This window comes from Acidiferrimicrobium sp. IK, assembly GCF_025499425.1.
Classification (GTDB): Bacteria; Actinomycetota; Acidimicrobiia; order Acidimicrobiales; family Palsa-688; genus Acidiferrimicrobium.
The window spans coordinates 226,831-453,260 of sequence record NZ_JAIMCB010000001.1; the positions used below are offsets into that span (position 1 = coordinate 226,831).

231 protein-coding genes, 6 tRNA genes and 4 pseudogenes (2 of these 241 only partly in view) are annotated in these 226,430 nt (G+C 71.5%); 140 read left to right on the forward strand and 101 right to left on the reverse strand.

The window, feature by feature from the left end; genetic code table 11:
* Positions 1-290, forward strand: partial view of a VOC family protein gene (locus K6U06_RS01050; protein ID WP_262320028.1) — the 3' portion only. Its footprint begins 133 nt before the window's first position; the window shows 290 of its 423 coding nt (coding positions 134-423); its start codon lies off the left edge, out of view; the stop codon is at positions 288-290.
* A 211-nt stretch (positions 291-501) separates the two neighbouring features.
* Here K6U06_RS01050 and K6U06_RS01055 read toward each other — a convergent pair whose 3' ends face one another.
* Positions 502-870: a VOC family protein gene (locus K6U06_RS01055; RefSeq protein WP_262320029.1), complete on the reverse strand. Its 369-nt coding sequence runs from the start codon at positions 868-870 to the stop codon at positions 502-504.
* A gap of 55 nt (positions 871-925) precedes the next feature.
* Between K6U06_RS01055 and K6U06_RS01060 the strand changes: the two genes are divergently transcribed.
* The gene (locus K6U06_RS01060) at positions 926-2,005 is read left to right on the forward strand and encodes a hypothetical protein (RefSeq protein ID WP_262320030.1); all 1,080 of its coding nucleotides are present in this window, start codon (positions 926-928) and stop codon (positions 2,003-2,005) included.
* A 1,000-nt stretch (positions 2,006-3,005) separates the two neighbouring features.
* Here K6U06_RS01060 and K6U06_RS01065 read toward each other — a convergent pair.
* Together K6U06_RS01065 and K6U06_RS01070 are read right to left on the reverse strand one after the other, a co-directional pair.
* Positions 3,006-3,072, reverse strand: a tRNA-Leu gene (locus K6U06_RS01065).
* Positions 3,056-3,775, reverse strand: coding sequence for a response regulator transcription factor (locus tag K6U06_RS01070; RefSeq protein WP_262320031.1), 720 nt, complete (start codon positions 3,773-3,775; stop codon positions 3,056-3,058). Before K6U06_RS01070 ends, K6U06_RS01065 begins: the two co-directional genes overlap by 17 nt.
* A 224-nt stretch (positions 3,776-3,999) precedes the next feature.
* Between K6U06_RS01070 and K6U06_RS01075 the strand changes: the two genes are divergently transcribed.
* Entirely contained in the window at positions 4,000-4,356 is a 357-nt protein-coding gene (locus tag K6U06_RS01075) for a hypothetical protein (RefSeq protein ID WP_262320032.1), read from the forward strand.
* Here the strand turns inward: K6U06_RS01075 and K6U06_RS01080 are convergent.
* From K6U06_RS01080 to K6U06_RS01090, 3 genes are all read right to left on the reverse strand, one after another.
* Positions 4,353-5,969, reverse strand: coding sequence for a sensor histidine kinase (locus K6U06_RS01080; protein WP_262320033.1), 1,617 nt, complete (start codon positions 5,967-5,969; stop codon positions 4,353-4,355). The two genes, K6U06_RS01075 and K6U06_RS01080, sit on opposite strands and share 4 nt — an antisense overlap.
* 150 nt (positions 5,970-6,119) lie before the next feature.
* Positions 6,120-8,402: a heterodisulfide reductase-related iron-sulfur binding cluster gene (locus K6U06_RS01085; protein WP_262320034.1), complete on the reverse strand. Its 2,283-nt coding sequence runs from the start codon at positions 8,400-8,402 to the stop codon at positions 6,120-6,122.
* A gap of 85 nt (positions 8,403-8,487) precedes the next feature.
* Positions 8,488-8,913, reverse strand: coding sequence for a cyclic nucleotide-binding domain-containing protein (locus K6U06_RS01090; RefSeq protein WP_262320035.1), 426 nt, complete (start codon positions 8,911-8,913; stop codon positions 8,488-8,490).
* An 81-nt stretch (positions 8,914-8,994) separates the two neighbouring features.
* On the opposite strand from K6U06_RS01090, the gene K6U06_RS01095 reads away from it, so the two are divergent.
* The 4 genes from K6U06_RS01095 to K6U06_RS01110 all read left to right on the forward strand — a co-directional run bounded on the left by K6U06_RS01095 (position 8,995) and on the right by K6U06_RS01110 (position 12,613).
* Positions 8,995-9,522: a helix-turn-helix domain-containing protein gene (locus K6U06_RS01095; protein ID WP_262320036.1), complete on the forward strand. Its 528-nt coding sequence runs from the start codon at positions 8,995-8,997 to the stop codon at positions 9,520-9,522.
* Between the two features lie 114 nt (positions 9,523-9,636).
* A complete protein-coding gene (locus K6U06_RS01100; RefSeq protein WP_262320037.1) occupies positions 9,637-11,046 on the forward strand; it encodes an ammonium transporter in 1,410 nt (469 codons plus the stop codon).
* Positions 11,047-11,385 (forward strand): P-II family nitrogen regulator, encoded by a 339-nt coding sequence (locus K6U06_RS01105; protein ID WP_262320038.1) that lies wholly within the window; start codon positions 11,047-11,049, stop codon positions 11,383-11,385.
* 73 nt (positions 11,386-11,458) lie between these two features.
* Positions 11,459-12,613, forward strand: a complete 1,155-nt coding sequence (locus K6U06_RS01110; protein ID WP_262320488.1) for a galactokinase — start codon at positions 11,459-11,461, stop codon at positions 12,611-12,613.
* A gap of 208 nt (positions 12,614-12,821) precedes the next feature.
* Here the strand turns inward: K6U06_RS01110 and K6U06_RS01115 are convergent, their stop codons facing one another.
* The gene (locus tag K6U06_RS01115) at positions 12,822-15,146 is read right to left on the reverse strand and encodes a [protein-PII] uridylyltransferase (RefSeq protein WP_262320039.1); all 2,325 of its coding nucleotides are present in this window, start codon (positions 15,144-15,146) and stop codon (positions 12,822-12,824) included.
* A gap of 221 nt (positions 15,147-15,367) precedes the next feature.
* Positions 15,368-16,117 carry a phosphoglyceromutase gene (locus tag K6U06_RS01120; protein WP_262320040.1) on the reverse strand — a complete coding sequence of 250 codons (750 nt, stop codon included), beginning with the start codon at positions 16,115-16,117 and terminating at the stop codon, positions 15,368-15,370.
* A gap of 120 nt (positions 16,118-16,237) precedes the next feature.
* Here K6U06_RS01120 and dnaK point away from each other — a divergent pair, with 120 nt between their 5' ends.
* The 5 genes from dnaK (at position 16,238) to K6U06_RS01145 (ending at position 23,127) form a co-directional block, all read left to right on the forward strand.
* Positions 16,238-18,088, forward strand: a complete 1,851-nt coding sequence (gene dnaK, locus K6U06_RS01125) for a molecular chaperone DnaK (RefSeq protein WP_262320041.1) — start codon at positions 16,238-16,240, stop codon at positions 18,086-18,088.
* The gene (locus K6U06_RS01130; RefSeq protein WP_262320042.1) at positions 18,088-18,834 is read left to right on the forward strand and encodes a nucleotide exchange factor GrpE; all 747 of its coding nucleotides are present in this window, start codon (positions 18,088-18,090) and stop codon (positions 18,832-18,834) included. The genes dnaK and K6U06_RS01130 overlap by 1 nt, the downstream gene beginning before the upstream one ends.
* Positions 18,835-18,840: 6 nt before the next feature.
* Complete coding sequence (dnaJ, locus tag K6U06_RS01135) at positions 18,841-20,016, forward strand: molecular chaperone DnaJ (protein WP_262320043.1); 1,176 nt, start codon at positions 18,841-18,843, stop codon at positions 20,014-20,016.
* Positions 20,016-20,396, forward strand: coding sequence for a heat shock protein transcriptional repressor HspR (locus tag K6U06_RS01140; RefSeq protein ID WP_262320044.1), 381 nt, complete (start codon positions 20,016-20,018; stop codon positions 20,394-20,396). Before dnaJ ends, K6U06_RS01140 begins: the two co-directional genes overlap by 1 nt.
* Before the next feature lie 148 nt (positions 20,397-20,544).
* Positions 20,545-23,127 (forward strand): ATP-dependent Clp protease ATP-binding subunit, encoded by a 2,583-nt coding sequence (locus K6U06_RS01145; RefSeq protein WP_262320045.1) that lies wholly within the window; start codon positions 20,545-20,547, stop codon positions 23,125-23,127.
* 43 nt (positions 23,128-23,170) lie between these two features.
* On the opposite strand, the gene K6U06_RS01150 is transcribed toward K6U06_RS01145, so the two are convergent.
* Together K6U06_RS01150 and K6U06_RS01155 are read right to left on the reverse strand one after the other, a co-directional pair.
* Positions 23,171-24,004: a hypothetical protein gene (locus K6U06_RS01150; RefSeq protein ID WP_262320046.1), complete on the reverse strand. Its 834-nt coding sequence runs from the start codon at positions 24,002-24,004 to the stop codon at positions 23,171-23,173.
* Between the two features lie 9 nt (positions 24,005-24,013).
* Positions 24,014-25,729 carry a DUF4157 domain-containing protein gene (locus K6U06_RS01155; RefSeq protein ID WP_262320047.1) on the reverse strand — a complete coding sequence of 572 codons (1,716 nt, stop codon included), beginning with the start codon at positions 25,727-25,729 and terminating at the stop codon, positions 24,014-24,016.
* A 126-nt stretch (positions 25,730-25,855) separates the two neighbouring features.
* Between K6U06_RS01155 and K6U06_RS01160 the strand changes: the two genes are divergently transcribed.
* The 14 genes from K6U06_RS01160 (at position 25,856) to K6U06_RS01225 (ending at position 40,960) form a co-directional block, all read left to right on the forward strand.
* A complete protein-coding gene (locus tag K6U06_RS01160) occupies positions 25,856-26,629 on the forward strand; it encodes a Bax inhibitor-1/YccA family protein (RefSeq protein ID WP_262320048.1) in 774 nt (257 codons plus the stop codon).
* Between the two features lie 82 nt (positions 26,630-26,711).
* Entirely contained in the window at positions 26,712-28,142 is a 1,431-nt protein-coding gene (locus K6U06_RS01165) for a cellulase family glycosylhydrolase (RefSeq protein ID WP_262320049.1), read from the forward strand.
* A gap of 41 nt (positions 28,143-28,183) precedes the next feature.
* Complete coding sequence (locus K6U06_RS01170; protein WP_262320050.1) at positions 28,184-29,467, forward strand: adenylosuccinate synthase; 1,284 nt, start codon at positions 28,184-28,186, stop codon at positions 29,465-29,467.
* Between the two features lie 25 nt (positions 29,468-29,492).
* Complete coding sequence (gene purD / locus K6U06_RS01175; protein ID WP_262320051.1) at positions 29,493-30,812, forward strand: phosphoribosylamine--glycine ligase; 1,320 nt, start codon at positions 29,493-29,495, stop codon at positions 30,810-30,812.
* 49 nt (positions 30,813-30,861) lie between these two features.
* The gene (gene purE, locus K6U06_RS01180; RefSeq protein ID WP_262320052.1) at positions 30,862-31,311 is read left to right on the forward strand and encodes a 5-(carboxyamino)imidazole ribonucleotide mutase; all 450 of its coding nucleotides are present in this window, start codon (positions 30,862-30,864) and stop codon (positions 31,309-31,311) included.
* A 13-nt stretch (positions 31,312-31,324) separates the two neighbouring features.
* On the forward strand, positions 31,325-32,200 hold the full coding sequence (locus tag K6U06_RS01185; protein ID WP_262320053.1) for a phosphoribosylaminoimidazolesuccinocarboxamide synthase: 876 nt from the start codon (positions 31,325-31,327) through the stop codon (positions 32,198-32,200).
* Entirely contained in the window at positions 32,200-32,466 is a 267-nt protein-coding gene (purS, locus tag K6U06_RS01190) for a phosphoribosylformylglycinamidine synthase subunit PurS (RefSeq protein WP_262320054.1), read from the forward strand. The genes K6U06_RS01185 and purS overlap by 1 nt, the downstream gene beginning before the upstream one ends.
* The gene (gene purQ / locus K6U06_RS01195; protein WP_262320055.1) at positions 32,463-33,143 is read left to right on the forward strand and encodes a phosphoribosylformylglycinamidine synthase subunit PurQ; all 681 of its coding nucleotides are present in this window, start codon (positions 32,463-32,465) and stop codon (positions 33,141-33,143) included. The genes purS and purQ overlap by 4 nt, the downstream gene beginning before the upstream one ends.
* Positions 33,140-35,464, forward strand: coding sequence for a phosphoribosylformylglycinamidine synthase subunit PurL (gene purL, locus K6U06_RS01200; RefSeq protein WP_262320056.1), 2,325 nt, complete (start codon positions 33,140-33,142; stop codon positions 35,462-35,464). The genes purQ and purL overlap by 4 nt, the downstream gene beginning before the upstream one ends.
* A gap of 92 nt (positions 35,465-35,556) precedes the next feature.
* Positions 35,557-37,053 (forward strand): amidophosphoribosyltransferase, encoded by a 1,497-nt coding sequence (purF, locus tag K6U06_RS01205; RefSeq protein WP_262320057.1) that lies wholly within the window; start codon positions 35,557-35,559, stop codon positions 37,051-37,053.
* Between the two features lie 81 nt (positions 37,054-37,134).
* Positions 37,135-38,283, forward strand: a complete 1,149-nt coding sequence (gene purM / locus K6U06_RS01210) for a phosphoribosylformylglycinamidine cyclo-ligase (protein ID WP_262320058.1) — start codon at positions 37,135-37,137, stop codon at positions 38,281-38,283.
* Between the two features lie 102 nt (positions 38,284-38,385).
* Positions 38,386-38,586, forward strand: a complete 201-nt coding sequence (locus tag K6U06_RS01215; RefSeq protein ID WP_262320059.1) for a BldC family transcriptional regulator — start codon at positions 38,386-38,388, stop codon at positions 38,584-38,586.
* A gap of 180 nt (positions 38,587-38,766) precedes the next feature.
* Entirely contained in the window at positions 38,767-39,936 is a 1,170-nt protein-coding gene (gene argJ / locus K6U06_RS01220) for a bifunctional glutamate N-acetyltransferase/amino-acid acetyltransferase ArgJ (protein WP_410050962.1), read from the forward strand.
* Between the two features lie 25 nt (positions 39,937-39,961).
* The gene (locus K6U06_RS01225; protein WP_262320061.1) at positions 39,962-40,960 is read left to right on the forward strand and encodes a cytochrome c oxidase assembly protein; all 999 of its coding nucleotides are present in this window, start codon (positions 39,962-39,964) and stop codon (positions 40,958-40,960) included.
* 46 nt (positions 40,961-41,006) lie between these two features.
* Here the strand turns inward: K6U06_RS01225 and K6U06_RS01230 are convergent, their stop codons facing one another.
* Together K6U06_RS01230 and K6U06_RS01235 are read right to left on the reverse strand one after the other, a co-directional pair.
* Complete coding sequence (locus K6U06_RS01230) at positions 41,007-41,561, reverse strand: vitamin K epoxide reductase family protein (protein ID WP_262320062.1); 555 nt, start codon at positions 41,559-41,561, stop codon at positions 41,007-41,009.
* Between the two features lie 19 nt (positions 41,562-41,580).
* Positions 41,581-42,507 (reverse strand): DUF929 domain-containing protein, encoded by a 927-nt coding sequence (locus K6U06_RS01235; RefSeq protein WP_262320063.1) that lies wholly within the window; start codon positions 42,505-42,507, stop codon positions 41,581-41,583.
* 139 nt (positions 42,508-42,646) lie between these two features.
* Here K6U06_RS01235 and K6U06_RS01240 point away from each other — a divergent pair, with 139 nt between their 5' ends.
* The 3 genes from K6U06_RS01240 (at position 42,647) to serA (ending at position 45,423) form a co-directional block, all read left to right on the forward strand.
* The gene (locus K6U06_RS01240; protein WP_262320064.1) at positions 42,647-43,303 is read left to right on the forward strand and encodes an RNA polymerase sigma factor; all 657 of its coding nucleotides are present in this window, start codon (positions 42,647-42,649) and stop codon (positions 43,301-43,303) included.
* The gene (locus tag K6U06_RS01245; RefSeq protein WP_262320065.1) at positions 43,300-44,118 is read left to right on the forward strand and encodes a hypothetical protein; all 819 of its coding nucleotides are present in this window, start codon (positions 43,300-43,302) and stop codon (positions 44,116-44,118) included. Before K6U06_RS01240 ends, K6U06_RS01245 begins: the two co-directional genes overlap by 4 nt.
* Positions 44,119-44,208: 90 nt before the next feature.
* A complete protein-coding gene (gene serA / locus K6U06_RS01250) occupies positions 44,209-45,423 on the forward strand; it encodes a phosphoglycerate dehydrogenase (RefSeq protein WP_262320066.1) in 1,215 nt (404 codons plus the stop codon).
* A 36-nt stretch (positions 45,424-45,459) separates the two neighbouring features.
* Here serA and K6U06_RS01255 read toward each other — a convergent pair whose 3' ends face one another.
* From K6U06_RS01255 to ppgK, 4 genes are all read right to left on the reverse strand, one after another.
* Positions 45,460-46,302 carry a PP2C family protein-serine/threonine phosphatase gene (locus tag K6U06_RS01255; protein WP_262320067.1) on the reverse strand — a complete coding sequence of 281 codons (843 nt, stop codon included), beginning with the start codon at positions 46,300-46,302 and terminating at the stop codon, positions 45,460-45,462.
* A 90-nt stretch (positions 46,303-46,392) separates the two neighbouring features.
* The gene (locus K6U06_RS01260) at positions 46,393-47,580 is read right to left on the reverse strand and encodes a cystathionine gamma-synthase (RefSeq protein WP_262320068.1); all 1,188 of its coding nucleotides are present in this window, start codon (positions 47,578-47,580) and stop codon (positions 46,393-46,395) included.
* Positions 47,577-48,941, reverse strand: coding sequence for a cystathionine beta-synthase (locus K6U06_RS01265; protein WP_410050963.1), 1,365 nt, complete (start codon positions 48,939-48,941; stop codon positions 47,577-47,579). The genes K6U06_RS01260 and K6U06_RS01265 overlap by 4 nt, the downstream gene beginning before the upstream one ends.
* A 351-nt stretch (positions 48,942-49,292) precedes the next feature.
* A complete protein-coding gene (ppgK, locus tag K6U06_RS01270; protein WP_410050943.1) occupies positions 49,293-50,150 on the reverse strand; it encodes a polyphosphate--glucose phosphotransferase in 858 nt (285 codons plus the stop codon).
* Between the two features lie 48 nt (positions 50,151-50,198).
* On the opposite strand from ppgK, the gene K6U06_RS01275 reads away from it, so the two are divergent.
* From K6U06_RS01275 to K6U06_RS01290, 4 genes are all read left to right on the forward strand, one after another.
* Entirely contained in the window at positions 50,199-51,458 is a 1,260-nt protein-coding gene (locus tag K6U06_RS01275; RefSeq protein WP_262320071.1) for an acyl-CoA dehydrogenase, read from the forward strand.
* A 10-nt stretch (positions 51,459-51,468) separates the two neighbouring features.
* Positions 51,469-52,236, forward strand: coding sequence for an SDR family NAD(P)-dependent oxidoreductase (locus K6U06_RS01280; RefSeq protein WP_262320072.1), 768 nt, complete (start codon positions 51,469-51,471; stop codon positions 52,234-52,236).
* A gap of 85 nt (positions 52,237-52,321) precedes the next feature.
* Entirely contained in the window at positions 52,322-52,765 is a 444-nt protein-coding gene (locus tag K6U06_RS01285) for a MaoC family dehydratase N-terminal domain-containing protein (protein WP_262320073.1), read from the forward strand.
* On the forward strand, positions 52,762-53,172 hold the full coding sequence (locus K6U06_RS01290; protein WP_262320074.1) for a MaoC/PaaZ C-terminal domain-containing protein: 411 nt from the start codon (positions 52,762-52,764) through the stop codon (positions 53,170-53,172). Before K6U06_RS01285 ends, K6U06_RS01290 begins: the two co-directional genes overlap by 4 nt.
* A 10-nt stretch (positions 53,173-53,182) precedes the next feature.
* Here the strand turns inward: K6U06_RS01290 and K6U06_RS01295 are convergent, their stop codons facing one another.
* Positions 53,183-54,652 carry a nitronate monooxygenase gene (locus K6U06_RS01295; RefSeq protein WP_262320075.1) on the reverse strand — a complete coding sequence of 490 codons (1,470 nt, stop codon included), beginning with the start codon at positions 54,650-54,652 and terminating at the stop codon, positions 53,183-53,185.
* A gap of 235 nt (positions 54,653-54,887) precedes the next feature.
* Between K6U06_RS01295 and K6U06_RS01300 the strand changes: the two genes are divergently transcribed.
* Positions 54,888-56,417: an FAD-dependent monooxygenase gene (locus tag K6U06_RS01300; RefSeq protein ID WP_262320076.1), complete on the forward strand. Its 1,530-nt coding sequence runs from the start codon at positions 54,888-54,890 to the stop codon at positions 56,415-56,417.
* On the opposite strand, the gene K6U06_RS01305 is transcribed toward K6U06_RS01300, so the two are convergent.
* From K6U06_RS01305 to K6U06_RS01335, 7 genes are all read right to left on the reverse strand, one after another.
* A complete protein-coding gene (locus K6U06_RS01305) occupies positions 56,377-56,736 on the reverse strand; it encodes a DUF488 domain-containing protein (RefSeq protein WP_410050944.1) in 360 nt (119 codons plus the stop codon). The genes K6U06_RS01300 and K6U06_RS01305 overlap by 41 nt on opposite strands.
* A 90-nt stretch (positions 56,737-56,826) precedes the next feature.
* Positions 56,827-57,060 carry a ferredoxin gene (locus K6U06_RS01310; RefSeq protein ID WP_262320078.1) on the reverse strand — a complete coding sequence of 78 codons (234 nt, stop codon included), beginning with the start codon at positions 57,058-57,060 and terminating at the stop codon, positions 56,827-56,829.
* Positions 57,061-57,102: 42 nt separating this feature from the next.
* The gene (sufT, locus tag K6U06_RS01315) at positions 57,103-57,651 is read right to left on the reverse strand and encodes a putative Fe-S cluster assembly protein SufT (RefSeq protein ID WP_262320079.1); all 549 of its coding nucleotides are present in this window, start codon (positions 57,649-57,651) and stop codon (positions 57,103-57,105) included.
* Positions 57,648-59,000 carry a Fe-S cluster assembly protein SufD gene (sufD, locus tag K6U06_RS01320; RefSeq protein ID WP_262320080.1) on the reverse strand — a complete coding sequence of 451 codons (1,353 nt, stop codon included), beginning with the start codon at positions 58,998-59,000 and terminating at the stop codon, positions 57,648-57,650. The genes sufT and sufD overlap by 4 nt, the downstream gene beginning before the upstream one ends.
* Entirely contained in the window at positions 58,997-59,776 is a 780-nt protein-coding gene (sufC, locus tag K6U06_RS01325; protein ID WP_262320081.1) for a Fe-S cluster assembly ATPase SufC, read from the reverse strand. The genes sufD and sufC overlap by 4 nt, the downstream gene beginning before the upstream one ends.
* Entirely contained in the window at positions 59,776-61,221 is a 1,446-nt protein-coding gene (gene sufB / locus K6U06_RS01330; RefSeq protein ID WP_262320082.1) for a Fe-S cluster assembly protein SufB, read from the reverse strand. The genes sufC and sufB overlap by 1 nt, the downstream gene beginning before the upstream one ends.
* Entirely contained in the window at positions 61,218-62,432 is a 1,215-nt protein-coding gene (locus K6U06_RS01335; protein WP_262320083.1) for a DUF2249 domain-containing protein, read from the reverse strand. Before K6U06_RS01335 ends, sufB begins: the two co-directional genes overlap by 4 nt.
* A gap of 176 nt (positions 62,433-62,608) precedes the next feature.
* Here K6U06_RS01335 and K6U06_RS24575 point away from each other — a divergent pair, with 176 nt between their 5' ends.
* The 15 genes from K6U06_RS24575 to K6U06_RS01405 all read left to right on the forward strand — a co-directional run bounded on the left by K6U06_RS24575 (position 62,609) and on the right by K6U06_RS01405 (position 77,918).
* Entirely contained in the window at positions 62,609-62,944 is a 336-nt protein-coding gene (locus K6U06_RS24575) for a respiratory nitrate reductase subunit gamma (RefSeq protein ID WP_410050945.1), read from the forward strand.
* Positions 62,937-64,016, forward strand: a complete 1,080-nt coding sequence (locus K6U06_RS01340) for a tellurite resistance/C4-dicarboxylate transporter family protein (RefSeq protein WP_262320084.1) — start codon at positions 62,937-62,939, stop codon at positions 64,014-64,016. Before K6U06_RS24575 ends, K6U06_RS01340 begins: the two co-directional genes overlap by 8 nt.
* Positions 64,017-64,210: 194 nt before the next feature.
* The gene (locus K6U06_RS01345; protein ID WP_262320085.1) at positions 64,211-64,300 is read left to right on the forward strand and encodes a potassium-transporting ATPase subunit F; all 90 of its coding nucleotides are present in this window, start codon (positions 64,211-64,213) and stop codon (positions 64,298-64,300) included.
* Complete coding sequence (kdpA, locus tag K6U06_RS01350; RefSeq protein ID WP_262320086.1) at positions 64,300-65,991, forward strand: potassium-transporting ATPase subunit KdpA; 1,692 nt, start codon at positions 64,300-64,302, stop codon at positions 65,989-65,991. Before K6U06_RS01345 ends, kdpA begins: the two co-directional genes overlap by 1 nt.
* Before the next feature lie 54 nt (positions 65,992-66,045).
* Positions 66,046-68,133: a potassium-transporting ATPase subunit KdpB gene (gene kdpB / locus K6U06_RS01355; RefSeq protein WP_410050946.1), complete on the forward strand. Its 2,088-nt coding sequence runs from the start codon at positions 66,046-66,048 to the stop codon at positions 68,131-68,133.
* Positions 68,133-68,768, forward strand: a complete 636-nt coding sequence (locus K6U06_RS01360; RefSeq protein ID WP_262320088.1) for a potassium-transporting ATPase subunit C — start codon at positions 68,133-68,135, stop codon at positions 68,766-68,768. The genes kdpB and K6U06_RS01360 overlap by 1 nt, the downstream gene beginning before the upstream one ends.
* Entirely contained in the window at positions 68,765-70,378 is a 1,614-nt protein-coding gene (locus tag K6U06_RS01365; protein ID WP_262320089.1) for a universal stress protein, read from the forward strand. Before K6U06_RS01360 ends, K6U06_RS01365 begins: the two co-directional genes overlap by 4 nt.
* 91 nt (positions 70,379-70,469) lie before the next feature.
* Positions 70,470-71,960: a sensor histidine kinase gene (locus tag K6U06_RS01370; RefSeq protein ID WP_262320090.1), complete on the forward strand. Its 1,491-nt coding sequence runs from the start codon at positions 70,470-70,472 to the stop codon at positions 71,958-71,960.
* Positions 71,938-72,618: a response regulator transcription factor gene (locus K6U06_RS01375; RefSeq protein ID WP_262320091.1), complete on the forward strand. Its 681-nt coding sequence runs from the start codon at positions 71,938-71,940 to the stop codon at positions 72,616-72,618. The genes K6U06_RS01370 and K6U06_RS01375 overlap by 23 nt, the downstream gene beginning before the upstream one ends.
* A 133-nt stretch (positions 72,619-72,751) precedes the next feature.
* Complete coding sequence (locus tag K6U06_RS01380) at positions 72,752-73,405, forward strand: TetR/AcrR family transcriptional regulator (protein ID WP_262320092.1); 654 nt, start codon at positions 72,752-72,754, stop codon at positions 73,403-73,405.
* Positions 73,406-73,430: 25 nt separating this feature from the next.
* Positions 73,431-74,723, forward strand: a complete 1,293-nt coding sequence (locus K6U06_RS01385) for an alkyl sulfatase dimerization domain-containing protein (RefSeq protein ID WP_262320093.1) — start codon at positions 73,431-73,433, stop codon at positions 74,721-74,723.
* Between the two features lie 149 nt (positions 74,724-74,872).
* Positions 74,873-75,565 (forward strand): MFS transporter, encoded by a 693-nt coding sequence (locus tag K6U06_RS01390; RefSeq protein WP_262320094.1) that lies wholly within the window; start codon positions 74,873-74,875, stop codon positions 75,563-75,565.
* A 126-nt stretch (positions 75,566-75,691) separates the two neighbouring features.
* On the forward strand, positions 75,692-75,988 hold the full coding sequence (locus K6U06_RS01395) for a hypothetical protein (protein ID WP_262320095.1): 297 nt from the start codon (positions 75,692-75,694) through the stop codon (positions 75,986-75,988).
* Positions 75,985-76,386: an SRPBCC family protein gene (locus K6U06_RS01400; protein ID WP_262320096.1), complete on the forward strand. Its 402-nt coding sequence runs from the start codon at positions 75,985-75,987 to the stop codon at positions 76,384-76,386. Before K6U06_RS01395 ends, K6U06_RS01400 begins: the two co-directional genes overlap by 4 nt.
* A complete protein-coding gene (locus tag K6U06_RS01405; RefSeq protein WP_262320097.1) occupies positions 76,386-77,918 on the forward strand; it encodes a sulfatase in 1,533 nt (510 codons plus the stop codon). The genes K6U06_RS01400 and K6U06_RS01405 overlap by 1 nt, the downstream gene beginning before the upstream one ends.
* A gap of 312 nt (positions 77,919-78,230) precedes the next feature.
* On the opposite strand, the pseudogene K6U06_RS24580 reads toward K6U06_RS01405, so the two are convergent.
* Positions 78,231-78,476 (reverse strand): annotated as a pseudogene (locus K6U06_RS24580) (trimeric intracellular cation channel family protein); the annotation flags it as partial.
* Here K6U06_RS24580 and K6U06_RS24585 point away from each other — a divergent pair.
* Positions 78,390-78,621, forward strand: a pseudogene (locus K6U06_RS24585) (amidohydrolase); the annotation flags it as partial. The pseudogenes K6U06_RS24580 and K6U06_RS24585 overlap by 87 nt on opposite strands.
* Before the next feature lie 47 nt (positions 78,622-78,668).
* Here the strand turns inward: K6U06_RS24585 and K6U06_RS01410 are convergent.
* Positions 78,669-79,094 carry a hypothetical protein gene (locus tag K6U06_RS01410; RefSeq protein ID WP_262320098.1) on the reverse strand — a complete coding sequence of 142 codons (426 nt, stop codon included), beginning with the start codon at positions 79,092-79,094 and terminating at the stop codon, positions 78,669-78,671.
* Complete coding sequence (locus tag K6U06_RS01415) at positions 79,091-79,294, reverse strand: helix-turn-helix transcriptional regulator (RefSeq protein WP_262320099.1); 204 nt, start codon at positions 79,292-79,294, stop codon at positions 79,091-79,093. Before K6U06_RS01415 ends, K6U06_RS01410 begins: the two co-directional genes overlap by 4 nt.
* Before the next feature lie 233 nt (positions 79,295-79,527).
* On the opposite strand from K6U06_RS01415, the gene K6U06_RS01420 reads away from it, so the two are divergent.
* The 4 genes from K6U06_RS01420 to K6U06_RS01435 all read left to right on the forward strand — a co-directional run bounded on the left by K6U06_RS01420 (position 79,528) and on the right by K6U06_RS01435 (position 81,640).
* Positions 79,528-79,770: a toxin-antitoxin system HicB family antitoxin gene (locus K6U06_RS01420; protein ID WP_262320100.1), complete on the forward strand. Its 243-nt coding sequence runs from the start codon at positions 79,528-79,530 to the stop codon at positions 79,768-79,770.
* On the forward strand, positions 79,767-80,144 hold the full coding sequence (locus tag K6U06_RS01425) for a type II toxin-antitoxin system VapC family toxin (protein ID WP_262320101.1): 378 nt from the start codon (positions 79,767-79,769) through the stop codon (positions 80,142-80,144). Before K6U06_RS01420 ends, K6U06_RS01425 begins: the two co-directional genes overlap by 4 nt.
* Before the next feature lie 876 nt (positions 80,145-81,020).
* A complete protein-coding gene (locus K6U06_RS01430) occupies positions 81,021-81,227 on the forward strand; it encodes a hypothetical protein (protein ID WP_262320102.1) in 207 nt (68 codons plus the stop codon).
* Entirely contained in the window at positions 81,218-81,640 is a 423-nt protein-coding gene (locus K6U06_RS01435; protein ID WP_262320103.1) for a PIN domain-containing protein, read from the forward strand. Before K6U06_RS01430 ends, K6U06_RS01435 begins: the two co-directional genes overlap by 10 nt.
* Positions 81,641-81,952: 312 nt before the next feature.
* On the opposite strand, the gene K6U06_RS01440 is transcribed toward K6U06_RS01435, so the two are convergent.
* A complete protein-coding gene (locus K6U06_RS01440; protein WP_262320104.1) occupies positions 81,953-82,435 on the reverse strand; it encodes a hypothetical protein in 483 nt (160 codons plus the stop codon).
* Between the two features lie 98 nt (positions 82,436-82,533).
* Between K6U06_RS01440 and K6U06_RS01445 the strand changes: the two genes are divergently transcribed.
* Entirely contained in the window at positions 82,534-82,686 is a 153-nt protein-coding gene (locus K6U06_RS01445; RefSeq protein ID WP_262320105.1) for a helix-turn-helix domain-containing protein, read from the forward strand.
* Between the two features lie 196 nt (positions 82,687-82,882).
* Entirely contained in the window at positions 82,883-84,028 is a 1,146-nt protein-coding gene (locus tag K6U06_RS01450) for a tyrosine-type recombinase/integrase (protein WP_262320106.1), read from the forward strand.
* Positions 84,029-84,044: 16 nt separating this feature from the next.
* Here the strand turns inward: K6U06_RS01450 and K6U06_RS01455 are convergent.
* From K6U06_RS01455 to K6U06_RS01480, 6 genes are all read right to left on the reverse strand, one after another.
* Positions 84,045-84,117 (reverse strand) — tRNA-Phe (locus K6U06_RS01455).
* Between the two features lies 1 nt (position 84,118).
* Positions 84,119-84,193 (reverse strand) — tRNA-Asp (locus tag K6U06_RS01460).
* A 179-nt stretch (positions 84,194-84,372) separates the two neighbouring features.
* On the reverse strand, positions 84,373-85,656 hold the full coding sequence (locus K6U06_RS01465; RefSeq protein ID WP_262320107.1) for a DUF445 domain-containing protein: 1,284 nt from the start codon (positions 85,654-85,656) through the stop codon (positions 84,373-84,375).
* 12 nt (positions 85,657-85,668) lie between these two features.
* Positions 85,669-86,040 (reverse strand): DUF3054 domain-containing protein, encoded by a 372-nt coding sequence (locus K6U06_RS01470; RefSeq protein ID WP_262320108.1) that lies wholly within the window; start codon positions 86,038-86,040, stop codon positions 85,669-85,671.
* Positions 86,041-86,060: 20 nt separating this feature from the next.
* Positions 86,061-87,557: a flavin-containing monooxygenase gene (locus tag K6U06_RS01475; protein ID WP_262320109.1), complete on the reverse strand. Its 1,497-nt coding sequence runs from the start codon at positions 87,555-87,557 to the stop codon at positions 86,061-86,063.
* A gap of 17 nt (positions 87,558-87,574) precedes the next feature.
* A complete protein-coding gene (locus tag K6U06_RS01480; protein ID WP_410050964.1) occupies positions 87,575-88,444 on the reverse strand; it encodes a metal-dependent hydrolase in 870 nt (289 codons plus the stop codon).
* Between the two features lie 111 nt (positions 88,445-88,555).
* Here K6U06_RS01480 and K6U06_RS01485 point away from each other — a divergent pair, with 111 nt between their 5' ends.
* Entirely contained in the window at positions 88,556-89,200 is a 645-nt protein-coding gene (locus tag K6U06_RS01485; RefSeq protein ID WP_262320111.1) for a TetR/AcrR family transcriptional regulator, read from the forward strand.
* Between the two features lie 128 nt (positions 89,201-89,328).
* Complete coding sequence (locus tag K6U06_RS01490) at positions 89,329-89,502, forward strand: hypothetical protein (protein ID WP_262320112.1); 174 nt, start codon at positions 89,329-89,331, stop codon at positions 89,500-89,502.
* 94 nt (positions 89,503-89,596) lie between these two features.
* Here the strand turns inward: K6U06_RS01490 and K6U06_RS01495 are convergent, their stop codons facing one another.
* Complete coding sequence (locus K6U06_RS01495; RefSeq protein WP_262320113.1) at positions 89,597-91,108, reverse strand: dihydrolipoyl dehydrogenase family protein; 1,512 nt, start codon at positions 91,106-91,108, stop codon at positions 89,597-89,599.
* A gap of 125 nt (positions 91,109-91,233) precedes the next feature.
* On the opposite strand from K6U06_RS01495, the gene K6U06_RS01500 reads away from it, so the two are divergent.
* Positions 91,234-92,268 carry an SNG1 family protein gene (locus tag K6U06_RS01500; RefSeq protein ID WP_262320114.1) on the forward strand — a complete coding sequence of 345 codons (1,035 nt, stop codon included), beginning with the start codon at positions 91,234-91,236 and terminating at the stop codon, positions 92,266-92,268.
* 18 nt (positions 92,269-92,286) lie between these two features.
* Here K6U06_RS01500 and K6U06_RS01505 read toward each other — a convergent pair whose 3' ends face one another.
* Entirely contained in the window at positions 92,287-92,655 is a 369-nt protein-coding gene (locus K6U06_RS01505; RefSeq protein WP_262320115.1) for a hypothetical protein, read from the reverse strand.
* A gap of 122 nt (positions 92,656-92,777) precedes the next feature.
* Complete coding sequence (locus K6U06_RS01510; RefSeq protein ID WP_262320116.1) at positions 92,778-93,995, reverse strand: PP2C family protein-serine/threonine phosphatase; 1,218 nt, start codon at positions 93,993-93,995, stop codon at positions 92,778-92,780.
* A gap of 107 nt (positions 93,996-94,102) precedes the next feature.
* Between K6U06_RS01510 and K6U06_RS01515 the strand changes: the two genes are divergently transcribed.
* Genes K6U06_RS01515 through K6U06_RS01525 form a run of 3 tightly spaced genes read left to right on the forward strand, consistent with a single transcriptional unit; the run spans position 94,103 to position 96,948 of the window.
* Positions 94,103-95,065, forward strand: coding sequence for an alpha/beta hydrolase family protein (locus K6U06_RS01515; protein WP_262320117.1), 963 nt, complete (start codon positions 94,103-94,105; stop codon positions 95,063-95,065).
* On the forward strand, positions 95,062-96,261 hold the full coding sequence (locus K6U06_RS01520; RefSeq protein WP_262320118.1) for a CaiB/BaiF CoA transferase family protein: 1,200 nt from the start codon (positions 95,062-95,064) through the stop codon (positions 96,259-96,261). Before K6U06_RS01515 ends, K6U06_RS01520 begins: the two co-directional genes overlap by 4 nt.
* A gap of 39 nt (positions 96,262-96,300) precedes the next feature.
* Positions 96,301-96,948, forward strand: a complete 648-nt coding sequence (locus tag K6U06_RS01525; protein ID WP_262320119.1) for a TetR/AcrR family transcriptional regulator — start codon at positions 96,301-96,303, stop codon at positions 96,946-96,948.
* Positions 96,949-96,952: 4 nt separating this feature from the next.
* Here the strand turns inward: K6U06_RS01525 and K6U06_RS01530 are convergent, their stop codons facing one another.
* The gene (locus tag K6U06_RS01530) at positions 96,953-98,185 is read right to left on the reverse strand and encodes a PP2C family protein-serine/threonine phosphatase (protein ID WP_262320120.1); all 1,233 of its coding nucleotides are present in this window, start codon (positions 98,183-98,185) and stop codon (positions 96,953-96,955) included.
* Positions 98,186-98,584: 399 nt separating this feature from the next.
* Here K6U06_RS01530 and K6U06_RS01535 point away from each other — a divergent pair, with 399 nt between their 5' ends.
* Positions 98,585-98,725: a hypothetical protein gene (locus K6U06_RS01535; protein ID WP_262320121.1), complete on the forward strand. Its 141-nt coding sequence runs from the start codon at positions 98,585-98,587 to the stop codon at positions 98,723-98,725.
* A gap of 144 nt (positions 98,726-98,869) precedes the next feature.
* On the opposite strand, the gene K6U06_RS01540 is transcribed toward K6U06_RS01535, so the two are convergent.
* Complete coding sequence (locus tag K6U06_RS01540) at positions 98,870-99,400, reverse strand: TetR/AcrR family transcriptional regulator (protein ID WP_410050965.1); 531 nt, start codon at positions 99,398-99,400, stop codon at positions 98,870-98,872.
* Between the two features lie 171 nt (positions 99,401-99,571).
* Here K6U06_RS01540 and K6U06_RS01545 point away from each other — a divergent pair, with 171 nt between their 5' ends.
* From K6U06_RS01545 to K6U06_RS24590, 6 genes are all read left to right on the forward strand, one after another.
* Entirely contained in the window at positions 99,572-100,537 is a 966-nt protein-coding gene (locus tag K6U06_RS01545; RefSeq protein WP_262320123.1) for an NADP-dependent oxidoreductase, read from the forward strand.
* A gap of 148 nt (positions 100,538-100,685) precedes the next feature.
* Positions 100,686-101,444 carry a hypothetical protein gene (locus K6U06_RS01550; protein WP_262320124.1) on the forward strand — a complete coding sequence of 253 codons (759 nt, stop codon included), beginning with the start codon at positions 100,686-100,688 and terminating at the stop codon, positions 101,442-101,444.
* A gap of 410 nt (positions 101,445-101,854) precedes the next feature.
* Positions 101,855-102,667, forward strand: coding sequence for a hypothetical protein (locus tag K6U06_RS01555; RefSeq protein WP_262320125.1), 813 nt, complete (start codon positions 101,855-101,857; stop codon positions 102,665-102,667).
* Positions 102,668-103,553: 886 nt separating this feature from the next.
* On the forward strand, positions 103,554-103,742 hold the full coding sequence (locus K6U06_RS01560) for a hypothetical protein (RefSeq protein WP_262320126.1): 189 nt from the start codon (positions 103,554-103,556) through the stop codon (positions 103,740-103,742).
* Between the two features lie 54 nt (positions 103,743-103,796).
* Positions 103,797-103,994, forward strand: coding sequence for a hypothetical protein (locus K6U06_RS01565; RefSeq protein ID WP_262320127.1), 198 nt, complete (start codon positions 103,797-103,799; stop codon positions 103,992-103,994).
* Between the two features lie 51 nt (positions 103,995-104,045).
* Entirely contained in the window at positions 104,046-104,288 is a 243-nt protein-coding gene (locus K6U06_RS24590) for a PIN domain-containing protein (protein WP_410050947.1), read from the forward strand.
* Between the two features lie 176 nt (positions 104,289-104,464).
* Here K6U06_RS24590 and K6U06_RS01570 read toward each other — a convergent pair whose 3' ends face one another.
* The 5 genes from K6U06_RS01570 to K6U06_RS01590 all read right to left on the reverse strand — a co-directional run bounded on the left by K6U06_RS01570 (position 104,465) and on the right by K6U06_RS01590 (position 109,204).
* Positions 104,465-105,739 (reverse strand): IS1380 family transposase, encoded by a 1,275-nt coding sequence (locus K6U06_RS01570; RefSeq protein ID WP_262320128.1) that lies wholly within the window; start codon positions 105,737-105,739, stop codon positions 104,465-104,467.
* A gap of 322 nt (positions 105,740-106,061) precedes the next feature.
* Positions 106,062-106,133, reverse strand: a tRNA-Glu gene (locus K6U06_RS01575).
* Between the two features lie 91 nt (positions 106,134-106,224).
* Complete coding sequence (locus tag K6U06_RS01580; protein ID WP_262320129.1) at positions 106,225-106,635, reverse strand: hypothetical protein; 411 nt, start codon at positions 106,633-106,635, stop codon at positions 106,225-106,227.
* A complete protein-coding gene (locus K6U06_RS01585) occupies positions 106,635-107,255 on the reverse strand; it encodes a MarR family transcriptional regulator (RefSeq protein WP_262320130.1) in 621 nt (206 codons plus the stop codon). Before K6U06_RS01585 ends, K6U06_RS01580 begins: the two co-directional genes overlap by 1 nt.
* Positions 107,256-107,770: 515 nt before the next feature.
* Entirely contained in the window at positions 107,771-109,204 is a 1,434-nt protein-coding gene (locus K6U06_RS01590; protein ID WP_262320131.1) for an MFS transporter, read from the reverse strand.
* A gap of 93 nt (positions 109,205-109,297) precedes the next feature.
* Here K6U06_RS01590 and K6U06_RS01595 point away from each other — a divergent pair, with 93 nt between their 5' ends.
* The gene (locus tag K6U06_RS01595) at positions 109,298-110,068 is read left to right on the forward strand and encodes a TetR/AcrR family transcriptional regulator (protein ID WP_262320132.1); all 771 of its coding nucleotides are present in this window, start codon (positions 109,298-109,300) and stop codon (positions 110,066-110,068) included.
* Between the two features lie 364 nt (positions 110,069-110,432).
* On the opposite strand, the gene K6U06_RS01600 is transcribed toward K6U06_RS01595, so the two are convergent.
* The 4 genes from K6U06_RS01600 to K6U06_RS01615 form a co-directional block, all read right to left on the reverse strand.
* Complete coding sequence (locus tag K6U06_RS01600) at positions 110,433-110,690, reverse strand: helix-turn-helix domain-containing protein (RefSeq protein WP_262320133.1); 258 nt, start codon at positions 110,688-110,690, stop codon at positions 110,433-110,435.
* Positions 110,691-110,871: 181 nt separating this feature from the next.
* Positions 110,872-111,285 carry a hypothetical protein gene (locus tag K6U06_RS01605; RefSeq protein WP_262320134.1) on the reverse strand — a complete coding sequence of 138 codons (414 nt, stop codon included), beginning with the start codon at positions 111,283-111,285 and terminating at the stop codon, positions 110,872-110,874.
* Positions 111,286-111,535: 250 nt separating this feature from the next.
* Positions 111,536-111,979: a hypothetical protein gene (locus K6U06_RS01610; RefSeq protein WP_262320135.1), complete on the reverse strand. Its 444-nt coding sequence runs from the start codon at positions 111,977-111,979 to the stop codon at positions 111,536-111,538.
* 293 nt (positions 111,980-112,272) lie between these two features.
* Positions 112,273-112,851 (reverse strand): hypothetical protein, encoded by a 579-nt coding sequence (locus K6U06_RS01615; protein ID WP_262320136.1) that lies wholly within the window; start codon positions 112,849-112,851, stop codon positions 112,273-112,275.
* Between the two features lie 405 nt (positions 112,852-113,256).
* On the opposite strand from K6U06_RS01615, the gene K6U06_RS01620 reads away from it, so the two are divergent.
* The 4 genes and pseudogenes from K6U06_RS01620 (at position 113,257) to K6U06_RS01635 (ending at position 115,928) form a co-directional block, all read left to right on the forward strand.
* On the forward strand, positions 113,257-113,592 hold the full coding sequence (locus K6U06_RS01620; protein ID WP_262320137.1) for a transposase: 336 nt from the start codon (positions 113,257-113,259) through the stop codon (positions 113,590-113,592).
* A 72-nt stretch (positions 113,593-113,664) separates the two neighbouring features.
* On the forward strand, positions 113,665-114,708 hold the full coding sequence (locus K6U06_RS01625) for an IS30 family transposase (protein WP_410050948.1): 1,044 nt from the start codon (positions 113,665-113,667) through the stop codon (positions 114,706-114,708).
* Positions 114,642-115,661: pseudogene (locus tag K6U06_RS01630) on the forward strand (IS3 family transposase); the annotation flags it as partial. The gene K6U06_RS01625 and the pseudogene K6U06_RS01630, both read left to right, overlap by 67 nt.
* A 42-nt stretch (positions 115,662-115,703) precedes the next feature.
* Positions 115,704-115,928 (forward strand): hypothetical protein, encoded by a 225-nt coding sequence (locus K6U06_RS01635; protein WP_262320139.1) that lies wholly within the window; start codon positions 115,704-115,706, stop codon positions 115,926-115,928.
* A 134-nt stretch (positions 115,929-116,062) separates the two neighbouring features.
* Here K6U06_RS01635 and K6U06_RS01640 read toward each other — a convergent pair whose 3' ends face one another.
* The 3 genes from K6U06_RS01640 to K6U06_RS01650 are packed head-to-tail and all read right to left on the reverse strand — an operon-like array spanning position 116,063 to position 118,361.
* Complete coding sequence (locus tag K6U06_RS01640) at positions 116,063-117,103, reverse strand: hypothetical protein (protein WP_262320140.1); 1,041 nt, start codon at positions 117,101-117,103, stop codon at positions 116,063-116,065.
* Positions 117,025-117,261 (reverse strand): hypothetical protein, encoded by a 237-nt coding sequence (locus K6U06_RS01645; RefSeq protein WP_262320141.1) that lies wholly within the window; start codon positions 117,259-117,261, stop codon positions 117,025-117,027. The genes K6U06_RS01640 and K6U06_RS01645 overlap by 79 nt, the downstream gene beginning before the upstream one ends.
* Complete coding sequence (locus K6U06_RS01650; RefSeq protein ID WP_262320142.1) at positions 117,258-118,361, reverse strand: hypothetical protein; 1,104 nt, start codon at positions 118,359-118,361, stop codon at positions 117,258-117,260. Before K6U06_RS01650 ends, K6U06_RS01645 begins: the two co-directional genes overlap by 4 nt.
* Positions 118,362-118,931: 570 nt before the next feature.
* On the opposite strand from K6U06_RS01650, the gene K6U06_RS24595 reads away from it, so the two are divergent.
* The 3 genes from K6U06_RS24595 (at position 118,932) to K6U06_RS01660 (ending at position 122,270) form a co-directional block, all read left to right on the forward strand.
* Positions 118,932-119,945, forward strand: coding sequence for an NERD domain-containing protein (locus K6U06_RS24595; protein ID WP_410050949.1), 1,014 nt, complete (start codon positions 118,932-118,934; stop codon positions 119,943-119,945).
* Between the two features lie 533 nt (positions 119,946-120,478).
* The gene (locus K6U06_RS01655; protein ID WP_262320143.1) at positions 120,479-121,246 is read left to right on the forward strand and encodes a DinB family protein; all 768 of its coding nucleotides are present in this window, start codon (positions 120,479-120,481) and stop codon (positions 121,244-121,246) included.
* A gap of 154 nt (positions 121,247-121,400) precedes the next feature.
* A complete protein-coding gene (locus K6U06_RS01660; RefSeq protein WP_262320144.1) occupies positions 121,401-122,270 on the forward strand; it encodes a site-specific integrase in 870 nt (289 codons plus the stop codon).
* A 16-nt stretch (positions 122,271-122,286) separates the two neighbouring features.
* Here K6U06_RS01660 and K6U06_RS01665 read toward each other — a convergent pair.
* The 7 genes from K6U06_RS01665 to K6U06_RS01695 all read right to left on the reverse strand — a co-directional run bounded on the left by K6U06_RS01665 (position 122,287) and on the right by K6U06_RS01695 (position 126,883).
* Positions 122,287-122,359: transfer RNA gene (locus K6U06_RS01665), tRNA-Glu, on the reverse strand.
* An 83-nt stretch (positions 122,360-122,442) separates the two neighbouring features.
* Entirely contained in the window at positions 122,443-123,711 is a 1,269-nt protein-coding gene (locus tag K6U06_RS01670) for a hypothetical protein (RefSeq protein ID WP_262320145.1), read from the reverse strand.
* Positions 123,708-124,619, reverse strand: a complete 912-nt coding sequence (locus K6U06_RS01675; protein WP_262320146.1) for an alpha/beta fold hydrolase — start codon at positions 124,617-124,619, stop codon at positions 123,708-123,710. The genes K6U06_RS01670 and K6U06_RS01675 overlap by 4 nt, the downstream gene beginning before the upstream one ends.
* Complete coding sequence (locus K6U06_RS01680; RefSeq protein ID WP_262320147.1) at positions 124,616-125,029, reverse strand: PPOX class F420-dependent oxidoreductase; 414 nt, start codon at positions 125,027-125,029, stop codon at positions 124,616-124,618. Before K6U06_RS01680 ends, K6U06_RS01675 begins: the two co-directional genes overlap by 4 nt.
* Before the next feature lie 4 nt (positions 125,030-125,033).
* The gene (locus tag K6U06_RS01685; protein WP_262320148.1) at positions 125,034-125,501 is read right to left on the reverse strand and encodes a DUF2017 domain-containing protein; all 468 of its coding nucleotides are present in this window, start codon (positions 125,499-125,501) and stop codon (positions 125,034-125,036) included.
* Positions 125,502-125,503: 2 nt separating this feature from the next.
* Complete coding sequence (clpS, locus tag K6U06_RS01690; protein ID WP_262320149.1) at positions 125,504-125,794, reverse strand: ATP-dependent Clp protease adapter ClpS; 291 nt, start codon at positions 125,792-125,794, stop codon at positions 125,504-125,506.
* A 3-nt stretch (positions 125,795-125,797) separates the two neighbouring features.
* Positions 125,798-126,883 (reverse strand): COX15/CtaA family protein, encoded by a 1,086-nt coding sequence (locus K6U06_RS01695; protein WP_262320150.1) that lies wholly within the window; start codon positions 126,881-126,883, stop codon positions 125,798-125,800.
* A 142-nt stretch (positions 126,884-127,025) separates the two neighbouring features.
* Here K6U06_RS01695 and K6U06_RS01700 point away from each other — a divergent pair, with 142 nt between their 5' ends.
* Positions 127,026-127,946 (forward strand): heme o synthase, encoded by a 921-nt coding sequence (locus K6U06_RS01700; protein WP_262320151.1) that lies wholly within the window; start codon positions 127,026-127,028, stop codon positions 127,944-127,946.
* Between the two features lie 10 nt (positions 127,947-127,956).
* On the opposite strand, the gene K6U06_RS01705 is transcribed toward K6U06_RS01700, so the two are convergent.
* Both K6U06_RS01705 and K6U06_RS01710 read right to left on the reverse strand, forming a co-directional pair.
* The gene (locus tag K6U06_RS01705; protein WP_262320152.1) at positions 127,957-128,736 is read right to left on the reverse strand and encodes an ABC transporter permease; all 780 of its coding nucleotides are present in this window, start codon (positions 128,734-128,736) and stop codon (positions 127,957-127,959) included.
* Positions 128,733-129,752, reverse strand: coding sequence for an ABC transporter ATP-binding protein (locus tag K6U06_RS01710; RefSeq protein WP_262320153.1), 1,020 nt, complete (start codon positions 129,750-129,752; stop codon positions 128,733-128,735). Before K6U06_RS01710 ends, K6U06_RS01705 begins: the two co-directional genes overlap by 4 nt.
* Before the next feature lie 104 nt (positions 129,753-129,856).
* Between K6U06_RS01710 and K6U06_RS01715 the strand changes: the two genes are divergently transcribed.
* Both K6U06_RS01715 and K6U06_RS01720 read left to right on the forward strand, forming a co-directional pair.
* On the forward strand, positions 129,857-130,780 hold the full coding sequence (locus K6U06_RS01715) for an ABC transporter ATP-binding protein (protein ID WP_262320154.1): 924 nt from the start codon (positions 129,857-129,859) through the stop codon (positions 130,778-130,780).
* Positions 130,777-131,625, forward strand: a complete 849-nt coding sequence (locus tag K6U06_RS01720) for an ABC transporter permease (RefSeq protein WP_262320155.1) — start codon at positions 130,777-130,779, stop codon at positions 131,623-131,625. Before K6U06_RS01715 ends, K6U06_RS01720 begins: the two co-directional genes overlap by 4 nt.
* A 10-nt stretch (positions 131,626-131,635) precedes the next feature.
* On the opposite strand, the gene K6U06_RS01725 is transcribed toward K6U06_RS01720, so the two are convergent.
* The 3 genes from K6U06_RS01725 to K6U06_RS01735 all read right to left on the reverse strand — a co-directional run bounded on the left by K6U06_RS01725 (position 131,636) and on the right by K6U06_RS01735 (position 134,080).
* Positions 131,636-132,145 carry a mycothiol transferase gene (locus K6U06_RS01725; protein WP_262320156.1) on the reverse strand — a complete coding sequence of 170 codons (510 nt, stop codon included), beginning with the start codon at positions 132,143-132,145 and terminating at the stop codon, positions 131,636-131,638.
* Positions 132,146-132,165: 20 nt separating this feature from the next.
* On the reverse strand, positions 132,166-132,855 hold the full coding sequence (locus K6U06_RS01730; RefSeq protein WP_262320157.1) for a DedA family protein: 690 nt from the start codon (positions 132,853-132,855) through the stop codon (positions 132,166-132,168).
* A gap of 79 nt (positions 132,856-132,934) precedes the next feature.
* A complete protein-coding gene (locus K6U06_RS01735; RefSeq protein ID WP_262320158.1) occupies positions 132,935-134,080 on the reverse strand; it encodes an ABC transporter ATP-binding protein in 1,146 nt (381 codons plus the stop codon).
* Between the two features lie 61 nt (positions 134,081-134,141).
* On the opposite strand from K6U06_RS01735, the gene K6U06_RS01740 reads away from it, so the two are divergent.
* The 3 genes from K6U06_RS01740 to K6U06_RS01750 are packed head-to-tail and all read left to right on the forward strand — an operon-like array spanning position 134,142 to position 136,529.
* Positions 134,142-134,804, forward strand: coding sequence for an ABC transporter permease (locus K6U06_RS01740; protein WP_262320159.1), 663 nt, complete (start codon positions 134,142-134,144; stop codon positions 134,802-134,804).
* Positions 134,805-135,545 (forward strand): ABC transporter permease, encoded by a 741-nt coding sequence (locus K6U06_RS01745; protein ID WP_262320160.1) that lies wholly within the window; start codon positions 134,805-134,807, stop codon positions 135,543-135,545. It abuts the gene before it with no gap.
* A 60-nt stretch (positions 135,546-135,605) separates the two neighbouring features.
* Complete coding sequence (locus K6U06_RS01750) at positions 135,606-136,529, forward strand: ABC transporter substrate-binding protein (RefSeq protein ID WP_262320161.1); 924 nt, start codon at positions 135,606-135,608, stop codon at positions 136,527-136,529.
* A gap of 39 nt (positions 136,530-136,568) precedes the next feature.
* On the opposite strand, the gene K6U06_RS01755 is transcribed toward K6U06_RS01750, so the two are convergent.
* Entirely contained in the window at positions 136,569-136,976 is a 408-nt protein-coding gene (locus tag K6U06_RS01755) for an ATP-binding protein (RefSeq protein ID WP_262320162.1), read from the reverse strand.
* Positions 136,977-137,074: 98 nt separating this feature from the next.
* On the opposite strand from K6U06_RS01755, the gene K6U06_RS01760 reads away from it, so the two are divergent.
* The 10 genes from K6U06_RS01760 to K6U06_RS01805 all read left to right on the forward strand — a co-directional run bounded on the left by K6U06_RS01760 (position 137,075) and on the right by K6U06_RS01805 (position 146,680).
* A complete protein-coding gene (locus tag K6U06_RS01760) occupies positions 137,075-137,674 on the forward strand; it encodes a histidine phosphatase family protein (protein WP_262320163.1) in 600 nt (199 codons plus the stop codon).
* Between the two features lie 25 nt (positions 137,675-137,699).
* Positions 137,700-138,593 carry a rhomboid family intramembrane serine protease gene (locus K6U06_RS01765; protein ID WP_262320164.1) on the forward strand — a complete coding sequence of 298 codons (894 nt, stop codon included), beginning with the start codon at positions 137,700-137,702 and terminating at the stop codon, positions 138,591-138,593.
* Between the two features lie 98 nt (positions 138,594-138,691).
* On the forward strand, positions 138,692-139,882 hold the full coding sequence (locus tag K6U06_RS01770) for an acyltransferase (RefSeq protein WP_262320165.1): 1,191 nt from the start codon (positions 138,692-138,694) through the stop codon (positions 139,880-139,882).
* A gap of 78 nt (positions 139,883-139,960) precedes the next feature.
* Complete coding sequence (locus tag K6U06_RS01775; protein WP_262320166.1) at positions 139,961-141,559, forward strand: AMP-binding protein; 1,599 nt, start codon at positions 139,961-139,963, stop codon at positions 141,557-141,559.
* Positions 141,560-141,681: 122 nt separating this feature from the next.
* On the forward strand, positions 141,682-142,485 hold the full coding sequence (locus K6U06_RS01780; protein WP_262320167.1) for a phosphosulfolactate synthase: 804 nt from the start codon (positions 141,682-141,684) through the stop codon (positions 142,483-142,485).
* Positions 142,478-142,879 (forward strand): VOC family protein, encoded by a 402-nt coding sequence (locus tag K6U06_RS01785; protein WP_262320168.1) that lies wholly within the window; start codon positions 142,478-142,480, stop codon positions 142,877-142,879. Before K6U06_RS01780 ends, K6U06_RS01785 begins: the two co-directional genes overlap by 8 nt.
* Positions 142,880-142,884: 5 nt before the next feature.
* Complete coding sequence (locus K6U06_RS01790) at positions 142,885-143,457, forward strand: histidine phosphatase family protein (protein WP_262320489.1); 573 nt, start codon at positions 142,885-142,887, stop codon at positions 143,455-143,457.
* Positions 143,458-143,647: 190 nt separating this feature from the next.
* Positions 143,648-144,871 carry an alpha/beta hydrolase family esterase gene (locus K6U06_RS01795; RefSeq protein ID WP_262320169.1) on the forward strand — a complete coding sequence of 408 codons (1,224 nt, stop codon included), beginning with the start codon at positions 143,648-143,650 and terminating at the stop codon, positions 144,869-144,871.
* 108 nt (positions 144,872-144,979) lie between these two features.
* Entirely contained in the window at positions 144,980-145,165 is a 186-nt protein-coding gene (locus K6U06_RS01800) for a hypothetical protein (protein WP_262320170.1), read from the forward strand.
* A gap of 117 nt (positions 145,166-145,282) precedes the next feature.
* Positions 145,283-146,680, forward strand: coding sequence for an NADP-dependent succinic semialdehyde dehydrogenase (locus K6U06_RS01805; protein WP_262320171.1), 1,398 nt, complete (start codon positions 145,283-145,285; stop codon positions 146,678-146,680).
* A 178-nt stretch (positions 146,681-146,858) separates the two neighbouring features.
* On the opposite strand, the gene K6U06_RS01810 is transcribed toward K6U06_RS01805, so the two are convergent.
* Positions 146,859-147,119, reverse strand: a complete 261-nt coding sequence (locus K6U06_RS01810) for a hypothetical protein (RefSeq protein WP_262320172.1) — start codon at positions 147,117-147,119, stop codon at positions 146,859-146,861.
* 224 nt (positions 147,120-147,343) lie between these two features.
* Complete coding sequence (locus K6U06_RS01815) at positions 147,344-147,484, reverse strand: hypothetical protein (protein WP_262320173.1); 141 nt, start codon at positions 147,482-147,484, stop codon at positions 147,344-147,346.
* Between the two features lie 248 nt (positions 147,485-147,732).
* Here K6U06_RS01815 and K6U06_RS01820 point away from each other — a divergent pair, with 248 nt between their 5' ends.
* The gene (locus K6U06_RS01820) at positions 147,733-149,319 is read left to right on the forward strand and encodes a phytoene desaturase family protein (RefSeq protein ID WP_262320174.1); all 1,587 of its coding nucleotides are present in this window, start codon (positions 147,733-147,735) and stop codon (positions 149,317-149,319) included.
* A gap of 57 nt (positions 149,320-149,376) precedes the next feature.
* Here K6U06_RS01820 and K6U06_RS01825 read toward each other — a convergent pair whose 3' ends face one another.
* From K6U06_RS01825 to K6U06_RS01875, 12 genes and pseudogenes are all read right to left on the reverse strand, one after another.
* Entirely contained in the window at positions 149,377-150,864 is a 1,488-nt protein-coding gene (locus tag K6U06_RS01825) for an MFS transporter (RefSeq protein ID WP_262320175.1), read from the reverse strand.
* 4 nt (positions 150,865-150,868) lie between these two features.
* Positions 150,869-151,705, reverse strand: a complete 837-nt coding sequence (locus K6U06_RS01830) for a class I SAM-dependent methyltransferase (RefSeq protein WP_262320176.1) — start codon at positions 151,703-151,705, stop codon at positions 150,869-150,871.
* The gene (locus K6U06_RS01835) at positions 151,702-152,586 is read right to left on the reverse strand and encodes a methylenetetrahydrofolate reductase (RefSeq protein WP_262320177.1); all 885 of its coding nucleotides are present in this window, start codon (positions 152,584-152,586) and stop codon (positions 151,702-151,704) included. Before K6U06_RS01835 ends, K6U06_RS01830 begins: the two co-directional genes overlap by 4 nt.
* A 6-nt stretch (positions 152,587-152,592) precedes the next feature.
* Positions 152,593-152,712 (reverse strand): annotated as a pseudogene (locus K6U06_RS24600) (methylenetetrahydrofolate reductase C-terminal domain-containing protein); the annotation flags it as partial.
* The gene (locus K6U06_RS01840) at positions 152,709-153,317 is read right to left on the reverse strand and encodes an SIS domain-containing protein (protein ID WP_262320178.1); all 609 of its coding nucleotides are present in this window, start codon (positions 153,315-153,317) and stop codon (positions 152,709-152,711) included. The gene K6U06_RS01840 and the pseudogene K6U06_RS24600, both read right to left, overlap by 4 nt.
* Positions 153,314-154,333 carry a glycosyltransferase family 9 protein gene (locus tag K6U06_RS01845; protein ID WP_262320179.1) on the reverse strand — a complete coding sequence of 340 codons (1,020 nt, stop codon included), beginning with the start codon at positions 154,331-154,333 and terminating at the stop codon, positions 153,314-153,316. The genes K6U06_RS01840 and K6U06_RS01845 overlap by 4 nt, the downstream gene beginning before the upstream one ends.
* Entirely contained in the window at positions 154,330-155,775 is a 1,446-nt protein-coding gene (locus K6U06_RS01850) for a PfkB family carbohydrate kinase (RefSeq protein WP_262320180.1), read from the reverse strand. Before K6U06_RS01850 ends, K6U06_RS01845 begins: the two co-directional genes overlap by 4 nt.
* Positions 155,772-156,980, reverse strand: a complete 1,209-nt coding sequence (locus K6U06_RS01855; protein ID WP_262320181.1) for a glycosyltransferase — start codon at positions 156,978-156,980, stop codon at positions 155,772-155,774. Before K6U06_RS01855 ends, K6U06_RS01850 begins: the two co-directional genes overlap by 4 nt.
* On the reverse strand, positions 156,977-157,906 hold the full coding sequence (locus K6U06_RS01860; RefSeq protein ID WP_262320182.1) for a glycosyltransferase: 930 nt from the start codon (positions 157,904-157,906) through the stop codon (positions 156,977-156,979). The genes K6U06_RS01855 and K6U06_RS01860 overlap by 4 nt, the downstream gene beginning before the upstream one ends.
* Positions 157,903-158,940: a glycosyltransferase family 9 protein gene (locus K6U06_RS01865; RefSeq protein ID WP_410050950.1), complete on the reverse strand. Its 1,038-nt coding sequence runs from the start codon at positions 158,938-158,940 to the stop codon at positions 157,903-157,905. Before K6U06_RS01865 ends, K6U06_RS01860 begins: the two co-directional genes overlap by 4 nt.
* Positions 158,934-160,565, reverse strand: a complete 1,632-nt coding sequence (locus K6U06_RS01870; RefSeq protein ID WP_262320183.1) for an HAD-IIIA family hydrolase — start codon at positions 160,563-160,565, stop codon at positions 158,934-158,936. Before K6U06_RS01870 ends, K6U06_RS01865 begins: the two co-directional genes overlap by 7 nt.
* Positions 160,562-162,244, reverse strand: coding sequence for a carbamoyltransferase (locus K6U06_RS01875; RefSeq protein ID WP_262320184.1), 1,683 nt, complete (start codon positions 162,242-162,244; stop codon positions 160,562-160,564). The genes K6U06_RS01870 and K6U06_RS01875 overlap by 4 nt, the downstream gene beginning before the upstream one ends.
* Before the next feature lie 96 nt (positions 162,245-162,340).
* Here K6U06_RS01875 and K6U06_RS01880 point away from each other — a divergent pair, with 96 nt between their 5' ends.
* On the forward strand, positions 162,341-163,198 hold the full coding sequence (locus tag K6U06_RS01880) for a glycosyltransferase family 2 protein (protein ID WP_262320185.1): 858 nt from the start codon (positions 162,341-162,343) through the stop codon (positions 163,196-163,198).
* A 74-nt stretch (positions 163,199-163,272) separates the two neighbouring features.
* Here K6U06_RS01880 and K6U06_RS01885 read toward each other — a convergent pair whose 3' ends face one another.
* Complete coding sequence (locus tag K6U06_RS01885) at positions 163,273-164,166, reverse strand: glycosyltransferase family 2 protein (RefSeq protein ID WP_262320186.1); 894 nt, start codon at positions 164,164-164,166, stop codon at positions 163,273-163,275.
* A gap of 50 nt (positions 164,167-164,216) precedes the next feature.
* Positions 164,217-165,143, reverse strand: a complete 927-nt coding sequence (locus K6U06_RS01890; protein WP_262320187.1) for a polysaccharide pyruvyl transferase family protein — start codon at positions 165,141-165,143, stop codon at positions 164,217-164,219.
* Positions 165,144-165,285: 142 nt separating this feature from the next.
* On the opposite strand from K6U06_RS01890, the gene K6U06_RS01895 reads away from it, so the two are divergent.
* The 7 genes from K6U06_RS01895 (at position 165,286) to K6U06_RS01925 (ending at position 171,984) form a co-directional block, all read left to right on the forward strand.
* On the forward strand, positions 165,286-165,450 hold the full coding sequence (locus K6U06_RS01895; RefSeq protein ID WP_262320188.1) for a hypothetical protein: 165 nt from the start codon (positions 165,286-165,288) through the stop codon (positions 165,448-165,450).
* Between the two features lie 116 nt (positions 165,451-165,566).
* A complete protein-coding gene (locus tag K6U06_RS01900) occupies positions 165,567-167,375 on the forward strand; it encodes a thiamine pyrophosphate-requiring protein (protein WP_262320189.1) in 1,809 nt (602 codons plus the stop codon).
* Complete coding sequence (locus K6U06_RS01905) at positions 167,375-167,830, forward strand: hypothetical protein (protein ID WP_262320190.1); 456 nt, start codon at positions 167,375-167,377, stop codon at positions 167,828-167,830. The genes K6U06_RS01900 and K6U06_RS01905 overlap by 1 nt, the downstream gene beginning before the upstream one ends.
* Positions 167,827-168,555 carry a gluconate 2-dehydrogenase subunit 3 family protein gene (locus K6U06_RS01910; protein ID WP_262320191.1) on the forward strand — a complete coding sequence of 243 codons (729 nt, stop codon included), beginning with the start codon at positions 167,827-167,829 and terminating at the stop codon, positions 168,553-168,555. The genes K6U06_RS01905 and K6U06_RS01910 overlap by 4 nt, the downstream gene beginning before the upstream one ends.
* Complete coding sequence (locus K6U06_RS01915; RefSeq protein WP_262320192.1) at positions 168,552-170,231, forward strand: GMC family oxidoreductase; 1,680 nt, start codon at positions 168,552-168,554, stop codon at positions 170,229-170,231. Before K6U06_RS01910 ends, K6U06_RS01915 begins: the two co-directional genes overlap by 4 nt.
* Positions 170,228-171,337, forward strand: coding sequence for an enolase C-terminal domain-like protein (locus K6U06_RS01920; RefSeq protein WP_262320193.1), 1,110 nt, complete (start codon positions 170,228-170,230; stop codon positions 171,335-171,337). The genes K6U06_RS01915 and K6U06_RS01920 overlap by 4 nt, the downstream gene beginning before the upstream one ends.
* A 17-nt stretch (positions 171,338-171,354) precedes the next feature.
* Positions 171,355-171,984: a hypothetical protein gene (locus tag K6U06_RS01925; protein WP_262320194.1), complete on the forward strand. Its 630-nt coding sequence runs from the start codon at positions 171,355-171,357 to the stop codon at positions 171,982-171,984.
* 55 nt (positions 171,985-172,039) lie between these two features.
* Here the strand turns inward: K6U06_RS01925 and K6U06_RS01930 are convergent, their stop codons facing one another.
* From K6U06_RS01930 to K6U06_RS01950, 5 genes are all read right to left on the reverse strand, one after another.
* Positions 172,040-172,627 carry a hypothetical protein gene (locus tag K6U06_RS01930; protein ID WP_262320195.1) on the reverse strand — a complete coding sequence of 196 codons (588 nt, stop codon included), beginning with the start codon at positions 172,625-172,627 and terminating at the stop codon, positions 172,040-172,042.
* Entirely contained in the window at positions 172,624-174,921 is a 2,298-nt protein-coding gene (locus tag K6U06_RS01935) for an MMPL family transporter (RefSeq protein ID WP_262320196.1), read from the reverse strand. Before K6U06_RS01935 ends, K6U06_RS01930 begins: the two co-directional genes overlap by 4 nt.
* Complete coding sequence (locus tag K6U06_RS01940) at positions 174,918-175,571, reverse strand: hypothetical protein (RefSeq protein WP_262320197.1); 654 nt, start codon at positions 175,569-175,571, stop codon at positions 174,918-174,920. The genes K6U06_RS01935 and K6U06_RS01940 overlap by 4 nt, the downstream gene beginning before the upstream one ends.
* A 73-nt stretch (positions 175,572-175,644) precedes the next feature.
* Positions 175,645-176,520, reverse strand: a complete 876-nt coding sequence (locus K6U06_RS01945; protein WP_262320198.1) for a DMT family transporter — start codon at positions 176,518-176,520, stop codon at positions 175,645-175,647.
* A gap of 40 nt (positions 176,521-176,560) precedes the next feature.
* Complete coding sequence (locus K6U06_RS01950; RefSeq protein ID WP_262320199.1) at positions 176,561-177,307, reverse strand: sigma-70 family RNA polymerase sigma factor; 747 nt, start codon at positions 177,305-177,307, stop codon at positions 176,561-176,563.
* Between the two features lie 220 nt (positions 177,308-177,527).
* On the opposite strand from K6U06_RS01950, the gene K6U06_RS01955 reads away from it, so the two are divergent.
* From K6U06_RS01955 to K6U06_RS02010, 12 genes are read left to right on the forward strand one after another with little or no spacing between them, the layout of a single operon-like run.
* A complete protein-coding gene (locus K6U06_RS01955; protein ID WP_262320200.1) occupies positions 177,528-178,154 on the forward strand; it encodes a cytochrome c oxidase subunit II in 627 nt (208 codons plus the stop codon).
* Entirely contained in the window at positions 178,151-179,779 is a 1,629-nt protein-coding gene (locus tag K6U06_RS01960; protein WP_262320201.1) for a cbb3-type cytochrome c oxidase subunit I, read from the forward strand. Before K6U06_RS01955 ends, K6U06_RS01960 begins: the two co-directional genes overlap by 4 nt.
* Positions 179,776-180,156 (forward strand): hypothetical protein, encoded by a 381-nt coding sequence (locus K6U06_RS01965; RefSeq protein ID WP_262320202.1) that lies wholly within the window; start codon positions 179,776-179,778, stop codon positions 180,154-180,156. Before K6U06_RS01960 ends, K6U06_RS01965 begins: the two co-directional genes overlap by 4 nt.
* Positions 180,153-180,650 (forward strand): hypothetical protein, encoded by a 498-nt coding sequence (locus K6U06_RS01970; RefSeq protein WP_262320203.1) that lies wholly within the window; start codon positions 180,153-180,155, stop codon positions 180,648-180,650. The genes K6U06_RS01965 and K6U06_RS01970 overlap by 4 nt, the downstream gene beginning before the upstream one ends.
* Positions 180,647-181,414 carry a cytochrome c gene (locus tag K6U06_RS01975; protein WP_262320204.1) on the forward strand — a complete coding sequence of 256 codons (768 nt, stop codon included), beginning with the start codon at positions 180,647-180,649 and terminating at the stop codon, positions 181,412-181,414. Before K6U06_RS01970 ends, K6U06_RS01975 begins: the two co-directional genes overlap by 4 nt.
* Complete coding sequence (locus K6U06_RS01980; RefSeq protein WP_262320205.1) at positions 181,411-182,253, forward strand: ubiquinol-cytochrome c reductase iron-sulfur subunit; 843 nt, start codon at positions 181,411-181,413, stop codon at positions 182,251-182,253. Before K6U06_RS01975 ends, K6U06_RS01980 begins: the two co-directional genes overlap by 4 nt.
* A gap of 4 nt (positions 182,254-182,257) precedes the next feature.
* Positions 182,258-183,856 carry a cytochrome b gene (locus tag K6U06_RS01985; RefSeq protein ID WP_262320206.1) on the forward strand — a complete coding sequence of 533 codons (1,599 nt, stop codon included), beginning with the start codon at positions 182,258-182,260 and terminating at the stop codon, positions 183,854-183,856.
* On the forward strand, positions 183,853-184,233 hold the full coding sequence (locus K6U06_RS01990; protein ID WP_262320207.1) for a hypothetical protein: 381 nt from the start codon (positions 183,853-183,855) through the stop codon (positions 184,231-184,233). Before K6U06_RS01985 ends, K6U06_RS01990 begins: the two co-directional genes overlap by 4 nt.
* Complete coding sequence (locus tag K6U06_RS01995; RefSeq protein ID WP_262320208.1) at positions 184,224-184,640, forward strand: hypothetical protein; 417 nt, start codon at positions 184,224-184,226, stop codon at positions 184,638-184,640. The genes K6U06_RS01990 and K6U06_RS01995 overlap by 10 nt, the downstream gene beginning before the upstream one ends.
* Positions 184,637-185,188, forward strand: coding sequence for a hemerythrin domain-containing protein (locus K6U06_RS02000; protein ID WP_262320209.1), 552 nt, complete (start codon positions 184,637-184,639; stop codon positions 185,186-185,188). Before K6U06_RS01995 ends, K6U06_RS02000 begins: the two co-directional genes overlap by 4 nt.
* A complete protein-coding gene (locus K6U06_RS02005; protein WP_262320210.1) occupies positions 185,185-185,763 on the forward strand; it encodes a TlpA family protein disulfide reductase in 579 nt (192 codons plus the stop codon). Before K6U06_RS02000 ends, K6U06_RS02005 begins: the two co-directional genes overlap by 4 nt.
* The gene (locus tag K6U06_RS02010; RefSeq protein WP_262320211.1) at positions 185,760-186,494 is read left to right on the forward strand and encodes a GPR1/FUN34/YaaH family transporter; all 735 of its coding nucleotides are present in this window, start codon (positions 185,760-185,762) and stop codon (positions 186,492-186,494) included. The genes K6U06_RS02005 and K6U06_RS02010 overlap by 4 nt, the downstream gene beginning before the upstream one ends.
* 111 nt (positions 186,495-186,605) lie before the next feature.
* On the opposite strand, the gene K6U06_RS02015 is transcribed toward K6U06_RS02010, so the two are convergent.
* A complete protein-coding gene (locus tag K6U06_RS02015; RefSeq protein WP_262320212.1) occupies positions 186,606-186,950 on the reverse strand; it encodes a hypothetical protein in 345 nt (114 codons plus the stop codon).
* A 370-nt stretch (positions 186,951-187,320) separates the two neighbouring features.
* On the opposite strand from K6U06_RS02015, the gene K6U06_RS02020 reads away from it, so the two are divergent.
* On the forward strand, positions 187,321-188,274 hold the full coding sequence (locus tag K6U06_RS02020) for a LysR family transcriptional regulator (protein WP_262320213.1): 954 nt from the start codon (positions 187,321-187,323) through the stop codon (positions 188,272-188,274).
* 153 nt (positions 188,275-188,427) lie between these two features.
* Here the strand turns inward: K6U06_RS02020 and K6U06_RS02025 are convergent, their stop codons facing one another.
* A complete protein-coding gene (locus K6U06_RS02025) occupies positions 188,428-189,216 on the reverse strand; it encodes an acetate uptake transporter family protein (RefSeq protein ID WP_262320214.1) in 789 nt (262 codons plus the stop codon).
* 117 nt (positions 189,217-189,333) lie between these two features.
* The gene (locus tag K6U06_RS02030; RefSeq protein WP_262320215.1) at positions 189,334-189,528 is read right to left on the reverse strand and encodes a DUF4396 domain-containing protein; all 195 of its coding nucleotides are present in this window, start codon (positions 189,526-189,528) and stop codon (positions 189,334-189,336) included.
* A 469-nt stretch (positions 189,529-189,997) separates the two neighbouring features.
* Between K6U06_RS02030 and K6U06_RS02035 the strand changes: the two genes are divergently transcribed.
* Both K6U06_RS02035 and K6U06_RS02040 read left to right on the forward strand, forming a co-directional pair.
* Positions 189,998-191,941, forward strand: coding sequence for a chloride channel protein (locus tag K6U06_RS02035; protein WP_262320216.1), 1,944 nt, complete (start codon positions 189,998-190,000; stop codon positions 191,939-191,941).
* A gap of 18 nt (positions 191,942-191,959) precedes the next feature.
* Positions 191,960-192,388, forward strand: a complete 429-nt coding sequence (locus K6U06_RS02040) for a MarR family winged helix-turn-helix transcriptional regulator (protein WP_262320217.1) — start codon at positions 191,960-191,962, stop codon at positions 192,386-192,388.
* Positions 192,389-192,436: 48 nt separating this feature from the next.
* On the opposite strand, the gene K6U06_RS02045 is transcribed toward K6U06_RS02040, so the two are convergent.
* The 7 genes from K6U06_RS02045 to K6U06_RS02075 all read right to left on the reverse strand — a co-directional run bounded on the left by K6U06_RS02045 (position 192,437) and on the right by K6U06_RS02075 (position 201,191).
* Positions 192,437-193,447 (reverse strand): undecaprenyl-diphosphate phosphatase, encoded by a 1,011-nt coding sequence (locus tag K6U06_RS02045; protein ID WP_262320218.1) that lies wholly within the window; start codon positions 193,445-193,447, stop codon positions 192,437-192,439.
* A gap of 33 nt (positions 193,448-193,480) precedes the next feature.
* On the reverse strand, positions 193,481-194,107 hold the full coding sequence (locus K6U06_RS02050) for a DedA family protein (RefSeq protein ID WP_262320219.1): 627 nt from the start codon (positions 194,105-194,107) through the stop codon (positions 193,481-193,483).
* Positions 194,108-194,134: 27 nt separating this feature from the next.
* The gene (locus tag K6U06_RS02055) at positions 194,135-195,064 is read right to left on the reverse strand and encodes a M56 family metallopeptidase (RefSeq protein ID WP_262320220.1); all 930 of its coding nucleotides are present in this window, start codon (positions 195,062-195,064) and stop codon (positions 194,135-194,137) included.
* Complete coding sequence (locus K6U06_RS02060; protein WP_262320221.1) at positions 195,061-195,426, reverse strand: BlaI/MecI/CopY family transcriptional regulator; 366 nt, start codon at positions 195,424-195,426, stop codon at positions 195,061-195,063. Before K6U06_RS02060 ends, K6U06_RS02055 begins: the two co-directional genes overlap by 4 nt.
* Before the next feature lie 385 nt (positions 195,427-195,811).
* Positions 195,812-195,884: transfer RNA gene (locus K6U06_RS02065), tRNA-Lys, on the reverse strand.
* Positions 195,885-195,912: 28 nt separating this feature from the next.
* The gene (locus K6U06_RS02070) at positions 195,913-197,736 is read right to left on the reverse strand and encodes a M3 family oligoendopeptidase (protein ID WP_262320222.1); all 1,824 of its coding nucleotides are present in this window, start codon (positions 197,734-197,736) and stop codon (positions 195,913-195,915) included.
* Positions 197,737-197,783: 47 nt separating this feature from the next.
* Positions 197,784-201,191 (reverse strand): bifunctional diguanylate cyclase/phosphodiesterase, encoded by a 3,408-nt coding sequence (locus tag K6U06_RS02075; protein ID WP_262320223.1) that lies wholly within the window; start codon positions 201,189-201,191, stop codon positions 197,784-197,786.
* 64 nt (positions 201,192-201,255) lie between these two features.
* Between K6U06_RS02075 and K6U06_RS02080 the strand changes: the two genes are divergently transcribed.
* On the forward strand, positions 201,256-201,591 hold the full coding sequence (locus tag K6U06_RS02080; RefSeq protein ID WP_262320224.1) for a TraR/DksA family transcriptional regulator: 336 nt from the start codon (positions 201,256-201,258) through the stop codon (positions 201,589-201,591).
* Positions 201,592-201,610: 19 nt separating this feature from the next.
* On the opposite strand, the gene K6U06_RS02085 is transcribed toward K6U06_RS02080, so the two are convergent.
* Genes K6U06_RS02085 through K6U06_RS02095 form a run of 3 tightly spaced genes read right to left on the reverse strand, consistent with a single transcriptional unit; the run spans position 201,611 to position 204,348 of the window.
* The gene (locus tag K6U06_RS02085; protein ID WP_262320225.1) at positions 201,611-203,047 is read right to left on the reverse strand and encodes an acyl-CoA carboxylase subunit beta; all 1,437 of its coding nucleotides are present in this window, start codon (positions 203,045-203,047) and stop codon (positions 201,611-201,613) included.
* A 6-nt stretch (positions 203,048-203,053) separates the two neighbouring features.
* Complete coding sequence (locus K6U06_RS02090) at positions 203,054-203,644, reverse strand: M48 family metallopeptidase (protein ID WP_262320226.1); 591 nt, start codon at positions 203,642-203,644, stop codon at positions 203,054-203,056.
* Between the two features lie 41 nt (positions 203,645-203,685).
* Positions 203,686-204,348 (reverse strand): histidine phosphatase family protein, encoded by a 663-nt coding sequence (locus K6U06_RS02095; RefSeq protein WP_262320227.1) that lies wholly within the window; start codon positions 204,346-204,348, stop codon positions 203,686-203,688.
* A gap of 90 nt (positions 204,349-204,438) precedes the next feature.
* Here K6U06_RS02095 and K6U06_RS02100 point away from each other — a divergent pair, with 90 nt between their 5' ends.
* From K6U06_RS02100 to cobA, 15 genes are all read left to right on the forward strand, one after another.
* Positions 204,439-204,744, forward strand: a complete 306-nt coding sequence (locus K6U06_RS02100) for a MoaD/ThiS family protein (RefSeq protein WP_262320228.1) — start codon at positions 204,439-204,441, stop codon at positions 204,742-204,744.
* Entirely contained in the window at positions 204,741-205,709 is a 969-nt protein-coding gene (locus K6U06_RS02105) for a hypothetical protein (RefSeq protein WP_262320229.1), read from the forward strand. The genes K6U06_RS02100 and K6U06_RS02105 overlap by 4 nt, the downstream gene beginning before the upstream one ends.
* Before the next feature lie 120 nt (positions 205,710-205,829).
* Positions 205,830-206,366: a hypothetical protein gene (locus tag K6U06_RS02110; RefSeq protein ID WP_262320230.1), complete on the forward strand. Its 537-nt coding sequence runs from the start codon at positions 205,830-205,832 to the stop codon at positions 206,364-206,366.
* Positions 206,363-206,761: a response regulator transcription factor gene (locus K6U06_RS02115; RefSeq protein ID WP_262320231.1), complete on the forward strand. Its 399-nt coding sequence runs from the start codon at positions 206,363-206,365 to the stop codon at positions 206,759-206,761. The genes K6U06_RS02110 and K6U06_RS02115 overlap by 4 nt, the downstream gene beginning before the upstream one ends.
* 46 nt (positions 206,762-206,807) lie before the next feature.
* On the forward strand, positions 206,808-207,239 hold the full coding sequence (locus K6U06_RS02120) for a helix-turn-helix domain-containing protein (RefSeq protein ID WP_262320232.1): 432 nt from the start codon (positions 206,808-206,810) through the stop codon (positions 207,237-207,239).
* Between the two features lie 74 nt (positions 207,240-207,313).
* Positions 207,314-208,573, forward strand: a complete 1,260-nt coding sequence (locus tag K6U06_RS02125; protein ID WP_262320233.1) for a glycosyltransferase — start codon at positions 207,314-207,316, stop codon at positions 208,571-208,573.
* Positions 208,564-209,025: a YbjN domain-containing protein gene (locus K6U06_RS02130; RefSeq protein ID WP_262320234.1), complete on the forward strand. Its 462-nt coding sequence runs from the start codon at positions 208,564-208,566 to the stop codon at positions 209,023-209,025. The genes K6U06_RS02125 and K6U06_RS02130 overlap by 10 nt, the downstream gene beginning before the upstream one ends.
* Before the next feature lie 187 nt (positions 209,026-209,212).
* A complete protein-coding gene (proC, locus tag K6U06_RS02135) occupies positions 209,213-210,019 on the forward strand; it encodes a pyrroline-5-carboxylate reductase (protein WP_262320235.1) in 807 nt (268 codons plus the stop codon).
* 85 nt (positions 210,020-210,104) lie between these two features.
* Positions 210,105-210,299, forward strand: a complete 195-nt coding sequence (locus K6U06_RS02140) for a helix-turn-helix domain-containing protein (protein ID WP_262320236.1) — start codon at positions 210,105-210,107, stop codon at positions 210,297-210,299.
* 28 nt (positions 210,300-210,327) lie between these two features.
* Positions 210,328-211,266: an S-adenosyl-l-methionine hydroxide adenosyltransferase family protein gene (locus K6U06_RS02145; RefSeq protein WP_262320237.1), complete on the forward strand. Its 939-nt coding sequence runs from the start codon at positions 210,328-210,330 to the stop codon at positions 211,264-211,266.
* 152 nt (positions 211,267-211,418) lie between these two features.
* Positions 211,419-212,153 carry a redox-sensing transcriptional repressor Rex gene (locus K6U06_RS02150; protein ID WP_262320238.1) on the forward strand — a complete coding sequence of 245 codons (735 nt, stop codon included), beginning with the start codon at positions 211,419-211,421 and terminating at the stop codon, positions 212,151-212,153.
* Positions 212,143-212,769, forward strand: a complete 627-nt coding sequence (locus K6U06_RS02155; protein WP_262320239.1) for a bifunctional precorrin-2 dehydrogenase/sirohydrochlorin ferrochelatase — start codon at positions 212,143-212,145, stop codon at positions 212,767-212,769. Before K6U06_RS02150 ends, K6U06_RS02155 begins: the two co-directional genes overlap by 11 nt.
* A 17-nt stretch (positions 212,770-212,786) precedes the next feature.
* Positions 212,787-214,013 (forward strand): glutamyl-tRNA reductase, encoded by a 1,227-nt coding sequence (hemA, locus tag K6U06_RS02160; RefSeq protein ID WP_262320240.1) that lies wholly within the window; start codon positions 212,787-212,789, stop codon positions 214,011-214,013.
* Between the two features lie 7 nt (positions 214,014-214,020).
* Complete coding sequence (gene hemC / locus K6U06_RS02165) at positions 214,021-214,926, forward strand: hydroxymethylbilane synthase (protein ID WP_262320241.1); 906 nt, start codon at positions 214,021-214,023, stop codon at positions 214,924-214,926.
* Positions 214,923-216,389: a uroporphyrinogen-III C-methyltransferase gene (gene cobA, locus K6U06_RS02170; protein WP_262320242.1), complete on the forward strand. Its 1,467-nt coding sequence runs from the start codon at positions 214,923-214,925 to the stop codon at positions 216,387-216,389. The genes hemC and cobA overlap by 4 nt, the downstream gene beginning before the upstream one ends.
* On the opposite strand, the gene K6U06_RS02175 is transcribed toward cobA, so the two are convergent.
* Together K6U06_RS02175 and K6U06_RS02180 are read right to left on the reverse strand one after the other, a co-directional pair.
* The gene (locus K6U06_RS02175) at positions 216,361-218,457 is read right to left on the reverse strand and encodes an FUSC family protein (protein ID WP_262320243.1); all 2,097 of its coding nucleotides are present in this window, start codon (positions 218,455-218,457) and stop codon (positions 216,361-216,363) included. The two genes, cobA and K6U06_RS02175, sit on opposite strands and share 29 nt — an antisense overlap.
* 93 nt (positions 218,458-218,550) lie before the next feature.
* On the reverse strand, positions 218,551-218,997 hold the full coding sequence (locus K6U06_RS02180) for a nitroreductase/quinone reductase family protein (protein ID WP_262320244.1): 447 nt from the start codon (positions 218,995-218,997) through the stop codon (positions 218,551-218,553).
* 84 nt (positions 218,998-219,081) lie between these two features.
* Between K6U06_RS02180 and K6U06_RS02185 the strand changes: the two genes are divergently transcribed.
* The 4 genes from K6U06_RS02185 to K6U06_RS02200 are packed head-to-tail and all read left to right on the forward strand — an operon-like array spanning position 219,082 to position 223,301.
* Entirely contained in the window at positions 219,082-219,846 is a 765-nt protein-coding gene (locus K6U06_RS02185; protein WP_262320245.1) for a TetR/AcrR family transcriptional regulator, read from the forward strand.
* A gap of 4 nt (positions 219,847-219,850) precedes the next feature.
* Entirely contained in the window at positions 219,851-220,831 is a 981-nt protein-coding gene (gene hemB, locus K6U06_RS02190; protein WP_262320246.1) for a porphobilinogen synthase, read from the forward strand.
* Complete coding sequence (hemL, locus tag K6U06_RS02195) at positions 220,831-222,108, forward strand: glutamate-1-semialdehyde 2,1-aminomutase (RefSeq protein WP_262320247.1); 1,278 nt, start codon at positions 220,831-220,833, stop codon at positions 222,106-222,108. The genes hemB and hemL overlap by 1 nt, the downstream gene beginning before the upstream one ends.
* Before the next feature lie 53 nt (positions 222,109-222,161).
* Entirely contained in the window at positions 222,162-223,301 is a 1,140-nt protein-coding gene (locus K6U06_RS02200; RefSeq protein ID WP_262320248.1) for a family 43 glycosylhydrolase, read from the forward strand.
* A 34-nt stretch (positions 223,302-223,335) separates the two neighbouring features.
* On the opposite strand, the gene K6U06_RS02205 is transcribed toward K6U06_RS02200, so the two are convergent.
* The gene (locus K6U06_RS02205) at positions 223,336-224,613 is read right to left on the reverse strand and encodes a geranylgeranyl reductase family protein (protein ID WP_262320249.1); all 1,278 of its coding nucleotides are present in this window, start codon (positions 224,611-224,613) and stop codon (positions 223,336-223,338) included.
* Between the two features lie 153 nt (positions 224,614-224,766).
* On the opposite strand from K6U06_RS02205, the gene K6U06_RS02210 reads away from it, so the two are divergent.
* From K6U06_RS02210 to K6U06_RS02220, 3 genes are all read left to right on the forward strand, one after another.
* On the forward strand, positions 224,767-225,291 hold the full coding sequence (locus tag K6U06_RS02210; protein ID WP_262320250.1) for an NADH-quinone oxidoreductase subunit A: 525 nt from the start codon (positions 224,767-224,769) through the stop codon (positions 225,289-225,291).
* A gap of 74 nt (positions 225,292-225,365) precedes the next feature.
* Positions 225,366-225,929, forward strand: a complete 564-nt coding sequence (locus K6U06_RS02215) for an NADH-quinone oxidoreductase subunit B (protein ID WP_262320251.1) — start codon at positions 225,366-225,368, stop codon at positions 225,927-225,929.
* Positions 225,926-226,430: the 5' portion of an NADH-quinone oxidoreductase subunit C gene (locus K6U06_RS02220; protein WP_262320252.1), read on the forward strand. Its footprint extends 47 nt past the window's final position; 505 of the gene's 552 nt are visible here — the first part of the coding sequence; the start codon lies at positions 225,926-225,928; its stop codon lies beyond the right edge, outside the window. Before K6U06_RS02215 ends, K6U06_RS02220 begins: the two co-directional genes overlap by 4 nt.

A 226,430-nucleotide genomic window follows, 5' to 3' on the forward strand; every position in this document is an offset into this window, starting at 1 on the left:
CGCAGTTCCCGGGAGGAGTTGGCTTCGACATTGACAGCGTCGAGTTCGCTCGCCACTGGGACAAGGGATGGCGATCCGGTGCTGGAGTGATCGGGTTCAGACTCTCGAGCCGCGACGAGGTAGACAGCACCTACGCCGATCTCACTTCGGCGGGATACACGGGACAGCAAGAGCACTACGACGCCTTTTGGGGTGCGCGCTACGCCATTGTCGAGGACCCCGATGGCAATCCTGTCGGCCTGATGAGCCCCGTCGATCCCAACCTCCGGAAGGAACCGGGCTTTCCCTGACGCAAACGGTGCCGATCGCCGACTCGGCGCTCGCCCCCGGCGGCCTCCGGGTCGAGCCAGGGCCAGCGCAGATTGCCCAGTTCTGCGGAGTCCTCCGCCGGCCGCCGTGGAGGCGTCGGGACATCGGCTGTCGCTGGCAGGAAGCAAGAGCTTCGGCCGCCCGCAGGGGGATCGGGGTGCGGGTGGGCGGACAGCGATCTGCTGGGTGGCGCTACTCGGGGATCTGCGTCGACAGGCAGAAGGGGTGGCCTGCGGGATCGATGAGCACGCGCCACCGGTCCGGCGCCGGCTGTTCAGCGGCTCGCGTCGCCCCAAGCCGGAGCGCCTCTGCCTCAGCCTCGTCGAGATCGTCCACGGCCAGATCTAGGTGCATCTGCTTCGGTGCGTCACCGCCAGGCCAGGTCGGCGGCTGATAGTCCTCGACCTGGACAGCGGCAAGCCATCCCCGGTCGGTCTTCACCGCCACGAAGGCGTCGCTCGTGAAGGCGACCTCGCCGCCGAGCAGCTTGGCCCAAAATTCCCCGAGGGTGCTCGGAGACGAACAGTCAAGCGCTACGGACCCGAGGCGGGCGACGGCCATATCGCGACCATAGCTCCTACCGGCCCCGTCGCTCCCGCTGGAGGATGGCTTTGGGGTGATGGGCACCACTTCGGCGGCTGTTGGTTCCTGTCGCTCCGTGGGCCGTTCGCCCTTGGGCATCGAGCCTGCCGAGGTCAGCGGCGAAAGCTACGGTGTCTGGGTGGAGCTGTCTGCGACGCTCACAGGTTGGCTGCTCGACTCCGATCCATCGCTGCGCTGGCAGGTGCTGCGTGATCTCACCGACGCGTCTGCAGCCGAGGTGGCTGCCGAGCGGGCCCGTGTCACCACCGAGGGGTGGGGCGCGCAGTTGCTAGCGGCCGCTGACGAAGACGGGCGCTGGGCTGGGGGCGCCTGCTTCCCAGGCGACTTCCGCGGCGACTTCTCCGATGGGCAGCCATGGACCTCGACGTATCCGACCTTGCTGCTCATGCGCGAACTCGGCATCGATCCCGCCTCCGAGGCCGTGCGCCGGTCGATCGCCTTGGTCCGCAAGAACTGCCGTTGGGAGCACGCCGGGCAGCCCTTCTTCGACGGCGAGGTTGAGCCGTGCATCAACGGCCGCACAGTCGCGCTCGGCGCCTTCTTCGGCGTGCCGGTCGAAGACCTCGTCGCCCGCTTACTGGGGGAGCAACTCGCCGACGGCGGCCGGAACTGCGAGGTAGAAAACGGCTCGTTGCGCTCGTCGTTCCACACCACGATGTGTGTCCTCGACGGCCTGCTCGCCTACGAGCAGGCCACGGGCGGCACGCCAGAGTCGACCGCTGCCCGCCGTCGTGGTGAGGAGTACCTGCTCGAACGACGGCTGTACCGGCGGCTGAGCACTGGCGAGGTGATTGACCCCGACTGGCTTCGGTTCTCTTTCCCGACGCAGTGGCACTACGACGTGCTGCGGGGCCTGGAGCACTTCCGTGCGGCTGACGGCGCGCCTGACCCGCGCCTCGCCGAAGCGATCGAACTGGTCCGAGGCAAGCAACAGGCCGATGGAACCTGGCTGTTGGAGAATCCCCACCGCGGAGCGGTGCACTTCGTCATGGAAGAAGGCGACGGTCAGCCCAGCCGGTGGAACACGTTACGCGCGCTGCGAGTCCTGGACTGGTACGAGGACCGATCTGCTCGGGTCCGCCCCCAGCCGTAATACTGGTCCCTCCCACAGCGCGTGACCACCCTGGTGCCGGGTAGGCCTGACGTTGGAGACGCAAGTATATTCGAACGGCGAGGCGCCGGTGACCCCACGCGGAACGTCGTACGGGAACGCCCCAGGTCAAGAGGTCTGCGCTGGTGGGAGTGTCCCGTATGACCCGCCCGGTGAAGATTCCCGCAAGGGGGTGCCAACCGGGACAGTCAGCGACGATGCAATGCCTCGCCGAGCAGGCCACCGGCTGCTTGCACGACGCAACAGATGGCGCTGCCACTGACGCACCTCAGGGCGACACAGAACGATCGCTCTCGGCTCGATGCCACACCACTTCCCGATACACGTGACGAGCGCCGAACGACGGGTCGGGGCGCAAGCGCCACGCCGACGGCTGTCACTCTGAGTGACGACTTGCCCGTCCATCGGCGTCCCTGTTGGCTGCCAATGGGCAGATCCTGTTGGCCGCCGGTCCGGGACCCCGGCCTTCCTCGCATTCGACTCCACCCGTCTCCGCCACACCCACCCCACGATCGGCCTGCCGGCGTGCCGGTAGGCCATCAGCGACCGCCTCGGGCACGAGGACCGGCCTTCACCATGAAGCAGTACGCCCCCATCATTCCGGGCGTGCAGGCAGAGGCGGCTGCCCTGGTCACGGCGCCGGCAGCAGGGCGCCGCCACGACGCCTAGCAGCCTCCTTCCGACCACAAGCCGGCCGCAGGCCGGCGCGTTAGCCAACGGGCCCCCGGCCCGTTGTGCAGTCCTGGGGAAGAGCCCAAGGCACGAGGCGACCTCCGGCCGCCTCGCTACCGCCCTCGACTCGCTTCGCTCGCTCGGTTGGTGCCTGGAGGAAGCTGCCCGGGCCTCTCAGCTCCTGCGTGCTGCCAGAGAGCGCGGCGACATCCAGCCCGGAGCGTTTGACGGAGGTTTGACCCGTCCGGGAACCGAACCACGGAAGCAAGAAAGCCCTGGCCGAGCAACACTCTGACCGCGGCTTCTGTAGTGGCGGGGGCTGGATTTGAACCAGCGACCGTCGGGTCCTGGGCCCGACGCTCAGAGGACCGGCGGCCTCCAACCGGCCCGGGCCGCGGCGGCCACCGCTTCGAGCTGGCTGCTCACGCCGAGCTTCACGAAGATCGACCGGATCTGGCTGCGGATGGTAGCGACCGACACGAAGGACGCCGCGGCGATCCGCTCGGCGGTCATGCCCTCCACCAGCGACCCGAGCACCGCAGACTCCCGCGGGCTCAACGCGTCGAACGGCGCCTGCCGGGCGGCGCCCTCCTGCCGGACCCGGCGCGCCAGGTCGACCAGCCGGTAGCGCTCGTGCCCCTGTAGGACCGCCTCGCCCCTGGCGAGGGCCATGGCGTTGTCGAACAGCACGTCGAAGGAGACATCCTTTCTCAACCATCCCTCGGCTCCCCGTTCGATGCACTCGCCGATCATCGCCTCGTCGGTGCTGGCAGAGACGATCAGCACGCGGGCTTCTGCTGCGACGAACGTTTCGACCAGGTCGAGCCCCCGCCCGATGGCGCCCAGGTCGAGGTCGAGGAGCACGACGTCGGGCAACGCGGCGAGCACCGACCCGACCAAGGTGGCCATGTCCACGAGCGGCGGGGCCACGACCGTGCAACCCTCCATCTCGAGCGCGGCCGCCAGCGCCTGGCTGAGGAGCTGGTGGTCCTCCACGATCGCCACGACCGTCGGGCGCGTCACGCTCCGGGTCGCAGGGACCGCCCGCATCCGATTGTCCTCCTCGCCGATTGCTGCCATCCGCCCATGCCTCGGAACTTGCGCACCCTGACCTCCGGACCGGGGACAAGCTAGCCGCTTCAGGGCGACGGCCTCTTCGCCGTCCGCACGCTGTGGGAGCTTTGAGCGGGAAGGCCGATATTCGCCGCAGTCGCCGCTGTGCCCGACTTCTGCCCGGCAGGCCCGGTCGGAGAATCGTCGATCTTGGCGATGCCGGGAACCCCTGGACCGGTGAGGATCCCTGGATGGGATCGCAGCGGGCGCCGGGCGACGGCGCGCCGCTGATCCTCATGGACGTGCGCCCGCCGCTCCTCGCTGACGCGCTGCGCCTGGCGCTCGGCCGGATCGGGTTTCGCAGCACCGGGCCGTCGACCCCTTCGGTGGCCGCGCCAGCAGCGGCCATCGTGACCCAGGACGCCGACCGACCGCTGCAGCCGGCGGTCGGGGCTCTAACGGTGGTGCTGCCCGACGGGCAGGGGCACGGCGGCCGTCTCGTATGGGCGGCCGCCCCCGAAGAACCGCTCGCTGCCGGCGACGACAACGTGAGGTTGATCCTCGCCGCCATCGCGTCCGCGGTCCCGGCGGGAGACAAGCGCGTTTAGCGCAGCGGGACCGCGGCGGTGTCCCGGGTGGGACCGTCGCGGGCGGGAGGGTCCGGGGTCCCCGCCATGCCCGGTTGGGCCGTCACCGCAGGTGCGGAGGTCGCCAAGGGGGTAGGGATCTCCAGCACGAAGCAGGTGCCGCGCCCATCGCCGTCGAGGAGGCGCAGGCTGCCGCCCATCCCGGCCATGAGCGTCGACCCCGCAAACAGGCCGATGCCCTGCCCGGGCCGGCTCTGCGTGCCACTTCCCCTGACGCCCCGGGCGAAGACCGACCGTCGTTCCTCGGGGGCGATGCCAGGGCCGTCGTCGGCGACGACCAGCTCGGCCCGCCCGGCTCGCTGGCGTCCGGTCAGGTGGGCGGCGCTGCCGGGCGCGTGGATCCGCACGTTGACCAGGAGGTTTTGCACCACCTGTGCGACCGCCTCGGGATCACCGAGCGCCCACACCTCGGCGATGTCGGCGTCGACGCTGAGGCCCTGAGCCCGTTCCGCCTCGATCACCGGACCGACCACGTCCATGAGGAGGAACACGACCTCCTGGGCGGGTCGGGACGGCTGGATCAGCACCTGCAGACGGCGCAGCTCGGCGGTGAGCGCATCGGCCAGGGTATTGCGAGTCGCGTCGTCGAGGCGGGTCGCGTACCGGCGCAGGGTGCTGTCGGCGGCCCGGAGCGCGCCAACCGCGTTGCGCATGTCGTGGAGGCGGTCCTCGAGCGCCGACCGCTCCTCGACCAGCTGGTCGCTCAGCCGGGCGAGGTCCCCCCGCAGCCGGAGAGCCCGGTACTTGTTGTCCCCCACGCTGCTTTGAAGCTCGGCGAACGCCGCGCCCAGCGCGACGGCCAGCGCCGCCGCCGCAGCCGACGATCCGGCTACGGCCTCCCACCCGTCTGCCGGCCCGGCGGCGCGCAGCAGCGCGGCGACGCCCAGCACAGCCAGCACCGGCGCCGGCCAGGTCGGCAGGTGGTGGTGGCGGCGACCGGCGACAGCCAGGCAAATGGCGAGGGTCAGCCAACCGATGCCAGTCGCCAGCTGGGACGCCGCAACGGTAGGACCATCGGACACGTTGCCGACCAGGGCCCCCTGTGCCGAGTCGGCTGCGACCAGCGCGCCTGCTCCGAGCGCGGTGACGAGACCGGCGACGCGGACCGGGGCCATCCGGCTGTCGACCTCTGCGGAGCGCAGCCCGCGGATCAAAAGGGCGGCGACGACCAACACGACGATCGTGGCGCCGCCCATGACCGTCGTGCGAGGCCAGCTGGTGAGCACCGGCAGACCCCGCTCGAGCAAGGTCAGGCCGCCCAGACTCACCAGGGCCGCGCCGAACAGTCCGGTGAAGGCCGATCCGTTGAGCCGCCAGGTGATCAGCACCACCGTGCCGGCGAGCACCGCCAACCGGCCGCCGAGGCTGTCCGCCAGGGAAGCGGTGGCGGCATCGGTGGCGCCCCGGGCGACGGTCACCGCTACCCCGACGGCGACGATGAGAGTCGGTACCGCCGCGCCTTTGGCGATCGTCCCGGCACCGAGATTCCGTCCGGCGGAGAGCGTCGAGCGGCGGTCCGGGCCGACGTAGGGACGACCCCCGCCCGCCACCGGCCGCCCACGCCGCAGTGCCATGAGCCGAACCTTACGGTGGGCGTATACGGGCGTCCACCCCCGGTTACCTGCTTCGCCCGGTTGCCGTTCTCCGCCGCCCACCGCCAACCGCTCCACGTGGGCTGGCGGCTGCAACGCGCGGTGGCGGCGCCGCGCCCGAAGCGGGCCTGGTCAGTCCCCCGGGTCGGAGGCAGCCGATGGGTCCGACGCCCCGGCGGCCGCCGGGGCGGGCCGGGCCGTCCCCTCGATCGCCTCCAGGAGGTGCATGGAGATGTCCGCCACCTTGACGTCCTCGGCCTTGTTGGCCTTGGTCCCGTCGTCGAGCATGATGTAGCAGAACGGGCAGGCGGTGGCGATTCGCTCGGCGCCGGTGGCGATCAGCTCTTGGGACCGCTCGATGTTGATCTTCTTGGCCGACTCCTCCATCCACATGCGGGCGCCGCCGGCGCCGCAGCACATCGACTTCGTGCCGCTGCGGGGGGCCTCGAGGATCTGGATGCCGCCGAGGGCCCCGAGGACCTTGCGCGGGGCGCCGTAGATGTCGTTGTGGCGGCCCAGGTAGCAGCTGTCGTGGTACACGACCCGCTCCGGAAGCGACGCCCCACCGAGGTCGAGCTGCCCGGATGCGATGAGCTGCTCGAGCAGCATCGAGTGGTGGATGACCTCGTAGTTACCGCCCAGCTGGGGGTACTCGTTGGAGAGGGTGTTGAAGCAGTGCGGGCACTGCACCACGATCTTCTTGACCTCCATGGCCGAGAACATCTCCACGTTTTGCATGGCGAGCATCTGGAACAGGTACTCGTTGCCCGAGCGGCGGGCCGGGTCGCCGGTGCAGCGCTCCGAGGGGCCCAAGATGGCGAAGTCGACGCCGGCTCGCAGCAGCAGCTTGGCCACCGCCTGCGACACCTTCTTGTTCTTGTCGTCGAAGCTGCCGGCGCAACCGACCCAGTAGAGGTACTCGTGGTCGAGCGGTGAGGACGGGTCGGCGATGGCGACCTCCTCGGGGATGCCCTCCGCCCACTGGCCCCGGTCGCCGTTGGAGAGCCCCCAAGGGTTCTCCTGGTTTTCCATCGAGCGGTACATGTTGCCGAGCGACGCCGGGAAGTTGGACTCCATCAGCGACAGGTAGCGGCGCATGTCGAGGATCTTGTCCAGGATCTCGATGTTGACCGGGCAGATCTCGTCGCACGCCTTGCACGACGTGCAGGACCACACCTCCTCGGCGCTGATCCGCTCGAACACGGAGTCGGCGCTGATCGTCAGGTCCGGGTCCTGGCCGATGGTGGGGGAGATCGGATCGAACAGGGCGGCACCGTCGGGACCGACCACGCCGCCGGCGGGATGGGTGGCGGCCATCACGTTGCCGATCTTGGTGACGATCTCGCGAGGGTCGAGCGGCTTGCCGGTGGCGTGAGCCGGGCAGACGCTGGTGCAGCGCCCACAGATCGTGCAGCTGTCGGTGTCGAGGAGCTGCTTCCACGTGAAGTCCTCGATGGCGTTGGCGCCGAAGGACTCGAGCTCGGTCTCGGTCAGGTTGGGGAGGGCCTTCATGGCGCCCTTCGGCCGTTCCCGGTCCCGCAGGTACATGTTGACCGGCGAGGTGATCATATGGCGCAGCTTGGTGGAGGGCAGGACGATCAAGAACACGAAGAACGCCCCGACGTGCACGCCCCACAGCACCTCGTGGATGGTGTTGAGGGTGCCGCCGCCGATGCCGCTGAACACCGACGACAGGCCGTAGCCGATGTAGCCCCAGCGCTCGAAGTGCGGCTGGCCCTCCTGGGCGATGCGAACGGCCTGGACGACCAGCCCGGTGACGCCGATCACCAAGAACGTGCCGAGGATGACCGCGTCCTCGGGCCGGGTCTTGATCCGCAGCCGGTAGGGGCGCTGTATGTAGCGGCGCACGATGGCCCATCCGATGCCGATGACGAACAGCACTCCGGCGGTGTCACCGACGAACTTGAACCCTTCGTACACGCCCCCGTGGAGGAACTTGGCCCCCGAGGGCATGAGGTGGTCGATCTCGAGGACGGTGGTGATGGCGAAGAGGACGAGGAAAGGGAAGTAGATGAGCGAGTGCATGACGCCCGCCGCCGGGTCTCGCAGCAGCGTCTGCATCGTCAGCCCCCGCCGGAGGTCGGCGATGCGCCTCGACCGGTTGGCTGCGGTGGTGGTCCGCCGGTCCGGCTGGCCCCGCTCCCAGTTCTCCACTCGCTGGGAGAACAGGTAGCCGACCGCCAGGACCAGCGCCACGGTCACCGCGTAGAAGATCGCCCGGTAGGCGTGGGGGATTCCCGAGAACACCTGCCTCGTCTGGTGGCTGCGGTCGTCGGGCAGGACCAGGGCCCCGAGGATGCCCGAGGCCGCGACGACGGCCGCGATCAAGACCGCGAGGACCAGCACGAGCTGTGACGGCTTGAGCCGCCAGCGTGAGGTGGGACGAGTCGCCATAGCGCTGCAAAGTTACCGGCTCGTTGCGTTGCGGGCCTATTCCACGCTGCGGGCCCCGGCAGGCCCCCCGGTCAGGGGACGGGCGTCAGTGGCTGCTGGCGTGGCGGTCCAGCGCCGCCAGGCGCTCGGCCATCGTCACCAAGAGCTTGTAGGCCATGGCCGGGACGGTGTCGAGGACCGCATGGAACTGGCGCTGGCCGATGACCAGCAGCTCGGTGTCGGTGGCGGCCACCACGGTGGCGTTGCGGGGGGCGTGGGTCAAAAGCGCCAGCTCCCCGAAGGACTCGCCAGGCCCGAGGGTCGCCACCTCGTGCCCGTCGCGGCGCACCGAGGCCGTCCCGTTTAGGATCAGGTAGAAGTCGTGCCCCGGAGTGCCCTCGACGACCACGTCGTTGTCGGCCGGGACCGCCACGATGTCGGCGGCTGCGGCCACCGCCTGCAGCTCCTTGTGGGACAAGCCCCGGAAAAGGCTGACTTTGGCGAGCTGCTCGACCTTACCGTCACGGGCCATGCCGGGACTGTAGCCGGACGCCGGCGCAGCGTTCATCCGTCGGTAACACCGGAGCAACGTGGGGCATTTAGCGTCCGGCTCGTGGACGTCGTCCTTTTGCGTTGGCCGGCCGAAGCCGGGCGGCGCGAGGAGCTGGCGGCGGCGGGAGCCCCGCGGCTGCTCTTGGTCGAGGGTTCGGCGACGCCGCCGGCGTCATCGGACTGCCTGGAGGACTGGATCCGGGTGCCCGTGGCCGAGAGCGACGTGGCCCTCCGCGTGTCCAACCTGGTCGGCCGGACAGCTGATCACGGTGCCGGGCGGCCGTCCCTCGACGGCGACGGGGTCCTCCGCCGCGGCAACGCCTGGGTGCCGCTGCCTCCGGTCGAGAGCCGTCTCACCACCGCCCTCCTGGAACGGTACGGGGCGGTGGTGTCACGGGATGCGCTCAGCCGGGCGGGATGGCCCGACGGCGCCCCGGGGCGCAACGCCCTCGACGTGCACGTGTTGCGACTGCGCCGGCGGATCGGGCCCCTCGGGCTGGCGATCCGCACGGTTCGGTCTCGCGGCTACCTACTAGAGCTCAGCTCGCCGGCGGGTGACTTGTCCGAACCTGTCGCAAACCTTGCCTGAGTTCACGCGCCCGAAACGACTCGTGCGTTCGGCAGAAACACTGGCTCTTTAAGGTTCCGCCGTCCTCACCGGACGATCCTGTGCCGCTTTACATCCGACTACCAGGAGGGGCTGTTGCTCACCACAATGCTGCACGTCGCACAGTCGTGCGCCTTCAATCCAGACACCGCGTCGACCGTCAAGGGGTGCGCCCCGACGGTCAACCAGGGTGACAACGCCTGGATCCTGGCGAGCAGCGCTCTAGTGCTGTTCATGACCCCAGGCCTCGCGTTCTTCTACGCCGGCATGGTCCGGCGCAAGAACGTCCTCGGCATGATCATGCAGAACTGGGTCGTGATGGGCCTGGTCGGCGTGGTCTGGGTCCTCGTGACCTACAGCCTGGCGTTCGGTCCTGACTGGGGTGGCCACGGTTTCGTGGGCACGCTCCATTTCGCTGGTCTCATGCACATCGACCAGCAGGCGGTTCCGGGCGAGTCCCTGACTATCTCACCGATCGTCTTTGTGGTCTTCCAGATGATGTTCGCGGTCATCACGCCGGCGCTCATCACCGGTACCACCGCCGACCGCATGAAGTTCGGCGCCTACTGCGTGTTCATCGTGCTGTGGTCGATCTTCGTGTACGCGCCGATCGCCCACTGGGTGTTCTCGCCGGGCGGCTGGTTGTTCCAGCGGACCGCCGAGGACTTCGCCGGCGGGACCGTGGTGCACATCAACGCCGCGATGGGCGGCCTGGGCGTGCTCCTCGTGATCAAGAACCGCAAGGGCTGGCCGGGCACGCCGATGAAGCCGCACAACCTGCCCTTCACGGTCCTCGGTGCGGGCATCTTGTGGTTCGGCTGGTTCGGGTTCAACGCCGGCTCGGCGCTGGCCGCCAACAACCTGTCGGCTCACGCCTTCGTCAACACCAACACCGCGACGGCGGCCGCGCTCCTCGGCTGGATCATCGTCGAGAAGCTGAAGAACGGTAAGAGCACAACGCTCGGTGGTGCCTCCGGCGCCGTCGCCGGCCTGGTCGCGATCACCCCGTCTTGCGGGTTCGTCAACCTGCTCGGGGCGTTGGTGATCGGGTTCCTGGCCGGTGGCATCTGCTGCCTGGCGTGCGGCTTGAAGTTCAAGTTCAACCGGGACGACGCCCTCGACGTGCTCGGGGTCCACTTCGTCGGTGGTGTGCTCGGCGCGGTCCTGATCGGCTTCTTCGGCACCAACTCGTTCAACAGCGTCGCCCGTGACGGCCTGTTCTACGGTGGTGGCGCAGGCCTCCTCGGGGAGCAGTGCCTGGGCGTCGTGTGCGTCGCCGGCTTCTCGCTGGCGGTCAGCTACATCCTCGCCCAGATCGTCGACAAGACGATGGGCCTGCGCATGAGCGAGGAAGACGAGGAGATCGGCATGGACCTGAGCCAGCACGACGAGGAGGGCTACGATTTCGATTCGGTCCTGAGCGGGGTGCGAAGCACCCTCACCGGGGGCCAGCCCATCTCGCCATTCGCCAAGCCCACTGCTGGCGCCACTCCCGGGGAGGCATAGATGAGACTCGTCACTGCCATCATCAAGCCGTTCAAGCTCGACGACGTCAAAGCCGCCCTGCAAGAGCACGGCATCACCGGCCTCACCGTCAGTGAGGTGCAGGGCTTCGGGCGCCAGAAGGGCCACACGGAGGTGTACCGGGGCGCCGAGTACACCATCGAGTTCACCCCCAAGATCCGGGTGGAGGTGGTCGTCGACGACGACGACGCCGCTGGGATCGTGGACGTCATCGCCAAGGTCGCCCGCACCGACAAGATCGGCGACGGGAAGATCTGGACCACCTACGTCGACGACGTGGTCCGGATCCGCACCGGAGAGCGGGGCGTCGAGGCGCTCTAACCTCCCACCAGCCTCTCGTCTTGCAGTCCCGCCCTCCCGGGCGGGGCTGCGGCGCGCGTACGGTCCGTGGGTGATGCCGCCTTCCCTGTCGAGCGAACCGGCCGGCCGGGCCGCGGACCTGCTGCGGAGACGCTCGGGCGGGGCGGCCGACCTCGTGTGGCAGGCGCCCGGGCGGGCCAACCTGATCGGGGAGCACACCGACTACAACGGGGGGTGGGCGCTTCCCTTCGCCATCGACCGGGTCACCGCGGTCGCGGTCCGCCGGCGAGACGGCCCCGGGCTGCGGGCATGGTCGGCGCAGGAGCCGGAGATGCTCGTTTGGTCCGGTCCAGCGCCGCTCGGCGCTGCCGGCCCGACAACAGCCAACCCGGGCGTGCCGCCGTGGGGTCGCTACGTTCTCGGGGCGGTCGCCGCCCTGGCCGGGTCGGGGGTGGAGGTGCCGGCCGCGGACGTGGCCATCGACTCCGACGTCCCCGTCGGCGCCGGCGTCTCGTCCAGCGCCGCTGTGCTCATCGCCACCATCGCGGCGCTGGCGGCCCTCGCCGGCGCCGAGCCCGGCGCTGCCTCGCTGGCGGCGATGGCTCACCGAGCCGAGACCATCCACGCCGGGGTCCCGGTCGGGTGGCTCGACCACTTGGGCATCGCCCACGCAACGCCCGGCCACGCCGCGCTGATCGACTTCTCGACTGGTGCGTGGGAGCCGGTGCCGCTGCAGAGGGGCCCGCTGCTGGTGGTCGACAGCCACGTCCGCCACGACAACGCGGCCGGCGGTTACCGCCGCCGGCGGGAGGAGTGCGCGCAAGCGGCCCGCCTGCTCGGCACCGCCGATCTGCGCGCCGCGACCCGGGAGGCTGTCGAGTCGGGCCTCGAGGGGAGCCTGCGCCGGCGGGCCCGCCACGTCGTCACCGAAAACGGGCGGGTCCTGACCGCGGCCGGGCGGCTGCGGGCCGGCAAGCCGTTGGGCGACCTGCTGTGGGCGTCGCACGCGTCGCTCAGAGACGAGTTCGAGGCGTCGTGCCCGGAGCTGGACCTGATCGTCGACACCTCCCGCTCCCTCGGCGCGGACGGGGCACGGATGATGGGCGGCGGTTTCGGCGGGTCGGCCCTGGTGCTCGGCCTTCCCGCCGCGGCGCTGGCCGGCGCGCTCGCGTCGGCGTTCGAGCGGCGGGGCCAACGCCCCCCGGCGGTGTGGGAGGTGGCGGCGGCCGGCGGGCCGGCCCCGGCGTGAAACGGCCGGGTGACGTCCGCGAGACGCCGGCGTTGCAACTCGAGAGCCACTTCGCCACCGCAGCAGGTGGAGAAATGGATGCCGGCGCGCTAGCCCCTCGCGCTGCCGCCTCGAGGTCCGGTCCGCCACGGCGGGGCGTGCAGAAGTTGACGTCGAACGCCGGCCCCCGTCCCGCCGGTCCCGCCGGCGCGCGCCGGTGGCGCCGGCGCTACAGGTGCTCGGGCACGACTGGCTGCAGCGCGGCGGTGATGTCCTCGCTCAGCGCGTCGGCGGCTCCGGCGTCGAGCTTCTCGCCGGCGGCGGTGGTGACGTAGAACGCGTCGACCACCTCGGCGCCGAGGGTGCTGACCAAAGCGGCGTCGATCAGCATTCCGGCGTCGGCGATCGCCTGGGTGATGTGGAACAGCACGTGGCCGGCGTCGGGAGCGCGCACCTCGAACACCGTCGCCGCGGTGGCCGCGTCGTGGTGCGTCGACACCGTGACGCTGGGCCGGTGGGCGGCGGTCGGACGGCGCCGGCCGGCGTAGGTCCGCTCCCGCTCGGCGAGGCGCTCGGCGAGCGGGAGGCGGCCGTCGAGGGCCGCTCGCAGCTGGTCGCACACCTTGCTCCAGTTGGGCAGCACGTCGAAGGTCGGGACCACGTCGAAGGACAACACGGCCATCCGGCTGCCGGGCTCGGTGCGCGTCGAGGCCGACCGCACGGTCACCCCGTTTAGGGCCAGCGTCCCGGCGACCGCGGACAGCAGCCCGGCCCGGTCCGGGGCGGCGACGGTGACCCGTCCGCCCTCCGCGCTCAGTCCCAGCTCGCCGGCGTCGACCAGCTTTTGCTCTTCGGGGCTGAGCGGCACCTGGTTGGGGGTGTGGGGCTGTCCGGCCAGGTGGGCCGCGGCCCGGGCGGTCAAGGTGGCGACCAGCCCAGCCTTCCACTGCCCCCAAGCGCTGGGCCCGGTGGCCAGGCTGTCGGCCTCGGTCAACGCGGCCAGCAGCTCCAAGGTGGTGGTGTCACCGGCGGCGTCGGCGACCATCTCGATGGTGCGCGGGTCGTCGAGGTCGCGTCGGGTGGCGGCGTCGGGCAGCAGCAGGTGATGGCGGACCATGCTGGTGAGCACGGCGGTGTCGGCGACGTCGAAACCCATGCGGGGAGCCAGCTCCTGGAGCAGCGCGATGCCGACGTCGGTGTGATCGCCGCCGCGGCCCTTGCCGATGTCGTGGAGCAGCGCGCCGGCGAGGAGGAGGTCGGGCCGGCTGACCTGGCGGGTCAGGGCCGACGCGTTGGCCGCGGTCTCCAACAGGTGCCGGTCGACGGTGAAGCGGTGGTAGGCGTTGCGCTGGGGGCGGCTGCGGACCGCCTCCCATTCAGGCAGCAGGCGCAGCCACACGCCGATCTGGTCGAGCGACTCGATGGCGGTGACGCCGGGACGGCCGGCGCCGAGGACCCGCAGGAGCGCCCGGAGTAACTCGGGCGGCCACGCCCCTTCGGGGGCGACCGCTTCCGACGCCAGACGGTCGAGGGCGCTGCGGGCCATCGGCCGATCCAGCTCCGCGGACGCCGCGGCCAGCCGCAGGGCCAGGGACGGGTCGCCGGCGGGGTCGGCGTCGACCGAGAGGGCCACCTCGCCGTCGCGCAGGACTACACCCGGCTCGACCGGGCGGTCCCGGGCGTGCTCGCGGCCGCGTGGTCCGTGCAGCCACGAGGCCACCCGCCGCCAGCCGTCGTCGCTGGCCCAGGCGATGGTCCGCCCGGCCGCGGCTACGTCGAGCATGAGCTTGTCGGCGTCGCGGTAGCCGAGGGCGCCAGCCACAACGTCTTGGTCTTGGAGCAGCAGCCGGTTGGCCGACTTGCCCGTGGCTCGCTGCAGCTCGACGCGCACCGCGGCCAGGAGGTCGGCGGCCGACACCAGGCCGGGAGCGGATATCACGCCGGCCAGGACCGGGCTGACCCGGGCCACCGCGTGGAGGAGGCGGATGTCGCGGGACCCGCCCCGGGCTTCTTTGATGTCCGGCTCGAGGAGGAACGCCAGGTCACCGTAGGACTCGTGGCGCTCCCGGACCGACGCGTCGACCAGCGGCAGCCACTTGGGGGCCCTGGTCCGCCACAGCTCGTCGGCCCGGCTGATCGCCTCGCCGGCCAGGCGGGCGTCGCCCGCCACCATGCGGGCCTGCAACCAGCCGAGGGCCACCTTGAGGTCGTCGCCCATCGCCCCCCGCAGCTCCTTGAGGTTGCGGACGCTGTGGTCGAGGTGCACCCCCTCGTCCCAGATCGGGTACCACATGGCCTCCGCCACCTTGGTCGGCGGGTGCCGTTGTTCGTGGACCAGCACCAGGTCCAGGTCGCTCCCGGGAGCCAGCTCACCCCCGCCGTAGCCGCCGACCGCGAGCAGCGCCAGGCCGCTTTCTCCGCCCGTAGCCGCCGCGAACACCTCCCGCAGCCACTCGTCGCAGCGCTCGGCGTAGGTCCGGCACCACGCCGTGCCGGTCAGCCCGGGCTCGGCGAGGAGGGCCTCCCGTCGAGCTCGGAGCCGGGGGGTGGTCACGCTCCGGGAGCCTAATGGTGGGGGATGGGGGTGGTCCCGGCCTGGCGGGCCGGCCGGCGGGATCGAAACGCGCCATTCACGCGGAGGGCATCCGGCGGCAATGCGTGACCTTTAGCGTGGGTACTGCGATCAACGCAGCGGCGCGTGGGTCGTCGAGGGCTGCGAGTGCGGGGTCCGCTTCGGCGGGCCCCGCTCTCGTCTTCGGCCCCGGCCCTCGCCGCTCAGGCCCGGCGTTCGCCCTGGCGGCGCACCGCTTCTGCCGCGGCGGCGATGGCCGCGGGGTCGCCCAGCTCCCGCTTGGACTCCACGGTCAGCTCCGCCGACAGGCTGTAGACGATCGGCACCCCGGTGGGGACCTCCAGCCCGGTGATCTCCGCGGTGGAGATCCCCTCCAGGTGCTTGATCATCGCCCGCAGGCTGTTGCCGTGGGCCACTACCAGCACCACCTTGCCGGCGATGAGTTCGGGGGCGATGGCGTCCTCCCAGTAGGGGAGCCACCGCACGATCACGTCGGCCAGGCACTCCGTGGCCGGCACGACCGCCGCCGGCAGGCCGGCGTAGCGCGGGTCGTCGTGGACCGACCACTCCGACGAGCGGTCCATCGGCGGCGGCGGGGTGTCGAAGCTGCGCCTCCAGGCCATGAACTGCTCGTCGCCGTACTGGTCTCTGGTCTGGGCCTTGTCCAACCCGGTGAGCGCCCCGTAGTGACGCTCGTTGAGGCGCCAGTGCCGCACGACGGGGATCCACCCCCGGCCCGCGACGTCGAGGGCCAGGTTGGCGGTGCGGATGGCCCGGGTGAGCACCGATGTGTGCACCACGTCGGGTAGGACCCCGGCCGACGCCAGGAGACCGCCGGCCTCGGCGGCCTCCTCCTCACCCCTCGGGGAGAGGTCGACGTCCCACCAACCGGTGAAGCGGTTCTCCAAGTTCCAGGCGCTCTGACCGTGGCGAAGCAGCACGAGGGTGGGCACGCCGCGATCCTAGGCACCACCGCGCAACGCCTATTTCCCACATTTCCTGAGTGGATGACACTCAACTTGGGTACAGTGGTGCGCAGCACCGTTCTACGACCCTCACTTAGGAGGCCTTCCATGCCCAAGGCCGTCGGCATCGACCTCGGCACCACCAACTCGGTCGTCAGCGTTTTGGAAGCTGGCGAACCGGTTGTCATCCCCAACGCCGAAGGCGCTCGCACGACGCCTTCGGTCGTCGGTTTCTCCAAGTCCGACGAGGTCCTCGTCGGCGAGGTGGCCAAGCGCCAGGCCATCACCAACCCCGACCGGACCATCCGCTCGGTCAAGCGCCACATGGGAGACAACTCCTGGTCGGTCGACATCGACGGGAAGAAGTACAACCCCCAGGAGATCTCGGCCCGCATCCTGCAGAAGCTGAAGCGGGACGCCGAGGCGTACCTGGGCGACACCGTCACCCAGGCGGTTATCACCGTCCCCGCCTACTTCGACGACGCCCAGCGCACCGCGACCAAAGAAGCCGGGCAGATCGCCGGCCTCGAGGTCCTGCGGATCATCAACGAGCCGACCGCGGCCGCCCTGGCCTACGGGCTGGACAAAGAGGCCGAGCAGACCATCTTGGTGTTCGACCTCGGCGGCGGGACCTTCGACGTGTCGGTGCTGGAGATCTCCGAAGGCATCTTCCAGGTCAAGTCCACCTCCGGCAACACCCACCTCGGCGGCGACGACTGGGATCAGCGGGTCATGGACTGGCTGGTGAAGACCTTCAAAGACACCGAAGGCGTCGACCTGTCCAACGACAAGATGGCCCTCCAGCGCCTGAAGGAGGCGGCGGAGAAGGCCAAGATCGAGCTTTCCGCGGTGCAGGAGACCACCGTCAACCTGCCGTTCATCACCGCCACCAGCGAGGGCCCCAAGCACCTGGACCTCAAGCTGACCCGCTCCAAGTTCCAGGAGCTGACCGCCGACTTGGTGGAGGCGTGCCGCGGCCCCTTCGAGCAGGCCATCAGCGACGCCGGCATGACCAAAGACAAGATCGACCACGTGGTCATGGTCGGCGGCTCCACCCGCATGCCGGCGATCACCGACCTGGTGCAGTCGATGACCGGGAGCGAGCCCCACAAGGGCGTCAACCCCGACGAGGTCGTGGCCATCGGCGCGGCCGTGCAGGCCGGGGTCTTGAAGGGCGAGGTCAAAGACGTCCTGCTCCTCGACGTCACCCCCCTGTCGCTCGGCATCGAGACCAAGGGCGGCGTCATGACCAAGCTGATCGAGCGCAACACCACCATCCCGACCAAGCGCTCCGAGGTGTTCACCACCGCCGAGGACAGCCAGCCTTCCGTGGAGATCCACGTGCTGCAGGGCGAGCGGGAGATGGCGATGTACAACAAGACGCTCGGGAAGTTCCAGCTCGTCGACCTGCCGCCGGCGCCCAGGGGTATCCCGCAGATCGAGGTCACCTTCGACATCGACGCCAATGGCATCGTGCACGTGTCCGCCAAGGACCGGGCCACGGGCAAGGAGCAGTCGATGACCATCACCGGGCAGTCCTCGCTCAACAAGGACGACATCGACCGGATGGTCCGCGACGCGGAGGCTCACGCGGCCGACGACAAGCGGCGCAAGGAGGAAGCGGAGGTCCGCAACCAGGCCGACAGCCTCGTTTACCAGACCGAGAAGATGCTCAAGGAGCAGGCCGACTCGTTCTCCGGGGAGCAGAAGGGCACGGTCGAGGCCGACCTGGCCAGCCTCAAGGAGGCCCTGTCGGGCAGTGACATCGAGGCGATCAAGACCGTCACCGAGAAGCTGGCCGCCGGGGTCCAAGAGCTCGGCAAGCAGCTCTACGAGCAGGCCGGCGCCGCGGCCGGCGCGGCCGGTGGAGACGGCGCAGCCGGCGGGGCGTCCGCCGGCGCCGCCAATGACGACGAGGTCGTCGACGCCGAGATCGTCGACGAGGAGAAGCACGACTGATGCCCTCGACGGACCCCACCGACCCAACGGGGGGCGCCCCGCCGACCGGCGGCCCTGACGCCGACGTGACCGACCAGGCGGCGGCCGACCAGGCCGCCGCGGCCGGGACGCCTCCCGGCCCTGGCGCCACCCCCGCCGGCGGATCCTCCGGTGCCAGCCCCGATGCCGGCCGCGCCCGCGAGCCGGGCGCTGGGTCCTCCGACCCGGTGACCGGTGGCGACCCCGCCGCGGCCCAAGCGGCGGCCGATGCCGCCGCGGCCGGGGCCACGCCCCTCGACGAAGCGGCCGTCGACGCCGATGCCGCCGCGGCCGAGGTGGAGGAGGACCTCGACGAGTTGGCGTCGGTGTCTCGCCAGCGCGACGACTACCTAGACGCCCTCCGTCACCTCCAGGCCGACTTCGAGAACTACAAGAAGCGGGTGGTCAAGCAGCAGGCCGACATCGGCGAGCGGGCCGCCCAGGCCCTCGTCGAGGCGCTGCTGCCGGCCCTCGACAACGCCGACCTGGCGCTGGCCCACGGCGCCGGGGAGGGCGTCAAGCAGATCTGGGACGGTTTCAGCGAGGCGCTGGCCAAAGCCGGCCTGGAGCGCATCGACAAGGCCGGCGAGCCCTTCGACCCCAACCACCACGACGCGGTCGCCCACGAACCGGGCGACGGCGCGCAGGAGGTGGCCGAGGTCATGCGGGCCGGCTACCGCTGGAAGGGCCGGGTCATCCGGCCCGCCATGGTCAAAGTGCGGGGGTGAGCGGCTATGGCACCCCAGCGTGAGTGGTTCGAGAAGGACTACTACAAGGTCCTCGGGGTGTCAGACACCGCGACGGACAAAGAGATCGCCAAGGCGTACCGGAAGCTGGCCAAGCAGTACCACCCCGACGCCAACCCGGGGTCGGAGGACCGGTTCAAGGAGATCTCCGCGGCCTACGAGGTCCTCGGCAACGCCGCCACCCGCAAGGAGTACGACGAGGTCCGCCGCATGGGCCCCGCGGCCAACCCCTTCGCCGGCGCCGGCGCGCCCGGAGGCTTCGGGGGCGCCAACTTCAAAGTCGACGACCTCTCCGACCTGATCGGCAACATCTTCAACCGCGGCGCTAGCCGAGCCGGCCGGCCCCGCGCCGGCGGCCCGACCGGACCCCAGCGCGGCGCCGACCTCGAGACCGGGCTGCACCTGTCGTTCCTCGACGCGGTCAACGGCGTGACCACCACGGTCAACGTCACCAGCGACGTGGCCTGCCACACCTGCCACGGCACCGGCGCCGCGCCGGGCACCTCGCCGGTGGTGTGCTCGGTGTGCGGCGGGCGGGGCCTGGTCAACGAGAACCAGGGGATGTTCTCCTTCTCCCAGCCGTGCCAGGCCTGCGGCGGCACCGGGATGCGCATCGAGACGCCGTGTCCCACCTGTCACGGCGCGGGCGTCGAGCACCGGGCCCGCCAGGTGAAGGTCCGCATCCCCGCCGGGGTCACCGACGGGCAGCGGATCCGGGTGAAGGGCCGGGGCGGCGCGGGCCGAGCCGGAGGGCCCGCCGGCGACCTCTACGTGGTGGTCAAGACCGGCGCCCATCCGCTGTTCACCCGGCGGGGGGCCAGGGACCTCCACCTGACCGCCCCGATCAGCTTCGCCGAGGCTGCGCTCGGCGCCGCCATCACCGTCCCGACCCTGGAGAGCACCGTCTCGCTGCGGGTACCCCCGGGCACCAAGTCCGGCAAGACCTTCCGGGTCAAGGGTCGCGGCGTGCCCTCCTCGGCGGGCGTCGGCGATCTGCTGGTCGCGGTCGAGGTGGCGGTGCCCGGCTCGCTCGACGCCGAGCAGACCGCCGCGGTCGAGGCCCTCGGCAAGCTCATGCCCGGCGACGACCTGCGGGCCAAGGCCTTCGGTGCGCTCAGCCCGTCGGGGTCGCCCCCGTCGGGGCCGGGAGGAGCTGAGCGCTGATGGACCCCGACGTTCGCCGCCACCGGGCGGTCTACGTGATCTCCGTCGCGGCTGAGCTGGCCGGCGTCCATCCCCAGACCCTGCGGATCTACGAGCGCAAGGGCCTGCTGGACCCGGCCCGGACCGTAGGCGGCAGCCGGCGCTACAGCGACTTGGACATCGCCACGCTGCGGCGAATCCAAGAGCTGACCAACGGCGGCCTAAACCTGGAGGGCGTCCGGCGGGTGATGGAGCTGGAGGGCGAGGTGGCCAGACTGCGCGCCGAGCTTGACGAGGCCCGCCGCGAGGCCCGCGAGGCCGTCGAGCGAACCCACCGCCAGTACCGCCGGGACCTGGTCCCGGTCCGCAACACCCCCGACCGCTGGCTACCCCGGCGTTAGGCCCTAGCGCCCCGAGGACCATCGCAGGCAGGCCAGGGCCCTCCGCCGGGAATGTCCCGAGGGATCACGAAGTTGACAATGACAGACTCAAGTTTGGCCGGGTCGGAGGGACCGACCGGCATCCAAATCTGACCGAGAAAGAGGACCCGTGGCCTTCGACCCCAACCGCTGGACGCAGCGCACGCAAGAAGCCGTGCAAGCCGCCATCGCCGCGGCCCGGGCGGCGAGCAACCCGGAGATCACCCCCGACCACCTGCTGGCCGCGATGCTGGGCCAGGACGACACCGCGACCCTGCCCACCTTGCAGCGTGTCGGCGTCGCCCCCCTCAGCCTGCGCAACAAGATGGACGAGGCGCTGGCCAAGCTGCCCCACAGCTACGGCGGCAACGACCCGCAGACCTCCCGCGCCATGCGCGACACCTTCGAGCGGGCCGACAAGGAGCGCGCCGACCTGGGCGACGAGTACCTGTCGATCGAGCACCTGCTCCTGGCCCTGGCCGACCGGGTCGGGGTCAGCCGCGCCGATCTGCTCGCCGCCCTCAAGGAGGTGCGCGGCAGCCACCGGGTGACCAGCCAGAACCCCGAGGAGCAGTACCAGGCCCTCGAGAAGTACGGCCGGGACCTGACCGAGGACGCCCGCAAAGGCAAGCTGGACCCGGTCATCGGCCGCGACGAGGAGATCCGCCGGGTCATCCAGGTGCTGTCCCGGCGCACCAAGAACAACCCGGTGCTCATCGGCGAGCCCGGCGTCGGCAAGACCGCCATCGTGGAGGGCCTGGCCCGGCGCATCGTGGCCAACGACGTGCCCGAGAGCCTGCGAGGCAAGCGGCTGCTGGCCCTCGACCTCGGCTCGATGGTCGCCGGCTCGAAGTACCGCGGCGAGTTCGAGGAGCGGCTGAAGGCGGTGCTCAAGGAGATCACCGACTCGCAAGGTGAGGTCATCACCTTCATCGACGAGCTGCACACCATCGTCGGCGCCGGCGCGGCCGAGGGGGCCATGGACGCCGGCAACATGATCAAGCCGATGCTGGCCCGCGGCGAGCTGCGCCTGATCGGCGCCACGACCCTCGACGAGTACCGCAAGCACATCGAGAAGGACGCGGCCCTCGAGCGCCGGTTCCAGCAGGTGTACGTCGGCGAGCCCTCGGTCAGTGACTCGGTGGGGATCCTCCGCGGCTTGAAGGAGCGCTACGAGGTCCACCACGGCGTCACCATCAACGACGCCGCGCTGGTCGCCGCCGCGGTGCTCTCCGACCGGTACATCACCGGCCGGTTCCTGCCGGACAAGGCCATCGACCTGGTCGACGAGGCCGCCAGCCGGCTGCGCATCGAGCTGGACTCCAAGCCGACCGAGATCGACGTGTTGGACCGGCGGATCGCCCAGCTGGAGATCGAGAAGCTGGCGCTGGAGAAGGAGACCGACCCGGCGTCGGTGGAGCGCCTGGCCAAGCTGGAAGAGGAGATGGCCAACCTCAAGGAGCACGCCGCCGCCCTCACGGCGCGCTGGCAGAACGAGAAGGAGGCGGCCGACGCCATCACCGCCCTCCAGGAGACCCTGGAGGCCAAGAAGGGCGACATGGAGCGCTTCACCCGCGACGGTGACCTGGCCCGGGCGTCGGAGATCCAGTACGGGGAGCTGCCGTCCCTGCAGCGCCAGATCGACGAGGCCACCGCCCGCCTGGCCGGCCTGCAAGGCGAGTCCAAGATGGTCAAGCGGGAGGTCGACGAGGAGGACATCGCCGAGGTGGTGTCCAAGTGGACCGGCGTGCCGGTCAGCCGCCTGCTGGAAGGCGAGGTGGCCAAGCTGGTCCGGATGGAGGACGTCCTCCACGAGCGCGTCGTCGGCCAGGATCAGGCCGTCTCCGCGGTGGCCAACGCCATCCGCCGTTCCCGCAGCGGCCTGTCGGACCCGGACCGCCCGATCGGCAGCTTCTTGTTCCTCGGCCCGACCGGCGTCGGCAAGACCGAGCTGGCCCGGACCCTCGCCGACTATCTCTTCGACGACCCGAAGTCGATGGTCCGCATCGACATGAGCGAGTACATGGAGAAGCACTCCGTGGCCCGCCTGGTCGGTGCCCCCCCGGGGTATGTGGGCTACGACGAGGGCGGGCAGCTGACCGAGGCCGTGCGGCGCCGCCCGTACGCGGTGATCCTCCTCGACGAGGTGGAGAAAGCGCACCCGGACGTGTTCAACATCCTGCTTCAGGTGCTCGACGACGGCCGCCTGACAGACGGTCAGGGCCGCACCGTCAACTTCACCAACACGGTGCTGATCATGACCTCGAACTACCAGGGAGACCTGCGCGAGGCGTTCCGGCCCGAGTTCCTCAACCGGATCGACGAGATCGTCCGGTTCCGGCCGCTCACCGAGGACGACCTGACCAAGGTCGTCGACATCCAGCTGCAGGACCTGTCACGGCGCCTCGAGGCGCGCCGGCTGAGCCTGGTAGTCACCCCCGAGGCCCGGGCGTGGCTGGCCCGCCGGGGCTACGACCCGGTGTTCGGGGCCCGGCCGCTCAAGCGGCTGATCCAAAAGCAGGTCGGGGACCGCCTGGCCATGGCCCTCCTGGAGGGCCGCTACAAGGACGGCGACACCGTCACCGTCGACGCGGTGCCGGCGACCACCGGCCTCCCGGTCCTCACAGGCGACGGCCTGTCGCTCGGGCCGGAGGACGGCGAGGATGGCACCGGGCGGGCTGCGGACGCCGGCGAGGAGCTGGTCCTGCGCTGACCCGGGCGGCGATCTGATCGGTCGCCCCCCGCAGAACCTTCTCTCAGGTCCCGACCCGCTCGATGACCGCCTTGGCCGCCGAGCGGGTCGACTTGTGCCTGGCCTTCTTGGCCAGGCGCTGCAGGTCGGCGCCGAGGTCGGCGCCGCCGACCTCGGCCAGGAGGGCGGGGATCTCGTCGGCCACCAAGCTGTCGGGGTCGTCGGCCCGCTCGAGGAGGGCGGCGCGCACGTCGACGGTCCGGCCGGCGACCTCCTGGCCGGCGTAGGGCAGCCACATCGCGGCGTGGCGGGCGGCCATCAGCCGGGTGAACCCGCTGCCGGCGTCGAGCAACCCGAGAAGCGCCGGCCACGCGGAGGGGTCACCGAGCTCGGCCAGGTAGGCGGCGGCCAACCAGCCGGCCATCGAGGCGTCGGCATCCGACGCGACGGCGGCCAGCGCCGGCCGGCCCTCCTCGTCGTGGCCGAGCAGGACCAGGGACATGGCGGCCTCGACGTAGGCCAGGGCCCGGCTGCCCAGATCCGACGGGTCGCTGCCGGCGAGGACCTCGCGCAGCCGGCCGGCGAGACGGTCGGACGCGGCGGGGTCGGGGCAGGCGCAGCGCCCGGCGAGGAACGCCGCCTGGGGCAGACGGGTCGCGTCGCGGGACGCGAACACCGCGTCGAGCTGCTCCAAGCTCAACCCGGGCCCGGCGTCAACAGTCGGCTCGGCGTCAACGGTCGGCTCGGCGTCGACGGACGCTTCGGCGTCGCCGCCGGCGAGCAGCTCCTCGGCTTCGGCCCGGAAGAGGTTCTCCTCCCGGCGCAGCACCAGCGCGGTGCGCGACGGGTACCCCCGATCGGTGATCTCCGGACGGCAGGGGCCGCCGTCGTCGTGCACGCCGGTGCCCTACGCCCCGGCGCCGACGGTGGCGTTGTCGGGCTTGGCCTTTGCCTTGTCGGTCTTGGCCTTCGCCTTGGCCTCGGCCTTCTCCAGCGCGGCGCCCTTCTTGGTCACCGCGGCGGCCAGCTTCAAGTAGGGGTCCTTGCCGTCACCGAACGCCCGGATCTCGCCCGGGTAGTTGTAGTAGGTGTTGCCGACGCCGCGCATGTAGGTGGTCACCGCGTTCTGCAACGCCACGGTGGTGTCGTTGACGATGGCCTGCACCTTCGGCTGGATCTTCGCCGGGTCCTTGCGCTCGCTGTCGTTGAGGTCGATCGTCTTCTTGGACAGATAGTCGGCGGCGAAGGTTTTCCCCTGGCCGCTGGCCCACTTTTGCACGTCTTTGGCGTGGAACTTCTCGTGGCGTTCGCACAGCTTCTGGGACCAGTAGGTCTGGCGGGGTGCCACCCACGACGCGTCGGTGAGGGCCGGGGTCAAGTCCGCGGCGATCTCCTTGTAGGTCGCGGCGGTCACCGCCGGTGAGCTGGCCGACGCGATGTCGGTGTGGCCGCCGCTGCTGGTTCCCCAGGTCACCTTCTGGGTGAACTTCGCCGACAGGGTGAGCGACGACCCCTTCTTGCCGGTCTTGGACTTGAAGTCGGTGGAGCTGGCGACGAACCCGCGGTTGATCGCCCCGAACGGGCTGGGGTTGAATCCCCCCGTGATCTCGGTGCCGACCTTGGCTTTGGGGACGATGGCATCGCTATCGCCGCCGCGGGGCGGCTCGGAACTGCGCTCGACGGAGCTGTCGACGTCGAGGCCGGCCACGGTGATCGGCACCCGCCAGCGCCCGGCCGTCGACCGCGGCGCCGAGCCCGACGGGGCGGGGGAGGACGGAGCGATCCGCGCCCCGGAGCGGTCCGCCTCAATGCCCGGCGGCGGTCCCTCGATCTCCTGCGACGATTCGGTCAGCTTCGAGTCGGGGACCACGCCGGCGGTCACCGCGTCGCCGGACTCCTCCACCTCGGCCTCCGACGCCTCCTCCTCGGCTTCTTCGGAGTCGTTCCCGGCCCGCTGCAAAGCGCGGGCCGCGGAGGCTCCCTGCTGGAGGGTGTGGGTCAGCTCGTGGGCCAGGAGGTGGCGGCCGCCGTCGCTGTCCAGGCTGGGGGCGCCGCCGCGGAAGAAGATGTCCGATCCGACGGTGAACGCCCGGGCTCCCATCTTCCGGTTGAGCAGGTCCGCTTCCGCTCCCTGGTGTACCCGGACCGCCGAGAAGTCGGCTCCGAACGCGGACTCCATCTCCCGCTGCGCGCCCCGCTCCAGCGGGGACCCGCCGCCGCGAGCCCGCTCGACGGCCCGGGCGGTCGCGTCGTCTAGCTCGCCGCCCTCGGGGCCGACCGGTCCGGCCGACGGCGCGGCGGCCCGGCGCTGCACCTGCCGCACCCTTTGCACCCGCCGGGCCAGTTCCGCGCCGTCGCGGCCGGCGGCGGTCCGGGCCGCGCCGCTGGCGGTGCCCCCACGGGCCAGCCGGCGCACGACCTCGGCTGCGACCGACTCGGCCTCCCGCTCGAAGGTGTCGTCGGCGGCGCCGACCTCGAGCGACGCCTGGATGATCGCCCCGGTGGCGCGGTTGCCGGCCCGGGCCTGCAGCCCGAGAAGCCCGGCGCCGGGACCCGCGGCCGGTGCGGGCTTGGCGGGGGCCGGCTCGGCGCTCTCCGCTCGACGTGGCTGCACCTCGCGCATCGCTTCCCCTCCGTTGCCGGCTGCTGACAGCCCGGAGTGTACGCCGAGCGTGGCTCCGGTGCGTTCTTAACGAATTTTGTGCGAGGTGAGCCGGCGTTCGGTCCCAGAGTGCGGCACACTCGCGTCGTGGCCAGAAAATCCGCGATGCAAAGCGCCTTCGGGCGCATCGAGTCCGAGTACCGCCAGCCGGCCGGCGTGTTCGGCGGCGACCCGGCGACGCCGGGCCTCCCGCCCTATCCCTTCGCGCCCGAGACCCGGTTCTCCGCGGCCCGGACCTACGACAAGCTGATCGTCCTGGTCGTCTTGGCGCTGGTGTCCGCCGCGGTCGGCTACGTAGCGGTGCCCTCCGGTGTGGCCTTCGCCTGCATGGCCGCGGCGTTCGGGTTGGTCCTGGTCAGCTGGTTCCGGATGCAGTGGGCCAAGGTCATCGCTCCCGCCTACTCGATCCTCGAGGGGGTGGCTCTCGGCGCGGTGTCGGGGGCCTACTCCACCCTCGGACACGGCATAGTGCCGCTGGCCATCGTGTTCACCGCCGCGGTGTTCGTCGCCACGCTGGTCCTCTACCGCACTGGGCTGGTGCGGGTCACCCCCCGGATGATGAGCCTGGCCATGATCGGCGGTTTCGGGATCATGGTCGTCGCCCTCCTCTCCTTCGTCGGGCTGTCGGTCCCCGGCGTCAACAGCTTCGGGACTTTCGGGCTGCTGTTTGGCATCTTCGCCCTGGCCGTAGCGGTGCTCAACTTGTTCACCGACTTCGAGTGGGTGACCCGTTCGGAGGCCATCGGCGTGTCAGCGGAGGGGGAGTGGCCCGCGGCGTTCGCCATGATGACCGCCCTGGTGCTGGTCTACATCTCCATGCTGCGGATCTTGGCCTCCGCCTACGGCGGGCGGCGCAGCTAAAGCCTCATCCCTCCTGCGCCGATAGCTGCCGAGGGCCGGCGAAGGCCCCCGGAAGCACCGGCGGAACCACAAGGAGGGCTCCATGCCCGCGACATCGGGGGCGTCGCCCCGCACCATCACCCGCACCATCACCCGCGTCGTCAGCGTCGCCGGCGGCGTCTTGGCGGTGGCCACCACGGCCCTCGTCGGGGTCGGCGCCGGCGCCGCCCACGCGGCGACCACGCCTGCCGACGGGGTAGCGGTCGGAGTCGCCGGCAACCATCTCGTCGACGCGGCCGGGCATCCGTTGCGGCTGGTCGGCGTCGACCGCTCGGGCACCGAGTACGCCTGCGTGCAGGGTTGGGGCTTCGCCGACGGGCCGACCGACGCCGCGTCGGTGGCGGCGATCGCCGCCTGGCACGTGAACGCGGTGCGGGTCCCGCTCAACGAGGACTGCTGGCTCGGCGTCAACGGGGTCAGCCCGACCTGGTCGGGGGCCGCCTACCGCAGCTTCATCGCCGGCTACGTCCACGAGCTCAACCAGGCCGGCATCACCGCCGTACTCGATCTCCACTGGGGTGCCCCCGGCGCCGCCGTGGCCACCGGCCAAGAGGCGATGCCCGACGCCAGCCACGCCCCCGCGTTTTGGACCTCGGTCGCCGGCGTCTTCCGGTCGACCCCCGGCGTCGTGTTCGACCTGTTCAACGAGCCCCACGACGTGAGCTGGTCGTGCTGGCTGAGCGGCTGCACGATGCCCGGCGGCTGGCAGGCCGCGGGCATGCAGTCGCTGCTCGACGCGGTGCGGGCGACCGGCGCGACGCAGCCGGTCATGGTCGAGGGGCTGAACTGGGGCGGGGATCTCTCCGGGTGGGCGGCCAACGCACCGCTCGACCCCGGGCACGCGCTGGTCGCGAGCGTCCACCTCTACAACTTCTCGGGCTGCAACACCGCGGCATGCTGGGACGCCACGGTGGCGCCGGTGGCCGCCAGCGTGCCGGTGGTGACCGGCGAGGTGGGGGAGACCGACTGCTCGAGCGGGTTCACCGACACCTACACCGCCTGGGCCGACGCACACGGGATCTCCTACCTGGCGTGGGCTTGGGACGCCGGTGGCGGCTGGAGCTGCAGCAACGGCCCCGGCATCCTGCAGGACTACGCGGGGACCCCCAACAGCGACGGCGTCGGGTACCGGGACCACCTGGCGGCGCTCGCCGCGGTGCGCACCTCCTACGCGCTGACCCAGTCGTGGGGCAACGGCGGGATCGGCGACTTGACGGTCACCAACACCGGGACCGAGCCGGTGGGGACCACCGCTGACCCCTGGACCATCCGCTTCGCCCTGCCGGCCACCGCGAGCGTCACCGACATGTGGAACGCCACCCTGAGCGCGGATACCGACGGCGTGGTCACCGCCACCGCCCCGAGCTACACGCCGGTCCTGGCCCCCGGACAGTCGATCACCATCGGGTACGTCCTCGCCGGCACGCTGTCGCCGCCCGCCGAGGTCGACGTGGACGGCGCCGCCGCAAGGTGACGGGCAGGCGGCGCCCGGCTCGCGGCCGCTAGCCTGGCGAGGTGCCCGCAACCGTCATCGTCGGCACCCAGTGGGGTGATGAGGGGAAAGGCAAGCTGACCGATCTCCTGGCCAAGGAGATGACCGTGGTCGTGCGCTACCAAGGCGGTCACAACGCCGGGCACACGATCGTGGTCGGCGGCGAGACCTTCGCCCTGCAGCTGCTGCCCTCCGGGGTCCTCTACGACCACATCACCCCGGTCATCGGCAACGGCGTCGTAGTCGACCCGAAGGTCCTCCTCGACGAGATCGACACCCTGACCCGGGCCGGGGTGGACTGCAGCCGCCTCAAGCTTTCGGGCAGCGCCCACCTGATCATGCCGTACCACCAGGAGATCGACGCGCTCACGGAGCGGTACCTGGGGCGCAACAAGCTGGGGACGACCAAGCGGGGCATCGGCCCGGCGTACGCCGACAAGGCCGCCCGGGTCGGCATCCGGGTCCAAGACCTCCTCGACCCGAAGATCTTCCGCCAGAAACTCGACGTGGCCCTCAAAGAGAAAAACCAGATCCTGGCCAAGGTCTACAACCGCCTGCCGCTCAGCGCCGACGACATCGCAGCCCGCTACCTCGACGAGTACGCCCCCAAGCTGGCGCCGCTCATCGACGACACCGTGGCGATCGTGCACCGGGCCCTCGACGCCGGCGAGGAGGTGCTGCTGGAGGGGGCGCAGGCCACGTTCCTCGACCTGGACCACGGCACGTACCCCTTCGTCACCTCGTCCAACCCGGTCGCCGGCGGCGCCTGCATCGGCGCCGGCGTAGGCCCCCGCGACATCGGCCGGGTGATCGGCATCGCCAAGGCGTACGTCACCAGGGTCGGGTCGGGGCCGTTCCCGACCGAACTGGAAGACGAGGTCGGGGATCTGCTCGTCGACCGGGGCCACGAGTACGGCACCAACACCGGCCGGCGCCGACGGACCGGGTGGTTCGACGCGGTGATGATCCGCCAGGCCGCGTGGCTCAACTCGCTCTCCGAGGTGGCGCTGACCAAGCTGGACGTGCTCGACACCCTCGAGACGCTCAAGGTGTGCGTCGCGTACGAGGCCGACGGGGTTCGCTACGACCACATGCCCTACCACCAGTCGACGCTGCACGACGCCACCCCGGTGTACGAGGAGCTGCCCGGATGGCAGAGCGACACGTCGGGGGCCACCGAGCTGGCGCAGCTGCCCAAGCAGGCCCGGGCCTACGTCGAGTTCCTCGCCGAGCAGACCGGCGTGGCGATCAACCTGGTCGGGGTCGGGCCGGGACGCGAGCAGTTCGTGCGGTTCGGGGGATCGTGACCGCCCACCCCCAACCCCTCAAGGCGTGAGCAACGGCTGGGACCGGGACCGACCCACGGTGTGCGTGGTCGGTTCCGGCGGGAGGGAGCATGCCCTCGCCTCGGCTCTGGCCCGCACCGCGGAGGTGATCGTCGCGCCCGGCAACGCCGGGATGGCGGCGCTCTCCGCGGGGGAGTTCTCCTGCGTCGACGCCGACCCGGAGGACATCGACGCCGACTTGTGGGTCGTGGGACCCGAGGCGCCGCTCGTCAACGGGCTGGCCGACCGGCTCCGGGCCCAGGGAAAGCTGGTGTTCGGGCCCGGCTCCGACGGGGCCCGCCTCGAGGGGTCCAAGGCGTGGATGAAGGAGATCCTGGCGTCCGCCGGCGTCCCCACCGCCGGCTACGGGGCGTTCGACGCCGAGGGGCCGGCCATCGAGTACCTCCGGTCGCTGCCGGCGCCGTGGGTCGTCAAGACCGACGGCTTGGCGGCCGGCAAAGGGGTCCTGGTCACCGACGACTTCGACGCGGCGGTCGCCGACGTACGGGCGAAGCTGTCGGGCGCGGCGTTCGGGGCGGCCGGCCGCCAGGTGGTCGTCGAGGAAGGCCTGGTCGGGCCCGAGGTGTCGGTCATGGCCATCTGCGACGGCGTCCGGGCCTGGCCGCTGGTCGCGGCCCGGGACTACAAGCGGGCCGGCGACGGAGACCGCGGGCCCAACACCGGCGGGATGGGCGCCCTGTCCCCGGTGCCCGGCGCCGGCGAAGACGTGGTCGATGCGGTGATGCGAAGCGCCGTCGAGCCGACCCTCGCCGCGCTGCGCGACCGCGGTGTCGACTACCGGGGGGTCCTCTACGCCGGGGTGATGCTCACCGCCGCGGGACCGAAGATCCTCGAGTTCAACGTCCGCTTCGGCGACCCCGAGACCCAAGTCGTGCTGCCCCGGTGGGACGGCGACGTCACCGCGGTGCTGGCCGCCGCCGCCGCGGGCCGCCTCGACGCCGCTCCGCCGATCACCTGGTCCTCCGACGCCGCGGTGACCGTCGTCCTCGCCGCCGCCGGCTACCCCGACTCGCCGCGGGCCGGCGACGCCATCACCGGCCTCGACGCGGCCGCCGCCGAGGAAGGCGTCCAGGTGTTCACCGCCGGGGTCGGCGCCGCCCCCGACTCGCCCGCAGACGCCTCCGGTCTGGTGACCGCCGGCGGCCGGGTCGTGGCCGTCACCGGGCTCGGCGCCGACATCGACGCAGCCCGATCGCGGGCGTACGCGGGCGTCAGCCACGTCGACTGGCCCGGTTTGACGTACCGTCACGACATCGCTGCGCCGAGTCCGGCCGGCAACGGCCCGGAGGTCGCCACCCCAAGGTGACCGCCGCGCCTCTCCTTTCCCACCCTCCAGCCTCCAGGGAGCATCGCACATGAACGTCGCAGTATTGATGGGATCCGCCAACGACAAGCCGAAGATGGCGCCAGCGGTGGAGACCTTGGAAAGTTTCGGGGTGACGGTGACCGAGCACGTCATGTCGGCCCACCGGACCCCGGCGGTGGTCGCCGAGTTCGCTCGCTCCGCCCGCGACGCCGGCTACGGGGTGATCATCTGCGGGGCGGGCATGGCCGCCCACCTGGCCGGGGCGGTCGCCGGGCAGACCACCCTGCCGGTGATCGGCGTCCCGCTGTCGGGGGGCGCCATCGGCGGCATCGACGCGCTCTACGCCACCGTGCAGATGCCCCGCGGCGTCCCGGTGGCCACCGTCGCCATCGACGGGTCGGCCAACGCGGCGCTGCTCGCGGTCCAGATCCTGGCCCTCAACGACAAGTCCCTCGCCGACCGGCTCGCCGCCTACCGGGCCGAGTGGCTGAAGGCCTGAGGAGACCGATCTCATGACTGCACCCACCCACATCGCCTCCGGCAAGGTCCGGGACATCTACGAGCTCGACGCCCAGACCCTGCTCTTCGTCGCCTCCGACCGCATGTCCGCGTTCGACGTGGTCATGGCCGAACCGATCCCCGACAAGGGACGGGTCCTGACCGCGATCAGCGCGTTCTGGTTCGATCGGCTGGCCGACGTCGCCCCCTCCCACCTCGTCGGCCTCGACGTCCCGCCGGCCGCGGCCGACCTCGGCGCCGACCTCGCCGGGCGGGTCATGGTCGTGCGCAAAGCCGAGATGCTGCCGATCGAGTGCATCGTGCGGGGCTACCTGTCGGGCTCGGCGTGGTCCGAGTACAAAAAGCACGGCACCATGCACGGTCAGCAGCTCCCCGCCGGGCTGCGCCAGTCCGAGCAGCTCCCCGAGCCGGTGTTCACCCCCTCGACCAAGGCGACCGAAGGCCACGACGAGAACATCTCCTACCAGGCCGCGGTCGACCTGGTCGGCGAGGAGCTGGCGTCGGAAGCCCGGCGGATCTCGCTGCAGGCCTACCAGGCCGGCGCCGAGTGGGCCGCCACCAAGGGGATCATCATCGCCGACACCAAGTTCGAGCTTGGGATCATCGACGGCAAGCTGGCCCTGTGCGACGAGGTCTTGACCCCCGACTCGTCCCGGTTCTGGCCGGCGGAGGCGTGGGCGCCGGGGGAGACCCCCCCGTCGTTCGACAAGCAGCCGCTGCGGGACTGGCTGGAGAGCACCGGATGGGACAAGCAGCCGCCCCCGCCGGCCCTGCCGGCCACGGTGGTCGACCAGACCCGGTCCCGTTACATCGCGGCCTACGAGCGGCTCACCGCCCTGTCCTTCGCGGACTGGCCCGGCGTCTCCTGATGGCCGCCTACGACGTGCTCGTGGAAGTCGCCCTCCGGCCCGGCATCGCCGACCCGCAGGGCGCGACCATCGAGCGGGCCCTCCCGGCTCTCGGTTTCACCGGGATCAGCGGCGTCCGCAGCGGCAAGGCGTTCCGGTTCTCGGTGGACGCCGCGACGCCCGCGGCGGCGCAGGCCGCGGCGGAGGACCTCTGCCGGCGGTTCCTCACCAACCCGGTCATCGAGGACTCGGTGGTCACCGTCGCCGCCGGCGCCGGCCCGTCGTGACCGCCCGCGTCGGGGTGGTGCTGTTCCCGGGTACCAACTGCGAGCACGACGTGGCGGCCGCGGTCGACGCCCTCGGCGGCAGCGCGTCGCTGGTGTGGCACGGGGCGTCCTCGCTCGGCGACGTCGACGCGGTGGTCCTGCCCGGCGGCTTCGCCCACGGCGACTACCTGCGCCCCGGCGCCATCGCCCGCTTCTCGCCGGTGATGGAAGCGGTCAGCTCGTTCGCGGCGGCGGGCGGCCCGGTGGTCGGCATCTGCAACGGCTTCCAGGTCCTCGCCGAGGCCCACCTGCTTCCCGGCGCCCTGCAGAAAAACGCCGGGTTGAGCTTCGTCTGCGACACCGTCGACCTGGTCGTCGCCTCCTCCGCCTCGGTGCTGACCGCGGGAGTGCCGGTCGGCACGGCGCTGCGGATCCCGATCAACCACTTCGAAGGCAACTACACCTGCGACCCGGCCACCCTCGAGCAGCTGCGGGCCGAGGACCGCATCGTGTTGCGCTACCGGCGCAACCCGAACGGCTCCGTCGACGACATCGCCGGGATCGCCAACCAGGCCGGGAACGTCGTGGGGCTCATGCCGCACCCCGAACGGGCCTGCGACCCGCTGCTCGGATCCGACGACGGCCGGGTGCTGCTCGGCGCTCTCCTGGCGTCGGCCGGGGCGCGGGTGGGCGCATGACCTCTCCGTCCCCCTCGCCGACCGGCGGGGTCGTGCTGCACCGGGCGCTCGGGTTGACCGACGACGAGGCTGCGGCGATCACGTCGCTGCTCGGGCGCGAACCCAACCACCTGGAACTGGCCATGTACGCGGTGATGTGGAGCGAGCACTGCTCCTACAAGTCGTCGCGGGTCCACCTGGGGCGGCTGCCGACCGAGGGCGAGCAGGTCCTGGTCGGTCCCGGCGAGAACGCCGGGGTGATCGACGCCGGCGGCGGCATGGCCGTCGCCTTGCGCATCGAGAGCCACAATCATCCCTCCGCCATCGAGCCCTACCAGGGCGCCGCGACCGGCGTCGGCGGCATCCTGCGCGACATCTTCACCATGGGCGCCCGGCCCATCGCGATCATGGACCCGCTCCGCTTCGGTCCCCTCGACGACGCCCGCAGCCGGTGGATCGCGTCCGGGGTCATCGCCGGCATCTCCGGCTACGGCAACTCCGTCGGAGTGCCGACCGTCGGCGGCGAGGTGGTCTTCGACGCCTGCTACGCCGACAACCCGCTCGTCAACGTCCTCTGTTGCGGGGTGCTGCCCGCCGACCGCCTGGTCCTCGGCGCGGCGACGGGGGTCGGCAACCTGGCCGTGCTGCTCGGCTCCGCCACCGGCCGCGACGGCATCGGCGGCGTGTCGGTGCTGGCCTCCGCCGGGTTCAGCGACGACGCGGCGGCCGAGGAAGCCAAACGGCCCAACGTCCAAGTCGGCGACCCCTTCGAGGAGAAGCGGCTGATCGAGGCCTGCCTGGAGCTGCTCGACGCCAAGCTGGTCGTCGGCATCCAGGACCTCGGCGGCGCCGGGCTGACCTGCGCGACCAGCGAGACGGCGTCGCGCGGCGGCGTCGGCATGGACGTCAGCGTCGCCGACGTCCCCCAGCGCGAGACCGGCATGGAGGCGTGGGAGGTGCTGACCTCCGAGAGCCAGGAGCGCATGCTGGCCATCGTCACCCCCGCCTCCCTCGACCGGGTGCTCGAGGTCTGCGGCCGCTGGGAGGTGCGCGCTGCGGTCGTCGGGAAGGTCACCGACACCGGCCGGCTGCGGATCCTGACGTCCTTCGACGCCGACGCCGACGTGCTCGCCGACGTGCCGGCCAGCACCCTCCACGAGGACGCACCCAAGTACCACCGGCCGCTGGCCCGCCCCGCCTGGCTCGACGAGCTGGCCGCCGCCGACCCCGCCGCGCTGGCAGCCCCCGACGACTGCGGCGCTGATCTCCTGTCGCTGCTGGTCGACCCGGCGTGGGTGTACCGCCAGTACGACCATCAGCTGTTCCTCAACACCGTCGTCGCTCCCGGCGGCGACGCCGCGCTGCTGCGCTTGGCCGCGCCGGGAGTACGCGGACCGCTCGACCCGGCCGGCGGCGGTTTCGAAGGCGCGGCCGACGCGATCGCCCTCTCCACCGACGGCAACGCCCGCTGGTGCGCCCTCGACCCGCGGGCGGGGACCATCGCCGTCGTCGCCGAGTCGGCCCTCAACCTGGCCTGCGTCGGGGCCCGCCCCGTCGCCCTGGTCAACTGCCTCAATTTCGGCAACCCGGAACACCCCGAAGTGATGTGGCAGCTGTCGGAGGCCATCGACGGCATGTCCGAGGCGTGCGTGGCCCTCGGCATCCCGGTGATCGGCGGCAACGTCAGCCTCTACAACGAGAGCCGAGGCCGGGACATCGACCCGACCCCGGTGGTCGGCACCCTCGGCCTGGTCGACCGCCTGGAGCGCCGCCCGCCGCCGCCCGCCTTGAGCGCCGGCAGCCGCATTGTGATGATCGCCCCGGCCGCGGCCATCGCCGGCGGCAGCCTCGGCGGGTCGCTGGCGGGCAGCCTGTGGGCCGACAAGGTCCGGGGCCATCGCGGCGGCGTCCTGCCTCCTGTCGACCTCGACACCCACGGCCGGCTCCTCGCCATGGTCGCCGACCTGGTCGGCGCCGGCATCCCGGCCGGCGTCCACGACGTCTCCGAAGGCGGCATCGGCCTGGCGCTGGCGGAGATGGCCGTCGCCGGGCGCACCGGGTGCCAGGTGAGCGGGATCGCCGACCACGTCGCGCTGTTCGGTGAGGGGCCGTCACGGGTGCTGGTGGCCCTCCCGGCGTCGGAGGCGTCCGGCGGCGCACAGATCCTCGCCGACCTGGTCGCCCGGGCCGACGCCGCCGGGCTGGCCGTCGTGGAGCTGGGCGCAGCCGGCGGCGACCGGATCGTGGTCGAGGGCCTCCTCGACGTCTCCGTCGAGGAGGCCGGCTTCGCCTCCACGTCGGTCCTCGACGACGCCTTGGGGTTGGGTGGCGGAGCGGCCTGAGCTGACCGGCGGGCCTGCTTCAGCGCGCCGAAGGCCGCAGATGAGGCCGGCCACGCACCCGAGCCGCCGCGAACTCCTCCCGGCATGAGAGAATGAGCGGCGTGCATGACGCGCTGATGGGCCCCGACGCTGCGCCGCCCGTCACCAGCCGGTGGGAGCCCGGCCCGGCCCGGGCCGACGAGGACAGCTCCCCCCGGGAGGCGTGCGGCGTGTTCGGGGTGTTCGCCCGGAGCCGATCCGTCGCCCACGTGACCTTCGACGGCCTCTACGCCCTCCAGCACCGCGGCCAGGAGGCCGCCGGCATGGCGGTGAGCGACGGCGCCGACATCCTCGTCGTCAAGGACATGGGCCTGGTCACCAACGTCTTCAACGAGTACAAGCTGGCCGGCCTCGAGGGTCAGCTGGCCATCGGCCACACCCGGTACTCGACGACCGGGTCGTCGACCTGGCACAACGCCCAGCCGGTGTACCGCACCGCCGGCGACGGGGTGTTCGCCCTCGGCCACAACGGCAACCTGACCAACACCGCGGCGCTCGCCGAGGAGGCCGGCATGCTGCCGGGCGTGGTGACCAGCGACAGCGACGTGATCGCCGAGCTGCTCGCCCACCACCTAGACGCCCACCCCGACGAGACCCTGGTCGACGCCCTCCACGCGGTGCTGCCCCGCCTGGAGGGGGCGTTCTCGCTGGTGCTGCTGGACAAGGAGCGGGTGATCGCGGTCCGGGACCGCTTCGGGTTCCGGCCCCTCTGCCTCGGCACCCTCGGCGAAGGCGAGTGGGTGGTGGCGTCGGAGACCCCGGCGCTCGACATCTGCGGCGCCCAGTTCGTCCGGGAGCTCGAACCAGGCGAGCTGCTGGTCATCGACGGCAACGGCGTCAAGAGCATGACCCCGTTCCCGGCGGATCGGATCGAACCCCGGCTCTGCCTGTTCGAGTTCGTCTACCTGGCCCGCCCCGACAGCCGTCTCTACGGCCAGGAGCTGCACACCGCCCGGTTCCGGATGGGTGAGCTGCTGGCCGAGCAGGCGCCCGTCGACGCCGACATGGTGATGGGCGTCCCCGACTCCGGGCTCCCCGCCGCCGAGGGCTACGCCCGGCGCAGCGGGATCCCCTACGGGACCGGGCTGGTCAAGAACCGCTACATCGGCCGGACCTTCATCGTCCCCGACCAGGCCCAACGGGCCCAAGGGGTGCGCCGCAAGCTCAACCCGCTGCGCGACACCATCGAGGGTCGCCGGCTGATCGTGGTCGACGACTCCATCGTGCGGGGCACCACCACCAAGGCCATGGTCGCCATGCTGCGCGAGACCGGCGCGGCGGAGGTGCACCTGCGGATCTCCTCGCCGCCCTACCGCTGGCCGTGCTACTTCGGGCTGGACACCGGCACCCGCTCCGAGCTGATCGCCGCCAACATGGAGGTCGACGAGATCCGGGATTTCGTCGGCGCCGACAGCCTCGCCTACCTGGAGCTCGACGCTCTCAAGCAGGCCACCGGCGCGCCGACCGCCGGCTTTTGTGACGCCTGCCTAACCGGCGACTACCCAGTCGACGTGCCCGTCACGCTGCTGGCCACGCCGGCCCTCGGCTGAGCGCCCGCAGCAGGCAGACCAGGACCGCGCCGGGGCGCCCGGAGGTGCGGGGCGGCCCGCCGACGTGCTACCGAAGAGCCCGTGACTGACGAGCGCAGCAGCGCCACCCCCGCCCCCCTGACCTACGCGGAGGCCGGCGTCGACATCGACGCCGCCGACCGGGCGGTCGACGCGATGCGCGACCTGGTCGCGTCGACCGCCGGGCGCCCGGGCGTCCTCGGCGCGATCGGCGGCTTCGGCGGCATGTTCGAGGTCCCGACCGGCTACCGCCGCCCGGTGCTGGTCTCCTCCACCGACGGGGTCGGCACCAAGATGGCGGTGGCGATGGCCACCGGCCGCTTCGGCACCGTCGGGATCGACCTGGTCGCCATGTGCGTCGACGATCTGGTCTGCTCCGGGGCGTCCCCGCTGTTCTTCCTCGACTACCAGCTGCTGGGCAAGGTCGACCCGGCCCAGGTCCGGGAGCTGATGACCGGGATCGCCGCCGGCTGCCGGACCGCGGGGGCGGCCATCGTCGGCGGGGAGCTGGCCGAGCACCCCGGGCTGCTGGCCCCCGGCGAGGTCGACATGGCCGGCTTCGCGGTCGGGATCGTCGAACACGACCGGATCATCGACGGCCCGGCCCGGTGCCGGGCCGGCGACGCGCTCCTCGCCCTGCCGTCACCGGGGCTGCGCTCCAACGGGTACTCGCTGGCCCGCCGGGCCCTCCTCGACACCGCCGGGCGCCCGCTCGACGGGCCGGCGTGGGACGGGGCCTCCACCACCCTCGCCGACGAGCTGCTACGCCCGTCGGTCATCTACGCCCCGGCCGTCACCGGCCTCCTGGCCGATCCCGGCCCCGGCTCCGACGCCGCCCCGGCCGCCGCCGGCCCCGCTCCTGACGGGCCCGGCGGCGAGGGGGCCTCGCCGGTGCGCGTGCACGCCATCGCCCACATCACCGGCGGAGGGCTCCCCGGCAACCTGCCCCGGGTCCTCCCCTCCCACCTCGACGCGGTGGTGGACCCGGCCCGGTGGGAGCGGCCCCGCATCTTCCGGGAGATCCAAGCCGCCGGGTCGGTGAGCGAAACCGAGATGCGCCGAGTGTTCAACCTCGGCGTCGGGATGGTCATCGTCCTCCCGGCCGACGACGTCCCCGACGCAATAGACATACTTGCCGGTCTGGGTCAAGAGCCGTTGGTAATCGGCCATCTAGCCGAAGGAGGGTCTGGTCAGGTCCGCTTCAAAGACTAGTCATTTGTGTCCACATAAATGACTCTTGTGGGCCATAGGCAGCGAAACTCCCTGACTCGTACAGTCTTACTCAAATCGGACACTACGAAGGAAGTATGCGAGATGGCTGACCAGACCCAGACCGACGCACTGCTGACGCCCGCCGAAGTTGCCGCACTTTTCCGCGTGAACCCCAAGACGGTGACCCGTTGGGCCCGGGCCGGCAAGATCACCGCGATCCGCACGCTGGGCGGCCATCGCCGCTTCCGGGCCTCCGAGATCCGCCGGTGCCTCGAGCAGCTCGAGACCGACCAGATCGCCTGATCGTCTGATCGCTCCTCCTCCCCGGGGCCGGCTTCCGCGCCGGGCGTCGAGCGCAGGCCTGTACGCTCCGCCCGTGGACCCGCAACTCACAGGGGCGCCCCGGCCCCGCTCGTCGTGCCCGCCCGCCGCCGCCCCGCCGGACCAGCCGTCCGTGCCGGCGGCCCCGGACCGGGTCGAGCGCTGAGCGGGCCTGGGTCGCTGCCCCTCCCCGCGGGGTTCAGCGCCTACACCGGCCGGATCGGGTTGCGCGCCGAAGGCGACGACGTGTGGGTGGTGCTCGGACAGCCCGGCACCACCTGCGCCGCGGTGTTCACCAAGAGCCGCTTCGCCGGGCCGAGCGTCACGGTGTCAAGGGCTCACCTGGCCACCGGCCGCCCGAGGGCCGCGGTGGTCGTCGCCAAGAACGCCAACGTCGCCACCGGCGACCCCGGCCGGCGCGACGCGGAGGAGGTAGCCGCCCTCGTCGCGGCCGCCGCCGGCACCGCCCCGGAGGACGTGCTGGTGGCCAGCACCGGGGTGATCGGCCGGCGCTACCCGATGGACGCGGTGCGCTCCCACCTGCAGGCCCTGCCGCCGGTCCCGGCCTGGCACGCCGGGCCGTCCGACCTGGCCCGAGCGATGATGACCACCGACACCCACCCGAAGGTCGCGGCCCGCCCGGCCGGCGGGGCGCAGGTCGTCGGGGTGGCCAAAGGCGTCGGGATGATCGAACCGGACATGGCCACGATGCTGGCGTTCGTGTTCACCGACGCCGAGGTCGAGACCGCGACGCTGGACCGGCTGTGGCGGCGCGCCGTCGAGCGGACGTTCAACTGCTTGAGCGTGGACAGCGACACGTCGACTTCGGACTCTGCGGTGGTCTTCGCCAGCGGCGTCGCCGGGCCCGTCGACGAGATCGTGCTGTCCCAGGCCCTCTCCGAGGTGTGCCTGGACCTCACGTTGCAGCTGGCCCGGGACGGGGAGGGAGCGACCAAGCTGCTGACGGTGACGGTCAGCTCCGCCCGCGACGACGACCAGGCCCGCCGGGTGGCCAAAGCGGTGCTCAACTCGCCTCTGGTCAAGACCGCGGTCCACGGCGCGGACCCCAACTGGGGTCGGGTGGCGATGGCCGTCGGCAAGTGCTCGGATGACACCGACATCGACCAGGACCAGGTGGTCATCCGCTTCGGTGACATGGAGACCTACCCCACCGACCCGGGCCCCGAGGGGCTGAGCCGGTTGCGCGCCATCATGGCCGCCGACCACGTGGACATCGAGATCGACCTGGGCATCGCCTACGGGTCGGCCACGGTGTACGGCTGCGACCTCTCCGACGGGTACGTGCGGATCAACGCCGACTACACCACCTAGGCGCCCCGGCGCGATGATCGGGTCGATGGCCTTCCTCGCTGCGGCCCGCCTGGCCGAAACCGGGATGGGCGCCATGAACATGGCGCCGCGCTCCCAGACCGTCGACCTGCACACCGTGGTGACCGGGTGGGCCACCGGGCCCTTCGCCTGGGTGGTTCTGGCCGGATGCGTGTACGCCGCGGTGTGGTATCTCCGGGCGGCCGGGAAGCTGCGGGCCAAGGGCCGGACGTGGCACGCCCGCCGCACCGTGGCGTTCTTCGCCGGGTTGGTGTGCGTGGAGCTGGCCCTCGGCTCCGCGGTTGCCACCCTGTCGATGACCCACTTCGAGGCCCACATCGTCCAGCACCTGCTGCTGATGGTCGCCGGGCCGCCGCTCCTCGCTCTGGGGGCCCCTTCGACGCTGATCCTCCAGACCGCCGACAAGCGGATCCGTCACGCCTGGCTGAAGGTGTTGCACTCGCCGCCGTTCGCGGTGCTGACCCACCCGGTGGCGGTGTGGTTCATGTACTACGGCGCGATGTTCGCGTTCTTCTTGAGCCCGCTGCTCGCCAACGCCATGGACCACCCGGCGATCATGGACCTCTGGAACGTCGGCTTCCTGTTCGGCGCCGCGTGCTTCTGGTGGCCGATGGTCGGCCTGGACCCGATCCCCCGGTGGCGGATGGGCTACGGCCTGCGCTTCGTGAACCTGCTGATCGGCGTCCCGTTCGAGTCGTTCCTCGGCATCGCCCTGCTCTCGCTGCACACCCCGGTCGCGCCGATGTACACCCTGGCCAGCTCCCACGCCGGTGGCGGCGTGCTGTGGGGCATGACCGAGCTGTTCACGGTCATCGCCATGGTCCCGATCTTCGCCCAGTGGAGCCGGTCCGACCTGCGGGAGGGCCGGCGCATGGACGCCCGCCTCGACGCGGAGGCGGCCGCCGCGGCGGCCGGCGTCGCGCTGCCAGCCCGCCCGAGCGGGCCGGATCCCTCCAAGCAGCGGGGCCTGGCGGCGACGTTCGCGGCCATCCGCCGCGACGCCTGACGCCCGGCCCGGCTCTACCCGCCTTCGGGGCTAGCCGCGTTTGGGGCTAGTCGCCCTCGGGTTCGTCGTCTTCGGCGTACACGGCGGTGGAAACCGTGCCGAGGGCGGTGGAGATGAACAGCAGGATGGTCAACGCGTGCACCGCGGTGCAGTACAGGCAGATGGCGTCGAGGCGGAACAGCTCCACGTAGATCAGCCACAGCACCAACCCGACGCCGACCACCGTCGCGCCCAGGCGGGCCAGCCGCAGCGGGGCCCACTGTGAGCGCCACGCCGCCGGCAGCTGCAGGGGCACCATCCCGACGAAGAACGCCAGGCCGAGCACCGAGACCGGCAGCCCGAACACCCGGGAGTAGGAGCTGGTGGTGACCTTGGAGCAGTTGATCAGGCCGGTGTCGGGACACGACAGGTTGCTGGCGCTGGTGTAGTGGGCGTAGGTCAGGTAGGCGGCGACGGCGACGCCGGCGACGGTCAGGACCAGCCCGACGATCGACGGCCATCGAGCGGCGGGGCGCTCCCCGCCGCCGGGAGGATCGCAGGCGGATCGGTCCCCGCCGTCGGTCGTGTCGTGGCCGGAGGCGGGCCGGCCGGTGGCGGTCATCGCGCTGGGCGCAGCCGGCTCAAGAAGCCGACGCCGGCGCCTTCGTGATGACCGACGGGAACGCCTTGCACGCGGCGTTGTCGTGCAGCGACTGCCCGCCGGTCAGGGCGCAGATGTCGGAGACGAGCACGCCGGCGGTGGCGTCGATGTCCGCGCCGATCGGGGTGGTCCCGCCGTTGGGCAGCTGGCTGGCGATGGCGTCGAAGCTTTGATGCGACATCGTCGAGTTGACGAAGTTGATCCCGTCTTGGATCCACTTGCCGCCGATGTCGAGGAACGGGATGCCCCCGCTTTGGGTGTACGGCGGCCCGTCGAACTTGGTGAGAATGGCGGTCTCGGCCTTGGTCGGCGTCTCGAGCGTCTTGCCGCTGACGGTCTGCTGCTCGACCGGCTTGAAGACGATGTAGGGGCTGGAGTACGTCGACTGGTAGAAGGTGAAGGTGGGGACGCTGGCGACGCTGTCGTTGGGGGTCGACGTGACCGAGCGCAGACCGGTGAAGGTACCGAACTGGTTGAGGGCCATCGCCAGGGCCCACCGCTCGCCGGCGCAGTACGGGCAGTACTCGGCGCCGATGTAGAGCACCTCCGGCTTGCCTGCGGAGGTCAGCGCGCTGGAGGTCACCGCGAAGGGGTAGGCGCCGAGCTTGCGGTGCTCGGCGGCGGTGGCCATCTCCGCCGGGGTCACCCCCATCACCTGGTCGAGGGCGGCGGTCGAGATCGCCGAGCGCTTGTCGAGCCCGCTGTTGGAGCCGCCGCCGCCGGCCTTGACGCCGACGATCACCGCCACCACCGCGACGACCACGACGACCGCGGCCATCGCCAGGTAGCGCTGCTGGCGCCGCTTGGAAGCCCGGAAGTTGGCCTGCTTGCCCTTGTTGGGCTGCTTGCCTGGACGCGGCGGCGGCTTGTTGCCGCCGCCCGGACGGGGGGGTACCGAGGTCGCCACGCCACGGAACTATAAGGGAGCCCACCCCGCCGGCGGTAAGCGGGAACCGGCCGCCCGGCCGGGTCGTCCAAGCGGTGGTGGAGACCGGTCGCGGCCAGCACGGCAGGTGGGCCGCCGGGCGCGGCCCGGACCGGGTCCGGTGGGTAGGCTCCCGGGCATCGACCTCGACCGCGACGGCGACGCGGAGCTGGTGGCCGCGGCGCGGGCCGGGGAACGCCCCGCGATGGAACGGCTGCTGCGCCGCCACCACGACCGGCTGTACGCGGTGTGCCGGCGGGTCACCGGCGACGACGTCGACGCCGCGGACGCCACCCAGGACGCGATGATCGCCATCGTGCGCGGCCTGGCCAGCTTCGACGGGCGCGCGTCGTTTTCCACCTGGTCGCATCGGGTGGCGCTCAACGCTGCTCTCGACGAGCTGCGCCGCCGTCGCCGGCGTCCCCTGCCGGCGCTGGACGGTACCGGCCCGAGGGACGGGGGAAGCGAACCCGGCGGGGTCGGACGCCCGGTCCCGAGCGACGAAGGCCGAGGCGCGCGGGGCGGCGATCTGGGCGCCGACGTCGCCGACCGCCTGGACATCGACGCGGCGCTCGGCCGCCTGCCGACAGAGTTCAAGGTGGCGGTGGTCCTGCGGGACCTGGCCGGGCTGCCCTACGCCGAGATCGCTGACATCCTCGACGTGCCGGTCGGGACGGTCCGCTCCCGCATCGCCCGGGGCCGCGACGCGCTGGCCGCCCTGCTGCCCGATCGCGGGCCCGCCGGGGGCGCCCGATTCGAGCGAGGCGCGCCGCGGTGACCCATCTCGACATCGAGGCGCTGTCCGCGCTCATCGACGGTCAGGCCACCCCGCCCGAGGAGGCCCACGCCGCTTCCTGCCCTGTGTGCCAGGAGTCGGCTGCCCGGTTGCGGCGCGCTGCGTCCGCCGCTGGGGTTCCGCCGGTCCGCCGCGACCCCGCCCAGGTTGACGCTTCGGTGGCCGCCGCCCTCGCCGCCTGGGAGGGGTCGCCGCCCGTGCCGGCGCCGACGGGGGATGAGCCTCCCGGGTCGGCGGGCCGGCCGTCGGCACGGGGCCGTCCGGGGTGGCTGGTGCCGTCGCTGGCGGTGGCCGCGGCGGTGTTCGTGGTCCTCGGCGCCGTCGCTCTGCTCGGGCAGCGAAGCACGCCGACCAGCTCGAGCGGCGCGTCTAAGGGCGCCGCAGCGGCGCCCAGCGCCGGGGCCGCCGACTCCGCATCCGCCTCGCTGGGAGTGTTCTCCGAGCCCGGGCCGCTCGTCGCGGCGATCCGGGGCCGCCTCGCGGGCGAAGCCCCGGACACTGGCAGTCGCGCGAGCACGACCACCTCGCCCGGCGTCCAGGAGCCGGTCGTCCTCGCCCCGGCCTGCAGCGCCGCCGTGCGCGCCGCGGCCCTGGCCACCCCCGGCGCCCCCAGCGCGGACGGGGCGCCCTCCCCGGCCGGCTCGCTGACCTGGCGGGGCACCCCGGCCCTGGCCTACCTGGTCCCCCCCGTGGGGCGGGCGCCGGCGGCGGGGGCGGTCGTGGTCGTGATCGCATCCGAGGCGCTTACGCCGCCGCCGGCCGGCGGATGCCGGGTCCTCGCCACCGGGCGGTTGTGACCGTGGCGTGCGTCCCCGCCGCCTCGCCGGCCGCCCCCGTCCATGGCGTCCATGCCGGGACCGTCGACCCCGACCGGTACCGTGGGGGGCGTGACTGAGTCCAGCCGTCCCCGCCGGGCCCTGCTGGTGGAGAACATCCACCCCGGCGCCGCCGCCATCCTCCGCGACGCCGGCTTCGAGGTCGACACCGCGGACCGGGCTCTCGACGAGGCCGACCTGGCGGAGCGGATCCCCGACATCGACGTGCTCGGCATCCGCTCCGGCACCCAGCTCACCGAGCGGGTCCTCGAGAAGTCCCGCCGGCTGATGGCCGTGGGCGCCTTTTGCATCGGGACCAACCAGATCGACCTGCCGGCCGCGACGATGCGCGGCGTCGCGGTGTTCAACGCCCCGTTCTCCAACACCCGCTCCGTCGTCGAGCTGGCGGTGGCGGAGATCATCGCTTTGACCCGCGGCCTGACCGGCAAGAACGAGGCGATGCACGCCGGCCGCTGGGACAAATCCGCGGCCGGCAGCCACGAGATCCGGGGTCGGACCCTCGGCATCGTCGGGTACGGCAACATCGGCACCCAGCTGTCGGTGCTGGCGGAGAACCTGGGTATGTCGGTGCAGTTCTACGACACCGCCGACCGCCTGGCTCTCGGGAACGCCAAGCGCTGCGACAGCCTGGGGGAGCTGCTCGAGGGATGCGACATCGTGACCCTCCACGTCGACGGCCGCCCCGGCAACCATCAGATGTTCGGCGAGGCGGAGTTCGCCAGGATGCGGCCGGGATCGCTATTTCTCAACCTGAGCCGGGGCTTCGTCGTGGACCACGTCGCGCTGCGCCGCCACATCGAGTCGGGTCACCTCGCCGGGGCGGCCGTCGACGTGTTCCACCAGGAGCCGGCGAGCCGCGACGAGCCGTTCGTGTCTGAGCTGCGGGGCCTGCCCAACGTCATCCTCACCCCCCACATCGGCGGGAGCACCGAGGAGGCCCAGTCCGACATCGGCCGCTTCGTGGCCAACAAACTGGTCGACTACGCAGCGGGGGGCAGCACCGGGCTGAGCGTGAACTTCCCCAACCTGGAGCTGGCGCAGCGGGCCGGCGGCCACGTGCTGGTCCACCTGCACCGCAACCTGCCTGGCGTGCTGGCGACCATCAACGGGATCTTCGCCGAGCACCGCATCAACATCGAGGGGCAGGTGCTGGCCACCCGAGGGGACGTCGGTTACGTCATCACCGACATCGCCAGCGACTACACCGAGGAGATGCTGGCCCGCCTCCAGCACATGGACGAGACGATCAGGCTCCGTCTGCTCTGAGCCGGCGGGCTGCCCTGAGCTGGCGGCCTGCGGTCGTCACGCCGCGGGCGGGACCGCCACCACCGCCACGGTGATGTTGTCACCGCCGCCGGCCGCGTTGGCGGCGTCGACCAGGCTGCGGGCCATCTCGATCGGGGTGGTTCCCCCGTGCTCGGTGATCAGCGACGCCAGGTGCTCGGGCGGCTCGAAGTAGTTCCAAAGGCCGTCGGTGCACACCAGCAGCAGCCCGCCGCGCTCGGTGGTGAACACGCCGACCTCGGGTTCCTCTCCCTCCCTCGCCCCCGCTCCCAGCCACCGGGTGATGACGTGGGCCTGCGGAAGCCGGTAGGCGGCCTCGGGGGGCACCCCCTGCTTGATGGCCATCTCGGCGAGGGAGTCGTCGACGGTCAGGCGCCGGCTGGCGTCGCCCGGCTCCTCCTGCTCGTCGGGCTCGGGCGTCAGCCAGTAGGCGCGGCTGTCGCCGACGCTGGCGACCGCCACCCGGCCCGGCTCGACCAGCGCCACGACGATCGTGGTGGAGGGGGCGGCGGGGTGGCCGCCCGGCTCGTCGCCGGGCACGCCGACCACCGCCGAGCCCGCCGCGCTCACCGCGGCCCGCAGCACGTCGGTCACCGCGGCCGGGTCGGGCTGCGCCGGGCCGGTCAGCGACGGTCGCAGGGCGTCGGCGGCGGCCGCCGCGGCCGCGGCCGACGCCTGGTCCGGGTTGGCCGACGACGACACGCCGTCGCACACGACGACCGCGGCCCGGTCGCCTTCCACCGCCACCGCGTACGCGTCCTCGTTGCGACGGTGCCGGCGGCCCCGGTCGGTGACCGCGGCGGCCATGCCCAGATCGGTCTCGGCGTGGTCGTCGTCGGGGAGGGTGGTGGCGTCAGTCACGAGGGGCTCGGGTCGGTGGGTGCGGCCGGGTTCCCAGTGTGGCAGGAACAGGCGGTCACGAGCAGCACCGGCCGAAAGGTACCGGGTAGCTCAACCGGCGCGGCGGAGGGCGTCGGTCAGGTCCTCGATCAGGTCCGAGACGGTCTCCAGTCCCACCGACAGGCGGAGAAGGCCGGGGTCCACGGCCAGGGGGCTGGCCGCCACCGACGCGTGGGTCATGCGGTGAGGATGCTCGATCAGCGACTCCACCGCCCCGAGCGACTCCGCCAGGGTCCACAGGCGCGTGGAGCGGGCCACCTCCAGCGCCGCCGGCTCGCCGCCGGCGAGGACGAACGACACCATCCCGCCCGGCTTGCGCATCTGGTGGGCGGCCACCCGCGAGCCGGGGTGCCCGGGCAGGCCCGGGTACAGCACCTGGCTGACCGCGGGATGCTCCTCGAGCATCCCGGCGACGGCCGCGGCGCTGGCGCAGTGGCGGTCCATGCGCACCGCCAGGGTCTTGACGCCGCGCAGCACGAGGAAGCAATCGAAAGGAGACGGCACCCCGCCGGCGGCGTTCTGGAAGAACGCCAGCCGCTCCGCCAGCTCGTGGTCGTTGGTCGCCGCGAACCCGCCGACCACGTCGCTGTGGCCGCCCAGGTACTTGGTCGTGGAGTGGACGACGATGTCGGCGCCGAGGGCGAGAGGCTGCTGCAGGTATGGGGTGGCGAAGGTGTTGTCGACCACCAGGATCCCGCCCCGGGCGTGGGTGGCCTCCGCCAGCGCGGCGATGTCGGCGACGCCGAGCAGCGGGTTGCTCGGGGTCTCCACCCACACCATCCGCGTCGTGGGCTGCCAGGCGCCGGCCAGGTTGTCGGAGCCGACACCGGAGGAGTCCAGCCGGGCGCTGGTGTAGGTCACCCCCATCGGCTGGTGGACCCGGTCGACCAGCCGGAACGTCCCGCCGTACGCGTCGCCGGGGATGATCACGTGGTCCCCCGGGCCGAGCAGCGACAAGATGGCGTGCTCGGCGGCGAGCCCGCTGGAGAACGCCATCCCGTGCCCGGCGCCCTCAAGGTCGGCGAGGCACGCCTCCAGCGCGGCGCGCGTCGGGTTGCCGGACCGGCTGTACTCGTAGCCCCGATGCTCCCCGACCGCGGACTGCGCGAACGTGGTGGCCAGCGATATCGCCGGGACCACCGCGCCGGTGACCGGGTCGTGGGGCGCGCCGGCGTGGATGGCGCGGGTCTCGAAGCCGTCCCGCCCGCTCTCCCCACCTGCCTGCGGCAACTCGCTCATCGTTCGATCCCCGCCAGGTAGTCGAGCAGGTCGCTGCGGGTCACGATCCCGGTCGGGTGGCCGCCGTCGAGGACCAGCACCGCGCTGGCGTCACCCAGCCGCTTCGCGGCCGCGTCGACCGGCTCGCCGGTCCCGATCATCGGCAGCGGAGGGCCCATTACCTTGGCGACCGGCTCGTCCATCATCGCCGGCTCGCCGAGGACCGTCTCGAGCAGGGCCCGGTCGCTCACGGTGCCGACCACCTCCGCGAGGCGCAGCGGCGGCTCCGCTCGCACGACCGGCATCTGCGACACGCCGTACTCCCGCAGCACCGAGATGGCGGCGCGGACGGTCTCCTCCGGGTGGATGTGGATCAGCGGCGGCAGGTCGGCGCCCTTGTGGGCCAGGACCGCCTCGATGGTGTCGCCGCCGGCCCGCAAGAACCCGTGGTCGGCCATCCACCCGTCGTCGTACACCTTGGACAGGTAACCCCGGCCGGAGTCGGGCAGGACGACCACCACCACCGCGTCGGGGCCCAGGTCCCGCCCGAGCTGCAGCGCGGCCCACACCGCGGTGCCACACGAGCCGCCGACGAGGATCCCCTCCTCCCGGGTGACCCGGCGGGCGGTGAGGAAGCTGTCGCGGTCGGACACCTCGATGACCCGGTCGGCGACGGTCCGGTCGTAGTTGCCGGGCCAGTAGTCGTGGCCGATGCCCTCCACCAGGTAAGGGCGTCCGGTGCCCCCGGAGTACACAGAGCCCTCCGGGTCGGCGCCGATGATCTGGATGTCGGGGTTCATCGACTTGAGGTAGTGCCCGATCCCGGTGATCGTCCCGCCGGTGCCGATGGTGCTGACCAGGTGGGTGATCCGCCCGGCGGTCTGGCGCCAGATCTCCGGCCCGGTGGTAGCCACGTGGGCCGCCTGGTTGTTGGGGTTCTCGTACTGGTTGGGGAGGTAACCGCCCGGCGTCGACGCCGCCAGGCGAGCCGCCACCTCGGTGTAGGAGTCGGGATGGTCGTGGGCGACCGTCGGGCAGATGACTACCTCCGCGCCGTACGCCCGCAGCAGCTGACGCTTCTCCTCCGCGATCTTGTCGGGCATGGTGAAGATGCAGCGGTAGCCGCGGCGGGCCGCGACCATCGCCAGCCCGACGCCGGTGTTGCCCGATGTCGGCTCGACGATGGTGCCGCCTGGCTGCAGCGAACCGTCGGCCTCCGCGGCCAGGATCATGCTGAGCGCCGGGCGATCCTTGACGCTGCCCCCCGGGTTGAGGTACTCGAGCTTGGCCAGCAGGTGGCAGGACAGGTCCCGCCCGATGCGGTCCATGCGGACGATTGGCGTGCCCCCGACCAGGTCGAGGAGGGAGTCGGCGACCTCCATCGGCGGCCCGGGGTCGGTGAGCGGGCTGACCTCGATGCCCACCTCGACGCGAACCTCGTCGTCGCTGAAGAGGGTTACCGGCAACCCGGCGTGGTGCAACGCCACGGCCACCTCCGCGGCGCCTCCGGTGCCGGTCGCGCCCCACACCCCGACCGAGCGGGGGATGTGGGCGCGCAGGTCGGCGACGGTGTCACCACCCACGGGACCGGCCGGGATCCTGACCCGACGACGGGCCCGGGCCACCAACCGGTCGGGGGCCGGCGCATCTCCGACCACGACGAGGACGTCCATGCCGGCGAACCTAACCGGGCCGGGTGACAACCGGAAGTGCCGGTCCGGGACGGTCCGGGCTCATCCCGGCCGCGGGTCCTCGTCGACGCCGACATCGTCGACGCCGGCATCGTCGACGCCGACATCGTCGACGGTGGTATCGGCGCGGCCGGTGGCGGCCTCAGTCTGGGCCGCGGCGGCGGCGAGCAGCGCAGCGCCGACGATCCCCGCCTCGTTGCGCAGCGTGGCTGCCACCACCGGGGTCCGCAGGTGCAGCAACGGCAGGAACTTGTCGGCCTTGCGGCTGACCCCGCCGCCGATCACGAACAGGTCCGGCCACAGCAGGTTTTCCACCGTCTGGTAGTAGCGGTCGAGGTGCCGGGCCCAGCGCTCCCAGCTCATGCCCTCCCGCTCCCGGGCCGCGGCGCTGGCCTTGGTCTCCGCGTCGCGTCCGTCGATCTCCAGGTGGCCGAGCTCGCAGTTGGGGACCAGCACCCCGCGGTGGATGAGCGCAGTGCCGATTCCGGTCCCGAGGGTGCTGATCACCACCAGCCCGTCCCGGCCCTTAGCCGCCCCGAAGGTCACCTCCGCCACGCCCGCCGCGTCGGCGTCGTTGAGCGCGATCACCGCCTGACCGGTCACCTTGGTGAACAGGTCCTCGATGTCGGCGCCGACCCATCCGGGGTCGACGTTGGCCGCGGTGCGCACCACCCCGCTCGTGACCGCCCCCGGGAACGTGGCCCCGAAAGGACCGTCCCACCCGAAGTGGTCGACCACCGACGCGACCACCGCGGAGATCGCCTCGGGCGTGGACGGCTGGGGCGTCGCCACCTTGAAGCGATCGCCGACCAAGGTGCCCTCGTCGAGGTCGACGACCGCACCCTTGATGCCGGACCCGCCGATGTCTACACCGAAACCCTGGCGACCCACAGGGGACACCTTAGGTCCCGAGGTGCGCCGGACGTCCCGAGGGGTAGCGTCATGGCCGTGGACCCGCGTTATCCCGCCGAAGCCGAGACGTACCGTGAGAAGGTCCGGGCGTTCCTCGGGGAGCACCTGCCGAAGGACTGGGCCGGAATCGGGGCGCTCGCCCCGGACGCGGCCGGCCGTTTCGCCGAGGAGTGGAGGGCCACGCTCTACGAGAACGGGTTGCTCGCCGCGGCGTGGCCCAAAGAGTACGGCGGTGGGGGCCTCACCCCCCTGGAGCAGGTGATCCTCGTCGAGGAGTTCTACAAAGCCGGTGTCCCGACGGGCACCGCCAACGACGTGTTCGGCATCCAGATGGTCGGCAACACGATCCTGCAGTGGGGCACCGACGAGCAAAAACGCCACTTCCTGCCCCGCATCCTCTCCGGGGAGGACAAGTGGTGCCAGGGGTACTCCGAGCCGGGCGCAGGAAGCGACCTCGGCAGCCTCGGGACCAGGGCCACCCTCGACGGCGACGAGTGGGTGGTCAACGGCCAGAAGATCTGGACCTCCGCGGCCCACCTCGCCAACTGGATCTTCGTCCTGACCCGCACCGACCCCGACGTGCCCAAGCACAAGGGGATCACGTTCCTGCTGGTACCGATGGACCAGCCAGGCGTGGAGGTCCGACCGATCAAGATGCTGACGGGCAGCTCGGAGTTCAACGAGACGTTCTTCACCGACGCCCGCACCCCGAAAGACAACGTCGTCGGCCAGGTCAACGGAGGGTGGGCGGTAGCCATGACCCTCCTCGGCTACGAGCGGGGCGAGGCCGCGGCGACCACCCCGATCGCCTACAAGATCGACCTGGACCGGCTGCTGGCGCTGGCCCGCGAGCGGGGCCGGACCGACGACCCGCTGATCCGGCAGCGGCTGGCGTGGTGCTACTCGAAGGTCGAGATCATGCGCTATCTCGGCATGCGGACCCTCACCGGCTTCCTGGCCGGGCGCGGACCGGGCCCCGAGGCGTCGATCTTCAAGATCTACTGGAGCGAGTACCACCAGAAGGTCACCGAGCTGTCCCTCGACATCATCGGCGCTGAAGCCATGGTCCCCTCGGGCCGGTGGCCGACGACCGCGTTCCAAACCGACGTGCCCGGCGCCCCGAACGACTCGGCGTCGTGGGTCGGCTCGTTCTACAACGCCCGGGCCGGCACTATCTACGCCGGCACGTCGCAGGTCCAGCGCAACATCCTGGGCGAGATGGTCCTCGGGCTCCCGAAGGAACCCCAGACCCAGCCCTCGACGTGGCGCGAGCAGCAGGCGGCGGCGCGGGGTTAGTGGTCCGGCCGTGACCGTCCCCGGAACCGATCTGACCGGCAGGGTCGCCGTGGTCACCGGCGGCAGCCGGGGGATCGGCCGGGCCATCGCCGGGGGCCTGGCGGCCGCCGGCGCGGACGTGATCGTCGCCAGCCGCAAGCTGGGCGCCTGCGAGCGGGCGGCGACGGAGATCTCCACCTCCTGCGGGGTGCGGACCCTTCCCATGGCGTTCCACGCCGGCCGGTGGGCCGACTGCGACCGTCTGGTCGACGCCACCTACCAGGCGTTCGGTCGCTGCGACATCCTCGTCAACAACGCCGGGTCGTCGCCGCTTTACCCGTCCCTGGCGGAGGTGACCGAGGAGTACTACGACAAGGTCAGCGCCTTGAACCTGAAAGGCCCGTTCCGTCTCGGGGCGCTGATCGGGGCCCGCATGGCCGCCGCCGAGGGCGGCTCGATCATCAACGTGAGCAGCATCGGGTCGCTGCGCCCCAGCTCCCGGGAGCTGGTGTACTCCTGCGCCAAGGCGGGGCTCAACGCGTTGACGATCGGCCTGGCCGACGCGTACGGGCCGCGGGTGCGGGTCAACGCGCTGCTGCCCGGGATGGTCATGACCGACATCGCCGACGGCTGGCCGCCGGAGATGCGCGACGGGGCCGCCGCGGACACCCCGCTCGGGCGGCCCGGCGTCGCCGAGGACTTCGTCGGCCCGGCGCTGTGGCTGGCCGGTGACGCGTCGCAGTGGGTGACCGGGACGCTCATCCGGGTCGACGGCGGCCGGTTCCGTCAGACCAGCTGAACGACTCGGATCTGCGCGCCGGGCGGTCCCCGTGGCAACCTGGCTCGGTGCCGCAGTCGAAGCGGTGGGGAAAGGAGCCGTCCGCATGGACACGTCGTTGGAGGGGCGCACCGCCGCGCCCTTCACCATGGTCGTCGAGCTCGGCAAGGTCCGGGAGTTCGCTGCCGCCACCAAGTCGACCAACCCCGACTACGCCGGTGACCCCGGCGACCATCCGGTCAGCCCCGGGACATTCCTGATGAGCGCGGCGTTCTGGCAGAAACCGGAGAACAGCCCGTTTTTCGGGGTCGAGCTCAACTGGCACCGGATCCTTCACGGCGAGCAGGAGTTCGTCTTCCACGGGACCCCGCCGCGGGCGGGTGACGTGCTGACCGGGGTGGCGCGCATCGACCGGGTGTACGAGAAGGCCGGCAAGCGGGGCGGGACGATGACCTTCACCGAGAGCGTCACCGAGTTCCGCAACCCGGCCGGCGAGCTGGTGGCCGAGAGCCGGGGAACGATGATCGAGACCTCGCAGGCGGCGTCGTGAGCACCGCGGCCCTCCCGGAGGTGGGAGCCGAGCGCGAGCCGCTGGTCGGCTCCCCGCTGACCGTCACCGACTTCGTCCGCTACCAGGGCGCGTCCGGGGACATGAACCCGATCCACCACGACACCGAGTTCGCCAAGGCCGCCGGCTACCCCGGCCCGTTCGCGGTCGGCATGCTGCAAGCCGGCATCCTCTCCACCTACGCCACCGACTGGCTGGGCGCCCCCAACCTGCGCCGCTTCAAGGTGCAGTTCCGGGAGCAGGCGTGGCCCGGCGACGTCCTCACCTACACCGGCAAGGTGGTCGCCACCCGCGAGGAGGCCGGCGAGACCCTCGTCGATGTCGAGCTGGCCTGCACCCGCCAGACCGGCGGCACCCACCTGAAGGGGTGGGCCACCTTCGTCGCCTGAACGAGCGGGGTCAGCGGACGCCGGCGCCGCCGGCTCCGCTGGCCAGGTGCGCGATCACGTCCAGCGCGCCGTACTCGCCGGCGCGGGCCAGCACCGCGACGTCGTTGAGCGCGTCGCCGGAGGTGACGATCGGCGTCTCGACGTCGCCGCCGGCTCGGACCTGGCCCAAGCCGCACGCCGCCATCAGCCCGTTGCACAAGCAGACCCGACCCTCGGTGTCGGCCGGGTCGCCGCCCTTGGCGACGTAACGCTCGACCGGTTCGGCCGGGCAGCGGTAACCGACCCCCCCATTAGGGGTCCGGTACGCCTCGCGCAGGTACCCGAGGTCGCACACCCGGCGGCGCTGCCGGTAGACCTCCGGGTCCGACAGCGTCCCTGGGATCGCCGCCACCTTGAACGGGTACCCGGTGGACGACGCCCGGGTCGATGTCCGCACGGCCACCGGGTGGTCCCCCACCTCGGCGAGCACGCCGCGTCGCAGTGACGGCATCATCCCCGACTCCCGGCAGTACGCGAACAGCGACCCGACCTGCACGCCGGCGGCGCCGAGTTCGAGCGCGGCCGCGACGTCGTCGGGGGAGGTGATCCCCCCGGCGAGCCAGAAGGGCACGCCGAGCGCCCGCAACGCGCCGTGGTCGATGGCGTCGCGGGGTCCATAGACCGGGTCGCCGAGGTCGTCGACGTGCAGCGGACCGCGCGGCGGGGCGTTGTGGCCGCCTGCGACGGACCGCTCGACGACGAAACCGTCGACGGTGCCGTTGCTGCGCCGGGACAGCGCGTTGGCCACGACGTGGGACGAGACGATGGCGAGGAACGCCGGCCGGCGCAGCGCCGGGCCGTCCCCGAAGCGGGCCGGGTCGAAGTGGAGGTCGGGCAGCACGTCGCCGTCCGCGGTGCGCGACGCGAGCGAGACCGGCTCGCGCCGCGCGAACCGGTCTAGCGAGCCCGGCACGTGAGTGGGCAAGCCGGCGCCCATCAGCACGTAGTCCACCCCGGCGAGCATCGCCCCGTAGAGGGTGGGCAGCATCGGCAGCTCGATCTTGGTCAGCAGGTTGACGCCGACCGGCCCGTCGTGGCCGGCCTTGGCCAAGGCCACCTCCGCGTAGGCGGCCAGCACCGTGAGGTCCTGTGCCCGACCCTGCCGGCGGTGGGTGATCGGCGGGGCGGTCCGGTACGGGGCCCCCGGGGGCCGGCGGGCGTAGCGGGCCACGGTGGCGTCGACCAGGGCCGGCACCGGGAACCGCTCCAGCACGGCTCGCAGGCCGGGGGAGACCCCTTCGTCTTGGAGCCGGCGGACGAACACGTTGTCGATGCCCGTGCCCGACACCACCCCGAGCTGGCCGGCCCTGGCCACCGCTGCCGCCAGGCGCCAACCGGAGACGGCCACGCCCATGCCGCCCTGGATCAGCCACGGCCGGCCGCTGCCGGCAGCCATCCGATCCGTGCCGGTGCCGTGCGACGCTGCCGTTGGTGGGGTCATCGCCAGCCGACGCTAGTGACACTCCGCCGACGCCGGACAGGGCCCTTGGTCCTCTCCTGCCGGGCCGGGGCCACCGCCTCAAGCCGGGCCGGGGCCGTCGCCCCAAGCCCCCCAATCTGTTCCGCCACACGAATCGTAGCGCTCGGCCGGGGGCTTGCCGCAAGCCGCCCGGGTGTGATGACGATACGTGGCCGGCGAGGCGAAATGACGCCGCCGCGAGGAGGGAAGGCAGCAGATGTCAGCACGAGAGGACGCGGCCGTGGTGATAGTCGGGGCCGGCCCGGCGGGGATGATGCTCTCGGCGGAGCTGGCGCTGGCGGGTGTCGACGCGGTGGTCCTGGAGCGCCGCCCCGACCACGTCCTGGCGGACTCGAGGGCGGGCGGCATCCACGCCCGCACCATCGAGTTGCTCGATCAGCGCGGCGTCGCCGACCGGTTCCTGGCCGAGGGCCGCACGGTGCAAGCCGCCATGTTCGGGGCCACGACGCTCGACATGAGCGACTTCCCGACCCGTCACCCGTACTCGCTCGGCATCTGGCAGAAGCACATCGAGCGGATCCTGGCCGGCTGGATCGCCGAGCTCGGGGTCAAGGTGAGCCACGGGCACCAGGTGGCGGGCTTCGACCTCGACGATGACGGCGTCACGGTCCGCATCGCTCACGGGGGGTCCCTCCGGGCCCGGTACCTGGTCGGATGCGACGGGGGCCGCAGCGTGGTGCGCAAAGGTGCGGGAATCGAGTTCCCCGGTTGGGACGCGACCCGCAGCAACCTCATCGCCGAGGTCCAACTGACCGAGCAGCCGCCGAGCGGCATGCGTCAGGATGCCAGGGGCGTCCACGCGCTGCACCCGATGGAGGACGGCGTCACCTACCGGGTGGTGGTCACCGAGAGCGACCTCGAGGCCAGCGGCGAGGCGACCCTCGCCGACCTCCGGCGGTCGCTGGTCTCGGTGTACGGCACCGACTTCGGGGTCCACACGCCCACGTGGCTCTCCCGTTTCACCGACGCCACCCGCCAGGCCGCGACGTACCGCTCCGGGCGGGTGCTCATCGCCGGCGACGCCGCGCATGTGCACTACCCGGCCGGAGGTCAAGGCGTCGGCCTCGGCCTGCAAGACGCCGCCAACCTCGGATGGAAGCTGGCCCAGGTCGTGAAGGGAACCTCCCCCGACCGCCTGCTCGACACTTACCACGCCGAGCGCCACCCGGTCGCTGCCAGGGCGCTTCGCTACACGATGGCCCAGGGTGCGCTGCAGCGAAGCGACGACCGGATGGCCGCGCTGAGCGACGTCGTCGGGCAGCTGGCCGTGATGGACGAGCCCCGCCGGCTCCTCGCCGGCCTCGTCTCCGGCCTCGACATCCGATACGACCTGGGCGAGGGGCATCCGCTCCTCGGTCGCCGCATGCCGGACCTCGACTTGGACACCGGCGGCGGCAAGCTGCGGATGTTCGAGCTCCTCCGTTCCGCTCGTCCGGTGCTGCTCCACCTCGGCGCCGCGTCCGCCCCGGACGTGGCCGGGTGGGTCGAGCGGGTCCAGGTGGTGGAGGCCGCCTACCACGGCCGTTGGGAGCTGCCGGTGCTGGGGACGGTCGACGCCCCCACTGCGGTGCTCGTCCGTCCCGACGGGTACGTCGCCTGGGTGGGGGAGGGAGACGACGCGGGCCTCCCGGAGGCGCTGATCACCTGGTTCGGGCCTGGCGACGCCGACGGTCGGCCCGGCGGCGCTATTCGCTCAGAACCTCGGCGAGGACCGACGCACCACTGATGTCGACGTCTTTGGTCGCGGTGATGAGGGTCAGGGGGCGCAGCGCGGCCAGCTCACGCAGGTGAGCGACGGCCTGCGCGGCCTCGTCGCGTCCGAGCTCCGCCCGGTAGCGGCGTCGGAACTCGCCGAAGCGTTGCGGGTCGTGCCCGTACCACTTGCGCAGCTCGGCCGACGGCGCCGCCTGCTTGCACCACTCCTCCAGGTCGGCTTCCGCCTTGGTGACACCGCGAGGCCAGAGCCGATCCACCAGCACCCGGGAACCGTCAGACGGTTCGGGAGGCTCGTACGCCCGCCGTATCCGCACCGCCGGCCGAGTCATGCCCGACTCGGGTCCGGGGTCGACGCCAGGTGCGTGTCAGACATGAGCGCCACGCCAGGCTAGTCCTGCCGACGTTTCGGGCATCGTCGGCTACTCCTCCACGAAGATGCACTCCCCGGGGCATTCCTCGGCTGCTTCTCGAACCGAGTCCTCCATGCCGTCGGGGACGGTCGCGACGCCTTCGGCGCCGCCTGGGTCGTCGAGTGCCCGCCCGTCGTCTTTGACGTAGGCCAGGCCGTCGTCGAGGAGAACGAACACCTGAGGGCAGATCTCTTCGCACAAGCCGTCACCGGTGCAGAGATCCTGATCGATCCACACTTTCATCGCTGCAGCTCCCTTGTTCCATCCGAGAGGGTCACGGGTCCCTCACCACAACCCCAGCTCCAGTCGGGCCGCGTCGGAGAGTCGGGTCATGTCCCAGGGCGGGTCCCAGACCAGCTGGACATCGACCTCGGCGACGCCGGGGAGCGCCAGGACCACCCTCCGGGCTTCGTCGCGAAGCACGTCGCCCATCCCGCAGCCGGGGGCGGTCATGGACATGTCGATCTCCACCCGGTGGCGCCCGCCGCCGAGCGGAACGGCCTGGCAGCGGTACACCAAGCCGAGGTCGACGACGTTGACCGGTATCTCAGGGTCGTAGACGCCGCGCAGCCGTTCGAGCACGGCGTCGGGATCGAAGGCCCCGTCGACCCTCGACGGCGGAGCGGTCTCTGCGGGCGGTTCCATGCCGACCGCGTCGAAGTCCCCGCCGTCGATACGGGCCAGCGGCCCCCCGACGACCTGGACGGTGAGGGACGCTCCCAGCTGCTGGACGGCCTGCACCTGCTCGCCTCGAGCGAGGATCGCCGGGCGGCCGCTCGGGATGAGCGTCACTGGGCAGTCGCGGCGCACGACCATCGGGTCCGGGCCGCTCACCGCTTCACCTCCGGCTGGTAGGCGCCGGACCCCGCTTCGAGGTGGCTTCCGACGAGGCGGTCGGCCAGCCCGCGGACCGGTCCGGGAGCGAAACCGTCGAGCACGTCCGCCGCGAAACCCGCCACCAGCATGGCCTGCGCGTCGCGGTCGGGTATCCCTCTGGAGCGAAGGTAAAACAGGGCGTCTTGGTCCAGCTGGCCGACGGCCGCGCCGTGGGTGGCGGCGACCTCATCGGTGAAGATCTCCAGCCTCGGGCGGGTGTCCACCTCGGCCCGGTCGGAGAGCAGCAGGGTCTTGTTGGTCTGGTGGGCCTCGGTGCCGACCGCGGCCGCCCCCACGATCACGTGCCCGTTGAAGATCCCGTGCCCGGCGTCTTTGACGATCCCCTTGTAGAGCTGACGGCTGGTGCAGCCGGGAGCGAGGTGCTCGACGAGCACCGGGTTGTCGTGGCACTGCTCGCCGGCCGGAAGGTACAGCCCGTCGAGTCGCAGCTCGGCGGAGGGGGCGACGAGCCGGGCTCGCACTTCGTGGCGGGCGCGAAGACCGCCGACGGCCAGCGTGCGAGAGGCAAAGCGGCTGGCCTCACCGGCGTGCACCTCAACCACCGAGAGATGGGAAGCCTCCGGTCCTTCGGCCTGGAACCGGTAGTGCTCGACGTGGGCTCCGGCCGCCAGGACCACCCGCGTGTGGCTGTTGGTCAGCGAGTGACCGTGCCCGAGGCCCAGGTGGGTCTCGACGATGGTGGCCCTGCTCCCCGCCTGGGCGAAGATGACGCTGCGAGGACTGACCAGCGGCAAATCGCCGGCGGCGACGGTCAGGTAGACGATCTCGATCGCGGCGTCGGCGGTCGTCTGGGGAGCCAGCTCGATGTAGACGCCGTCGACCGCGAGCGCAGCGTTCAACGCGTCGAAGGCATGGCTATATGCGCCGTCGCCCCAGCGTTGGGCCAGCCCGGGGCCGCCGTCGCGGATCTCGCCGGCAAGGGACGCGACGTGAAGCCCGTCACCCAGGCCGAGCGTGACGTCGGAGAGAAGCGGCGAGTAGCGGCCGTTGAGGACCACCAGCCGGGGCCCACCGAGGCTCGGGCCGGCGACGGCTCCGAGGTCGGCCGCTCGAGGTTCGATCGAGGGCTCGCGGTTGGGGCTGAACGCCAGGCCCAAAACGGGGGCCAGATCGAAGTACCGCCAGTCCTCGTCTTTGCGGGTGGGGAAGCCGTGCTGGGACAGCCAGTCGAACGCCGACCGCCGGGCGGCGGACAGCCACGCCGGCTCGCCCGGCCGCTCCGCCGGCGCCCCGCCCGAGAGGTGGACGTTGTGCTGCCAGGTCCGCTCCGCCACCTGCGAGGTCACCGCGACGCTCCGATCGTGGCGACCGGGTCGCGGCGGTCGTCTCGGAGGCCGGTGTACCCGGTCCGTTCCAGCTCCCCGGCCAGCTCGGCGCCGCCGGATCGGATGATCCGGCCTCCGACCAGCACGTGGACCCGGTCGGGCACGAGCAGGTCCAAGAGCCGGCGGTGGTGGGTGATGACCAACGCGGCGCGGTCGGGGCGGCGCAGCGCGTTGACGCCGTCAGCCACCACCCGCAGGGCGTCGATGTCCAGACCGGAGTCCGTCTCGTCGAGGATCGCCAGGCGAGGCTCCAGCACCGCCAGCTGCAGGATCTCGTTGCGCTTCTTCTCGCCGCCGGAGAAGCCTTCGTTGACCGAACGGCTCATCAGCGCCGGGTCGATGCCGACCAGACGGACCTTGTCTTGCGCCAGGGCCAGGAATTCGCTGGGGCCGATCTCGGCGAGGCCGTGGGCGCGCTGCAGCGAGTTGAGAGCGGTCCGCAAGAAGTACATGTTTGGCACGCCGGGTATCTCGACCGGCTGCTGGAAGGCCAGGAACACGCCCGCCGCGGCCCGCTCTTCGGGGGACATCGCCAGCAGATCGTGATCCAAGAACTTGACCCGGCCGGCTGTGACCCGGTAGCCGTCGCGTCCGGCCAAGACGTTGGCCAGGGTGCTCTTGCCCGCTCCGTTCGGGCCCATCACGGCGTGGATCTCCCCGGCCGGTATGGCCAGGTCCAAGCCGGCAAGTATCTCGGTTCGGCCCACCTCGACGTGGAGTCCCTCGATCACCAGCATCAGCCGACCGCTCCTTCCAAGCTCACCGACAGGAGCCGCTGGGCCTCCACCGCGAACTCCATCGGCAACTCCTTGAACACCTCCCGGCAGAAGCCGTTGACGATCATCGAGGTCGCCTCCTCTTCTGGTATGCCGCGCTGGCGGGCGTAGAACAGCTGGTCCTCGCTCACCTTGGATGTCGACGCTTCGTGCTCCGCCCGGGCCGTGGGATGCTTCACCTCGATGTAGGGGAAGGTGTGCGCTCCGCAGTCCGGTCCGATCAGAAGAGAGTCGCAGCGGGTGTGGTTGCGGGCCCCTTCGGCCGAGCGCAGCATCTTCACCAGTCCTCGGTAGGTGTTCTGCCCGTGACCGGCCGAGATCGCCTTGGACACGATGGTGCTCTTGGTGTCACGACCGATATGGATCATCTTCGTGCCGGTGTCGGCCTGCTGGTGGTTGGCCGACAGCGCCACCGAGTAGAACTCGCCGACCGACTCGTCGCCTTTCAGGACCACCCCGGGATACTTCCAAGTGATCGCCGAGCCGGTCTCGACCTGAGTCCAGGAGATCTTCGAGCGGGCCCCGGTGCAGAGCCCCCGCTTGGTCACGAAGTTGTATATCCCGCCGCGACCTTCCGCGTCGCCCGGGTACCAGTTCTGCACGGTCGAGTACTTGATCTTGGCCCCTTCCATCGCCACCAGCTCGACCACCGCGGCGTGCAGTTGGTTCTCGTCGCGCATGGGCGCGGTGCACCCCTCCAGGTAGGACACCTCGGCGCCGTCTTCGACCACGATCAGGGTGCGTTCGAACTGACCGGTGCCGGCGGCGTTGATCCGGAAGTAGGTGGACAGCTCCATGGGGCAGCGCACCCCTTTGGGCACGTAGCAGAATGAGCCGTCGGTGAACACCGCCGAGTTCAAGGCGGCGAAGAAGTTGTCCCGGTACGAGACGACCGAACCGAGGTGGGGCCTGACCAGCTCCGGGTAGCGGCGGACCGCCTCGGAGAACGAGCAGAAGACCACCCCGGCCTCGGCCAGTTTGGCCTGGAACGTGGTGGCCACCGATACCGAGTCGACCACCGCGTCGATCGCCACCCCCGACAGGCGCTCCTGTTCGGCCAGCGAGATACCGAGCTTGTCGAACATGGCCCGGATCTCCGGGTCCACCTCGTCCAAGCTGGACAGCGCCTCCTTGGTCTTGGGGGCGGCGTAGTAGATGATGTCGTCGTAGTCGATCGGGTCGAAGCGCACGTTCTGCCAGACCGGTTCGGACATCGTCCGCCAGTGCCGGTAGGCGCGAAGCCGCCAGTCGAGCAGCCAATCTGGCTCTTCCTTCTTGGCCGAGATCATCCCGATCACCTCCTCGTTCAGCCCTTTCGGGGCGAGGTCGGTGTCCAGATCGGTGACGAACCCGTACGCGTAGCTACGCCCGGCCAGCTCTTCGAGGTCGAGAGGGGCGCCGCTCATCGTCCGACAGCGACGGGCGCAGGCCGGCCGATGCGCACCCGCCACAACTTTGGGCCAGCCTCCTGGTAGTCCCAGGTGTAGCCGCCCGGGAACTGGGCGTCGAACTGGTAGCGCAATGGCACCGGGTCGTGGTCGTTGACCAGGATGAAACCCCCGCCCGGCGCCAGCGCCTGGAAGGTCGTGAAGATCACGTCGTGGCGCCGCCCGTGAGGGAAGCGGCGCACGTCCAGTTCGGACTCGGTCCCGGCGGTGGCCGGATCGGCCGGCCGTCCGATCCGAACCCGCCACACCGTCGGGCCTTCCTCCAGCGCCTCCCAGGTGAACTCCCCGGCGTGCTCGGCCTCGAACTGGTAGCCCAGCGGCTTGGGGTCATGGTCGTTGACCAGCACGAACGCCGACCCAGGGGCGAGTGCGCCGTAAGTGGCGAAGATCTTCTCGTGGCGCTGCGCCGGTGCCATGGGCCGCACATCCAACTCGGCGTCACCAGAAGTGGCGGAAGGCTGGGGGGCGGACCTGAAGGCGACCGGCTCCACGGTCACGGAACGGGCCAGGCCGTGCAGCTTGGCGGTGACCCGGCCGGCCAGCTTCGGTTGCGGCGCGCGCAGCAGCGCCCACGCCCTGGCGGCCAACCCGCACGCCCGGTCACCCTGCCCTGCCTTGGCGAGAGCGGCGGCCGCCTCGAGCACCAGCGACGTAAGGCCGGTCACCACGTCGGTCGTCGCCGGGGCCTCGGGCGGGTCATCCCGGCGCGCCGCCTCGGTCAGGCGGTGCATCTGTTCGACCAGGCCGGCCAGATCTGCATCCGGGTCGGCCGCGACCAGCGGGAGGACTACGTCGTTCTCCTTCTGTACGTGCGAGATGAACAGCGAGCTGATCGAAGCGGCCAGGTCGTCGGCCTCGTCGGCGGAGTCGGCGCTGGCCAACCGTTCGGCTGCGCCGGCTAGCCGCCTGTGCTCGTCGAGCAGGCTCAGGATCGGCTCGTCCAGCTCGGAGTGGGCTCGAGCGGCCTGGTAGATGCTTCGCTCCTCGGCTGTCGCGTGCGGCAGTACCTCATCGGCCAGGTAGGCGATCAGCGCCGCTGCCGCCGGCTCCCAGCCCGTTCCGGCCTGCACCGCCTGGCGCACGGCACGGGAGCGGAGGTCGACGCCGTCGCTCAGACTCTGATGGTGGGCGAGCATCGCCTGTGACGCCTCTCTGTCGGTCATGGTCATCGCCGCGTGCTCCTTGCTGATCTCATTGGGACCTTCCCTCGGCGCACTCTATCTCTAGTCACCGCTAGATAAACAGGGCTTTTGGCGGTGCTGCTGGATAGGCATCCCCGAGGACGGCTACCGGAGCTTCTCGGCTTGGGCTGGCACGATCGCCACAGACGCTCATCTTCGGCGGGATGGGACTGTTGGCCGGGCGGCGTCTGCTAGTCGCCAGGGAGCGGGCCACCACCAGCCCGGTCGACTGGATCGCGCTCATCCTGCTCGCCATCGTCATCGTCTTGGGGATCGCTGAGGCGATGGGGGTCGGTCTCTTGGGGAACCATTACGACTACCGTCAAAGCGTGTCCATCCGGTTCCGCGGTCTGTTCGCCGGCAACCCTGATGTCAAGGTCATAGTCACGCCCCGTGGTTGTTCCAGGTGCATGCTGTCGCGGCCTGGGCCAACCGGGGACCAGCGGTCGTCGGTGGCGCAAAATCGGCGTCCCCTGCTAGAGAGCCGATGGCTTGAGTGACGCTCCGACCGGGCTGTGGAAGCGCAACCTGGCCACCTTGGACCCGGGCTACTTCGCCTTGGTCATGGCGACGGGCATTGTGTCGCTCGGGACCGCCCTCGCCGGCCATCGCCTGATCTCGCAGGTCATTTTCGGTTTTGCCGTAGCCGGCTACGTGCTGCTCGCGGTCGCCTACCTGGCCAGGTTGGTCTGGTATCGGTCGTGGGTGACCAAGAGCTTGCGCGACCCGACCACCGCAATGGCCTACTTCACGGTGGTGGCCGGCACCGACGTGCTCGCAGCCCGCACCGCGGTGGCCGGCCACGACACCGTCGTGCTCGCCTTGGCCGCCGCCGCGGCCTTATTGTGGCTGGCCCTCACCTACGGGCTTCCGTGGTCGATCGTGGCTGCAGCCCGCCGTCCAGTGTTGGGGGAGATCAACGGCACTTGGCTGGTCTGGGTGGTCGCCACCCAATCCTTGTCCATCGCGGCGGCCGCCGCCGCCCCTGCCCTGCCTGGGGGATGGTCAGTCGAGATCGTCCCTGCGGTCGCGGCCAGCCTGTGGGCGGTCGGGGTGATGCTCTATTTGATCCTCATCGTCATCATCTTCCTGCGCCTGCTGGTGATCGAGGTCACCCCCGCAGAGATGGGACCGGCCTACTGGATCGCCATGGGCGCCGCGGCCATCAGCGTCCGTGCCGCAGCCGGTGTCCTGGCCCTCACCGGGGGGACGCACCCCTCGGTCGTGGTCAGCGCCCTGCGCCCGTTGCTCATCGGCCTGTCGTTCGTGCTGTGGGCGTGGGGGACCTGGTGGATCCCGCTGCTGATCCTGCTCGGCATCTGGCGCTACCTGGTGCGGGGCTACCCGAGGACCTACGAGCCGAGGCTTTGGAACGTGGTGTTCCCTCTGGGCATGTACAGCGTCGCGTCGCTGAGCCTGGGCCGGGCCGCCCACTTCAGTTTCATGGTCACCGTCGCCACCGCCTGGGTGTGGGTAGGCGTCGCCGCCTGGGTGACGGTGCTCTCCCTCACGGTTTATGCCGGTCTGCGGGCCGTCCGGCCGGGACCGACCCCACCCCCTCCGCCCGGCTGAAAGCCTCGACCTCCGGCGCCGCGTGATCAGGTGACGGGCTCATACACCGTCTGTTCACCGGGTCGCGGCCGATCTCCACCGCGCCGTTACCGCGAGCGGGGCGACGCTGTCTCCATGGCAGACTTCCTTGTGGTAGTTGGAATCGCCGCTTTCGTCGCGGCGATGTTGGCGCTGATCTGGGGGTTGGAGCGGGTATGACCGTGGCGGACGGGTTGCTCCTCGCTCTGTCGGCCGGGGTGTTCCTCTACCTCGGCTACGCGCTGTTCAAGGCGGAGCGGTTCTGATGGGGTTCGGGTGGACCATCGTCTCCATGGTCGTCGTATTGGTGATCGCCTGGCGGTTCCTCGGTGCCTACATGGTGGCGGTGTACGAGAACCGCACCCGCTGGTTGGCCGTCCTCGAACGCCCGATCTACCGGGTCATCGGAGTCGACGCGGACGCGGAGCAGTCGTGGCAGCGCTACGGCGCCTCCGTCATAGTCTTCTCCGGCGTCGTCTTGGTGATCGGCTACGTACTTCTCCGGCTGCAAGGCCACCTCCCGTTGAATCCCCAACATCAGTCCGGGGTGACCCCGGCGCTGGCGTGGAACACGATCGTCTCGTTCGTGACCAACACCAACTGGCAGAACTACTCGGGGGAGTCGACCATGTCGTACCTCTCGCAGATGGGGACGCTGGCGCTGCAAAACTTCCTCAGCGCCTCGGTCGGTGTCGCCGTGGCCGTGGCCCTCATCCGCGGGTTCGCGCGCAAAGGGTCGAGGACCATCGGAAACTTTTGGGTGGACCTCGTCCGCGGCACCCTCTACATCCTGCTCCCGATCGCGTTTCTGTCAGCGGTTGTGTTCATGGCCCAGGGGGCCATTCAGACCCTTTCCGGGCCGGTGCATGTCAGCGACGCCCTCAACGGCGTCCGGCAGGCCATCCCCCGGGGGCCGGTCGCCTCCCAAGAAGCCATCAAGCAATTGGGCACCAACGGAGGAGGATTCTTCAACGCCAACGGTGCGAGCCCCTTCGAGAATCCGACCGGCCTCACGAACTTCTTGTCGCTGGCGCTGATCTTGAGCATTCCGGTCGGCCTCACCTACACCTTCGGGAAGATGGTCGGCCAGCTCCGCCAGGGCGTAGCCGTCCTGGCGGTCATGGCCGTACTGTTCGGCGGTTGGCTGGCCATCGGTGCCACCGCCGAGCACCAGCCCAACCCTGCCGTGGCGGCCGCCGGGCTGGACCGGCAGCCGGGGGGCAACATGGTGGGCAAGGAGGTCCGCTTCGGAGACACCTCCTCGGCCTTCTACAACATCACCTCCACGCAGACCTCAACCGGCAGCGTCGACTCGGCCAACGACTCGTACAACCCGATGGGCGGGTTCGCCACGATGACGGGGATGATGCTCGGCGAGGTCAGCCCTGGCGGGGTCGGCACCGGGCTGTACTCGATCCTGCTGTTCGCCATCATCACGGTCTTCATCGGCGGGTTGATGGTCGGTCGCACTCCGGAGTACCTGGGCAAGAAGATCCAGGCCCGGGAGGTGAAGCTGGCGGCGCTCGGGGTGCTGGTCATGCCGATAGTCGTGCTGGCGTTGACCGCGGTCGCGGTGTCGGTTCACGCCGGGCGGGCTGGGCCGCTCAACGCCGGACCGCACGGCTTTTCGGAGATCCTCTACTCGTACACATCGGTCACCAACAACAACGGCTCTGCCTTCGCCGGCCTCACCTCGAACACACCCTTCTACAACATCACCGAGACGGTCGGGCTGCTCCTCGGGCGTTTCGCCATCATCGTCCCCGTCCTGGCGTTGGCCGGAAGCCTGGCCGTCAAAGACGTCGTCCCTGCCTCGCTCGGGACATTCCGCACCGACAAGCCGATCTTCATCGGTCTGCTCCTCGGAGTGACGCTCATCGTCGGGGCCTTGACGTTCTTCCCGGCGGTGTCGCTCGGACCGATCGTCGAGCAGCTCTCCTACGGAAGGTTCTTCTGATGCCGACCGCCGGGGCCGGCTGCTGTTGCGCCGTCTGTCGAAAGGAACTGTTGCATGGTCGACGTTGAGAGCCGAGAAGCCCGAGGGCCCGGCGGGATGACGCCACCCTCTGAGGCTGCTGGCGGCGTGAGCCGGCGCCGCGGGCTGTTCGACCGAGAGATTCTCTCCCAAGCGGCCGTCGAGGGGATGAAGAAGTTCCACCCCCGTGTGCAAGTCAAGAACCCGGTGATGTTCGTCGTTCTGATCGGCACGGTGGTGACCCTCGTCGAGTCGATCGTTCATCCCAGCCTGTTCGCCTGGCTGATAACCGTGTGGCTGGCCCTGACGGTGTACTTCGCCAACTTCGCGGAAGCCGTCGCCGAAGGGCGCGGGAAGGCTCAGGCCGACACGTTGCGGCGACTGCGGGTCGAGACCGAGGCGCGACGGCTCGGTGAGGACGGGAGCGAGGAACGGGTCGCGGCCGCTGACCTCGGCAAGGGCGACCGGGTGGTGTGCGAGGCCGGCGACGTGATCCCCTCCGATGGCGAGATCACCGAAGGGGTGGCGTCGGTCGACGAGTCGGCGATCACTGGAGAGTCCGCGCCGGTGATCCGCGAATCCGGCGGGGACCGCTCGGCGGTGACCGGCGGCACCAAGGTGCTGTCGGACCGGATCGTGATCCGGATCACCGCCGAACGCGGTCACACGTTCATGGACAGGATGATCAACCTGGTCGAGGGCGCTCAGCGCCAGAAGACCCCCAACGAGATCGCTCTCACCATCTTGCTGGCCGCGCTGACCATCATTTTCGTGCCCGTGGTGGTAGCGCTCCAGCCCTTCGCGCGCTTCGCCGGCGCCACCGTCTCGGTGGTGGTCCTGGTGGCCCTCCTCGTGTGCCTCATCCCGACGACCATCGGAGCGCTGCTCTCCGCGATCGGCATCGCCGGCATGGACCGCCTGGTGCAGCGCAACGTCCTCGCCATGAGCGGTCGAGCGGTCGAGGCTGCCGGCGACGTGCAGACGCTCCTCTTGGACAAGACCGGCACCATAACGCTCGGCAATCGCATGGCCTCGGCGTTCCACGCCGTCGGCGGCCACAGCGAAGAGGAGCTGGCCGCGGCTGCCCAGCTGGCCTCGCTGGCCGACGAGACCCCGGAGGGCCGCTCCATCGTCGTTCTCGCCAAGCAGCGGTTCAACATCCGCGAACGGGAGCTGAGCGCAGATCATCTCTTCGTGCCCTTCAGCGCCCAGACCCGGATGTCCGGCCTCGACGTCGACGGGCGCCGGCTCCGCAAGGGTGCCGCCCAAGCCGTCAGCCGCTGGGTGACTGAACGCGGCGGCAGCCCCTCCGCCGAGCTCGACAGCATCGTCGAGCGGGTGGCGCGCTCGGGTGCCACGCCGTTGGCCGTCGCCGACGGCCAAGACCTCCTCGGGGTCGTCGAACTGAAGGACGTCGTCAAGCAGGGCATTCAGGAGCGCTTCGCTCAGATGCGGGCCATCGGCATCCGCACGGTCATGATCACCGGTGACAACCCCCTCACCGCGGCCGCCATAGCCCAAGAGGCTGGCGTCGACGACTACCTGGCCGAAGCGACTCCGGAAGCCAAGATGAACCTCATCAAAGCGGAGCAGGAGGGGGGCAAGCTCGTCGCGATGACCGGCGACGGCACCAACGACGCGCCGGCCCTCGCCCAAGCCGACGTCGGTGTCGCAATGAACACTGGGACGACCGCCGCGAAAGAAGCCGGGAACATGGTCGACCTCGACTCGAACCCCACCAAACTCATCGACGTAGTCGAGATCGGCAAGCAGCTCCTCATCACCCGCGGAGCCCTCACCACCTTCTCAATCGCGAACGACGTCGCCAAGTACTTCGCCATCATCCCGGCGCTGTTCGTGGTGACCTATCCGCAACTCCACGCGCTCAACGTCATGCGCCTGCACAGCCCCGAGACCGCCGTGCTGTCGGCGGTCATCTTCAACGCTCTGGTCATCGTCGCGCTCATCCCGCTGGCTTTGAGAGGGGTGCGGTTCCGGCCCTCCGGTGCCGCCGCCATCCTCCGACGCAACGTATTCATCTACGGGGTCGGCGGTGTCATCGTCCCGTTCATCTTCATAAAGCTCATCGACTTGGTGCTTGCCGCCACCGGAGCCTTCCACTGATGCCTACCCATCTCCTCGTCAACCTCCGCCGTGGCGTCACGGTCACCGTCGTGTTCTTTGTGCTGCTCGGGCTGGCGTATCCCTTGGCTGAGACCGGCATCGGTCAGGCGCTCTTCTCGCACCAAGCCAACGGGTCGATGTCCAAGAACGGGTCCACCCTCATCGGGCAGAACTGGTCCGACGCTGCGTGCCCGGGGCACCCGGCGGGCAGTTGCGTGTTCCAGGGACGGCCCGACGATCTCGGCCCGTACGCTGCTGACCCCAAACTCGGGGCCGCGGGCGGTGACAACCCGCTCGTCGCCAACGGAGTCCGCGGCGGGTCGGGAGCCACGAACCTAGGCCCGCGCTCCAAGGTGCTGGTGGAAGACACCAAGAAGCTCATCGCCTATTGGAAAGCCCGGGGAGTGACACCGACCGCCGATCTGGTGACGACCTCGGGTAGCGGATACGACCCCGACATCACCCCAGCTGATGCCCTCGCGGAGGTCCCGATGGTCGCCAAGGCGACCGGCCTGGCACCTTCGGCGCTGCGTCAGCTGATAGCCAGGGAGACGCACGGCCCGCAGCTCGGTTTCCTCGGCAGCAGCTACCTCGACGTGCTGCAGCTCAACGAGGCACTCGCCCAGCTGCGATGAGCAGCTTCGGTTTCGCCGGCGCCGTCACCCCTTGCGGAGGCCGCTCCTTCGCCCGACGGGTCGAGGATGCCATCCCTAGGGCCGGGGTCGTGGTTTCCGGGACCGTCCGCGCCGTGGATACCGTGGCCTACGGCAGCGGACCGGCCTACTGCTGCACCCTCGACGACGGGACCGGCCAGCTCGAGCTGATCTTCCTCGGACGGACCTCCGTCGCCGGGCTGATCGTAGGCGCTCGTTGCACCGTGCAGGGCACCGCCCGGTTGGCGGGCGACCGGTTGGCGGTGTGGAACCCGCTGTACCGACTCGACGCGCCCACCCCGCCCGCCGAGGCCAACCGAGGCCCCTCCGGCGCCGCCCCGGCCGCTGCCCCCAGCCCACCGCCGGCCCGGGGCGTCGAAACGTTGCGACAAGCGCCGCCGGAACCGCGTGCCAGCCCGAGCGCCGCCGAACCAGGCGAGGTGAGCGACGCGGTGGAGCCGGCCGGTCATTTCCGCATCTACCTGGGGGCCACCGCCGGGGTCGGCAAGACCGTCGCCATGCTCGACGAAGCCCTGCGGCGCCAGCAGAGAGGAGCAGATGTCGTCGTGGGGATCGTAGAAACCCACGGGCGACCCGTGACCCGAGCCAGGACCGCGGGCCTGGAGGTCGTGCCCCGACGACCGGTCCGCTATCGCGGGGCCATGCTCGAGGAGATGGACCTCGACGCTGTCATCCGGCGTCACCCCCAAGTAGTGCTGGTCGATGAACTGGCCCATACCAACGTGCCCGGATCCGGGATCCACGAGAAGCGTTGGCAAGACGTGCTGCAGCTTCTCGAAGCGGGGATAGACGTGATCAGCACCGTCAACATCCAGCACCTCGAGAGCATCGCCGACGCCGTCGAACGCATCACCGGCACCGCCGTTCGCGAGCGAGTCCCGGACTGGGTGGTGCGACGCGCCGACCAGATCGAACTGGTGGACTCCTCCCCCGAGCAACTCCGGCGCCGGATGCTGCACGGCAACATCTACCCCCCAGACAAGGTGCCACAAGCTCTCACCAATTTCTTCCGGGTAGAGAACCTGATCGCCTTGCGGGAGCTGGCCCTGCGCTTCCTCGCAGACGAGACCGAAGAGGAGTTGCTGGAGTACCTGCGAGGGGCCGACACCGACGAGGTGTGGGACACGGCCGAACGGTTCGCGGCTGCGGTCACCACCGCCCCGGGCACAGATGCGATCATCCGCCGCGCGGCGCGCATGGCCGCGCGCAACAAGGCCGACCTCCAAGTCGTCCACGTCAGAAGCGGCGACACCCGGCGCCCGTCAGACGACGGGCGCCTCGAGTATCTCCGCCAGGTGGCGTCCGGCGTCGGCGCCGGCTGGCACGAGATCGACGGTGACGAGCCGGGACGGGCCATCATCGATTTCGCCCGCCAACACCAGATCACCCAGATCGTCATCGGATCCACCCAGCGAAGCCGATGGCGGGAACTGATCGGAGGCGGCTCTGTGGTGAAGAGGATCTCCCGTCTCGCGGCCGAGGCGGGGGTGGACGTCCGCATCATCGCCCGACGCCGCGACCCTGCTGGGGTGCGCCCGGGCGAGACCGCCCAACAACGGGAGACCCGATGAGCGCCGCTCGTGCCGCGATCCGCGGCCGGTAGCCCGCCTGCGACTCGCGATTGGCTTGCGCCGCCGCGATAATGGACACGGAGGAAGAGCAGTGAGACGCAGCTGGACCGGCACGATCGCCGCCGTAGCCATCATGGCGGCCCTCACCGCCGGCATGGTCCCGCTGAGAAGCCACCTCAGCATCGCAACCACGGCGCTGGTCTTGGTCGTGCCCGTGGTCATCGGCGTCATCACCGGCGGTTTCGCGGCGGGCGTCGCGAGCGTCGCCATCGGGTTCTTCGTCTACGACTTCTTCTTCATCCCCCCGTACCTGACGCTGTCGGTCGGTGCCCCGCAGAACTGGGTGGCACTAGGGGTGTACGGCGTGGTGATGCTGCTGGTGTCGAAGGTCGTAGCCGTCATGAACTCGGCCCAGGCCGAGGCCCGCCGCCAAGGCCGTGAGATCCGGGAGCTATTCCAGCTTTCACACCTTCTCGTCGAAGACAAACCCCTCGACGTGCTGCTCTCCGCCGTCGTCGCAACGGTGTCCGAGGTGTTCAGCGCACGACAGGTGGCGCTGCTGCTCCCGCAGGCCGGTCGGCTGGACATCGTTGCCGCCGCCGGTCCGCTCTTGTCCGAGACGCAACTCCGTCGCGTGCTGCCCCCCGCCGGCGAACTGGCGACCCTCAACCCGCGACCGTTCGAGCTCGATGGTCTGCTCGTCGTCGCTCTAACCGCAGCCGGCCGGCCGGTCGGATTGCTCGTCCTCACCAGCGAAGCCGCGACCGCCCACCGGCGGGAGCCTCTGCTGCTCTTCGCGAACCATATCGCGCTCGCCGTCGAGCGCGTACAGCTGCGCGACGAAGCCCTGCAGATCAGGCTGTCCGAGGAGATGGGCCAGCTCGCCAAGACCCTCGTCAGCGCGGTGTCGCACGATCTGCGGGCGCCCCTCACCTCGATCAAGGCGTCCTCGTCCACCCTCGCCGACACCGAACTCGACCTCGACCCGAAGACCGCTCGCGGGCTGGCGCAGCTCATCGACGTTCAAGCCGACCGCCTCGCGGAACTGGTACAGAACCTCCTCGACGTGAGCCGCATCCAAGCCGGGATACTCCAGCCACGCTACGCGGTGACGTCCCTCGCCGACCTCGTGACCAGCGTCGTCGACGACCTCGCACCCCGCGGCCACGTGATACAGACCGAGGTGCCCGAGGACCTGCCGCCGATCGACGCTGATGTCGTGCTCATCTCTCGGGTACTCACGAACCTGTTGGAGAACGCGCTGCGGCACAGCCCCAAGGACCAGCCGATCACCGTTCGGGCGGCCCTGTCCGGTCAAGACCGCATCGAGGTGTCGGTCACCGACCGCGGCCCTGGAGTCAGCCCTGACCGACGAAACGAGATGTTCGAGCTGTTCGCCCGCCGTCCCGACGACGCCGGGGCCGGGCTAGGGCTGAGCATCGCCAAGACCTTCGTTGAAGCCCACGGCCAAAAGATCTGGCTGGACGGATCCCCTGGTGGCGGAGCCACCTTCTGCTTCACGCTGGCTGTCGCCACGCCGATCCCCGAGGAGCCGAAGCTTGTCGCAGATCCTCATCATTGACGACGACCCAGGCCTGTTGAGCGTATGCCGCGTCGGGCTCGAAGCCCTAGGCCACCAACTGAGGACCGCGGAGACAGGTAACGAAGGGCTGAGCGAAGCGGCCATTCGGCCGCCGGACGTCATCGTCTTGGACCTCGGCCTTCCTGACCTCGACGGACTTGTAATCTGCGAACGGGTCCGGACCTGGAGCCAGGTGCCAATCATCGTGCTGTCCGCGGACGGCTCAGAAGACCGGAAGGTAGAAGCCCTCGAGAAGGGCGCCGACGACTACATGACCAAGCCGTTCGGGATGCGCGAGCTGAACGCTCGCATCACCGTGGCGCTCCGTCACCGTCCCGCTGACGACGAACGCGCCACGGAGATCGTGGTCGGGCCGCTTCAACTCGACCTCGTCCATCACGAGGCCAGGCTCGATGGTCAACCCCTCGACCTCACGCCCAAAGAGTTCGAGTTCATCGCCTACCTCGCTCATCACGTCGGCAAGGTCTGCACTCGCCGAATGATCCTGGAGAACGTCTGGGGACCCCATTACAGCACCGAAATGCAGTACCTCAAGGTCTACGCCTACCGCCTCAGACGAAAGCTCCACGACGAGAAGGGAAGGTTGCTCCAAAGCGACCCGTCGGTCGGCTACCGGCTGGCGGTGCCCGGGGAGTGAGGTCGCCGGCGGGGCTGGTGCCCGCTGGCGCTGCCTTGCCAAACGAGCCGGGGCTCAAGGCTCGCAGGCTCCCATTCCAAAGCAGCCCGGCAGGCCGTTGACACATTAAGGGCAATGCCTTAAAGTAGCGGCCGTGGTCGGGGGGCTTCGTTCTCATCTGGTCGATGTGGCCGAGAGGCTGGCGGCGACCCGCGGGATCGGCGCGATGACGCTGCGGGACGTGCAGCAGGAGTCCGGCCAACGGAACAAGTCGGTGGTTCAGTACTACTTCGGGTCCCGCGAGGGGCTGATCGCGGCGGTGATGGACGCCAGGATGGGTCCCATCAACCTGCGGCGAAACGAGCTGCTGGCGGAGATCGGCCCGGAGCCCGATCTCCGGGACCTGGTCGGCGCGTTCGTCGTCCCCTTGGGGGAGGTGACCGTCTTGGCGGCCACCAGCTACTGGGGCCGGTTCCTCCTCCAGGCATCTTTCGACCCAGCCTTCCGTGACCTGGTGAGGGCGTCGCTGACGGCTAGCAGCTTCCGGTCCGTGCGCGCCGCGTTGATACGCCAGCTGACCGGAGTCCCGCGCTCGGCGCAGACCCGGCGCGTCGACATGATGGTGGAGTTCGTCCTTGTCGCCATCGCCAGCGCCGAGGAGGAGCGCGACGGGGGCCGGCTGGGAGCGGCCGCCGCATCCCGCTTCGTCGCCGACCTGGTCGACATGTGCTGCGGGCTGCTCACGGCTCCGCCGTCATGGGCCGTGGCCTCGAAGGTGCGCACCGGGGACGACGCCAGGCGACCGTGAAAACGAACAGGAGAGAGGTACGGGTATGGGCAAGATCTCCGATCTAGCCGAGCGTCACTGGCAAGGTGACGGCGATTTGGTCTTCGGGGAGCACCCGGTGCGCCCCATCGCCGACCTGGCCGCCGAGGAGATCGCCGACGGTGTGCTCTACATCAAGAGCATCGCCAGCATGAGCGCCCTCGACACGGGAGACGGGCTCGTGATGCTTGACACGGGAGGGATGTTCGATCGCGACGTCGTCTACGACGGCGTCCGCGCCTGGCGCCCGGATAGCCCCCTAACCGACGCGGTGTACTCCCACCACCACATCGATCACGTGTTCGGCACCGCTCGCTTCGAAGCCGAGGCGGTGGATCGGGGCTGGGTGGGGCCGACCGTGTACGGCCACGCGGCCATTCCGGACCACTTCCGCAGGTACCAGCGGACCCGCGGGTGGAACTCGGCCATCAACAAGCGGCAGTTCGGGCTCCCGGTCGAATCGTTCGAGTGGCCCGGGGAGTACCGCTTCCCCGATGTCACATACGACGACCATATGACGTTCCGGCGGGGAACGCTGACCTTCGAGCTGCACCACGCCAGGGGGGAGACAGACGATGCCACCTGGACCTGGGTGCCCGAGGCGAGGATCCTTCACCCAGGAGACCTGTTCATCTGGGCCGTGCCCAACGCCGGGAACCCGCAAAAAGTTCAGCGGTACCTGAGTGATTGGGCCGTCGCCCTGCGGAAGATGGCAGGGATGGGAGCCGATATCATGGTTTCGGGCCACGGCCTGCCCGTATTCGGTGCAGACCGGATCGCCGTCGCACTGAGCGACACGGCCGATCTGCTCGACTCCATCGAGACCCAGGTGCTGGAGTTGATGAACACCGGGGCGACCCTCGATCGGGTGATCCACGAGGTCGAGGTGCCCGCCCGCCTCGCCGACCGACCGTATCTCCGGCCGGTATACGACCACCCGCAGTTCCTGGTGCGCAACGTGTGGCGCAGATATGGGGGTTGGTACGACGGAGAGCCCGACCAGCTGCTCCCGGCGCCCCGCCGGCAGCAGGCGAAGGAATGGGTCGACATGGCCGGCGGCGTATCGGCGGTGCTGCGGCGGGCCGCCGAACTGGCCGGTTCGGGGGACCTGCGGCTGGCCTGTCACCTGGTCGAGTACGCCGTACTGGCCGAACCGGAATCGGACGCGGCTCACGACGCGCGCGCCGACGTGTATGCCCGCCGGGCGGCCGAGCAGGAATCGTCGATGGCCCGCAACCTCATGGTCCACGCCGCGGAGGCCAGCCTGCGGCGCCGCCGGGACCTGGCCGGACCCGGCTAGTCAGGGAGACTGCGATGCCAAGCACGGTTCCCGCGGCCGTCGGCCCAACGGGAAGGGACGTACCGAGCAACGCCGTTCGGTCCGGCCTGTCGCCCAGACGACGTCTCGATCGCTACCCGGCCGGGTCAGGGAGGTACTGGCTGCTGGGTGTGGTGGTCGCCTCAACCATCGTCCTCTACTACCAGCAGTACGTGCAGGGGGCGGTGTCCCCGTCGGTCCTCGCCCACTTCCAGATCTCGTTCCGCTGGTACCTGACCCTGATCGTCATCTCCAATGCGGTGGGGGCCATGGCATCCCTCTTCGCTGGTCTGGCCGATCGTTGGGGGCGCGCCAACCTCGTGGTCGGTGGCCTGGCGGTACACGCCGTCTTGACGGCGTGGGCCATCCCGGCCGCTCCGGGATCGGTGGCCTACGGCGCCTTGGTCTCGCTCTCGGCGCTGATAGAGGGCGTGGTGCTGGTGGCCACTCCCGCACTGATACGGGACTTCTCTCCTCAACTGCGGCGTGGGACGGCGATGGGGTTGTGGACCCTCGGGCCGGTCGCCGGAAGCCTGATGGTGTCGGCGGTGGCCTCCAACACGCTCACCCACCTCACCGCCTGGCAGGACCAGTTCCACATCGCAGGGATCGCCGGTGCCGTGATGTTCGTCGTCGCCTTCATCTGGCTGAAGGACCTCTCCCCGGGCCTCAGAGACCAAAGGATGATGTCGGTCCGGGAACGTGTACTCGTCGAGTCGAGGGCGCGAGGCATCGACGTCAACGACGCCCTCGCCCACCCCTGGCGACAGATGGCCAAGGCCGACGTGATCGTGGCCGCTCTCGGCGTGAGCGTCTTCTCCTGATCTACTACGCCGCCGTCGGCTTCTTCGTCATCTACTTCACCTCCGTGTTCGGCTACAGCCAGGCACGAGCAAACAGGCTGGGGAACTGCGGCGACGGCCATCTCCAGACTCCTCGGGCTGCGCGCGATGCCGGCCGCCGACCGCAGCTACCTGCAGGCGCACGGCCCAGCCGTGCTGGCGGCTCGGGCGAAGGCCCCCAAGCGGTGGCGCACATGGTGGTGGGTGTGCGCAGCCGGCCAGATCGCCTTCCTCCTGACGGTGCTGATGCTCCGAGGGCGCTGGCGAAGGTCGTCGGCTCTGCGCGACATCGCGGCTGAGGAGGCGCTCATCGACGCGGAACTAGCCCGCGTGGCCGCCGGCTCAGCCGCCGGCGGGGGAGTGAGCACCGGCGCCGCCACGGCCACCGGCGCCGTGGAACCGTGACCGGGACGAGGGGCAGCGTCCGCCGCCAGGTGCGCATAGCCAGGTCGGCCGGGGACGTCTGGTCGCTAGTCGGTGACCCGGCGCGCATCGCGGAATGGTTCCCCGGGATCGAGTCGGCGACCGTCGAGGGCACCGTGCGAACCGTGGTCACCGGGGCCGGGATGCCAATCCCTGAAGAGATCGTCACCAACGATCCGCTGCAACGACGCTTCCAGTACCGGCTCAAGACCCCCGCGATCCGGGAGCACCTCTCCACCCTCGACGTGTTCGACCTCGGCGACGGATCGTGCCTGGTCTCGTACTCAGCCGACGCCGAGCCGGCCACGATGGCCCTGGTGATCGCCGGAGCGGCCGGCGCGGCCCTACACCACCTACGCGATCTCATGGAGGCGGACTGATGGCCCGCAAGATCCTGCTCGTCACGACCGATCAGCAGCGTTACGACACCCTCGGCTGCAACGGATCCGAGCTGGCCCGCACCCCGGTCGCGGATGCCCTCGCCGCCCAGGGCATCAACTACCAACGAGCCGTGCCCCAGTCGGTGGTGTGCATGCCGTCCCGCTCGACCATCCTCACCGGTCAGCACCCGTCGACGCATGGCGTGTGGATGAACGGCGTGCCTCTCCCGGGCGACGCACCGTCTTTCGCCGAAGTGCTCCGAACGGCCGGATACAGGACGGCCCTCGTCGGCAAGTCCCACTTCGAGCCCTTCTTCGACCCATTCGTGCGCTTCCCGGACAACGCCTTGTCGGCGACAGGCACGACCCCGCCTAACGGCTCGCACCGAGGGTTCGAGCACATGGAACTGGCGACGCACGGAGCGCAGGGCATGCTCCACTACGCCCGATGGCTCAGATCGGAGCATCCCGAGGCGCTGGGTATGTTCTACCCCACCGTCGACGCCGAGCTTCAGGTGAACGCGGCCGGCGGCGGCGACACGGGAGCCCCGCAGGTCCACGTCAACCCGGTGCCCCGGGGGTGGTACCACACCGACTGGGTGGCGGACCGGACGATCGCCTGGCTCGACACCCTCGACCCCGACGCCGACTGGTTCTGCTGGATGAGCTTCCCCGACCCCCACCACCCCTGGGATCCGCCGGAATCCGAGATGGCCCGCGTGAACTGGCGCGACGTGCCGCTCCCGGCTGGCTTTATTGAGTCGACAGAGCAGAGAGAGGCCGTGATAGACGCCAAGCCGCGGCATTGGCGCATGTGGTACGACGGGTCGCTCATCTCTAACTACGAGGCCCCGGCCCGGTGGGTACCAGCAACCCTCACGGCCGATCAGGTGAGAGAGGTGAACGCCCGCAACGCCGTCGAATGCGAGCTGATCGACGAAGCGCTCGGACGGGTGCTGCGAGCCGTCGACGCGAGGGGATGGGCCGAGGACCTCGACGTGATATTCACCACCGACCACGGAGAGCTCCAAGGAGACTTCGGTCTGCTATTCAAAGGTCCATACCACGTTGACGGGCTCATGCGCCTCCCGCTCATTTGGAGGCCGGCCCCGTCGAGCGCCGCGACCCCCGCCGTGGTCCGCTCCCCGGTAGGCCTGGTCGACCTGGCCCCCACGATCTGCGCCATCGCCGGGGTGGACCGCCCGGACTGGATGGAGGGACACGCTCTCCCCCGCTCCGACGGCGACGGGGCCGGGCGGGTGCTAACCGAGTGGGACAGCGAACTGTTCGGCGTCGACGTGCACCTGCGGACCGTTACCCGGGACGGGTGGGTCTGCACGACCTACCTCCCGGGGACCGTGCACGACGGCAGCGAGGGCGAGCTCTACGACCTGTCGGACGATCCGCTACAGATGCTCAACCGCTGGGATGATCCGGGCAGGAGGGCGATACGCGACGACCTGGTCGCTGACCTGCATGAGGCGCAACGACCGGCCCGAAACCCCAGGCCTGACGTGGAGGCGCCGGTATGACCGTGAGAGCCGTAACCGCTTCCTCTGGCCTCGGACCGGTGAGCAGCCGGGGCGCTTACTCGACCTCGCGCTGGCCGCGGTCGTCTCGTTGGTGGTCGGCGTGGAGCGGCTCCGCGTCTTTGGCGCTTTGGATGCGCCGCTGGCTGGCTGACACCGGGAGCTGGATGTTGTGTCGCAGTCCGATGATGCGGATGGCGAAGCAGACGGCGAAGCCGATGAGGGGTGGGCTTCGCTGTTGGTGCCGGCGCCGTGGGCGGCGGCTAGGACGGCGGCGCCGGCGAGGGCGGGGACGGCGTAGAGGTCGTGTCGTGGCACGGTGGGGACTTGGCGGATGAGGACGTCGCGGAGCATGCCTCCGCCGATAGCGGTGATGGCGCCGAGGATGATCGCTTGGGCCGGCCCTAGCCGGAACTCGATCGCTTTGGCGCCTCCGGTGACGCAGAACGGGGCGAGACCGTCCAGGGCGCCTAGGCCATGATCGATGACGGCCTCTTCGAGCGGTTCCCGAGACCGGACGTGATCTTGGGGCAGCACGTCATGCCCGGTGTCGCCGGTCATGTCGGCTACCGGCCGGGCACGACCCAGGCCGCTGCGGACAGTCTGCAGGGTCCGTCTGTTCGGGCGGGGCGCGCACGGCTCGATGCCCGAGTCCAGCGTGGACCCGGTGGTCATGGCGGCCGCGACGGTCATGCGCCTGCAGACCTCTTGGATCGGGATCGGCTGGAGGCTCCGGGTGGAGGATCGGTGGTGCTACTGCTTTGTCGTTTCGGGTGGCAGGCTCACCTTCCAGCTGCCGCCGTAGAAGCGGATGCTGATGAGGTAAGCGAGCCCTGCAGCGATGTAGATGGCCTCATACGGCCAATACGTCGCGTTTCGCGCCGCCGCGATCACGCAGGCCATTACCGAGCCGGTCACAGCGACGAAGGCGCTGACCCGGGATGCCTGCAGCCGTACGAGTTCTTGGCGTTCGTCGGCGCGGTGTGCGAGTACTGCGCCGATGTCGGAGTCCTGGGCGGTGGCCGCGAACATCAACGCGACGACAAGCACGGTGACTGTCTCGCCGATGACGATCGCCTCCCAGTGGTGCTGGCCGAGCCCCACCGAGAGCGAGATCGCACTGCCACCAATGGCAGCCATGAGTGGGACCCACAGCCGGCCGAACTTCGAGTTGGTCATATGCCCTCCTCCTCGGGATCGAACATCTTCTCCATCGGCATCTCGAAGAACCGGGCGATACGGAAGGCAAGCGGGAGCGACGGCAAGTACCGGCCGCTCTCTATGGAGATCACCGTCTGGCGCGAGACGCCGAGAACGCTTGCCAGCTCGGCTTGGGACAGCTCCCGTTGCACCCGTTCCTCCCGAACCCGGTTCCTCACGATGTAAAGCTACCTTGACTCTTTGCGCCTGTCAAGGGCGCTTTACACGCGCAGATCGGCTCGGGCATCGCTGCGACCGGCAGGTTTGTCTTGCGTGCACTTCCCGAGTGGTGGAGTGGGCGCTCGTGTGTCTGTGCGGACGGTGGCCCGATGTCCTGCGCTCAAGACGCCTCAGATCCGCCACCACCAGCCAGTGGGTGCAATCTGCACCCACTGGCTGGTAGGATCAGGCGATGGCGAGAGTGATCCAGATCCGAGACGTCCCCGATGATGTGCATGAGGCGCTGGCCAAGGCGGCCGACGCCGAGAAGCTCTCGTTGAACCGATACGTGCTACGTGAACTCGAACATCTGGCCCGCCGCGCCGAAGTCATAGAACTCAACGCCCGAGTCATCACCGAGACCAGAGCACGGATCCCCAGGAAGGTCGCACGGGCGAACATCCTCGCCGCGGTGCACGAAGGCCGCGACGAGTGAGGGTGGTCGACGCCGGTGTGCTCGTTGGTGTTCTCGTCGGTGACCTTGAACCCGAGGGGCTAGGCGACGAGGAGCTGGTGGCACCGCACCTGATCGACAGCGAAGTCACGCACGTATTGCGACGGTTGGCTCATCGAGGGGACTTGACCGACGACGAGGCGACCGCTGCAATGGACGGTTTTGTGCGGCTCAGTCTCACTCGGTTCCCGGCGGACTGGCTCCGAGGCCGGATATGGGCGCTACGCCACAACCTCTCTGCCTACGACGCCACATACGTGGCTCTGACGGAAATGCTGTCGGCAACGGCGCTGCTGACTACCGACGCGAGGCTGGCAGCGGCTCCCGGAATCCAATGCCTGGTGGAGGTTCTGTAACGGACTCGCCGCTTCTCGGGCGCCGAACTCCGACCCGACGCGGTGCGGCGAGTCGCGACCCCGCGTGAACTCGCGCGGGAGCCCGGACCATGTGGAACCCTTCAGCGTGACGTCAGGCGTCTTGGGGGCGACCGGGCGGCTCGTGGCGGTATTCGGCCTGGTAGAGGGGTTCCCGGCGTTCAGAGTCGAGTTGGATCTGTAGTCTTCCAGGAAGCGCCGGGCCGGGCTGACCGGCTTGCGATTCCACGATCTGCGCCCACTCCGCCGGCACGCTTGGCGCCCAAACCGGCGCCACCACCAAGGAGCTCATGGCCTGCCTCGGTCACGCCAGCCCCCAGGCGGCGATGGTCTACCAGCACGCCTCGCTCGCCAGGGACGTCGTGATCGCCGAGCGCCTAGCCCAGATGGCCGAGCGGGCCGGGCTGGCACCGGCGCCTGCCGCTCGGCCCAGACCGGCGCCGACCGCCATGGACAGTGACCACGGCCGAGCAATGGTCAGCGCTGGTCATCCTTGGTCGGCGACGGCGGTCAGTGGCCGCGTGTGGCACGACCGCCTCCCCGCCGCCCCTCGGGCCAGCCCGCGGAAAGAGAAAAACCGCCCCTGACCAGGGCGGTTTCCCGTGGTCGGAACCGGTGTCGATCCGGTGACCTCGCGCTTTCCAGGCGGGCTCGGGCTGTCTTCCCGCAATCACCGGGAGTAGCCGATGTCTACAAACCCGCAGCTCAGGAGGGGTATTGGGTCCGAGGGCGCCCGGCCCTGTTGACGCGGTTGCACCGTCGTTTCCCACTGCGTGGGGCACGCGTGGGGCACGAGATCCGCCGATCCCAGAGTGCCAGAGCTATCTGCCGCAGTTCGTTAGGATATACTCAACAGGTGTGACGAAGCGCCTGGTAGACGTCGATGACGAGAAGTTGGAAGCTGTCCGCCTGTTGCTCGGTACCCACACGATGAAGGCGACGGTGGCCGGTGCCCTCGACGAGGTGCTCGCCCTCGATCTCCGCCGGAAGGAGCTGCTGGCTGAGCGAGGCGCACCGCCGGCGGCGTTGGCTGACCCCGATGAGCGCGCCGCTGCGTGGGGCTGAGGGCCTACTACCTGGGTGACACGTCCGCCCTGGCACGCCTCGGCCGGGCCGAGGTCGCCGAGCGGCTGGTCCCGCTCATTGAGGCCGGGCTCGTCGCTCGCTGCACTCCGACCGATCTCGAGGCCGGCTACTCGTCGACCGGGCCCAAGGATCACGCCAGGATGCGGGCCGCGAGGGCAGCTTGGCCGCAGGCAGTGATGGATCAGGCGGTGCTCGACCGGGCGGTGGACGTCCAGGATGCCTTGGCGGTACGCAGCCGCCATCGCGGCGCCAAGATCGCCAACCTTCTCATCGCTGCGGCCGCAGAGGCAGCCGGCCTGGTCGTCCTCCACTACGACCGTGACTTCGAGCTGATCGCCGAGGTGACCGGCCAGCCCGTCGAGTGGGCAGTCGCCGCCGGATCAGTGCCCTGAGGGCGGAGCCGTCTGCCAGCGGCCCCCCTCCTGGGAGGCGGCACTGACATCGCTTCGGCACTGGGCTCTGGGCGCGCCCTGTACGCCGAGCTCGATCGGAGCGCCTCTCAATCGGTGCGGCCCGCAGGCACGACCCTGCGACCGGATACCCAGGACGAGGGCTTCCCGGACCGCTCATATCACCGAATCCGCGCCCAGCTGCCGCTCCTTTGGTACCGCAGCAGCGGAGCACCGAACGCCGGCTTCGGCGCCTCGGCGGACCTTTCGGAGCACGGCTTGCGTGAGTGGAGCACTCTCACGGGCTGCATCTACTCATGACCTCTGTGCCATGGCGTGGCGGATCAGCGTGCAGCGGTTGTCCAGCCCGCGGGCTGCGGCCATTGCAAGCTGCACCTCCAAGCGGGGAACAGGGATCGACCGGCCGCGCCAGGTCACCGCCTCCAGATGCTCACCGGCGGCCGGCTCCTGCTCGTGAGGCGGTGACGAGCTGGTCGGATGAGCTCCCGACAGCCACTCGATGATCGCCCCATGAAAGGCGCGCCCTCCCGCGTCGGCCACCCATCCGGTCATCTGGGTCACCGGCTCCGCCAGCAGATCCCGCATGATCTCGCCGACCGCCCGCGAGTCCTCAACGGCGAGATCCACATCCCCGGGCATCACGTCAACTCCGCGCACGGCCAGCGCAGCGCTGCCGTACAACCACCAACCAATCCCGGTGTCGCTCATCCGGTCCACGAAGACCTGCAGAGCGGACTCCCAGTCGACAGGACGCAGTCGTGCGCTCTGCAGGACCATCAGCTCAATATGGGCAGGCGAAGCGCAGACCGACGGCTCTCTCTTCCGGCGAGCGGAGCGCATGGCTCGTCCCGCCCGATCGGCGGGCGTGTCGTTCGGTGCACCTCGGCATCACCACCCGCCACGTCCGCCGACTCGTCGCCGAGCGACGTGTGCCCTACGTGAAGGTCGGCTGGCTGGTCAGGTTCGATCGGGACGAGATCACCACTTGGTTGGACCAGCACCGGGTCCCCGGACCTCTTACCGCGTGATGGTCACCGCTGCCGCATATCGTGGCAGGCGGCGCTCGCTGACCCGCCCCCTTGGCCGGCCTTCCCGATGTCTCACCAGTTATTGGTGGGCCTGCTCACGGCTGGAGGTCTGATGACCAAGCGGCAGTTCGGAACCATTCGCAAGCTGCCCTCCGGTCGGTGGCAGGTCCGATACCGGACCGACTCTGGTCGGCGAGTGACGGCGGCAGAGACCTTCCGCACTCGGGGAGATGCCTCCCGGTGGCTGGCCAAGGCCGAAGCCGAGCAGGGCCGAGGCTGGATCGATCCGAGAGCAGGGGAGGTGTTGCTCGCCGACTACGCGAGGCGGTGGATCGACGGCCGCGCCAACCTGGCTCCGAGGACCCGGGAGATCTACCAGCACCAGCTGCGCAGCCACGTGCTTGCTCGAATCGCCGAGGGTGTGCGACCGCTCGGCGAGCAGCGCCTCGACCGCTTGACCCCTGAGCTGGTCCGGGCCTGGTACGCCGCTCTCGTCCGGACGCACGGTCGCTCGGTCGCGGCCAAGGCGTACGTGCGCCTCCGCCAAGTGCTCACTCAGGCGGTGGACGACGAGCGCATCGCCCGCAACCCGTGTCGGATCGACGGCGGTGGCATCGAGCACCATCCTGAGCAGCGGACGGTGACTATTGCCCAGCTGGACGGGCTGGCCGACGCTGTCGACGGGCGCTATCGGGCGCTGGTCCTGTGCGCCGGGTTGGGCGGCATCCGAGAGGGAGAGCTGTTCGCTCTCCGGCGCTCGGACGTCGACCTGGAGGGCGGTCTCATCCGTGTCCGCCGCAAGCGCCTCCGTCTGGCTTCCGGTCAGGTGATCGAGGGTCAGCCCAAGAGCCGGGCCGGTGTCCGCGACGTCGTCCTGCCCGTCCAGGCGGTGGACGAGCTGCGCGAGCACCTGGAGCGCTGGGCTCGCCCCGAGCCGGAGGCCTACGTGTTCACCTCGCCGGAAGGGATGCCGCTGGAGCGAAACAACTTCCGCACGAGGGTCTGGCTGCCGGCTACGGCGATGCTCGGGCTCGACGGTCTCAAGTTCCACGAGCTGCGTCACACCGCTGGGACCTTGGCAGCCCAGACAGGGGCGACGACCAAGGAGCTGATGGCCCGGCTCGGCCACTCGAGCACCCGGGCGGCGATGATCTACCAGCACGCCTCGGCCGAGCGGGACAGGCGCATCGCCGAGTGCTTGGGGGCGATGGTGGATCAAGAGCGGAGCCGGGTCCGGGAAGCCATCACCGAGCCCCATTCATCTCGTGGGGCACGGGTGGGGCACGACGGCCTCCCCGCCGCCCCTCGGACCAGCCCCCGGAAAGAGAAAAACCGCCCCTGACCAGGGCGGTTTCCCGTGGTCGGAACCGGTGTCGATCCGGTGACCTCGCGCTTTTCAGGCGCGCGCTCTACCAACTGAGCTATCCGACCGCGGTCCTGACGGGATTTGAACCCGCGACCTCCGGCTTGACAGGCCGGCGTGCACTCCAAACTGCACCACAGGACCTTGCGACGATGGGAGACCGAAACCGCCCACCAGCCCGCAAGGGCTGGGGAGAGACTCTAGCGGGAATCGCCGGCTGGCGCCTCCTGCCTCCCGCCCCCCCAGCCGAGGACCGCCTCCGCCCCCCGTCGGAACACAGCGCTCGATGGTGGCCATGGCCCGGTCTGCCCAGCGGGGGCCGTTCAGGACGGGAGGAGCAGGGACAGCGCGTGGATGACGATGCCGGCGAGGGCGCCGACGACGGTGCCGTTGATGCGGATGTACTGCAGGTCGCGCCCGACGGCCAGCTCGATGCGGCGCGACGCGGCGGCCGCCGGCCAGTCGCCGACCTGACGGCGGATGAGCTGGGTCAGCTCGCCGCCGTAGCGGGTCACCGCATGGCCGATCATGTCGCTGGCCCACCGCTCGACGTCGCTGTGCGTGCGGGGGTCGTCCACGGCCCGCCGGCCGAGGCGTCCGATCAGCCCGGCGATGCGAGCGGTGAGCTCCCCGTCGGGGGCCAGGGAGTCGCGCACCGACTGCAGCCCGGCACCTACCAGGTCGTGCATGACGCCCCGGAACCGATCGTCGGCGAGCACCTTCCCCGCGGTCTCGTCGATCCTGGTGGCGAGCACGCTGTCGTGTTGCAAGTCGTCGGCCACGTCGAGGAGGAGCCCCTCGAGGGCGACGCGGAGGGGGTGCTCGGGCTCGGTGGCGATGGCGTCGAGCTCGGTGGCGGCGTCTCGCAGCAGCCGGGTGACGAAGCGGTCGGTGGTCACCAGCCACGTCACCCAGTTGCGGTCCTCGATGAAGCGGCGCACCGTCGGGCGCAGCTCGTCGAGGTGGGCTCGCAGGTAGTCGCGGCCGCGGGCGGCCAGCACGTCGACGAATGGTCGCTCGGCCCCGCCCTCGGTGGCGGTCTCGAGCAGGCGGCCGAGCATCGGCGCCCAGCTGCGCCCAGCCTGGTGGCGGCGGACCAGGTGCACGGCGTAGTCGACGATGTCGGCGGCGTCGAGCGCGACTAGGGCCCGCTCGGCGGCCACCGCCACGTCGCGGGCCAGCGGCTCGGCGTGGGCCGGGTCGGCCAGCCACGCACCGACCCGGTTGACCAGGTCGGTGTCGGTGACCTGGCGTTGCAGGGCTTCGGGGGTGAGGAAGTAACCGGTGACGAACTCGCCGAGCTTGGTGGCCAGCTCGTCTTTCTTGCGGGGGATCAGAGCGGTGTGGGGGATCGGCAGGCCGAGCGGCCGGCGGAACAGGGCGGTGACCGCGAACCAGTCGGCCAGGCCGCCGACCATCGCCGCTTCGGCCCCCGCCCGGACGAAAGCCAGCACCCCGTGGCTGCCGCCGTGGACCATGTAGGTAGCGACGAACACCGCGGCGGCCACCACCAGTGCCGCGGTGGCGGTGCGCTTCATCCGCCGCAGCGGCCCGGCGTCCTCGTTCTCGGCGCCGCTCAGCGCCCGCCACGCCGCCGGGGTCTGCACGCCCTTCGCCCGCTAGCGGGCGCGGCTCGGCGTGCGGCCACGGCGCCGGAGGGCGCCGGCGGCCAGGCGCCCGCCGAGCATGGTGGCGCCGAGGAAGCACAACGCCACGATGATGAACGCCACAGCGGTTCCCTGCCCGGCGATCACTCGCAGGACCATCCCGATGGCGACGGTCGCCAGCCACGGCACCACGCCCTCGCGGACCGTGTCACCGGCCACTCCCCGGGCCAGCAAGATCACCCACCCGACGGCCAGCCCGGCCAGGAACGGCCACGCCGTCGAGGCGATACCGGCGAGGCTCTCACCGTGGCTGTGGGCGTCGCGGCCGATGACCACGAAGACCACCACCGCCAAGACGTCGATGCTGGCAGCGGTCCTCCTCACGGAGGGCCACGCTAGGCGACTCAGCCGGCGATCCCCGCCGCGGCCCGCTCGGGCTCTGATTCGGGCTCGGGGTTGGAGAACACCATCGCCGCGTCGTCCAGGCCGCGCAGCTTGAGCGCCCGGTAATCCTTCAGGTAGCTCATGTGGACCCGCCACGGGTAGGCGGTCCCCTGTTTGGGCAGCCGGTCGGCGGCCCGCTGCACGTACCCGGCGCTCAGACCGACGAACGTCTCGGTGCTCACCGACGCATCCCGGCTGGTCGGCGTGCACTGGCGGAGCCCGTCGTGGCGCATCCGGTTGAGCAGGCGGCACACGTAGTCACAGGTCAGATCGCACTTGAGGGTCCACGACGCGTTGGTGTAGCCGAACGCGAAAGCGAAGTTGGGGACGTCTTGGAGCATCATGCCCTTGTAGATCATCTTGTCCGGCAACGTGACCGCCCGCCCGTCCAGCGCCACCTCCATGCCGCCGAGGAACAGCAGGTCGAGGCCGGTGGCGGTCACGATGATGTCGGCCTCCAGCTCCCGGCCGGAGCTGAGCAGGATCCCCTTCTCGGTGAAGGTGTCGATGTGGTCGGTCACCACCTCCACCGAACCGGCTCGGATGGCCTTGAAGAAGTCGCCGTCGGGCACCGCGCACACCCGCTGATCCCACGGGTTGTACTTGGGCTTGAAGTGGGTGTCGATGTCGTAGCCCTCCGGGAGCTGACGCTCGAGCTGCATGCGGAGGAGCTTCTTCACCAGTTCCGGGCGGCGCTTGCTCAACACGTACGAGCCCTGCGTCGTCAGCGCCTTGAACCACTTGATCACCGGGCCGTTGATCCGGGCCGGCAGCCACCGACGCAGCAGCTCGGCGACCGGGTCCTTCTCGGGCAGGGCCGCGATGTAGGTGGGGGAGCGCTGCAGCATCGTGACGTGCCCGGCGGTAGCCGCCATAGACGGCACCAGGGTCACTGCGGTGGCACCGCTGCCGATGACCACCACCCGCTTGCCGGCGTAGTCGAGGTCCGCGGGCCACGCCTGGGGGTGCACCACGGTGCCGGCGAATCGCTCCACGCCCTCGAAGTCGGGGGTGTAGCCCCGGTCGTAGCGGTAGTAGCCGGTGCAGGAGAACACGAAGCTGCACGTGAGCTCCACCACTTCGTCGGTGAGGGTATTGCGCGCGCTGACACGCCACCGGGCGTCCTCGCTCGACCAGTCGACCGCGACGACCCGGTGGTTGAAACGGATGTGCTCGTCGACGCCTCCGTCCTTGGCCGTGTCACGTATGTACTGCAAGATCGACTCGCCGTCCGCGATCGTCTTTTCTCCATCCCATGGCCTGAAGGAGTAGCCGAGGGTGAACATGTCGGAGTCGGAGCGGATGCCGGGGTAGCGGAACAGATCCCACGTCCCGCCGATCGCGTCGCGCGCCTCGAAGATGGCGTACGACGCCCACGGGCACTTGGCCTGCAGGTAGTGGCCGGCCCCGACGCCCGACAGGCCGGCTCCTATGACGAGGACGTCGAGGTGCTCCACGGTGGTCGTTGGCTCCTTCAGGCGACCGCGGTCGCCAGCTTGTCGTTGAGGGTGCCCTCGGGGCCGAAGAGCTCGTTGCTCCACTGCTCGAGGAGGGCGTTGGTGTCGTGGTCGTCGGGGTGGAAGCCCCGGGCGTCGTACTCTTTCAGTCGCTGCCAGAGCACCGGGCTAGACAGCGGCGAGGTGCGGAACCGGCGGAGGCTGGCCCGAAGGTTGCCACGCTTGTAGGTCGCCGCGTCGCCGAGCAGTGACAGCGTCACGTTGCCGCCGATGTAGACGATGAACAGCAGGCGCAGCACCTTCATCGTTCCGATGCGCATCCGCTCGCTGCCGCCGACAGCCCGGTAGACGTCGAAGGCCACCGCCTTGTGCTCGCACTCCTCCATGGCGTGCCACACGAACAGGTCGCGCACCGCGGGGTGCCCCAGCTCGTGGCGGACCTGCTCCTCGGAGAGGACCATCTCGCCGAGCACCGCGGTGAAGTGCTCGAGGGCGGCGGTGACCGCCAGGTTGGACTTGGGGGAGAGGAGCCGCTCACGGAAGCGCAGCAGCCTGTCGGTCATCCGCTCAAGGCGCTTGGTCGGATAGCCCAGCTCGCTCAGGCGGTCGTTGAACGCCCGGTGCTCGCGGCCGTGGACCGACTCCTGCCCGATGAAGCCGGCGACCTGCTTCTTCAGTGCCGGTTCGGTGATCTGGTCACGGAAACGGCGCACGGAGCGGACGAAGAACTCCTCGCCGTCGGGGAACACCGACGAGAGGGTCGCGGTGAGGTGGCTGCCGATCAGGTCCCCGTCGCCTGCGAAGTGCTTGGGGACCTCCCGCAGCGACTCCTCGAAGGACATGCGCCGGGTGGGCACCTTGCGGTCCGGGTTGCGGGTCTGGTGCATCTCGGTCTGGCTCGTCACTCGTCTTCTCCCAGTTGAAGAGGTGGTAACCCCATCCTAGAGGATTTGAGGGATTACCTCAAGTCCTCAATTTGCCTGATAGGCTGGGAGGCGATGAGCACGACGGCAGGACCGAGCGGCCCGGGGGCGAGCAAGGGGGAGCAGACCAGGCGGGCGATCCTCGACGCGGCCATCGCCCGCTTCGGGCGCGACGGGTACCGGGCCACCTCTGTCGCCGACATCGCCCGTGACGCAGCGGTCGGCGGGACCGTCGCCTACGCGTACTTCACCAGCAAAGAAGCGCTGTTTCTCGCTGCGGTCGACGAGGACGCGGCGGCGATGATCCACGAGGGGCTGGTTACCGCGGTCGGTGTGCTCGGGGAGAAGGACTGGCGCCAGACCCTGTTTTTCACCATGATCGAAGGGATCGACGGTCATCCGCTGGCCCGACGCCTCCTCGGCGGCCTCGAGCCGGGCGTGACCGACCGGGTGCTCGACATCCCGGCGCTGTCCGAGCTGCGCAAGGTGTGCGCCGAGCGGCTCGCCGCGGAGCAGGCGGCCGGCACCGTCCGGGCCGACATCGACCCGTACATGGTCGGCAACGGGCTGGTGGCCATCCTCCTCTCGTCGCTGATGGCGGTCGTGCAGTTCGGTCCGGCCGCGGCGACGATGTACGCCGATGACGTGGCCGCGGTGATGGAGGCCGCGCTCCTCGCCCCCCGCGCGGCGCTCGCCGCTCGCCCCGCCGCCCCGCGGTGATGAGTCCCAGGCGTCGCGGTCGTCGTCCTAGCTGACCGCCTGCGCGCGCCACCGCAGCCCTCCACCAGGCGGGACGAGCGGGTCGCAGGGTGCAGGGGCACCCGAGAGCCCGGCCGGGCCCCCGGCGTGTGGTCGGTGTCCTGGCGACCGACGACGCGACCAAGACGGTGGAGGCCGCCTCGGCCGGCGCTCAGGTCCTGATCCCGCCGATGCCCGTCGGGGAGATGGGCGCGGTGGCTGTCCCGGCCACCCCCACGGTGAGCGACGCGTCCGACCCCACCGGGTGGAGTTCAAGCTGGTAGCAGCGACGCGCTCCGACGGCACGACGGCGATGTGATCGTCACGGAGGCGAGAGTTGGGGAAAGCTGCCGGACGGCGGCGGGCGCCGCCGGGAGGTCAACGCCTCGACTCGAGCAGGCGTAGCCATACCTCGCTGATAGTCGGATACGACGGAACGACGTGCCACAGGGTGTCGAGGGTGACCTTCCCGACGATCGCGGTGGTGGCGGAATGCAGCAGTTCCGCCACGTCCGAGCCGACGAAGGTCGCGCCGAGGAGGGTCTCGGTGTCGCGGTCGACGATCAGCTTGGCCCGGCCCTTGTAGCCGTCGCGGGCCAGCGAGGCGCCGGCCACCGCCCCGAGGTCGTACTCCAACACCTCGACGTTGGCGCCCTTGTCCCTAGCGGCCGACTCGGTGAGCCCCACCGACGCCACCTGCGGGTCGGTGAACACCACCGAGGGCACCATGTCGTGGTCGGCCACGTCGCGGTAGCGAGAACCGTCCAGCGGCCGGCCGTCGGCTCGGGCGGCGATGACATCGCCGGCGATGCGGCTCTGGTACTTGCCCATGTGGGTGAGCAGGGCCCGGCCGTTCACGTCGCCGACGGCGTAGAGCCACTCGCCGTCGACGCCTTCGACGCCCAGGTGGTCGTTCACGGGGACGAAGCCGTGGGCGGCGCCGACGTTGACGCCTACGGTGTCGAGCCCGATGTCCTTCGACGCCGGGGTCCGACCGGCGGCGACGACGATCTCGTCGACCTCGATCGTGGTACCGCCGGCGGTCACCGCGGCGGGGCCGCCGTGGATGCGGCCGACGCCGGTCGCGGCGACCACCGGGCGCTCCACCCGCTCGACGGGGGTGGCGGTGCGCACGGTGATGCCTTGGCTCTCGAAGCGCTCGGCCAGTATCTCCCCGGCGAAGGGCTCCAGCTTGGCGAGCAGCGCCGGGGCCGGCTCGATGATCGTCACCTCCTCGGCGCCCAGCCCGCGGAGCCAGGTGGCGGCTTCGCAGGCGACGACACCGCCGCCGATCACCGCCACCCGGCGGGGGATCTCCGCCAAGTTGGTGACGTCGCGCGACGTCCACGGCTGAGCGTCGGCCAGCCCTGGCACAGGGGGGACGCTGGCGGTGGTGCCGGTGGAGAGCACCACGGCGTGACGGGCGCGGATGGTCCGGGTGGTGCCGTCGGCGGCGGTGACGGCCACGGCCTTCTCGCCGGCGAGGCGGCCGCGACCGCGCACGACGTCGATGCCCGCGCCTCGAGCCCACTGCACCTGGGAGGAGTCGTCGCGGTGGTGGGTGAAGGAGTCGCGTCGCTCGAGGACAGCCCCGACATCGATGGCTCCGGTGACCGCGCCGGCCACGCCCGGCATGGATCGGGCGGTGTCGAGGATCTCGACGGGGCGCAGCAGCGCCTTGCTCGGCATGCACGCCCAGTACGAGCACTCGCCTCCCACCAGCTCCGCCTCGACGATCACCGCCGTGCGGTCGCTGCCCTGGATGGCGTACTGGGCCACGTTCTCCCCCGGGGGTCCGCCGCCGACGACGATGACATCCCAGGTGTCGGTGGCTGGGGGAGCGGGCGGTCCGGGGTCGGTTCCTGCCGGGTCGGGGCGTGCGTCGGCCATGTCCAGACCCTACGGCCGTCGGGGACGCCGAGGCGCCGACCGCCCCACCGGCGCCTTGGCCGCACCGACGCGCTGGTCGTAGGATCGCCGGCCCGCTGGGCGGCAAATCGGCTGAGAGGACGACGATGGACACCGACACCGAGCCACAGAGCTTCTGGTCCGAGTGGCGCGACGCCGTTGAACCGCGCACCGTCGCTCTCATCGTCGGCGTCCTGCTGCTGCAGATGGGCTTCATCGCCTCGTACGTCGGGGCGTTCCACACTCCCACGCCCCACCGGGTCCCACTTGCCGTTGTCGCTCCGGCACCGGTGACGTCGGGGACCGTCGAGCGCCTCAACGGGCTGCGCGGGCACCCGCTGCGCGCTTCGGCGGTCGCCAGCCGGGCGGAGGCCGCGGCGCGGGTACGCGCCGGGTCGACGGCTGGCGCCTTCGTCATCGACGCGCAGTCGCGCACTGACGCCCTGCTCGTCTCCAGCGGAGCGGGGGTGGCGGAAGCAGAGGCGCTGCGGGCCGTGATCACCGAGGTCGACGCGTCGCAGCAGCGGACGGTGACGGTCACCGACCTGGTGCCCGTGCAGCCCGGTGACGGGCGGGGCCTCACCGGCTTCTACCTGGTCATCGGCTGGATCGTCGGCGGGTACCTCGTGGCCTCCCTCCTCGGCGTGTCCCGCGGCTCCCGGCCGGCCAACCCGCGCCGTGCCGCGTTCCGGCTCATGGCGGTGGTGCCCTACGCCATCGTGTCGGGCTTCGGCGGGGCGCTGGTGGTCGATCAGATCCTCGGCGCCCTCACCGGGCATTTCGTGGCCCTGTGGTGGCTCGGCGCGCTGCTCGTGGCGGCATCGGCCACGGTGACGACCGCGTTCCAGGTCCTCTTCGGTGTCCTCGGGATCGGAATCACCGTGCTGGTGTTCGTGATCATCGGCAACCCGACCGCCGGCGGCGCATACCAGCCGGACCTCCTCCCGACCTTCTGGAGGGTCCTCGCGTACACCCTGCCGAACGGGGCCGGCACCGACGCCGTGCGCCGCATCGTCTACTTCGGGTCCAACGGGATCGGGGGCCACCTGGCGGTCATCGCCGCGTACGCGGTGGGCGGCGCGGCGGTGGCGATGGCCGCGTCGGTGCGCCACCATCGCCGCCACCAGCTGCTGGACATCTAGCCGGCGCGGGCCGCAGCGTTACGCCGCGACCCGCTGAACCCGCCAGACCTCCACCGCCAGCGCGTCGGCGAAGGCGGACCCCGGGCGTCCCCAGCCGGCGCAGCGGGGATCGCCGTCGCTCCACTGCCTGGACGCCGGCGGTCGGGCCAACCACTCGTCGTAGGGAGTGGCTCGGCCCGGCGTCGAAGTTGGCATACGGCCTTTGGGGGCCGCTTGGCGCAACGCGTCGAAGGCCGCCTGCACCTGCCTGAACGTCGCGGCGTCCCCGCCGGGCGCGTCGGGGTGGGTGGCGCGGGCGCGGACGAAGAATCCGCGCTTGACGTCGCTGAACGGGGCGCCCTCGGCTACGCCGAGCACGCTCCACGGGCTGGGTCCCGTCTCTTGCATTGCACGATCCTTGTGTGATGTTGCGTGGCATCCATGCCAGAAGCGGATCCGTCCGCTCCACATCGGATGTTCGGCGCCCCGCACGGCGAGTTGAGCGGACCGCAAAAGCAGAAAAAACCGGCCTAACCGCCGGTCCCCTCGTGTCGGCGTACGGCGACGATCGCCACGTCGTCGTGGACCCCGTGATCGAGCATCTCCCGGGTGAGATGGCGGCACGCCTCCTCGGCCGTCCCGGGGCGCAGCGCCCGGCGGAGTCGCTCCATGCCGTCGTCGAGGCTCTCGCTGCGGCGTTCGACCAGGCCGTCGGTGTAGAGCACCATCACCGCCGCCTCCGGCATCGCCACCGTCGCCGAGCAGCGCGGGGCCTTGACGGCGACGCCCAACGGCGGCCCGATCGGCAGCTCGGCGAAGTAGGCCGGCCCGTCTGCAGGGACCATCAGCGGGGGTGGATGGCCTGCGGTGGCGACCCGGAACCGGTGGTAAGGAAACGAGGCGGTGGCGCACACGGCCGTCACCATGATCTCCGGCTCGAAGTGCGCCACCTTGCGGCTGGTCAGCTCCAGCACCTCGGCGGGATCGCTGCTCAGCAGCGAGTACGCCCGCAGGGCGCTGCGGACCCGGCCCATCACCACCGCCGCCCGCAGGCCGTGGCCGGCCACGTCCCCGGTCACCACCCAAAGATCGCCAGAGGGGACGGTGAACACGTCGTACCAGTCGCCGCCGACGGGCTCCTCGGGAGTGAGGTAGCGAGTCGCCAGCTCCAACCCCGGGCAGGTGGGCAGCCTGCCCGGCAGCAGGCTGCGCTCCAAGAGGGTGGTCGCCACCCGCTCGACGGCTAGCTGCCGAGCCTGGACCGCGCCGGCGAGCCGCTCCGCCACCACCTGCAACAACTCGGCGTCGGGGTCGCTGAACGGGAGGTCCGCCAGGCGACCGACGTGGAGCACGCCGATGACGTCGTCGCCGACCAACAGCGGCACGCCGAGCATGGTGCGGATCCCTCGCTCCCAGAGGATCGGGTTGGCGACGGTGGTCGAGTCGACCCGCTCGAGGCGCACGGGCTGCCCGCTGCGAGCGACGCGCCCGGCGAACCCGACGCCGACTGGCACCCGGACGCCCTGGCGGACCTCCTCCTCGATGCCGCACGCAGCCCGGGCCACCAGGTCCCCCGAATCGTCATCGAGCAGCAGCACCGCGGCGGTGTCGGCGTCGAGGATGCCCCGCACCCGCTCTAGCAGCTCGACTAGGAGATCCTCCACGTCGAGCCGGCCGAGCTGGCTGTCGGTGACGGCGCGGAAGTTCGCCAGCTGATCCTCCGCAGGTGCCTCACCGTCGCGCTTCACGCGCAGAGCGTATCTGCGCGCCACTTCCCGGTCCCGAAACCGCCCCAGGTTTGACCCCAACCATTTCTAGCGATACGTTAATAACGAATCGCTAGGAAGGAGCGCCGGTGACGGTGGGGGGCAGGGGAGGGGACCGGTGGGAGCGGCCGGGGGAACATCCGACCGCCGAGGCGGAGATCACTTCCTGGACGACCGTCGAGGGCCGCAGCGTCGCGGTGTTCGCCCAGTACCCGACGGGCGGCGGCCCGCTGCTGCCGGTGGTGTTGCTTTGCCACGGCCTCGGCGGTGGCCATCGTGGCTACGCCGGGCTGGGAGCCCACCTGGCGTCGCACGGCTACGCGGTGCTCCACCCCCAGTTCCTCGACGCCGCCGCGCTGGCGGTGCCGGGCGGGACGCCCGGCAGCGACGAGCGGTCGTGGAAGTCCGACCCTGCCCTGCGCGCGGCGATGCTGGCGCTGCTGTTCGACCCCGCCCACTGGCTCTCCAGAGTGGAGCGGGCCCGGGCGGTGCTCGACACCTTGACCTCGCAGCGTCACGTGCCTGGGTTGGACCCCGACGGGGTTGTCGTTGCCGGTCACTCTTTCGGCGCCTACACCGCGCAGCTGCTGCTAGGCACCCGGCTGTACGGGGTGGGCATGGACGGCCGGTGCTTCCGCCACCCGGCGGTGGCCGGCGGGGTGCTGCTGTCACCGCAGGGCAGCGGGGACCGGGGGCTGACCGACCGGTCCTGGGACGGCGTCGAGCTCCCGCTGCTCGAGATCACCGCCACCCGCGACCTCGGCCCCCACGGTGAGGGGTTGGCCTGGCGGCGGGAGGTGTTCGACGCCGCCGCCAGCCGGCGCAAGTACCTAGCGGTGGTCCGGGGCGGAGATCATTTCCTCGGCGGCATCCCGGTGGCGGACCGCTACTCGCACGACGAGGAGGGCGCCGAGGTGCGCACCGCGGTGGCGGCGCTGGCCACCGCCTTCGCCGACGAGGTCCGCGGCGACGACCTGGCCGGCGAGTGGTTGGCCGGCTCCCCGTTCAGCCACCTCGTCGACCACGAACGCTCGGGGGTCCGCTCGTCATGACCTCGACGAGCTCCGGGCGTCCCGACGCGCTGGCAGGGGTGAAGGTCCTCGACGCGGCGACGGTTCTGGCCGGCCCGGTGTCCGCCACCATGCTCGGGGACTTCGGCGCCGAGGTGGTCAAGATCGAGGACCCGAAGGTCGGGGACTTCACCCGGTCCGGCGGCCGCTCGCCGGGATGGCTACAAGAGGGTCGCAACAAAAAGTCGGTGGCGCTCGACCTGCGCAGCGCAGCCGGCCAGGCCGTGCTGCACCGCTTGGTGCCCCACTTCGACGTGGTCGTCACCAACTTCCGCCCGCCGACCCTCGGGCGCTACCGGATGCGCCCCGAAGACCTCCAACCGCTCAACCCGCGCGCGGTGCTCCTGTACCTCACCGGTTTCGGTCTCGACGGGCCCTACCGCGATCGCGGCGCGTTCGACCGGATCGCCAGCGCCTACAGCGGTCTCACCTACGCCAGCGGCTACGCCGACCGCCCGCCGGTCAGGAGCGGATTTTCGGTGGTGGACTACATGAGCGCCTACCTGGCGGCGTTCTCGGTGGTCGCCGCGCTCTACCACCGCGACACGGTGTCGGGGCAAGGCCAGGTGATCGACCTAGCCCTCTACGAGGCCGCTCTCCGTGCCACCGAGGACTCGGTGCCGGTGTTCGGGTTGCAGCGCGTGACGAGGGAGCGCCTCGGGAACCGCAACCCGGTGATCGTGCCGGCATCGGACTTCGATGCCCGTGACGGTAAGCGGGTGTCGCTCCACGCCGGCACCGACCCGCTGTTCCGCCGGCTGGCGACGGTCATGGGACGCCCCGAGCTGGCCGGCGACCCCCGCTTCAGTGACCGCCAGGCGCGCATCGAGCACCAAGACGCCCTCTACCGGATCGTCGGGGAGTGGGTCGCGGCCCGCAGCGCGGATGAGGCGATCAGGCTGCTGAGCGACGCTGACGTCCCCGCCTCCGCGATCATGAGCGTCGCGGATGTCATGAGCGATCCGCACTGCCAGGCTCGGGGATCGGTCGCCTACGTCGACGACGCCGAGTTCGGTGAAGTGCCGATGGTCGCCCCGCTCCCCAAGATGAGCGCGACCCCCGGTTCGATCCGCTGGGCGGGTGCCGCCCTCGGCGCGCACACTGACGAGGTCCTGACCGGGATGCTCGGGATGACTGGGGCCGAGATCGAGCGGTTGCGGGCCGACGGCGTGGTGTGAGACCGAAACCTATGGTGGGAAAGCGCTTTGGCTGACGGCGTGAAGGACGATGCGGTAGGACCGACCCGGGGGCGGAGGACGCGGGACCGGCCGCGTACGGAGACCGACCTGCTCGAAGCCACCTTCGACCTGCTGCAGCGCGACGGCGTGCTGGCCGGGGTCAACCTGCAGGAGGTCGCAGACCGGGCCGGCGTCAACCGGGGCCAGATCTACCAGTATTTCGGGGACCGCCGGTCGCTGCTTCGCGCCGCGGTCGCCCATCGGGCCCGGGTGTGGGCGGCGGGGGCCAAAGGCCACTGGGAGGCGTCGTTCGTGCGGCGGCGGCGGGCCATGTTCCGCGACGCGCTCGACCATCCCGGCGTGGCCCTGATCGAGGCGCTGCTGGCCATCGACCGCGACCCTGACTACCACGCGCTCCCCGAGATCGAACGGACCAGGGCCGCACTCCAACGCGATCAAGAGGAAGGCGGCCTGCCGAGCGGGGCGGACGGGCTGGCCATGCACGCGTTCACCGTCGCCGCGTACAAGGGCTACGTGGTGTTCCGCGTCGCTTTGGCCCGCGATATCGGCGTGCCGGTCGAGGACCTCGACCGGCGGGTCCTGGCGGTGTTCGACGAGGTCCTCGACGCAATGGCCGGCGAAGCCCCCGACGAGCCTCCCGACACCTCCCCCCAGGCGGTGGAGTAGCGGGTCAGTCGGACGGTGACTGGGTGTCGGTGCCGTGCCAGTCGAGGACCAGGAGGGTGGCGTCGTCGTGGAGACGATCGCCCACGGTGTCGATCAGGTGCCGCTGGATGGCCCGGACCGTCGCCTGCGGCGACAGCGAACGGGTGGCGAGAATCTGCTCGCTGAGCCGGGCGTCGCCGTACTGGGCGCCCTCGTCGAGCGCGGCCTCGACGACGCCGTCGGAGACGAGCACCAGGCGGTCGCCGGGCTGGAGTTGGCTGTCGATGGCCAAAAACGTGCTGTCGGTGAACAGGCCCAAGGGAACGTTTGGGGTCTCCGCCAGCTCCTGGACGGTGGCGTCGCGCAACAACAGGAGTGAGGGATGCCCGGCATTGACGAACCGGCACCGGCCGGTGTCGAGGTCGACCTCGGCCACCAGGGCGGTGACGAACTGGTCGCCGCCGAACACTTCGACCAGAGCCCGGTCCGCGGCGTTGACCTGCTCGACCACGTCGGCGCCGCCCCTCCGGGTGTTGCGAAGGGTGTGGCTGGTCAGCGCGGCGAGGACGCTGGCGCTGACACCGTGACCCATGGCGTCGATACCGGTCACCCACAGCCGGTCGGTGTCGACCGCGAAGTCGTAGACGTCACCACCGACGTCGTAGGCGGGGATGAGAGCACCGGCGAGGGAGAACGCCGCCGACGCGAACGCCCGGGCCGGCAGCACCGACCATTGCATCTCGGCCGCGACGCTGAGCGGCTGCTGGCGGCGGGCCCGCTCGAAGACATCGGTGTAGCGAGGCGCCAGCGACAGCACGTAGGCGAGGGTGAGGGCGATGTCACCCAACGCCGCCTGGAAGTCTTCGGGATCGGTGACGGCCCCGTCGGGACACCCGACGCGCAGCACTCCGATCCGGTCGCCGCGCAAGGTGATCGGCGTGTTGACCCACAACCGTCCCGAGTCGCGCACGGTGATGGTCCGCTGGGTGGCGTACGCCTCGCCGATCGGGCTGTCGCCGACGGCGACGCGCTCGTCGATGTCGACGCCTTCGGGTCCGCTCAGACCGCCGAGCAGGTCCTGGTCGTAGTCGGCGAGCCACAAGCTGACGTGCTCGGCGCGGACGGTCTCGGTGAGGAAGTCGGTCACCTCCCGCAGCACTGCGGTTGGGAATGCCAGGTCGAGGGCTGGTAGGAGCCGGCCGACCAGCTCCCGTATAGCCACCCTCGCCACCTCCAAGGTGTTGAGCCCGGGCCGCACCCTACGGTCCTCGCTCCTCGCCGTCCGGCGCAAAGGCGCCAGCGTAGTGGGACCGATGGATGGGGCTCGATGTCGGTGGGTGCCTCGGGAAGAAGCCGACAGCCACCGCCCACGGGGGCGGTGGCGGTGAGAGACACGAGCCACCGCCTCCGGGAGGTGACCGATCCCGATCTAGTGATGGAAGTCCTCGCCGGTGGGGAGGACCCGGCCCGCACCCAGGCCATTCGACCGGGTGCACGGAGCGGACTGCGGCCGCCCCGACGCCTGCGACGTAGGCCGAGCTCTGTCGCCAACCAGCGTGCGCCGCACCGGCCGCGGAGCGGTATGTGACCCCGCCGGTGGGTAGTTCCCTCCGTCGTCGTTCCAGTGACGAGCGTTCCCCACAGGAGGGTGGAGCACATGGCAGAACCAGAAGTCCCCGAAGGGACGCCGCCCGCCGAGGTGGGCGCACCGGTCGTCCGCAGCGAGCAGACCGGTGAGCAGCAATACCCCGAGCAGTTCAGCGACAACGGTCCGGCGAAAGAAAAGGCGGCGGAGTGACGAAGCTGGCCGCTGGGCCCTCAACGCCATCTTGGTCCCTCCGGATCCGTCGCCAGCCCTGACGATCGCCTCGCTGTGGCAGCCCTCCCAGCTAGTCCTGCTCTTCCAGTCCAGCGAGAACGCTACGAAGGCCGCCCCGACCTCTTAGATACGGGGGCCGCCCACTCCCTCCGACCTCGCTACCGGCGTCGGGCGGAGACCGTCCATGACGATGTTGAGCAGACGTCTCGCCCGGTCAGCGTGTTCGGGGGGGCGGGCCACGGTGAAGACGCCGATGAGGCTGGCCGCGACGTCTTCGGGGGTGACGTCGCTGCGGAGATCGCCCGTCGCACGGCCGGCTTCGAGTATTTCGTCGATGGCGGCCAGCAGTACGGTCTGGGTGCGGGCATGGGCGACCGTCCCCGATTCGATCATCGCGAGCAGCGTGTCGAGCATGCCGTTCTTGGTGGCGATCCAATCCCCGAACAGGTCCATCCAGCTTCGCAATGCCGCCGCGGGCGCAAGCTCAGCGAGTAGACGGCGGGCGCCGTCGGTCAGCCGAGCCACTTGGTCGCCGTAGACCGCCTGCACCAGGGATTCCCGGGTAGGGAAGTGCCGGTAGAGGGTGGCGACGCCGACCCCGGCTTCGCGTGCGATGGCGCGCATTGACGGTTCGGTGTCGGCAGCCGCGAACATCCGGGTCGCCACTTCGAGGAGTTGGTCGCGGTTGCGAGTCGCGTCCGCTCGCAGCGCCCGACCGTCCGCCTCACTCAAAGCGGATCACGCTCCGGTTGTGTTACGATCGCCACGATAAACGGAGCGTAGTCCGGTTCCGTACGTGTCGGTCGTCGAAGAAGGTAGGCGCGCATGCAAAAACCCACGTCCGACACGGCGACGGCGACGGCGACGAGCAGAGCGGTCCGCCTCGAGTCATTTGGAGGCCCGGAGGTCCTGCACATCTGCGAGGTGCCCGAGCCACAAGCCGGTCCGGGGCAGGTCCGGGTGCGGGTCAGCGCGGCTGGGTTGAACCCGATGGACTGGTTTATGACCTCCGACCAGGACACGGCCAGTCGGTTTGGTTTGAGTCTGCCCTGCGGGTTCGGGACCGACTATGCCGGGGTCGTGGATCAAGTCGGTGAAGGTGTGACCGAGTTCGCGGCCGGCGACCGGGTGTTCGGAGGCGCCCTGTCGCGCGCTGTCGCCGACCACGTCGTGGTAGACGCATCCGGCACCATCGCAGCCGGGGGAGACGTCCACCACACGCCCGACGGCATCGACGACCGCACCGCCGCGACCCTGACCATCGCCGGCTGCACCGCCGCGGCTGCCCTCGCCGTGATCAACGTCGGCTCGGGTGACACAGTGCTCGTCGGGGGCGCAGGAGGCGGGGTCGGTGTGTTCACTGTTCAGCTCGCTCGCCTCGCCGGCGCGCGGGTGATCGGGACGGGATCGGCGACATCGGCTGAGGCCCTTCGCAGCCTCGGAGCCGAGCCGGTCACGTACGGCGACGACCTGGTGGAGCGGCTCCGAGCTCTCGCTCCCCCCGAGATCACAGCCGCCATCGACCTATACGGGGCCGACACCGTCCAAGCGGCACGGCAAATAGGGGTTCCCGACCGGCGCATCACCACCATCGCCGCTCAAGTCGACGGGATAGCACCGGCAAACGGGGCCAACGCCCCGGCCGGAGCCATCGAGCAGATCGCTCGCCGAGTCGCCGCCGGCGAGGTCCGGGTCCCGATCGCAGCGTCCTTCCCCGTAGACCAGATCCGCGCCGCGGTCGAGCTTCAAGCCGGACGGCACGTGCACGGCAAGGTAGTCATCGACCTCTGACACCCGGCGCTGGACCGGCGAAGTGCGCTTCGCTGGCAGCGGCGCCGGAGCGTCCAGACCCATCCAAAGCGGCTGATGTTCTCCCGGAGGACCGCCGCTTCAGGCCTTTCGGCGCTGGGGCGAGAGGGGCCTGCGCGACCCTGTTCGAATGCTGGTGATCGACGCCGCCAAGGTGATCGGTTCTCGCCCGACGGGGTGGTGGCGCGATCGGCCGGGCGCCGCGCGGCTCTTCACACAGCGAGTTCGAGGCGCGGTGACCGCTGGGCTTGTTGACCAGCCCGTGACCATTGTGCTCGAGGGCCGCGCTCGCCTGGGGGTCGCGGAGGGCGACGAGGAGGGTGTGGCGGTCGTGCATGCACCGGCGGCGGGCGACGACACGATCGCAGCTCTAGCTGAGGCCAACCCTGGAGTCGTCGTGGTCACCGCCGATCGTGAACTGGCCGCGCGGGTCCGTGCCGCCAGGGCCGAGGTGGCCGGACCGAGCTGGCCGGACCGAGCTGGCTGCTCGATCGCCTCGACAGGCGGTGAAGTCGGGCCAAACCTGGGCCGCGTCGCCCGGCCGCGAGTTCCGTCGCCCGAAACCTCAGACGCTGTGGATGGCGAGGTTGGCGCCTGCAGCGGCGGCGAGCTCGCGGATGTGGCTGGCGTTCGAGGTGACCACCGCGTGGTTGTGGCGGAGGGCACCCTCGACCGCGGCCACATCAACGATTTCATCGTGAGGGTGCCGAGCGGCCAGGGCGCCGACTGCTCGGGCTTGGGTCTTGGTGAGATCCTCGACGTCACAGCCCTTCAGCAGCCTGGTCAGCTTCGCCTGTGGAACCTCGCCAGCTTCGGCGAGCACAGCGGCCGGCCCCGTTGGAGGATCGGCGAGGAAGGCCCCGTCCAACACCTTGTCATCGGGCCGTAGCTGGCTTTCGTTCGGTGTCGCTCTGGTCGTGGCTGGGCTGGCCCCGGGGCCTTCGTGACCTTGGGTCTCGTCGGTGCGCTCGTGGCGTACCGGAAGGGCTGATCGGCCATCACCTGGACACTTCTCGGACTTCTGCGGGGCCCGATCGCTCTCGTCGCCGCCGTCGTTGTGCGGACCCGGCTGACGAGACCGTCCCGACCGTTCTGGTCGCCGGTGCTCGGCGCCGGCCAGGAGACAATGACCTCCCGGCTCGCCGACTACGTGCGGCGTCGACCAGGGCGGCCTTGAAGGCGGCGGAGCGGTATGTCGGGGCGGTGGGTGCGGGGTCGTGGGAGGCTGTGGGTGTGAGGAGAGATCCTGCGGGTCCCGGTTCGCGCCGCGGTAACTGGCGTTTGGACACAGTCGAAGACGTGCGTGACTACGTTGCCGGCTTCCCGGAGGTCTTCGGAGGCATCCGCGTCGAGGGCGATCTCGTCGTGGTGGCGTTCACTGCCGACCTCGATGAGCACCGGCGCGGCCTGCAGGCGTCGGTGGAACACCCTGAGCTGGTCCGCGTCGAGCACGCGAGGTACTCAGAGGCCAAGCTGACCGCAGACATCGCTGCGATTCGCCGCCGACTCGCCGAGGACCCACGCCGCCCTCAGATCGGCGTCAGCGGCCCGGGGCGGATCCAGTTGCGGGCCCCGTTCGCGACCCTGGCCGGCGAGTTGCACGACCTGTACGGCGACGCCCTGGAGATCACCGTCGGCAACAAGCGGTTCCCGCCGGGGAAAATCGAGCGACGGCCACCCGTGCCGGTGCCCGAGCCGACCGTCGCGGTCCCCGGCCTCGAGCTGAGCGTCGTCGTCGACGAGCGGACCGTCGCGGCCGGCGAGGACGTTCACGGGCGGGTCGTGTTCATCAACGAGGGCTCCGACTTGGTGGAGGGCATGACCGGTGTCCTGACCGGCGGTGTCCGTCGAGAAGGTGACGACTTCATGGCCGGCAGCTTCACCGGTCCGGTCCGCCTGGTCGGCTACACGGTGCGGCTCGAACCGGGCCAGCGCACGGAGTTGGGGCTCGTCGTCGGCACCGCCTCCTGTCTTCCCGACACCTCCTACGTCGTTCCCCCCGGGCTCTACGAGGTCATCGCTGCCGTCCCGTTCCGCCAGGCAGACACGCCCCCAGGAAACCATCCCCGTCTCGTCGCCCGCGGCGCGCGAATCACTGTCGATCCCGGATGACGGCGCCGAGCGGTCTGGGCGGCCGCCAGTAGTGGCCGCCACCAGCCGATCGAACGTCCGATCTGCTCAGCCCTGCCCTCAGCGGCCAGACCCGGGACCCCCGGCCAGATCAACGGCTCCATCCCGTAGCGAGGCTCACTAACTCCGTTCCCAACGTACTGCCCGCGCCCCGGGTTGCCTCCACCTGGGGGACGGCGCGGTGATTCACGCAGAACAGCACATCGAACTCCGTCGGAAGCGGCTAATCCGTCTGGGGTCTCTGGGCCGGATAGGTCCCGGAAGGCAGCAGCCGATACTCGATATTTTTGGGCCATTCGGCACCCCCCAACGAGGTTTCCCTGACGATCTCGTAGGTGACATTCGCAAGTTGCCTCTTGAGATCGGCTCGGTTCTTGGCTCGTAGGTGGTGGGTCGGATTCTGGCCACCGGCGTCCGTCATGCCGCGAGCGTAGGGCGCTCGGCCGAACTCTGCACCAAGTCGGACTCGCGCAGCACCGAACGTCGGCAACGTCCTATCCTCTCCTCCCCGGCGGCCGGCGCCGGGAGCGCAGATCGGCGCGTATGCAGACATAGGTCATAACCGTCCCACCTTGCCTGCCGACGTAGCTTGGACAGGGCCCCCGCCGCAGATGTTCGAGCTGACGTACGGGCGGAGGTCCATTGGATCAGCGGTCGGGCTCAGCGGCTAGGCGTCAACGGACGGGCTGCCGCCCGTCGCCTCGGAGGAAGCGGTGAATCGGGACAGTCGGGAATGGTCAGGTCGCGCCGCCCCAGCATTGTGAGGTCTCTCGCCCTTGGTCCTATCGCGACGCGAGGGAACTCAGGGGTCGAAGGCGGCGCGTAGAGGTCGCAATGGGTGGCCTCCGAAAGTGACCCTGTTTTGGCCGTGATGCTCGAAGGCGGCGCCGACATCCGCTACGTCTCCGAGATGCTCGGCCACGCCAAACTCGAGACCACCGCCCTCTACGCCAGCGTCTCCACCGCCAAGTTTCGGGCCGTACACGCCGGCACCCACGCCGCCGGCAACGACAACGCCGACGGCAGGGCCGACATCCGTATCCTGCCTGCCAGCTGAACCCCAGGCGGCGTCGCTGCCGGCCAGCGGGACCGGCCCCAAGTACCCTTGAGTATGACCGAGTTGCGGGTCACCGTGCCCGACGAGATCGCCCAGCGTTTGGCGTCTGAGGCTGCCGAGCGGGGCACGTCGGCCGAAGAAGGGGCCGCCGAGGTGTTGGCCGCCGAGGTGTTGGCGTCCCACGTGTCGGCGGGCTCGAAGACCCGTTTTGCTGCCAGCCTGGGTGGGAGCTGTGCACTCGGGGCGCAGTGACCTCTCGGAGCGTCACGAGGAGATCTTGAAGAGCGAGCTCGGCCAAGCCGGGTGATCGTCGTCGACACCGGACCTCTCGTGGCGCTGCTCAACGCGGACGACCGCCACCACGAACGTTGCCGCACGTGGTTGGCCGCCAACGACGAGCCGCTGGCAGTGCCGGTCCCGGTCGTAACCGAGACGTGTTACTTCATCGAACGAGACAGCGGACCCGAGGTCGAAGCCGACTTCCTCGCATCTCGTCGACGCAGCAGTAGTAGCCATCGCCGAAAGGCTCGGAGCGACTCAGCCTGAATCCACGCTGTCGGGCTGAGCGAGGGGATGTTGGCGGGCCGCCGAAGCGGTGGGCGTGTGGGGTGCGTTCGGGCTGATTGTGGGGCGTGGTCGACTAGGGGTTCGTGGTTTTCGATGTTGGGTTGTCGGCGGCTGGGTGAGGGTCTGACGGGCGGCCAGGTCCGTCTGGCTGGGGGTCAGCCGGTGGCTGGTTGGAGGGCTCGGAGGTGTGCGAGTGCGATGGTGAATTGGGTGGCCCATGGCCAGCGGGCGGGGGCTCGGAGGGTGAGGGTCCCGGCTCGGTTCACGATGCGGGCGGGCATGGTGACGTGACGGGTCCGGTGGGTGCGCCCGACGGTGTAGGTGTGGTCGTCGGGGACCAGGTCGCCGAGCGCAGCGGTCCAGCGGATGAGGTTGTGCGCGAGGACGGTGCAGGCGAGCCAGGCGCCGTTCGCGGCGAACACGCCGGAGGGGACGTGGTCGAGCCCGGCGTTTTCTTTGAGGTCGCGGATGGCGAGTTCGACCACGGCGTGATGCCGATGGAACGCGTCGACATTGACGGTGCCGGCGGCCAGGTTGGTGAGGAAGGAGTGGTGCCGCCAGGTCGGGAACAGCGCCGGATGGTCGCCATCGGCGAGTCGGGTGCGTCGAACGATCAGACGCAAACCTTTGTAGGCGCATTCGGCGACCTGGGCGGCGCCGCCGTTGTCGGTGTAGTCGATGTCGACCCACGCGTCCTCGGCGATCCCAGCGATCGCAGCGTTGATGGCGACGTTGGAGCGGACCGTCATCGTGAAACGCACCCCGAGGCGGCCGAGGGTGGCGATGGTCTTGTTCGACCAGAACCCCGAGTCGACCCGCACAACGATCCCTCCGGTGGCCCCGGCCGAGCGGACTCTGGCGATGAGCTCCTCGACGAAACGGTTCGCTCCCCGGCTGGTGTTCGCGGAGCCTTTGCGCATCCGGGCGTGGAGGATCTCGCCGGTATCGGCCCTGGTCGCGAGGAGCGGGTGGTAGCCGAGGACCTTGGTGTAGCCGTAAGAGGCGCCGGCCTTCTTGTGGCCGTGGACCTGACAGACGGTCGAGTCGATATCGATCACCAGCCGCCGGCCTCCAGGCCCGGCGCCCATGGTCCACGCCCGGCGGATCGTCTCGGCGATCACCGCGTCCAGCTGGCGGACATGCCCGAACGTGAACGCCCGCAGGAAACTCCCGACCGTCGAGGGTGCCATCACCCGATGCCCGAGGATCCTCGCGGTCGCCCCGGCACGCAGGACGTCAGTGTGGTCGATGTGGCTGCCGCCAGCGACCATCGCATGCACCAAGGTGAGGACCTTGCGGCCCGGCGCGAACCCGCCCCTGCCCAAACGGATGGTGGCATCCACGAGCGCCTCGAGCCCCAACCGGGCGGTCAACGTGGCAACCAGGATCAACCCGGCGTTCGCCACCAGGCTCGAGTCGTCAAAGACCACCCCGAGACGGTCAGGACCATGCGATACTCGCGACACAAGAAGTGCCTCCTTGAGTTTTAGGAAATGACGACTTCAGACATCGCCATCCTCCCTGCTCAGGAGGCACTTCTTGTGGATGGGCACACCCCTCAGACCGTCACGACACGCTCAGCGACAGTGGATCGAGGCTCAGATCGCCACGCTCGACCACCGCCACTTCACTGTCGTCAGACCATCGCACATTCCGAGCTTCGAGCTGCTCCCATGACTGGCGGCGGCCGACAGGAGCAGCCGGCCCTCACCTCGGGATCGGGTACTGCCAAAAGCACGCGCTTTTGCGGAGCACCCCCAACGGGATTCGAACCCGTGCTGCCGCCTTGAAAGGGCGAAACAGACGACTTCACGACCTGGGGATAAGTCGCGAATATCCTGGTGGGAGGGGGTGCGGCCTGGCCGTCATCTACCTGTAGATGCCCCTCGTGACCCTTCGTTAGGTCACGTTCTGGTCACGCCGGCGGCCGCATCGAAGCCGATGCGATCCGTACCATCCGCTCGGCTGCAGTCACCGCGGCCCGTGCGTCGGCGGCTCGGATCGGGGCCGGGTCGTACTCGGCGCGGGTCTTGGGCGGGATGAGGCGGTGGAGGTGTCGGGCGGCCTGCTTGCCTTCGGCTCCGGCGCGCTCGAGGTGGAGGGAGGCCTGGTCGTGAGGGCCTCGCCAGATTGATCCGGAACGCGCAGCGGCGATGGCGTCTGCCGCCGCGATGCCGGCGTGCACGGCGTTGCCGGTGGCTGCCGTGTGGTTGGCCAGGCAAAGGGCGTCCTCGGCTGCTCGGAGGAACTCCGATGCCTTGACCAAGTAGGCCTCCGCGTCTGCGGCGGAGGCCGGTTGGGTCTTGCCTCGGCCCTGCGGGGCCATCAGGCGGCGACGCCCAAGGTGTCGACGGGTGCACCGAGCAGCAGCACGCCCTCGGTGGCGATCTCGGACCACAGGGACGGCGCGGGCCGACCCAACAGCTCCGGTAGCTCCTCAGCACTGGTCTCGAGAAGGTTGACCGGGTTGCCCACGATCCGGCGTGCTCGGTCAGCCCAGGCGCCGAGGCTGTCGGTCCATCCGTCGTCATTGCTAGACAGGCCGGCCGGTCGTACGGCAAGGACATCGATGTCGCTGCCCGAGCCGGCCTGACCTCGGGCGAAGGAGCCAAAGACGACCAGGCTCGCCGGGGCGGGACTGATAGAGGCTGCCAGGTCGGTAAGGCGGTCGAGGGCGGTCTGGCGCAGGTCGGCGAGCGCGGCGACTGTCTGGGCGGCCAGATTGTCGGGTGAGAGGCGGACCAGGGCGACTGGGGGCACGTCTCGCCGCTCGACTAGCCCAAGGTCGATGAGATGGCCCAGCACGACCGACGCCTGCTGAGGGCTGACACGGGCAAGCCGGGCGACTGCCCTCATGCTCAACTCGGTGTGGTTCCGGGCAAGTACCCCAAGGACCTTGCCCTGTACTCCGGGCAGGAGAGCTTCCACGGGTTCGACGTAGTCCACCAGACGATTGTACCAGCGAACCGGACAATGTGTTAGGACCCTTAAGCTGTCTTCCGAGTCGTCAGCCGAGGCGGACGCGCCGTCCGCTGTCCGTGGTCAGGCCCGCGACAGATCGCCGGTTCGGCACTCCAGCCGTGGACAGCGGCAGGTTGCCGCCGCTGTTATTCGGCACCTCCGCAGGGCACTCCCTGGCCAAGGACCCTCGCAAGCGGCCCTCTCGGTATCCCACACCCGGCGATCAGGGACGCGAGCCGCCCGTGATACTGGGATGGTACTCGGCGACATTCTGGGCGAGTCTTCGGCGCTCACGGTGACATCTCGACCGAGCGCATGATCGTCGTTCCGGGCGCGGCTCACCGAGGTGGGCGGTGGTAGACCGGAGAGGGCAGAGGAGAGAATCTGCGGGTTGCTGGTCGGTTACGCCCGAGCCGCTCGGCGCAGCGACCGGTCTTCTCGAGTGGCCATTATGGCCGGCCTCGGGATCGCGCTGGTACTCCGATTTCCACCGGTTCGCTTCAAGCATGGTCTTCGCCGGGTGCGGCTTGAGGAGTCCCGTTGGCGGGATGGCGTGCCCATCGGGGGAGCAGAGGGGAGGCGGCGAGCAGGGTGGCCAACAAGGCGGTCTGCACCCAAAGGGTGTCTTCGACGGCCGTGCGGAACCCATGGCGGGTGGCCGCCGAGAAGAAGATCGTGCCGAGGGCGGCGACGCCCATGGCTCCCGACAGCTGCTGGATGGCGTTGAGCACCCCCGACGCCGAGCCGATCTCTTCGTCGGTCACCGAGGCCAGGACCACGTCGAATAGAGGAGCGACCACCAGTCCCATGCCGAGGCCGGCCACGGCCAACCCGGGCAGCAGGTCGATCGTTCCCGTCGGAGCGTCTCGGTGCACGACGAGCTCGACCAGCACCCAGCCGATCAGGCTGAGGACGGCGCCGGCCTGGATGACCGCACGCCCGAAGCGCTTCCCGAGGAACGCGCCGGAGGCGCCGGCTCCGACGGCCATGCCAAGAGACATGGAGATGAAGGTCAGGCCTGTGTGGATGGCGGAGAAGTGTTGGCCGAGCTGCAGGAACACACTGATGGTGAGCAGCAATCCGCCCATCCCCGAGAAGAGCAACAACATCACGACCAGGCCGGCGGCGTAACCACGATGGGTGAAAACCGACGGGACCACGATCGGGTCCCGACCAGAACGGGCCCGGCGGTGCTGGTGCCACCCGAACGCCCCGAACAGCGCCAGAGAACCGGCGATGAGCAGGTAGGTCCACCACGGCCACCCGTACTGGCGGCCCTCGATCAGCGGGTACACCATGGCCAGGCAAGCGGCGGTCGACAGGACGGCACCGCCGAGGTCGAGGCGGGTCCGTTGCGATGGTCGTGACCGTGGGAGCAGGAACCAGCCTCCGGCTACGGCGGCCGCACCGAGGGGCACGTTGATCAGAAACACCAGGCGCCAGCCTGACCCGCCCAGGTCCCAGTCGACCAGGGCTCCTCCGAGGATGGGACCGAGCACCGCCGCCAGCCCGATCACCGGCCCGTAGACGCCGAAGGCCTTCGCCTGGTCTTCATCGGGAAAGGCGTCGCGCAGCAAGCCCAAACCTTGGGGCAACATTACGGCCCCGGCCACACCCTGGATCAGGCGGAAGGCCACCAGCATCGGGGTGTCGGCGGCCACCCCGCATAGGGCCGAAGCCAGGGTGAACCCACTCGCGCCGGCGAGGAACATGGCTCGCCGCCCCACGATGTCACCCAACCGTCCACCGACGATCAGCCCGACGGCCACGGCCAAGGAATAGCCGCCCACGATCCACTGCAGTCCGGTCGATGAGGTGTGCAGGTCGGCGTGGATGGCCGGCGCGGCCACGTTGACCACGGTGGCGTCGAGCAGGTCCATGCACTCCGCGGCCAGCAGCACGCCCAGCCCCCACCACTTGTGGCGATGTCCCACCACGTTCCTCCCGTCGACTAACAACGAACGCCGTTCGTGATACGAACACTGTTCCACGAACGTTGTTCGTTGTCAACCGGTACAGTCGGGAGCGTGCCGCGACCCACCCTCGATCCCAACCAATACGGGGCCCCGCCGGCTGGCCGGCGGGCGGCGGCGGCAAACCACCCCCGGCCGCCCAGGCGTGCTCTGTCCCTGCCGCTGATCGTCGACACAACTCTGCGCGTGGTCGATGCTGAGGGCGTGGACGCGGTCACGATGCGACGAGTCGCCGAGGAGCTCGGGACCGGCGCGGCGTCGCTCTACGCTCACGTAGCGGACAAAGACGAGCTGTTGGCCGCCGTCTACGACCGGGTCTTCGCAGACATCGACGTCACCGTTAGCCCCCATCCCGAACGCTGGGCTGAGCAGATCAAGGACTTCGCCCGTCGGCAGCGGGCCGCCTTGGCCGCCCACCGGGACCTGGCCCGGGTCGGTCTCGGCTCGATACCCACCGGACCAAACGCCCTCCGAGCGATGGAAGCCATGCTGAGTGTCATGGACGCAGGCGGCATCGCTCCGCAAAAGATCAGCTTCACCGGCGACCTGCTGGCCCAGTTCGTGAACGCCTCGGTCTACGAAGACAGCCTGTTTCAGTCCCGGTTCGACCGGAACAGATCCTTCCACGAGTGGACCCAGCAAATGCAGGATGTCATCGCGTCCCTGCCCGCCGACCGCTTCCCCACCATCCACCGCCTCGCTCCAGCACTCTTCGACCCCGGCGAGGGCGAGAACGAACGGTTCGAGTTCGGGTTGGAGGTGATAATCCAAGGGCTGGCCGCCACGATGGCCAAGCCGCGTCCAGCGCGCCGCAACCGAAGCTAACCCAGACCTGGCTCGTCATCGTCCTGGCAGAGATCGCCGAACAAGGCGATCCGCGCGTCGCCCAGCACCCCAAACAGCGACGACTTGATTCACACCGAATCGACGACTGTACTCTCAGCCTCTTTCGTGGCTGGTCGTGGCAGGAAAAGCATAATATTCCACGCCCCTACGGGCGCCTCTCAGCCGGCGATCTGGGCGCACATCGGACCGCGGTTGCGAGGCACCTCTGCTCGGGTTATTGAGGCAGCTGCTGATCTGTTCTCGGCATACGGAGTGTGGATGTCTGTCCGGTCATCAGCCTCCCCGTGATGTCACCCGACTCCGCAACGGCTGCTCTTGACAGCGAACCATCGAGGTTCTGTGATCAGGCGTCTTCGAGGAGCTTCTCGCCTGGAACGGCGACCTGGACGTCTCCCTCCGGATAGCGGGCGACCATTACAAGCTCACCTCCGGTGGCTTCGATGAACTTCCGTAGTGTGGAGATCAAGAAGTCGGTGCGGCGCTCCAAGCGCGACACCTCGGACTGTTGCATGTCCATAGCCTCAGCAACGGCGGCTTGGGCCAGGTTCCGGGCTCTGCGGAGTTTGGCCAGGGTGAGTTGATGCTGGTCAATCTCACCCACGGCCCGGTCGTAAGCGTTTCGCGCCTCTGGACTGGCCAGGATTCGGTCCCGTAGCTCCCGGCCTCTCTGGTCGGCCTTCTCGTAGTCGGCTTGATTGAATGTGTGATCGTCTGCCTCGGCTGTGTCAACCGGCACCGCCTTAGCTCCAGTTCGCGGCATGGTGGTGTTCCTTGGGGTCGTCTTAGTAGTTCTGGGCCTGGATGATCTTCCATCCCCTCTGCCCTGCGAGGATCGTCAGTCGTCGTTCTGCTTCTGCCACAGCCGGCGGGTACCACCGGCTTCCCAGCTCTGTCTTGTCGCCTCCGATCAACAGAACTGCTCTGATCTGGTCTCTCGGCGGTCGTACGAATCCATAGAGGATCCGAAGCACCGGCGGGTCTTTGGCATCGGGTGTCGTGGGGGTTGGGGGTGTGCGGCGTAGGGCTCGCAGCCCCAACCGAGAAGTGACTACGGGATGGGACTCGGGATCTCCGAGGTCGAACCCATAGGCTTCGAGGCTGTCAATGAGCGCTTGGATCTCGGCAGCGATCGTCGGCGTCTCCTCGGCAACCTCTTCCAACCAGGTTGTGAAGAGGGGGTGGTAGGCCAGCTCCACATAGACAGTCTAGCGCATATGCGCTCAAGCGCAACCCCTTTTTCGCGGTCACTCCTCGCAGCTTGCGCTCGGGCAGCGACCACGAGGTGATTCCGGCGTCTCCGTAAGCACCCCACGGCCGGCGGTAGAGGGCGGTCCGGGGCCTCGATCGCCTGGATCTTCGGGGGCGCTCGGGTCGGACGTTCTGGGACAACGCCGCCCAGCCCCTGGGCCGGTTCAATGCGACGGTGGGGTCGGAGGCGTCGATGACCTACGTGTGCCGCTCGAACATATAGGCATTCTCAGCTGAGAGGTTGTACTCGTTCCACGCGGCAGCGATAGCCGGCTTAAACCACCCGGCAGTTGCGGCGTTACCGCTTGTGTCCAGCGCCGTAACGAAGGTATCGAAGCCGTCCAGAACTGCCTTCCCTGTATCGAGTCGGCGTTGATGCACGTCCCAGTCTGCAATGTTGTCGCGCTCGCACATCAAGTGCATGACCCTCTGCGAGATCGCCTGGAAGTCTGGTCCGAGAACGCACTGGCGCCAGCCGTTCAAGTAGTCCTCGGCGTAGACGTCGTGCTCCCAGCGGCTTCGTCCGGGCCCGTAGAGAAAGCTGTCGAGCGTTCGAGCGTGCGTCAGGAAGGCTTCGAGGAGCGCAGTGGCTGCAAGGTCCGCACCTGGACCAACCGTCTGTGCGCCGGACATCGCAGCCATTTGTCGTAGCTCGTAACCGACGTGCTGCTCTGCCGTGTATTGAAGACATGCCGCTGAGTGTTGATGGGTCACCCGAGACAGTCTGCTACTGCAGCCCCCGATCTGCTGGCCTGTTTGCCAACGCCAAAACTGCCGTGCCGGCGCGCACTACGCCTACGTTCGTCACAGCAGAACGCGGGCTCAGATCAACGGGTCGAGGCGGATCCTGGGCGGCATCCGTCGGCGATAGTGGGAACCTCTGATCCGGGCTTCGGGCACCCAACTCGACAAGAGTTCGTGGGCAGCGAGGCCTTCTAGGCGATGCGCTTGAAGTGGTCGACCAGGTCGGCGGCGCGGGTCTCGAGCACGCCCGGGCGCTCGGTGTCGTACAGGTCGAGTACCGCGGTGGACAGCTCGTCCTGCACGAACAACAGGTCCTTCAGCGCAGTCTCCGGCCACCACGTCGGGTCGAACACGACGCGGCCGTCGGCGCCGAGCGGCCAGCGCTGTTGCACCGTGATCACGGCTCGCTGAGCGAGGCGCACGCACTCGGCGAGCAGCGTCTCGGGCAGCTTGGCGTCGGCGCCGGGCCGCGAGGCGATGTCGAGGAGGAAGGGCACCGGCAGCCTGGTCGGCTCCACGAGAATCACGCCCTTGGTGATGGCGATGCGCCGCAGCGTCTCCGACACCGGCGCCGCGGAGACGAGCACCGGGTACCAGGCGGCGGTCGCCTCGCTGTTCAGACGGTTCAGGTAGAAGTCCCAGACCTTGTCGTAGAAGGTCACGACCTCGACCTTGGAGAGCGCTGTCATGGCCTTCGACTCGAGGATGACGAGCAGGGCGCCCGTCGCCATGCGGCCGGCGCCGTCGAGCTCGTGGCGGGCGCCGCTCATCGAGCGGGTGCCGAGCAGCGTCGTCGACCCCGGTCCCTGGTGGCGGTCGAAGCCGCCGGCTTCGAACAGCTTGGCGACGCCCCGCTCCCATGCCCGGCCGTCCGGCAGCGGGGCGGGCGTGGGCGGCGAGGAGCCAGGCGTCGAAGCACAGCTCGGTTAGCGGGTCGGCGCGCCGGCCACTCGCCGTGCGCGGCCGGTCGACCCGTCGGAGGGCCGTCGGCATGCCGCGTACCCCGGTGGCGTCGAGCGGGGGCAGGTCAACGTAGGGCATCAGGCGAGGAGGAGGTCGTCGACGCCGTCGGCGTCTGTGGTGACGGTTGACGCCGTCGTGGTGCCGCCGCCGCCGAGGCAGTGATTCGGCCTGGGATCCGCGGAGGCTCTGTACCTTGGAAGTGAGGATGGAGCATGGGATCGTCACACCCGTCGCAGAAGCGGTACCCGCCTGAGTTGAGAGAGCGAGCGGTGAAGATGGCGCGAGACGCCATCGCGGAGCAGGGAGGTCAGAGCTTCGGGGTGATTCCCCGGATCGCCAAGCAGCTCGGGGTCGGCCCCGAGTCGCTGAGGGGCTGGCTCAAGCAGGCCGATATCGATGCGGGCAAACGGCCGGGGATCTCCAGCACCGATGCCGCCCGGATCGCCGAGCTCGAGCGGGAGGTCCGCGATCTGCGCCGGGCGAACGACATCTTGAAAGCCGCCTCGATTTTCTTCGCGACCGAGCTCGACGGTCGCCCGAAGAAGTAGTCAGGGCGAGTTCAAGGGGTGACGGCTGCAGGGTGGGGTTGAGGGTCCACCGGTCGGAGTGACTGCACGGGCATGCTGCCCGCTGCACACAGCAACCCGACCGGTGGAGGACTCATCTTGCCAGCTGACCCGTTGACCTTGCCCGAACGCGAGGAGATCCGCGCTGGGATCGAGCGGGGAGAGACCGTGACATCGATCGCTGCCCGTCTTGGCCGCCACCGCTGCAGCGTGTCGAGCGAGGTGTCCCGCAACGGCGGACGCGGCTGCTACCGGGCGGTCAACGCGGAGACCCGCGCCCGGCGACAACGAGCCCGACCCAAGAAGACGGCCTTCGCCGGCGACGTCGCGCTCGCCGCACATGTGACCGCCCGGCTGCGAGCGAAGGACTCGCCGATGACCATCGCGGTCGAACTGGCAAAAGGCGTGTACCCGGAGGTGACTGGCAGGGTCAGCCACGAGACGATCTATGCCGCCGTCCACGCCCAGGGGCGGCGGGGACTGGTCAAAGGCCTCCACGTCGGTCTGCACCGGCACCGACGGTGCCGCAAGCATCGAATCCCCAAAGGCGAGGCGCCGCAACCGAAATCGCCGCTGGGGCAGTTCACCCCGATCAGTTCCCGGCCCGCCCAAGCCGATGGACGCACCCATGTTGGGCATCTCGAAGGAGACCTGATCATCGGTGCCGCCAACCGGTCAGCGATCGTCACAGTGTTCGACCGGGCCAGCCGCCACTGCTGGCTCGCCGACCTCCCCGACGGCCACAAGGCAGAGGCCACCCTCGCAGCTCTCGTCGAGCTCGTCGAGCGCATCCCCCCTCAACACCGCTTGACGCTCACCTGGGACCAAGGACGCGAGATGTCTCGCTGGGCTGACCTCCAAAAGCTCTGCGACATCGACGTCTACTTCGCCGACGCCCACCACCCCTGGCAGCGCCCCACCAACGAGAACGGCAACGGCCTCCTGCGCCGCTACGTCGGCAAAGGCACCGACCTGAGCATCTACACCCCCGCCCACCTACGAGCCATCGAGCACCGCCTCAACACCATGCCCCGCCGCAGCCTGAAGTGGTCAACCGCCCACCACGTCTACACTGCCGCTGTCGCGATGACCGGTTGAACTCGCCCAGCTTCATCGACGCCCACCGGGACAACACGACCGGTGGGCGTCGATGGGGGGTCGAGCCGATCTGCGAGGTTCTCGAGGTCGCCCCTTCTACCTACTACTCGGCCAAGTCCCGGCCACCGTCGGCCCGCGCGGAGCGCGACGCCGTGCTGATCCCGATCCTGGTGGCGCTCTGGGTCGCCAACTACTCGGTCTACGGACGACGAAAGCTGACCAAAGCGGCCCGCAAGACCGGCCATGACATCGGCCGGGACCAGGTGGCCCGACTGATGCGAGCGGCCGGGATACGAGGCGCCAGCCGGGCCAAGAAGCGTTTCACGACCCGCCAGGACCCCGCGGCCCTGCGCGCACCGGACCTCGTGAAACGCAACTTCGTCGCCACCGGGCCCGACCAGCTGTGGGTTGCGGACTTCACGTACTGCTCGACGTGGTCGGGCGTCGTGTACGTGGCCTTCGTCATCGACGTGTTCTCCCGGCGGATCGTGGGCTGGAAGGCGTCGTATTCGATGAGCGCCAACTTGGTCATCGACGCACTGAACATGGCCGCCTGGACCCGGCGCCACAGCGCCCTTGACCGTCTCGTATGTCACAGTGACGCGGGGAGCCAGTACACCTCGATCGCCTACACCGAACGCCTCGACGACATCGGCGCCTCACCCTCTATCGGCACCGTGGCTGACAGTTACGACAACGCGATGGCCGAGGCGGTCAACGCCTTGTTCAAGACCGAGCTCTACCGCAACCCGGCCGTGCTCGCTCGGGTCGGCGGGCACTGGAAAGGCCTCGACGACCTCGAGGTCGAGACCTGCGGGTGGGTGAGCTGGTTCAACACCGAACGCATCCACGGCGAACTCGATGATCTCACCCCCGAGGAAGCCGAGGCCGCCCACTACGCGCTCAACCCCGCGATCTCTCCCGCTCTCCACAGCGGCCGCAGAGCCAGTTGACGGTGCCGGCATCTCCACGTTATGTCACGTACGCTTGACGTAATGGTGAGACCGAAGAGCGTGCCGGGCGAAACAGGTCAGGAGTTGATGGACCGAGTCGTCACCGCGGCGCGCGCCGCCACTGCGGCCGAGACGGCCCTTCACGACGCGGTGGACCACGCCCGCCAAGCCGGGATTCCCTGGGCGATCATCGGCGCCGCGGTCGGGGTGAGCCGCCAAGCCGCCCAGCAGAAGTTCTCCCGGCCAGCGCCGGGCCGGCTGCTCTAACAGCACCCGCAGAAGGCTTGGTGGTGACTCGGCTCCGGGGTCAGCGCCGGGTCCATCCGCTACCCTCCAGATCCTCAGGGTCACACAGCCCTGAGGACACCAACCGAAAAGGCCTCCATCAAACCCAGGCCGAATCAGCAGTCCGCAACCGTGGACGCAGTGATGGTCGTGAGCCCGGCCCGGGCGCCGGCGTCGAGGACTCGGTGCGCCTGGCTGAGCAGGATGCCGACGCGCCCCTGGGACTGGGCGATGAGCTCGCTGACGGCGTCGGCCTGGAAGGGCGTCAGGTCGTCGTCGACATCGTCGACGCGGGAGGCGTCGAGGTACACGCGCAGGAGCTCGGCGCCGTCGTCCTCGTTGGTGATTCCACGCAGCACGACGACGGCTGAGTCGTTGGCCGGCACTGCCTCGAAGCTCGGCAGGCGGTGCATGACCCACATGTCGGCGAGGGCGGCCGCCGCTGTCGAGTGGAAGGTAAGGACCATGCGGAGCTGCGACGCGTACGGCTCCTCCTCCTGCAGGTCGCGGATGCGGCCGACCTCACGGTCGCGCTTGGCCTTGGTCAGCGTGCGGTTGTTGGCCAGGTCCTCGAGCTGGTCGACGAACAGGAACAGGCGCTCGATGCCGGCCGCCTTGAGCGCCGTCAGGGCGAAGTCGAGGTAGGCGATGCCGGCGCGGAGCTTCATGGCGTCGCTGGCCCGGGCGATGGCCTCCTGCATATCGACGCCGCCGGCGGCGAACCCGTCGAGCAGCTCGGGGCGCAGCGGTGATCCGGCCGGCGCAGTATCGAGCCGCACCCTGCGCAGGTCGTTGATGATGGCATCCTTGGTGACGTCGTCCTCGTCGATCGACTCCTGCGCGGCGATGCGCTCGATCACCATCTTGCGGGCCTTGTCGAGCACCGACGGCTGGCCGCGGTGGGCCACACCGAGGTCGGCGACTGCGGCGTGCAGCACGGGGAACAAGCCCATGGCTACGCCGCTCTTGAGGTTGGTGTAGGCGGCGGCGACGGGCACGATGCGTTCCGCCTTGAGCCCGGTGGCCTCCAGGACTGCGCGACCGAGGTCGTTGTTGATGCGGTCGCGCATCTGGCGAATCAGCCGGGTCTTGCCGAATCCGGTGTCGGCGCTGGTGCCCATCGACCACAAGAAGCCGAGGGCGGGGCCGCCGCGCACGCCGCCGCGAATGAACTTGCGGCCGAACGCGCGATCTCAGCGGAGTACAGCTCGGCCCACGGCTCGTCGTCCTTGTTCGAGATGGCCTCGGCCGGGAACGGGTTCTGGTCGAGGCCCCACTCGTTCTCCATGTGGACATAGGGGTCGATGATGGTCATGACGCACCTCCTGGTGCTTCGGCGCCCGTGCGGGCGATGGACATGGAGTACCGGGGGCTGCCGCCCCGGGAGTACACCGGCTCAGAGTCTGGGTGGTCGCCGTCGCTGCGGATGCGCAGCTCGACGCGAAAGCCGCCGCGGACGATCGTCCCATTGACGAGGCCCTCGATGACGCGGTCAACGAGGACCCGGACGACACCGCATCGGAACGCGGCCTCGGCTCGCACCTGATGGATGGGCAGGTATGGCGCCTGGAGAGCCGACCCCTCGGCCTGGCGGAAGTAGGCGGCGACGACGGCATCGGCGATGGCGTTGGCGTGTGCGGCGAAGCCGCGGCGGCGGATTGCCAGGCCGGCGCCGGGGCCTTCCGGCACGATCAGCGTGGCCATCGCCATGGAGACCGTCGGCTTCGCGTCGACGACGAAGTTCTCGGGCCGCACGTTGTCGAGGTCGGCGGCCAACCACACGGTGAACGGCCCGACGGCGCCGTTGACGTAGCGGCTCTGGTCGGTGACCCGAAAGTTCGAGCCCCAGGCCCGCAGGTTCTTCAAGTCGGACGGACCGCCCCCGATCCCGCGTGCCTCGAGCGCCGCCGCCGCGCAAGCCTCGGTGACAACCTCGGCCCTGGCCTTGCGGCTCGGCGGGTTGTCGTCGACGCGGCCCTCAAACCGGCGCCTGCTCCAGGTCCGAATGGTTTCGGCGACCTGCTCGGCCGTCAGGACCGACCCCGCCGTGTTGATCTCCGCCGCCGCGCGATCCGCCAGCTCCTGCACCGAGTTCGCCGACTCGATGTCGCTGACGTCGAACACCGGCAAGACGAGCGGTGCCCGGTGGAGGGCGAAGATGAACGCCCGGAACGACGGGTGGGAGTTCAGGACCCGGTCGACGACGTAGGTGGTGAAGGCCGCATCGTCCGCCGCCAGCTCGGCCGCCGCCTCTCCTTCGCTGGTCAGCCGGTAGACGCGGCCGGCGTGGCGAACGATGTACTGGCGGGCTGACGGCAGCGTCTCCTGGTCAACAAGGCCCAGCAACATCCCCTCGGCCAACAGGTCCGACGTCGGCGCCCAATACGCCTCGGCCTGGCCCACCCGGCTTGCCACAGCACGCCCCCGACCGGCCGCAGCAAGCGAAGCCGCAGTCGACATGTACGTCTGCCGGCAGGCCTCGAACATGGCGCCCTCGCCGCGGAGGACAGCCAGCAACGCCTTCAGGTGCGGGACGAGGTGCGGGACCCGCGGGATGGTCGCACCAGAGGGATCAGCAGCCACGAGCAAACACAATCGCGTGTCAGGACTCTCGTGCAAGAGTCCTGGCGCAGGTTGGTGGGCGCTTCGGCAGACGCTCAACGCGCGGCCAGTCAGGGCCGCCACCAAGTAGGGCGCCCCAATGCGCAATCAGAACGTTCGTCGGAGCTCGAAGCCCCCTACCGCAACGGCCGCTGTCTCGATACCCCGGCTGTCCGGGTACTCTGAAGCGTCCCCGAGGTGCCGATCGGGGGCGCACCAGAACGCGCGCTCCATAACCCAAGGCGACTCGTAGCGCGGATGATGCAGAACGGCACATCGGGGGCGGGCGGATTCCGAGCGCGTCGACGTCCAGTACTTACTTATTCCGCCAGGATCTCGGAGAGGGGGCTCAACTAAAAGACCGGATGGGCCGATGGTGTCGAGGTGGGTGAGGCGGGAGAATCAGCGCGAGTAGAGGGGGAACGGGTCCGCCGGGAACTGGCGGAGACGCTGGCCAAGGCCGATCGCTTGGCCAAGCGAATTGACGGGTTCGAGGCTGGCGAGGAGGGCGAGCGCACCACAGCGAAGGCTCTGACGGCACTGCCGGCCGAGTTTCTCGTCCACCATGACCTGCACATCTACGGCTCGGAGGCCAACGTCGACCACGTCGTCGTGGGTCCGACCGGGGTCTATGTCATCGACAGTAAGCACTGGACCGGTCGGCTGAGCGCCACCAAGGGGATGCTTTGGTCTGGCCGGCACCCGCAGCGCCGAGCCCTCACGAATCTGGCATGGGAGACGGCCTGTGTCGCCGGGGCGCTGACGTCGACGGGCGCAGGGGTGCCTGTCTCCGTCATTTCTGTGACGGGAATCGGCCGAGGCGACCGGGCCTTCGAGATCGACGGAACCTGGGTACTGCCGGTCGAGATGTTGACCGACTTTCTCACAGCCGGACCGTCGCACGTCCCGGCGGGCGTCGCCCGGGTGGCGTCTGAGGCGCTGTCCGCTCGTCGACTCCCCCGGGCCCGCTACCCATCGAATTCGCGCCTCGAGCCGCCGCCATCCACGGCCCACCACGCTCCAGAGCGCCTCGATCCGATCTCCGTCCCGCTGGCCGCCTCCCGGGCTGCCCAACCGAAAGTCGACCTGGAACCAACCCAGCCAGGGTCATCAGGGGCGAACCCGAGGCCCAGCGCAATGCCCCCGAGGCCACCGTCGGTGCAGCCGCGTATCGCTTCGGCGTCTGCGAGCACACGGCGCAGCCAGCGCCGGCGGCCGGCGCACACGACGAGAGCAGCACAGCTCGCAGTCGGCGTGCTCCTGATCGCTGTCTCCGGGGCAGCTCTGCGGTATCTGCCCCAAGTCGGACGGGTCGCCGGCGCACTGACATCGACCCAGCCGAGGACTGTTGCGCCGCCTGCGTCCTCTGCCAGAACTCACCGGCCGCCACGCCACTGAGGGCCACCTGGAGTTGTCCCAACCCGAGCGCCGGCTGGACGGCCACGTTCAGACTGAGCCGCAACGAGCAAGCCACGCTCGGAACGTGGGAGATACAGGTCGCCGCCAGCGAGGAGGGCCCATGGATCGTGAAGGCGACCGGCCAAGGCGACATGAGATTGACCGGCCTGCCACCGGGACGGACCGGCTGGGTCCGGGGAGGCAACATCTCGTCAGTGGGAATCTCCGGGGACGCGATCGCGGAGGGCCGCCTCACTACACCGACTGGTTGCTGACGGAGGACCACGAGCCCCGAATCCATCGGATGATGTCGGCGGAGCGGCGCCGAACGAGCGCCCTCGAATCCACCCCAGCGTCGCCATCACCCAAGGCAGAACGGCACCTCGGGCGGCCTGAAGTGCTCTTGGTAGGCCGTCGTGGCGGGTTGTCGCCCGGCGGCCCGGGTGGTCGGCCTCGCCGAGTGTTCAGTGTGAAGGCGAGCGCTTGAAGGCGCCCCGCTTCGCGGCACCTCAGCGTTGGGCAAGGATGGCCCGATGACCGCCGAGTACATCGAGGACGACCGGTTCCGGGGGGCCCGCGTCCGCCGGTGCGATCTTGCCGGGCTGGAGATCCGAGACTGTGACCTCAGCGGCATAAAGATCGTCGACTCCTGGGCCAACGTGCTGCGCGTCGACGGCTACTTCGATCATCTCGTCGTCAACGATGTCGACGTCAGCGCCTACGTCGACGCCGAGCTCGACCGCCGCCACCCCGTACGGGCGCTGGCGCGGGTCGCTACGTCACCCGACGAGTTCCGGGGCGCCTGGGATGAGATCGAGACCCTGTGGGCGGCGACGCTAGATCGGGCCCGGAGCCTGCCCGAGGCGAAACTGCACGAACGGGTCGGTGGGGAGTGGTCGCTGGTGGACGCCCAACGGCACCTGCTCTTCGCCAGCGACGCGTGGCTCGGCAGCGCCGTGCTCGAAGAGCAGACCCCCTATCACCCGTTAGGCCTTCCCGCCGAGCCAGGCTTCCCAGCCGCCGACACCGCCAAGTTGGGACTGACTCCCGATGCAGCTCCCACGCTCGACGAGGTGCTCGCGCCGAGGCTGGCCCGCATGGCAGTAATGCGACGCACGGTTGAAGCCCTCACTGACTCTGAGCTCGATCGGATCTGCAGCCGCAAGCCGGCCGATCCCTATCCCGACCAGGAATACGTCGTTGGCCGCTGTCTCAAGGTGGTGCTGAAAGAAGAAGCCGAGCACCACCGCTACACGGTTCGTGATCTCGCCCTCCTCGAGACCACGACCCCCGGCGAGTGAGCGTCCATACCCGCAGACCGCCCAACAAGGACCAACAGAACGACGCGCCACAACCGCGGGGTTCAGGTCGGCCCACGAGCGTCGAACGGCACGTATGGAGTGGAGGCGGTCGTCAGGGCGGACCTGTCGAGTGGGGCATCGCACGGGCGGATGGGTGCTACAGGTCGGGGGTGGCGGTGAGCTCGACGGGCTCGCTGACGTCGTCGAGCCGCGCTGGCGGGCGCTCATCCTGATGGCGGCGTGGTGCGGGCTTCGGCGCGGCGAGCTACTGGCGCTCCGGCGAAAAGACATTGACATGCTCCACGGGATCGTCCGCGTGGAGCGCTCCGTGCAGCACCTGCGTGGCGGCGAGGTGGTCCTCGGGCCGCCCAAGACGGCAGCTGGGCGGCGCCGGGTGGTCATGCCGCCGCACGTGCTGCCCGAGGTGGAACGCCACCTCGAAACGTGGGTGAAGGCCGGCCCCGAGGCCCTGGTCTTCACCTCCAAGGTCGGCGACCTCCTGCACCCGTACATGGTCCAGCGGGCATGGGAAGCGGCTCGGAGGGCGGCCGGCGTCGAGCACCTCCGCTTCCACGACCTGCGCCACACGGGCAACACCCTCGCGGCGGCCACCGGCGCCAGCACCAAGGAGCTGATGGCCCGCATGGGGCACGCCAGCCCGCAGGCGGCGCTGATCTACCAGCATGCCAGCGAGGAGCGCGACCGCGTCATCGCCGAAGCCCTCTCCGAGATGGCATCCCGAGCCGGAGTCGTGCCCATCCGCCGGGGCATCTCGGAGCAAGCCGAGAGCAAGCCGAGAGCAAGCCGAGAGCAAGCCGAGAGCAAGCCGAGAGCAAGCCCTGACCTGGCCGACGCAGAGTTGGGTACCGCTGCGGGATACCAGGCACAGCCGGGGTGCCCTGGTCATGACACGTCCCCGGAGTGCCGAAGCCGGCTGCACCAGGTACCCCTCGCGATTCCTAGGTCACGTTCAGGTCACGCCGACCCCTCGGAGCACCTCGGCGGACGCCCGACAACCCACTGACCTGCACTTTTACGAGCACCCCCAACGGGATTCGAACCCGTGCTGCCGCCTTGAAAGGGCGGTGTCCTAGGCCGCTAGACGATGGGGGCGGGACGGTAGAGGCTATCGCCACCCCGGCCGGCCCGCAGCGACCGTCTCCGGAGGCGCCCCACGGGGCCTCCCCGGCTGGGGTTCAGGACTCCCCGAGGGACCACTCGGTCCCGGCGGGGGAGTCCCGGACCTCGACGCCGGCGGCGATGAGGTCGTCGCGGATGCGGTCCGCCGCCGCCCAGCGCTTCTCGCTGCGTGCCCCGTCGCGTTGGGCGAGCAGCGCAGTGACGAAGGGGCCGACCACCGTGGCCGGGTCTTGTGCCCCGGTGCGGGCCACCTCGCCGAGCCGGACGACCATGCGCCGCAGCGCCGCCCGGCCTCGCTCGCCGGCGTCGGACTGGGTGGTGTCCCCCGCCCACGCCGCGAGGGTGTCCTCCAGTTCGAGCACCGCGCGGACCGCGCCGTCGACGTCGCGTTCCGCCAGGCACCGGTCGAAGGTCGCGTCGCAGGTCCGGATCGCCGCGTGGAGCGGCGTCGGATCCCCGGGCTCACGGCTCGTCGCGGAGCCCGGCGAGCCGTGAGGCTCGTCCTCCCGGCCCGCCGGCGCAGACCCGAGGGAGCGGGCGGTGCCGGCCCCGGCGGCCATGGCGGGCAGCGATGCCCACGCCTCGGTGGACCCGGTGGGAAGCACCTGCGACCGGCCGTGGGACCGCAACGTCACGGTCCCGTTGCCGACCACCGTGGCGGTACCGGCGTCGAGGTCCACGACCAACCCGGTGTGCTCGTCGATGCCGAGGACCCACCCGTCTTCGGGCATCCGCTCCTCAAGGAGCCGCAGCCTGCGCTCGCCGAGGTAGCAAAACCGGGTGTCGTGGTGGCCGCCCTCGGCGTTGTCGTAGTGGGGGATCACCGCGACGGGCTGGCGGAGGAGGTCGAGGCCTTGCGTCCACTGCGGGGTCTCTCCGGCCTTGTAGATCTCGTAGACCGGGACGGTGAAGCGGCCGAGGGTCAGCGCCGCGGCACTGGCGAACACCACGCCGCCGCCGTGCGCCAGCTTGTCGGCCAGGAGATCAGGCAGGTCAGTGCCCTTCCATTGGCGGAGGGCGTAGGTGGGGCTACCCGGACCGGCGAAGGTCCACACCGCCGCGGCGATCCGGCTGAGCGCTTCCTCCCGGGCCAGGGCGTCCCCGTCGGCGCGTCGCAGCGACGCCACTTCGACGCGGCGCCCGACGCTGTCCGCGAAGTAGGAGACGGCCTTCTCGGAGATGTCGTCGGCGTTCTCCTGGAACCCGTAGGGAGTGTCGAGGAGCACCGCGGGACCGTCCCCGAGCTGCTCGAACACTGCCCGGTGGGGTTTCACCATGGTCGGAGCGGTCTCTCCTGACCCCATCATCACCAGGAGCCTGTTCACGCCGCCTCCAGCGGGGGGAACAAGACCCCGGTGGCGGTGTCGTGGATCAGCGAGGCGATCTCCGCTGGGTGCTGGGCGTGCAGGTCGTGGTCGCCGACCACCCACCGGACCTCGCAGCGGGCCAGGGCCCGCCGGGCCCGGTCCACCTCTTCCCTCTTGGCGGCGTCGAAGCGCCCGCCCGGCCCCGAGGAGTCTTGCGCGGCGACGATCAGCACCGGGAGGTGCAATTCTTGCCAGCGGCGGGACGGATGGTGTTCCCACAGCTGGCGCAGGATTGCCATGTGGTGAGGTCGGCTCAGCCAGGGGCGCGCGGTTCCGTCGGGCATCCTCTCCAGGTTGGCCAGGGTGCCGTCGATACCTGTAACCGGCCAGTCGGGATGGGCGTTGCGGATCCACCGCTCGACTTGCTCGTAGGGGGTTCCGGCGATCGGCGGCGGGGCCAGCGCGGCCTCGCATGTGGGCCAATCGGCGAAGCGCTCCGACAGTTCGATGGTTCCGCCGTCGACGAGAACCAACGCGCCGACCCGTCCCGGGTGGAGGGCGGCCAGCTCGACGGCGACGTTGGCGCCCCAGCTCTGTCCGGCGACGACCGGGCGGCCGGCCGGGTCGTCCCAGCCGAGGTGGTCGAGGACCGCGACGAGGTCGGAGGCCAAAGTGGCGTGGTCGTAGCCTCCGTCGGGCTTGTCGGAACGGCCGTGACCGCGCTGGTCGACCGCCGCGACAGTGTGGCCGGCCGCGGCCAGATGCTCGGCGACGCCGTTCCACAGACGGGCGTTGGAGGCCAGCCCGTGCACCGCCAGGACCGGAGGGGGCGCGGCCGGGCCGGTCTCGCCCGGCCCGTGGACCCGAACCGCCAGCTCCACCCCCGGCGCCACCGGGACCCGGGTCTCTGAAGGGGGAGGGGTCACCCGACCTTGTCCGGCCCGGCCGCGGTGGGGGTGACAGCGATGAGGACGCGCCGCTCGCGTTCCATGGCGGAGCGGTACTCGTCCCAGTCGGGGTGCTCGCCGGCGATCTGGCGGTACAGCGCTATCAGCCCGTCCATGGCGTCGGGGAGTGACACGATCTCCGCGGTGCCCTCGACGGTCACCCACCTCCCGAAGAACGTGTCGGGGAAGGCGCAGAGCGTGACTCGGGGATCGCGGCGCAAGTTGCGCACCTTGTAGGCCGGCTCCCTGCTCGAGATCATGATCCGTCCGGTGGCGCCGTCGACGCCGTGGACGACCGGCGACGGCTGCGGGTCACCGCTCGGCTTGCGGGCGATCAACACCGAGTGGTGGTTGGACTGGAGGTAGTCGAGCGCATCGGAGAGGTCCACGCCGTCAATCATCCCCTGCCAGCGCCTCTACAACGCACTCTTGCAGGTACCCCAGGAAGTAGTAGAGCTGGTGCTCGGGGTCGTTGGTGTGCGGGTCGTCGGCCTCGGTGACGTCGAGGCTGGTGCCGATCACCAGGCGAAGGTGGTTGAGGGCCCGGACCCACGCGTCGAGCTCGTCGGGGCTCAGCTCGTCGGCCCGTGCGGTCTGCTCCAAAACGTTCAACGCCGCGCCGTGCCTTTCCACCAAATCTTCCTGCATCAAGCGGGCGTATTCCTCTTGCTTGTCGGCGTCGACCTCCTCGCCGTAGGCGGGCGGGAACAGTCGGCGCAGTCCCGGCGCGTCGGGATCGGTCAGCGCCTCTCGCAGCTGGGGGGCCAGGGATTCGAGGACCGCCCGTTCGTCGGCGGACAGGTTGAGGGCGTAGCGACCGGAGCGGGTGCGGCGCACCGGCCGGCGGAACAGCGGCGCCACCGCTAGTCGTCGTGTTCCATGGTTGCCCACAAGCCGTGCTCGTGCAGGCGGAACACGTCGAGCTCGGCTTTCTCCCGAGGCCCGTCGGACACCACCGCCTTGCCTTTGAGGTGCACGTCGAGCATCAGCTTGTGGGCCTTCTCCTTGCTGTACCCGAACAGCTTTTGCAGCACGAAGGTGACGTAGGACATGAGGTTGATCGGATCGTTCCAGACGATCACCTTCCACGGCCGGTCCGACGCTGGCGCGTCAACGACCTCCGGTCGCTCGAGCTCGACCGGCGCGAGCGACACCGCTCAGCCCCCCGAGCCGACCGGGGCCAGCTCGCCGCCGTCGGGGCGGCCCGCGCCCAGTGCCGTCGCGGTGGCGGGATCCGCGACGGGCTGGCCGGCCGGCGAGGCCGGCTCGGGATGGGCGCTCAGGCCGAGAGCGAACACCAGCACCGCGACGATCAGCGCGGAGGCACCCAGCTCGTGGATGGCGACCAGCGCAGCGGGGACCCCGGTGAAGTACTGCACGTACCCGACCGCTCCTTGCCCGACGAGGACCACGAGCAGCACCTCGGCCCGGCGCATCACCCGCGACGGCGCCCCGATGCGGCTGAGGGACCACAGCGTCAGGACGGTCAATCCGAGGAACACCTCGACCGACGTGCCGTGCAGCTGGGCCACGTCGTGCAACGAGAACTTGTAGCGGGGCACGTCGGGTGCCCCGGCGTGGGGGCCGGTAGAGGTCACCACGGTCCCGAGCACGATGACCACCGCCGACCACGCCACCAGGACCCATCCGAGCCATCGGGCCCAACCCGGGACCAGCGCCACCGCCGGACCCGCGGCCCGGGCCTTGCCGGGTCGGCCCGGGATGTCCGCGTCGGCCAAGCCGGCCCGGTGGTGGAGGACCACCGCGTCGGCCAGGAACACCACGGCGAGGAGGAAGTGGGCGGTGACGTACTGCGGGGCCAGCTTGTGCTCCACGGTCACGCCCCCGAGGATGATCTCCGCCAGGACCCCGGCGATCAGCCCGAGTGACAGGAGGGTCAGGTCCCGCCGACGGCGGACGCGCACGAGGGCCCCGAGCACTGCGAGCACGGTGGCGATCGACACCAGGCCGGTGACCAGCCGGTTGCCGAACTCCACCCAGGCGTGCCAGTGCCAGGGGGCCACCACCTGGTGGCCGGTGCACGTCGGCCAGTTGGTGCATCCGAGACCGGACCCGGTGAGGCGGACCAGCCCGCCGCTGACGATGATGAACGCCAGCGACCACACCGCCAGCCCGCTCAGCCATCGAAAGGCGGTGGGTGACAGCTGGCGGTGGCGGATCGTCCGCCCGGCTTGACGGAGCACGTCGGTCCTGCTCGGGAGCGTTGGGACAGTTGTGGCCATCGCTGTCCATGCTAGGGCGGTCGTCCGGTGCGGACCCAGCCGGCTGACCCGCTTTGTTGGCTCCCGGTAGCCTGCCGTAGTCTTGCGTAGCCATGTCAGCCCCGTTGCTCCCCCTGTCCGGTTTCGGCCGCTGGGGACGCCGATGACCACCACCGACGTGCCCGCAGTCCCGGTGGCCGCCCGACCCCCGGGTCTGAGCTTCCGGGCCCGGGCGATGGGTTTCGTGGCCCTCACCAAGCCCCGCATCGTCGAGCTGCTGCTCGTGACCACCCTGCCGACCATGGTGGTCGCGGCGCGGGGCATGCCGTCGGTCACCCTCATGCTGGCCACCCTCGCCGGGGGCACCCTGGCGGCCGGCGGCGCCAACGCCATCAACATGTACGTCGACCGTGACATCGACGCCGTCATGCACCGCACCGCTCGCCGGCCGCTCGTCACCGGTGCAGTGCAGCCGACCGAGGCGTTGGTGTTCGCCATCAGCCTCGAGGTGGTGGCTTTCGCTCTGCTGTGGGCGACAGTCAATCTGCTCTCGGCGGTCCTGGCGGTCAGCGCCACGCTGTTTTACGTCTTCGTCTACACCCTGTGGCTCAAGCGCAGCTCGGTGCAGAACATCGTCATCGGCGGTGCCGCCGGCGCCGTACCGGTCCTGGTCGGCTGGGCGGCGGTGCGCGACCAGGTCGGGTTGGCGCCGGTGCTGCTGTTCGCGCTGATCTTCGTGTGGACACCCCCGCACTTTTGGGCCCTGGCGATCCGCTACCGCGACGACTACCGGTCTGTGTCGGTGCCGATGATGCCGGCGGTCGCGACCTTCGAGAAGACCGCCCGCCAGATCGTGGTCTACTCGGTCCTGGTCGTGGCGGCGTCGTTCGGGTTCGGCTGGGCGGCCGACATGGGCCCGCTGTATTGGGCTTCGAGCGCGGTCCTCGGCGTGGTGTTCTGCGCCTTCGCCGTCGACTTGTACCGGGTGCAGACCGAGGGCCGGGCCATGCGCCTGTTTCACTGGTCGATCAGCTACTTGACGTTCCTCTTCGCCGCGATGGCCGTCGACCAGCTCATCCACTAGCCGCTGGCGGCTACTCCCAGCGGAAGGTGGCCGCCGCCGCGGCGGGAGCCAACACCGCCCACACGGCCAGCACGACCCACGCCCGCCCGGGGACCGACCCGCCGGCGCTGAGCGCTCCGTGGAGGGCGTCGGAGAGGGCCCCCGACGGCAGCGCCCTGGCCACCCCCCGGATGCCGGAGGGCAGCGACGTGAGCGGGAAGACCATGCCACCGAGGAGCAGCAGCACCAGGTAGAGGCCGTTGGCCGCGGCCAGGGTGACCTCGGCGCGCAGTGCGCCGGCCATCAGCAGGCCGAGGCCAGCGAACCCGACCGTGGCCAGGACGGCGGCGGGCACCGCCAGTCCCGGCGAGCCGCCGGGGCTCCACCCGAGGCCCAGCGCGACGCCTACCAAGATGGCGACTTGGACCACCTCGACGGCCAGGATGGCCAGGATCTTCGCTCCGAGCAGCGCCGGGCGGCCGAGGGGTGTCGTGCGGAGCCGTTTGAGCACCCCGTACTGGCGCTCGAAGCCGGTGGCGATCCCGAGGCCGACCATCGCGGTGGACATCACCGCCAGAGCCAGGATGCCCGGGGCCAGGAAATCGACCGCGTGGCGGACACCGGCCGGCTTGGGCAGCACGTCGACCAGCGAGAAGAACACCAGCAGCCCGACCGGGATGGCCAGGGTTAGCAGCACCGACTCGCCCCGCCGGAGGGTCATGCGGACCTCGGCCGCCGTCTGGGCCCGCAAGGGGCGCAGCCCGCCGGCCGGCGCCGGGGTTCGGCCCGCGGTCTGGCCCGCGGCGCTCACGCCCGCCTCCTGCCCACGCGCCGGCTGTCTCCCGCAACCCGGCTGTCTCCCGCAACCCGGCTAGCTCCCGGAACCCGGCTGTCTCCCGGAACCATTGGGTCGGCCGCAGCCCCGGGGTCGGTCGCGGTGAGGCGGAGGAACACGTCCTCCAGCCGTTCCCGTCCCGCCCGCAGGTCGGCCAGGGGTAGGTCCCGTTCCGCCAGCCAGGCGGTCACCGCGGCGACGGCACGGGGGGTCGGCGCCACGTCGAGGAGGTACTCGCCTGGGCGCTCCTCTCGGGCCGGCGCCCCGACCGCGGCGGCCAGCGCCACCACGTCGATGCCAGGCGGGGCGCCGAAGCGGATGTGGTCGCCTCCGAGCCCGGTCATCAGCTCGGCCGGGGACCCCTCCGCGACCACCCGCCCCCGGTCGACGATGACGATCCGGTCGGCGAGACGCTCGGCCTCGTCGAGCTCGTGGGTGGTCAGCACCACGCACACCCCCCGGTCCCGCAGCCCGGCGATGACCGCCCGGATGGCCAGACGCCCCTCCGGGTCGACGCCGGCGGTCGGCTCGTCGAGGAACACCACCTCGGGGCGCCCCACCAGCGCCAACGCCAATGACAGCCGCTGCTGCTCCCCGCCCGACAGCCGCCGCCACGGCGTGCCGGCGACGCCGGCCAACCCGACCTGCGCGAGGAGGGCCGCGGGATCCTCCGGGTCGGCGTAGAAGCGGGCGAAGAGGCGGACCGCTTCGCCGGCGGGCATGGTCGGGTAGATCCCGCCGCGCTGCAACATCACCCCGATGCGCGCCGAGAGGGCCCGGTGGTCGCGCACCGGGTCCAACCCGAGGACGCTGACGCTTCCCGCCGACACGCTGCGGTACCCCTCCACGGTCTCCACCGTGCTGGTCTTGCCGGCGCCGTTCGGGCCGAGGAGAGCCAAGACCGCGCCGGCATGGGCCTCGAGGCTCACGCCGTCGACCGCGACGGTGCTGCCGTAGCGCACCACCAGGTCCTGGACCTCGATCTCAGCCACGGGATCCGACGGTAGCGCCGGGAGACGCCGGCGCCGGAGCGACCATCGGACGGGCGCCGCCGCGGCTTGTAGCGTATGGGCGCACACGCACCCAGGGAGCACCGATGATCGAGGTCCGCAACCTCACCAAACGGTACGGGACGACGGTGGCGGTCGACGACCTCTCCTTCAGCGTCCCGGCCGGCCGGGTCACCGGGTTCCTCGGCCCCAACGGCGCCGGCAAGTCCACGACCATGCGGATGATCCTCGGGCTGGACGCGCCCGCGTCGGGCTCGGCGACCATCGCCGGGCGCACCTACCACGACCTGCCGGCGCCGCTCTATGAGGTCGGGGCGCTGCTCGACGCCAAAGCCATGCACGGCGGCCGCAGCGCCGCCAACCATCTCAAGGTGCTGGCCCAGAGCAACGGGATCCCCGCGTCGCGGGTCAAGGAGGTCCTGGCCATGGTCGGCCTGGACGCGGTCGCCCGCCGGCGGACCAAGGGGTTCTCGCTCGGGATGGGCCAGCGTCTCGGCATCGCTGGTGCGCTGCTCGGCGACCCCGGCGTCTTGCTCTTCGACGAGCCGGTCAACGGGCTGGACCCCGAAGGCATCCTCTGGGTCCGCAACATGATGAAGTCCCTCGCAGCGGAGGGCCGCACCGTGCTGGTCTCCAGCCACCTCATGAACGAGATGGCCGTCACCGCCGACTACCTGGTGGTGATCGGCCGGGGGAAGCTGATCTCGGAGGGGAGCGTCTCGGACTTCATCGAGCGCAGCGGCCACCGCTCCGTGCTGGTGCGCAGCCCCGACCTGGACCGCTTGAAGCAGCTGGTGATGGCGGCCGGGGCCTCGGTGCGCCCCACCCCCGACCGTCCCGGATTGGAGGTGGCCAACATGGACAGCGCCACGATCGGTCAGATCGCGGCTGCCAACGGGGTCGTCCTCCACGAGCTGACCCCCCGCCAGGCGTCCCTCGAGGAAGCGTTCATGGAGCTGACCGCCGACAGCGTCGAGTACGCCGCCACCACCACCGGAAGGCCGCGATGACCGCCCCCGCCCCCCCGTTCGGGATCACCGGCGGTGACGCCCCGGCGTCGCGCACCGGGCGGGTCCGCCCGGCCACGTTCCTCGACGCGGTGCGCGCCGAGACCACGAAGCTGCGCAGCGTCCGCTCCACCTGGATCACCCTCCTGATCGCGACGGTGCTGTCGATCGGGATCAGCGCCCTGGTGTCGGCGCTGACCGCGAACCACTACGCATCGGCGTCGCCGGTCGACAAGGCCACCTTCGACCCGACCAGCATCAGCCTCGCAGGGTTCGGTCTCGGGCAGCTGGCCATCGCCATCCTGGCCATCTTGTTCATCACCTCCGAGTACTCCTCGGGCATGATCCGCACCAGCCTGGCCGCGGTGCCCAAGCGGGGCCGGCTCCTCGGCGCCAAGGTGGTGGTCTACACCGCGGTCGCGTTGGTGCTCGGGGAGGTGCTGGCCTTCATCTCCTTCCTCGTCGGGCAGGTACTGCTCGAAGGGCAGGCCCCCCACGTCACCCTCGGCGACCATGACGTGCTGCGGGCGGTGATCGCCACCGGGCTGTACCTGGCGGTCCTGTCCATCATCAGCATCGGCTTTGGGACGATCGTCCGCTCCACCGCCGGCGCCATCTCCCTCCTGGTAGCGGTGCTGTTCGTCCTGCCGGGCGTGGCGCACGCCCTGCCGACCTCGTGGGAGCGGGCGGTCACCAAGTACTGGCCGACCGAAGCCGGCCGTCAGGTCACCAGCGTCGTCCCCACCGATCACGTGCTGGGCCCATGGGCCGGCTTCGCGGACATGTGCGTGTTCGCGGTGATCGTCATGGTCGTCGCCGCGGTGGTGCTGCAGCGACGCGACGCTTGAACGCCGGGGTCTAGCGCCGCTCGGCCAGTCCCCGCACGTACGCGGCCTGCCCGATGTGTTGGAGGCAGTCCGACGCGACGCTTTGGAGCCGGACCCCGGCGGTGACCGGCGGGTCGTAGGAACGGTCGACGATCCGATCCAAGTCGTCGTCGCCGAGCGTGGCGACGTAGGCCAGGGTGGCCCCGGCGACGGTGTGGTGGTACTCGACGAGCAGGTCGGGGCCCTCGACGCGGACCTCGCCGACCTCCTCGGAGCTGTGGCCGTAGCCGATGTCGCCGACGTCGAAGGGGAGAGCGAAGCGCTCGGCGAAGCCGGCGGAGGTGTAGCACTGCTGGGTGCCGGCCACGCCGGCCACATGGTCGTCTTGGACCCGGGTGAGGTGCCAGACCAGCCACCCGATCGAGTTGGCGTCAGGGTCGGGGCGGTATCCGAGGGTCCCGGAGTCGAGCCCCTCGACGGTCGCGTCCACCAGGTCGCGGATGGTGGCGAAGGTGTTGACGAGGAAGTCGGAGGTGCGCATGGGGGAGGCCTACCCGCGCCTCACGTCGGCCCACCCAGGTCGACGGTCTGCACGTCCTCGCCCGCCGCGTCCACCTCCGCAATGGTCCGGCGGTCCCCGGTCTCGGGACCCCGCCGCCGGCGGCGGACCACGAACACCGCGACTGCGGCGACCACCACCACGGCCACCGCGATGAGCCCGACGGTGCTGGCGGTGCTGGCCACGGTGTGCCAGCTGGCGCCGGCCGCGTAGCCGAGGAGCACGAAACCCGTCCCCCAGATCGCCCCGCCGGTCATGTTGAAGAACGCGAACCGGCGGTACGGCATCCGTCCCACCCCGGCGATGCCGGGGATGAGAACCCGGAGCGCCGCGGTGAACCGCCCGAGGAACACCGCCCACCCGCCCCGCCTGGTCAGCAGATCCTCGGTCCGGCGCAGGTGGTCGGCTTTGATCCAACGGGCGAGGGGGCCGTGGATCAGCTTGGTGCCGAAGTGGCGGCCGACCTCGTAGCCGACGGTGTCGCCGATGATGGCGCCGAGGATCACCGCGACGACCCCGCCGGCCAGGCTGATGCGGCCCTCGTAGGCCAAGACGCCGGCGAGGATGGCGGCGGTCTCGCCGGGGAAGACGAACCCGACGAACACTGCGCTCTCGGCGAAGGGCAACAAGAAGACCAGAGCCAGCGCCGTGAACCCGTGCAGGTGGAGGATCGAGTCCGCGATGCTGCTCACCCGGCCATTGTGGCCGCTCCTCGCCTGAATGCGAGCTGAAACGGCCCCGCGGCCGGGGCGGCCGCCGCCGGTCGGCGGCTCAGACCCGCAGAGGCGACTCCGCCAGCTCCACCCCGTCGGAGCGGTCCACGGACCGGCGCAGCGCGGCGTGGAGGAGGTCGGGGGTGAGCACCCCGACGTAGGTCCCGTCCTGGTCGAGCACCGCCACCCAGCCCGCGTCGTGCTGGAGCATCTCGGCGAACGCCTGCTTGAGGGTGGCGTCGGCCGGCACCCACGCCTCCATGCGGTGGGTGCGGTCGCCGACCAGCCCGTCGCCGTAGAGGTCCTTCTCGCCGATCCACCCTCGCAGCGCGCCGTTGCCGTCGATGACCACCGCCCACGGCAGGCGGGCGTCGGCCAGCAGGAGGCGGGCCGCGGCCATCGTGTCGTCGGGTCCGACCAGCGGCGGCCGGTCGAGGTCGGCGGTGTCGATGGAGGTGACCGTCAGCCGCTTGAGTCCCCGGTCGGCGCCGACGAACTCGGCCACGAACGGCGTCGCCGGCGACCCGAGGATCTGGGCCGGGGTGTCGTACTGCTCGAGGCGGCCGCCGTCGGCCAGCACCGCGATGCGGGTCCCGAGGCGGACCGCCTCTTCGATGTCGTGGGTGACGAACACCACCGTCTTGCCCAGCTCCTGCTGCAACCGGTGGAACTCGCCTTGGAGCCGGTCCCGGGTGATCGGGTCGATCGCGCCGAACGGCTCGTCCATCAACAGCACCGGCGGGTCGGCGGCCAGCGCCCGGGCCACCCCGGCGCGCTGGCGCTGGCCGCCGGACAGCTCGCTCGGGTATCGCTTGGCGAAGCGGTCGGGGTCCAAGCCGACCAGCTCCAGCAGCTCCGAGGTGCGGGCCTTGATCCTCGATCTGTCCCAGCCGAGCAGGCGGGGGACGGTGCCCACGTTGTCGGCGATGGTGAGGTGGGGAAAGAGGCCGACCTGCTGGATCACGTAGCCCATCCGCCGGCGTAGCTGGACGGGATCGGAGTGCGTGACGTCTTCACCGTCGAGGAATATCCGACCGCTGGTCGGTTCGATCAGTCGGTTGATCATCCGCATGGTCGTCGTCTTGCCGGACCCCGACGGTCCTACCAGGCAGCACAGTTCGCCGGCGGCGACGTCGAGATCCAGGTTGTCCACCGCGACCGTCCCGTCGTCATAGCGCTTGGTGACAGCCTCGAGGCGGATCATCGCCCTCGAACCGTACCCAACTGGTGGGCGATTGCCTACGGCCACTCGTAGAGTGATGCCGGTGTTGGCGGATTCGCAGCCGTGGATCCAGTGGAGCTGGGTGCGGAGCCACCCCGGCGAGCTGTGGCACGACGTCGCCCAGCACCTCGACCTGACGCTGATCGCGGTGGCCGTCGGGCTGGTCATCTCCTTGCCGTTGGCCCTGGTGGTGTGGCGGTGGCGGCGGTGGGAGACACCGATATACGGGATCGAAGGGGTGCTCTTCGCCATCCCTTCGCTGGCCCTGTTCGCGTTCTTGATTCCGATCACCGGGCTCACCAGCACCACCGCGGAGATCGGGTTGGTCAGCTACACGCTTTTGATCCTCACCCGAAACATCGTCACCGGCCTGCGCGACGTCCCCGCCGATGTCCGGGACGCGGCGGAGGGCCTCGGTTACGGCGCGGGCCGCCGGCTGCTGCTCGTCGAGCTGCCGCTGGCGTTGCCGACGATCATCGCCGGCATCCGCATCGCGGTGGTCACGACCATCGGCTTGGTGACCATCGCCAGCCTGATCGGCGCCGGTGGCGGGCTCGGGTTCTTGATCCAGCAAGGACAGCAGAACGACTTCAAGACCCAGGTGGTGCTCGGCTGCCTCCTGTCGGTGGTGCTGGCCGCGGTGCTCGACGGGCTGCTCGTCGGCGTGCAGCGGGCCGTCACCCCCTGGGTCCGGCGGGGGGCGTAGGTGTTCCACTTCCTCGGCAACGTGGTCGACTGGTTCGGGAACGGGTCGCACTGGTCGGGGTCCAACGGGGTGCCGTCCCTGCTCCTCGGTCACGTCGAGATCGTCGTGTACTCGCTCCTGATCGCCGCGGTCGTCGCCCTGCCCATCGGGTTGTGGCTCGGTCACACCGGGCGGGGCGGGTTCGCGGCGATCAACGTCACCAACGTCGGGAGGGCCCTCCCGGCCATCGCGGTGCTGATCCTCGCCGCCCAGTGGTTGGGGATCGGCCGCACCCCGGCACTGGTCGCGCTCACCTTGCTGTCGGTACCCCCCATCTTGACCAACTGCTACACCGCCATCCGGGGCGTGGCCCCGGAGGACAAGGACGCGGCGCGTGGGATAGGGATGACCGGCATGCAGATCCTGACCCGGGTGGAGATCCCCGCGTCGATCCCGCTGATCTTCGCCGGCGTCCGCACCGCCGCGGTGCAGGCGGTGGCCACCGCCACGCTGGCCGGGTTCGTCGCTTACAACTGCTTGGGCACGCTGATCAACGAAGGGGTCAGCGCCAACGACCACACCGAGCTTTTCGCCGGGGCGCTGCTGGTGGTCGCGCTGGCGTTGATCACCGAGTACGGCCTCGGGGCGGTGCAGGCGGCGATCACCCCCGCCGGCCTGCGGGCCGGGGCGGCGGGGCGCCGGCGGGGCGGTCTCCGGCTGCGGGCCGCCGACAACCCAATTGTTGATCCAACTGCTCGGTAATAACTAGCGTGGGCGGCCACCGTGTCCGCTCGACGGGCGACACCAAGGGAAGAGGAACACATGCGACTCCACCGGATCGGGATGATCGGAGCGGCACTGGCCGGGATGACCACGCTGGCGGCGTGCGGGTCGAGCTCCTCGGGGAATGCCACCGCGACCACCGCCGCGGGGGGCGCGGCCAAGCCGGCGATCACCATTGGCGCATTCTCCTTCTCGGAGAGCGAAGTGCTGGCCTACGTGTACGCCGACGCGCTCAAAGCTGACGGTTTCAGCGTCAACGTGAAGCCCAGCCTCGGCCAGCGCGAGGTGGTGGAGCCGGCGCTCGACAGCGGCCAGATCAGCATGGTCCCCGAGTACCTCGGTAACTACCTCGTGTACCTCAACCCGAAGGTCGGGGTGCTCACCGTCGACCAGACGTACTCGACGTTGCAGCCGCTCGTCGCCGCCAAGGGATTGACGCTCGGCGCCTACTCGCGGGCCGCGGACGCCGACGCGGTGGCGGTCACCCAGGCCAACGCCACCAAGTACGGACTGAAGTCGATCTCCGACCTGAGCAAGGTGGCGTCGGGCTGGACGTTCGGCGGACCGGCCGAGTGCCAGGCCCGGATCACCTGCTACGCCGGGCTGAAGCAGTTCTACGGGCTGGACTTCAAGGGCTTCAAGGCCCTCGACGATGACGGCCCGATCACCCGCTCGGCGCTGAAGAACGGCGACGTCCAAGCGGCGCGGATCTTCTCCTCCGACGCCGACATCGCCTCCGACCACTTCGTGGTGCTGGCCGACCCCAAGGACTTCCAAGGGGCCGGCAACGTCGTGCCGGTGCTGCGCAAGGCGGTGGCCACCCCCGAGGCCCTCAACGTCGTCAACAAGGTGTCGGCCGCGCTGACCACCGCCGACTTGGTCCAGTTCAACACCGATGTCGGCACCAACCATGACGACGCCACCGCGGTGGCCAGCGACTTCGTCAAGGCCCACAACCTCTAGCCGGCGGCGTCGGGGCCCCGCCGGCGGGGAGTTCCTCGGTCAGTCGAGGGCGATGGTCGCCCAGACGGTCTTGCCGGTCCCGGAGGGGTCCGGGGTCACCCCCCACGACGTGGCCAGGGCGTCGACCAGCGCCAGGCCCCGGCCCGAGACGGTCGGGGAATCGTCGAGGGGCCTGAGGACCGGCAGGCCCGGGCCGTCGTCGAACACCTCGACGGTGAGGACGCCGTCGACGACCGCGGCGCGAAGGCGGGGTCGGCTCCTGGCGTGGAGCACCGCGTTGTTGACCAGTTCGGTGACGATCAGCGCGATGCGTCCGTCCTCAGGCCTGCCGGTCACCGACTGGATGTGCTGGCGGGCCAGGCGGGCGCTGGCCGGCGCCACCGGCAACACCACCGGCGTGACCTCACCCAGGTCACCGGGACGCTGCGGTGGCGGCACGGTCTCCATGTTCGGACCTTCCCCGGTGGGGACGGCCCCGAAACGGTGCGGTAACAAGATGAGCCTCGGCGTGCCGGGTGGCGCCCGGGAGCGGGAAGGATGGGACCATGAGCGCGCCCGGACCGATCGTCACCTTGATCCGCCACGGCGAGACCGAATGGAGCAAAAGCGGGCAGCACACCGGACGCAGCGACATCCCCCTGACCGCGGCTGGCGAACGTCAGGCCAAGGAGATCGCGACGTTGATCGACTCCGATGCGTTCAGCGCCGTGCTGGTCAGCCCGATGCAGCGGGCGCAGCGCACCGCGACCCTCGCCGGCCTCGAGGACTTCGAGGTGGTCGACGACCTGCGGGAGTGGGACTACGGCGACTTCGAGGGCCTGGCCAGCGCAGAGATCCGCGATCGGGTGCCGGGGTGGAGCATCTGGGCCGGCCCGTGGCGGGGCGGGGAGTCCGCCTCGGACGTGACGGCCCGCGCCGACCGGGTCATCGAGCGGATCCTGGCGCTGCCGGCTGACGCCCGGGTGGCGCTGGTCGGTCACGGGCACATGTCCCGGGTCCTCGGAGCGCGCTGGATGGGCTCGGCGGTCACCGCCGGCCAGCGGTTGGCGCTGGACACCGGAGCGGTCTGCGAGCTGGGCTGGGAGCACGACTACCGGGTCCTGCACCGGTGGAACGTGGTGGCGGGTGCGACGATAGGGCGGTGACCGCACCCTCCACGGCGCCCGGGCGATGAGCCTCGGCGTCGACAGCTTCTGCTACCAGCACCCGGACCGCATCGCCGGCGGCCGGTGCGGTCGCTGCCACCGGCCGATCTGCCCGGAGTGCATGCGCGAGGCCGGGACCGCCCCCGCAGGACGCTCCGCGCCGGCGTCGTGGAGCTGCGAGCGCTGCGCGAGCGGGGAGCCGCCCCCCGCCCCGGCGCCTCGGTGGCGGCCCCGCCGGGCGGCCGCCGCCGGTACCCGCAGGCGGACCCCGGCACTCGGCACGTCCCGCCTGACCCCGGTCGTGATGGCCATCATCGCGGTAAACGTGCTGGTCTACCTCGGCACCGCCCACGACCAGGCTTCCGTCGACGCCCGCTTCGACATGCTGCCCCTGGCCATCGCCAACGGCCAGTGGTACCGGCTGGTCACCGCGGCGTTCTTGCACCTCAACGTCGGGCACATCTTCTTCAACATGGTCACCCTGGCGATCATCGGGCCGGCGGTGGAGACCGCTCTCGGGCGGGTCCGGTTCCTCGCGCTGTACCTCCTGGCCGCGCTGGGCGGATCGATCGCGTCGTACCTGCTCGGGCCGCTCCTGACCCAGTCGGTCGGCGCGTCAGGCGCGATCTTCGGTGTGATGGGCGCCTACCTGGTACTGGCTCGGCGCAGCGGCAACGAGACCAGGACCGTGCTGGCTCTGATCGCCATCAACCTGGTGATCGGCTTCGCCGAGCCGGGCATCGACTGGCGGGCCCACATCGGCGGCCTGGCCACCAGCATGGTGGTGGCCTACGGCTTCTCCCGGGCCGCGGAGCTTCGCCGCCAGGCGGTGCGGTTGGGGGAGGTGGCGACGGTGGTGGTCACCGCGGTGGTCCTCGCAGGGATCGCCCAGCTGCCCGCCGGCCACGTCAACCTCTAGGCCCCGGCCTGCAACCCCGACGGCACGCCGCCAATTCTCACCATCTCTTCAGGAGATGGATGGTTCGGGCCCGGTAGGGTCGGGAACGATCCGTTCGCATGGCGAAGTTGTCTGACGCTCCGTCGCGGGGAGCCGCACCGCTGCTAACCCGCCGTCCCTCCGGCCACGTCTGGGCGGTCGACGTCGTGCGCCTGCTCACCTTCTCGGCGGTCATCGCGGTCCACACCTTGGCCTACACCCAAGACCCCGGCAACGAGGGGGTCAACGGGCTGATGCTGCTCCTGCAGTTCGGGCGCGACGTGTTCTTCTCGATCACCGGGTTCGTGCTGGTCTACTCGACCATCGGAAAACCGGTGGCCACCCTGCCGTTCTGGCGCAAGCGGATGACCTACGTCGTCGTCCCGTACCTGACCTGGTCGCTCCTGTACTACGGCGTCGACCTGATCATCGCTCCGTACCCGGCGTTCTCGTGGCGCGACCTGGGGATGGACGTGGTGGACGGCAACGCCTTCTACCACCTGTACTTCCTGCTGGTCTCCATGCAGCTGTACCTGGTGTTCCCGCTGCTCGTCCGGTTCGTGCGGGCCACCGCGCACAAAGCCGGGTGGGTGCTGCTCGGCGTCGGCGCCTTGAACGTCGCGTGGATCGGATTGCTCGAATACCACCCGGTGCCGCACGGGTCGGCGTCGTGGCTGTGGAACCACGCCTACGAGATCCTGCCCACCTACGCGATCTACGTGCTGGCCGGCTGCTACGGCGCTTTGTACCTGCCCCGCCTGCAGTCGGCGCTGCGCCGGCGGCCGGGCCGGGCGGTGGCCGCCGCGGCCGGCCTGATCGGCGCCGCGCTGGGCGCCTACGCGCTGCAGCTGAGCTCGTACATCCCCCGGGTCGCCGGCTCCCCGATCCAGCCGATCATGGTCCTCAGCTGCGCGGCGGCGGTGATCCTTGTCGGGCTGGTCGCCACCCGGTGGGCGGACGGGCCGAGGCGAGGGCAGGCCCAGGTGGAGACCGGCTCGGACATCTCGTTCGGGGTGTACCTGGCCCACCCCCTGATCCTCACCCTCCTGCTCAACAACGGGCTGGCCTGGACCCGCCACGACCTCAACCCGGCGCTGGCCACCATTCTGGCCTTCGTCGGCACCGTCGCCGGCGCCTCGGGGCTGTCGTGGGCGGCCAGGCGGACACCGCTGGCGCTTCCCCTCACCGGCCGCCCGTGGAGGCGGTCGCCGGGCCCGGCAGCCGTCGCCGCGACCCGAGCCGGGACCCCCGTCGGCGTCACCGCCGGCTGAGGGCGCCGCAACCACCGTTTCAGGGAGCTTTCATGTTCCGGTGATGGCCTTCTCATATCTGAGGGGTACACATGACCCATGCACTACGTGGGCAACCCCGTCCGGGCCCTGGTGGAGCGACGGGCCAGGGACTCCTCGGAGCGGACCGCGTACGTCGAGGGAGCCACCGGCAAGTCGCTGACCTGGGGTTCGGTGGCCGACGGGGTGGCCGGGTGGGACGCGCTCGGCGCCAGCGCCGGTCCCCACGCCCGTGCCGGGCTCCTCGCCGGGACGTCCCTCGAGATGGTCAAAGGTTTCCTCGCCGCGCTGGCCGCCGGAGTGGTGATCGCGCCGCTGGACCCCGGGGCGTCCCCCGCGGAGCTGGCCGGGCAAGCCGCCCGTCTCGGGCTCAGCGTCATCGTGACCGACGACGCCGGCTCCGGGCTCGGCGCCGGCCTCGAAGGCGTGGAGCACTGGCTGCTGGGCGACCGCGGCCCGCAGGCCGTCCCGGCGCAACGTCCCGTACAGGCGCAACGTCCCGCACAGGCGCAACGTCCCGGCCCGGCGTCGCCGCCTCCCGACGGGCTCGATGGGCTCGACGTCGCGATGATCATGGCCAGCTCCGGCACCACCGGCACGCCGAAGATCATCCCGCTCAGCGCGTCGCAGCTGCTCGACACCGCGGCGGGCGTGGCGTCGGCGCACCAGCTCGACGACCGGGCCACCGGCTACTCCCCGCTGCCCCTGTTCCACATCAACGGCCTCGTGGTCGGGGTGCTCGCCACCCTGGTCACCGGCGGCCGGCTGGTCGTGGACCGCAGGTTCTCCGCCGGCCGGTTCTGGAAGGTCGTCGCCGACTACGGCGTGACCTGGCTCAACCTGGTGCCTGCCATCATCTCCATCCTGGCCCAGCGCCAGGCTCCCCCCGCCGAGGTGGCGGGGCGTGTCGGTTTCGCTCGCTCGGCGTCGGCCCCCCTTCCGACGCCGGTGCGAGCGGACTTCGAGCAGCGCACCGGGATCAGCGTTCTCGAGACCTACGGGATGACCGAGGCGGCCAGCCAGATCACCGCCAACCCGAGGGACCCCGCCGCTCGCCGCCCCGGCTCGGTAGGGCTCCCCGTAGACGTCGCCCTGCGCGTCGTCGACCGCGACCGCCAGCCGGTGCCCGCCGGCGACGTCGGCCAGGTCCAAATCCGAGGGACGCGAGTCGTGGCCCGCTACTGGAGCCCAGCCGACGACGCCGGCGGGTCCCGGCCGGCCACCGGCCCCGATGGGTGGCTGGCCACCGGCGACCTCGGCTGGATGGACGCCGACGGGTACGTCTACCTGGTCGGACGGCTAGACGACGTAATCAACCGGGGCGGCGAGAAGGTCTTCCCCCTCGAAGTCGAAGGGGTCTTGCTGGCCGACGCCGCGGTCGCCTCCGCGGCGGTCGTCGGTCGCCCCCACCCAGTCGTCGGCGAAGAGCCGATCGCGTTCGTGCTCCCCGCCCCCGACGCGGACGTCGACGGGCTGGCCGAGAGGCTGTCGCAGCGCTGCCAAGCCGGCCTCAGCCGGTTCAAGCGCCCGGCGGAGATCATCGTCGCCGACAGCCTCCCGGCCGGCCCTACCGGCAAGATCCGCCACGCCGAACTACGCGCTGCGCTCGCCGGTGACGACGCCCCGAACGGAAACGTCGCCTCGACCGCGGCCACCTGACTCGCGGTGCTCCCCGACCCCACCGGGCGGCGGGCCGGCACCGAGCGTCCACCGGTGCTGCTCGCCGCGGCTGTCGCCAGCCACCACGCCACTTTCCCCCGACCCGAATCGAAAGGACCCCAGTGACCCCCACCGACCTCACCCTCCCGCAGCGCACCGCCAAGCCGCGTAGCGCCGGGCTCACGATGGTCATCGACGGCGGCCTTCCGACCAGCTACTTCACCGACGCCATCCGCAGCGCTGCCCCCTGCATCGACATGGTCAAGTTCGGCTGGGGCACCGCTTTGGTCACCGACGACATCGACGGCAAGATCGCCTGCCTCCGGGAGCTGGAGGTCCCGTTCTACTTCGGGGGCACCCTGTTCGAGAAGTTCGTCGCCCAGGACCGCTTCCACGCCTACCTGGAGTTCGTGCGCGCCGCGGGCGCCACCGCCGTCGAGGTCTCCAACGGCACCATCGACTTGTCCAACACCGCCAAAGCGGCCTACATCCGCAAGTGCACCGACGAGTTCTTGGTGCTGAGCGAGGTCGGTTTCAAAGACTCGGACCGCTCGCAGCGGCTGTCACCGTCGCAGTGGGTCGACTGCATCGGCGAGGACCTGGAGGCCGGCGCGTCGCTGGTGATCACCGAGGCCCGCGAGAGCGGCCGCAGCGGCATCTGCCGCCCCGACGGGGAGCTGCGATGGGGGCTGATCGAGGACATCCTCGTCAGCGGGGTCGACGTCGACCGGCTGCTGTTCGAGGCGCCCAACAAAGCCCTCCAGACCCACTTCATCACCCGTGTCGGGGCCAACGTCAACCTCGGCAACATCGCCCCCGACCAGGTCATCGGGCTCGAGACTCTCCGCCTCGGGCTGCGTTCTGACACGCTCATGCACTTCGAGGACGCCGACGACGAGTGGAAGGCGCGGCCTCGCTATGCGTGAGCGCGCCAACGCGTTCCACCTGGCCATCCCCGCCCGGGACCTCGACGAGACGCAGTCGTTCTACGTCGAGGGTCTGGGCTGCCACCTGGCCCGTCGCTACGAGGATCGCATCACCCTCGACTTCTTCGGCGACCAGGTCGTCTGCCACCTGAACGAGGGGTGGGACCGCGAGCCGCTCGACTTGTACCCCCGGCACTTCGGGGTCACCTTCCGCCGCCGGGAGGAGTTCGACGACGTCCTGTTCCTGGCCGAGACCCGCGACCTGCCGTTCTTCGCCGCCTGCCAACCCCGGTTCAAGGACCGGGTGGAGGAGCACCTGACCTTCGTTTTGCGCGACCCGTCCAACAACCTCATCGAGTTCAAGCACTACCGCGACCCCAGGATGATGTACTGACCCTCATCGTCGCCCGGCACGGCCGGACCGCGTGGAACGCCGCCGGGCGGTTCCAGGGGATGGGAGACCCGCCCCTCGACGAGGTCGGCGAGGCGCAGGCCGCGGTCCTCGGCGCCGAGCTGGCGCCGCTGCGCCCGCGGTGGGTGGCATCCAGCGACCTGCAGCGGGCGGCGAGGACCGGGGAGGTGGTCGCGGCCGCGTGCGGGGTCGATCTGCGGGTCGACGCGGGGCTGAGGGAGGTCGACCTGGGCGCCTGGGAAGGGCTGACCCGAACCGAAGTCGAAGCCCGCTACCCCGACGAATACCGGCGCTGGAGCGCCGGCGAGGACGTCCGCCGGGGCGGCGGCGAGACCAGGGCGGAGGCCGCGGCCCGCTTCGTCGCTTCGCTCCTCGCCCTGGCCGCGCCGCTCCACCCCGGCGACACCGGAGTGGTCGTCGCTCACGGCATCGTCATCCAAGCGGCCCTCGACGCCATGTGCGCCGCCGGGCTGCTCGCCTCCCCGGACCTCTCGGCCGGTGCGCCGCATTTGGGCAACGGGGCTTGGTTGGCGCTGGAGATCGCCGCGCCGGTCGGCTGAATCGCCGTAGCGTTCCACCGGGTGGTCCCGTCACCGCCCGCCGCCAGCGCGCGCCCCGGGTGCTCGCCTCGCCGCACCCAGCGCTGCGGTGGCGGGTCGGGGAAAGACCGGCGGCGGGCGCGCCCAGCTACGCCCTGCGGTTCCATACCCTTGGCCCTGCCCACGCCGCACCGTCTGCCCGGAGGATCAGGTGCCTATCAGGTCGATCTCACGCCGGCGGCTCGCCATCGCTGTAGCCGCCCTCGTAGTGGCGGCCGGCCTGGTCGTCGGGGCGCTCGACGTGTTCACCTTCGCCGCCCCCCGGCGCGCCTCGACCGTCGGGCTGGCCCTGTCGCAGGCCGACACCGACCGGCAGGCGCCCTCGCGACCGCTGACCGGCGCCGGCCTGCCGGGCCGCTCCCGCCCGAGCACACCCGTTCTGGTCCCGGCGCCGCCGGGGCGGCCCGGGGCGTCCTCGCCGGCCGACCCGCACCGCCTGGTGACCACCCCGCGGGGCGGCATCGACCATGACATCGGACCGCCCGACGGTACGCCGCTGGCCGCGGCGGCGGGCACCGAACCAGGCCAGATGGGGCCGTTGGCCGACCTGCCCCAGGGTTGGGCGACGAGCGTGCACCGCTTCAGCGTTGGTGGCATCACCCGCAGCTACCTGGTGGTACGCCCAGGGGCGACCAGCGCAGCCAAGCTGCCGGTGGTGGTGGTGCTCCACGGCCGCAACGAGACGCCCGCCGCCATCGAGGGGATCACCCGCACGCCGCAGGTCACCGGCCCGGCGATCCTGGTGTTCCCGGCCGGGTACGGCCGGAGCTGGGACGCCGGCGGGTGCTGCGGGGTGGCCCACCGCCAAGACATCAACGATGTCGCGTTCTTGACCCAGACCATCCACCAGGTGCTCGCCACCCAGCCCGACGCCGCCGCCAACCGGGTGTTCATGCTCGGGTTCTCCAACGGCGGCCGCATGGCCTACCGGGTGGCCTGCCAGGACCCGGGGCTGCTGGCGGGCATCGCCGCGGTCGAGGCGGTGCCCGTCGACCACTGCGCGGCCACGTTGCCGCTGCCGGTCATGGTGGTGGCGTCATCGCACGACCCGCTGCTGTCGATCCTCGCCAGCGCCCGCCCGAAGGTGATGCAGGGCTACGTGGAGCCGAGCGTCCAAGCCACCGTCCAGCAGTGGCGGCACCTCGACGGCTGCTCCACCGCCGGCAGCCAGTCGGTGACCGGCGTGGCCACCGTCGACACCTGGTCGCAGTGCCGAGGCAGCGGCCGGGTCGCGTACGCCCTGTACCCGGGCGGAAGCCACAGCTGGCCGCAGGGCGCGACCGCCACCGAGGTCCGAGCCGGGACGCCCTCCGCCGGCGAGCTGGTCTGGGCCTGGCTGCAGCGCAACGTGGTCATAGTCGCCCCTCCGGACTGACCCGGCCGGGCGGGTCTCGGCTCGGGGGCGGTTCTCGGCGCCGGGCCGGGCGTTGGAAACCGGCCGCGGGCCGTGGGGCCGGGGAGCGCAGCGGGTAGAGCAACCGGTATGGCCGATGCATACGTCCCCGAAGCCGACGCACTCGAGCAGCACCAGGACAGCGCACCCGCCGAGGACGTCACGGCGGAGGGCACCGTCTTGGCGGTGCCCTCGGTTCCGGTAGAGGCGTCGGAGGCCGACGTCGTCGAACAGCACGACGAGGTCCCCCTCGACGAGGACGACGACCGGCGCTGACCGGCGCACGACGCGGCTGACCGGCGCAGGAAGCGGCCGACCGTCAGCGTCCGCCGGCCGACCGTCAGCGCTCGCCGGGCCGCGGACAACCCCCACAACGACGCAGAGGAGTCACAGATGCCGATCGCAACCATCAACCCGGCCACCGGCGAGACCGTCAAGTCCTACGACGAGCTGACCGAAGAGGAAATCGACCGCCGTCTAGCCGCCGCGGCGACGACCTTCGCCACTTACCGCCGCACTACCTTCGCCGAGCGGGCCGCGTGGATGCGCGCCGCGGCCGCCATCCTCGACGACGAGGTCGACCACGTGGCGGCGATGATGACCACCGAGATGGGCAAGACCCTCGCCGCGGCCCGCCAAGAAGTGCAGAAGTGCGCGAAGGCCTGCCGGTACTACGCCGAGCACGCCGAGGGCTACTTGAAAGACGAGCCTGCCGACGCGGAGGCGACCGGCGCGCTGCGGGCGTGGGTCACCTACCAGCCGATGGGCCCCGTGCTGGCGGTCATGCCCTGGAACTTCCCTCTGTGGCAGGCCATGCGCTTCGCGGCGCCGGCGCTCATGGCCGGCAACGTGGGGCTGCTCAAGCACGCCTCCAACGTCCCCCAGACCGCGCTTTACATGCAGCACCTGTTCGAGCGGGCCGGTTTCCCGTCGGGAGCGTTCCAGACGCTGCTCATCGGGTCCAAGAAGGTGGAGGCGGTCCTCAAAGACCGCCGCGTCGTGGCCGCCACACTGACCGGTTCGGGCCCCGCCGGCAGCTCGGTGGCAGCCACCGCCGGCAGCCAGATCAAAAAGACCGTGCTCGAGCTCGGCGGCAGCGACCCCTTCATCGTCATGCCGTCCGCCGATCTGGAGCGGGCCGCCGAGGTGGCCACGACCGCACGGCTGCTCAACAACGGCCAGTCCTGCATCAACGCCAAGCGGTTCATCGTCCACGAGGACGTCTACGACGAGTTCCAGCGCCGCTTCGTCGAGGCCATGTCTGCCCAGGTGGTTGGCGACCCGATGGAGGACGGCACCGACGTCGGGCCGCTGGCGTCCGAGCAGCAGCTGCACGACGTCTCGGAGCTGGTCGACGACGCCGCCGGCAAGGGGGCCAGCGTGCTCTGCGGCGGCAAGCCCCTCGGCGGTCAGGGCTGGTACTACCCGCCGACGGTCCTGGCCGACGTCACCCCGGCCATGAGGGTCCACCTGGAAGAGGTGTTCGGCCCGGTCGCCACCCTGTATCGGGTGCGCGACATCGACGAGGCGGTCGAGCTGGCCAACGCCACCGAGTTCGGTCTGGGCGCCAACGTGTGGACCGACGACGAGTCGGAGCGGGAGCGTTTCCTCGCCGACATCGAGGCCGGCATGCTGTTTTTCAACGGCAACACGACCTCCTACCCGGAGCTGCCCTTCGGCGGGATCAAGTCCTCCGGCTACGGACGGGAGCTGTCCTTCCACGGGATCAAGGAGTTCTGCAACGCCAAGACCGTGTGGGTCGGGAAGGGGTCGGCCTCGACCTCGGAGTAGCGGCCTTCGGGGCGGGGCCCGGCGCGGTCTCGAGGGCCGGTCCTCGAGAGGTCCGGTCTTGAGCGGCGGGGGCCTTCACGAGCCGCCGGCCTTCACGAGCTGCGGGTCTTCACGAGCTGCGGGTCTTCACGAGCTGCGGGTCTTCACGAGCTGCGGGGTCTTCAAGAGGAGCTGGTCTTCACGAGGAGCGGGTCTTCACGAAGTCACGGAGCCGGACCATCAGCTCGGGCGGAAGGTCGCCGTGATGGGGCGGTTGGAACACCTCGGTGCGGCCGTCGATCGTCACGCGGTAGCGGTCCTTGCTCTCGGCGGTGACCTCGCCGAGGGCCTCGAGGAGCGCCAGGACCTGAGGCCACTTGACGTTGGTGGCCAGAGGATGCCGGGAGATGTGCTCCAGCGTGTGGCGCTGCGCACTGTCGAGATGCTTGCGGTCGTTCATGGCATTTCTCGCTTTCCGCCGCAGACCCTACGGGCGGTGGCAGCGTGTCCGCAGGGTCGTTCGGCCCTTTCCGGGCTGGCCTATCGGCGGGCCCGGCGCGGGGCCCGGCCGCCAGGCCCGGGGCGCGCCGACGGCTGTCGGACCGCCGAGCCGCCGGCGGCGCTGGCAAAGGTTTCGCCCGCTTCGGGGCGCCCAAATCGCGCCCACGCAGCCGTCGGCTGGGCTCAGTAGTTGGCCGGCGGGTCGCTGGCCGGGAACGACTGCTCGCTCTCCCGGTCCGGCTGCTCGTCGGGAGGGCTGTCATCGCCGGTCCCGGGCTCCTCCGGACGGTCGGGGCCGCTCCCAGCGGGGCGCGCCTCGCCCATCAGCCGAGCGTCCCAGCGGGGAAGCGGCGACCCTGCACGATGGCGCCGGCGGCGCGCCGACGAAGAAGCGTTGGGAGCATCACGGTGTCATCGTTCCCTCTCGCCCGACGCCCAAACAGGCCCCCGCCCGGCGCTGATCTGCACACCAGACACCCGAACCCAGCCGAGGCGGGGTAGACGGGTGCCGTGAACCTCCCGCCAACGTCCCGCCCCACCACGGTCCCGCCCCGGACCGCGATGAGGCAGCGGTGACGAGCGCCGACGCCGTGGTGGTCGGCGCCGGCCCCAACGGGCTGGTCGCGGCGATCGTCCTCGCCGACGCAGGCTGGGACGTGGTCGTCGTCGAGGCGCAGCCGGTGCCGGGCGGCGCGGTGCGCACCGCGGAGCTGACCTTGCCCGGGTTCCACCACGACGTGTTCTCGGCGTTCTACCCGCTGGCCGCGGCGTCCCCGGCCATCAAGCGTCTCAGTCTCGAGGACCACGGGCTGGTGTGGCGACGAGCTCCCGTGGCGTTGGCCCACCCGACCCCCGACGGCAACTGCGCGGTGATCGCCCCCGACCTCGACGTCACCGCCCGCAGCCTCGATGCGTACCGCCCCGGCGACGGCGACGGCTGGAGGTCCCTGATGGCGGTCTATGACCGTTACGGCCGGGACCTGCTCGACGCGCTGTTGGGGCCGTTCCCGCCGCTGCGGGCCGGGGCTGCGCTGGCCGCCAAGGGCCGGGCCGGGGGCCTGCTCGACCTGGCCTGGCTGGCGGTCGTCCCCGCCCGCCGTCTCGGCGAGGAGCACTTCCGCGGCGAGGGGGGACGGCTGCTCCTCGCCGGCAACGCGTTGCACACCGACCTCGCCCCGGAGACCGCCGGCAGCGGGCTGTTTGGCTGGCTTCTCTGCGCCCTGGCGCAAGACGTCGGGTTCCCGGTGCCCGAGGGAGGCGCCGGCGCGCTGGCCGCAGCGCTGGTCCGCAGGCTGCACGCGGCCGGCGGGCAGCTGCGCTGCGGCGAGCCGGTCACCGCTGTGCGCGTCGTCAACGGACGAGCGGTCGGTGTGCGCACCGCCGGCGGGGCGCAGATAGCCGCCCGTCGCGCGGTGCTGGCCGACGTGGCCGCGCCGCACCTGTACGGCTCGCTGCTCGACGAGGCGGAGCTGCCGGACGCGGTGACGGCCGGCCTGCGCCGGTTCCAGTGGGACGCCGGCACAGTGAAGGTCGACTGGGCGCTGTCCGGGCCGATCCCGTGGAGCGCGCCCGACGCCCGCCGGGCGGGCACGGTCCACGTCGCCGACAGCGTCGACGACCTGACCCGCTGGTCGGCCGACCTGTCGACGGGCACCGTCCCGGGCCGGCCGTTCCTGCTCGTCGGTCAGCAGAGCATGACCGACCCGACGAGGATGCCGCCCGGCACCGAGACCGCTTGGGCCTACACCCACGTCCCCCGCACCATCGGGCGCGACGAGCGGGGCCAGGTCACCGGCCGGTGGGACCGCGGAGACGAGGCGGCCATGGCTGAGCGAATGGAGGCCCGCGTCGAGGAGCTGGCCCCCGGGTTCCGCCAGCGGATACTCGCCCGCCACATCCTGACCCCCGCCACCCTCCCCGGACTCGACGCCAACCTGGACGGCGGCGCCATCAACGGCGGCACCGCGCAACTCCACCAGCAGCTGGTGTTCCGACCGACCCGCGGGTCGGGGCGGCCCACCACCTTCGTCGACGGCTTGTACCTGGCGTCGTCGTCGGCGCACCCCGGCGGCGGCGTGCACGGAGCCTGCGGCTCCAACGCGGCGAGGGCGGCGATCGCCCACCACCGCACCCGCATGCTGCGACCGTCCCGGCGCTGAGCTCGCCGGGGCGTCGAACGCCCGGGGCCGGCTAGGCAGCCCCGGGCGCCCGGCCGGTCAGCGGACCCGGTCGGCGACGGGAGGCGAGTCCAGCGCCTCCTGGCCGTCCTCCAGCCACCGCGCCAGGTCGGGGACCTGGCTGCGGGCGCCCCCGGCCCGCCACAACACCGCGCTGGCGCCGGACCCGGCCAGGAGCAACCCGAGGACGACCCAGCCGCCCACGGCCGTCCCATGGGCCAGCTGCGCCAACCCCCGCCCGTGTTCCTCCGCTACGTGCAGGAGCACCGGCGCCACCAAGAACGCGGCCTCGGAGCGCAGCAGCTCCACCAGAGCGAACGTCGGCCCGAGCTGGCGGGACGGCAAGGAGAGCGCCGCCAGGAACAGGCCCGGTGACACCGTCGCCCCGGCCCCGAACCCGATCGCCGCGGAGACCAACAGGATCGCCGGGTGACCGGTGCGGGTCCCGACCAGCCCGACGCCGACGGCGCCGGCGCAGAGCACCAGCGTCCCGACGATGATCAACCCCCGCAGGACCCGCCGGCGCAGCACCGCGCTGAACGCTGCGGCTGCGATCGCTACGCCTACCACCTGCGGCCAAAACAGCAGGCCGGCGGTGAGGACACCGGTGTGGCGGCCTTGGACCAGGTAGTTCTCGGCCAGCTCCAGCAACGCGACCGCCGCGGCGCCGGTCACCATCGCCGCCAGGATCCCGGTGACGGGAAAGGTGTGGGCGAGCAGCCTCACCGGCGTGAGGGCGTCGGAGCGCCGGTACTCGACGACGATGAGACCGACCAGCACGAGCAGCCCGACCGCGAGGGGCGGCAGCGTCCACCAGCTGAGCAGCGGGTGGGAGGTCAGCTCCGACGAGCCGAAGAACGGGAGGGCGGTGGCCAGCGCGGCCAGGCCGACGGCTCCGGTGTCGAGCGGGCCGTCGGGGTCGAGCGCCTCCCCCTGACGGACCGACACCACGCCGAGCACCCCGGCCGCGGCGCCGACGGCCGCGAGGACCCAGAACACCGTCCGCCACGCGTCGTGGGCGCCGGCGATCCCCCCTACGAGCGGGCCGACCGTCGTCGCCCCGAACAGGCCGATGTCGACCACGGCGACGGTGACGGGGAGCCGTTCGGGACCGAAGGCGGTGACGAGCGGCGGGAGCGCGGCGACCAGCAGCAGCCCGGTGGCGAAACCCTGCACCACCCTGCCGGCGGTGAAGACCGGTGCGTCGCCGGCCAGCGCCACCACCACCGACCCGGCGACGAACACCGCCTCGTAGGCGAGGAACAGGGGCCGGGGCGGGAAGCGCTTGAGGAGGGCCACGGCGAGGACCGCCCCGAACGCGTACGCCGCGTTGGCCAACCCGCCGGCGAGCTGCAACCCGGTCGGCGTGGCGTGCAGGTCCTTGAGGAGGGAGTTCTGCATCAAGGTGACCGCGGTGGTCGCGACGATGAACGGGCAGAGGGCGCACAGCACCAGCGCCACCTTGGTCGGGTAGCTGCTGGCGAGCGGCGCGGCGCGCAAACGGGCGGTATCGGGCGGCGACGGCATCGGATCAGTGTTTCGTGGCGATGAGGGCTATCTGCACCAGGGTCCCGTCGGCTAGCAGGTCGGCGAAGCGGCGCTCCTGAGCGTCGGCCGCGGCGAGGATCTCCGATCCCCGGTGCACGGCCGCGACCTCGTCCTTGGTCTGCGCCGCCAGCTCATGCCACCCGGCCGACGGCTGCCCTCCGCCGGCGTCGCCCGGGTGGGCCGCGTCGCTCCGGTGCCTGTCGTCGGGCAGGTGGCTGGTATCGGTGAGCTCGCCGACCTGGAAGCCGTGGCGTTCGAGCATGGCGGTCAGCTCCGCCTCCGACACGAACCGGTTACCGCTGGGCGGGTCGGGGACCGGGTGCTCGGCGACGTACTCGAGCACGCCGAGGCTCCCCCCGGGGCGCAGGACCCGACCGACGCCGGCCAAGAAGCGGTCCTGGTCGCGGGCGGTGGAGAGCACCGCCAGCGCCCACGCGGCGTGGAACGATCGCGCCGCGAAGGGGGGGTCCTCCGCTGACCCGGCCACCGCCGCCAGCCCGAAGAGGCGCCGGCACCAGCGGGCGGCGCCGGGCCTCGGCTCGAGGACGGTCGGGCGGGCGCCGCTTCGCTGCGCCATCCAGGCGGCCGGGCCGCCGATCCCGCCGCCAGCGTCGAGGACCGCCGCAGCCGGCGACACGCCGAGCCTGGCCGCCAGCCAATCCAGCGCCGCCGGGTCGCCGCTGCCGCGGCACGCGCCCGGGACTCGCGCCGCCGGGGGCTTCGACGCCAACACCGCGGCGGTCCACCCGGCGACGGTGTCGAACTCGTCGACAGCGTCTTGGCCGCCGGCCGCCGAGAAGCCCTCCTCCCGGTCCGTCACGCGACCGACCGGCCGAGCAGCCGGGCGCCGACCGCGGCCATGATCGCCGCCGACGCGCCGTACGACGCGCTCGACGCCGCGCCCGACAGGTTGACCCCGGCGACACCCTCGACGTCGAGCATGCGGGCGGCCGCCGCGACCGCGACGTCTACGGTCCCCGACGCGTCGCTTTGGGCTTCGCGCTCCGCGGCTTGGTCCAAGACGATGCCGGGCAGGCGGGCTAGCGACGTCAGCGACCCGCGGTCGCCGGTCACCGCGACGCAGGCGATGAAGGGAACCGCCGCCCCGGCCTCGTGGGCCGCTTCGATGTAGCGGCGGACCGGCCCCGGGCCGCCGCAGTGGTTGACGAAGCAGACCTGGGCGCCGGCCGCCACCTTCTCCGCCAGCCGCCGGGGGCGCAGCTCGACGGGCGGCGCGGCCGGGGTGCCCGCCACCGATACGAGCAGCCCGGCGCTGCGGGCCTGGTCGATCAGGTACAGGCATTCCAGGTCGAACACCTTGCGCTCCCCGCTCGCCCCGGCCAGGCCCTGCCAGTCGCCGGTAACGCAGTGGACCCCGACGACGCCGACGTCGGCCAGCGCCGCGAGCTCCGCGGCGAGCGCCACCCGGTTACGGTCCCGGCATGACAGGGTGACCCACGCTCCGACGCCGGCGTCGCGCAGCAGGAGGGCCATGTGGGAGGGCGGGAAGTCATTGCGGGCGCCGCCGTGATCCCCGACGAGCACTGCGTCGCACGAGCCGCGGAGCGTCGCGGTGACCGCCTGCAGTGAACCGGTGCTGCGCGGTTGCACGTGGAGGTCGGTGACGACCGTAGGGGTCGCCGCCGCGACGGGCGGACCAGGCCGGCGGGCACCGGCCCACGACCGCAGCGGCGAGGTCACAAACGGGCAGGGAAACGCCGGATCGACCTCGCATCCCCCGTCCGGCCTGACCCCACCGCAGGGCCCGTAGGCCATCGTCTTCGGGCAGGCGGCCACCGGAGTTGGGTGCCCGCTGGTGTCGTTCACGGCACCAGCCGGCGGGCCCGGGACCCCGCGCCGACCGGCCCGTCGAGCAGGGCCCGGTCGAACGCGGCGCAGAGCAGGTGGATGGCGACTTGGTGGACCTCCTGCACGGTGGCGGTGCGGGGGGCGGGGACGGCCAGGACCTCGGTGCTGGCCTCCGCCAACGGGTTGGGCAGGCCGCCGGTGAGGGACCACACTTCCATGCCCCGGCCGGTGGCGGCGGACGCCGCGGCCACCACGTTGGGGCTGCGGCCCGACGTCGAGAACGCCACCAGCACGTCGCCGGCCCGTCCGTGGGCCCGGACCTGGCGGGTGAACATCTCCTCGACGCCGTAGTCGTTGACCAAGGCGCTGACCGCGGAGCCGTCGACGTGCAGCGCGATGGCGCTGAACGGCGGGCGGTCCTCGAAGTAGCGGCCGACCATTTCCGAGGCGAGGTGTTCGGCGTGGGCTGCGCTGCCACCGTTGCCGACGGTGAGCAACCGGGCGCCGGCGCTCAGGCGCGCAGCCAGGCGGGCGCCCCACGCTTCGACCCGGCGGGTGCCTACATCCTCGAATGTGTCCAAAGCGCTGCGCAGGGCATCGAGATGCGAGCGGGCGACGGTCATGGGGCGGCTCCGGAGGTGACGGTGGGGGACGGGCGGGACGAGGAGGCGAGCCGGGCGTCGAGCAGGCGTCCGGCTGTGATCACGTCACCGGCGGTGATGGCCGCCAGCCCGGGATCGAGGCGCGAGGCGTGCGGGTCGCCCCGCTGCCCCTTCCAGAGGGCCACGTGCCAGGGCCGTCCCGGCGGCGGTCCCCACTCGGCGGGCGGCACCGGGCCGTAGAGGGTGACCGACGGGGTGGCGGTGGCGAACGCCAGGTGGGCGACGCCGGTGTCGCCGCTGATGACCCGCCCGGCGGATCGGACCACCGCGATCAACTCGTCGAGGTCGGTGCGCCCAGCGAGGTTGCAGACCGCGGCTCCGGGGGCGGCGGCCGCGATGGTGGCGGCCACGGCGGCCTCGCCGGCGGAGCCGGTCAGGACCACCCGCCGGCCGGCGCCGACCTCGGCGCGTACCACCTCAGCCCACCGCCGGGGCGGCCACCGCCGGGCAGGCGCCGCCGCCCCGGGGTGGATCACCGTCGCGTCCCGCGCGCAGGCCGGGGCGGTGACGGGCGCCGGTCCCAGCTCGAGGCGGTCCGGCGACGCAGGGATGGCGCACTCCTGCAGCAGACGGCACCAGCGCACCACCTCATGCTCCCCCGGGCGCCACTCGGGCATGCCAGCCGTGTCGGGGATGTCGGGGTGGGCGAAGGCCACCAGCCGTCGGGGGGACAGCGCGAGCAGGAGCGGCTGGCTGCCCGGCCCCCGGCCGTGCAGGTCGACGGCCACGTCCGGGCCGGCCAGGGCCGGGTCGAGGGGAGCCAGTTCGTGGCTGTCGGACAGATCGTCGATGCCGACCTCGCGGCGCAGCAGCGACCCGTACGCGCTGGGCGCGGCGACGGTCATGTGGTGGAGCGGGAAGGCCCGGCGCAGCGCCCGGAGGGCCGGCAGACCGGTGAGGATGTCACCCAGGTTCAACGCTCGCAGCACCACCAGGCGAACCGGCGGGACCTCACCGAGACGGTTCCCGGCGCTCATCGGCCGGTCGCGGTCAGATCCAGCAGCCCGGTGGTCGACCGGCCCGACAGGTAGGGGAGGATCACTACCTGCCCGCCCCACTCGGCTAGGACGTCCTCCTCGGGGAGACGCCGGTTGGAGTAGTCGCCGCCCTTGGCGAACAGGTGGGGGCGCAGCGCCCTCAGGGTCGGAATCGGCGAGTCGTCGTCGAAGACCACCACCCCCTCGACGCAGCTGAGCGCCTGCAGCATCGCCACCCGGTCGGCTTCCCGGACCACCGGCCGCCCGCGCCCTTTGAGGCGGCGGACCGAGGCGTCGGAGTTGACGGCGACGATCAGGCAGTCACCGAGCCGCCGGGCCGCTTGGAGCAACGAGACGTGCCCGGCGTGGAGCAGGTCGAAGCAGCCGCCCGCCACGACGACGCGCCCCCCGGCGTCGCGCACCGCGGCGGCCATGCCGGCCGGATCCGTCGGCGCAGCGCCGCCCGGAGCTACGCCCGCGACGAGCCCGGTTGGCGGCTTCCGTGCCCCGTCGGCCGCTGTCGGCTGCCCGGTTTGGCCGGCGGGCTGGGACATCGCGGCCGCGCCGCCGGCGGCCACGAAGCGGCCGGCGGCGTCCACCGCGGCGGTCACCGCCTCGCTCAGCAGCGCCCCCTGGAGCAGCCCGGCGGCGACCGCCGACGCGAACCGGTCACCGGCCCCGCACGGGTCGCCGCTTTGGGGCCGGGCCGGCACCACCATCGGCGGGCCGTCGCCGCTCACGAGCAAAGCGCCGTCCTCGCCCAGCGTCGCGGCTACCGCCTGGGCCTGCCAACGGGACCGAGCGGCCCGGGCCCGGACGGCCACCGCGAGCAGCGGGTCGCCGCCGGGGCCGGCCTCGGAGTCGGGGACGGCGTGCTCCAACTCGGCGCGGTTGGGTGTCACCGCCGCCATCCCCGCCACCGGTACGGCTCCCCGGGGATGGGGATCCCAGACCGTCGGGAGTCGGCGGCGGGCGAGCGCGGCGCGGACGTCGCCGCGCCCGGCGACGCCCCGCCCGTAGTCGGAGACGAGGACCGCGCCCGCGGCTTCGAGCGCCGCCACGGCGCCGGCGGGTAGCGGCCCCGACGGCGCGCTCGGCCCGCCCCGGTCGAGCCGTAGCAGCGGGTGGCCCCCGGCGCGGTAGCGGATCTTCTCGGGGGTGGGCGCCTCCGCCCGGGCGGCGAGCACCTCGACGCCGGCGGCCGCCAGCATCCGGCGCACCTCCGCTCCCGCGGCCCCCTCTCCCAGCGCGGTCACCAACGTGACCGGGTGGCCGTCGCCGGCTGCGATCAGCGCCGCCAGCGCTGCCCCGCCGGGGCGGACGGTCACCGCCGACTCCTCGAGCACCGGTACCGGAGCGTCGGGGCTGATCCGCCCGACGGTCCCCTCGACGTCGCGGTCGAGGAGCGCGTCGCCGACCACGACGAGACGCCGGCCGGTCACCTGGACCCGGCCGGGGTCGAGCGCGCCGACATCACCTGGCGGTACACGTCGGTGGTGGACCGGGCGATCCCCGGCCATCCGTAGCGGTGACGGGCCCGGGCCACGCCGGCTCGGCCCATGCCCCGGCGCAGCGCCGGGTCGGCGATCAGCGTCCGCAGCGCGCCGGCGAGCGCCCCGACGTCCCCGGCGGGCACCAGGACGCCGGTGCCCCCGTCGACGACCGACTCCTTCAAGCCCCCGACCGCGGACGCCACCACCGGAACACCGCAGGCCATGGCTTCTAGCGGCACGATCCCGAACGGCTCGTAGCGGGGCACGCACACCACCGCGTCGCACGACCGTAGCAGCGCCGGCATGTCCCGGCGTCCGACCTGCCCGAGGAACCGGACCCGGTCTGGCACTCCGTTGGCGTCGGCGACCAACCGTAGGCGGGCCACCTCGGCGTCGGCGCCGAGAGCGGGGCGGGGCGGGCCGCCGGCGACGACCAGCTCCGCGTCGGGCACGTCTGCCATCGCGGCGACGACATCGGCCACGCCTTTGCGTTCGACGAGGCGTCCGACGACGGCCAGGCGAGGGCGGCGACCTCTCGGCCAGCGCGGCCCGTCGGGGCGGAACTGGGCCAGGTCGACGCCGCAGGGCACGATCGACACCCGGCGGGTGTCCGCGCCGAGCAGCTCCAGCTCGGCGACCTCGTCGGCGCAGGTGGCGATGACGTGGTCGACCTCGTCGACCAGCTGCGCCTCCAGCCCGACTCGCTGCGGCGGGCTGGTGTCGGCGTCGCCCTGGTAGCGCCGCTTCACCGAGCCGAGCGCGTGGAAGGTCTGGACGACAGGCACCCCGACGGCGGTGGCCGCCTGGCGCGACGCCAGACCCGACATCCAGAAGTGGGCGTGGACGATGTCGGGGCGGTTCCGCTCCCATACCTCGCCGAGCACGGCCGCGAAGTCGCCCATCCACGGAAGCAGCTCGTCTTTGGCCAGCCGGCGGGCGGGGCCGGCGGCGACGTGATGGACCAACACTCCCGACGGGGTGGTGACCCACTCGCTGATGTCGGGGTCGTCGCGGCGGGTGTGGACCACCACCCGGTGGCCCTGAGCGGCCAGCGCCTGGGCCAGCGCCCCGACGTGGACGTTCTGGCCGCCGGCGTCGGCCCCGCCGAGCGCGGCGAGGGGGCTGGCGTGCTCGGACACCATCGCGATCCTCATGTAGTCACCTCCAGGAGCTGGCGGTCCCAGTCGGCCAGGAACCTGGCCAGGCCGAACCGCTCCAACGCGACCTGCCGTGCCTGGCGCCCGACCGCGGCGGCCTCGTCGGGGTCGTTGACCAAGCGGCGCAGGCCTTCCACCAGTGCGGGCAGGCGGTTGGTGATCACCCCCGCCTCGCTCGGGATGACCTCGGCCGCCTCGGTCGTCGACAAGGCCACCACCGGCATGCCGAGGTGCATGGCTTCGATCAGGCTCAAACCGAGCGACGTCCAGCGGTTCGGGTGGAAGTACACCCGCCGCCGGGCCATCTCGTCGTGGAGCCGGTGCTGGGGGAGGTCGACGCCGTCGAGCGGTTCGCTGCGCATGCCGAAGAGGTCGACGCCGACCTCGGCGCGCGCCGCGCTCACCAGGTCGGTGCCGGTGACCCGGCCTCGGCGCATCGGGTCGTTGATCACCGCCGCGGCCCGGGCCAGCTCCCCGGTGTAGCGGGCCCCGGGGTCGACGACGCCGTGCTCGATCACCCTCGAGGGCGCTGCGCCGGTGTCCCAGAACATCTGGTTGAACCAGGTGACGTGGACGACGGGGATGTCGGAGCGGTCCGCCAGGGGGTGGCGCATGTCGGCGACCGGGCCGTCGGGCGCGTTGTGCTCCAGGTAGACCGCCGGCAGGTCCCGCCCCGGTGTACGCCCCAGCCAGTCGGCGACCAGCCCCAGCTCCTGCGGTCGTTGCAGCACCACGACGTCGACTTCCTCGTCGCGCAGCTGTGACGGTGGGGCCTCGACGACCGACGGCGGCCAGTCCCAGGTCACGGCCCGGCCCAGACCGTCGGGGCCACGGTCGGGCAGCACCGGCAGGATGTAGCGGTGCGGTCCCTGCACAAAGGAGGTGGTCCACGAGCCGTGAACGTGCCAGAGCAGGACCCTCACGGCGCGACCCCCGACGGGAGTCGCTCCTCGGCGCGCCGGACCCGGCCGACGGCCTCGACGACCGCGCCGGGCGCCACCTCGTCGAGGCAGGGGTGCCCAGGGACCGGGCAGACCCGGGCTCGGCAACCGGCGCACGCGACGCCCTGGTCGCCGAGAAGCACGTGGGGCACCTTCCACGGCCGCCAGCGAACGGCGGGGACGGTCGGCGCGTAGAGGCTGACCACCGGGGTGCCCACCGCCGCGGCCAGGTGGGCGGGCCCGGTGTTGGCGACGACGACCGCCGACGCGCCCGCCACCACCGCGGCCAGCTCGGGCAGCGACAGCCGGCCGCCCAGGTCCAGGGCCCGCCCGTCGGCCACCTCGGCGGTCAGGGCGGCCTCCGGGGCGGCGCCGGTGACCACCACCGACGCACCGGCGTCGGTGAGCTCGCGCACCAGCTGCCGGTGATGGCGGCGAGCCCACGCCCGGGCGGTCACCGACGCCCCCGGGTGGACCACGACGTAGCCGGGGGCCAGGCCGGCGGGCAGCGCCGGCAGGTCGGGCCGCAACCGGAGTCGCCCGTCGTCGCCGGGCGGCAGCGCGAAACCCATGGCCACGCCGAGCGACAGGGACCGCTCCACCTCGTGGATGTCGTCGTCGACGCGGTGGCGGACGTCGAGCAAAGCGCCGGGGTAGTCGACGCTGATCGCGCCGATCCGCTCGACACCGGCCAGACGCAGGAGCAGCGCCAGCGGCAACGGGCTCTGGTGAAACGACGTGGCGATCACCGCGCGGTCCGCCCCGGAAGCAGCGGCGGCGGCGATGATCGCCTCCACTGCGCCGCGTTCGACCGGCCCCGGGTCGGCCTCGATCCACGGCGCCCGGCCGACGACGACCTGCCCGACGCCGGGCAGCAGCTCCGCGGCCGGCGCCCCCGTCGGGCTGCAGAGCATCGTCACCGGCCCGGCCGCAGCGGCGCACGCCCTGACCAGCGGGCCGGTGAGCAACACGTCACCGACGCTGTCCATCCTTGCGACCAGCACCCCGCTCAACACATGCCTGCCAGGATCAGGTCCACCGCGGCCAGGACCGTCGGGGCGACCGCGGCGGCAGCGGCGATCTCCTCGCTGCGGGTGGCCCGGGTCGGGACCAGCACCGAGCGGGCCCCCGCGGCCCGAGCCGCGCCCACGTCGGATCCGATATCACCCACCACCGCGCACGCCTCGGGGGCCACGCCGAGAGACGTCGCCGCCGCGACGACCATCCCGGGGGCCGGTTTGCGGCAACGGCACCGGTCCTCGGGCCGGTGCGGGCAGATCTGCCACGTGTCGATCGGGCCGAGCAGCTCTTCGACCCGACGGTTGATCGCCTCGACCTGCTCGAGGCAGACCCGGCCGCGGCCGACCGCCGCCTGGTTGGTGACCACGCCGACCCGCAGCCCGGCGTCGCGGGCCCGGCGCAGCGCCACCCGGGCCCCTGGCATCAACGCGACGCGGGCCGGGTCGGTGTTGCCTGGCACGTCGACGATCAAGGTGCCGTCCCGGTCGAAGAGGACCGCCTCGGGCGTCCATCCGATGTCGGCTCGCGGGTGGCGGGCCCGGTGCCGGTAACGACGCAAGATCGATGGCGGCTCGAGCGCCAGCGGGCTGCGGGTCATGCCGAGCGGGGCGCGGGAACGGTCCGCGAGGAGGCCTGGCACCGCCGCCCACCCGGCGGCGAGATGGGCGGTGGCGGCCGGGGGGATGAGCGCCGAGGTCACCGCCATGGTCATGACCTCCCGGGGGTCGCGAGGGCCGGGAGCGACGCGCTGCGCGCAAAACCTGGCCCACGCCGCCGCCCACCCGGCGCCGGCGATGGCCGCCAACCGGCGCCGGCCGGCCGCCGCGGCCAGCACCGCCGCGGCGCCCGCTGCGGTGGTCGCTGCGTGCCGTCCGTTGCGGGCGTCGCCCGCTCCCGCCGCGCTGCGCCACCCGGGCCCGTGGACCGCTCGCATCAAGGCGTCGTCGCGGTTGCCTCGCTGCAACCGGACGCTGACCATCGGACCCGCCGGCCGGGCCGGGTGCTCGCAGACCCTGTCGCCTTGCAAGATCAGGTACCCGGCGCGCGTCACCCGCAGACCGAGGTCGGCGTCCTCCCGGTAGGCGCGGGGGAAGCGTTCGTCGAAGCCGCCGACTTCCTCGAGGACCTCCCTGCGGTACGCCATGTCGGCGGTGATCCACCGGGCGCCTTCCAGGCCTGCGACGTTGCGCTCCCAGTCCGTCGGGCGCCGGTCGGGGGGCAACGGCACCCGCACCTGGCCCTGCGACGCGGCGGCCTGCCACGGGACCCGTTGAAGGTCGCAGTGAAGCGCTTCGAGCCATCCGGGGGTCGGGAGCACGTCGTCGTCGAGGAACGCAACCCAAGGGGTGGTGGCGTAGCGCCACCCGACGTTGCGGGCCGCGGCCGGGCCCCGCCCGCCGGAGCGCAGCACCTGGAGCCGGCCGGCGGCGACGCCAGCCCCCGCCGGCCCCACCTGGAGCCGGCCCCGTTGGCCGGCGGGCCGGTCGTCGACGACGACCACCGGCGGCGCCGGCGCCGGCGCCGAGCCGCCGAGCAGAACGGAGAGCAACGCGCCCAGCGACGGGCGTCCCACCGTGGGCACCACGATCGTGGCGCAGCCGGGCGGCGTGGAGCGGCTCACGCCACCACGACCCGCCGGTCGGGTTCGGACCCGGCGCTGCGCCGAGCCCGCCGGACGATGAACGGACCGAGCACGAGCAGGTCCACCGGCGCCGACCCGAAGCACTCCAGAGCGTCGCGGGGGTCGTCGACCATCGGGCGGCCGGCGGTGTTGAGGCTGGTGTTGATGAGGACCGGGACCCCGGTGCGGGACTCGAACGCCTCGAGCAGCCGGTGCACCAGCGGCTCGGTGGCGGCGTCGACGGTCTGCACCCGGGCGGAGCCGTCGACGTGCACCGCGGCGGCGACGTCGTCTCGCCACTGCGGGCGGACGTGGTGGGTGAAGAGCATGTAGGGGCTCGGGAACGGGCCGTCGAAGATCTCCGCCGCCCGTTCCAGGGTCACCATCGGCGCCACCGGCCGGAACTGCTCCCGACCCTTCACCGTGTTGAGGCGGGTCAGGGTCTCGGGGCGGCGGGGGCTGGCCAGAAGGCTGCGGTGGCCGAGGGCCCGCGGGCCGTACTCGCTGCGTCCCTGGAACCAAGCGACGATGCCCTCCGAGGCGAGCACGTCGGCCACCGCACCGGCGAGGTCCGCCGGTCGCTCGTAGGGCTGGTCGGCCTCCAGCAGCCACGCTTCCAGCTCGTCGTCGTTCCACCCGCGGCCGAGCGCGGCGGTCTCGATCGGCCGGACGTCGTCGCCGATCTGATGGGCCAGGTACAGCGCGCCGCCGAGGGCGGTCCCCGCGTCGCCGGCGGCGGGCTGCACCCAGATGTCGTCGAAGGGCCCGTGGCGCAGCAGGTAGGAGTTGGCGACGCAGTTGAGGGCGACGCCGCCGGCCATCGTCAAGCGGCGGTCTCCGGTCCGGGCGTGCAACCAGACCGCCAGCTCGAGGATGACCTCTTGCAGCCGGTGCTGGACGCTGCTGGCCAGGTTGGCGTGCTGCGGACCCCACGGGCCGTCGGCGCGGCGGGGGGCGGCCAGCTCCGACCAGGGAATGGTCCCGACCCGGAAGCCGCCGTCCCCGTCGGTGACGATGAGCTCTCGAAGGACGGGGAGGTGCACCGGCTCCCCGTAGGACGCCATGGCCATGACCTTGTACTCGTCGGAGGACCGGGCGAAGCCGAGGTGCATGGTCAGCTCCTCATACATCAACCCCAGCGAGTGGGGGAGCTGCTGGGAACGGAACACCTCCAGCGCGCCGCCGACCGAGCGCCCGGCGAGGTGGGAAGCGACCTCGCCGCGCCCGTCGAGGACCAACACGCTCGAGTCCGGCCACGGCGCGGCCAGGTAGGCCGACGCGGCGTGCGCGACGTGGTGGCGCACGTAGCGCAGCCGGGCGCCGTCGATACCGGGGAACGCCGACTCCAGGAACGACGGGGCCTTCTTGGTGTACAGCGTCCGCAGGGGCTCCCAGTCGGCGGCGGTCACGTCGTTCTCGGCGACCCCCGTCGCCGGCATCAGCTGGGGGTCGTAGGAGTAGGAGATGGCGTCGACGTCGGCCGGTCGCAGGCCGGCCTGACGTAAACACCACGCGGCGGCCCGCTCCGGCAGCTCCCACGTCGAGAACGGCACCGCTTGCTTGCCGTGCTTGACCCGCGAGAACCGCTCCTCCTCCGCGGCCGCGACCGTCCGGCCGTCGACCACCAATGCCGCGGCGGGGTCGTGAAACACTGCGTTGATCCCGAGGACGATCGCCATGCGTCCCTTTCTCTGTTCGCTGTGGCGCAGTAGTACCCCCGCGGAGGGAGTCAAACCACTGACAGATAGTTATCCGCAGATGATTCACTGGCGCCCGTGCCCACTGAGCCCGATGCCCGTACGACCGTGGTGATCGCGACCCGGGACCGGCGCGAGGAGCTGTTGCGAACGCTGCAACGCCTGCGCGATCTGCCCGAGCGGCCTCCGGTCGTGGTGGTCGACAACGCGTCGTCGGATGGCACCCCGGCCGCGGCCCGGGAGTTCGGGGGCCGTGTCGAGGTGCTGGCCCTTCCGGCCAACTTGGGGGCCGCGGCCCGCACCGTCGGGGTCAGAGCCGCTCGCACCCCTCTGATCGCGTTCTGCGACGACGACTCGTGGTGGGCGCCCGGCGCGCTGCGCCTCGCCGCGGCCCGCTTCGACAAGGACCCGGCGCTCGGGCTCTTGGCTGCTCGGGTGCTCGTCGGTCCCGACGAACGCCTCGACCCGACCTCCGCGGTGATGGCGGCCGGCGACCTGGACGAGTCGCTGCGCCCCGGCGGTCGCGGGCGGCGGGGGGTCACCGGCTTCCTTGCGTGCGGTGCGGTGGTCCGGGCCCGGGCGTTCTGCGCCGTCGGCGGGTTCGAGCCGCACCTGATGATCGGCGGGGAGGAGGAGATGGTGGCGCTGGACCTGGCGGCCGCCGGCTGGAAGCTTGTCTACGAGCCGGAGGTGGTCGCGCACCACTACCCGTCACGAGCCCGGCACGCGGCCAGCCGGAACCGGCACCTGGCCCGCAACCTGCTGCTCACCGCCTGGCTGCGCTACCCGCCGGCGGCCGCGGCTCGCCGGGCCATGGCCGCCGGGCCGCACCGGCCCAACGGGCGCGAGGCGCTCTGGGCGTTGCGGTCTGCGCCCTGGGCGGCCAGCCGCCGGCGACCGGTACCTGCCGGGCTGGCCGACGTGTTCGTCGGCTAGACCTCCGGCCGCAAGGCGAGCAGGGGGCGAGGCGAGCAGGCGGCAAGGCGGCGATGCGACCGGGCGGGGGCCGGTCAGGACACGTACCTCCGGGCCTCGGATCTGGCGTGGTCGGCGTCGAGTAGCCGCAGCCCGGCCTCGACGTCGGCGCCGACTTCACGCCGGCTGGCCGCTACCCAGCCGATGCCGCCTACAGCTTCGAGGAGGGCCCGGGCGGAGTGGCGATCCCTGGGAAGGCCGGCCAGGAGGGAAATAGACCGCGCCGCGGCAGGCCGCGACGCCCGACGCAGCCACGTGTACCAGAGGGTGTTTCGGATGCCTTGCCGGCGACGAAGGTGGGGATCGCGCTGCGTGGACGCCCGGTGGTGGACCTCGATGTCGGGCACGTACGCCATGTCCCATCCGGCGTCGGCCAGGTCGGTGCCGAGCAGCTCCTCCTCGCCGCCGATCACCAGCAGCGGATTGAACCCACCGCACCCGAGGAACGCCCGCCGGCGAACGACCGACGCCCCGGCGAGGAAGCTCAGCAGCGGGCTGCCGGGAAGGCCCGGAGGGCGGGGGAGGGGGCTGCGGCCCATCTCGTCGCTGATGGCATCGGTCGCGCCGCTCGGCTCCACGACGATCCGCGCGGTGACCACCGCAATGCGGGGATGACGCCGCAGCAGCGACGCGGCGCGGTCCAAAGACCCCGGCGACCACCACGTGTCGTCGTCGCAGAACGCCACGAACGGCGTGGTGCACAGCGCCGCACCGGCGTTGCGGCCCGCCGCGCCGAGGTTGGTGCCGAGGGCCAGCAGGCGCACCGCGGGGAAGTCGCGCCGGACCATCGCGACGGTCCCGTCCGACGACCCGTTGTCGACGACGACGACCCCGGGCCGCTCGGGGAGCTGCTCGAGGCGGGTCAAGGCGGCGGCCAGCTCCTGGCGCCGGCCGCGGGTGATGACCACCACCGTCACCTCGCCGCTCACCGGCCCAGCGGAAGCGACAGCCCCCACGGAAGCGGCGGCCCTCGGAGTGCTCACCACTCCCCGCCGAGCGACGGCCGGAGGGCGGCGAGCAGCCGGTCGCTGGAGTCGGACAGCGACCGCATGCCTGCGGCGATCGAGCGGGTCACCCGGCCTGTGGCCTCCGGCGTCAAGCACCAGGCCAGGGCCTCGTCGAGAGCCGGTGACCCGGCCTGGTCGGCGCCGACCACGGCCGGCCACTCCAAGGCCCGGGCTTGGGCGGTGACCTTGGCGCCGCCCCGGACCGGGTCGACGGCGAGCACCGGCACGCCGGCGCGCAACCCGAGGACCAGGCCGTGCAGGCGGGTGGTGACGATCACGTCGCAGCGGGCCATCGCCGCGACGAGCTGGTCGGGGGTGGCGCACAGGTGGGGTTCGCCGGGGTGGAGGCGGGTGTCGAGCGGTACCGGCGCCACGTCGGCGTCGAGCAGCAGCCGGTCGAGATGGCGGTGGACCGCGGCGTGCTCCTGGCGGTCACCGTATTCGGGTTGGTCGTGGCTGCGGACGACCCCCGCCACGGGAGCCGCTCGCAGCGAGCCGCCGAGCGCCAGGTCCGCCCGGGCGACGCCGGGGCCGTCCCGGGCGACCAGCTCGACCGGCGCCAGGCGGGCCGTCCCGTCGACCACCGAAACACCGGCAGCCACCCTGGTCGCGGCCGCGAACCGGTCGAAGAGGGCCTCTACCGGTCCGCCGGCCAGCGGCCCGCACACGAACACCAGGTGGCTGACCGTGCCGGGGTCCAGCTCCGCCCAAGCCACGTCCGTCGCCCGGCGGAAGTTCGCGGCCATCGCAACGCGGTGGTCTACCCCCGCGTCGCGTAGCCACCGCTCGGCGGTGCGGGCCGCCAGGAGGTCCCCGCCGGTCACCTCCGCGTCGTCGAAGCTGAACCACCCCGCGACCATCGTCAGCCCGCCGCGTCGCATGCCCGTGCCCGTCGCCACGATCCGGGTGTGTACCCACCCAGCGGGCGGCATACCGCCCCCGCCGGCGGGTACATACCGATGACCGCACCCCGACCGCGTCGCCGGCGCGGCCCCCGCCGCCGCCCGGCGTCGGAGCAAACCGGCCAGAGGAGAGTCCACGATGAACCGACCCAAGTTGCTCCTGCTCGCCGCCACCGTCGCGGTGTCGGCGTCCGCTCTGTCGGCCTGCGGCGGCTCGCACGACCAGTCCAACGTCACCGGCAACAACGGACTGGGCGCCACGACCACCCTGCCCGCGTCGTACCCGAAGGGCAGCGGCAACTGACGTCCTCTGGGTAACCGCCCGGGCGGCGAATGGCGCCGGCCCAGCCGGGTATCCCGCCATAAGTCATCTCGCGCGCCGGCCCTGCCGGCTCCGAGGTCCTAGCCAGAGGAGCGTGCATGAGCCAGTCCGTGAGTGCCTACCTGCTGAAGCGGTTGGGGGCGTGGGGCGTTGAGCGGGTGTTCGCTTATCCCGGCGACGGGATCAACGGGATCCTCGGGGCGTGGGTCGAGGCCGACGACCCGCCGGAGTTCATCCAGCCCCGCCACGAGGAGATGGCCGCCTTCGAGGCGGTCGGCTACGCCAAGTTCTCCGGGAAGATCGGCGTGTGCATGGCCACCTCCGGGCCGGGCGCGATCCACCTGCTGAACGGCCTCTACGACGCCAAGCTGGACCACGCGCCGGTGCTGGCGATCGTCGGCCAGACCGACCGCACCGCGCAGGGCGGCTCCTACCAGCAGGAGGTCGACCTGGCCAGCTTGTTCAAAGACGTCTGCCACCAGTACGTGCAGACCGTCAACGCCCCACAACAGCTCCCGAACGTGATCGACCGGGCCATCCGCACCGCGCTGGCCACCCACTCGCCGACGTGTGTGATCGTGCCCTACGACGTTCAGGAGATGGACTGGGAGGCGCCCGGCCACGAGTTCAAGATGGTGCCCTCCAGCCTGGGGATTTCCTGGCCGCGGATCGCGCCCGACGACGACGGGATCCGCCGGGCCGCGGACATCCTCAACGCCGGCACGAAGGTCGCGATCCTGGTCGGTCAAGGCGCCCGCGGCGCCCGCCGGCAGGTCGGGGAGGTCGCCGACCTGCTCGGCGCCGGGGTGGCCAAAGCTCTGCTCGGCAAGGACGTCCTCGGCGACGACCTGCCGTGGGTGACCGGCTCGCTGGGTCTGCTCGGCACCCGTCCGAGCTACGAACTGATGATGGACTGCGACACGCTGCTGACCGTCGGGTCCAACTTCCCCTACACCCAGTTCCTGCCGCCGCTCGGGCAGGCCCGGGCGGTGCAGATCGACCACGACGGCACCTTCATCGGGATGCGCTACCCCTACGAGGTCAACCTGGTGGCCGACGCCGGCGGGGCCCTCGACGCGCTCATCCCGCTGCTCGCCCGCAAAGAGGACCGGTCGTGGCGCGACACAGTCGAGGGCAACGTTTCTGGCTGGTGGGACACCGTGCAACGCCAGGCCATGACCGACAGCGACAAGGACGGGGTGGTCAACCCGCAGCGCCTGTTCTGGGAGCTGTCGGAGCGGTTGCCCGCCAACGCCATCGTCTCGTCTGACTCCGGTTCGGCCGCCAACTGGTACGCCCGGCACCTCAAGTTCACCACGACCGAACAGCGCGGCTCGCTGTCGGGGACCCTGGCGACGATGGGCCCCGGCGTGCCGTACGCGATCGGCGCCAAGTTCGCGCACCCCGACCGGCCGGCGATCGCCTTCGAGGGCGACGGGGCCATGCAGATGAACGGCCTGGCGGAACTGATCACCATAAAGCGGTACTGGCAACAGTGGTCCGATCCCCGGCTCATCGTGGCGGTCCTCCACAACAACGACCTCAACCAGGTCACCTGGGAGATGCGGGCCCAAGTCGGGGTCCCCAAGTTCCCGGCGTCCCAGGACCTCCCCGACGTCTCCTACGCCGCGTTCGCGGCCAGCCTCGGCCTGCAAGCCATCGAGGTGCACGAAGCCGACGACATCGGCCCGGCCTGGGACAAGGCCCTGGCCGCGGACCGCCCGACCGTGCTCGACGTGTACACCGACGCCGACGTTCCGCCGATCCCCCCGCACGCCACGCTCCAGCAGATGCGCGACGCGGCCAAGGCGATCATCGGCGGCGACGAGAACGCCTGGGGGGTCCTCAAGACCGGCGTCCGCCAGAAGGCGCAGGAGTTCCTTCCCGACACCAAGGCGGAGCGGTGATGGCCGCCCCCGCCGCCGCCACCGGGCTGGCCGCCCGGGCGGTGACCGACATCCGCACCGGGAGGTTCGAGCGCAGCCTCGCCGGCCTGGCCGCGGCCGGCGCGTTGATCACCGCCGCGGAGATCTTCACCGAGCACGACAGCGCCAGCTTCGGCAACAAGATGATGTGGTGGCCGATCGTGATCATGCCGACCATGGTCCCGGCCGGGATCGCCGGGGCGGTGTCTCGCACCGCGGCCAAGACGGTGCTGCCGGTAGCGTCTGCGGTGGTCGTCGCCAACGGGCTGCAAGGCACGTTCCTGCACTGGCGGGGCATTCTGGCCAAGCCGGGCGGGCGGTCCAACCTCCGCTACAACGTCGAGATGGGACCCCCGATGTTCGCCCCGCTCCTGGCGTCGATGGTCGGCGGGATGGGGTTGCTGGCATCCCTCCTGCGCCGCGAAGGCGACCGGTGAAGGACCGGGAGGTCTCGTCGGGGCTGGCCCGGCGTCACCCGCCGGTCACTCCGGGCGGCAAGGGCCGCTTCGGGGACTTCGACGTGCTCGGCCAGGTCAGCCGGTGGGATCTGGTGACCGCAGGCGTCGTATTGGCCCGTCTCGACACCGACCCACAGCTGTCGTTTTTCACCGCGGAGGAAGAACCGACGGTGCGGGCGCTGACCGACCTGCTCCTCGGCCAGCACGACGAGCCTCGGGTCCCGGTGGTCGAGATGCTCGACAAGCGGCTGCTCGCCGGCGAGACCGACGGGTGGCGCTACGAGGACATGCCCGAAGACAGCGACGCCTGGCGGCGCAGCCTGGCCGCTCTCGACGACGAAGCCCGGGCGCTTCACGGGGAGCGGTTCTCGGATCTTCCCCCCGAACGACAGGCCCGGATCGTCCAGGGCGTCCAGGACGCCGACGAGTGGCACGGCTTCTCCGCCGGACATCTGTGGAGCCTGTGGACCCGTTACGCGTGCAGCGCCTTCTACTCCCATCCCTGGACGTGGAACGAGATCGGCTTCGGCGGCCCCGCGTACCCCCGCGGGTACAAGAACATGGGCGTCGACCGGCGCGAAGGCTGGGAGCGCCCCGAGGTCGACGCGCGCGACCCGGTGCCGTGGGCGGAGCGGCGCGAGGAGGCGCTGCGAGCCCACGAGGAACGCCAGGACGCCTCGCCATCCGAGGAGCGGGACCGATGAGCCGGTTGAGCGACGCGGACGTCCGGGCCAGGAACGCGTCGGCGTGGCTGCTGCCCTCAGGCGACGAGCGCACCAACCACCGCCTCCGGGCCGACATGCGCCGCTACGACGAATCCGACGAGGTCGACGTGGTAGTCGTCGGCTGCGGGGCCGGCGGCGGGACCCTGATGCAACGCCTGGCCCGGACCGGGGCGTCGGTGGTCGGCCTCGACGCCGGCCCGTTCTGGGACCCAGACGCCGACTGGGTCAGCGACGAGGCCGGCTCGCACCGGCTGTATTGGACCGAACCCCGGGTGATTTCCGGTAGCGACCCGGTGCCGCTCGGCTCCAACAACTCCGGGCGGGGCGTCGGCGGGTCGATGATCCACTACGCCGGTTACACCCCCCGGTTCCACCCCTCCGACTTCCACACGTTCAGCCTCGACGGCGTCGGCGCGGACTGGCCGATCGCCTACCAGGACCTGAAGCCGTACTACCAGGCGATCGAGCAGGAGCTGCCGGTGTCGGGGCAGAGCTGGCCGTGGGGGGACCCTCACGACTACCCGTACTCGCCGCAGCCGTTGGGCGGCAACGGCCAGATGTTCGTCCGCGGCGCCCACGCCCTCGGCGTCACCACCAAAGTCGGCCCGGTCGCCATCGCCAACGGGCGGTTCGGTAACCGGCCGCACTGCATCTACCGGGGGTTCTGCCTTCAGGGCTGCAAGGTGAACGCCAAGGCGTCGCCGCTCATCACCCACATCCCCGACGCCCTCGCCCACGGCGCCGAGATCCGCCCCAACTGCATGGTCAACCGGGTCGTGGTCGACGGTCGCCGTCGAGCCATCGGCGTCACCTACATCACCGGTGGCGTCGAGCACTTCCAGGCGGCCCGCCTGGTGGTCGTGTCCGGCTACTCGATCGAGACGCCCCGCCTGCTGCTGCTGTCGGGGTCGAAGGAGTTCCCCGACGGGCTGTGCAACGACCACGGCCAAGTCGGCCACTACCTGATGGTGCAAGGAGCGCCGCAGGTAGCCGGGCGCTTCGACGCCGAGGTCCGCATGTACAAGGCGCCGCCGCCCGAGGTCAGCTCCGAGGAGTTCTACGAGACCGACCCGACCAAGCCCTACAAGCGGGGGTTCGCGTTGCAGACCGTCTCGCCGCTGCCGATCACCTACTCGGAGCACGTCTCGGCGCAGGGCCACTGGGGGGAGGCGCTGCGCGAGTACATGCGCGACTACAACCACTGGGCGGTCACCGGGGCGCTGTGCGAGTTCCTGCCCCGCTACGAGAACGCGGTCACCCTCGCGGCCGAGACCGACCGCAACGGGTTGCCGGTCGCGAACTTCTCGTACTCGATGTGCGACAACGACCGGGCCCTCGAGGACGCCGCCCAGCACACCCAGGAGGAGATCTTGAAAGCGGCCGGCGCGACCGAGACCATCGCCGTCAAACGCTACGCCCACCTCGTCGGCGGGTGCCGGATGGCCGCCGACGCCACCCAGGGGGTGGTCGACGCCGACCAGCGCAGCTTCGCGGTCCCCAACCTGTACCTGGTCGACGGCAGCGTGCTGCCCACCCAGGGCTCGGCCAACCCGGCGCTCACCATCATGGCCCTCGCCGCTCGCTGCGCCGAGCGCCTCGCCGCCAGCCGCAACCAGGGAGCGCCGGCGGCCACCAGGGCTGGAGGTGGGTTGTGAGCGCCGAGCGGGCCGCCGTCACCTCGGTGCGGGCCGCGGCGTACACCATCCCCACCGACCAGCCGGAGGCGGACGGCACGCTAGCGTGGGACTCGACGGTGATGGTGGTCGTCCACGTCGCCGGCGGCGGCCACGAAGGGCTGGGCTGGACGTACTGCGCCCAGGCGGCCAAGACCGTCGTCGACGAGAAGCTGGCCGGGGTGGTGACCGGCGGCGACGTGTTCTCGGTGCCCGCCCAGCACGAGGCGATGGTCCGGGCCTGCCGGAACATGGGACGCCCGGGCATCGCGGCGTGCGCTATCTCCGCGGTGGACGTCGCCCTTTGGGACCTGAAGGCCCGGTGCCTGGGCGTGCCGCTGGCCGACCTGTGGGGCCGGGCCCGGCCGGACGTGCCGGTCTACGGCAGCGGCGGTTTCACCACCTACGACGACGAGACCACCGCAGCCCAACTGGAGGGCTGGGTAAACGCCGGCATACCGCGGGTGAAGATCAAGATCGGCGAGTCTTGGGGCGCCCGCCCCGAAAGGGACCTGGCCCGGGTCGGGTTGGCCCGCCGGGTCGTCGGAGACGACGTGGAGTTCTACGTCGACGCCAACGGCGCCTACACCCGCAAGCAGGCGATCCGCGTCGGGCGGCAGATGACCGACGCCCACGGAGTCGAGTGGTTCGAGGAGCCGGTGTCCTCCGACGACCTGGCCGGCCTGCGGGAGGTCCGCGACCACTGCGACGCCGACGTCGCCGCCGGCGAGTACGGCTACAGCGTCGAGTACTTCGCTCCGATGATCGGCTCGGGCGCGGTCGACTGCATCCAGGCTGACGCCACTCGATGCGGTGGGTTCACCGGTTGGCAGGCCGTCGGTCACCTGGCGGCCGCCAACGGTGTGCAGATCTCCGGTCACTGCGCCCCGAACCTCCACGCCCACGTCGCCGTGTGCGCCGCGAACCTGCGCCACCTCGAGTACTTCCACGACCATTCGCGCATCGAGGGCCTGCTGCTGGAGGGCACGCTTCCGCCCGAGGGCGGCGCGCTGGTCCCCGCCACCGACCGGCCCGGTCTCGGCCTGTCGGTTCGCGACGCGGTCGCCGAGCAGTACAGGACCGCCTGAGGGAGGGAGGAACCCCAGTGCCCCCGCGCCGCCATCTCCCGTCGCGCCCTCACCAGACACCGGTGCGCGAGCTGCGGGCATACCCCCGCCCGGAGACGGCCACACCCCGTCAAGTCCGGATCGGCACGGCGCTGCTCGCGGCGTGGCTGGTCCTGCTGGTGGGCCTCGCGGTGTGGACCGGGGTCGAGGTGCACCGCCTCGACCGCCAGTCGATGCTGCTCGCCTCGACCGGCACGACCCTGACCGACACCGCGACCGGCCTGCGCCGCCTGGAGCACATCCCGGTCGTGGGGGCGGCGGTCGCCGCCGCAGCCCGCCAGGTCGGCGCCGCGGGCGGGAAGGCAACCGCTTCGGCCGCGACGTCGAAGGCCGGCATCGACGAGCTGGCGTGGCTTCTCGGGGCGGCGATCGCAGTGATCCCGGCCGCGCCGGCGGTGGTGGTCCTCGGCCGGTTCCGCCTGGCGAGGCGACGGGAGCGCCGGGCGCTCATGGCCGCGCTGGCGGACCCCGCCCGGCGAGGGCTGGCCCAACGGCACCTCGCTGGGCGGGCCGGACGTCTCCTGCCCTACCGGGACCTGGCGCAGCTGCCCGACACCAGCGTCGAGACCCTCGCAGCCGCGGAGGCGGCCAGGCTCGGGCTTCGCTGAGCGGGCCGCCGCCCGCCTCCCGCAGATGCAGCCCGCCTGCCGGGGCGGCGAGCGCTCAGCCGCCGCTGGAGGTGGCGGCCCCCGGCGAGGTGGTCGTGGACGTCGACGCCGCCGACCCGCAGTGCAGGCCGGCCTGGCGGCCCGCCGCGGTCGCCGCCTGAAGGTCGGAGACGGCCTGCTGCGCGTCGCTCTGGGCGCCGCTCACCTGACCCGAAGCCAGGGCGGTGGCCGCCTGCTGCCCGACGGCGACGGCGTGGCGGACGTCGGAGGTCAGGGTCTGCAACGGTCCCGACAACGTGGCGTGGGCGCCGGCGCCGGTGACCGACGTCAGCGTCGACTGCAGCTTGGCCAGGTCGGCGCCGACGGTGCCCGCCGCGCTCCCGACGCTGGCCGGCTTGGTCAGATCGAGCTGCGACACGTCGGCCCGGGCGGTCGACGCCTCGGCGCACAGCCCGTCGACCTGGGCGGCCAGCGCGCCGCCGCCCGACAGGGCGGTGGTGGAGGTCGTGGTGCTCGCCGGCACCGTCGCCGCGGTCGTCGGAGCCGCCTGGGAACCGCCGCTGGAGCCGCAAGCGGCGGTGCCGAGCAGGCCGGCCGCGCCGGCGGAGGCGACAGCGATGAGACGGATCGGTCGGATGGTCATGGCGTGGGGAACCCTTCTCTCTCGGGGATCGGATCGGTCGGAGCGGCCGGCGGGAGGCCGCCGGCGGGGCCAGGCGACGGGTCGGTGACCGGCGACGGCTCCGGGACCGGCGAGCGCTCCGGGACCGGCCGGCGGGGCCACCTAGAGCGGGCGCCGAGCAGCTGCAGCGCGGCCGGCAGCACCACCAGGCGAACCAGGAACGTGTCGATCAGAAGGCCGCTGGCCATCGCGACCGCCAGCTCCCGGAACGACGCGAGGGGCACCAGCATGAGCACGATGAAGCTGCTGGCCAGGGTGATCCCGGCGATGTTGATCGCCGACGCGGCCCGCCCGGCGCCGACTTGAACCGCGTCCCGGAAGGGTCTGGTGGCCGACGTGCGCCAGATCTCTCCGGCCAGGAACAGGTTGTAGTCGGCGCCGAACGCGAGGAGCAGGACCTCGGCGGCGAAAGGAACGAAGAACGTGAACCCGGCGGTCCCGGCCGGGTTGGAGAAAACGAGCGAGGTGACGCCAAGCGCGGCGGCGACGGTCAACGCGCCGGCCAGGGTGAGCAGGACCGGGGCGATCAGCGAGCGCAGGAACACGGCCATCACGACGAGGATGGCCAGCATCACCAGGCCCCCGACGCGCAGCAGGTCGCCTTTGGCCGGCCCGGTGATGCCGGCGCTGATCGCGGTGTCACCGGCATAGCGCACCCGGCCGGACAGACCGGCGCGGCTCACCATCGCCGGCATCGCGGCCTCGACGCGGTGAAGGTCCGCGATGGCAGCCGACCCGAGCGGCTCGGCGTCGAGGACCACCAGGTAACGGGCCGCGCCGCCGTCCTTGGCCAGGAACACCCCTTCGGCCGGGAGGCCGGGGATCGAGTCCGCCGGTCCGAGCACCCCGGCCACGCCCGGCAGGCGGCCGATCTCGGCCTGCAGGCGGGCCAGGCCGACGCGGTGGGCGGACACCGCCGGCTGGTTGAGGAGGATCTCGGTCGGGGCGACGATCCCGGGGGCGAAACCGTCACCGGCCGCGTTCGCCGCCCGCGCCGCTTGGTCCCCGGCGGGCAGGTCGCCGAGCAGGTTGATGCCGATGCTGTCGTGGTGCAGCGCCCACCCCCCGGCGCCGAGCAGGCCGACCCCGACGACCACGACTGCGGCGGCCGCGACGGGCCGACGCAGCGCGCCGAGCAGCCTGGAGCGGGCCGAACGGCGGCCCTTGTCGGACTGTCGGGCCGGCCAGAAGACGCGGTCGCCGAGCAGCCACAACGTCGCGGGCACGAAGGTGGTGGCGACCGCGACGGTCACCGCAACGGTCACCGCCAGGCCAGGCCCGAGATGGGCGAACAGCGGCAGGTGGGCGGTGGTGATCATCGCGGTGCCGATGGCCACGGTGAGCCCGGCCGCGAGGACAACGGAGGTGACCTCCTTCGCGGCGCCGTGGGCTGCGTCTCGGCCGTCCGCGCCCTGGCGGATCCGCCGGCGGGCCGCGGTCAGGTAGAACACGGAGTAGTCGGTGGCGATGCCGAGCAGCAACACGATGAGGATCGGGTCGAGCTCGGAGGGGACCGTCACCGGCAGGTGGATCGTGGCGACGGCCAGCAGGCGCTGGGACAGCTCGTAGGCGATCCCGGCCGCGGCGAGGGTCACCACTGGGGCCACGACCGACCGGAACGTCCCGGCGACGATGACGATCAACAACCCCACGCTGACCAGCTCGATGACCTTGAGCGACCCGGATATGGCGTGGCCCTGTTGGGCCTCGGCCGGGTACGCGCCGGTCACGCCGGTCAGCCCCATCCCCGGCCCGGACAGGTACCGCTTGGCGTAGGCCTCCGACAGGCTGGTGGTGCGGTCCGGTGACAGCGACGGGCGGTAGAACAGGTAGGTGAGGGCGGTAGTGCCGGATCGGAGCGATGACGGCATCAGCCGCAGCTCGTTGGTCAGCGGGAGGGCGCCGGCGATGCCCGCCACGCCGGGCAGGCCGGTGGTGTCGACTTGCACCGCCCGCGCCGCGGTCTGGCCTTGGGCGGCGAGCGAGAGGCCCGCCGGGTCGTGCTGCACCACGACGTCTTGGGCCAGGAACGGGAACGCGAACCGGCGGACCGACTCGATCTCCGCTCGGATCGGCGGTGACGACTTCGAGATCGCGCCGCTCAGCGCGCCGCGCGACGCCGACGGCGACAGGCGGGGGAGGAACGCGACTGGGGCGATGGTGGCCCCCGCCCAGCCGGCCACCACCAGCACCGCCCCGACAGTACGAAGCCGGCGGTGCCTGACGGTCTTGGTGGTGGTGACGTCGCCGCTCATGACACCGAACGCGACCGCAGCACCGGCGCCCCTTTCAGGCGGGCCAGCTCCACCGCCGGGTCGAGCCCGAGACGCTCGATCTCCGCTCCGGCCAGGGCGTCGAGGCGTCCCGCTTCCAGGTCGGCCCACGGGTCGGGGCTCAGCTGCTCTAGGCGGTGGAACGGGAGCTGCGCCACCGCCCGCTCCGCCAAGAAGCGCATCGTGCGGGCCGGGTCGCTGCTTTCGCGCAGCGCGGCGCGCAGCGCCCCGGCCTCCCTGGCCCGCTGCAACCGCAACGGGACGTAGGCGGCCAGGACCGGGACGACGGGGACCACGAACACCACCAGCGGCAGGAGCACGCTGAGCTGGCCGGTGCTCGAGCGGGCCGACGCCGCGCTGAGAGAAGCGCTGGCGGCGGTAGCGGTGACCCGCCCGGCGATGGCCGCCAGGTCGTGCCCGACCAGCGGCAGGTGCGACAGCGTGTGGAGGGCGTTGCCGGTCTGCGACAGTGCGCCGGCGGCGGCTTGCAGCGTCGACGACAACGCGCCGAGGCGGCGCACGTCGACGCCGATCCACACCGCGATCACCAGCCAGGCCACCACCCACGCCCCGACCAGCCCGTCGGCGGCTCGGAGGGCACGCACGGCACGGCGGCGGGACGGCTGAGGCATCTCCACCGTCCTTCCCGCCGGCGCGGTCCCGACCAGACCTGGCGCCGCACGTTCCGAGATGCGAGGGGTCGTGTCAGGCCGCCGGGTTCCTCCGGCCGGCCGGCTGGTCGTCGGCCAGCGCCGGGGACCGGGTGAGGACCACCGCCCCCGCCACCATCGACGCCGCGCCTGCCGCGGCCAGCGCGATGCCCGCCCCGCCGTTGCCGACCTGCTCGCCGAACACCAGCGTCCCCCAGAGGATCGAGGTGACCGGGTCGAGCAGGGTGATGCCCGGCTGCGCGGCCACCAGCCGACCGCTTTGAAGGGCGTTTTGCATCAGGTACATGGCCCCGATGCCCGCGGCGGCCATGGCGTAGGTGGTCCACGCCGAGAACAGCGCGGCCGGGCCTCGGGACATCGCCTGGGTGGCGGCGTCCATCAACGCCGCGGTCAGGCCGAACATGACCCCCGTCGCCGCGCCGAGAAGAGCGCCGCGACGCTCACCGCCGACGCGCAGCGCAGCGACGATCAAGGCTGCGACCCCGGCCAGGCTGGCGCCGAGCGCCACCACCCACGACCGGGCTGCCACCTCCGTCGAGCCGCCCGCCGGCGTCAGACCGCCGACCACCGCCGCCACGCCGACGGTGAGCAGCGTCGACGCCGCCCACTCCCGGCGACCCATCCGGGCGTGGAGGAACCAAGAAGCCCCGACCAGGGTCATCGGCAGCTCGAGGATGACGATCGGCTGCACGGCGGCGAGGGTCCCGGCGTGCAGGGCCGCGGCCTGGAGCAGGAACGACACGATGACCGCCGACACCCCGAGCAGCCAGTCCCGCCGGTGGAGCAGGTCGACGATCATCCGCCGCGAGAAGCTGGACTCTTGTGGTTGCTCCCTGTCGGCGCGCCGCTGCGCGACGTTGGACGCCGCGTTGGTCGCCGCGGTCAGCGCGGCGAGGAGGTAACCGAGCACGCCGGTCCATCGGGGCGGCGGCCGGGCCGGCGCCAGGCGCTCACTCGGCCATCGCCAGCTCGGCGCGCATGCGCTCCAGCAGCCCCTTGAGGACCCTCGATACTTGCATCTGGCTGAGCCCGATCCGACGCCCGACCTCCGCCTGGGTGCAGCCCTCGAGATACACCAGCCCGAGGATCCGGCGGTCCCGCTCGCCCAGCCCGGGCAGGTACCCCTCGAGCGCGACCCGGTCGAGGACCGCCTCCGGCTGGGAGCGCGGGTCGGCGGCGGTCTCGTCGATCAGGGCGGTCCCGTCGTTGTCGCTCGGCGCGTCGAGGCGGACCAGGGACGTGTTGTGGACCGTCTCCATGGCCTCGAGGACCCGCTCCTCCCCGACGCCGAGATGGTCGGCGATCTCCTGCAGCGAAGGGCTGCGCCCGAGGGACTGGTGCAGCTCGTCGACGGCTCGGGTGGCGGCCAGCGCCGTCTCCTGCGCGCTGCGGGGAACCCGCAACCCCCACAGGTGATCGCGGAAATGCCGCTTGAGCTCCCCGACTATGCAGGTGATGGCGTAGGTCGAGAACGCCGCGCCCCTGCTCGGGTCGAACCGGCGGGCCGCGCCGATCAACGCCAGCATCGCCACCTGTTCGAGGTCGTCGAACTCGGCCCCCCGGTTGACGTAACGCCTCGCCATCGCCCGGGCCAGCGTCAGGTGCGACTCGACCAGCGACGTCTCCTCCGCGCTGAGCTGCTGCCCGGAGCGGAGGTGCGCTGGCGGCATGCTGCGGGGGTGGCGGGAGGAGATCACTGCCGGGAGCTTCCCTGTCCCCCGGCCGCTAACCGGTGCCCGCCAGACCGGGTTCGTCTCGAACGTTGCTGTCCCGCAGCACCCGCCACCTCCAGACGAAACGCGTCTGGAATCGTGCTGAGCGCTGTCCGGTTCGCAGCCGGGCCCGCGGGTACTGACTGGGGGTGATCAGGGACGGCTGGACTGCGGCGCCGACCGCCGGCTCGAGCATCGGCTGAACGTGGACCACCGCTCCAGCTTCAACCACGTCTTCCCCCTTGAGGTGGTCATCGCCTGCGTGGTGTTCGGGCTGGTGCTCGTCGTGCTGACCGCGGCGGTCGTCCGGTCCCGCACCCGCTGGGGGCGGCGGGCCAAGCCGACCAAGAGCCACCCGAAGACCGAGGGGCTCTACGTCGCCATCGTCGCGGGTCTGGCGGTGTTCCTCGTCGTGTTCTCGATCGACAACAACCGTTCGTCGCTCGCCGCTCACCCGGCGATGAAGGTCCAGGTGACCGCGTTCCAGTGGTGCTGGCGCTTCGCGTACACCGGCACCCCGGTGACCGTCACCGGGCAGTGCCAAGGCGGCGCCGTCCCGACCCTGGAGCTGCCGACCGGCAAGACGATCGAGATCGACCTGACCTCCTCCGACGTCGTCCACTCCATGTGGGTGCCCTACCTGCGCTTCAAGATGCAGGCGTTCCCTGACCACGTCAACGTGTTCGACACCCGCTTGGACCACCCAGGCTCGTGGCCGGGACGCTGCGCAGAGTTCTGCGGGCTCTACCACAGCGGGATGGACTTCACCCTCAAGGCGGTGCCGCCCGCCCAGTTCGACTCGTGGCTGCGGTCGCAGGAGGCGTCGGCGTGACGACCGTCGTCCCCCAGGCGGTACCGGCAGGCGACGTGCGCGCCCCGGGCCTGGTGGGGCTGCTCACCACCACCGACCACAAGAAGATCGGGCTGTTGACCCTCGCCACGTCGCTCGGCCTGTTCGCGGTGATGGGCGCGATGGCGCTGGTCATGCGGTCCCAGCTGGCCCAGCCGAACCAGCATCTGATCCCGCTGCAGGTCTACAACCAGCTGTTCACCATCCACGGCTCGGGGATGATCTACCTGGTCATCACCCCGTTCGCGCTCGGCGCGGGCGTCTACCTCGTCCCGCTGCACGTCGGCGCGCCGGCGATCGCCGCGCCCCGCACGACGCTGCTGGCGTTCTGGCTGTACGCGTTCGGCGCGGTGTCGCTGCTGTCGGGCTTCGGGGTAGGCGGCGGCGCGGCGTCCGACGGCTGGTACGCGTACACGCCGCTCAGCGACTCGACGTTCACGCCGGGGTCGGGGATGAGCCTGTGGATCGTCGGGGTGTTCCTCGCGGCGTGCGGGATGATCCTCATGAGCGCCACGGTCCTTTGGACCGCCCTGCGCCTCAGGGCGCCGGGCATGACGCTGCTTCGCATGCCGGTGTTCACCTGGTCGATGGTGGTGACCACCCTCATGGGGGTGGCGTCTTTCCCGTCCCTGCTGGGGGCCATGGTGATGATGGCGATCGGGCGATCCGACCCTTCCCTGTTCGACGCCAACACCTGGAACATCGCGTATCAGAACCTGTTCTGGTTCTACGGGCACCCGGTCGTGTACATCATGTTCTTCCCGTTCGTGGGGGCGGTGGCCGAGTCCCTGGCCACCTTCTCGGGCCGCCGGTACGCCGGTTACCGGCCGACCGTGCTGGCGCTGCTGGCCTTCGCCGCGCTGTCGATGAGCGTGTGGGGCCACCACATGTTCGTCACCGGGCAGGCCGCCAACGACTACTACAGCCTCACCAGCATCGCCTTGTCGGTGCCCGCGGGCGTCGAGTACTTCGGGTTCCTGGCCACGATCATCGGCGGCCGGCTGCGCTACACGACGTCGATGCTCTTCGCTTTGGGTTTCATCCCCCAGTTCCTGGTCGGCGGGCTGACCGGGGTCATGCTCGGGACTCCAGTCGTCGACTACCACGTGCAGGGCAGCTACTTCATCGTCGCCCACTTCCACTACACGCTCTTTGGCGGCAGCGTGTTCGGGATGTTCGCCGGCGTGTACCTGTGGTGGCCGAAGGTCACCGGCTTCATGCTCTCCGAGCGGCTGGGCAAGGCGCATTTCGTGCTGATGGTCATCGGGACCAACATGACGTTCCTGCCGATGTTCGGGCTCGGCTTTTTGGGGCTGCCCCGGCGGGTGGCGACCTACCCGGACCAGGCGTGGTTCGGGACCCTCAACCTGATCTCGTCGATCGGCGCCGGGGTGATCGCCTTGGCGATGGCGGTGTTCGCGTTCAACGTGGTCCACTCGCGGCGTCACCGGGTCGCCGCCCCCGACGACCCGTGGGCCGGCCAGACCCTCGAGTGGGCCACCTCCTCGCCTCCGCCGCGGTGGAACTACGACGTGATCCCGCCGATAACCAGCCACGCCCCTTTGCTCGACCTGCGCGACGCCGACGACGAGCGGGTGGGAGCGTGAAGCGGCCGCGCGGCGCGGTCGGGGTGATCCTCTTGTGGGCGTCGTTCAACGCCGTCCTCTCCGCGGTCCTCATCTACTTCAACAGCCGGATCAAAGCGCTGGAGATGGGCAGCGACTGGGGGGCGGTAGGGATCCTGCTCGTCACCTCTGCGATCTTCGCTCTGCCGCTGCGCGCCGCCACCCAGCCGAGAGGCGCAGCCCGGCAGGGTGCCGACAGCGGGGCGCCGGCGTTGGCCTTCGCCGGCGCCTGCCTGCTCGGCGGGATGGCGTGGGTCCTCGGGGCGTGGCTGGCCTACCCGGCGGTCCCGCTGCTCGTGTTCTGCGCCCGCCGGCTGTGGACCACCAGGGCCGGGCGGCAGAGGGGGGTGGGCGCATGATGACCAACGGGGCGTCCGACGTTGTGACCATGGCCGGCATGGGCCTGACCACCACCGTGCTCGCCCCGCTGGTGGTCTGGTCCCGGAGGGGGGTGCTTCCCCGCCGCCTGCGCGCCGTCCCCGCCCCGGCGGTCCTTGCTGGCTTCGCGGTGGTCCACGCCGCGGTCACCTTGACCATGGGCGTCGCGTCGGCGCCGCCGGAGAAGTTTGGGCTGTGGCTGCTCCTGCTGTGCGGGGCGTGCGTTTTCTGGGTCCCCGTGCTCGCGTCGCAAGGCGGCCTCAGCGCGCCCGGCAAGGTGCTCTACCTGTTCATCGCCAGCCCCAGCCTGGACCTGGCGGCCGTCGGGATGGTGATCGCCGGCGACCGCAACGGCGGCCTGGCCATGATCGCGGCGATGATCCCCCTCGGCGCGGCGGGGATGGCGTCGGTCTACGGGTGGGCGGTCGCCGAGGAGCGCAGCGCGCAGCGGTCCGCGGCGGCGGGCCGGCGATGAGCGCCTCCCGCCGGCTGCGGCGCCTGGCGGTCGTCTGGTTGCCGGTGCTCGCCCTGGCCGGGATCGGTGCGGTGGTGCTGCCCGCCGCCCACGCCGCCCCCGCCGCCCAGCCGGCGAAGGCGGCTCCCGGGCCCGACGGCGCCGCGCTGTACCTGCAGGACTGCGCCACCTGCCACGGCGCCACCGCCCGCGGGAGCTCCCGGGGCCCGAGCCTGGTCGGCGTGGGAGAGGCCGCCGTCGACTTTCAGCTGAGCACCGGCCGGATGCCGAAGAAGGCGGTCGGGTACCCCGCGCCTCCTTACGTGCCGATCCTCAGCCAGGCCGACATCGCCGCCCTCGACCGGTACGTGACCGCCCTCGCCGCCCACGGAGGCCCGGGGATCCCGGCGGTGACCGTCGACCCCAACCTGATCGCCGAGGGCGGCTCGCTGTTCCGGGAGTACTGCGCGGCGTGTCACTCGGTGACCGGCGTGGGCGGCGAACTGGTCGACCGGCCGATCCCGGCGCTGGTGGGGGCTACCCCGACCCAGGTCGGCGAGGCGGTGCGTTCCGGCCCGGTGCAGATGCCCGCCTTCGGCCCCGCCGCGCTCGACCGCACCCAGCTCAACGCGGTGGTGTCCTACGTGTCGTCGCTGCGTCACACCGACGACAAAGGCGGCGACCCACTGTCACACCTGGGCCCGTCGGCGGAAGGCGCGGTGGCCTGGATGCTCGGGCTGGTCGCCCTGCTCGGACTGGCCCGATGGATAGGAAAGAGAGGATGAGCACTACCACCGAGGAACGCCGCGCCGACCGCATGATCCGGGCCCTGTTCGCAGTGGCGATCCTGGCTGCGGTCGGCTTCAGCTTCATTTACTGGTACGACGACGACACCCAGCTGGAAGGGGCGTTCCTCGGCGGGGGCCTGGTGGCGCTGGCCGTGGGCCTGATCGTGTGGTCCCACCGGCTCATGCCCGAGGGTCCCTTCGAGGAGGAGTACCCCGACCTGCGCAGCCCGGCGCGCACGGAGGCCGAGGTGCTCTCCTCGCTCGAGCGGGGCGGTGTCGGCCGGCGCAAGATGCTCATCGGCTCGCTTGGCGCCTTCGGCGTCGCCGTAGCCGGCGGGGTGGTTTCCACCCTGCGTTCCATGGGACCGACCCCGGTCAGCCTGGCGTACTCGCCCTGGACCCGCGGTTTGAAGCTGGTCACCTCCGACGGCACCGCCGTCAACGCCAGCGAGGTACCGGTGGACAGCATCGTTTCGGTGTTCCCCGCCGGTTTCACCAACTCCCCCCAGGCCCCGGCGGTCCTCATCCGCCTCCCGCCCGGGCTCAACCACCCGCTGCCCGGGCGTTCCACCTGGGCGCCGCAGGGGTTCATCTGCTACTCGAAGGTCTGCTCTCACGCCGGTTGCCCGGTCAACCTCTACAACCGCACCGCTTACGAGCTGCAGTGCCCCTGTCACCAGTCCACCTTCGACGTGTTGCGCGGCGCCCGGCCGGTGTTCGGGCCGGCCGGAGGCCCGCTGCCCCAGCTGCCGCTTCGGGTCGAAGCGGACGGCACGCTGCTAGCCGACGGGCCGCTGTCGGGCCCCCCCGGACCTGTGTTCTGGCACCACTCATGAGCAGGTGCCCGTAGTGCCGGCCCGCACCATCCGCGAGCTCAACGCGGCCATCGACTCCCGGGTCGGCACCCAGAAGTTCCTGAAGAACGCCCTGGACCACATCTTCCCGGACAACTGGTCGTTCATGCTCGGCGAGCTGGCGATGTACTGCTTTTTGATCCTGGTCCTGTCGGGGATCTACCTCACGTTCTTCTTCGACCCGAGCGACAGCGAGGTGGTGTACCGCGGGTCGTACCTGCCCTTGCACGGGCAGACCATGTCGCTGGCGTACCAATCGACGTTGCACCTGAGCCTCGACGTGCGCGCCGGGCTCCTCTTCCGTCAGCTGCACCACTGGTCCGCCGACGTGTTCCTGGCCGCCATCGTCGCCCACCTGTGCCGGATCTTCTTCACCGGCGCCTTCCGCCGGCCCCGCGAGATCAACTGGCTGATCGGCGTGACGCTGCTGATCCTGTCGATCTTCAACGGCTTCAGCGGCTACTCGTTGCCCGGCGACCTGCTCTCCGGCGCCGGGCTGCGCATCGCGTACTCGATCGCGGAGTCGGTGCCTGTCGTCGGCAACTGGATCGCGACCCTCTTCGTCGGCGGGCAGTTCCCTTCCGACCAGCTCACCCACCGGCTCTACATCGCCCACGTGTTCCTCGTCCCGCTTCTTATCTTCGGGCTCCTCGGCCTCCACCTGGCGCTGATCTGGCGCCAGAAGCACACCCAGTTCGCCGGGGTCGGGCGCAGCGAGCGGCGCCTCGTCGGGTCCCAGCTGTGGCCGACCTACACCGCCCGCTCCCTGGGGCTGTTCGCCGGGACCGCCGGCGTGCTGGTCCTCCTGGCCGGCCTGGCGCAGATCAACCCGATCTGGCTGTACGGCCCATACAAGCCGGAGTCCATGAGCTCCAACTCGCAGCCCGACTGGTACGTGGGGTGGATGGAGGGGGCGCTGCGGCTGTTCCCGGGATGGCGGCTACACCTGTTCGGCTACACCGTGTCGGAGGTGTTCTGGCCGGCGGTGGTCCTGCCGCTCGCCACCTTCGCGGCGCTCTACGCGTATCCCTTCGTCGAGCGCCGCCTCACCAACGACTTGGTCAGCCACAACCTCCTCGACCGGCCCCGGGACCGTCCCGGGCGGACCGCGTTCGGCGCCGGCGCGCTCAGCTTCTACATGGTTCTCCTCATCGCCGGCGCACAAGACACGTTGGCCCACATCCTCGGCACCACCCAACCCCCGGTGATGCTCACCCTTCGGGGCATGACCCTGGCGGTCCCGCCGCTCGTCGCGCTGGTCACGTGGAAGGTGTGCCGGGACCTGTCGGCTGCCGGGCGGCTCCCCGACACCGAACCCCCCCAAGGCCCGAACGACGCGGCGTCCCCGCCACCCGCCCGGTACCTGCCGGCCCGGGCCCGCTACGAGACCGCCGACGGCGCCGAAGCCCCTGCGCCGGCATCCCCGCTGCGCCGCGGCGGCGCCGCGCTGCTCGGGCTGTCGGGTGCCTTCGCGGCCGGGTGGTTCACCCGCCGGTCCCGCACCGCCCGGCGGCCCAACGGGGCGCCCGGCGGCGGGCGCGACGTCGGTCGGGACCGGGCCGCGAGCCAGAAGCGAGGGCGGTGAAGGTGCCGGCGGCCGGCAGCCGCCTGAGCGCGAGCGCCGCGGCAGCGGCTCTGCTCGCGGTGGTCGCCGCCGGACTGGCCGGCTGCGGGGGAGGGGTCGCCGCGCCCCTCGACCAGGCCCAGGCGGTGATCGCCAAGCAGACCCTGGCGGCCCTGGACCAGCGAGGGTTGCCTGTCGACGGGGACCACATCGGCTGCAACGGGCCGTTCGCGGCGCCGACCGTCGTGTGCGTGGGGGCCAGCACCGACGAACCCACCAGCGACGTCACCGGTTCCTTCACGCCCCTCACCGACGCCAGCCGGCCGTGCCCGGGCACGCTCACCGTCCGCTACGGCGCGACCACGGTCACCACCGAACGGTTGGACCCGTGCCGGTGACCGGTCCGGCAGCCGATCGGTCGGTGCCCGTCCGGTGGCTGTCGGCGCGGGCAGTCGGCCTCCACCTGGCGTTGGTCGTCGCGTTCCCGGGCTGTCTGGCCGCCGGCTGGTGGCAGGTGCAGCGGGCGATGTCGGGCAACGGGCTGAGCTATGCCTACGCCATCGAATGGCCGATCTTCGCCGTCTTGTCGGTGATCGGCTGGTGGCAGCTGCTACACACGCCGCCGGCGGCCGACCGCGCCCCGCTCCCGGCGCCGGCCGCTGCGGCGCCGAGATGGGACCGGTCGCAGGAATCCGAGGCCCTGCAGGCCTACAACGCCAAGCTGGCCCGCCTGGCCAGAGCCTCCGGACGGCAGTTAGCGCTGCCGCCGGCGGGCGCCACCACGACCCAGGAGGCCGAACATTGAAGGACCTGATCGAAGCCGTCAGCGCGGATCACGCCCGGATCCGTCGCCTGCTCGCCGACATGACGTCGGCGGCTGACGCCGCGCCGGTCATCCGGGACCGGGCCTTGCACCGGTTGTCTATCGCCGACTCCCGCCACGAAGTGGCCGAGGAGCAGTACCTGTGGCCCGTCGTGCGCGACGCGGTCATCGAGGGCGCCGAGCTGGCCCGCACCGGGCTCGGGCAGGAGCAGCGGGTCAAACGGGAGCTGCACGACCTGGAAGGAGGCCGGGTCGCGCCCGAAGACCTCGTCGCGGCCGTCGCCAGCCTGAGCGGGGCGTTCAGCGAGCACCTGGCCCTCGAGGAGAACGTCGTGGTGCCACGGCTCCGCGAGGCGCTGTCCCAAGAACAGCTCGACGATTTCGGCCGTTCCTACCGGGCGGCGCGCCGAGGCGCACCGTCGCGTCCCCGGCCCCGCACCCCGCCCGTGCCGGGCCTGCTGCGGGCGTCGAGTCGAGTGCTCGGCCCCCTCGACCGGGTCCGGGACCTCCTCACCGGGAGGAGCTGGTGACCGCCGGCCGCCGCGATTGGCGGCGCCCGGCGCCGGGACCGTGGATGATCGTGGCAGCCGGCGCGCTCGGGCTGCTCCTCGCCGTCGCGCTGCGCTCGGCCGGCTCCGCCCCAGCGACGCTGCAGGCGGGGCCGTCCGGTGCCGCGACGTCCGACGCCGCGGCGTCGGGTGTCTCGGCGCCGGGTGCCGCGGTGGTGGCCCCGCCCCCGCCGCTGTTCGCCCAGGTCGCACACCGCCCGGCGGTGGTCGAGTTCTGGGCGTCTTGGTGCCTGCCGTGCCGGGCGTCGCTGGCCGCGATGGTCAAGGTCGACAAGGCGCTCAGCGCCGCCGGAGCAGCCGTAGTCGGCGTCGACGAACGCGACAGCACCACAGCGGCCGTCGCCGCCCGCCGGCAGGCCGGAGCCCGGTACCCCGACATCGCCGACCCCCGCGCCGCGATCGCCGGCGATTATGGCGTGGTCGGCACCCCCACGGTCCTGGTGCTCGACCGCCACGGCCGGGTCCGCCAGCAGATGGTGGGACCGGTCAGCGCCCGCCAGGTCCTCGCCGCCGTCCGCCCGGTCCTGGCGTCGTGAGCGCGACCTCACCCCCCCAGCAGCCCGACCGTCGCGCCGGGGCGCCCTCCGCGCCGGCGCGCGCCGAGCGGCTGGAAGCGATGTCGCGGATCATGCTGCGGCCGATCGGCAGCCCGCTCCCGCTGGGCATGGTCGGTCTGGGCGGCGCGTCGATCGTCCTCACCGGCGACCAGCTTTCGTGGTTCCCTGCCAGCCAAGCCCACCAAGTCGCCCTGGTCGTGATCTTGTTCGCCGCCCCCATCCAGCTGCTGGCCGCGGTTTTCGGTTTCCTCGGGCGTGACGGGGCGGGCGGCACCGGGATGGCGCTGCTCGGCGTCAGCTGGTTGACCGTCGGCGGGCTGACCCTCTCCTCGCCTCCCGGCAGCCGCAGCCAGGTCCTCGGGCTGCTGCTGTTCTTCGTCAGCGCCGCGCTCATGGTCCCGGCCACCGCGTCGGCGCTCGGAAAGGTGGCCGCCGCGGTGGCCTTCGTCATGGCGGGAGCCCGCTTCGCCCTGACCGGCGTCTACGAGTGGTCGGGCATTATCGGCTGGGAACGGGCGTCGGGCTGGCTGGGGATCGCCCTGTGCGTCGTCGCGCTCTACAACGCGTTCGCCTTCGAGGTGGAAGACACCAAGCACCGCACGATCCTGCCGGTGCTTCGTTGGGGAGCCGGGAAGCGGGCGATGGACGGCAGCGTCCTGGCCGAGGTCGAGAAGGTCGAGCAGGAGGCCGGGGTACGCGAGCAGCTCTGAGCCCGGTGGCCCATTCCCCGCGCCGGCAGGCTCGTTCAGGCCGACCACCGGACCGGCCTGCGCGGCCTCACGGTTGGGGAACGGCCCCGGTTTGAGTCACCCGATCGCGGCTCAGATACCGGATCGGCTTACCCAGCGACTCCGCGTAGGCGACCTCTCGGCGGGTTGACTCGCCCAGGTAACCGCTGGGATCCACACGTAGACCTCGTCGGCCATGCGGATCTTCTGGGAGTGCACAGCGGCGAGCCGCCCCCTCAGGTTCGAATCGTCGGACGTCCAGTCGTAGCCCGCCAGGTCGGGAAGAGCGAACATCCCCAGGCTGATCACGACGCAGCCTTCCATCGTGAGCCGCTGGTTCACCTTCGCGAACTCCTCCTCGAACCTGGTCGAGCCGCAAAGAGTGACGACCTTGCCGTCGCCCTCACCCCCACCGTCACCCTCGGCCGATTGCAGCACCTGCTGGCCCCTCCATGAGGTTCATGATTCGGTGAACGAAAAGACGATTTTACCTTCGTTCCCAGGCGTCCTTTTCATGGCGCGCCGCCGCTGCCCGTCTGACGCCCCGGGGCCACCTACGTGGGCTCTGGCAGGAGAACTGGCGCCTTGCCGAACGACACGAACGTCCGTAGGCTCACATGAGCGCCGGGTTCAACCGAAAGCCGCGGTGCGCGCCGACGACCCAGAAGCGGGCGGTATCGAGCGGTGGACGGCAGCGGGCCTCTGCGGGATCGAACGGCGGGCGGCGCCCCCGGGTTGTCTTGGAGTTCCCTGCCCGCGGGAAAGACACTGACGTGAAGCACCGCCAACCCCGTCCCCTGGAGACCAGATGATCGAGCTTCGTCACCTGCGGTACTTCGTGGTGACCGCCGAGGAGCTGCACTTTGGGCGCGCCGCCAAGCGGCTGCACATGGCCCAGTCGCCGCTCAGTCAGCAGATCCGCGCCCTCGAACGCCATCTCGGTGTCGAGCTGATCGACCGTCCCCACAGCGTCGACGGCCTGACCGACGCCGGCAAGGTGTTCCTCGAGGCGGCCCGCAATATCCTCGCCGAGGTCGACCAAGCGGTGCTGCAAGCCCGGCGGGCGTCCAGGGGGGAGGCGGGCACCCTCTGCGTCGGCTACGTACCGGAGGTGACAGTCGACCTGCTGCCGCTCGGGCTCAAGGCGTTCAAGGACCGATACGGCGAGGTGGAGCTGGACCTGACGGAGGGCTCCACCGGCGACCTCCTCGACGGGCTGCGCAACCGCCGCCTGGACCTGGTCTTCGTCCGGTCCCCGTGGTACACCGGCGACCTCGAGTACGAACACTTGGTGCAGGAGAGCCTGATGCTGGCCATGCCGGCGAGCGCCGGCTCCGGGGAGCGGTCCTCGGCTCTGGCCGAGATGGCCGACACGCCGTTCGTGGTGCCCACCCATGCCGCGGCCCGCGGGTTGCGGATCCACATCGACGCGGCCTTCGAAGCCGCGGGGATCGAGCCTCGCATCGCCCGGGAGGCGTCGTCGCTGACCGCGGTACTTCTACTCGTAGCGGGAGGCGCGGGGTGCGCGTTGGTCCCCGCCAGCGTCGCCCACCTCTACCCGGTCCCCGGCGTGGACTACGCCCACCTCACGGGTCAGCCGCAGGTGACGACCGCCGGCATGGCGTGGCGTCGCAGCGACCGGTCGCTGGTGCTGGCCAACTTCCGGGAGGTCATCCGCGACACCGCCCGCCACCACCTGGGCCAGCCCGACGTCTGGCCCGATCGCATAGTCGACGACCCCGAGCTGTCCTCTCAGCACTGACCAGGCGCGTTTCGCCTCCCCGTCCACTCCGCCATCGCAGGGCGCGGTCGATGCGTCTTCGAGGCGTCACTCGGGACAAGCCGAGGCCGGCGCGACCGTGGGTCGCGCCGGCCGGTCGGGGGGAAGACCTTCAGCCGGAAGGCCGGTCGGCGGTTACTGCCCGACACGCACGCCCGGCATCCCGGAGCTGCGCTCGATGGGCCGGGTGGCGATCCGCCCGGGCACGTTGGCGTCGGCCGACCAGCGGCCCAGCGGCAAGACGGTGCGCCCCACGCTCTGCTCGAGCATCATCGCGGTGGCCACGTACCAGGCCCCACCGGCCGAGCCGACCAGCAGCCATCCGCCGACCCGCAACAGGCCCAGGCTGCCGTCGTAGAAACCGGCGGCGGTGAACGCCGAAGCGGTCGCCAGGGCAGCCAGGGTGGCGAACACCGAGGCGCTGGTGCCGAGCGCCGCGAGCGCCGCGCTGGCGGTGACCAGCGTCAGGCCGATGAACCAGAAGGCGAAGGTGCTGTTGGCGCTGCCGAGCGGGATGGTCGCCATGACGTGGGTCGCGACGAGCAGCTGCAGGATCGACCAGCCGATCCAAAAAGCGCCCCACGCGGAGTGAACCGCGAGCGCCACCCCGTCACGGGCCCGGTAGCAGGCGGCCGCGGCGATGACCTGCATCAAGCCGCCGGCGACGAGGGCAAAAGGCCAGATGATCAACGGGCTGGTCCCGTCGCCGTACCATCCCGCCTGCCACGCGCCGACCATGACGGTGGCGAGCATGAACCCGAACAGGCCCATGATGGACGGGGCGGCGATCGGCTGCAGGACCACCCTGGTGCGGGCGTGCCAGGCCCGGTCGTCGTCGGCGCTGGTTAGGTCCAGCCACCGCTCGGCGTCGCTTCTTTGCTCCTGGCCGTTGGCGCTGCTGCGAACGTGGGTGTCGGTCGTCATCATTATCTCCTTGCAACGGTTGACGATTCACCACCTACCCGGGCCTGCGGGGCGGACCAGACTCGTTGGCGATTGGAATGATCCTCCCGATGTCACGCGTTTGGTGCATCCGGCTCGTTACGTCGCTTCCTTGATGCCGTTTCGGATCAGCCACACGTTGGTGGGCCAGGCGGTGAAGTAGCCGACGATCATCCCGATCTGCATAAAGAACCAGTACGCGGCGCGATCGGGATGAATCTGGTGCGGGAAGAAGACGAATTGCGTCAACGCCATCCGGCCGAAGAGGCCCACCTCGAAGCGGGTGCGCGACAAGCGTCCGCCTTCGCCGCCTCGACCAGTCCCTCGCGTGCCGGCAAGCCGCGGATAGAGGCGACGGCGGAGTGCTGAATGGGCGACCCCGAAGCCCAGCGCGAGCAGTAGTCACCGATGTGCTCGTGTACTCGGGGAGAGCGACAGGCCGGCGAGCGTGGCCCGGTGCCGTACACGCCCACCCGGCGCACAGGTCCCCCGATGTGCGACCGGCGCCGCAGTGACTGACCCCGGTCGCCACGCTCGACCACCAAGGCCGTTCCGGTGGGTCGTCGACGCTCAGCTCGGCCCGCCACCCGGACTCTTCACCAGACCGAAGCTGTGATGATCCCCCGGTGTTGCCCCTAGTCGTACAGCCGGCTCCCGCTCGGCCAAGAAGGTCGTGTTACGATCTAGTCGTAGCGACACCTGTTCGCTTCAGGCGGGTACCGGGCCGCCTCGGGAGTACAGCGAGAAACGGAGAGGTGATCGGGTGAACGAGGACGGGGCGCTCGTCAACGGGACGGGCTACGTCGAGCGGGTGCAGCGCGTCGAGCGGGAAGAGGATCCGGCCGACGAGGCGGCTACAGCGCTCGGCGACTTCACCGTCAAGTGGCGCACCGTCGCGCTGCTGCCGCTGGCGGTCGTGGTGGGAGCGATAGCGGCGTGCGTCGCCCTCGGCCTGCTGGACCTCATCGGGTTGTTCACCCACCTGGCCTACTACGGCACGCTCGGCGACAGCCTGGTGGCCCCAAGCGTGCATCGATGGGGGGCGTGGTCGGTGCTGATCCCGGTCGTCGGGGGGCTCCTAGTCGGCGTGATGGCGCGCTTCGGCTCCGAGCAGATCCGCGGTCACGGAATCCCCGAGGCGATGGAGACGATCCTGATCGGCGGGTCGGCCGTGCAGCCCCGCCTGGCCGTGCTGAAGCCGATCTCCAGCGCGCTGAGCATCGGATCGGGCGGCCCGTTCGGCGCCGAAGGCCCCATCATCCTCACCGGCGGCGCCATCGGATCGGTGCTGGCGCAGCTGTTCCGGCTGGCGGCGATCGAGCGGCGGACCCTGCTGGTGGCCGGCGCGTGCGCCGGCATGGCCGGCGTGTTCGGGACTCCGGTCGCAGCGGCGCTGTTCGGCGTCGAGCTGCTGGTCTTCGAGTGGCGACCCCGCTCGTTCGTGCCGATCGCGGTGGCGGTGACGGTGGCCGAGGTCGTACGGGACGTCTTCGCGGCCCACCACCTGATGGGGCCCCGTCCGCTGTTCCCGGTCCCGCCGCACGGCGCGTTCGGAGCCGCGGGAGTCGGTCAGGCGGCGGTCATCGGCGTCGCCGCCGGGGTCCTCGCTTTGGTGCTGACCACCGCCTGCTACGGCGCAGAGGACCTGTTCAAGAAGCTGCCCATCCACTGGATGTGGTGGCCGGCCATCGGTGGGGTGGTCGTCGGGGTCGGCGGGATGATCGACCCGAAAGCGTTGGGTGTGGGCTACTCGGTCATCGGAGACGAGCTGGCCGGCAAGCTGGCGGTCGGCGCGCTGGTTCTGCTCCTGGTGACCAAGCTGGTCATGTGGTCGGTTGCGCTCGGGTCGGGGACCAGCGGCGGGATCCTGGCGCCGTTGTTGATGATGGGTGCCGCGATGGGCGGGGTGATCGGCCACGCGTTCGGTGGTAGCAGCGCCACCTGGGCGCTGATGGGCATGGCCGGCGCGCTGGCGGGGGTGACCCGCTCGCCGTTCACGTCGATCGTGTTCGCGTTCGAGCTGACCCACGACACCGGCTCGCTGCTGCCGCTGCTGATCGTCTGCGCGCTGGCCCACCTGGTCAGCGCCTTGATCCTCAAGCGGTCGATCCTCACCGAGAAGGTGGCCCGGAAAGGGTTCCACGTGATGCGGGAGTACGCGGTGGACCAGCTCGAGGCGGTGTTCGTCCGCGAAGCGATGGTCACCGACCTGCTGACGGTCAGCCCGGCGACGCCGGCGGGTGACCTGCGGGCGATCATCGAAACCGACGCGGTCGCCCGCCGCCAGCGGCTGTTCCCGGTCATCGACCAGGAATCGGCCATGGTCGGCGTGGTCGGCTGGGCTGATGTCACCGAGCACCGGGACCGGCCCGAGCTCACCGTCGGGCAGATCATGCACTCCAACCCGGTCGTCGCCCACGCCGGTGAGACGCTGCGTTCGGCCGCGGACCGAATGGCCCACCACGAGCTCGGAGCGCTTCCAGTCGTCGACTCGCCCGGCGGTCGCTTGGTGGGCGTGGTCACCCACTTCGAGTTGCTGGCGGGCCGTCGCCGCCAGCTGATCGAGGAACGCCACCGGGAGCGCCAGCTGACCTTCCGCCGCCTGCGGCGATCCGCGGGCGGGATGGCAGCCGCCGAGCCGGGCGGGGCCGCACCTCCAGCCGCTGGGGCGGTCGGTTCCCCCCGGCGGGCCGGCGGAGCGGAGTGACCCTACAATCCGAAGCCGATGGCTCCGACGACGGTCACAGCAGCCGACTACCAGCGGCTGCTGCAGGTCCGTACCGGGCTGCGGGAGTTCTTGCGGTGGAGCGAGGACCAAGCCAACCAGGTGGGGCTCACCGGCGCGCAGCACCAGCTGCTGCTCGCGGTCAAGGGACACGACGATCGGCGGGGCCCGACGATCAGCGACGTGGCGGGATACCTGACGCTCAAGCATCACAGCGCGGTCGGGCTGGTCGACCGGGCCGAGCGCGCCGGCCTGGTGACCCGCCACGCCGACCCTGACGACCGGCGGGTGACGCGCCTCGCGCTCACCAGGCAGGCCGAGAAGCGCCTGGCGCAGCTCTCGGCCCTCCACCTCGAGGAGCTGGCCCGCCTCGCGCCGCAGATGGCCGGGATCTGGAAAGGGCTGAGCGGTCCTCACGCCCGGATGTAGCCCCGGTCGGAACGCCAGCTGACGACCGCCTCGCGCGCCGCTGGTGGTTCAGAAGATACCGAAGCGGACGACCGACGCCACCCCGAAGAGGATCGAGTAGATGGCGAAGGGCCGCAGCGTGCGGGTCTTGAAGTAGCGGGCCAGGAAGAAGATGGCCGCGAAGGAGGCGATCACCGCGGCGCCGGCACCGGCGATGGCCTGACCCCGGATGCCGTTGCCTAGAGGCCCGAGCAGGTCGGGCACCTTGAGGGCGCCGGCCGCGAAGATCACCGGAGCCGACAGCAAGAACGCGAAACGCAACGCGTTCTCGTTGGACAGGCCCCGGTACAGCCCGCCGACCATCGCCACGCCCTCCCGGCTGATGCCGGCGAGCAGCGCCAGGCTCTGGGCGGCGCCGATCCAAAGCGTGCTCCACCAGCTGATCTGGGCGTTGAGCTCGCGCTCGGCGTTGGCGTCGATGGTCACGATGTTCTCGTCGCGCAACCGGCCCATGGTGGCGGCCCGGCCCTGCAGCGCGGCGACCGGCGCCGCGGCGTCCGGCGTTGCGGCGTTCTCCGGCGTCGGGCGGGGCCGGCGCCGGTACCACTCGCCGGCGCCGAGGATCACGCCGTTGACGGTCAAGAACGCGGCCGCGGCCAGCGGCTTGGCGAACAGCGTCCGGAACGGGTGCTCGAGCAGGAGGCCCAGGATCCCGACCGGGATGGTGGCGATCACGATGAGCCAGGCCAGCCGCTCGGTGTCAGTCTCGATGCGCCTGCGGGCCAGCGAGCGGAAGAAGCCGGCGATCAGGCGCACCCATTCCCTGATGTAGAAGAGCACCAAGGCGATGGCGTTGGCCAGGTGGAGGGCGACCACGAACGCCAGGTAGGGGCTCTCGGAGAGCGACTCCTGCTTGACCAGGAGCGCCCAGTTGCCGCCGATCCACGACGGGATCAAGACCGTGTGGCCCAGGCTGGAGAGCGGGAACAGCTCGTAGACGCCCTGGATCAACCCGAGGACGATCGCCTGCAGGAAGTTCATGTGGTAGATGGCGGCTGGCGCGGTGGTGGCGGTGAGCATCGGTTCTCTCGGGTCGGATGTTGGCGGTCTGGCTCAGCCGGCGGTGGTCTGCTGGGAGCGCTGCCTGCGGAGCTTGAGCAGCCAGCGGACGATGACCGCGACGACCACGACGGCGATGACCACGCTGGCCACGGTGAAATACGAGGTCACCGAGTCCCAGTTGGAGGCCAGCGCATCGCCCGCGCCGGCGAGGGCGAAGGTCCAGGGGAGGCAGCCGATCAACGTGTAGAGGGTGAAGCGGCCCAAGGGCATCTCGGCGACCCCGGCGGGGAGGCTGATGAAGGTCCGCACCACCGGAAGGACCCGCCCGACGAGCACCGCGACGTCGCCCCGGCGGGCGAAGAACGCTTCCGCCTTGTCGATGTGGTCCTTCCGCAGCAGCACGTAGTGCCCGTAGCGCTCGACGAGCGGCCGGCCGCCGGCTCGACCGACCGCGTACGCGATGAGCGAGCCGGCCAGGTTGCCGACCGCCCCGGAGATCCCGATCCCGAGCAGGCTCACGTGGGGATGCCCGGCCGCGAGCAGCCCGCCCGCCAACGCCCCGCCGAAGAGCATTATGACCTCGCTCGGGATGGGGATGCAGGCAGATTCGAGGACCATCAGCAAGAACACCGCGGTGTACCCGTGGTGGCTTATCTGGGTGGTGAGGAAATGGGTCATCTGCGGCTTCCTTCTGGCCCTCGGTGATCAGCCGGCGGCTGAGACCTGCAGGGCCCGCTCGGCGACTTCGAACAAGTGCTTGGTGTCGCGCACCGACAGGGCGGTGGCGACCGCGGTGAGGAGGACGGTTGCACCCATCACCAGCTCGGTGGCCGGGCGGTGCGTCGCCGGCGCGTCGAGCAAGGCGGTGACGCGCGCCACGACATGGTGGCGGGCGGCACCGAAGGTCAACATCCGCGGGCTGGGGCAGGGGACGGCAGCGGCCGCCCGGACGATGGTCTCGGCGACCACCCGGCGGTCACCGACCGCCACGGCGGCGCGCTCGTCGGCCCAGCGCTCCGTCGACAGCCGGCACGCCCCCGGGACGCGCCGCAGGAACGGGTTGACCGCCGCGGCCAGCGCCACCGCCGTGAGGTGCAGGTCGTGACGGCCGTCGAGGTGCGCCTGTTCGTGGGCCAACACCACCCGCCGCTCGGTCGAGTCGAACGCGCTGAGGAGGCCGGCGCTGGCGACGATGCGTCCAGGCCACCCCGGGACCGCGTAAGCGGTCGGACCGGGATCGTCGATGACGACCAGCGCAGTGGTGGCCTGGTGACTGGTCCACCACGCCCGGCCGAGCAGCCGCCCGTGTCGCTCGGCGGCGTGGACGAGCGCGCCCGCCTGGAGGATCAGCGCGGCTACGGCCGCCACGGCTACGCCCGTGCTGAACGGTTGCATCGCCTCGAGCTGGTGGACCGACCAGTGCCCGTGCTCCGCGGCGACGGGGGTCTCACCGCCGACGAGGGCCACCACCAGCGCGGCGGCGACGATGGTCCCGCCGGAGACGACCGACGAGCCGACGCTGAGCAGGAACGTCGCGGCCCGAGGCGGCATCCGCCGTGCCGCCACCGGAGCCCACGCCCCGAAGACGACCGACGCGGCGAAGGGGACCAGCAGCCAGAAGGCCGGGCCGCTCATCGCTGGCCCTGCCCGGATTCCAACGCCTGGCGCAGCGCCGCCTGGGTCTTCGCGTCGAGACCGGCTACGAAGCGGCTGAGGACACCGTCGCGGTCCCGCTGGTCCTCGAGCAGAGCCCGCATCCGGTTGGCGACCAGGTCCGCTTCTCGGAGCACGGCGGCGTAGGCGAAGCCGCGCCCCGCCGGCTCCCTGCGCACCGCGCCCTTCTCCTGGAGGCGGATCAAGATGGTGGTGATCGTGGTGTACGCCAAGTCGTCGCCGAGGCGTCGGCGGACCTCCTCGGGGGTGAGCGCGTCGCCGGCCGACCAAAGCACCGCCAGGACCTCGGCTTCGAGCATCCCTGGCGCTCGTCGTCTGGGCATCGCGGTCTCCGGCGTCTGGCCGGCGCAGCCGGCGGGGTGCAACTACAGCGTTGTCGTACCTGGAGCGTAGGCGGTGGCGGGCGGCTGATGGTCGCGGCGCTATCGGCCGGCGGCGAGACCCAGCGGCGCGTGGTATCCCGTCCGCCTGGAGCGGGCGACAGGGGACCACCGCGAGGCTGGGCAGCTTCCCTCGGACAACAAGCCGGCCGCAGGCCGGTGCGTTAGCCAACGGGCCCGGCGGGCCCGTTGTGCCTTTCGGGGCCAGAGCACAAGCCACGAGGCGACCTCCGGCCGCCTCGCTACCGCCCTCGACTCGCTTCGCTCGCTCGGTTGGCGCCCGGAGGAAGCGGCGCCGATCCTCCCGGAAGCGGGATACGCCAGCGAGTGGGCCGCCCGGGGCTCGAACCCGGAACTGTACGCTTAAAAGGCGTCTACTCTGCCAATTGAGTTAGCGGCCCGACGGCACAGACCCTAGCGGCACAGACCCTAGCGGCCCGGGGCCGGCGATCCGGGCCCGACGGCCCCGTCCACCAAGCCCACGAACTCGTCGATGCGGGCCCGGATCACGTCGAGGCTGGAAGTCCAAAACCCCTCGGAGCGCACATCGATGTCGAAACGGCCGGCCAGCTCCGCGGCGGTGCCGGTACCGGTCGAGGAAAGCAGGTCGTCGTAACCGGCCCGGAACCGGTCAGGGTCGCTCCGGAAACGGGCGTAGAGGCCGACCCCGAACAGCAGGCCGAAGCAGTACGGCCAGTTATAGAACGGCTGCCCGACCGAGTAGTAGTGCGGTTTCACCGCCCACATCCACGGGTGCAGCGTCGAGTCGTCGAGCCCGTCACCGTAGGTGGACCGCTGCGCGTCGGTCATCGCCTCGCACAGTTCTCGCACCGAGAGGGGACCGACCTCGCGCTTTTCGAACACGTGGCGCTCGAACAGGAACCGGGAGTGAATGTCGACCACCGTCTGCGCTGCGCCCTGCAGGTCCACGTTGAGCAGCGCCAGGCGCGATGCCGGGTCGGCCGCGGCCAGGCCGGCCTCGACCATGACCGTCTCGCAGAAAATGCTCGCGGTCTCCGCCAGGGCCATCGGCGTCCGCTGCTGCAGTGGCGGGCGGCCGGCCAGATTGACGTTGTGGTAGGCGTGGCCCAGCTCGTGGGCCAAGGTCTGGACGCTGTCCCACGAACCGTCGAAGTTCATGAGGATGCGGCTGTCGCCGTCCCCGACGCTCATGCAAAAAGCGCCGCCCCGCTTCCCGTCTCGAGGCTCGGCGTCGACCCACCGGGCGTCGAAGGCCCGCCGGGCGTGCGCGCCTAGGCCGGGCGAGTAGGTGGCGAAGGCCCGCTCGACGGCGGCCTCGGCCGCGGACCACTCGATGCTGGACTCTCCCGGGACCGGCGCCATCAGGTCCCACCAGGCCAACCCGCCGTTGGCGGTGGGGGCGGCGAGCAGCCGGGCCTTGGCCCGCAAGAACCGTCGGAAGTCGGGGAAGGAGGCCGTGGCGGCGGCCTGCATCGCGTCCAAGGTCACCCGCTCGACGCTGTTGGAAAACAGCGCCGGCCCGAGCGCGTCGGGCCACCCCCGCCGGCGGTTGACCGTCACCCCTTCCCCTTTGACCCCGTTGAGGCACGCAGCCATCGGGACCGCCACGGTCTCCCACGCCGCCAGCTCCGCGCGAAACGCCCGTTCCCGCAGCGCCCGGTCGGCGTCGGTGGCCTTCCCCCTCAGCACCGTCACCGGCAGACGCTCGCCGTCGAGGACCCCGGTCAGGGTGGAGGTCAGGTCGCCTGCCAGTCGGGTCCACGCCGACGACCCCGACAGGCGCAGCTCGCTCAGCAGCTCCTCTTGGCCCTGGGACATCTGGTGGGACGCTGCTACCTCGGCCCGGCGCAGGAGGTGGGCGTACTCCCCGCCGTCCTCGTCGCTGGTCAACCCGTCCGCCCCGAGCCTGGCGACCCACGCGTCGAGACGGTTGCGGAGCCCGTCGAGGGCCACCAGGTCAGCGTCGAGGGCGGCCTGCGCCGCTGCCGCCTCGTCGTCGCGAGCGTCGGTGGCGACCAGGGCGTGGAGGTAAGCGCCGAGAGGCTCCAGCCGCCCGAGGAGGTCGTTCATCGCGTCGAAGATCTCCGACAGGACGCCGCGGTCCTCGCCGGTAGCGGCGCGAGCCGGGCCGGGGCCGACGTCGTTGCGGTCGAAGAGGACCCGCATCCGCTCCATGTCGGCCACCAGGCCTTCCCTCGCCGCGGTCATCTGACGCGACCGGAGACTCGGGAACAGGCTGTCGATCTCCCAACGGGGCAGCACGCCGGACATGGGCTCACGATAGGGCCGGCGCCTCCCGATGCCGGCGGCGGGCTCGGTCAGCGGAGCGCGACCGGCGGCGCGTGGAGCGCGCCGTTGCGGGAGCGCCCGACCGCGTCCCCGAGCTTGCTGGCCGGCACCGGCCGGCCGTAGAAGTACCCCTGCGCGTAGTGGCAGCCGAGCTGGATGAGATGCTGCGCCTGCGCGGGGGTCTCCACGCCCTCGGCCACCGTGGTGAGCCCGAGGGCCCGGCCGAGACCGATCACCGCCCGGACCACTTCCGTGTCGCTGTTGTCGACGCCGAGACCGCTCACGAAGCTGCGATCGATCTTGATGATGTCGATCGGGAAGCGCCGGAGGTAGGCCAGCGACGACCACCCGGTCCCGAAGTCGTCGAGGGCGAGGGTGATCCCCATCGCCTTCAGGTCGCTGATCGCGCGGCGGCTGGTCTCACCGGCATCGATCAGGGAAGACTCGGTGAGCTCCAGGCACAGGTGGGCGGCGGTCAGCCCGTGACGGTCCAGGACCTCCGCTACGCCGGAGATCAAGCCGGGCTCGCCGAGCTGGCGGGCGGAGAGATTGACTGACACCTGGGTGAGCGCCGCGCCGGACGCGTTCCACTCGGCTTGCTGCGCGCAGGCCATGTCGAGGATCGCGGCGCCGAGCGGCACGATCAGCCCGGAGTCCTCGGCGGCGTCGATGAACTTCTCCGGGCCGATCAGGCCGCCGTCGGAGGCGTTGAGCCGGGCCAGGGCCTCGGTGCCCACCGCCATCCCGGTGCTCAGATCGATCACGGGCTGGAACACCACGGCCAGCTTGTCGTCGTCGATGGCGGACCGGACCAGCGCCTCGGCGTCGAGGCGCTGCTGGGTCCGGACCCGCACCGCGGTGTCGTACACCTCGGCCCGGTTACGTCCCCGCTCTTTGGCCTGGTAGAGGGCGGTGTCGGCGTCTTGGAGTACCAGCTCCGGTTCCCTGACCACGCTCGGGTGGGCCAGAGCGATGCCGACCGAGCATCCGACGGTCATCGTCCGGGCGCTCAGGCGCACCGGTCGGGTGATCGCGTCGGTTATCCGGGCCGCGATGGCGGCGGCCGCCTCGCTTGTGTGCACCCCGTCCGCGAGCACCACGAACTCGTCGCCGCCGACCCGAGCGACGCTGTCGCCTGGGCGCAGCGTGGCTTGCAGGCGCCGGGCGATCACCTCCAGCAGCTCGTCGCCGGCGGCGTGACCGAGGGTGTCGTTGACCCGCTTGAAGTGGTCCAAGTCGATGAACAACACCGCGCAGGGTCCGCTCACCAGCGCCCTCTCCATGCGGTCCAGCAGCAGGGTGCGGTTGGCCAGGCCGGTGAGGGGGTCGTGGGTGGCCTGATGGCGCAGCAGCTCGGACGCCTCGACCTCGTCGGTCACGTCCCGGCTGTTGGTGACCACACCATTGACCCAAGGATCGGCCAGGCGGTTGGTGCAGGTGACGTCGAGATGACGGTACTCGCCGGTCACCGTCCGGATCCGGCAGCTCAGCCGCTCGACCGCGTCGGGTTCGCTCAGCAAGCGGCTGAGAGCGGCCCGGGCGGCCCGGCGGTCATCGGGGTGCATCGCCTCGTCCACCCGCCGGCCGAGCCACCCGTCGTCCCAGCCGAAGAGCCGTCCGTGGGCCGGGCTCAGGTAGCGGAGCCGGCCCCTGACGTCGAGGACGCTGATCAAGTCGCTGCCGTGCTCGATCAGCGCGGCGTAGCGGGCGTGAGCAGCGGCCACCTCGGCGTGGACGGCCCGCTCGCCGGTGATGTCGACGAGGGAGGTGACCACCCCCGTCAGCGTCCCGCCGGCGTCGAGGATCGGCCGGGTGCTGCTGCGCAACCACCGGACCCGGCCGTCCCGCCGGATGCCCCAGACCAGCCCGTCGAGCGGCTGCCCGGTGCGGGCCACGCACCGCACCGGCATCTCGTCGCGGGTGAGCGCGTCGCCGTGCTCGTCGAGGATCTCCAGACCGAACTCGAATCCCCAGTCCTTGAGCCGGTCCAGGCCCAGGCCGAGCATCTCCGTCGCGGCCGGGTTGACCATCACCGGGACCGGGAGCCCGTCGTCGTCGAGGTCGTAGAGCACCACCCCGTCGGGGATCGTGTCCAAGATGGCCCGCTGGCGGCCCTCCGCCGCGGCCATGGCCAGCTCGACGCGCCGGCGCTCGGTCATGTCGCGGATGACGACCAGGCGGCCGGTCTTGCCGTCGAGGTCCAGCGGAGCGGCGTTGGTCTCCACCGGTACCGGGGTCCCGTCCAGGCGGTGGAGGGTGACCGCCTGCCCGACGGCCACCGCGGAGTCGGCCTCCGGGGGCCGGTTGTCCGGCCCGGCCCAGGTCGTGCCGGGCAGGCCGATCATGTCGGCGGGAGCGTCGTGGTGGAGCAACGTCGCGAGCGACTGGTTGGCGTAGACGACCCGCCGGTCGGGGTCGAGTACCGCGATCCCGTCGGGTGACAGCTCCGCCAGCGCGGACGCCCGCCGGGCCGCGACCGCCCGAGCCAGGTCCCGGCGCCGGACGAGGAGCGTCATGCCGGCGGCGACCGCGCCGGCCAGCCCCACGAACCCGCCGTAGCCGAGCCACAGCTCCCGCTGCAGGGTGTCGGCTCCCCGGTAGGCGATGTCGACGGGCACGGTGGTCGCCGCGCCGTAGGGGGTCCCGGGGACCGGCGCGTAGGAGAACAGGATCGTCCGCCCGACGGTCGGGGCGTAGAGCCGCGCCGAGCCGGCCCGGTGGGCGCGGGCCATGGCGACGAACCCGGCAGCTTGCGGCTGGAGGCCGTCTTGGGTCGGCGTGCTCGACTGCACGACCCGGCCGCTGCCGGCGACGATCATGGATGTCCCGCCGAGGGGGGCTCGGAGAGGCCCGGCCACGCCGGTGAGGGCGTAGGTGACCCGCAGCACGGGATGCTGGCCCGGCGCGGCGGGGACCGCGACTTGGTACCCGGCGAAGGCCGTCGCGCCGGCGAAGCGCGCCGCCAGCACCCCCACACCGTCGGGTCCGGGGACCGGGTCGCCGGGGGCTGGGGCGCAGGGCGTGGCGGTGCTGGCGCTCACCGTCTGGGTGGGGGACACGATCAGCTCCGCGTTGCAAAAGCCGCCGTCGGCGGCGAGCACGGCCAGGCTCGCGCTCAGATCGGCGCCGGAGCCCGCGGCGGGGAGGCCGGTACCGAGCAACCCCGGGCCGCGGCTGGCGCCGACGACGAGGCGGGCCCGCTGGTCGATGGCCTGGCCCAGGGTGACCGCCAGCTGGTCGGCGACCTCCGAGTTGGCGGCGGTGGCCCGCTGCTCGAGGTCGCGGTGCACGATGTGGTCAACGCCTAGCAGCCCGATCGTCGGCACCGCGATGATGGTGGCGAACAGCGCCAGGCCGCTGCGCCACGGCTGCCACTTCGCGACGGCGGGCTGATCGAGCAGCCCAGGAGGCGCAGTGCGACGTCGCCTCCGGCCCACGCCGGCTACTTCGGCACGCCGGGCCCGTCACTTGAGGGAAACGGTGCGCCACTAGCCTGAATTCGTGGACGAGATCGGGCACAACGGGACACCAGCACCGCAACCGCCCCTCCAGCCGCCGGCCGGGGAAGGGACCGGTCCGGGAGGCCCCGACCCCGATGACGCCGAGGCGGAGGGCGTCTCGGACGGGACCGGGCCGGCGGTGGCCGCCCGGCGCCCCGACATCGAAGCGGACCTGGCCGTGCTCGGCACCATCGCCGGGGAGCTCGACGGGATCGAGGCCGCGCTGGGCCGGATCGACAAGGGCGCTTACGGCAGATGCGTGACCTGCGGGGCGCCGATCGACCCGGCTGCGCTCGAAGCGGACCCGCTGCTCATGGTCTGCGCCGCCCACCGTTGAGCCGCCCGGCGCGCCTCGCTCAAAGCGGGCCGTTGCCGTGCTTGCGGTGGGGGATCCGCTCCCGCTTCGAGTCGAGCATCCGCAGCGCGCGCACCACTTCGAAGCGGGTGTCGATCGGGTCGATGACCCGATCGACGAAACCCCGCTCGGCGGCCACGTACGGGTTCAGGTAGGTCTCCTCGTAGTCCTCGACCAACCGGCGCTGGACCTCGGGCGGCTCGCGCCGGTGGAGGATCTGCACCGCGCCCTGGGCTCCCATCACCGCGATCTGCGCCGAGGGCCACGCCAAGCACAGGTCGTTCCCCATCAGCTTCGAGTCCATGACGATGTACGCCCCCCCGAACGCCTTTCGCAGCACCAGGCAGACCCGCGGCACGGTCGCCTCGGCGTACGAGTGCACCAGCTGCGCGCCGTGGCGGATCATGCCCCGCCACTCGAGGTCCTTGCCGGGCATGAAACCCGGGGTGTCGACGAGAGTGAGCAGCGCGACGTTGAACGCATCGCAAAACGCCACGAACCGGGCGCCTTTCTGCGACGCGGCGATGTCCAGGGTCCCGGCCATGGACTGGGGCTGGTTGGCCACCACCCCGACCGGCCGGCCGTCGATGCGGGTCAGCGCGGTGACCAGCTGCGGGGCCCACTGCGCCCGCAGCTCGAGCAGGTCGCCGTCGTCGGACAGCTCGGCGATGACTCTGCGCACGTCGTAGGAGCCGGTGCTCGCCGGCGGGATCAGGTCCCGCAGCTCAGGTGCGGGGCGGTCGGCGGGCTCGTCGGTCGGCCACCGCTCCGCCATCTCGTCGCTGTGGTCGGGCAGGTAGTCGAGGACCTCGGCGACGCGGTCGAGGGCAGCATCGAGGCTGGCCGCGCTGAGCGCCGCGACCCCCGTCGAACGCCCGTGGACGCTGGCGCCGCCCAGCGCGTCGGCCCCGAGGCGCAGGCCGGTCAGCTCCGCCACCGCGGCCGGCCCCGACACGTACGCCACCGCGCTGGCGGTCATCACCGTGACGTCGGCCATGCCTAGGAGCAGCGCCGGTCCCGACACGGCCAGCCCGTCGACCACCGCCATCACCGGGACCATGCCCGAGCAGCGGGAGACGGCCAGGGCGGCGGTGCCCCACCCGTGCAGCGCGGCGACGCCCTCGTGGATGTCGGCCCCCGACGACGAAAGGATCATGACGAGCGGCAGGCGCTGATCGAGCGCGACGCGGGCGCCGGCCGCCAGGGTGGCGCTGTCCTCCGGGCTCAGCGCGCCGAGATGGTGGGCCGGGTCGGTACGCACCAGCACCACCCGCCGGCCGGTGAGGGCCAGCCGCTCGATCCCGGCGGTCGTCGAGCCGGGCACCCCGCCGCGAAGCGGCAGCCACCGCTGCCGGGACACTTCTGCGGGGTGCGGGCTGGGATCGAACGAACCGGTACCCACCCAGGAGGCGGCGGCGCTGCGGCGGGAGAGGGCCATCTCGGTTCAGACGCCGTCAGGGCCGCGGCGGTTACGTCGCGGCGGGACCGGACCGTCCTCGTCGCACCCGTCGGCGTCGGCGTCGGGTCCGACTGCGCCGGGCGGGGTCGCTCCCGGTTCGGGCGCCAGCGCCCTGGCGATGAGGTAGCCGCGGGCTCGCTCGGTCAGGGGGTAACGGCCGACCAGCGCCCAGAAGTCAGGCCCGTGCCGGGGGACGTCGAGGTGGGCCAGTTCGTGGACGATCACGTAGTCGAGGACCCAGCCCGGCTCCTGGGCCAACCGGGACGAGATCCGCACCGCCCGGTCGGCGGGGGTGCAGCTTCCCCACCGCCACCGCTGGTTGTCGACCCAGCGGATCGTCGCCGGTCGCCGGAGGTGGTAGCGGCCGGCCAGCTCGGCGGCCCGCTCCTCCAGGTCGACGGTGGAGGCCGCGGAGCGGCGCTCCACCCGCCGGAGCATCTCCGCGACCCAGCGCTCCTCGTCGGCCCTGGTCATCGTGGCGGGGATCGACACTTGGAGCACGTCGCCGACCTCGCGGGCCTGCACCGTCTTGCGTCTACGGGGGCTGCGGACCACCACGACCCTCACGGTGGGCACCGTACCGTACGGTCGCGGGCCCGAAGCGGCGCTCGGCGCGCTCATCGCGGGGGCCGCGGCGCGGGTTCGCCCCACCCTTGAAGCAAGGCGACCGGTCCCTCGAGGAGGGGCTCGGAGGACGGCGCCGCAGCGCAGAGCAGGAATCCTTCCAGCTGCGACAGGGCCCGCTCGGGGTGACCGAGCCAGCGAGCCACGGCCCGCAGCACCCCGCCGTGGGTGACCACCACGTGGAGGCCGGGGCCCGGGTCGCCGGTATGGGCCGCGGCGACGACTGTGAGCAGACCCTGGCGCACCCGCCGGTCGAACGCGGTTCGGGGCTCGCCGCCGGGCGTGGCCGCCAGGCGGCCGGCGCCCCACTCCTCGATCAGCCCCGGCCAGCGCTGTTCGATCTCGCCGTGGGTGAGGCCGCTCCACTCGCCGACGTCGTGCTCGCGCAGGTCGCGGACCTCTCGGAGCGGGCCGCGCCAGCCGGCGGCGGACCCGAGGAGGGCCGCGGTGTCCCGGGCCCGGCGCAGGTCCGACGACCACACCGCGGTGATCGGGCCGGGGGCGTCCCCGGCGGCGATGGCGTCGGCCAGAGCGGCGCCGGCGAGGCGGGCCTGCTCTTCCCCGGCCGGTGACAGCGGAGGGTCGGCCCGGCCCTGCCAGCGGCCTTCGGCGTTCCACTCCGACTGGGCGTGGCGGACGACGACGAGCCGGGGCACCCCGCCACGGTAGGCCGGGGAAGCGCCTGGATCGGCCCGGTGGTCCCCCTCGGCGGAGTCGTGATCGGTACCGGCGGGTAGCGTGAGGGCATGGGATCGGGCGCGAACAACCAGGTCGGCGCGGGTGCGCAGCCGTCTTCGGCGGTTCCGACGGTCGTGCTTCGGATGTTCGCGTCCGCCCGCCAGGCGGCTGGGACCGGCCGCACCGAGTGCAGCGCCGCCACGGTGGGTGAGGTCCTGGCGACCGCCGAGGCCCGCTACGGCGAGGACTTCGGGCGGGTGCTGGCCATCAGCCGGGTGTGGGTCAACGGGTCCGAAGCCGGGCCTGCGACGGCCCTCGCGGAAGGCGACGAAGTCGCGGTCCTGCCGCCGGTGTCGGGCGGTTTCGACCGGTGAGCACCTCCACCTCCACTGCCGCCCCCGCCTACGGTGACCCCGACGCCTACCGGGAGGACGGCTACCGCGCGCCTCGAGCGGCCCGGCCTCGCCCGGCCCCGGCCAACGGGCGCGCCGCTCCGGTGAGGGACCCCGCGCCGGCCCCCCGCCGCGGGCGCGAGTCGAGGCGCGCCGGGGTGGGTGCCGCGAGCCGGGCTCCCGCCGGGGAGAGCACGCCGCGTCCCTCCGGCTCCCGCCGCCCGGCCTCCGCCCGGCGCCCGACGGCCCCGGCCCCCCGGCGCGTTCCCCCGACCGGCCGCCTCGGGGTGCTCTGGGGACTGGTGCTCGTCGGGGCGACCGTCGCCGCCCCCGCCGTCGTCGCCGTCGTGGTCGCCCCGGTAGCGGCGGTCGCCGCCGCGTCGCTGGTCCGCCACGGCCCGCAGGTGGAGCGACGCGCCGCGCTGGTCGCCGCGGTCGGCGCCGCGCTGGTTCCGCTGGCGGCCACCGCGGGCTGGCCGGTGGCGGTGGCGGTGGCGCTCGGCGCCGCGGCGGCCGTGCGCGCCGCGGGGGGCGGCTCGGTCCCGGCGGCGGCCGGCGCCCTGTGGCCGGGGCTCGGTGCCGCCACCCTGGTGCTGGCCGACCACGGATCGCTCGGGACCAGGGTGAGCCTGGTGTCGGCGATCTGCCTGTTCGACGTGGCCAACTACCTCATGGGCACCGGCAGCAGCGGCGGCGTCCTCGGGGCGGTCGCAGGCGTAGTCACCGTCGGCGTTCTGGCGGTGATGGTCGCGGCGGTCGTCAACCCCCCGTTCTCGGGGGACCGGCCGTGGGTCATGTTCGGGCTGGTCGCCCTGCTCGCCCCCCTCGGGGTGGTGGTCGCCCGAAGGCTGGCCGCAGACGCCCGCCTCCCGGCGCTGCGCCGCTTGGACTCGCTGCTCCTAGCCGGCCCGGCGTGGGTCGTCGCCTCCCACCTGCTGCTGCGCTGACCCCGGCCGGCGCCGGGAGGTCTCGCGCGAATCGGGCGCCTGGCGCGCATCTCCGAAGATGCCGTAGCGGCCCGGCCGCACCCCGCGGTCACGGGGAGGGGGTGCGCTACGCTCGAACGGATGGCCGAGCTCACCGTTGAGGAAATCCTGGCGCCCGGATACCTCGAAGGGCTGGCCGGATTGCCCCTCCCGGAGGTGCGCGCCCGGCGCGACGCCGCCAACGAGGTCGAGACCGGTCTGTCTTACTTGCGCCGGATGGTGCAGGGCCGCCTCGACATCGTGCTCGCCGAGCAGCAGCGGCGCTCCGCCGGCCTGCCGCCGGAGGACCTGGCCCGCCTGGTCGACCGCCTGCCTGAGATCCTCGGCGAGCACGTCCACGCCCCCGGCCTCGGGCGGCTGACCACCATCATCGCCCCGGGCCAGATCGACGCGGAGCTGCTCGCTCGCATCGAGGCGGTCGTCACCACCGCGAACATGTCCCGGCTGCCCGACATGTCCGACGCCGACGTCGCCGCCATCTCCGCCGGCCTCGAGGCCGTCGAGCGGGAGGTGTCAGGGCAGCGCCGCTCCCTCCACGAGGTCCTAGACGCTCTCCAGGAGGAGATCGTCCGCCGCTACAAGAGCGGCGAGGCGAGCGTCGACACCCTCCTCGAGTGAGCCCGGCGCCGGCGGAGGCCAGCCCGAGCGAGCGACTCCGGTCGCGTCTGGTGCTCGTCGTCGACGACGACGACCTGGTGCGGCGAGTGGTGCGCGCGGTGCTCGAATGCGACGACATGGAAGTGGTCGAGGCGACCGACGGGGAGGCGGCCCTGGCCCTGGCCCGCTCCAGTCAGCCTGCCGTCGTGCTCCTCGACGTCATGATGCCCGGCATCGACGGGGTCGAGGTGTGCCGGCGGCTGGACCACGAGCGGGTCAAGGTGGTGGTGCTCACCGCCGGGGACCACCCCGACTTGGAGGCCCGCTGCCGGGAGGCCGGCGCCGACGCGTTCGTGGTCAAGCCGTTCGCGTCAGGCGACCTGCTCGACCTGGTCGCCGGGCTGCTGTCGCGGTAGCCGGAGCCGGGGGCGCAGCGCGACCCGCCGGTAGCCTTAGGGGACCATGACCGAACTGCCGGACCCCTGGAGCGAGCTGGGCGCGTTCATCCGCGAGCAGCGCAACGTGGCCCGGCTGTCTCTCCGCCGGCTGTCGGACCTGGCGGGGGTCTCCAACCCGTACCTGAGCCAGATCGAGCGGGGCCTGCGCCGGCCGTCGGCGGAGATCCTCCAGCAGATCGCCAAGGCGCTGCGCATCTCCGCGGAGACGCTCTACGTCCGGGCCGGCATCCTCGACGCCCCCACCCTCAAGGGGACGCTGGCCGATGCCATCCTCGCCGAGCCGGCCCTCACCGACGAGCAGAAGCAGACCCTGCTGCACATCTACCTGTCTTTCTTGAAGGAGCACGAGGGCCGCTCCGACCCCGCCGACACCGCTTCGGCCCAGGCGCCCGGCGACCTCGGTGGCGCCCGGCCGGCCCGTCCGAGCGGCCCGTGAGCGCCGCGCCTGCCGGCCCGGTCGGCTCCCGGAACGGTTGTTGACCTCCAAGGTCGGGTACCTTCGCATTCGCTGTGCGCGCCCTCGCTGTCCTCTCGATGCACACCTCGCCGCTGGCCCAGGCCGGTACCGGCGACGGCGGGGGCATGAACGTCTACGTCCGGGAGCTGAGCGCCGCCCTGGCCCGCCGGGGGGTGCGCTGCGAGATCTTCACCCGTACCGACGACCCGTCCCGGCCGCCGACAATCGGTGTCGAACCCAACGTCCGGGTCCATCACGTGCCTGCCGGCCCGCTCGCCCCGGTGGCGAAGGAGCAGCTTCCCGGTCTGGTCGACGAGTGGTCTGACGGTGTCGGCGCCCGCCTGGCCGCCCTGGCCGTGGACGGGCTCGGCGTCGACGCCATCCACGCCCACTACTGGCTTTCTGGAGTGGCCGGCCACAGCCTCAAACACGAGCTCGACGTGCCGTTGATCTCCACGTTCCACACCCTCGACCGGGTCAAGGCCGAGGCCAGCGTGGAGGAGCTGTCGGCCTCCGAACCGGCCCGTCGGGCGCTGGCGGAGCACGCCATCATCGGATGCTCCGACATCGTGTTGGCCTCCTGCAGCGTCGAGGCCGACCAGCTCACCGAGCTCTACGGCGCCGACCCGGATCGGCTGGCCATCGTGGCGCCCGGCGTGGACCACGCGTTCTTCGCTCCCGGCGAGCAGTCACGGGCCCGGCGGGCCATGGGGTTCGATCCCGACGACCCCCTGATCCTCTTCGTCGGGCGGATCCAGCCGCTGAAGGGGCTGACCGTGGCCGTCGACGCCCTCGCCCAAGTGGTCGCCCGGCCCGGCCTGGAGCGGGCGACGCTGGCGGTGGTCGGCGGCCCGAGCGGTCCTCACGGCGACGACGAACTGGCCGAGGTCCACCGTCGAGTCGCCGCCCACGGGCTCGGGGGACGGGTCCGGTTCATGGCCCCCCAACCCCACCACCTGCTCTCCACGTCGCTTCGCGCCGCGGACGTGGCCGTCGTCCCGAGCCGTTCGGAGTCCTTCGGGCTCGTCGCGCTGGAGGCCGCCGCGTGCGGGGTGCCGGTGGTTGCGGCGGCCGTCGGCGGTTTGACCACCCTGGTCGACCACGGTCGCACCGGGTACCTGGTCGAGGGTCGAGACCCGGCCCGCTTCGCCGCCCACCTCACCGATCTGCTGGCCGACCGGGGCGGCCTGCGGGCCGCGATGGGCGCCGAGGCGGCCGCCCGAGCGGCCCGCTACACCTGGTCGGGCGCCGCCGCGGGCCTGGCCGCCAGGATCGACGCGCTGATGAGCAGGGAGCTGCTGTTGTGCCGGTAGGACGCGCAGGACCCGAGGAGCTGGCGCTCCTGCGGGGAGTCATCGAGCGTTGGGCGCAAGGCTCGCTGGCCGACAACCCCCTGGTCGCAGCCATCGACCGGGACCCGGAGATCGACCGGTGGTATGTGCGCATGCGAGGCGAAGAGAAGGCCACCATCACCATCTGGTTGACCTTGAGGGAACGCACCCTGTACTTCGAGACCTACTTCATGCCGGCGCCGGAGGAGCAGCTCGAGGAGTGCTGGGAGTACCTACTGCGGGTCAACCCGAAGCTCTACGCCTGGCGCTTCTCGATCGGCCTGGAAGACGCGGTGTACCTGGTCGGGCAGCTGCCCCTAGTCGCCGTCGACGAAGAGGAGCTGGACCGGGTCGTCGGGTCCGGTTACGCCTACACCGAGCAGTACTTCGCGTCCGCGATGCGCATCGGGTACGCCACCCGCTTCGGTCGCTGACCGGCCGGGCGCGGGAGCGGGGACGACCCTTGCCCGTCCCCCAGGCCCCCGGTACGCTCGCCGGTGCCGTGGCCCGAGGTGTCCTCGGCGTCGTTCGTTCGGGGAAGTACGAACGGCCCGTGCGCGCTCTCGGGTTGCGGCGCGCCCGGGCCGGCCTCGACGGTGGCGCGTCGCTAGGGTCGGGTTGATGGGCGCAGACCTGGTCGTGATCGGTGGCGGGCGCATGGGGGAAGCCCTGGTCGGAGGGCTCCTCTCCGCCGGCGCATTTTCCCCGACCTCGGTCGCGGTCGTCGAGCCCGACACCGCCCGGCGCGACGTCCTGGAGGCCCGCTTCCCCGGGCTGGCGGTCGTCGCCTCGGTCGATGAGATGGACGCCGCGGCCGGATTCGGCGCGGTGATCGCCGTCAAGCCCGGCGACGTGACCGGCGCCGCCCGGGCCGTCGCCGGCGCTGGCCCCTCCAGGGTGCTGTCCGTCGCCGCCGGCGTGACCCTCGCCAGCCTGCGCGCCGCGGTCGGAGCCGGCCCAGCGCTGCTGCGGGCCATGCCCAACACCCCGGCGCTGGTCGGGGCGGGCGCCGCCGGGCTGGCCGCGGCCGAAGGGGTGGCCCCCGAGGACCTGGCGTGGGCGGAGGGCATCCTCGGCGCGGTTGGGCTGGTCGTCGTGGTCGGCGAGGGCCTCCTCGACGCGGTCACCGGCCTGTCCGGCAGCGGGCCGGCCTACGCCTTCCTCGTCGCGGAGGCGCTCATCGACGCCGGGGTGCTAGTCGGCCTGCCCCGGCCGGTCGCCGAGGCGCTCACCGCGCAGACCCTGCTCGGCGCAGCCAGGATGCTGGCCGAAGGGACCGACGGGCCCGGGGCTCTTCGCGCCGCGGTGACCTCGCCCGGGGGGACCACCGCGGCGGGGCTGCGGGCGCTGGAGGACCGCGGCGTGCGCGCCGCGCTCAGCGACGCGGTCGTGGCGGCCACGGAGCGCTCCCGCCAGCTCGGGTCCTGAGACCTTCCGGGCCGCCGCGACCGATGCCCGCTTTGCGTGACGGCGCTCGTGGCGTACGCTCGACGCTCGGAGAAGGGTGGTCGACGTGGAGCCAAAAGAGTCCCGTACACAGTTCGTCACCGTCGCCGAGGTGGCCGAGCAGTTGCGCGTCTCCAACATGACGGTCTATCGGCTGGTCCAAGGCGGCCAGCTGCCGGCGATCAGAGTGGGGCGGTCCTACCGCATCCGCGCTGACGACGTCGACCGGTACCTCGCTGGACAGTACACCCAGGCCGTCTGAGCGGCGCGGATCCCCCGCGGCCGCAGTCGTGGCTCGTCCGGTCTGCGTCCTGACCGACTTCGGGCTCGACGACGAGTGGGTCGGCCTGATGCACCGCGCCCTGCGCTCGGCGGCTCCCGGAGTCGAGATCGTCGACCTGACCCACCGCATCGCCCGCCAGGACGTCCGCGCCGGGGCCCTGGCCCTGTGGCGGGCGGTCCCGTGGCTGGCGCCGGCGGTGGTGCTCGGCGTGGTCGACCCGGGGGTGGCCACCGCCCGCCGGGCCGTCGCGATCGAGGTGGCGACCGAGCGCGGTCGGCTGACCCTGGTCGGACCGGACAACGGCCTGCTCACCCCGGCCGCCTACCGGGCGGGGCAGATCACCGCCGCAGTCGAGCTCGGCGACCGCCGGTGGCACGGGCCGGCGGGGCCAGGGGTGGGAACGACGTTCGCCGGGAGGGACGTGTTCGCTCCCGTCGCCGGCCACCTGGCTGCCGGCGTCGCGACCGCCGCGGTGGGCCGGGAGATCGAAATCGCCGGCCTCGCCGGCGGCCCCCTCGAACCGGTCCGGCCCCGGCGCAGGGCGGCGGGAGGGGCGGCTGGGGCGGTAGGAGCTGGACCGGCGGGGACGGGGCCGGAGGTCTGGTCGGTCGAGGCCACGGTGTGGTGGGTGGACACCTTCGGCAACGCTCAGCTGAACGTGGCCGCAGCCGACCTGCCCCGGGGCGGCACCGCGGTGGTGCGCGCCGGCGCCGGCGCCCACCCGGCAGTCCTGGCCGCGGCCTACGCCGACCTCGGCGAGCGTCTCGGGCTCGTCCCCGACTCCGCCGGTCTGGTCGCGCTGTGCCTGGACCGCCGCTCGGCCGCAGCGCACCTCGGGCTCGGCGCCGGCGACACCGTGACCGTCGAGATCGTCGAGATCGTCGAGATCGCCGAGATCGCCGAGGGTGCCGAGATCGCCGAGGGCGCCGAGGGCGCCGAGACCTGAACCGGCCGCGGCGGCGGTCGGGCCGGCTGGCTCCCGTCTGGGGTGACACCCGCCCGCTGCCGGCGCAAAACCACCCGCTCGCTACGGTCAGTGTCGAGGGCGGGGGTACCCTGGGGTTGTGACGCCGCGATGACCGCTCCCGGTGGTGGCTGGTGACCCAGCGGCGAGTGCCCGAGGCGACCGTCGCCCGACTGCCGGTGTACCTGCGGGCCCTCATGGAGCTGTCCCGGGACCGGACCGCGACCGTGTCGTCGGAGGACTTGGCGCTGCTCGCGGGGGTCAACGCCGCCCAGGTCCGCAAGGACCTCTCCCACCTCGGGTCCTACGGCGTGCGGGGGGTCGGCTACGAGGTCGACTACCTGATCCGGCAGGTCAACCGGGAGCTCGGCCTGACCGGCGAGCGGGCGGTGGCGATCGTCGGTGTCGGCAACCTGGGACGGGCGCTGGCCAACTACGACGGCTTCCGGGGCCGGGGCTTCGAGATCGTCGCGGCGTTCGACACCGATCCCGGCAAGGTCGGGCGGAACATCGGACCCGTCGCCATCCAGCCGGCGTCCGAGCTCACCGAGGTGTGCCGGCAGCGTCGGGTGGCCATCGGGGTGGTCACCACTCCGAGCGCGGTGGCCCAGGAGATGACCGACCGGTTGGTCGGCGCCGGCGTGGTGTCGATCCTCAACTTCGCCCCCGTGGTGCTGCAGGTCCCCCCGCACGTCACCCTCCGCCAGGTCGACCTGGGCGTCGAGCTGCAGATCCTCGGGTTCTACGAACGCCAGGCCGCCGAACGCCAGCCCGCAGACCGCGAGCCGACCGACAGCGACCAGCGGGAGAGCGAGAGCGAGCCGCCCGTCACCCGAAGCTCCGACCAGCAGGCCGTCGATGCCGGTTGACGGCCCCCAGTACCCGGTGAACCTGCTCCTCGCCGGGCGGCCCTGCCTGGTCGTCGGCGGCGGTGCGATCGCGGCCCGCAAGGCCGAGGGCCTACTCGACGCCGGCGGGCAGGTCCGGGTGGTGGCCACCGAAGTGCGCGCCGAGGTCCGGGCCCTCGGCGTGCCCTTCGAGGAGCGGCCCTACCGGCCCGGCGACCTCGACGGGGTGTGGCTGGCGATCGCCGCCACCGACGACCCGGCGGTCAACGCGGCGGTGCGCGCCGACGGCGACGCGGCCCGGGTGTGGGTCAACGCGGCTGACGACCCGGCGTCTTGTTCCTTCACCCTCCCGGCGGTGGTCCGCCAAGGCCCGGTGACCGTCACGGTCGGCACCGGGGGGCACAGCCCCGCCCTGGCAGCCTGGTTGAAGGGCCATGTGGCCTCAGAGCTAGGGCCCGAAGTCGCTGCTTTGGCGGGACTTCTGTCAGAAGCTCGGCGCCAAGTGCGCGAAAGCGGGGGGTCCACGGAACAGATCGACTGGCGGCCGGCGTTGGATTGGGACATGCTCGCTCTCATACGAGCGGGCGACCTGGCCCGAGCAAGGGAGCGCGTGCAGGCGTGTCTGTCGTTGTCATAGGACTCAACCATCGCACGGTGCCCCTGGCGCTGCTCGAGCCGATGACGGTCCTGCCGGCGCGCCTGCCCAAAGCCCTCCACGAGCTGAGCCGGAGCGACCACGTCGCCGAGGTGGTCGTGGTCTCCACGTGCATGCGCACCGAGATCTACGCGGTCGCCAACCGCTACCACAACGCCATGAACGACATCCGCGAGTTCATCGGCCGGTGGAGCGGCCTGCCCCCCGAGGCGTGGAGCGACCACGCGTACTCCTACCACGACGACGCCGCGATCCGGCACCTGTTCCGGGTCGCGGCCGGCTTGGACTCCGCGGTGCTCGGCGAAGGCGAGATCCTCCGCCAGGTCCGCACCGCCTGGGAGGCAGCCCACGCCGAGGAGGTCGACGGGCCGATCCTGGCCCACCTGTTCCGCCTGGCCGCGGAAACCGGCAAGCGGGTCCGCAACGAGACCCAGATCGCCCAGGGCACCACGTCGCTGTCGCAGGCCGCGGTGGCCATGGCCGCGGAGCGGCTCGGGTCGCTGGCCGGGCGGACCACCCTGCTCGTCGGTGCTGGCGAGATGGGAGAGGCGATGGCCACCGCCCTCTCCGCGGCCCCGGCCGCCGGCCCGGTGCTCGTCGCCAACCGGACATGGGACCGGGCGACCGCGCTGGCGTCGCGCTGCGGCGGCCAGGCCGTGCAGTGGGGGTCGCTGCCCGAGGCGTTCCACGCCGCCGACGTGCTGCTCACCTCCACCGGGTCCCCCGACGTGCTGATCGAGGCCGACGACATCGAGGCGGTCCTGCTGGCTCGGGGCGGGCGTCCGCTGCTGATCGTCGACATCGCCGTGCCCCGCGACGTCGACCCCGCCGTCGGGTCGCTGCCCGGCGTGACGGTGCTCGACATGGACGACCTCAAGCGCTTCGCCGAGGACGCCATGGCCGGACGACGCCAGGAGGTCCCCGCCGCGGAGCGGATCGTGGCCGAGGAGATCGAGCGCTACATGGAGGTGGCCACGCAGCGGGAGATGGCGCCGGTCGTCGCGGTCCTCCACGAGCGCGCCGAGGCCATCCGCCAGTCCGAGCTGGCCCGCCTGGAGAGCCGCCTGGCGGGTCTCGACCCCAGGTCCCGCCGGGCCGTCGAGACCCTCACCCGGGGGATCGTCGCCAAGCTGCTGCACGAGCCGACGGTCAACTTGAAGGCCGCCGCGGGAAGCCCGGGCGGCGAGCAGATGGCCCGGGCCCTGCGCCAGCTGTTCGATCTCTAAGCACCGAGTGCTGCGCATAGCCACGCGCGGCAGCGCGCTCGCCATGTGGCAGGCCGAGTCGGTCGCCGCTGGGCTGCGCGCCGCGTGGCCCGACCTCCAGGTCACCATCGAGGTCGTCGACACCAAAGGCGACCGCCGCCTCGACGTGCCGGTGTGGGAGTTGGGCGGCCAAGGCGTTTTCGTCAAGGAGGTGCAAGCCGCGGTCCTCGACGGGCGCGCCGACGTCGCGGTGCACTCCGCCAAGGACCTGCCTTCGGAGGCCACCCCGGGACTGGACCTGCGCGCGGTCCCGAAGCGGGCCGACCCCCGCGACGCGCTGGTCGGCTCCCGCCTGGCCGACCTGCCGGCGGGCGCCGCGGTGGCCACCGGGTCGGTGCGCCGCCGAGCGCAGCTGGCGTGGCTGCGCCCGGACCTGACCTTCACCAGCGTCCGGGGCAACATCGCCACCAGGTTGGGGAAAGTGCCGCCCGGAGGGGCGCTGGTCGTCGCGGCGGCCGCTCTCATCCGCCTCGGGCTGGCCCCCGCCGCCGAGGTGCTCGCACCGGAAGTGATGCTCCCGCAGGTCGCCCAGGGAGCTCTCGGCATCGAATGCCGTAGCGGGGACGACGCCACCGCGAGCCGGCTGACCGCCCTCGACCACCGCGAGTCTCACCTGGCGGTACGAGCAGAACGGGCGTTCCTGGCCCAGCTCGGCAGCGGCTGCAGCCTCCCCGTCGGCGCCCACGCCACGTGGGTCGGTGGCGGCCTGCGCCTCGAGGGGCTGCTGGCGTCGATCGACGGTCGGGTCCTTCTCCGCTCGTCGCTGGTCGGGTCCGATCCCGAGACCCTCGGCGCGGCGCTCGCCGCCGAGCTGCTCGACGGGGCCGGAGGCCGCGCGGTGCTCGACGCCGACGGGGCCGGCGCGCCTCGATGACCGTCTACCTGGTCGGTGCCGGCCCCGGCGACCCCGGCCTGCTCACCCTCCGAGGCGCCGAGGTGCTGTCCCGGGCGGAGGTGGTGGTCCACGACCGCCTGGCCGACGCCAGCCTCCTCGACCTGGCGCCCCCCGCCGCGGTGCGCATCGACGTGGGCAAGGCGCCCGGCGGCCCGGTCCGCCAAGACGACATCACCGACGTGCTCGTGGCCCGGGGCCTCACCGGGGCCGCGGTGGTCCGGCTGAAAGGCGGCGACCCGTTCGTGTTCGGGCGGGGAGGGGAGGAGGCGCTGGCCCTGGCCGCGGCCGGGGTGCCCTTCGAGATCGTGCCCGGCGTCACCTCCGCGGTGGCGGTACCGGCCTACGCCGGGGTGCCGGTGACCCACCGGGGGATGTCGGCGTCGTTCACCGTGGTCACCGGCCACACCCGCCTGGCCGTGGAGGCCGACGTCAACTGGGAGGCGCTGGCCCAGGTCGGGGGGACCGTAGTGGTGCTGATGGGCGTCGCCCACCGGGACCTGATCAGCCGGCGGCTGATGGACGGCGGGATGCCCCCGAGCACCCCTGCCGTCGCCGTGCAGTGGGGCACCAGACCCGAGCAGCACACGGTGCGCACCACCCTCGCGGGCCTGGCCGACGCCCCGATCGCCCCGCCGGCGACGATGGTCATCGGCGCGGTCGCCGGATTGGACCTGGCCTGGTACGCCAACCGGCCGCTGCTCGGGCGGCGGGTGGTCGTCACCCGGGCGCCGGGCCAGGCGTCGCAGCTGTCCACCCGGCTCCGGGACCTCGGGGCCCGGCCCGTGGAGGTCCCGGCCATCGCGCTGGCGCCGCCCTCCGACGGCGGCGCGGCCTTGGCCGCGGCGGTCGGCGCGCTCGGCGACGACGCCTACGACTGGGCGGTGTTCACCTCCGCCAACGCCGTCCACGCGGTGTTCGAACTGGTCCGCGACGCCCGGTCGTTCGGCCGCGCCTCGGTGGCGGCGATCGGCCCGGGCACCGCCGACGCGCTCGCCGCCCGGGGGGTCGTCGCCGACTTGGTCCCGGCCCGCTCCATCGCCGAGAGCCTCCTCGAGGCGTTCCCGGACCCGCCCGCCCCCGGGTCGAGGGTGCTGCTCCCACGGGCCAAAATCGCCCGGGAGGTGCTGCCCGACGGGTTGCGTGGCGCGGGGTGGGACCTCGACGTGGTCGAGGCGTACCAGACGGTGCCGGCCACGCCCGACCCGGCGCTGCTCGACGCCGCCGCGTCCGCGGACGCGATCTGCTTCACCTCGGCGTCGACGGTGACCAACTACCTGGCCGCGGCGGGGGCCAGCCGCCTGCCTCCGGTCGTCGCGTCGATCGGGCCGGTCACCACCGCGGCGGCGACCGCGGCCGGCGTCGCGGTTACCGTCGAAGCGGCCGAGCACACCATCGCCGGGCTGGTCGACGCGCTCAGCGGCGCGCTCGCACCAAGCGGCTGAACCCGCCGGGCCCGTCCGGGCTGGGATGGCGGTCGCGTAGCTGCTCGATGGCGGCCGCCGCGTCGCCGACCCGGTCCCACAGGGTGGCCGTCACGTCGCTGGAGCGACCCGACGCGCCGCCGGCATCGACCGGGTCGGTGGCGTCGACCGGCTCGGTGGCATCGACCGGTTCGGTGGCGCCGACGGGCTTCGCGGTGCCGGCGCCGGCCGGCCCGCGGCCCGGTTCTGTCGCCGTCTCCGTCACCGTCGCGGAGCTTCCCGGCGGGTGGCCCTCGCGCAGCGTCTCCAAGACGTCGGCCGCGTCCCGCAGCTCGGCGGCCACCTCGGCGGTCCGTTCCGGGCCGAGGCGGATCGTCTCGTCGAGGATCCGCTCCATCGCGACCACCAGCGGCCACAGGATCCGGGCCTCCACCCCGGTCGGGGACGGGTCGGCGAAGTGCTGGGAGAACGTCGTCCTCAGGTTGGACAGAGCCCGGTAGGCCGGCCGCCGCCTGACGCTGCGGGGATCGGGGGCGTCCGCGGTCTCCCTCACCACCGCGATCACCGCGTTGAGGGCCACCGCGGCGTCGCCGAGTAGCCGGGGCCGCCACGTCGAGGGCCAGATGACGTAGCCGAGGAGCAGCACGATGCCGACACCGAGCAGCGTGTCGAGCAGCCGGGCGGTCACCAACTGGCCCGGCGTCGGCGTCAACGCGTCGATCTGGATCAAGACCAGCGGCGTGAGGACGGTGACGAACATCCCGTAGTTGCGGAGGATGGTCACCGGCATCAACGCCGCGAGCACGATGAAAAACGGCAGCAGCTCGCGCAAGTCCCCGACCACGACCAGGATCGTCCCGCCGACGACGACGCCGACGGTGGTCCCGAGGGCCCGCTGCACGGCCCGGGCGAACACCGACCCGAAGTCCGGTTTCATGGCCACCGCGACGGTCAGGGGCACCCAGTACGGGTGGCGGCGGACCAGGTACACGCAACAGACCTCCGCGGCGATCATGCACAGCACCAGGCGACCGGTGGCCTGCAGCGACCGGCGGCCGGTCACCCGCTGCAGCGTCGCCCGCAGCTCGTCGCGGCGGTTGCTGCGGTCCGGGCCGGCGCCGGGGCGGCGTTCCCCGGTGACCGCCCGGCGGGCCGCCCGCCACGGCCCGACCAGGTCCGCGTCGTCGGGCGGCGCCGTCCCGGCCGGGCCGCCGCCCTCCCCGTCGCCGCCGGCCGGCAGCGGCACGGCGCGCACCAACGACGCTAGGTCCCGCACCGCGCCCACCGATGCCGGGCTGGCCGGGCGGCGCTCGGTCAGACGGGCGATCGCCACCCGGTTGAGGGCGTTGGCCTCCCGCAGGCTGAGGAGCAGCTGCTGGGACTCCGGGTCGGCGCTGCCGAGCCTGGTCCGGGCCGCGACCAGGCTGTCCTCGGCCTGGTTGATCGCCGCGGTCAGCGCCCACCGGCGGTCGTAGCGGTCGGGGAGGTCGGCGCCGGCGAGCAGCTCGGCGGCCGCGTCGAACACCGCAGCGACCGCGGCGCGCTCCGGTGTCACCCGGTGCGCCAGCCGTCCGGGCAGCTTGACCAAAAGCCCCCAGGCGCTGCCGCTCAGCGCGATCAGCGCCGTCCGCCAGCTGGGACCCGGCAGGGGATCGGAGGCCGAGATGGCCGCGTAGATCAACAGGTTGAGACCGAAAAGCGACCCCACCGGGCTGATCGCGCTGACCAGGCTGGCGGCCGCCGCGCACGCCGCGATCACCACCACGATCTGCCACCCTTCGCCGCGTACCGCAGCACCGACGACCAGGCCCACCGCCGCGGCCAGCGCGGCCGCGCCGGCCCGCCGGACCCGCAACGGCCACGGACCGCCCCGGTCGGAGTTGACCGCCGGCAGGGCGCCGAGGCTGGCCAGGAGGCCGTCGATGGTGTGGCCGCTCAACACCCCGAGCCCGAAGGCTCCGCCCACCGCGACCGCCGCCTCTGCGGAGCGGCCCCACGGGATCGGCGCGCTCTTCGGCACCACCAGCTCCAGCGGCCACCACCTGGCGTTGGCCGGGCGGGGCCCGGTGGGGCTCGGCGGTGCGCTCACTGCACGCTTCTACCCCGCTTCGACGCCGGCTGGCTAGCTGTGACGACCACGAAGATGGTCCTCGGCGGGCCGCTTGACCGGCCCGCCGAGGACTCAGCCAAGCGCGAACACCGGGTGGCGGGGGCCGGCGGCGATCAGCTCCGCGTCGGTGGAGTCGGCGCTGACCCCCTCGAAGAACGCGCCGACCTCGAACTTCCAGCGCTTCAGGTACGGGCGCAGCACCGCCGGCTTGTCGACGTCGAGGAGCTCGGCGGCGCGGCGCTCCTCGCGCCGCTTGCCGAGGATCAGCACCAGGCGTCCGTCGTTGGCCCGGACGTTTCGCACCCACTCGGCCTCGCCCCTCGGGGCGACCAGGTAATCCTGGCCGTCGACGGTGAGCAGGTTGACCGGCGTCCGGCGGGGGAGCCCGCTGCGCCGGCCGGGGACCTCGAGGACCCGGGACCCCCACACGCTGATGCCGGCGCCGGTCAACCCGGCGACGAGACGGTTGAACAGGCGGGTGGTCCGCCCCGGGGCTTGGTAGTGCACGTCGTTGGTCATGACCCGAACCATAACTGTGAACGATGTTCTCGTCAAGGTCTTCTGTTCTCGGATCTGTCGGACGTTCTCGGTTAGGGTGACGGCATGCCTCCCGCCGTCAGCCCCGCCCCTGGATCGCCTGGCGCCGACGGGCCGGGGCCCTCCGCGGCGGGGGCCCGGGCCCGGGTGCGAGTCGAGCTCATGAGGGAGATCACCGACGCCGGTCGCGCCGAGCTGGCGGAGGTCGGCCCGGCGGCCCTCAGCCTCCGGGCGGTGGCCCGCCGACTCGGGATGGCCCCCTCGGCGCTGTACCGCTACTACGCCAGCCGCGACCACCTCCTCACCGCCTTGATCGTCGACGCCTACAACGCCCTGGCGGCCACCGCGGCGGCGGCCGATGCCACCTCGCAGGACCCGGGGCGGCGGTGGATGGCCCTCGGCCGGGCGCTGCGCGAATGGTCGGGCGGCCACCCCCACGAGTGGGCGCTGGTGTTCGGATCGCCGGTCCCAGGGTTCGTCGGCTCCGAGGAGACCACCGCGGCGGCCACCGGACTGCACCGGGTGCCGATCGAGCTGCTCGTCGACGCGGCCGGTGCCGGCGTGCTCGACGCGCCGGGCGGCCTCCCCGTCCCCCCGGCGGTGGCCGCGTCGGTCGCCCCCATGGCCGCCCTGGCTCCGGGCCTCGACCCGGCGGTGGCGGCCGCCGCGCTGGCCGCGTGGGCGCAGGTCCTCGGGGCGATCAGCCTGGAGCGCTTCGGTCACTTCGTCGGGGCCGTCGACGACCAAGACGCCTGGTTCGATCACTGCCTGCGTCTCGCCGGCGGGCTGGTCGGTCTCAGGGTCGGTGGCGGCGCGCCGGCGGTACGGTGAACCCATGAGCTACCCCGCCACGAGGATGCGCCGGCTGCGCCGGGGCGCCCCCTTGCGCGACCTGGTCGCCGAGACGGCCCTGACCCCCGCCGACTTGATGGCCCCGCTGTTCGTGCGGGAGGGCATCGACGTCCCCCAGCCGATCGTGTCGCTGCCCGGCGTGAGCCAGCACACCGTCGACAGCCTGGTGAAAGAGGCCCGCAGCCTGGGCGACCTCGGCGTGCGGGGCGTGATCCTCTTCGGCGTGCCGGCCACCAAGGACCCGATCGGCTCGCAGGCGTGGGACCCCGACGGGATCGTCCAGGTGGCGTTGGCCCGCCTGCGCGACGAGCTGGGCGACACGATGGTCCTGGCCGCCGACTTGTGCCTCGACGAGTACACCGACCACGGGCACTGTGGGCCCCTCGACCGCCACGGACGGGTGGACAACGACGCGGCCATCGACCTCTACGGGCGGGTGGCCCTGGCTCAGGCCCGGGCCGGCGCGGACGTCGTCGCACCCTCCGGGATGATGGACGGCCAGGTGGCCGCCATCCGGGCCGCTCTAGACGGCGACGGGTTCTCCGCCACCGCGGTCATGGCCTACTCCGCGAAGTACGCGTCCGCCCTCTACGGCCCGTTTCGCGACGCGGTCGACGTGACCATCGCCGGCGGCGGCGACCGGCGCGACTACCAGCAGGACTACCGCAACCGGCGCGAGTCGCTGCGGGAGGTCGACCTCGACGTGGCCGAGGGCGCCGACATCGTGATGGTCAAGCCGGCGCTCAGCTACCTGGACGTGATCGCCGAGGTCGCCGCCCGGGTCGAGCTGCCGGTGGCGGCGTACCACGTGAGCGGCGAGTACGCCATGATCAAGGCCGCCGCGGAGCGAGGCTGGATCGACGGGCCGGCGGTCGCCCTAGAGCAGATCACCGCGGTCAAGCGGGCCGGCGCCGACATCATCCTCACCTACCTGGCCGGCGAGCTGGCCGGGGTGCTCGCCTGATGGCCGAGCCCCCGATCACCAACGACGCCCTCTTCGCCCGGGCCCAGAGGGTCGCGCCCGGCGGGGTCAACTCCCCGGTGCGGGCGTTCCGCTCCGTCGGTGGCACCCCGTACTTCGTGGCCCGAGGCTTCGGGTCCAAGGTGTGGGACGTGGAGGGCAACGAGTACCTCGACTACGTCCAGTCCTACGGGGCGTCGATCCTCGGTCACGCCCACCCGGCGGTCGTCGCCGCGGTGCAGGCCGCGGCCGGGGACGGGTCTACGTTCGGGGCGCCGACCGAGCGGGAGGTCCTCCTCGCCGAGGAGATCGCCGCCCGGGTGCCGGGCGCGGAGATGGTCCGGTTGGTCAACAGCGGCACCGAGGCGACGATGTCGGCGGTCCGCCTGGCCCGGGGGGCCACCGGCCGAGACCGCGTCGTGGTCTTCGACGGCTGCTACCACGGCCACTCCGACGGGCTCCTCGCCGGCGGCGGCAGCGGCGTCGCCACCCTCGGCATCCCGGCGTCGGCCGGCGTGCCGGCCGCTGCGGTGTCCTCGACGCTGGTCGTCCCCTACAACCAGGTGCCCGCCTTGAGCGACGACGTCGCGTGCGTCGTCGTCGAGCCGATCGCCGCCAACATGGGCCTGGTGCCGCCGGCCCCCGGCTTCCTCGAAGGCCTGCGCGCCGAGTGCGACCGGGTCGGGGCGCTGCTCGTCTTCGACGAGGTGATCACCGGGTTCCGGGTGGCGAGGGGCGGCGCCGCCCAGGTGTTCGGGGTCCAACCCGACCTGTGGTGCTTCGGCAAGGTGATCGGCGGAGGGCTGCCCCTCGCCGCGTTCGCCGGCCGGCGCGACCTCATGACCCAGCTGGCGCCCCTCGGCCCGATCTACCAGGCGGGCACCTTGTCGGGGAACCCGCTGGCCACCGCCGCCGGCCTCGCCGTGCTGGGCCTGCTCGACGACACCGCCTACGCCGAGCTGGCCACCATCGCCGGCAAGCTGGCGGCCGGCATCGCCGCCGCCTGCCACGACGCCGGCCTGCAGGTGCAGGTACCGGTCGCCGGCCCGCTGCTCGGCGTGTTCTTCGCGGCGTCGCCGGTCGAGGACTACGAGGCGTCCAAGGCGTCCGCGGCCACCGGCCACTACCCCGGGTTCATGCACGGCCTGCTCGAGCGGGGCATCGCCGTCGCGCCCGGCGCCTACGAGGTGCTGTTCCCGTCGCTGGCCCACAGCGACGCCGACCTGGCCCGAACCGTCGAAGCCGTCGGCGACGTCGCGGCCGGGCTGGCCGCCGGCTAGAAACCCCGGCTCGCCTCCCCGCCGGGGCGGGGCGCGCCGTAAGGTCTCGGCTCGTGCCCGGGGCCGCGAGGGGAAGATGGGGTTGGCGGCTGCGCCGGCTGCTGGCCGGCGTCGCCCTGCTGGCCGGCAGCGACGCGCTGAGCGTCACGTGGTCCCACGCCGGTGACCTGGGCCTGCCGACCGCCAGCATCGCGTCGGCCACCCCCGCCCCCGATCCCACCAGGCCGGGCATCGCCCTGGCCACCGCCCCGATCGACCTGCCGGACCCTCTCCTGCTCGACGAGGGGGGCCGCTACGCCCTGTTCGTGTCCACCGCGTTCGGCGACTACGCCCACAACGTGCCGGTCCTCGAGGGGCGCCCAGGCGGGGCGTGGAGCGTGGTGCGCGACAGCCTCCCCGCCCTGCCGGCGTGGGCGGTGCCGGCCAACGGCACCAACACCGGCGGCTTGACGTGGGCGCCTTCGCTGCACCGCTTCGGCTCCACCTGGGTCATGTACTTCTCGGCGACGGTGCGGGGCTGGGACCTGCACCACTGCATCGGCACCGCCACCTCCACCAACCCGCTCGGCCCGTTCCGTCCCGACCCGTCGCCGCTCGTGTGCCAACGGGCCCACGGAGGCGACATCGACGCCGAGGTGTACCTCGACCGTTCGGCGCCGGGCGCCGCGAAGGCGTACCTGATCTGGAAGTCCGACGACAACAGCTTGAAGAGCGGGTCGCCGCCGAAAGACGAGGTGCCCTCCATCTGGGCCCAGCCCCTGAGCGGCGACGGGCGGAGGCTCCTCGGCCGGCCGGCGGTCATCTTCCGCGCCGACCGGTCCTGGCAGCACCAGCTCGTCGAGGCCCCCCAACTCGTCAACGGGCCCGACGGCCGGCTGTGGCTGTTCTACTCGGGCGGCTACAGCTACCACAGCCCCGGCGGGTACGGCGTCGGCGTCGCCGGCTGCGCCGGCCCGCTCGGGCCGTGCCGAAGCGTCACGCGCGGCCCGCTTTTGACCGACAACGCTCAGGGGCGGGGCGTGGGGGAGGAGACGGTGTTCGTCGGTCGCGACGGCAGCGCGTGGATCGTCTACAACCCGTGGTCGACCGGGCAGTCCCCAGGCGTGTTGCGCCCGGCCGAAGCGGCGCGCATCGGGTGGGGCCCGGCCGGCCCGTTCGTGGCGCGCGCCGGAGCGTTCCCCGACCCGTCGTGACCGGACCGGTAGCGGCCTGCCGCGGGGCCCGGCGTCAGGCGGAGCGTTCGGGAGCGAGCCGGGCGATCGCCGCGACCGCCTTGTAGGCGGCCTCCGCCGGGCCCAGCTCGTCGGGGCGCAGCAAGTTGGCCATGATCCGCAGCACCCATTCCATGAGCGGCCGGCTGCGCATACCGGTGGTCACCAGCGCCCGCATCAGCTGCGGGTGGCCGATGATCTTCACGAACGCCCGGGCCACCTTGTAGTACAGGGCGTAGGTGTCCTGCAGCCGCTGCTCGTAGGTCTGAAGCGCCATCCCATCCCCCGAGGCCAGCGCCAGGTGCACCGCGTCGGCGGCGATCCGCCCCGTCTCGTAGGCGTAGGCGATGCCCTCACCGTTGAACGGGTTGATGGTCCCGCCGGCGTCGCCGACCACCAGGTAGGTGGGACCGGCGTGAGGGCCGACCGACAGCCCCATCGGCAGGCGGCCGCCGGTGGCCGGCCCGCACGCGGTCTCGGGTCGCATGTCCCACGACTCGGGGGCGTAGTCGACGAAGCTCTCCAGCAGGTGGGTGGTGTTGACCGCCTTCCACTGGTTGAAGGTGGACAGCAGCCCGATGCCGACGTTGATCCGCCCGTCGCCGACCGGGAAGATCCAGCCGTAGCCGGGGAGGACGTTGCCGGCCTTGTCGCGGATGTCCAGCCAGCTGTCGATCCACGGCTCGTCGTGGCGAGGCGAGTAGTAGTAGCCGCGGATGGCCATCCCGAGCGGGTAGCTGCGGTTGCGGCTGGTGCCCAGCGCCCGCCCGAAGCGGGAGTTGGCGCCGTCGGCCACGACGACGTAGCGGGCCCGGACCTCCACCGGCTCGGCGTCGGGGTCGGTCTTGTCCTTGATCAGCCCGCCGCGCACCAGCCCCTGCTCGACGAGCGGGGCGATCGCCTCGGACTTCTCCCACACCTCGGCACCGGCCTTTTCCGCTCTGCGGGCAACCAAAGCGTCCAGGTCCTTGCGGGTGATCACGTAGCCGTAGCCGGGCAGGTCCGGATGCTCCGGCCACTTGAGCTCCAGGGTCCGGCCGAACCCGTGCGACCGAAGCCCGTCGTAACGGTGGCCGGCGCCGGCCAGCTCGTCGCCGAGGCCCATGTCCAGCAGCTGGCGGACCGACCGGGGCGTCAGGCCGTCACCGCAGGTCTTCTCCCGGGGGTAGGACTTGCGTTCCACCATCACCACGTCGTGCCCGGCGCTGGCCAGCCAGTAGGAGGCGGTGGCACCGGAGGGGCCGCCCCCGATGACCAAGACGTCGCAGTGGCGCGCGGTGCGGGGGGACGGCATGGGCAGAATCTAGGCGCTGCCCCCCGCTACAGCACATGCGGGCCGGCCCCCGGCGTGAACCGGCCGTTTCGACTCTCCGGTCGGGCGTGGCTACGCTGCCGGGGGGGTCGAACCCGACCCCAGCGGACCACCAGCGGAAAGGAAGGCGCAGCCGTGGACCAGTACCTGCCGATCGTCCTCCTCCTCGTCGTCGCCCTGGCCTTCGCCGCGGGCTCCTTCGCCGCCTCCAAGCTCCTCGGCCCGTCGCGCCCCACCGGCGCCAAGACCGGCCCCTACGAGTCGGGCATCGTCCCCCAAGCCCCGGTCGCCGCCCGCTTCCCGGTGCGTTTCTTCTTGGTCGCCATGATCTTCATCATCTTCGACATCGAAGTGATCTTCTTGTACCCGTGGGCCGTGATCTACCACCAGCTCAACACGTTCGGGCTGGCGGAGATGGCGGCGTTCGCTCTGGTCGTGTTCGTCTCGTTCGCCTACCTGGTGTCCAACGGCGCGCTCGACTGGGGCCCGGTTAAGAAGCTGGCCCGCAAGGCGCCGGTCAACCTGACCCGGACCACGACATCCACCGTCCGGCGGGTTCCCCGCCCGGACCAGCTCATCGACGGGATGTCCCCCCGGCCTGTCGACTCCGAGCCCGAGCCGACCGCGGAACCGGTCGGCGCCGGCGCGCCGGAGGCCTGAGTCCGCAGGTTTTTGGCGGTCTCGGCTGGGCGCCCTACCTTGGGGGTGCTTCGCCGTCTCGAGGAGGCACGACGATGGGCCTGGAGAATCTCCAGCACAACTTTCTGACCGGAACCCTCGAGGGGATGGTCAAGTGGGCACGGGCGTCGAGCTCGTGGGCCGCCAACTTCGGTCTGGCCTGCTGCGCGATCGAGATGATGGCCGCCGGCGCGGCCAACTTCGACCTGGCCCGCTTCGGGATGGAGGTCTTCCGGGCGTCGCCCCGCCAGGCCGACGTCATGATCGTCGCCGGGCGGGTCAGCCAGAAGATGGCCCCGGTCCTGCGGCAGGTCTACGACCAGATGATGGAACCCAAGTGGGTGATCTCGATGGGCGTGTGCGCCAGCACCGGCGGGATGTTCAACAACTACGCCATCGTGCAGGGCGTCGACCAGATCGTCCCGGTCGACGTGTACGCCCCGGGCTGCCCTCCGGGCCCCGAGACCCTCATCCACTCGATCTTGACCCTGCACCAAAAGATCCGCCTCGGTGAGATCACCCGCCGCACCGCGGACGGGACCGGCGCCGGCATCCACCTCGACGCTGCCACCCTGCGCCGCCCGGCCCGGGTCAGCCTGAGCGCCCCCGCCGCGTCGTGACCGACACCCCCCCGCCGGCCGACGCCGGCAACGAGACCCCCGCCGCGAGCAGCGAGGACGCCGCCCCCGCCCGAGAGACCGTCCACGGCGCGCCGCTGGTCGACAGCCTGGGCTCGGCGGTGGTCCACACCGGCGTCGACGGCTACGGCGAGCTGATGGCGGCGCTGAAGAAGGACGGCTACCAGCTGTTCGTCGGGTTGTGCGGCGTCGACTACCTGACCCACCCGGGCCGGGAGCTGCCGGAGGGCGTCGAGGCCCAGCGCTTCGAAGTGGTGGTGGAGCTGGCCCGCATGGAGGACCGCAAGCGTCTCCGGGTCCGCTGCCAGGTGCCCGCCGACAACCCGACCGTGCCGACGCTGTTCGACCTGTGGGCCGGCAGCGAAGCCCACGAGCGCGAGACCTACGACATGTACGGCATCAACTTCGAGGGCCATCCCGACCCCAGCCGGATCCTGATGCCCGAGGACTGGGAAGGCCACCCGCTGCGCAAGGACTACGCCA

Coding starts and splice junctions, on each gene's coding strand:
- K6U06_RS01935 (WP_262320196.1), bottom strand. CDS start 174,921: ATGAGCGGCGACGTCACCACCACCAAGACCGTCAGGCACCGCCGGCTT.
- K6U06_RS01070 (WP_262320031.1), bottom strand. CDS start 3,775: ATGGCAGCAATCGGCGAGGAGGACAATCGGATGCGGGCGGTCCCTGCG.
- K6U06_RS02215 (WP_262320251.1), top strand. CDS start 225,366: ATGGGCCTGGAGAATCTCCAGCACAACTTTCTGACCGGAACCCTCGAG.
- K6U06_RS01305 (WP_410050944.1), bottom strand. CDS start 56,736: ATGACTCGGCCGGCGGTGCGGATACGGCGGGCGTACGAGCCTCCCGAA.
- sufC (WP_262320081.1), bottom strand. CDS start 59,776: ATGCTGGTGATCGAGGGACTCCACGTCGAGGTGGGCCGAACCGAGATA.
- K6U06_RS01810 (WP_262320172.1), bottom strand. CDS start 147,119: ATGAACGACCGCAAGCATCTCGACAGTGCGCAGCGCCACACGCTGGAG.
- K6U06_RS01265 (WP_410050963.1), bottom strand. CDS start 48,941: ATGGAGGTCGCCGACTCCCTCCTCGACCTGGTCGGGGGCACGCCAATC.
- K6U06_RS01260 (WP_262320068.1), bottom strand. CDS start 47,580: ATGAGCGAGTTGCCGCAGGCAGGTGGGGAGAGCGGGCGGGACGGCTTC.
- K6U06_RS01500 (WP_262320114.1), top strand. CDS start 91,234: ATGGACACCGACACCGAGCCACAGAGCTTCTGGTCCGAGTGGCGCGAC.
- K6U06_RS01615 (WP_262320136.1), bottom strand. CDS start 112,851: ATGAGCGGCGCCCGCCACGAGCTCGACGGCGCCGGCCGCATGGCGACG.
- K6U06_RS01840 (WP_262320178.1), bottom strand. CDS start 153,317: ATGACCGTCGCCCGCTCGCATCTCGATGCCCTGCGCAGCGCTTTGGAC.
- K6U06_RS01295 (WP_262320075.1), bottom strand. CDS start 54,652: ATGACCCCACCAACGGCAGCGTCGCACGGCACCGGCACGGATCGGATG.
- K6U06_RS01080 (WP_262320033.1), bottom strand. CDS start 5,969: ATGGCACTGCGGCGTGGGCGGCCGGTGGCGGGCGGGGGTCGTCCCTAC.
- K6U06_RS01495 (WP_262320113.1), bottom strand. CDS start 91,108: ATGGCCGACGCACGCCCCGACCCGGCAGGAACCGACCCCGGACCGCCC.
- K6U06_RS01895 (WP_262320188.1), top strand. CDS start 165,286: ATGAACCGACCCAAGTTGCTCCTGCTCGCCGCCACCGTCGCGGTGTCG.
- K6U06_RS01725 (WP_262320156.1), bottom strand. CDS start 132,145: ATGCGCACCTCCGACTTCCTCGTCAACACCTTCGCCACCATCCGCGAC.
- K6U06_RS02050 (WP_262320219.1), bottom strand. CDS start 194,107: ATGACCCATTTCCTCACCACCCAGATAAGCCACCACGGGTACACCGCG.
- K6U06_RS02120 (WP_262320232.1), top strand. CDS start 206,808: ATGACCGAACTGCCGGACCCCTGGAGCGAGCTGGGCGCGTTCATCCGC.
- K6U06_RS01580 (WP_262320129.1), bottom strand. CDS start 106,635: ATGGCCCCGCAGGGCCGAGGCAAGACCCAACCGGCCTCCGCCGCAGAC.
- K6U06_RS01610 (WP_262320135.1), bottom strand. CDS start 111,979: ATGGCTGCGATGTCCGGCGCACAGACGGTTGGTCCAGGTGCGGACCTT.
- K6U06_RS01785 (WP_262320168.1), top strand. CDS start 142,478: ATGCGTGAGCGCGCCAACGCGTTCCACCTGGCCATCCCCGCCCGGGAC.
- K6U06_RS01620 (WP_262320137.1), top strand. CDS start 113,257: ATGGGATCGTCACACCCGTCGCAGAAGCGGTACCCGCCTGAGTTGAGA.
- K6U06_RS01300 (WP_262320076.1), top strand. CDS start 54,888: ATGTCAGCACGAGAGGACGCGGCCGTGGTGATAGTCGGGGCCGGCCCG.
- K6U06_RS01085 (WP_262320034.1), bottom strand. CDS start 8,402: ATGGCGACTCGTCCCACCTCACGCTGGCGGCTCAAGCCGTCACAGCTC.
- kdpA (WP_262320086.1), top strand. CDS start 64,300: ATGGGGTTCGGGTGGACCATCGTCTCCATGGTCGTCGTATTGGTGATC.
- K6U06_RS02100 (WP_262320228.1), top strand. CDS start 204,439: ATGGGATCGGGCGCGAACAACCAGGTCGGCGCGGGTGCGCAGCCGTCT.
- K6U06_RS02055 (WP_262320220.1), bottom strand. CDS start 195,064: ATGAGCGGCCCGGCCTTCTGGCTGCTGGTCCCCTTCGCCGCGTCGGTC.
- K6U06_RS01385 (WP_262320093.1), top strand. CDS start 73,431: ATGGGCAAGATCTCCGATCTAGCCGAGCGTCACTGGCAAGGTGACGGC.
- K6U06_RS01625 (WP_410050948.1), top strand. CDS start 113,665: ATGCTGCCCGCTGCACACAGCAACCCGACCGGTGGAGGACTCATCTTG.
- K6U06_RS01755 (WP_262320162.1), bottom strand. CDS start 136,976: ATGGAGACCGTGCCGCCACCGCAGCGTCCCGGTGACCTGGGTGAGGTC.
- purF (WP_262320057.1), top strand. CDS start 35,557: ATGAGCGGCGTGCATGACGCGCTGATGGGCCCCGACGCTGCGCCGCCC.
- K6U06_RS01700 (WP_262320151.1), top strand. CDS start 127,026: ATGACCACCACCGACGTGCCCGCAGTCCCGGTGGCCGCCCGACCCCCG.
- K6U06_RS01715 (WP_262320154.1), top strand. CDS start 129,857: ATGATCGAGGTCCGCAACCTCACCAAACGGTACGGGACGACGGTGGCG.
- K6U06_RS24575 (WP_410050945.1), top strand. CDS start 62,609: ATGGGACTGTTGGCCGGGCGGCGTCTGCTAGTCGCCAGGGAGCGGGCC.
- K6U06_RS02020 (WP_262320213.1), top strand. CDS start 187,321: ATGATCGAGCTTCGTCACCTGCGGTACTTCGTGGTGACCGCCGAGGAG.
- cobA (WP_262320242.1), top strand. CDS start 214,923: ATGACCGTCTACCTGGTCGGTGCCGGCCCCGGCGACCCCGGCCTGCTC.
- K6U06_RS01800 (WP_262320170.1), top strand. CDS start 144,980: ATGGCCGATGCATACGTCCCCGAAGCCGACGCACTCGAGCAGCACCAG.
- K6U06_RS01185 (WP_262320053.1), top strand. CDS start 31,325: ATGACTGCACCCACCCACATCGCCTCCGGCAAGGTCCGGGACATCTAC.
- K6U06_RS01720 (WP_262320155.1), top strand. CDS start 130,777: ATGACCGCCCCCGCCCCCCCGTTCGGGATCACCGGCGGTGACGCCCCG.
- K6U06_RS02205 (WP_262320249.1), bottom strand. CDS start 224,613: ATGCCGTCCCCCCGCACCGCGCGCCACTGCGACGTCTTGGTCATCGGG.
- proC (WP_262320235.1), top strand. CDS start 209,213: ATGGGCGCAGACCTGGTCGTGATCGGTGGCGGGCGCATGGGGGAAGCC.
- K6U06_RS01485 (WP_262320111.1), top strand. CDS start 88,556: ATGAGCACGACGGCAGGACCGAGCGGCCCGGGGGCGAGCAAGGGGGAG.
- K6U06_RS01165 (WP_262320049.1), top strand. CDS start 26,712: ATGCCCGCGACATCGGGGGCGTCGCCCCGCACCATCACCCGCACCATC.
- K6U06_RS01760 (WP_262320163.1), top strand. CDS start 137,075: ATGAGCGCGCCCGGACCGATCGTCACCTTGATCCGCCACGGCGAGACC.
- K6U06_RS01975 (WP_262320204.1), top strand. CDS start 180,647: ATGAGCGCCTCCCGCCGGCTGCGGCGCCTGGCGGTCGTCTGGTTGCCG.
- kdpB (WP_410050946.1), top strand. CDS start 66,046: ATGGTCGACGTTGAGAGCCGAGAAGCCCGAGGGCCCGGCGGGATGACG.
- K6U06_RS01440 (WP_262320104.1), bottom strand. CDS start 82,435: ATGGTCCTGCAGAGCGCACGACTGCGTCCTGTCGACTGGGAGTCCGCT.
- K6U06_RS01215 (WP_262320059.1), top strand. CDS start 38,386: ATGGCTGACCAGACCCAGACCGACGCACTGCTGACGCCCGCCGAAGTT.
- K6U06_RS01545 (WP_262320123.1), top strand. CDS start 99,572: ATGCAAAAACCCACGTCCGACACGGCGACGGCGACGGCGACGAGCAGA.
- K6U06_RS01105 (WP_262320038.1), top strand. CDS start 11,047: ATGAGACTCGTCACTGCCATCATCAAGCCGTTCAAGCTCGACGACGTC.
- K6U06_RS01900 (WP_262320189.1), top strand. CDS start 165,567: ATGAGCCAGTCCGTGAGTGCCTACCTGCTGAAGCGGTTGGGGGCGTGG.
- K6U06_RS01930 (WP_262320195.1), bottom strand. CDS start 172,627: ATGACCATCCGACCGATCCGTCTCATCGCTGTCGCCTCCGCCGGCGCG.
- purE (WP_262320052.1), top strand. CDS start 30,862: ATGAACGTCGCAGTATTGATGGGATCCGCCAACGACAAGCCGAAGATG.
- K6U06_RS01980 (WP_262320205.1), top strand. CDS start 181,411: ATGAGCACTACCACCGAGGAACGCCGCGCCGACCGCATGATCCGGGCC.
- K6U06_RS01110 (WP_262320488.1), top strand. CDS start 11,459: ATGCCGCCTTCCCTGTCGAGCGAACCGGCCGGCCGGGCCGCGGACCTG.
- K6U06_RS01535 (WP_262320121.1), top strand. CDS start 98,585: ATGGCAGAACCAGAAGTCCCCGAAGGGACGCCGCCCGCCGAGGTGGGC.
- K6U06_RS01505 (WP_262320115.1), bottom strand. CDS start 92,655: ATGCAAGAGACGGGACCCAGCCCGTGGAGCGTGCTCGGCGTAGCCGAG.
- K6U06_RS01655 (WP_262320143.1), top strand. CDS start 120,479: ATGACCGCCGAGTACATCGAGGACGACCGGTTCCGGGGGGCCCGCGTC.
- K6U06_RS01815 (WP_262320173.1), bottom strand. CDS start 147,484: ATGGGCGAGGCGCGCCCCGCTGGGAGCGGCCCCGACCGTCCGGAGGAG.
- K6U06_RS01845 (WP_262320179.1), bottom strand. CDS start 154,333: ATGAGCGCCGGGAACCGTCTCGGTGAGGTCCCGCCGGTTCGCCTGGTG.
- hemB (WP_262320246.1), top strand. CDS start 219,851: ATGAGCTACCCCGCCACGAGGATGCGCCGGCTGCGCCGGGGCGCCCCC.
- K6U06_RS02025 (WP_262320214.1), bottom strand. CDS start 189,216: ATGACGACCGACACCCACGTTCGCAGCAGCGCCAACGGCCAGGAGCAA.
- K6U06_RS01915 (WP_262320192.1), top strand. CDS start 168,552: ATGAGCCGGTTGAGCGACGCGGACGTCCGGGCCAGGAACGCGTCGGCG.
- K6U06_RS01405 (WP_262320097.1), top strand. CDS start 76,386: ATGGCCCGCAAGATCCTGCTCGTCACGACCGATCAGCAGCGTTACGAC.
- dnaJ (WP_262320043.1), top strand. CDS start 18,841: ATGGCACCCCAGCGTGAGTGGTTCGAGAAGGACTACTACAAGGTCCTC.
- K6U06_RS01230 (WP_262320062.1), bottom strand. CDS start 41,561: ATGACCGCCACCGGCCGGCCCGCCTCCGGCCACGACACGACCGACGGC.
- K6U06_RS01420 (WP_262320100.1), top strand. CDS start 79,528: ATGGCGAGAGTGATCCAGATCCGAGACGTCCCCGATGATGTGCATGAG.
- K6U06_RS01765 (WP_262320164.1), top strand. CDS start 137,700: ATGAGCCTCGGCGTCGACAGCTTCTGCTACCAGCACCCGGACCGCATC.
- K6U06_RS01540 (WP_410050965.1), bottom strand. CDS start 99,400: ATGTTCGCGGCTGCCGACACCGAACCGTCAATGCGCGCCATCGCACGC.
- K6U06_RS02155 (WP_262320239.1), top strand. CDS start 212,143: ATGCCGGTTGACGGCCCCCAGTACCCGGTGAACCTGCTCCTCGCCGGG.
- K6U06_RS01735 (WP_262320158.1), bottom strand. CDS start 134,080: ATGATCCGCCTCGAGGCTGTCACCAAGCGCTATGACGACGGGACGGTC.
- K6U06_RS01565 (WP_262320127.1), top strand. CDS start 103,797: ATGACCGAGTTGCGGGTCACCGTGCCCGACGAGATCGCCCAGCGTTTG.
- K6U06_RS01905 (WP_262320190.1), top strand. CDS start 167,375: ATGGCCGCCCCCGCCGCCGCCACCGGGCTGGCCGCCCGGGCGGTGACC.
- K6U06_RS01645 (WP_262320141.1), bottom strand. CDS start 117,261: ATGACCATCATCGACCCCTATGTCCACATGGAGAACGAGTGGGGCCTC.
- K6U06_RS02070 (WP_262320222.1), bottom strand. CDS start 197,736: ATGTCCGGCGTGCTGCCCCGTTGGGAGATCGACAGCCTGTTCCCGAGT.
- K6U06_RS01055 (WP_262320029.1), bottom strand. CDS start 870: ATGGCCGTCGCCCGCCTCGGGTCCGTAGCGCTTGACTGTTCGTCTCCG.
- K6U06_RS01770 (WP_262320165.1), top strand. CDS start 138,692: ATGGCGAAGTTGTCTGACGCTCCGTCGCGGGGAGCCGCACCGCTGCTA.
- K6U06_RS01360 (WP_262320088.1), top strand. CDS start 68,133: ATGCCTACCCATCTCCTCGTCAACCTCCGCCGTGGCGTCACGGTCACC.
- K6U06_RS01825 (WP_262320175.1), bottom strand. CDS start 150,864: ATGCCGTCGCCGCCCGATACCGCCCGTTTGCGCGCCGCGCCGCTCGCC.
- K6U06_RS01335 (WP_262320083.1), bottom strand. CDS start 62,432: ATGACCATGACCGACAGAGAGGCGTCACAGGCGATGCTCGCCCACCAT.
- K6U06_RS02060 (WP_262320221.1), bottom strand. CDS start 195,426: ATGCCCAGACGACGAGCGCCAGGGATGCTCGAAGCCGAGGTCCTGGCG.
- K6U06_RS01550 (WP_262320124.1), top strand. CDS start 100,686: ATGCTGGTGATCGACGCCGCCAAGGTGATCGGTTCTCGCCCGACGGGG.
- hemL (WP_262320247.1), top strand. CDS start 220,831: ATGGCCGAGCCCCCGATCACCAACGACGCCCTCTTCGCCCGGGCCCAG.
- K6U06_RS01365 (WP_262320089.1), top strand. CDS start 68,765: ATGAGCAGCTTCGGTTTCGCCGGCGCCGTCACCCCTTGCGGAGGCCGC.
- K6U06_RS01635 (WP_262320139.1), top strand. CDS start 115,704: ATGGTGAGACCGAAGAGCGTGCCGGGCGAAACAGGTCAGGAGTTGATG.
- K6U06_RS01775 (WP_262320166.1), top strand. CDS start 139,961: ATGCACTACGTGGGCAACCCCGTCCGGGCCCTGGTGGAGCGACGGGCC.
- K6U06_RS01875 (WP_262320184.1), bottom strand. CDS start 162,244: ATGGCGATCGTCCTCGGGATCAACGCAGTGTTTCACGACCCCGCCGCG.
- K6U06_RS01970 (WP_262320203.1), top strand. CDS start 180,153: ATGATGACCAACGGGGCGTCCGACGTTGTGACCATGGCCGGCATGGGC.
- K6U06_RS02110 (WP_262320230.1), top strand. CDS start 205,830: ATGGCCGAGCTCACCGTTGAGGAAATCCTGGCGCCCGGATACCTCGAA.
- K6U06_RS01855 (WP_262320181.1), bottom strand. CDS start 156,980: ATGAGGATCGCGATGGTGTCCGAGCACGCCAGCCCCCTCGCCGCGCTC.
- K6U06_RS01695 (WP_262320150.1), bottom strand. CDS start 126,883: ATGGCCACAACTGTCCCAACGCTCCCGAGCAGGACCGACGTGCTCCGT.
- K6U06_RS02045 (WP_262320218.1), bottom strand. CDS start 193,447: ATGCTCACCGCCACCACCGCGCCAGCCGCCATCTACCACATGAACTTC.
- K6U06_RS01225 (WP_262320061.1), top strand. CDS start 39,962: ATGGCCTTCCTCGCTGCGGCCCGCCTGGCCGAAACCGGGATGGGCGCC.
- K6U06_RS01130 (WP_262320042.1), top strand. CDS start 18,088: ATGCCCTCGACGGACCCCACCGACCCAACGGGGGGCGCCCCGCCGACC.
- K6U06_RS01285 (WP_262320073.1), top strand. CDS start 52,322: ATGGACACGTCGTTGGAGGGGCGCACCGCCGCGCCCTTCACCATGGTC.
- K6U06_RS01090 (WP_262320035.1), bottom strand. CDS start 8,913: ATGGCCCGTGACGGTAAGGTCGAGCAGCTCGCCAAAGTCAGCCTTTTC.
- K6U06_RS02185 (WP_262320245.1), top strand. CDS start 219,082: ATGCCTCCCGCCGTCAGCCCCGCCCCTGGATCGCCTGGCGCCGACGGG.
- K6U06_RS01140 (WP_262320044.1), top strand. CDS start 20,016: ATGGACCCCGACGTTCGCCGCCACCGGGCGGTCTACGTGATCTCCGTC.
- K6U06_RS01480 (WP_410050964.1), bottom strand. CDS start 88,444: ATGCACCAGACCCGCAACCCGGACCGCAAGGTGCCCACCCGGCGCATG.
- dnaK (WP_262320041.1), top strand. CDS start 16,238: ATGCCCAAGGCCGTCGGCATCGACCTCGGCACCACCAACTCGGTCGTC.
- K6U06_RS01155 (WP_262320047.1), bottom strand. CDS start 25,729: ATGCGCGAGGTGCAGCCACGTCGAGCGGAGAGCGCCGAGCCGGCCCCC.
- K6U06_RS01395 (WP_262320095.1), top strand. CDS start 75,692: ATGCCGGCCGCCGACCGCAGCTACCTGCAGGCGCACGGCCCAGCCGTG.
- K6U06_RS01520 (WP_262320118.1), top strand. CDS start 95,062: ATGACCTCGACGAGCTCCGGGCGTCCCGACGCGCTGGCAGGGGTGAAG.
- K6U06_RS01410 (WP_262320098.1), bottom strand. CDS start 79,094: ATGACCAACTCGAAGTTCGGCCGGCTGTGGGTCCCACTCATGGCTGCC.
- K6U06_RS01075 (WP_262320032.1), top strand. CDS start 4,000: ATGGGATCGCAGCGGGCGCCGGGCGACGGCGCGCCGCTGATCCTCATG.
- K6U06_RS01345 (WP_262320085.1), top strand. CDS start 64,211: ATGACCGTGGCGGACGGGTTGCTCCTCGCTCTGTCGGCCGGGGTGTTC.
- K6U06_RS01805 (WP_262320171.1), top strand. CDS start 145,283: ATGCCGATCGCAACCATCAACCCGGCCACCGGCGAGACCGTCAAGTCC.
- K6U06_RS01310 (WP_262320078.1), bottom strand. CDS start 57,060: ATGAAAGTGTGGATCGATCAGGATCTCTGCACCGGTGACGGCTTGTGC.
- K6U06_RS02180 (WP_262320244.1), bottom strand. CDS start 218,997: ATGACCAACGACGTGCACTACCAAGCCCCGGGGCGGACCACCCGCCTG.
- K6U06_RS02085 (WP_262320225.1), bottom strand. CDS start 203,047: ATGGCCCTCTCCCGCCGCAGCGCCGCCGCCTCCTGGGTGGGTACCGGT.
- purL (WP_262320056.1), top strand. CDS start 33,140: ATGACCTCTCCGTCCCCCTCGCCGACCGGCGGGGTCGTGCTGCACCGG.
- K6U06_RS01940 (WP_262320197.1), bottom strand. CDS start 175,571: ATGCCTCAGCCGTCCCGCCGCCGTGCCGTGCGTGCCCTCCGAGCCGCC.
- purS (WP_262320054.1), top strand. CDS start 32,200: ATGGCCGCCTACGACGTGCTCGTGGAAGTCGCCCTCCGGCCCGGCATC.
- K6U06_RS02040 (WP_262320217.1), top strand. CDS start 191,960: ATGGCTCCGACGACGGTCACAGCAGCCGACTACCAGCGGCTGCTGCAG.
- sufB (WP_262320082.1), bottom strand. CDS start 61,221: ATGAGCGGCGCCCCTCTCGACCTCGAAGAGCTGGCCGGGCGTAGCTAC.
- K6U06_RS01750 (WP_262320161.1), top strand. CDS start 135,606: ATGCGACTCCACCGGATCGGGATGATCGGAGCGGCACTGGCCGGGATG.